Here is a 230,686-nt window from a genome sequence, read left to right on the forward strand (position 1 = left end):
ACCAGAAAATGGGCGGCGGTGTCGCCTTTGAGGAATTGCCCGGCAACGGTGTTTATGCCCGACTACGCGATATGGGTGGCCATGGCGGAAGCAAGGCGATTGACGATATTCGCTGGTTCATGCCCAATCTGGTGCACCATGGCGAAGAGTTTATGGATGGCGGCGTGCATGGCATTTTCTTCTGGTTCGTGCCGCAAAATGCCGGATCGTTTAACGCCTGGCTGATCGGATCGATCAACGAGGAGAAAGTCGGCAAGGCCAAGGCCAAATTTATGGCGACAACGCTCAAGCGCGCGCTGCAATCCGATGCCTTGCCCGGCATGGCCTGCTTCATTGGCGGCGATGCACCGATGCAGATGGCACAGGGCCGCATTGCCCGCTGGGATAAGGACTATCTAGCCAGAACCGATAGGGCCGTCATCAAAGTCCGGCAGATGATGAAAGATGCGCATAAGGCCGAGCAGGAATTACGCAAACAGGCGGGCTTGGACCCGCTGGCACATCGCGTATCGAAGAACACTGAGGTCAAGGCAGCAACAGGCTGATTTTCATTTGCGATTACGCGAAACCTACGGAGCGCTTTTGAATTTGAGGCGCCACATGGTTTCCTTTGCAAAGCGCGCGCAAAAGTTAGGCTTTACCTCGAAAGTGCTGTCGACTATCTCGGCTTATTGATGCCAGATAGGGCTCCAAAGATTGCGCCCGCCACGGCTGACAGTGCAAGTGCTGATCCCAGATATCGAGCCCTAGGCAGGACTTTACCCTTCACACATCCAGCTTGTTGCTGCCCAAGATATACCAAAAGCCTGCAGCCGATCGCAGTAAGTTGAGCTTATCCTGCGGATCGCAAACCTCAGCTTCAATGCTCAAATTTACTCTTGTAAAAAATTGCATAAGACCTGGAAAGCTATTAACAATTTCGCTGCATAGCCTGTCCCGATTCGTTGTTACGATGACTTTCAAAAGCTTATGCATTCCCTGATTGTGGGGCACCCTTGGTGTAAAGAGGGATATTATGCGGCGTGTTTTTACTCTGATTTCTACGATTGCTTTAATGGTTTGGGGATGTTCCAACGAGCAATCGGGAGGAATGCCTGCGCCGGAGGTAACGGTACAAAAACCCGAAACGCGCACCATTGTTGATTGGGATGAATATACCGGTCAGTTTGAGGCGGTAGAGGCGGTTGAGGTCCGGGCGCGTGTCTCTGGTTATCTGGAGCGCATCTATTTTCGTGAAGGCGCGATTGTGCGCAAGGGTGATTTGCTGGTGCAGATTGACGCCCGCCCTTTTGAGGCGGCCCTAGCCGAAGCGCGCGCAGCGTTGGAAGGAGCGATTACCCGGCGTGATCTCGCTGGGGCAGATCTGAAACGCGGTGAAATATTGCTGGCCGAGCAGGCAATCAGCCAGGAAGAATTTGATACCCGGCAACAGGCGCAAAAAGAGGCGCGCACCAGCGTAGCCGCTGCGCGCGCGGCAGTGCGTCAGGCACAACTGAATCTGAGCTTCACCCGGGTTCGTGCACCAGTGACCGGGCGGGTTGGCAGCCGCGAGACGACGGTTGGCAACCTTGTCTCCGGTGGCGGGCCGACCTCGACATTGCTGACCACTATCTTCTCTATGAGCCCGATCTATTTCTCCTTCACCGCCAATGAGGCGGCCTATCTCAAATATGTGCGACAGAATTCCCAAGGCTCACGGCCATCATCACGCGATGTTGCCAATCCGGTGCGGCTGAAGCTGCAGGATGAGGAAGAGTTCATCCATGAAGGCGAGATGACCTTTGTCGATAACCGGGTCGACCCGAATAGCGGCACGGTTGAGGGGCGCGCGGTGTTCGACAATGCTGAAGGGCTGTTCCTGCCAGGCATGTTCGGCCGGATGCAATTGCTGGGCTCAGGTGAATATGAAGCGATATTGGTGCCTGATGCGGCGATCTTGTCGGATCAGTCGAACAAGATTGTGATGACGGTCAACAAGGAGAATGTCGTGGTGCCGCGCCCGGTCGAACTCGGTTCGCTACAAGAAGGCAATATGCGCGTTATCCGCAGCGGTTTAGGCAAGGACGAGCGGGTTATTGTCGGTGGGCTGATGCGCGCGAGACCGGGCAACGAAGTGGTGCCGAAGCCGCCCTCGGAAAAGGAGGCGACAAAGGCAACCGCGCAAAAGCCGAAAGAGAAAAAGGCAGATGCGGATGACGCATCGTGAAGTTTCCCCACTTCTTCATTGAGCGCCCCATTTTCGCTGCGGTGCTGTCGATCCTGATCATCTTGGTCGGGTCAATCACCTATTTCAATCTGCCGGTAGCACAATATCCCGAGATTGCGCCGCCCACCATCACCGTGACCGCCACCTATCCCGGTGCCGGGGCCGAGGTTGTGGCGGACACTGTCGCAACGCCTATTGAGCAGGAACTCAACGGCGTTGAGGACATGCTCTATATGTACAGCCAGTCCACCGATGATGGGCGGCTGACAATTACTGTTACCTTTGCGCTCGGCACCGATCTCGATGCGGCGCAGGTGCTGGTGCAGAACCGGGTCAGTATTGCCGAGCCCCGCCTGCCCGAGCCGGTGCGACGGCTGGGCGTGATTACCCAGAAAAGCTCGCCCGATCTGCTGACTGTCATTCACCTCAATTCACCAGATGAGAGCCGCGATCAGCTCTATATCTCTAACTATGCGCTGCTGCAGATTCGCGACACACTGGCGCGGCTTGATGGCGTCGGTTCGATCACCATTTTCGGTGCGCGTGAATATTCCATGCGCATCTGGCTCGATCCTGACAAGATGGCCGGATTGCAGATTACCGCCAGCGATGTCGTCGCCGCGTTGCGTGCGGAAAATGTACAGGTTGCATCGGGCATATTGGGCCAACCGCCGGTAGATATGGAAGCGGCCAACCAGATTAGCGTGCGGACGCTGGGGCGTTTGCAGGAGCCGGAAGAGTTTGAGAGTATCGTCGTCAAAACCGACGAACGCGGCAATCTCACCCGGGTGCGCGACATAGCGCGGGTGGAATTGGGGGCTCAGGATTATTCCACCAACGCTTATCTTGATGAGAAACCAGCGGTGGCCATCGCCATTTTTCAGCGGCCCGGTTCCAACGCGATTCAAACCGCCAAGGGCATTGAGGAAACCATAGAAGAGCTGAGCCAGGATTTCCCCGATGGTCTGGCCTATAACATTATCTACAACCCGACCGAATTTATCGCGGAATCGGTGAATGAGGTCTACATAACAATCTTTGAGGCGGTGATCCTGGTGACCATCGTCGTCTTCATCTTCCTGCAAAGCTGGCGCGCTGCGATTATCCCGATTGTTGCCATTCCGGTGTCGCTGATCGGTACCTTCGCGATCATGGGCGCGCTCGGCTTCTCATTGAACAATCTCAGCCTGTTCGGGCTGGTGCTGGCTATCGGTATCGTCGTCGATGATGCGATTGTTGTGGTCGAAAATGTCGAGCGCGAATTGCGCAGTGGCAAATCGCCCAAAGAGGCGGCGCATGTCACCATGGACGAAGTCGGTGGCGCGCTGATCGCCATTGCGCTGGTGCTCTCTGCAGTGTTTGTGCCGACTGCCTTTATTACCGGCATATCCGGGCAATTCTATCAGCAATTCGCGTTGACCATCGCGACAGCCACCATCATCTCTGCCTTCAACTCCCTGACGCTGTCACCTGCGCTGGCGGCGATATTGCTCCAGCCGGAGGGCCATGAGGAAGGCAAGGCCAAGAACCGCTTTGCCGCCATACTCGACCGCTTCTTCGACTGGTTTAACCGCAGCTTTGACAAGCTGGCAGAGAATTATGGCAAGATCACCGCCAAGCTGATCCGTATGACCGGCGCTATCCTGATCGTCTATGCGCTGCTTATCGCAACGACAGTGTGGCGGTTTAACGAGACTCCGACCGGTTTCATCCCGGAACAGGACCAGGGCTATCTCATCGTCGCGATCCAGTTACCGCCGGGCAGTTCCCTGTCGCGCACCGATACGGTTTTGCGCCGCGCCACCGATATCATTCTGGAGACACCCGGCTTTCACAACACCGCCGGATTTGCTGGGTTCAGCGGAGCGACCTTTACCAATGCGCCCAATGCAGGCGCCATTTTTGCGGTGATGGATGAATTTGACGAACGCGAAGGCGCGGTCGAACTGTTGGCCCAGCTTAACCAGAAGCTGCAGGCAATTGACGAGGCGTTTATCATTGTTATCGCACCGCCTGCAGTGCGCGGCATCGGCAATGCCGGTGGTGTGCGGATGATGGTACAGGATCGCGCCGGTCGCGGCAGTGGCGAGCTCAATAATGCGACCCAATCGCTGATCGCTGCCGCCAATCAGGATCCGCGCCTGATCAATGTCTTTGCCTCTTATGAAACCGCGACGCCGCAGCTTTATCTCGATATTGACCGGGTGAAGGCGCAGCAGTTGGGCGTGCCGATTTCCGATGTGTTCAGCACGCTTGAGGTGTTTCTGGGTTCCGCCTTTGTCAATGATTTCAATTATCTGGGCCGGACCTATCGCGTCAGCGCCCAGGCCGATGCGCCCTATCGTATGCAGCGCGAGGATATCTCGCGGCTGCGCGCGCGCAATGCCGATACCGGCGAAATGGTGCCAATAGGCAGCGTGGTGAATTATCGCGACATTACCGGCCCTTCGCGCCAGCCGCGCTATAATCTCTTCCCCGCCGCAGAAATCGATGCCTCGGCCGCGCCCGGTGTGAGCTCGGGCGAAGCGATATCGGCCATGGAAGAACTCGCCGAAAGCACGCTGCCCGATGGCTTTTCCTTTGAATGGACGGGACTTGCCTATCAGGAGGTTAGCGCCGGATCGACGGCATCTCTGGTTTTCGTCTTTGCTGTCGTCATCGTCTTTCTGGTGCTCGCGGCGCAATATGAGAGCTGGCTGTTGCCGCTGGCGATCATCCTGATTGTGCCCATGTGTCTGCTTTCGGCGATTGTCGGCGTTGGGCTGCGCGGTATCGATAACAATATTCTGACCCAGATCGGGCTGGTGGTGCTGGTCGGCCTGGCGTCGAAAAACGCAATCCTGATCGTCGAATTCGCCAAGCAGCGTGAGGATGGCGGGCTGAACCGCTTTGCCGCCGCGGTTGAAGCCGCGAAGCTGCGCCTGCGCCCGATCCTGATGACCAGCTTTGCCTTCATCCTCGGTGTGGTGCCGCTGATGACGGCCAGCGGGGCCGGGTTCGAGATGCGACAGGCGCTGGGTACAGCGGTGTTCTTCGGCATGCTCGGCGTCACCATTTTTGGGCTTTTCCTGACGCCTGCTTTCTATGTGCTATGCCGCAGCTTGGCCGCGCGCGGTGGCAAGAGTGACGCCGACCCCAAAGACAAAGCAGAGCCGGACCGGCCGGCTGATAGCCCGGCAGCGGAGCCGGCAGAATGACGGCGCATCCGGCTCTTCTCGCTGCACGGCTGGCGCTTGTGTCCGGCCTTGCCTTGCTTACCAGCGCCTGTCTGGTTGGCCCGGACTATAAAGGCCCGCCGAAAATGGCGGAGCTTAATCGCGAGGTCTTCACCCGTGCCGCGATCGCCACTGCAACCTCGGATCAGCCGGTGGAGCTGTGGTGGAAAAAGCTTGGCGACCCGCAACTCGACGCGCTTATTGCCCGCGCCTTTGACAATAACCGCAACCTTGCCGAAGCCCGCGCCAATCTGCGCGCCTCACGTGCGGTGTTGCAGGGTAGCCAGCAGGAATTCCTTCCCGGGGGTGGCCTGAATGCCTCCTATACTCGCCAGCGCTTTTCCGAAGAGGCGCTGATTTTTGGCGGACAGGGTGATGATTTTTCCATACCTGATCAGGATCTATACGCCATTGGTGCCGATACCCGCTGGGAGATTGACCTGTTTGGCCGCATCCGTCGCGGGGTGCAGGCGGCGCGCACCCGTGCCGAAGCCGCTGAAGCGGTGCGCGACGATCTGTTGGTCAGCGTCGCCGCCGAGGTAGCAACGGCTTATGTCGCGCTGCGCGGGGCGCAGAAGCGGCTGGCCGTTGCCGAACGTAATGCCGCTAATCAGGAGGACAGCTTCAAGCTGACACAGGTACTTCTGCGTGGTGGGCGTGGCACTAAGCTGGACGTTGAGCGCGCCCGTGGGCAACTCGCCAATACGCTTGCGACTATTCCGCCGCTGAAAGCTGAATTTGATGTGCAGGCGCACCGCCTTGGTGTTCTCACTGGTGATGGGCCGACAGCGCTGCGCGAAGAACTCAGCCCGTCCATGCCGATTCCGAGAATGCCAACCTTGATCGGTGTCGGCAGCCCGGCCGACCTCTTCCGCCGCCGCCCCGATATCCGCGCTGCCGAGCGCGAACTGGCCGCAGCGACGGCGGATATCGGCATCCAGACAGCCGACTATTTCCCCACGGTCAGCCTTGTCGGCAGCGGCGGCTTTCAATCAAACACAACCGGCAATCTACTGCAAAGTTCGGCATTGCAATTCACGCTCGGCCCGCAACTCATCTGGAATCTGCTCGACTTCACCCGCATCCGCGCCCGGGTAAAAGAAGCCGGTGCCCGCGCCGAAGCCGCGGCAGCGCGTTATGAACAGACGGTCCTGCTGGCCTTTGAGGAGACCGAAAACGCGCTTACTCTCTATGGCAATGAGCTGCTCCGCCGCGAGCAGTTGGGGGAAGCCCGTGACGCTACCCGCGAGGCAGCGCGATTGGCGCGGCTGCGCTATGACAATGGCATTGATGACTTCCTTGCTGTGCTCGACGCCGAACGTGTTGCTCTAATCAGCGAAGACGCGCGCGTGGTGAGCGAGGTGGAGGCCACACTCCAAGAGATAGCAATCTATCGCGCCTTGGGAGGTGGATGGCAAACACAAGCTGAGGCGGAAGCTAAATCGCAGTAAACAATTGGATGGTTTAGGCAAGTGCGGTCAGTTTAGATCCTTGGATTGTCTACTCCAGTTTTCTGACATGGTCCGACCAGTGTTGTTATATTTGACTCCGATTAGTGCGGATTGGCCGCATCCTTGCTGGCCTCAAAAAGCTGTTGATCCGCCCATCGCACAAAGTCAGATGGGAGATAACTCGCCACCAGCTCCAAGCGTGGATTGTTCATTAGCTTGTGTATCTCTTGGAAATTTATGTAGGTTCCCATGTATAGGGCCGAAGTGTGCTCCATCCCGGGGTAGCGCTGCAGCATCTTGTTGATGACCTGTTCTGAAGTCTCGCTAGATGCCAGCGCTTCCTCATATGCTTCGATATAATTTAGGCTGTGCTCAAAAACGCCTTTCGGGGTCATATGCGCAGTGGATTTACGGGGCACATGGCCGGGTATGGCCACCGCAATATCCATCTTCATCCATTCGCGTATCTGGGCCTTCCATTTGGCGCGGTTTTCCGGGGTGCTTCCACCCATCATTATATGGGCATCATAATAGAGAATATCATTGGGGAGCAGCGCCTTGAGATCGGGAATATAGACCACCGTATGCGGTTCATCATGATGGCCTAGCCCGACATCGCCATAATGGTCATGCCAAAGCTGAATCTCCCGACCTTCCAGCATAATGACTTTGCTATCCAGCGGTTCAAAGGGAACCGATGGGACTGCGGCATTGTCGCCAAATCGCCCGATTGCCCGCTCATCATCGCTTCCCATGCGCAATTTCTGCAATTCGGACACTCTGGGCGCTGCCAGAAACCGGGCTTTGGGAAAACGCCGCTTCAAGACGCTTGCGCCTTGCGAATGGTCGAGATGGGCATGTCCGAGATAAACGATGGACAGGTTCAGTCCGGTCTTTTCGATTTCATCTGCCAAGCGTTCGGCAGCGAGCTTTGTCGCCTGGGTAGCGACCAGAACCATCTCGCGCTCGCCCATGATCATGCTCGAAGAGACGTTGATCTCCTCTAGCTCCGAAACAAAATGACGCAGCGTGAGCGGGCTGTCCGGCACCACTGCCTCGTAAGTGCGATATGGGGTGTTATCCAATTCCTCAGGAATGAAGTCCGATGCATTCTGGCCGCTGCCGCCGCTGACCCAGACCGCAAGTCCGATAAGAAAGGCGACGAACAGAAGCACCGGGATGGAGACTAAGGTCAAGACTCGTTTGATTGTCATTGCGGATCTCCCACGGCGTTGGCCATAAGCTTCCGCGCTGCCATGATGGACTGATTGCGTCGATCAACCGTCCTGAAAGCCTTGAGCACGGGGTAACGAGCATCCACCCTGCCCTCATGGCCGAGCATCCATAATTGCTGATAAAACCAGTATATCCCGGCAAACCCGTCCATTGCCTTCATCATCTTGAACCGACGCAGAAAGCCCAGCCAATTGGGCAGAAGCCCCAGATCATCCTCATAGCGCGGCAGGGTGTCCATTCCGTCCAGAAGCTGTTGCGGCGCATCAGTCATCAGGCACATCGGGCGTGCAAGACCGATCAGGTCGGCCGCGCCCGATTCCAGCGCCTGCTCCATCGCCTGACGCGTACGAAAGCCGCCCGTCACCATCAATGGTATCTGGACTTTAGCCTGCATCGCCTTTGCAAAATCGACAAAATAGGCTTCGCGCGCCGCCGTGGATTGCGCGACATTCTGCTTTTCTTCCGGTTCAATGCCTTCTTTGCCTGCAAGCTTGGGTTGCTCATAGGTGCCGCCGGATATCTCGATCAGATCCACCGATGCCGCCTCAAGCCATTCCACAACAGCAAGGCTGTCTTCAAAATTGAAACCGCCCTTCTGAAAATCGGCACTGTTGAGCTTTACCGATACCGGGAATTCTGGTCCAACCGCCTCACGCACAGCGGCGACAATCTCAAGCAGAAAGCGCGCACGGTTTTCCAGCGTGCCACCATAGTCATCAGTGCGATGGTTGACCCGCGGTGACAGGAATTGTGAGATCAGATAGCCATGCGCGCCATGAATCTCCACTCCCGTAAACCCGGCTTCCTGACATGCGCGTGCCGCTATTGCCCAGCGTGTAACTAAATCAGCAATTTCATCGACCGAGAGCGGTGACGGCGTGCCGAACAATCCTCCCGGCAAATCCAGAGCAACATCTGAGGAAGACTTTGGCGTCGGATTAACGACTTTCTGGGTCTGGCGTCCGCCATGGCTGATCTGGGCCCAGAACTGATTGCCACTGCGCGTTGCTGCCTGCGCCCAGCGCCTCAGACGATTTTTCATATCTCCATCGGGTTCGGCCTCGATGACGACATTGCCGGGGCGCTCAAGATGGTCTTTGTCGACAATGACATTGCCGCTCAGCAAAAGGCCAGCCCCGCCATCGGACCAGATGCCATAAAGGCGTTCAAGCTCTGGCGTGGGCCGACCATCTGGCGTGGCCAACCCTTCTGTCATCGCCGCTTTGGCAAGCCGATTCGGTATGATCACCCCGCAGGGAAGCTTCAATTCTGCATCCAGCATAGCGCCCATTCTATCCTCTGTTTTGCTTGTAACCCCTCGGAACACAGCGCGCATCTGCTCTTTGGAAAGCTAAATGCGAATTTATAGTTGCTTTATAGAACCAATACTTTTATTATGCAACCGTATTGAGCAGGAGACAAAATATGGCTGCGGTAGAATATGTGCATGAGAACGGCGTTGCGAGGATCACCCTCAACTCACCACCACAAAACCGGATCGGTAATGAACTGGTAGCGGGTCTGACAGCCGCAATCATGGATGTTGCCGGACGCAATGACACCCGCGCCCTGCTGCTTTCAGCCACCGGACCAGACTTCAGCTGGGGTGGAGATATTCGCAATTGGCAGAATATCAGCCATAAGGATTTTGGTGCAACGCTGGAACAAGCGCTTCAACTCACCAATACATTCGAGGATTTTCCCTTCCCAACCATCGCTGCGGTTCAGGGCCAATGCAGCGGCGGCGGCTATGAGCTGGCATTGAGGGCCGACATCATCATCGCTGCCGATAATGCTCGCTTTGGTCATTCCGAAGCAACGATCGGTGTTTTCACCTTTTTGGGCGGCGTACAGCGTGTGGCGGACCGGATCGGCCGCGGTCGCGCTCTGGAATGGGCTTACACTGCCGAGATGATCGAAGCCCAGCGGGCGCTTGATCTGGGCCTCGTCAATCAATGCGTCCCATCGGATGAGCTTGCAGATACCGCAGAATCATGGGTCGAAAAGCTGGCAAGCGGAGCCACCTTGGCGCATGCTGCGCACAAGAAACTGCTCCGCGCATGGTCCACATCCGGGGTCGCCGCTGCCGATGCGATGATCCCGCAAATGGCCGAAGACATCCATGCCAGCGCCGACCTGCAGGACCATCTGCCTGCAGCCATAGCCGCAGTTGAAGCCGGAGAACCCCGGCCCAAATTCCCTTTCAAAGGTCAATAAACAAAACTGAGCAGGAGCAAGGAAATGGCAATTGATCTGGCTAGAGCCATGGCGAGCACGGATGTGGCACCCTTTGATGATGCCGCGATCTGCAAGGAACTCGAGCATTGGTTTTTCGAAGTGTATTTCAACCATTGGGTCGAGGTTGGCGCCGGGAAACGCAAGGATGGCCCGGAATTCATCCTGGAATATTGGGGCACGCCGATGTTCGTCACCAATGACCAGCCAGCGCTGGCGCTGTGGCTGCTTGACGGGGAAGATGTCATTCAATTCCTTGCTGTGCAGCATGAGATGCTGAAAGCGGGCGGCTATTCGCATACCCATGTGCCGGACAGAAAGGTTCGAGCCTATAATAATACAGGCGGTGCGATTGAAGTCATCTGGTCGCGTCGTGCGCCTGATGAAAGCGAAATTCAACGCTTTGTTGTACATTTTGAGTGCGCCAAGTTTGACGGAAAATGGAAAGTTGTCGGCGTGCATAGCCGCGCGACCGATGCTGCGCTCGATGGTGACACCATTGACGGCGCATGGTCCGCTCCCGTGAAGCAGGAGGCGTAAATGGCCGGCACAGACGAAGCGCCGATTATCTATCCGCCGATCATTGTCCCTGAGGGCGTAGAGCGCAAAAAAATCACCTTCTGGGCCAGAGGTTTGGCAATTGATGCCGATATTTATCGTCCGCAAGATCTTACTGATAACCAGAAAGTGCCAGCGGTCGCGATGTCGCATGGTATGGGCGGCGACAAGGAAACCCCCGGACGCTATGCAGCGCGCTTTGCCGCGTCAGGAATGATTGCCTTGACGTTCACCCACACCAGTTGGGGGAATTCTCAGGGCCGTCTGATAGCCGCTGAACCGCTGCCCGAGCCTGATGAAAACGGCGAAGCAACGGTCAAGGTGCGGATGATCCGCGATTCCATCGATCCGCTCGAATGGGTTGATACCTATCGCGCCGCTTTGGATTATCTGGAAGGCGAACCCAATGTTGACCCAGAACGCTTGGGCGCATGGGGGACCAGTTTCGGTGGTGGTACCGCATTCTATGTCGCTGGAGAGGATGAGCGGGTCAAAGCACTCGCTATACAGGTTCCGGCAGTGTTTAATGCCCCGCCACCGATGGCCGAGCATGGCAAGGCCCGCGCCATCCAGATTGCGCGTGGCGACTTTGACCCTATCCCGCAATCCGAGGATGCCCTGCCAGGTTTGAAGGGTACGCCGCATTTTGCCCGGCTCGCCCAGTTCAAGGTTGCTGATAAGGCCAACACTATCTCTGTTCCGACACTAATCCTGGACGCGGCCAACGAGGAATTGTTTGACATAGCTGAAAGCGGCGCGGCGGCGCATACCAAGCTGAAAGCACGGGGCATTGAAACCTATTACGAGGTGATCCCTGATATCGACCATTACGGCATCTATTTTGACGGTTATGAGCGTAGCTGCCAGCTAGCGCATGACTGGTTTCAGAAGCATTTGTGAAGGATGGCAAGATGAGTCCAGACCTGCTGAATCCTGAAATCCGCGATGCCATTGCCCGATTGCCAAGGCTGCCTTTCGCCTCGCGCATCTTTCTGCCGCTTGCGCGCATGGCCTATAATGTCGCCTCACGTTCACCTCTGATGGATGGCGTTAGGGTCGAAAAAGTATCTTCCGGCGATGTGGAAATGCTGGCCTATACCAACAAGGCTAAGGCCAGCCGTGCCGCGGTGTTGTGGTTTTACGGCGGTGGCTTTTTGGCCGGAAAGCCCGAGCATCTCAACGCTCTGGCCAGTATGATCGCTCTGCACAGCGGCGCAAGCGTCTTTGTGCCAACATATCGTCTCGCACCAAAACACCCCTTCCCTGCCGCTTTGGAGGACTCACAACGCGCATGGCGATGGTTGCTCGAGGAAGGGCCTGGTATAGGCATCGATACTGAACGGCTTGCCGTCGGCGGCAATAGCGCGGGCGGAGGGCTGGCTGCCTCATTGGTGCAATGGATTTCTGATGAGAGCGATGTCCAGCCGCGTTCGCAGATATTATTCTATCCTATGCTGGACGACCGGGTGGCTGCAGATCAGAGCCTCGACCGGATCAATCACTTCATCTGGAATAACAGGGCCAATCGTGTTGCCTGGAATGCCTATCTCTCACCGCATAAAGTTGGCGCAGCACAATTGCCACCCTATGCTTCTGCGGCAAGACGTGATGACCTTGGCGGATTACCCCCGACATGGATCGGCCAATGCGCGCTTGATCTGTTTTGTCAGGAAGATGGTGACTATGCGCAAAGGCTTATAGCGGCAGGCGTTGATTGTAAGCTCGAGCAAGTCGAGGGCGTGCCTCATGCCTTTGAAGTGATCCAACCCGACGCCAGCATTTCTAAAGCCTTTACCCGATCAGCAGTTGATTTTCTGGCAGAGTCACTCAACTAAGAGCCATGACCAGAAAGTCCCTTGAACATCTGAATTGCAGCTGGGCCCAGGCAGCCGAAGCGATTGGCGATAAGTGGTCTATCATGATCGTGCGCGATGCCTTTTTCGGCGTGAAGACATTTTCCGCCTTTGCTGACAATCTTGGCATATCCAAGAACATCCTCACCCAAAGGTTAGAGCATCTCATCAAGCACGGTGTGCTGGCGAAACGCCCAATAGGACTCGGCACGTCACGTTCGGAATATACCCTGACGGATAAAGGCCAAGCCCTTTTCCCAATCATGATCGGCCTGGCGCAATGGAGCGATGAGTGGGTTTTTGGCAATGATAAAGAGCCTTACAACATAATTGACAAGCAGAAGGGCGCGCCAATCCAAAAGGTCCGTGTCACAGACACCAACGGCTGCGAACTCTCTATGGCCGATGTGACATTAACCCCAGGCAAAGGCGCTAATGCCAATAATCGGCGGCTTGCGGAAGAGATGGCGCGCAATGAGAGGCTGGCGGACGGTTAGGACTAGGCCATTCCCGGACTTCTCGAATAGCAAACGACTGTCCAAGTGTCGTTTCATCAGGGTAAGGGCACTAGGCTTAGAATGCGTAATCGCCGAAACACCATAATTGCTGATAGATCACCAAAGATTACAAAAGGGTTGCTTCACAGATCAATCCCCACGCGCAGATTGAGATGAGGGCTGCGATCCTCGCTTTGGTCGCGGTCGCGGTTTAGGGGGACTGCGCCTTCCAGTTCGAAGTTAATCGGGCCGGCATCGCCGCGTATGCCGATGCCGCTGGAGATAAGTGATCCCCCTCCCCTTGTCCGCCGCAGATTATCGACATAGCCGCCATCGACAAAGGCATAGGGTTGCAGCCAGCTGATCCAGCTATTGGGCTTGCGGAAAGTGTAATTAATCTCGGCAATGGCAGCCAAGCCATTATCGCCTGCCAGTTCGGCAAAATCAAAGCCGCGTACGCTGAACGGACCGCCAATGTTGAACTCCTGCGCGGCAAGCAGTGGACGGTTGGCGATTTGGCCCTCAACGCCCAGCAATGCGCCCCAATTTCCCCCCAGACGGCCGCGCCAATTGGCGTAGTAATTGCCCGCGGTAAACACTGCATCACCATCAAAGCGCGAAGCAAAGCGGCTGCCCATACGTGTGGCGTTGAAAAGATCAAGGCCTTGAATCAGCGATGTCCCGGCGCGCAAGCGGCCGGAAAACAGCTTCACGTTGGAAGATAGCCCGATCGAGAACGTTACCTGATTGTCCTGACGCAGCAGACCGATGACATCATCCTGCTCTACTGAGAGATAAGCGATCCGCGCATCGACCCACAGGCTGGCATCGCGTGACCGGCTGATCGGGCGGCTGGCAAAGACTTCGACAAATTCGGTATCGCCTTCGACATTGACAAAACCGCCACCCGGCTGGTTGGTGCCGATAGAACCGGCAATGCCAACGCGCGTGCCATCTGCGCCAAAACCGATGGAATAGGACGCGCTGGCAAAAGCAAATTCGTCAGGATCCAACGGGTTGCTGCGCACGCTCGCAGAGCCGCGATCGCTGCCATCAAAAAAGCCGCTGAAATCATAGCTTAGACGAGCGCGTGTCGGGCCTATACGCTGTGAGCCATAATTGTCGACCGATGCACGGACGCGATCCTCGCGCTCGCGCACCCTGACCTCGAGGATATTTTTGCCTTTTTCCTTGAGGAAACGGGTTCGGCCCATGCGTATTTCTGGCAGGTCGCCCGCCAGCAATATGCGGCGTTCGATCACATCACTACGCGCGATGGTGCCTTCCAGCGGCGCAAGAAAACGCTGCAGCGCCGGATTGTCAGAGCCTTTGACCCGCACTTCATCGATCCGGCCTTCATTGATTTCAATTGTCAAAATACCATGCTCGACCGCCTGCTCGGGCAGACGCGCGGTTGCGAAGACATAGCCTTGATCACGCGCAATAGTGGAGACCTCCTGAATCACACGGCGCAGATCATCATCCTGCATCACCTCGCCGACATTCGCCTCGACAACGGAAGCAAAAACATCTGCGCCGAGTTCTTCTGTGCCTTCAATGGCGATGGAACCGATCAGCAAGCCTCCGTCGCGGCTTTGCAAGTCGGCAATGTCTGGTCTTGGCTGGTCTGCAGCAGCCAAAGCGAGCTGAACAGGACGCACTATGCTGTCCGGCTTATCCTGTGCTTCGGCTTCAGGCGCAGCGGCTGTGCTTGTATCTGCCTGTAACGCAGCAACCTCCGCCTGTGCAACGACAGGCATGCACAACAGCGCCAGCGCCGAAGCACCGCCACTTGAATATACAAGCCCGGGAAAAGGTCGTCGTGACATCCTGCCCATATGGCGAACAGGGCATTAAGGATACGCTCGGCAACATGGTTATCGTGACGTAAACCATGTATTTCAACAGGCTAGCTTAATCTGCTGTGTAATTGACCGTCGTAACACAGATCACATGCACAATTGTGCATTAAGTATTTTACGATGGGATATGGACCATGTTGAAACGCGCAATCGCCGCTATTTTGCTACTTTTCGGGCTGCTGTTCAGCAGTGCGGCAATGGCCAATAGCGGGCCTTGGACGATCAGCGAATCACATGGCCAGGTCAGTGTGATTAAGAAGGGCGTTACCAAAGTCGCGGTCCAAGGCGGCCAGCTGACTGTAGGGGATGCGATCAAAACCGGCCGCAAAGGTCGCGCCGTTTTGACGCGTGGCGAGCAATACATTGTCGTTTCGCCAGGTAGCCATCTGAAGGTGGCGGAAGAGAAACCCGACAGTCTGGTAACACAGATTATTCAATATTTTGGCAATTCACTGTTCAAGGTCGACAAACGCAAGGATCAGCATTTCGGGGTGAAAACGCCCTATATGGCGGCTGTCGTCAAAGGCACGACGTTCAGCGTCAATGTCTCTGAGGGCGCAGCAACGGTGCAGGTCACCGAAGGTGCGGTCGAGGTGGCCACGCTGGATGGCGGTGCGATAGAGGTGTTGCGGCCCGGCGATATCGGTCTGGTAGAGCGAGACGACCCCTATAGCCTGATGATACGCGGCGACAATGGCCGCCGCCTGGAATCGCCGAACCGTCCACAGGCTCCGCTACAACCAGCTACACCGGTAGCGCAGAACCCGGCTCCGGCAGTTACCGTCGCTTCGGCTTCCAATGTGGTTGCAGGGCCGCCTGTTGTGCGCGAGATGCTCAACGCACCGGTTGATCTGGGTTATGAGACTAACGGGCTGATCACAGGGCGTTTGTCTGAAGCAGCAAATGATGACACCGACGCTGTCGCAGCAGACGATGCCAATGCCGCCTCCCCTGCCCCTGTGCCTGAGGTTGAGGCTGTTTTGAACCAAGGCGGTAGAGACGATAATGCTTCGGACGACACCGATGATGGATCCACCGTTGATGACGACGCAGATGTCGATGCAGAACAGCCAGATACCGATGGCGGTACGGCCGATAGCGAAGGCGATATAGCCGATGAAAGCGTATCGGACGATGATGGACCAGCTGCAGATAATGATGATGTCGGCAGCGACATCGATGACACCGATGACAGCGTAGAAAACGACCAGCCGGCAAATGATGGCGGGGCCGAGGACTTTGACGCGGGAGATGCGGACGATACTCCGGACGCTCCTGTTCCGGGTGATGATGAGCCTGCAGACAGCGATGATGGCGATATGCCCGTCGATCAGCCTGGTGATGGTAACAATGCGCCAGACGAAGGCACCGAAGCCGACGATGGCAATAACGGCCATGGCAATGGCCCTGACGGCGTAGATGAAGGCAACCCAGGAAATGGTAATGGTCCAGGTAATGGCCAAGGCAACGGGAATGGTCAGGGCAACGGGAACGGCAACGGCAACGACGCCGATGACTATACCGACCCGGACTACAACGACCCGGACTATAATGATCCCGATTACGACGATCCAGACTATACCGACCCCGATTACGACGACCCCGACTATGACGAGCCGGGCAATAACGGCAATGGCAATGGCGGTGGGAACGGTCAGGGCAATGGGAACGGCCAAGGCAACGGCAACGGGAATGGCCAAGGCAACGGCAACGGCAACGACGCCGATGACTATACCGACCCGGACTACAACGACCCGGACTATAATGATCCCGATTACGACGATCCAGACTATACCGACCCCGATTACGACGACCCCGACTATGACGAGCCGGGCAATAACGGCAATGGTAATGGCGGTGGCAACGGTCAGGGCAATGGGAACGGCCAAGGCAACGGCAATGGCCAGGGCAATGGCAATGGCAACGACGCCGATGACTATACCGACCCGGACTATAATGACCCCGACTATACCGATCCCGATTACAACGATCCCGACTATGACGAACCGGGTAATAACGGGAACGGGAACGGGAACGGGAACGGGAACGGGAACGGGAACGGGAACGGAAACGGCAATGGCAATGGTCAGGGCAACGGCAACGACAAAGGACTCTTGGATGTCGTTGAGGATATAGTCGACGAGGTCACCGGCAATAATGCCTATGTTGACTTTGAAGAATATGCTGCAGGTCGAGAAAATGGAGATTATAATGATAGCTATGAGCCAGACGCCTCCGCCCCGGACGATCTGGAATGGGGTGTTGAAGACACGCCTCTCGGCCAAGGCAGGGGTAGAGGACGCTTCGCCAACCCCGATTGAGGTAAGAACCGAAAGCCACCAACAGCATATTTAACCGCGCATTAGGACTAACCGCTTATCGGTCAATGATTGGCACAACGAAAAGGCTGATCCGTGCGGTTTAATGCGCAATCGATACTATTGTCAGACGGCTATACGCTGCGCATAATCGCGTCTGCCATTGCCGTTTTGCTATCGATCCTGCTGGTGATGGCCAGTGGCGGCAGCGCATTGGATCGTACCGTAGACAGCGTCCGCAATATGCTTTCGAGCAAAAATGCGTCGGATGATCTGGTCATTGTCGAGATCGATGCCAATTCGCTTCAAAAGATCGGTCGCTGGCCATGGCCACGGGATATTTATGCCGAACTGATCGAGCAATTGTCACAGCAGGGCGCACGGCAGATTGCCTTTGATGTCGATTTTTCGGCAGCCTCCGAGCCCCAGTCTGACCAGCAACTGGCGAGTGCGATAGCCAATAGCGATGCCAACATTGTGCTCGCCACTTTTCGCCAGAAGCAAGGCGCCAATGTGTCTGCGCATATCGAGAATCTGCCATTGCAGATATTGCGCGAAAATGCGCTATTGGCCTCGGTCAATGTTCACCCCAATGAAGCCGGTCAGGTCGAGCATTATGGCTATGGCGAGTTAACTGGCGGCACGGTACGCCCCGCCCTTGGTGCCCTGATCGCCGAAAGCAATGGCGAGATTGGTAAGGATTTCAGAATTGATCAGGCAATAGACATGGCCAGCTTTGACAGCGTCAGTGTGATTGATGTGTTGGAGGGCAAGACCGATAAAGCCCTGATCGAGGACCGAACGGTGCTGGTCGGTGCAACGGCGATTGAATTGGGTGATCATTATGCATCACCCGGATATGGCGTGATACCTGGCGTCTATATCCACGCTCTCGCATCGGAAACCTTGAAAAATGGTAGCGATATGCCGCAAGTCAGCGGTTGGCTGACCTTTCTCGCAACAGCTCTGGTCCTTGCTATACTGCTGTTTCGCAAAAGCCGCAGAACGCGTGTGCGTGACGCAGCGCTTGTGCCAATCACACTGGTCATCGCTCTGATCGTTACGCATTTCGCCGCCTATTTCTCCGCCCTCGCTTATGTTCCGATAGGCAATGCGCTGCTGCTTTGCTTCAGCTATGTTTTCGTCCGCATGGTGCAGACGGCCATCAGCAATATGCAACAGGCACGCCACCATGACGGCCTTACCGGCCTGCCCAATGCCCAGAATCTCGAGATATCGGAGCAACAGCATCATATCGCAGCGCTGCATATCGCCAACTATAGTGACCTGACCGCTGACTGCAGCCAGCAAGAGTTGAAGGCCCTGTTATGCGCTATGGCAGAGCGCCTTAGCCTATTGGCTGATCAAGGCAGGATTTACCGCACCGGCGATGATCAGCTTGCATGGATAGTCCCGGAGGACAATCTGCCCAATCTGTCAGACTATTTTGAGACGGTCTCAGCCTTCTTCCTGCAACCTGTGCAGACAGGCCAGCGCAAACTGCGGGTGAAGGCGGTGTGCGGCTATCATAATGGCGAGGATATTGGCTGGGTCCGGCTTCTGGCGGGGGCCAATGTCGCAGCGACCAAGGCGATGGAACTCGGCTATCGCTGGCTGGCATATAGCAGCGATCTCAACGCAATCGTGCATGAGAAGCTCCAAATATTGAATGATCTGGATCAGGCCATTGCAGAAGGCCAGATATGGGTCGCTTATCAGCCGAAAATGGATGTCCGCACCCGGCATATCGCTTCGGCTGAAGCGCTCGCTCGCTGGCACCATCCTGAACTCGGCACTATCGGTCCGGATCGGTTCATACCGCTGTTGGAGCAAGAGGGACGCATTGCTGATCTTACCCTCCATATTCTGAAATCCGCTTTGGTCGACATCGCGAACTGGTCGCTTCAGGGCCATGATATTAATTGCTCGATAAATGTCTCGGTCGCGCTTTTGGGAGATAACCGCTTCATAAGTGACGCGCTGGAAGCCATTTCCCGCTCGACAGTTGATAACGCATTGCTCACCTTTGAGATTACCGAGACAGCATCCATTCAAGATCTGGAAGCCGCTGCGCGTGTTCTCTCTGATCTCAGGGCTCAGGGCATCAAGATATCGATTGATGATTATGGCACAGGGCAGTCATCCCTCACCTATTTGCGCGATTTCCCTGCGGACGAAATCAAAATCGACCAGACCTTTGTCCGCGCCATCATTGCCAACGAGGCCGACAGAGTGATGGTGGGCTCGACAATAGCCATGGCGCATAAAATGCACTTCAAGGTCGTCGCTGAAGGGGTGGAAGACGAAGATACCCTGACGCTGCTCTCAAGCTATGGTTGTGACGTTGTCCAAGGTTGGCATATAGGCAAGCCAATAGATGCGAATGCATTCGGACAGGCGTTTCTGTCTTGCTCTCAATTCATAAGGGCTTCTGCTTAAGATTACAGCATGAAGCGGGCTTAGGTTAGGCGAAGCGCCGCCAGCCCGAAACCATAGCCTGTATCGATTAATCAGGGTTAGAAAGTGCTGTGACAAGATGCACGTTTATAGCTGGTTCGATTCCCTATCTTCTCATTTCCAGAAACGAAGGCGCTTGACGGGTCCTTGATCCCGGACGATGATTAGGTAAAAATACACAAAATAGGAGAGGCTTGTGCGACAGGCATGGAGTACGCTTGCGCTTGCGAGCATTTTGGCAATCGGCGTTGCGGGCTGCTCGGAGAGCGAGCCGGATGTAAGCGAAACCCAATCAGGGGATGGCACTGACACCATAGAGCTCGCAGAGTTCCCCGATCGGCCCTATTGGGGCGACACGCATCTGCATACTGATAACTCTGTCGATGCTTTTGGCTTTGGTACCAGGCTTGGACCGGAAGCGGCGTTGCGCTTTGCGCGTGGTGAAAAGGTCACGGCTACTACTGGTGCGGAGACACAACTGGCGCGGCCGCTGGATTTTCTGGTTATCGCTGACCATTCCGACGCTCTGGGTGCGACCCGCCGCCTTTATGATGCCCCGCGTTGGTATGTGAACTGGGTTATCGGTGATGAGACGGTGCTGCGCTGGTATGACATGATGCACGAAAGCCCCGAGCAATCGACCAAGGCGGTTGGCGAGCTGATTGACGCTGCAGCAACAGGAAATGTGCCCGAAGCATTTGCGGATCCTGAAGCCGCAAGAGAGGCGACCAAGGACATTTGGAACACCCAGCTAAGCATTCTTGACCGCTACAATGAACCCGGCGTTTTCACAGCCCTTGCAGGCTATGAGTGGACGGCGATGCCCAATGGAAACAATCTGCATCGGGTCGTTATGTTCCGCGATGGCAGCGACAGGACCCGCCAGACTGAGCCTTTTCCCGGCATTGCCACCACTGCGCCGCAACTGTGGGAATATATGCGCGGCTATGAAAAAAAGACCGGTGGCAGAGTGCTGGCTATCCCGCATAATTCCAATGTTTCCAATGGCCTGATGTTCCAGATGACCATGGAAGATGGTTCACCCATGACGCCTGAATATGCCGCTTTGCGCGCTTGGGCTGAGCCGGTGGTTGAAGTGACGCAGATAAAGGGAGACAGCGAAACCCACCCTTATCTGTCCCCCAATGACGAGATGGCGGATTTTGGCGTCAAGGGTTGGGATTTCGGCAATTTGTCACTGACCGAGAAGACGGTGCCGTCCATGTATGCTGGCTCTTATGCCCGCTCTGCGCTGATGCGTGGCCTTACTCTGGAACAGCAATTGGGCGTTAACCCCTATGCCTTTGGCATGATCGGAGCAACCGACAGCCACACCTCGCTTGCAACGGGTGATGAGGACAATTTCTGGGGCAAGCATACCGGCAACGAACAGGCCTATACAGATCGCGCCAATGAGGGGCAGAATCTGGGCACGCGTGAAGGCCGCTTTGGCTGGCACTATCTTGCCGGTGGTTATGCAGCAGCATGGGCGCGCGGCAATACGCGGGCGGAGATTTTTGACGCCTTTGCCCGGCGCGAGGTTTACGCCACAACTGGTCCGCGCATGACTGTGCGCATTTTTGGCGGGTTCGACTTTACCGAGGATGATTGGGACGGCGATTGGGTGCGCGCAGGCTATACACGCGGCGTGCCGATGGGCGGCGAACTGGATGATGAAGGCAATGCCCCCAGCTTTCTTATCAGCGCTTTGAAAGACCCTGACGGTGCCAATCTTGACCGGGTTCAGGTTATCAAGGGCTGGCTCAATGCTGCCGGCGAGATGCAAGAGCAGATTTATGATGTGGTGTGGAGCGACATGGACAGCCGACGCAGAAGCAGCGGAAGCGTTCCCGCTGTTGGCGACACGGTGAACCGCGATGACGCGACCTACAGCAACTCCATTGGCGCGGCGGAACTGCGCACTGTCTGGACCGATCCCGATTACCGCCCGAACCAGCGCGCTTTCTATTATGTGCGTGTTCTGGAAATCCCGACACCGCGCTGGACGCTGTTCGACGCGGTGCGTTTCGGGATCACCCTGTCTAAAGAGGCTATGGCGGATGCTGTCGCACAAGAGCGCGCCTATACCTCGCCTATCTGGCTCAGATCCAAATCATAAGGGTGCTGCGTGAACCTTCGTAACCTGGCGCGCGAGCCGCTGGTCCATTTCGTCATCCTGGGTGCAGTACTCTACATCGCGCTCACCTGGGGCGGTACGCCCCCTGATCCTGCATCACGCGTTATCAAGGTCGGCGCGAGCGAGAAGGAGAAGATCGCCGAGAGCTGGACGCTGACCATGGGGCGCTCGCCCACCGATGCAGAGCTGGACAAGGCGATAGACGCCTATGTGCGTGAAGAAGTGCTCTACCGCGAAGCGCTGCGCCTCGGCCTCGATGAGAGCGACACCATTGTGCGCCGACGTATGGTCTCCAAGATGGATTTGTCTGCCAGTCTTGCTGCGGAAACCGCGGAACCATCTGAAGAGATGTTGCGCGCCTTCTTCAAAGAGAATTCCGAGCTTTATGCTGACTATGGCGCTGCGAATAGCAAGGTGAGCTTCGATCAGAGTTTCTTCTCCAGCGAGGCCAAGGCAAAAGCTGCCTTGAGCAGCGGCGCTGATACTGGTGAGGCGACCAGCCTTGCTGGCACTATAGAAGAGACTGCCATGCGCGATATAGAGGCACGCTTTGGCAAGGGATTTACCATCGGGTTAAATGCGCTGGAGCCGGGCGAGAATTGGCAAGGGCCGCTGCGGTCTGGCTTTGGTTGGCATCTGGTGCGATTGCGCGAACGCGTGGTGCAACCGCCTGAATTTGAAGCTTTGCGCGATGTTCTCGCCAATGATTGGCGCAGCGCTCAGATAAAGGCGCGTAAAGAGCGCGCTTATGAGGTGCTGAGCAGCGCTTATCGCATTGATATTGACCGGTGAGCAGCATGATCCGCCTGCTTATTGGCCTGGTCGCAATATTGGCGGCATTGCCTGTTTCCGCGCACGAGCTGCGCCCCTCGGTTGTGGAACTGCGTGAAATTGAGGCAGGCGAATATACGCTGGAATGGAAAGTCACTCTCGCCATTGGCAGCGCGGCGATCCTTGCGGACCGACTGGAGCCGGTGATACCGGAAAATTGCACGATGCAAGGCGATCCGGTGCAAAACATCCAGTCTGCCGCATTGATGGGTCGTGTAAACCTTGTCTGTGAGGGTGCACCGGCCGGCGAAAATTTCGGACTTAGTGAACTCCTTGGCAAATCGGATGCTATCGCCCGCTTCATTCCGCAAGATGCGCCGACACAGAGCTTTCGCCTCACCGCGGATGCACCATCTGCGACGATATTGGCCGAACCGTCACCGCTGAGCGTGCTGTTCGATTATTTTATCATTGGTGCAGAACATATCGTATTTGGCTGGGACCATTTATTGTTCGTGATAGCGCTGGTTCTGCTGGTGCGAACTCCATGGCCGGTAGTCAAAGCCGCGACCGCTTTCACTATTGCGCACTCAATCACCCTCGTCGCGACAATCCTCGGTTATTCGGGTCTTCCCAGTCGACCGGTTGAGGCGCTGATTGCGCTATCGATTGTGTTTCTAGCGGTTGAAGTGGCGATGGTGCTACGCGATCCTGAGAAGCGCACATTGACGCGCAATTACCCCTGGGCCGTTGCCTTTATATTCGGCCTTGTCCACGGCTTTGGCTTTGCCGGCGCGCTAGCCGATATTGGCTTGCCGCAGACGCAACTCGCCACCGCTCTTTTTGCTTTCAATGTGGGGGTGGAGGCAGGCCAGTTGCTTGTCGTAGCGATCACATTGCTTATTCTGGCAGCATTGCGACGTGCCCCGGAGACAGCGCAAAGCCGCACCCTCAAACTCGCTACTTACGCTATTGGCACCACCGGCAGCTTTTGGTTGATCGAGCGGCTTATCGGCTAGAAGCCGGGCGAAACCACGCTAGGTGATAATGGTAACGGCAACAGCCGGAATCGAGATTAGCACGACGGATGATAACGCAATCGGTGCCAAGAACGATGCTGTTACAATTGTGCTCATGACGGGTTAATGGGAGCTAGCTATAAAAGTTAGCGATTCAACACCCCCCTTAACAGCCGCAATGTTTGGCACCTGTCACTTATCGGCTCTCGACAATTCTGAACCCTGTGCCGATATTCGGCAGTCAAAACGATGGAGAAAAACATGACCAGAAAGATCAGCGGTATAGCAGCGGTTTCGTCACTGTTTTTGGTAACTGCCTCCTTGGCATTGGCCGGTCCTGCCATGGCACAGAGCGCCTCAAACAAAGCAAAGATTGCACACAAGAATTTTGTTGCCGCAGATGCCAGTAAGGATGGCGCTCTCTCTACGTCAGAATTCAAGAAATTCATTGATATGAGTGCCAGTGCAGGTCTTGGTCAGGCACCGACGATCAAACGCATGGGCGCTTATAGCTACGCTTATAGCCGGGTCGACAAAAATGGCGACGGCAAGGTGACGTGGAACGAACTGCGAACCGCTGCTGCGAAATAGAACTCTTCGTGTGACCGGGTACAAATCTGGCACATATCCTACTGTAGAACATAGATAATCATATGGCTTTGCCATGTGATGCGTTTGGTTGAGATCGATAAGATAGATTTTTTCTTCTTTCTCTGGATTAAACCCGCACCGCCATCCGTTTCCTAAATGACCGGTCGAAAAGGACCGGGGATATTCATTTTGAGGAGACGTAAAATGACAGTTTCAAAATTTGCTCTTGCCCTCGCTGCCGGTGTTATCGCGACCACGGCTCAGGCGACGATGCCGATGCTGTATGAGGAAGCGTTGGCGCGTAGTGAAGAAGAGCGCATCATCAATGCACCGATTGCCGGTATCGAGAACAAGCACTGGTTCAATTACCGCATCGACATTGCCGAGGCGCAGAAGGAATTGCGCTCCGATCTTGGCAAGGCGGATGATGTTGATGACCTGCGCGATGCCTGGGAGGAATATGCCGAGGAATTGCAAGAAGAGCGCAAACACTATGTCGAAGAAATGGCCGAACGCGGCTATCGTATGGGCACGGTGACCGTGGTAGAATAATCGCTCTCTACCTGCTCCCCAACGAAAAAAAGGGACCGGTCACCATGCCGGTCCCTTTTTTTGTGCCGATTGCGCTTGGCAGTTTAGCGCCAGCCCTTCTCGCGCGCCTCAGCCTCCGCCTCGGCATCAAGCGCATCGCCCGCCGTCATTTCCTGCGCCGCCGCCAGCAGATCGGACTCACTTCCGGCCTGGCGGAATTCGGTATTTTGCCCATTGCTCAGTTCAAAGCGCTGTTTAATCTCCCAGCCTGTGTCATCGCGACAGGCAATGCCACCTGCATCGCTACCGCGATAGGCGCGGCACAGCTCACCACTTGCATTTTCAAAGCTCAGCAAGATGCGGGTCTCGGCATCAGTTGCTTGGGTTGCGACAAGCTGGTCGTCCAGCGCCGAAGCGAGCTGTGCTTCGGCATAGCCATCGGGCGTGGCGCTTTGCCATGGCTGCCACACCGCCAGCACCAGCGAAGCGGCCAACGCCGGACCGGCAACCGGAAACCAGCGGCGCATTGCAGGCGGCAAACTCCGCTTTTGCCGTTCAGAGGCTAGGCTGATGACCTCGGCCCCATCTTCCTCGTCAGCGCCTTCCTCGTCAGCCGCTCCTTTATCGTTGGTCGCCAACAAATCTGTGAGCCGGTCAGGCACCGGCTGGTCGAGGATCGGGGCAAAGTGCGCGCCGAGCTTTTCCTTCAAAGCGCGATGGGTCTCTACCTTGCGTGCAAGCGCGGGATCATCGGCAATCGCGGTCTCCACCAGCGATTTTTCTTCACCAGTCAGTTCGCCATCGGCATAGGCTGCGAGTTGCTCCTCGGTGATGCTCATGGCGTATCCTCCAACAGCTCCAGCAGCGCGTCGCGCCCGCGCACCAGGCGCGAGTTGAGCGTTCCCACCGGGCAACCGACAATCTCTGCAGCCTCTTTGTAGGAATACCCCTCAACCATCACCAGAAGGACCGCTTCGCGCTGATCCTCGGGCAGTTTTTGCATCGCGCGGTCAACCATGGTGAGTTCCACCGATGCTTCCTGTGCCCCTTCCGAGCCGACCGACAGCCCCGCATCTTCGCTGACAAAGGTCTGTGATCGCCGCGCTCCGGCTCGCTTCTCATCGATACATATGTTGCGCATGATCCGATACATCCAGCTATCCAGCCGCGTCCCCTCCTGCCACTGGTCGCGACGAGTCAGAGCGCGTTCAATTGTTAATTGGCACAAATCATCGCCATCAGCCGCTGAACCGGTCAGCCCGATAGCAAACCGCCGCAAGCGGGGCAGCAAATCGAGCAGTTCCTGTTCAAATGCCTTGGACAGTTTTTTGTACCTTCATATGGATGAAACGATTGGGCTCACTCGTTTCATCCCTGTGTAAGGGTAAAAAGTGGATATAAGCAAATATGCGCAAGATTCTGTCCATAACGATATGTATTATGCTGATGACGAGTCCGTTGGCGGCGCAGCTCAACCTGCCCGCGGGGCAAGTCCGGTTGCCGCCCGTTGGCGATACTATCGGCGATGTCACCGACACGATCGGTGATACATTGGATGATACAGACAGCATCGTAGAGCGAAAGGCGCAGCAGCTATTGCGCGCCCGCGAGCGGAGCTTGTCACGGCTGCTGCGGCGCAATCGCGACCTGATCGAACGCGATGCACGCGGAGAACTGGCGCGGCGTGGCGAGATCATCGCCCAGGATCTGACCGAGGCTGAGCTAGCGCTTTTGCAGCAGGCTCGATTTCGCCTGATCGCACGCGAGACGATTGAGGGGCTGGACTTTAGCATCACGCGGCTTGGCACGCCGCAGGGGCTTGATCTTGCCGAGGCACAACAAGCGGCAGCAGAGATAGCGCCCAATGCCAATATCAGCGCTGACAATCTGCATTTTCAGGCGGGGACAATGGAACCTGTAAAGACAATGGTCCCAACCATGGTCGCCATGCAGAGTGCAACGCCAATCAATATCGAAGTGGGCATCATCGATGGCGCGCCTGGCGCGGCGACCAGAACATTGGGCGAGAAAGGTTTTGCCAGCGGGGCGCCCAAGCCCTCAGATCATGGCAGCGCTATAGCCAGCCTGTTATGGGACGCAGGTATAAGGCGCATCCGTGTTGCCGATGTCTATGGCAGCGATCCGGCAGGCGGCAATGCGCTGGCCATTGCCAAGGCGCTGGGCTGGCTGACGGCCCGAGGCAGCAAGGTGGTGACGATAAGTCTTGTCGGGCCCCGCAACCGGCTGGTCGAGCGGGCTGTGCAATCGGCGCGACTCAAGGGCATTGTTGTGGTGGCCGCTGTCGGCAATGACGGCCCCGCAGCACCGCCTCCTTACCCCGCATCCTATCCAGGTGTGGTCGCTATCACAGGCGTAGACCGCCGCGAGCGCGCGCTGATTGAGGCAGGCAGAGCGCTCAATCTGGATTATGCTGCTCCAGGTGCGGATGTTTATGGCCTGAACGTAAAAGGCAAACGCAAGAGATTGCGCGGCACATCCTTTGCCACGCCATTGGCTGCGGCGCGGATTGCTGCGGCGATGGAACGCGGCGGTAACTGGCGCGCGCAGCTCGATGCAGAAGCGCGTGATCTCGGTACCAAAGGGCCCGACAAAATCTATGGTCGCGGGCTGGTCTGTGCCGAATGCGGCAGAAAAAAATAAAAATTTTCGCAGATGCATGGATTAAACCGAAATCCCCATCCGTTTTCCTTTCAAGCGGTCAGAGAAAGGCCCGCTGATTAGACGAAAGGATAGGACATCATGAAAAAGATTATCGTTACAGCAACCGCCATCGCCCTACTGCCGGTAGCAGCCCATGCACAGCTGCTTGGCAACATAGGCGGCGGAGCCACAGGCTCTCTGCGCGGCACATTGGACAGCACCATTGGTAGCTCTTTCAGCAGTACCATCGATCGCACCACACGCACTGTGCGTGGCACGGTCGATGGTACCGCTTCCACTGACGGCAACCAGTCGGTTGATGCCCGCAATGGCAGTGTTTCCGCCAACCGCAGCGCCAATGGGTCGCTAACCGGCTCTACCGCGAGCCTGACCGACCTCGCCGTCCCTGCTCTTAGCAACGCGGCAGGCGCTTCAGGATATGGCGAGGCCAGTGGCCAAGGCAGTGCCAATGCGCAATTTGTCGGCACCAATGCCGTGATGGACGCGATCAGCCCGGCGGCAAGCAGCGCGGGCAATCTGGCGAGCAATGCTGCAGGCCGTGCGACCTCCACCGCAACCGGACTTGCACGCAGCGCGCCAATGCCCGGGATCCCTGTAGTGCCCGCGCTCGGCGGAGCCGCTCTGGGCGGCAATGGTTCAGCAGAAGGCAATGGCTCGGCTTCGTTGATTTCCTCACCGCTGGCGGTTGCTGGCAGCGCTGCATCAGCTGGTCAGGGTGCCGCGACAGTCACCCCGGGAATGCCGGTGACGACGCCCGACGGCGCGTCTCTTGGTCAGGTGCAGCAGATTGTCGCCAATGGCCGCGGCGAAGTGCAGCAGGTCGTGGTGCAACAGGGCAATGTCACCCGCACCCTGCCCGCTGGTATGTTCAGTGCCAATGGCAACGCTCTGGTGGCTGGTGAGGCAGAAGGACAGGCTCGGGCAAGCGATACCGCCGAACCTGCCCCGGCTCAGAATGGCGCTGCCAACTGATTGCAAAGTACGGACGAGATGTTCGGCATGAGAAGCCCGCTTCCAGATGATGGAGGCGGGCCTTTTGCTTACAAAGCCAGAGTTTGGAAGCCATTTAGAATGTTGCAGAAATCTGTCTTTACATTACAGTCACGCCTTAAACAGATAAGCAACAATAGGTGGTGTTATGAGAGGCTTACGGGGACGCTTCGATAGGGTGTTTGCCATATTCGTGCTGATACTGGGCCTCAGCATAACCTCCCCCGCCCTCGCACAATCCGAGAAAGACAAGAAGGAACAGAGCGCGCTATCATCTTTGCCGCTGCGCCTGATTGGGCCGTCCTATCCTTCCGGCAGAATATCGGACTTCGCATTCTTCTCCGATGGGCCGCATCATTATCTGGTTGCGACTGCTTCTGCCGGGCTTTGGGTTACCAAGAATTCCGGTATCTCTTGGGAGCCGCTTTTTGATCGACAAGGAGTCTATGCCATTGGCGTGGTGGAGATTGCGCCTTCTGATGAGAAGGTCATCTGGGTCGGCACGGGTGAGAATAATGCTCAGCGCTCTGTGGCCTTTGGTGATGGCGTCTATAAGTCCACCGATGGCGGCAAGAGCTGGAGCAATATGGGGCTGAAGAACTCCGGCCATATCAGCCAGATCTGGATTAACCCCGAAGATGCCAATACCGTTTTGGTGGCAGCACAAGGCCCGCTGTGGTCATCGGGCGGCGATCGTGGCCTTTACAAGACAAGTGATGGTGGCGCGAGCTGGGAGCAGATTCTGGCGGTAGATGAACATACCGGCATCAATGAATTTGTTGTCCATCCAGATAATCCCGACATGATCGTCGCCTCTTCCTATCAGCGTCGGCGGCATGTCTGGGTGTTGATCAATGGTGGCCCGGGCTCGGGCATTCACCGCACCAGCGATGGCGGCGAGAATTGGAAGCAAGTGACAACCGGTCTGCCCAAGGATGATATGGGCCGCATTGGTCTCGCCATGGCGCCTTCCAACCCGAATATGGTCTATGCCATTATCGAGGGGCAGCCCAAGGAACAGGGTGTCTATCGCTCAAGCGATTTTGGACAGAACTGGGCAAAGCGGTCCGGCCATATGACCACCAGCCCGCAATATTATAATGAGATCGTGGTCGACCCGGTTGATGAGAATATTCTCTATTCGCTCGATACCTTTACCAAGCGCTCCAAAGATGGTGGCAAGACCTTTACCAATTTGAACGCCGATAGCCGCCATGTCGATGACCATGCCATATGGATAAACAAGGATAATACCGATCATCTGCTGATCGGCGGCGATGGTGGCATCTATGAAAGCTGGGATGGTGGAACGCTGTGGCGGCATATGCAGAATCTGCCGATCGTGCAGTTTTACCGCATCCAGCCGGACAATGCCGCGCCCTTCTATAATGTTTGCGGCGGTACACAGGATAATAATTCACTCTGTGGCCCTTCGCGTACAACCGTGTCGCATGGCATCACCAATTCAGACTGGCATATTGTGCTGGGCGGCGATGGCTATAAGCCGCAAATTGATCCGCGCGATCCCAATATCGTCTATGCGCAATATCAATATGGCGGCCTTGCCCGGCATGACCGGCGGACACAGGAGCGGGTTTTCCTGACGCCGCAGCCGCAATCCGGCGAACCAGACTATAAATGGAACTGGAACACGCCATTGCTGATCAGCCCGCATAATCCCGACCGGATTTACTATGCGGCGGAATATCTCTTTGCCTCTAATGACCGGGGCAATTCATGGCAGAAGATTAGTCCCGACCTGACACGCCAGATCGACCGCAATGCACTGGAGGTGATGGGCCGCGTCTGGAGCGTGGATGCGATTGCCAAAAATGATTCCACCTCGATCTACGGCGCGGCGATTGCGCTCAGCGAAAGCCCGTTGGCGGAAGGTCTGATCTATGTTGGCACCGATGATGGCGTCATCTCGGTGACTGAGGATAATGGTGGCAATTGGCGCCGCCTGGAGCGGGTGAGCGGTGTGCCCGATATGACGCTGGTGGAAGACATCATCGCCTCGCATCATAATCCTGATGTCGCCTATGCCGTGTTCGACAATCACAAGCGCGGCGACAATAGGGCCTATGTCTATCGCACCAATGATCGCGGCCGCTCCTGGCGGTCTATTGCTGGCAATCTGCCCAATAATGGCGCTGTGCACACCATTGCCGAAGACCATGTTGACCCGAACCTGCTCTTTGTCGGCACCGAATTTGGCCTGTTCTACACCCAGAATGGTGGCGCAAGCTGGCAGCAGCTCAAGACCAAATTCCCGACCATTGCAGTGCGCGATCTGGAGATTCAGCGCCGCGAAAATGATCTGGTCGTCGGTACTTTTGGCCGCGGCATCTATGTGCTTGATGATTATTCGCCACTGCGCACCAGCGCTGGTTCGGTTGCCGGATCAGAAGCGACGCTATTCGGTGTTCGCGATCCTTGGCTCTATGTCGAAGGCGATCTATGGGGCGGCGGACGCAATGGCAAGGGCTCCAATGGCGACAATTTCTGGCGTGCAGAGAACCCGCCTTATGGCGCTGTCTTCACCTATGCGCTGCGTGATGGCCTGAAGTCGAGCGCGGCTGCGCGGCGAGAGGCCGAAAGGAAGATTGAGAAAAATGGCGGCGATACGCCCTATCCGTCTTGGGAAACGCTGCGCGCCGAGGATCGCGAGGATGAACCTGCCATAATGTTCACCATCACCGACAGCGCAGGCAAAGTCGTGCGGCGGATGACCGCGCCGCATACAAAAGGTCTGCACCGCATTGCCTGGGACTTGCGCTATGATGCACCTAATCCGACGCGGCTTAAAGCAGCAGAAGCGCCCTATTTTGGCGGCGCGCCCGTCGGCCCAATGGTCTTACCCGGTCGCTATACCGCGACATTGGCCAAGCGTATCAATGGCGTTGTGACCCCGCTTGCAGAGCCGCAGAGCTTTATGGTGAAAGTGCTCGAAAACAGCGAAGAGATTGCACAGGATCGTGCGGCTGTTCTGGCCTTCCAGCAAGAGACCGCCGATCTGTCTCGCGCGGTGTCGGGTGCTGGCGCGGCGTCGCGTGAGCTGCGCAATCGTCTGGCGCACCTCAAGGTTGCTGTCGAAACACTGCAGTCGCCCAATGACAGTCAGAGAACGTCCATCCAGCAGATTGAGGGCATTCTAGACGAGACGGACAGAGCGCTGTTTGGCGATCGCACGATCAGCAGTCGCAATGAGCCTGCACCGCGCTCAATTGCCGCCCGTATTGGCCAAATTCGTGGCTGGGGCTGGTCGCATCAGTCGCCGGTTACCGGTTCGGACCAGCAGGCCCTCGCCATTGCCAAGCAGGAGTTCGGTTCTGCACTCGCTCAGCTGCGCGATGTAGAGACACGCATCCAGGCATTGGAGAATGAGCTCGAAGGTCTGGGCGCGCCCTATACACCGGGTAGTGGCGTGCCGACCTGGCCCTTGCAACGATAGACGAACACTCTGGTTTGAGTGCCATATTTGCAACTCCCGAATCTGGCTCAAACGGGCTAGGATACAGGGAGGGTCGAAAGTGTTTAGAGTGTCATCCCATCAGCGCAGCCATTTGCTGAGCCTTGCTGTTGCGGCGGCGCATATATTCTGGGTTGCGCCTGCATATGCAATATCAGATGCGGAAGACGTGACCGCTGATGATGCTGACGAAATTGTCGTCATGGGCACGCGCTCTGAAAGAGAGCTGGACTCCGAACCGTATTCCATTGAAGTAATAAGCCGCCAGCAGCTGGAACGCGAATTGCCGCGCACCGTGCCCGAAGCCCTGGACACATTGCCGGGGGTTTTGGTGCAGAAAACCGCATCGGGTCATGGCTCGCCCTATATTCGCGGCTTTACCGGCAATCGCACTTTGATGGTCATTGATGGCATACGCTATAACAATGCGACCTATCGCGATGGCGCGAATGAGTATTTTGCCCAGATCGACAATTTCACCCTGTCGCAGATTGAGCTGATCGCGGGGCCGTCTTCGGCACTTTATGGCAGCGAGGCCGTCGGCGGGACCATCAGTCTGGCGACGCAATCCTCGGGCATATTTGACCACAATGATCGCTTCATCGACGGTCAGCAGATTTTGCGGGTATCGACCGGCGATGGCAGTTTTGTATCGCGCTCCGCGCTGAATGTCGGGAAAGGCGGCAGCTGGGGTCTGCGCGGCGGGGTGACGGTGCGCGACTATGGCAATGTCCGCGCAGCCGGGTTCGGAGAGCTTCTGAATACCGGCTATACCGAGCGCGCCTTTGATGCGCGGCTGGATGTCGCGCTGTCACCGCGCTGGACAGCGACACTGGCGCATCAAAGCCTGTGGCAGAATGATGTGCCGCGCACCCATTCGACCATCTTCTCGGTGCCCTTTGCCGGAACGGAAGTCGGCACCGACCTGCGGCGCGACAAAGATCACCAGCGCGGTTTGACCTATCTGAAAATCAATGGCGATACCGATCTTGACTGGATGCGCTCGCTCGATGTCACCTTCTCCTATCAGTCGCGTACCGAGGAAGAGGACCGGATACGCGGCGATGAACTGAGGATCGATGAGTCTTTCACCTCGGACCTGTTCGCGCTCAACGCGGTCGCCTCGGCAGAGTTTGGTAGCGTCGAACTGACCTATGGCTTCGATCTCAGCCATGAGCTGATTGACAGTGCTCGCACCGATACCGCGTCTGATGGAACCGTGACCGTCCGGCTGCAGGGACCGGTCGGCACCGATGCGCGCTATGATCAGGCCGGATTGTTTCTCCGCAGCATTACCAATGTGGCAGACGGGCTGACAGTGGAGGCGGGTCTGCGCGCATCCTTTGTTGATACGTCTATCGGTCAATTTGCCGATCCCGTGACCGGCGGGGCGCGATCCTTTTCGGACAATTGGTCCGATCTTTCCGGTTCGGTAAGAGCGCTGTATCGCGATCAGGGCCACAGCCTGTGGGCTGGCTATAGCCGATCCTTCCGCGCCCCCAATATCGCCGATATCAGCCGCTTTGGCCGCAGCCGCTCAAGCGAGATTGAAGTCGCCAGCCTAGACCTGACGCCAGAGCGCTTTGACACATTCGAGCTAGCCTATAGCTACGACAATGAACAAGTTGCATTCGGCCTCACCGCCTACACCACCGAGCTGCACGACTATATCGCCACCGTACCGACAGGTAATATCCGTGAGGGCCTGATCGAGGTCGCCAAGCGCAATGCAGCCTCCGGGCGGATATCGGGCGTAGAAGCATTTTTCCGCGCCGACCTGGGCAGCGGTTTCGCGTTTAACAGTAACGCCACCTGGCTCCGCGGTCGCCTGACCACACCCACTGTCGATGGCCCATTGCGCGAACCGATAAGCCGCATTCAGCCCATAACCGGCAATTTCACCCTGACCTGGGAGCGCGACGACCATTGGGCGCTGGCCGAACTGACCCTGACCGACCGCGCCGATGAACTGAGCAGCGGCGACCTGCTCGATGTCGAACGCATCCCGCCCGGCGGCACCCCCGGCTATGCCCTACTCAACATCCGCGGCGGCACGGAGATCGCTGATGGAGTTGCGCTGACCTTGGCGCTCAACAACGTGTTCGACGAAGCATACCGCGCCCATGGCTCGGGCAATAATGAACCCGGAAGGCATCTGATTGCAGGGATGAATGTGCAGTTTTGAAGCATAGTCTGGCAGCGTCGAGGTCAATATGAGACTGCCCGCTTAGACCTATTTGCGGTCATTCAGCTCGTCTCTCTCAATGACCGCTAAGGGTGCAAAAGGGGAATTAAAGATCCTCGGCCAATTAGCCTTTTTCTACTTTGGAAAGAAATTTGATAAGGTTTTGGTAAAAATACTACGGCCCTTTTTTTGACTCTAACGGTAGATTGTCTTTGTCAGCAACAAGGCGTTTTCCACTAAAGCGCCAGCGATATATGGCAGTATTATTTGATCCACATGAAGGACAAGGCCGCATCCATTCCTCTCTGTTACGAATTAGAATTCCGGATTCATCGATCGATTGCTTTGCATTTGAGATAAGGTGATCAAGATTGCTAATATTTAGGTATAATAGGCCCCTTACTGTTGAAACTAGTCTATTAGACACACATGCTTCGAAAAGGTAGGCCGGAACAATATTTTGAGCTATGTATCTATTGATGCCGCTATCACACACCTCCGCGTATCCGCAGTTTAGGCAGCGCCATCCTTGTATTGGGCTTCTGTTATCAAATATCCCTCTCATTTCATCCGGTGCATTTTCTCCGTTCACAAATGCCGAAAGAGATGCATCGTGATATCCTATCTGTTCTTTTAGGTCGGATAACGAGTATTCAATTTCTGGGTTCTTAGCGAAAAAGTAGCAAAGTGCCTTTAACCAATTGAAAATTACATCGGCCCACGCTTCTGCCCCCTCTGGAATAGAATGGTTATTCGCCCCACAGATAACTACATCATTGAATGATCCCATTCCTCCGTAAGCAGATAAATGATGAACAGTGCTTCGTTCTGTGATCCACTCCTCAATGTCTTTTTGGATCCATTTTAGCCAATGAATTTCATTAACCTCTTTGAGAAAATACTCCATTGCAATTAGTGAATTTTCATACATGCAGATAAGCTAAATGTAATGAAGCATCATGGCAAGTTTGTGCTTAAAGCAAGCCCGATCTTTATGTCCGCTTCTGGGATTTAACATCCCTTACGACTTGAGAGTTTGAACGTCTGTTTCCACTCCCAGGATTCGCCGTTAGATCACTTCGGATTGTGGCCGGAAAGTAGTCACAGGATGGATATTCACCTAGTGACCGCCCAATAAGAATGATCCAATCGAATGGGTACCCCGTCTCCAAATCACGGCAGCTTACCCCCCGGCACCCATGGCGCACCCGCAGCGAGCAACTCGGCCTCAAAGGCAGGGATGGCGCTTTCCGTCAACGTGTTCAGGCGGTTGCGGATCGCATCAAACTCACCCTTGGCATAGCCAAACTGATCGCGATGCGTTTGTGTCGGGCCATGGGTGGAGGCAAACAGGCCGGTCATGACCACGCCCAGTCGGCTGCGCACGGTTGCCTGCGTCCTCTCGTTAATCGCATTGCGCGCCTTGTTGCCGTTGAGCATGGCTTCCAGTGCAAAGACCTCATTGCGAATGGCCTGCCACTGATTGTCCAGCGCCACCGGGTCGCCGCCCTGAGCGCGCTCGGTGGCGATGGCGAGCAGGCCGACCTTCTTCTCCAGCGAAGACAGCGTGCTGGCGGTAGCGCTCACCGAGCGATCAAATTGCGCGATCTCGGCCCAGAACTCGGCGGCATCGGGCTTGGGCGGCAAGGCGCCGTCGCGCAGCCGGGCGACGGTGAAGGGCTTGGGACCGACCAGTTCGGTCGTCTGCCCGCGCACACGTTTTGACAGCGACACGGTATATTCGCCCGGAGAGACGAGGAAACCTGTCGGCTCGTCACCATCCGGAGCGACCGGCGCGGCCACCGACATATCGGGGTAACGCAAATCCCAATTGACACGGTGGAATCCCTTCTTGGCTGGGCCTTTCAGCCGCCGCACAATATTGCCGTCAGAGTTGCGCACCGTCAGCCATATGGTCGGTGCTGTTTCCTGCAGCTCAGCGGTGATCGTATCAAAGCCGGGGAATGGCGTATCCTTGCCTTCCTTGGCGAGCGGTTTCTCGCGCTTCTGCCGTGCCTCCTGAAGCGAAGGCACATCGTCGGCGAGATAATAGGTGAAGTTTGCGCCAAAAGGCGGATTGGGCGCGCGGAAATAGCTATGGCCCTGCGAACCGCCCTCATTAAAGGCCAGCGGGTGCTGCTCAATATACCAATGCGCCTTGCGGCCGGGGAATAGCATTGCCTCCTGGTTGAGGCTGGCCTCGCTCAATGTGCGCAGCGGGGAGATGTCATCGACGATGAAGAAGCCGCGCCCGAAGCTGGCGCCAACCAGATCATCCTCACGGCGCTGAATGGTGAGATCGCGGAACGAGATGGTCGGCGCATCTCCGGTCAGCTTGACCCATTTGCGGCCACCATCAAGCGTGAAGAACATGCCGAATTCGGTCGCCGAGAATAACAGGCTCGGATTGACATGATCCTGCACCACGCGCCAGATCAGGTGACGATCTGGAATATCACCGGTGATGCTGGACCAGCTTCTGCCGCGGTTGGTGCTCTTCAGCAGATAAGGTTTATAATCGCCATATTTGTGATTATCGAGCGCGATATAGACGGTATTGGCATCGAACAGGTCGGCCCGGATGTCGTTAACGAACGCCGTATCGGGCACGCCGGGCAGGCTGCCGACCTCTACCTTCCGCCAACTCGCGCCGCCATTTTCACTTATCTGAATCAGCCCATCATCGGTGCCGGCATAGAGGATATTCTCGTCAATCGGCGATTCGCCCAGAGAGGTGATGGTGTTGTATTGCGACATGGCGAGCAGGTCCCATCCTGCTTCCCAGCTCCATTGCCGCCCCTGAACCGGCAGCTTCAGCCTGTCCTGATCGCGCGTCAGATCACCCGAAATCGGCGTCCAGCTATCGCCGCGATTATCCGAACGCCAAACCCGCTGTGACGCGAAGTATAGCCGTGTCGGCTGGTGCTGGCTGACAAAGATCGGGCTGTCCCAGTTCCAGCGCTCAATCGGATCGCCGGGCGAAGGCTGAGGCTGGATATGCACCACCTCGCCGGTGATACGGTCGACGCGCGCCAGATTGCCCTGCTGCCATTCGGCATACATGATGTCGGGGTTGCCCGGTTCGGTCGCCGATTGGTGTCCATCGGCGAACAGAGTAATGAACCAGTCATCATTGCGGATGCCATGACGGTTATCGGTGCGCGACGGGCCGCCTTGGGAATTATTGTCCTGTGTGCCGCCATAGACGAAATAGAATGGCTCGGCATCGTCGACCGCAACTTTGTAGAATTGGGTTATCGGCAGATTGTTGATGAACCGCCACGTCTTGGTGTGGTCATAGCTTTCATACAGGCCGCCATCAGAACCGAACAGAATATAGTCCGGGTCATCGGGCCGGAAGGCGATGGCATGGTCATCAACATGCTTGTGCTCATTGTTAAGCGGCGTCCATGTCTTGCCACCATCATTGGAAATTTGGCTGGTGTTAGATACAAGATAGATACGATCAAACACATGGGGGCTGGCATAAAGCTCCTGATAATAATGCGGGCCGGTGCCCTGCCCCACTTCGTCGGACATTTTCTCCCAGCTCGCGCCACGATTGGTTGATCTCCAAACCCCGCCCTTGCGCTGGTCTTCCTCAATCGCAGCATAGACAATGTCGGGGCGCATCGGTGACAGCGTCAGACCGATCTTGCCCATATTGCCCTGGGGCAAACCGGTTTTCAGTTCGGTCCAGCTTTCGCCGCCATCTTCTGACTTCCACAAGCCACTTTCCGGGCCGCCACCAACATAGGTCGCCACGGTGCGCTGATGCTGCCACATCGCGGCATACAGACGATCAGGATCGCGCGGGTCGATAAGCAGGTCGGTCGCGCCAGTATAAGGACCGGAAGAGAGCGTCTTCTCCCAGGTCTTGCCGCCATCGCTGGTCTTGAAAACACCACGCTCGCCACCGGGTGACCAAAGCGGACCCTGCGCCGCTACCCAGACTGTGTTGGAGTCTTCCGGGTGGACGATAATCTTCGAGATATGCTCAGAGGCCTCCAGCCCCAGCTTCTCCCAGGTCTTGCCGCCATCATTGGACCGGTAAATGCCGTCGCCAAAGCCGATATGCCGCCCGCCATTATTCTCACCGGTGCCGACCCAAATGCGGTTCGGGTCTGAGGGATCAAGCCCCAACGCACCGATCGAATAAGAGCCCTGACCATCGAATAGCGAAACCCAGGTCGTGCCGGCATTTTCGGTCTTCCAGACACCGCCTGAACCGACAGCGACATACCATGTCGCCGGATCATCCTGCACAATCGCAATATCGGCAATGCGCCCGGACATGAAGGCGGGGCCGATACCGCGCAGTTTGAACGCATCAAATGTCTTGCTGGAAAGCGGGGGCTGTTCTTCTTGCTCGTCCGACTGCGCGATGGCCGCGCTCCCAAGCCCCAGCGCCAACATCAATGCGATCAACAGCTTGGTAATTTTCATCGAAAGCCCCCTTTGCAATCTGGCCAGACCATAGCGCTGAATTTACATTTGCAAATGCCCCTCGACAAACGGCATAGATTTTTGGACGACAGTCAGCGTTAGGTTCATTGCGATTGTTACAGCTTTTTTGCGCCTGCAATCTAACCGCAACAACACCCGCCCCGCCCTCACCCCGGATAAACTTGAAGTAACACAATATTTGGGGCACTTTCCTTTACGGGAGGGAAGCTATGGCCAGTGATAAACAGACTCCGGTCGCGCGTCATTCGGTTGCCACTGATCTCACCACCGCCGATCTTCGTGCTGCGCTCGCCGCAGGCTGGAATGACTTTAAGGCGCACCCTGAATTTGGTCTGTTCTTCGCCGGCATTTATGTCTTTGCGGGCATCGCGCTTTACTATGTGCTGTTCGTCTGGAGCCAGCTCGCCTGGCTCAGCACCTTGGCCGCAGGCTTTCCGCTGATCGCGCCCTTTGTCGCCGTGGGACTCTATGAAGTCAGTCGCCGCCGGGAAAACGGTATGCCGATGCACTGGGGCGCAATCCTCGGCGCGCTACGCGGACGCGGCGATGAACAGATTTTGGCGGTCGGCGTCATCGTGTTTGTCGCTTTTGGCTTTTGGGTGATCGTTGCGCATGGCGTTTTTGCGATATTCCTCTCCGCCTCTAGCATGGGGTCAGAATCTGTTGAATTTTTGATGACGGATACCGGTATAGCGATGCTGGTCGTTGGCGGTGCTATCGGCGCACTGATGGCGCTGGCCTTTTATGCCATCACCGTCATCAGCCTGCCGATGCTGGTCGACCGCGAGATTGATTTTATCACCGCCATCATCACCAGCCTGGCGGTGGTGCGATCCAACAGCAAAGTCATGCTCGGCTGGGCCTGCCTGATCGCTATTGCACTATTTGTCGCTATGCTGCCTCTGTTTCTCGGGCTGTTTATCGTCCTTCCGGTGCTGGGTCATGCGACATGGCATTTATACAGGCGCGCGGTTGGCGAATATCAGACATAAGCATCGTTCCAACATTTCCCTTGCTATAAGATTTTTTGGAACATAAAGTGAACATATGCCCGCTCTGACTCGCGCTGAAAAACTCGAAATTCTCGCCGACGCGGCGAAATATGATGCCAGCTGTGCGTCCAGCGGCTCGATAAAGCGCAGTTCGCTTGGCACCGGCGGCATCGGGTCAACCACCGGCATGGGTATCTGCCACAGCTATGCGCCCGATGGTCGCTGCATCTCGCTGCTCAAAATTTTGATGACCAATTACTGCATGTTCGACTGCCTCTATTGCATCAACCGGCTGTCGAGCAATGTCCGCCGCGCAGCGTTCACACCGCAGCAGATTGTTGATCTCACTCTCGATTTCTACAAGCGCAACTATATTGAGGGGCTGTTCCTCTCTTCCGGCATCATCCGCAGCCCGGATTACACCATGGAGCGCATTGTCGAGGTGGCACGGCTGTTGCGCGAGGAGCATAAATTTGGCGGCTATATTCACCTCAAGACTATCCCCGAGGCCGATCCTGATCTGCTGACCAATGCGGGCAAATATGCCGATCGGCTGTCGATCAATATCGAATTGCCCAGCGATGAAAGTATTACCCGCCTGGCACCGGAAAAATCCGGCCCGCATATCCGCAAGACCATGGGTACGCTGGGACAACGGATCAGCGACGCCAAAGCCGAGCGCAAAAGCTCGCGCAAGGCGCCTTTGTTTGCGCCCGGTGGTCATTCCACCCAGATGATCATCGGCGCTGATGAATCGGATGACGCCAGGGTGCTCACCACCTCAACAAGATTGTATAAAGGCGTTGGTCTGAAGCGCGTCTATTACTCCGCCTTCAGCCCCATACCCGATCCATCGGCGCAATTGCCCCCTGTCGCGCCACCGCTGGTGCGCGAGCATCGGCTGTATCAGGCGGATTGGCTTTTGCGCTTTTATGGCTTTGGCGTCGATGAAATCATGACCGGGGCGAAGCGCGATGCAGCAGGCAAGCGCCATCTCGATCTCGCTATCGACCCGAAACTTGCATGGGCCCTGCAGAACCGCGAGCATTTCCCGGTCGATCTCAACCGCGCTGATAAGTCCATACTGTTGCGCGTGCCGGGCCTTGGCGTAAATGGTGCGCTGGCGATCATAAAGGCCCGGCGCTTCGGCACATTGCGGCTTGCAGATATCGAGACTTTATGCCGCAATGTGTCGAAGATGCTGCCTTTCATCATTACCCGCGACTGGACACCCGGTCCCCGGCTGGATGACGCCAATCTCTATGCCAAGCTTGCCCCCAAGCCGAAACAGCTCGAACTGTTTGCAACATGACTGGACTGGCGCAGAAACCGCAGGACTATCGTGCCTATCTGTCCAGCGAAACGGACCTAGCAGGATGGCGCAATCAGGCTCGCCGCGCTCTGGCGGAGGATATCCCGCCCGAGCGCATAGACTGGCATGTCGAAGAACGCAGCGCCACACCTGATCTGGCCCCTCATCTGCCGCTGCCACAAAGTAATACAGCACCGGCATTGCATCTAAACAACCAGCATCTCACAGTGCTGATAACCGCCCTACTCCACAGCGATGCAGACCGCTTCGCCCTCGCCTACCGCTTGCTATGGCGTATGCGCAAACAACCGCGCCTGATGGGAAACCCCGCCGACAGAGACGTGAAACGCATCTGGGCCATGGCGAAAAGTGTCCGTCGCGACATTCACAAAATGCACGCCTTTGTCCGCTTCCGCAAAGTCGGATACCGCGAGGATGAGGGCGGCAAATTACGCGAACAATTCGCCGCCTGGTTTGAGCCCGACCACCATATTACCAAGCATGTCGCCGTCTTCTTCCGCGATCGCTTTACGGCCATGGATTGGCTGATCGTTACACCAAGAACCAGCATAGCCTGGGACGGTCAAAATCTCAGAGCAGGCCCCGGAGGTAAAAGAACCGATATCCCCGACAGCGACGCCATAGAAGATGAATGGCGCAGCTATTATCGCAGTATCTTTAATCCGGCCCGGCTCAAGGTGCAGACAATGAAGAGCGAAATGCCGATGAAATACTGCAAGAACTTGCCGGAAGCGGAGGTGATTTCAGTCCTGATTGGTGATAGCAACCTCCGGGGACACCAAACACGAGGGAAAGTGCTTTGTGACGCTATTCACAAGCCACTGGCTACTACCTCGCCTAACTCAATTAAAGGCCAGACCCAATAAAGGGATCCCAAATTGGCGTGATTGTGATTCAGTGTTTTCTCGTTAGGGAGGCATTGGATATGGCGGATTTCTTTTGGTTTTCAGATGAGCAATAGTAGCGGATAGCACCGCTGTTGCCGGTCAATGGCAAGGTGGCGCGACGTGTTGATGATCGCCGTGTGCTATCGGGGATAGTGCACGCGCTGCAAAGCGGCGGGCGATGGGGTGACTGCCCGGAACATATTTATGGCCCCAAGAAGACGCTGTATAACCGTTTTGTACGCTGGGCCGAGCGCGGGATATGGGAAGATATTTTCAGCGCGCTGGCAGGAGGCGAAGACGCACCCGACCGGCTGTTTATCGACAGCAGTTGCATTAAGGTCCACCGCACTGCCGGAGGCGCAAAAGGGGCGCCTTGGCCCATGGTATCGGCCAGACGCGCGGAGGCAGGAACACCAAGCTCCACGCCGTCTGCGATGTAAAGGGCAGACCGCTTGTCCTGCTGCTGACCCCCGGCAATGCCCATGATATGCGTGTTGCCAAGCAATGTATTGCGGCCCTGCCGCCATTGGCTGAACTCGTTGGTGATAAAGGCTATGACAGCGATGATCTGCGCGACTGGCTGGCATCGCGCGGTACGACCGCGGTTATCCCGCCAAAACGCCACCGCAAGGCCCAACTCGACTGCGACCCGGTGATCTACAAACAGCGCAACATCATTGAGCGCATGTTCTGCCGCCTCAAGGACTGGCGCAGAGTGGCAAAACGTTTCGACCGGAACATCAAAAACTTCATGGCAACCATATGCATCGCTGCTACCGTCATATGGTGGCTCAAATGAGTCCGGACCCTAAGCAAAGGCAAAGAGGCCAAGAGAATGAGAAGGTAGCTAAGAGATATCGCGATGCAAGCTATCTGCATATGCCGGAAGAGTAAGTTATGTTCTGTTAATGGCCTCGCACCAACTGTGTTCTGTCGAAAGCCAGTTCATGCTCGCTAATATCGAGCTTTTTGATAATCGCAGGAAGTACTTGATGTATAGCTCGCATGCCAACGAGCAACTCATTCATGTAAATATCCGGATGAAGGCGGTTTTTGTTGACTCCTAAACTCTCGGCTTCTGCATCAAATCCGAGCGAGCCGTGATCTTCATCGATTAGGTCCATGATTTCAGCTCGAATGGGTTTTCCTGAGCTCAGTGCAGCTTCTTGCACCTGTCGCAGCCATCTTTCGTAGTCTTTTCGAACATCTCGTGTAAAGTTACGGAATTTAGGTGCTGCGTCAGTTGAAACCTCGATCTTGGTTGCAGCTAGACTCATTAGGCAAGCTTCAATTTCCAATCCAGTTTCTAATACTTCATCGTCATCTGTCAGCTCCGCTACATATGCGGCATAGAAGGCATATACGTCGTTCAATGACTTAAATATTTTCAAGATTATGCTGGCAAAAAAATTTTCAATACTTGTCTCGAAATCTCCATCATTACAGTCTTCATCCAATATCCTAACCAGCTCTTCAGGGAATTTGCCTGGGATCGATACACCCATCTGCGAGAGTGTATGAAATGTATTCCAGCAAAGTAGCTTCGGTTCTTCCTGGAGTGGCCAAGTATCGTATCCTGTTTCTGCCTGCTCTGCTGCAAAATCAGCTAAAAACAATATCAGTCTTGCCCACTTCTCAGATGATGTCTTGGACCCTGCCAGGAGTACGAAGTCGGGGAATTGGTCAGTGATCCCGGTCAATTCTTCAAATTTCATCTCCATTTCCAACGACATATACTCATCAGCTTTCCACTTCGTAATTTGACTGGGAGAAACCCCTAGACGCATGGCCAATTCTTTTTGACTGCAATTCAATCTTTCTAACGCAACCTTCACCCATGCGGAGGCACTCATGACAATCTCCAGATTTACTAAAAAGAGTATATGTTATAGAAATATAGGAAATTTACCTAATTTCAAGTCAATTTAGTAAACCGCCAGGAAGTCACCCGAGCAATTGGTGAGACTGATTTTGCAGGACAGTTCCCCATGCGCGGCGCAGGATTGCGAGCGCCTGTGCTTTGAAACGGAAAGGTGTGGCGCCCCACCTTCCCTATATCCAAAAAAACGGCACAAATTGCGGATGACAGATACATCATCCATCACCTCCTCGCTTGATCCATTCACTTTTGCCCCGTTGTTCCGTGATGATACGGCGGAGGCCTATTTGCCGCCTTTGCCGCCGCTCGATCAGCCGCCGCCTACACGCAAGCAGCTATGGGCTTCCAGGCAATGGACGCCGAATCCGAAGGAGATAATTGCTGTCCTACCCCCCCAGATTTGCGTTATGCTCTCCTGATGGCGAGTTTCGTCTGTTTCGTCCGTTTCATGATGCAGCAGCACATTGCCAATTCCCCCCTATTGTTGGAAATCCAGGATCCCCACGCTTTATGAGCGTAACTTTCGTAACCTTCGTCAAGCTGGATTGACACTGTCGTAGCGGAATTGCCGTGTGGGTTGGGGCGTGATATTGTTGAGACATGCCCGCCGTTAAAGCCGCTAACCCCCGACAGATTTTCGCCCCCGATCAGTGGCGCGCGCTGACCAGCGTGTCGCGCTGGCGCGGGCTGGCTTTGATTGCGCATGGCTGGGCCGTGGTGGCGCTGGTCGCTGGCGGGACGGCGTGGCTGTGGACCGCCGATTTTGCATGGAGCTGGCCGGTGGCGCTGGCGGTGACGCCATTGGCGCTGGCGCTGCTGGGCGGGCGGCAGTTGGGGCTGGCGATATTGATGCATGAGGCGGCGCATGGCCTGACGCACCCGAAGCGCAAGACCAACAATTTTGCTGGCGACTGGCTGGCGGGCGCGGCGACGGGGGCGGACCTGCAAAGCTATCGCGCCTATCACCTCACCCATCACCGCTTTACCCAGCAGCCCGAGGACCCGGACCTGCCGCTGTCCGCGCCGTTTCCGGTCAGCCCGGAGTCGCTGAGACGCAAGATCATCCGCGATCTGACCGGGCAGACCTTTGTGAAGCAACGCGCGGCGCAATTTGGCTATGCGCTTAAGGGGCTAAAGGCCCTTTTGAAACGGCACCGGCCCGCCCCCCTCAACGCACAAAAACGCGATACCAGCGCCGGGACGGTATTTAACCGCAGTGAACGCACCGAGGCGGCGAAAGGCGATCATGCCAGCAGCAATGGCGTCTCGGCACCGGTCACCGATGACAGCGGTGCCATCGCAACGGCGAAGAGCACCGGGCGGTTTCTACTGGTGCAGGTTGTGCTGGTGTTACTGGCAATGCTGGTGCTGGGGCCTGTCACTGGCGGGATAGCCTATGGGCTATGGCTGGTGGCGCTGGCGACGACATTTCCGCTGTTCCTGCGCATCCGCAATATCGCCGAACATGCCTGCACCACCACCGGCAGCGCAGACCCGTTCAGCCATGCCCGCACCACCTATGCCGGGCCATTGGCACGGGCGACGGTGGCGCCCTATTGGGTGAATTATCATGCCGAGCATCATCTGTTTATGGGCGTGCCCTGCTATCGGCTGGCTGAGGCGCATCAGCATTTGCTTAGCCAGGGGCATGGCGCAAAGATGACAATCGCTCCTGATTACAGGAGCGTCTTGCGGCAGGTGACGGGTGGCGAAGCGGCAGGAGTTGTGGCTTGATTCCCCCCTCCTCCTTTAGGGGAGGGGCAGTGAGACTTAGGGCCGTAAGGCCCTTAGTCGCAGCGGGGTGGGGGTTCTCCACTTGAGCCGCGCCTTTGGAACGCCCCCACCCCAACCCCTCCCCTGAAGGGGAGGGGCTTAGGTGTCTCAATCATTCACAAACCGCCCTGCGGCGCGGTCTTTATGGCTTACTCTGGGATCAAAAATCTGGCCGTTCATCGCGACATACACTCCGGGCGGCAGCGCTTGCACCGCGGCAAAGGCAAAGCCGACATTGAAAGCCGCATCGCTGTTCTTGATCCGCGCCGGTTGCAGCGATCCGGTCAGCACGATGGTCTTGTCGGTCAGGCCCGAAAGCGCCTTGCCGGTCTCAACCATGGTGTCGGTGCCGTGGGTGATAAGGATATGCGGCGCATCCGACGCGGCGACCGCCTCGCAGATGGTGGCGCGGTCGGCATCGGTCAGTTCCAAACTGTCCTTGCGCATCAGCTGGGTAACGCGATGCGGCGCGTGGACATTGTTTTCGGCCAGGATATCGGGCAGCGTCGTCTCGCCGACATGATATTCCGACAGCGCATCGAAATATACCTTGTCGATGGTGCCGCCAGTGGTGAAGACTTCGATCATTCAGGCACACTCATCCAGCACCGGCACAGCGGGCGTACCATCGGGGGCCGGGAAAGGCTGGCGGAAGGTGAAGGCCTCCGCCGTCGGACCATGTTCTTCCAACTGCGCAATCCGCGCCAAGCCTTCCTCGAGCGTCGGGATATGGCCAGCCGGCACCCACCACAGCGCCTGATAGACTTTCATATGCTCCATCCATTCGCGTCGGCGGCGCATAAAGGCGAGGTGATCCGGGTTGCGATAGACAAAGGCGCCCAGCGCCTCGACATCGGTCCAGAGCGACATGTTGATCGCCAGGCGCGGATCGGTCTCGTCGGGGCTGAGGTCCACGGCATCATTGCCCTCGCCCACCAACCGCCAGACAAAGCCCGGCGCGGCCTCTGCCTGCGCATTAACCGGATCGAGCCCGTTCATAAAGTCCGCATTGGCAGGATCGTCTTTGGGTTTGGCAAAGCGGGCAATGTTGATCTGGGCCAGATGATAGCCGTTCATGACAGCGCCTCCCGAATCAGCGTGCGCGTGTTCTCCACACCGTACAGCGCGATAAAGCTGCCCATGCGCGGACCCTGTTCGGAGCCGAGCAGCGTCTCGTACAGCGCCTTGAACCAGTCGCGCAGATTGGCAAAGCCATAGGCCTCATCCTTGCCGATGGTGTAGACGATGGTCTGGATATCCTCAGCCGGAGCATGATCGGGCAGGTCCGCGAGTTCCTTGTCCAGCCTCTCCAGCGCCGCGACCTCGCCGCCTTCGGGCTTACGCCGCTGCAATGTCGGCGCGATAAAGTCCCGGCTGTACGCCAGTGCATTGTCGATCAGGCCATCGAGATCAGGGTAACGCTCGGCGGTCGCATCGGGGGCATATTGGCGGAGGTATCCCCAGATCTGGTCCTTGGCGACATCGCCCATCACGCCAACCAGATTGAGCAACAGGCCGAACGTGACCGGGATGCTCTCCTCCGGCACCACGCCATTATGCACATGGTGCACCGGGTTGCCGAGGCGCTTGTCCTCGGCCTGATCATGCCAATTGGTGCGGAACTGGAAATACTCATCAACCGCGCGCGGGATAACACCGAGATGCAGTTGCTTGGCTGATTTCGGTTCGCGATAGATATAAAAGGCGAGGCTCTCCTCGCTGCCATAGCGCAGCCATTCCTCAATGCTGAGGCCATTGCCCTTGGACTTGGAGATTTTCTCGCCCTTGTCGTCGAGGAACATCTCATAGATCAGTCCTTCCGGCTTGCGCGCGCCGAGCACCTTGGCAATCTTGCCCGACTGCACGCCGCTATCGGTGAGGTCCTTGCCATACATCTCATAATCGACGCCCAGCGCGGTCCAGCGCATCGCCCAGTCGACCTTCCATTGCAGCTTGGCGCCGCCGGAAAGGATGCTGTGCTCGACCGTCTCGCCCTGATCCTCGAAACGCACCAGTCCCGCCCCGGCATCGATCACCTCAACCGGCACCTGCAGCACATGACCGGTCTTGGGGCTGATCGGCAGCACCGGCGAATAGGTCGCCTGCCGCTCTTTGCCGAGCGTCGGCAACATGATGTCCATAATTTGGCTGTAGCGTTGAAGGACCAGTTTCAGCGTCTCGTCAAACGCGCCCGACTGATATTGCTCGGTCGAGGACATGAACTCATAGTCAAAGCCATACTGATCAAGAAACTGGCGCAGCCGGGCATTGTTGTGATGCGCAAAGCTCTCATATTCGCCAAAGGGATCGGGCACCTGAGTCAGCGGCTTGTGCAGATGCTCGGCCAGCATATCCTGATTGGGGACATTGCCCGGCACCTTGCGAAAGCCGTCCATATCATCGGAAAAGGCAATCAGCCGCGTCGATCCGCCGCCTGTCAGCGTCTCATAAGCGCGGCGAACCATGGTGGTGCGCAACACCTCGTTAAACGTGCCAATATGCGGCAGGCCCGACGGGCCATAGCCGGTCTCGAACAGCATCGGCGTACCGCCTGGTTTCGTCGTCGGCTTGCCCTTATCATCACGGAAACGTTTCAGCAGCTTGCGTGCCTCTTCAAACGGCCAGGCCTTTGAGGTCATTGCTGCTTCACGATAATCCATCTTATCTGTTTCCATTTCGTTCTGGTTCGGGTTAGGACTCGGTCCATGGCCCATCCCCTAGCCTTTCCTGCCATTCATGCAAGCCATAGCGGCATCTGGCTGCGCGATAATCAGGGCGAGACCCGGCGGCTTGGGCGCGGCGAGGCGGTGGCGCTGGCGGCGGATACGCCGGTGATCCTGCTCAACGCGCCGCTGATCGGCCAGCGGATAGGCTATGCGGATATCTCCGGGCTGGACCTGCTTGAGCTGTTCGCTTTTGTCCATCCGGCACGGTTTATGGTGCCGACGCCTGCAGGCTTGGCGCGGGCTCTATCTCTTTCCCCTCCCCTTGAGGGGAGGGGATCAAGGGGTGGGGGCGTTCCGCAAGCGCAGCGCCAAGACGATAACCCCCACCCCAACCCCTCCCCTGAAGGGGAGGGGCTAATATCCGACCCCGATGTCCCCGCCTTTCTCCACGCCGCCGCCGAGACGCTCCTTGCCACCTTAGAGTCCCCCGATTGGCCCGAACGCGAGGGTGCCTGGGATGTCGCGCACGCGCTGCACCGCCAACGTTGGGCATGGTCGGGCGAGGTCATCCGTCGTCTGCCCAAACCCGAGCGCGCGGAGAAATGGCTGTTCTCGCGCCTGTCCGAATGGGAAGAGGAAGCGCCCCGCCCCGCCCCTGGCGCCGTCACTCTGGATGAAGAGATGGTGATTGACCAGCTCGACGCACTGACCGGCCAAGGCGCCGAGAAACGCGAGGGACAGGTCGCCTATGCAAAATCAGCAGCGCGCGTATTCAGCCCGCGCGAGCGCCGCGATGCACCCAATATGCTGCTCGCCGAGGCGGGTACTGGCATCGGCAAGACTCTGGGCTATCTCGCCCCCGCCTCACTCTGGGCCGCCGAAGCAGACGGCGCGGTCTGGGTATCGACCTATACCAAGGCGCTGCAGCGGCAATTGCGGCAGGAAACGCAGCGCATCTATCCCGATGCAAAAGTGTTGAAACACAAGGTGGTGGTGCGCAAGGGGCGCGAAAACTATCTCTGCCTGCTCAATCTGGAGGATGCGCTGCAAGGCGGGTTTAGCGGACGTCCGGCGATCTTTGCCCAGCTGGTGGCGCGCTGGGCCGCCTATACCCGCGATGGCGATATGATTGGCGGCGATATGCCCGGCTGGCTGCCGACATTGTTTCGCCGCAAGGGCACAACTGCACTGACCGACCGGCGCGGCGAGTGCATCTATGCCGGCTGCGCGCATTATCGCAAATGCTTTATCGAAAAGGCCAGCCGCGCCAGTAGCCAAGCCGATATCGTCATCGCCAACCATGCGCTGGTGATGGTCAATGCGGTGCGCGGGCGCGAGGAGCAGAGCCATGCCAGCCGCATCATATTTGATGAGGGACATCATCTGTTCGACGCTGCAGACAGCATGTTCTCTGCGGCGCTGACCGGACAGGAGGCGATAGAGATTCGCCGCTGGGTGATTGGCCCTGAAGGCAATTCCCGTGGACGAAGGCGGGGCCTTGCCGCGCGACTGGCGGATGTTGCCAGCTATGATGCAGAAGGCGGCGCAGCAATTGAGGCGGCACGTATGGCGGCTAGCCTGCTCCCGGGTGAAGGCTGGTTGCAACGGCTGATTGAAGGCGTGCCGCAAGGGGAGATTGAGGCACTGTTCGCCGCCATTCGTGCGCTGGTCTATGCCCGCGACGAGAGTGGTTCCCAAGATGCAGGTTATGGCCTTGAAACCGAATGTGCCGAGCTGAGCGGCGAATTGCTCGAAGCTGCCGCCAAGGCCGCCAGCGCGATTGATCGGCTGCTCAAGCCGCTAATCACATTGGGTAAACGGCTGGAAGCACTGCTGGTCGATGGCCCGGACTGGATGGACGGCCCCGCCCGCGCCCGCATTGAAGGCGCATTGGGCAGCTTGGGCTGGCGCACAGACAGTCTGACGGCTTGGCTCTCCATGCTCTCGGCGCTCGGGGGTCCGGCGGATAGTGATTTTATCGATTGGCTCGCTGTCGACCGCTTTGAGGGGCGCGAATATGATATCGGCTTGCACCGTCGTTGGATCGACCCGACCCGGCCGCTGGCCAAAACAGTGCTGGAACCTGCCCATGGCGTAATGGTGACCTCAGCAACGCTCAAAAGTGGCGATGACTGGCCGCAGGCGATTGCGCGCACCGGCGCGGCGCATCTGCCGGGCGAGACGATGCAATTCTCGGCCAAAAGCCCATTTGATTATGGCCGGCAGGCGGAAATCCTGATCGTCACCGATATCAAGCGCGGCGACATATCAGCGCTGGCCAATGGCTATGCCCGGCTGGTCGAGGCATCACAGGGCGGCGCGCTCGGCCTGTTTACCGCGATCCGACGGCTGCGTGCGGTGCATGGCCGTATTGCCGACCGGCTGGCCGAACATGGACTGCCGCTCTACGCCCAGCATGTCGATCCGATTGATACCGGCACCTTGGTCGATATTTTCCGCGATGATCCGCGCGCGACCTTACTCGGCACCGATGCACTGCGCGATGGTGTCGATGTTCCCGGCCATTCGCTGCGGCTGGTGGTGATGGAAGGTGTACCCTGGCCCAAGCCGAGCATTGTGCACAAGGCGCGCAAACTCTCCAATGGCGGCAGCGCCTATGATGACCAGATTATCAAGGCGCGACTGGCTCAGGCCTTTGGTCGGCTGATCCGTAGCAAACAGGACCATGGCCATTTCGTGGTTTTGTCCGCCGCATTCCCTTCGCGTCTGCTGAGCGCTTTTCCAGAGGGCACCACCGTCCGAAGAGTAACGCTTGCAGAGGCGGTGCTGGCGGTTCAAAGTCAGAAATACGAATCGTCCCATCAGCCCCAACAGGACCAGAGAATTTCATGAAAACATTGGCGATTCTTCGACATGCCAAGTCCGACTGGTCCGATGGCCGCAGTCGCGATTTTGACCGACCGCTCAATGCCCGTGGTATCAAGGGCGCGGGGTTGATGGGCGACTATATCAAGAGCAACCATCTGCAATTTGATGCAGTCGTCGCGTCACCGGCAGCGCGGGTGGTGGCAACACTGGAGCAGATTGAAACCCGGCTTGGCATAAAGCTCGGCACCCAATGGGATCGACGCATCTATCTCGCTTCATCGGCAACGCTGCTCGAGCTTCTGCGCGAGCAAAGCGATACAAAATCGGTGGTGATGATCGCCGGGCACAATCCGGGGCTGGAGGACCTTATCCTCGAAATGGTCCCCGATGATGGCACCAGCCCGATGCGTGATCATGTCGAGGAGAAATTCCCGACCGGGGCGCTGGCGATATTGAAGATAGACATTGCCAGCTGGAAGGATTTGGGCAGTGCCCATGCCAAGCTGGAATTGCTGGTCAGGCCGCGGGATATTGACCCCGATCTCGGTCCGGAAGTGCGGCATTAGGCGGACAACCCGCTATGGGATGTGACGAAAATCAAAACCGTTAGGGCCGAGCTTGTCGAAGCCCGCTTCTCAGCATAGCACCATGTCGAGAGACCCCCTTCGACAGGCTCAGGGCTGACGGTCTGTATTGTTAGTTTCGGCGGACCTTTAAACGATTCAACGCGCCGCTTCAAGCGCCTCGACCAGTTCGCTGCGTATCGCGCGCAGTTCAATCAGCATCGATTCTGATACTGAGCTTTGCTCAGAAAATGGCAGCAAGGGCTCCGGTGATTGCGATACTGGCTCGGTAGGCGAAGCCGATATATCTGCTCCCTGCCCTTCCGGTTGCTTCAAAGCCTTTTGCGCCCCCTTGATGGTGTAGCCTTCTTCATTGAGCAGCCGATTGATACGCCGTAGCAACGCCATATCCTCGCTGCGATAATAGCGTCGGCCACCGGCGCGCTTAAGCGGATTGAGTGTGGAAAACTGTTCTTCCCAATAGCGCAATATATGGGGTTTGACTGAAAGCGCCTCGGAAACTTCACCTATCGTCCGCAGGGCATCCTCTGATTTTTCCATGCTTTTCTGCCAATCTTGAGGGACTTACCCTCACTAGACTGGGATTCTGCCAGAGAAGTCAGTCGCCTGCAACTATGCGCTGTTTCATCAGCTGGCTGGCACGGAATGTCAGAACCCGGCGCGGCGTGATCGGTACCTCGACACCGGTCTTGGGATTACGACCGACACGCTCGCCCTTATCGCGCAGCAAGAAGGTACCAAAGCCGGAGATTTTGACATGCTCGCCATCAATCAAGGCATCGCAAATATGGTCGATGATCGACTCCACCATCTGCGCCGAGTCCGCTCGCGAGAGGCCGACCTGCCGGTTGATCGTGTCTGCCAGATCGGCGCGGGTCAAGGTACCTACAGAACGCATAAGCCAACTCCCTATTGTGTAACTGAATGCAACCCCTGATTTTTTGAACCAACATAAAACTGCATTGTTCCAGCCTATGCCACAATCCAGCCTGTAAAAACAGGGGGTTGCGTGAATAATCAGAAACGCAGCGCGACAGCGCCCCAGGTAAAGCCGCCGCCCATGGCTTCCAATATCAGCAGATCGCCCGGTGTGATCCGGCCATCGCGTACGCCAGTGTCCAGCGCCAGCGGCACAGAGGCTGCAGACGTATTGGCATGGCTGTCTACTGTGACGATCAGCTTGTCCTGTTGTAGTCCAAGCTTACGCACGGTCGCGTCCAATATTCGTTGATTGGCCTGGTGCGGCACCACCCAGTCAATATCCGCTGGTGTGAGTCCGGCATCGTCAAGCACCTCGTGCATTACGCTGCTGAGATTGCCCACCGCTTGGCGGAATACCTCGCGCCCTTGCATCCGCAAATGGCCGACGGTTTGCGTGGTCGAAGGTCCGCCATCAACATAGAGCAAATCATGCTGGCTGCCATCAGCATGCAGGCGGCTTGCCAATATGCCGCGATCTCCTGCATCGCTTTCAGCTCGCAAAACCACCGCACCGGCGCCATCGCCGAACAGCACGCACGTGGTACGATCAGTCCAGTCCATAATCCGGCTGAAAGTCTCTGCCCCGATCACCAAGGCAGTGCGCACTTGCCCGGCGCGCAGCATCGCATCAGCCACGGTGATGGCGTAGACAAAGCCGGAGCAAACCGCTGCGACGTCAAAGGCGATACTGCCAGCGGTGCCGAGCATATGCTGTACCTTGGTGGCGGTGGCGGGGAAGGTATTGTCCGGCGTAGCGGTGGCAACGATGATAAGATCGATGTCCGTGGCCGCCATATTGGCAGCATCCAGCGCCTTGCGTGCTGCAGCGGTCGCCAGCGTTGCCGTGGTCTCAGTCTCTCCGGCAATATAGCGCTGCCTTATGCCACTGCGCTCGCGGATCCATTCGTCACTGGTGTCGATATTGTACTGCTGTGCCAGTTCGTCATTACTGACGCAGTTTTCGGGCAGGGCAGACCCCGTACCGATGATCACCGATCTTGGCATATCGGCCAAATTACACCGCCCGCTTCTGCGCCGGCGCGTCTGCTCCGGTGTCAAAATTGCCAAGGTCATCGACAATCCGCTGGGTGACATCGTGCTTCACCAGCCGCGCCGCCACCTCCACCGCATTGGCGACACCCTTGGCATCAGCACTGCCATGGCTTTTCACCACCACACCATTCAGGCCGAGGAACACCGCACCATTATGGTTGTTCGGATCAAGATGATGGCGCAGCAATTCGGTCGCCGGGCGGGAGATCAGAAAACCGAACTTGGAGCGCAATGAGCTGGCGAAGCTGCGCTTCAATAAATCAGTGACGAAACGCGCCGCACCTTCAACGGCTTTCAATGCGATATTGCCGGAGAAACCATCGGTGACGATAACATCAATATCACCACTGGAAATCTTGTCGGCCTCAGTAAAGCCCTCAAAGGCCATAGGCAGACCCGCTGCTTCCTTAAGCTGCTGCGCTGCATCGCGTAGGTCTTCAGTGCCCTTCATATCCTCTGTGCCGATATTGAGCAGTCGCACCTTCGGCGCGTCAAAATCGTAGAGGATGCGCGAATAGGCCGCACCCATCACCGCAAACTGCACCAGATTGCGCGCATCGCATTCGGTATTGGCACCCAGATCGAGCATGATGACATCATGATCGCGCAATGTCGGCAGCAACGCCGCCAGCGCCGGGCGATCAATGCCAGGCATGGTGCGCAGCGCCAGCTTGGCGATCGCCATCAGCGCGCCGGTATTGCCGCCGCTGACTGCAGCAGAGGCCTCACCTGCCTTGACCGCATCAATCGCCATGCCGATCGAAGTGCCACGTGACTGGCGCACAGCCTGACTCGGGCGGACATCGCCGCTTATCTGTTTATCGCTGTGAAGTATCTGTGAGGCGGAGCGCAGGCCAGGGTGATTATCCAGCGCTTTCTCTATCTGTACCTCATCACCGACCAGCAGGAACTCAAAGCTCTCATGACGATGCCGTGCCAGAGCGGCACCAGCAAGCATAACGGCGACCCCATGGTCGCCGCCCATTGCATCAATCGCAATTCGTTGCTTCATGCCCTATCCTGCAATAGCCCGTTATCGGGTCTGTTTTTATATCTACAGACCCGTCTATTGCTTATTTAGTAGCTAGGAGCAATTATTTCCCGACCATTATAATAGCCGCATGCCGGACAAACATGATGCGGACGCTTCAATTCGCCGCAATTCGGGCATTCCTGAAAAGCCTCAGCCTTCAGGGCATCGTGCGAACGGCGCATGCCGCGCTTGGACGGCGTTGTTTTCCTTTTGGGGACAGCCATGGTGTCACCTGCTTCCGTGTTAAATCAACTGTGGGTTCATCAAAGTGCTGCAACCGGGCGTGCATCCCAATCATGCATGATTCGGACAAACAAGAGTTCCGGCGCAAGCGAAGGCGCGGCTATAGCGATTTTTCATAATAGTGCAAGACTGGATTGCTTAAAGCTGACATGATGCTTGTCGCACATCCCGCAGCCGTTCTTCTCTTAAGGAAAGCCTCGACACTATGGATATCCCGATAACCCTGACAATGGCGGCGTCAGCTGGCCTTATCACCTTTTGGCTGGCGGCCTGGACCGATATCGTGCGCATCCGCGAAAAGGTCAATGTCGGCGATGGCGGCAATGACAATCTGCTGCGCCGGATGCGGGCCCAGGCCAATTTTATCGAATATACGCCCTTCGTCCTGTTCCTTATCGCTGCGCTGGAACTGGCGGGCCATGGCAGCACCTTACTCTGGTCACTCGGCGGCATCTATATGGCCGGGCGTGTCGCGCATGGCATCGGCATGAGTGGCGGCAAGGTCGAGATTGGCCGGGTGGTCGGTACGATTGTCACGTTTCTGGTGCTGCTCGCGCTTACGGTTTATGCCGGTGCGGTAGTTATGGGCTTTACGCCGCATTGAGCGGGCCCATATGGCGTAGGAAAGTGTCAATCCCGCTTGACGAAGGTTACAAAGGTTGCGCTCAAACCATGCAGAAATGCGTGCTTGTGTAGGATTGTTGTTGGAAATCTCAAACAGCAGCCAAGGCTATTATATCCGCGCGTCTATTAGTAGGAAAGTCCGTGTGTTTATGCCCGCGCGCTTCCATCAACCCATTGCGACAGATCAATATAATGCTCCTTCCAGTCCCTTGGGTTGACAAGGACCGGCACCTCTTGCCCGTCCAATGCGTCGGATAAGTCAACCCAGACAGGATCGCTGCGGAAGCTCGATATCTTGCCGGTTGCCGGATGCTCGGCCTGGGCGGTGACGCGATATGGCGAGCGGCCATTGATCTTGATTGAGGTGTCGCGTTCGCAACTGATTACCCTGGCCATGATCTTTTTGCCGCGAAGCTTGAGAGCAGCGATGGTCTTTTTGCGCCGCCAGCCGACATACAGAAAGCCGCCGCCAATCGCAGCAAAGACCCCGCCAAGGCCCAGAAAGAGAAGCGGCAGGAAGCCACGCTCCATATCGCTGTCGATCATCGCATCTGCCGGAGAGGCCGGATCATAAAGTACGTCCACGCTGTCGCCAATTTCATAAGAAGATGGATTGGATCCGTGGGAGCTGACAAATTCATGCCTCTGGCCTTGTGCATCCTCAAAATTCACCACAGGCTTGTAAGTTCTTCTCCGGCTTGTCCGCTGGCTTCTTCGCCTCGCGCCTCGAGAGGACCTGATATCGGTTACGGTTCCAGTCGCGCGTTCTGCGGTTCCGGCAAATTGCTGATCATGAATGGCGATACCGCCCCCGGTGCCCATAAACAGCAGCCCAAAAGCGAAGAAGATACCGCCTAGCCACCAGCCGACTTTGCCCATTCTTATGTCCTTTGAATACGACCCATATGGTTGTCGCATTAGCACAAAGGAAATACGCTGCCAGCCTGTCGTTCCCAGCACGGTTTCATACCGCGCATTGTGGATAGACAGACCGGCAGCGTATCGTGAAAGGCTGGCCAGAGGTTATGCCGCCTTTCTCCCCTTCCTGCGGAAGCTGGGTAAGGCGTTTTGCCCTATTTCTGCATCACCGGAGCGAGGTGAGTTTTGCTTGCGGGCCGAGACTTGCGGTGCGAGTCCTGACCCTGTGCTCCGGTGATGGTTTTAGAAGCTGAAGCCGGCGGTCAGCTTGTAGAAATCACCATCATTGCCGCCTTCAATATCCGCACCTGCTGTGAAGCGGGCGAAGAAGCCGTTACTGGTGGAGAATTGGACATAGGGCCCAAGCCATTGATAGACGACGGCGGTGTCGCCACCAGTATTGCGCGTGTTGGATAGCAGTTCATAATGCGCACCGGCAGAGAAATTGTCGCTGATCTTGGCACCGGCATTGATCCAGGTGTGCAAGAAGTCGAGCGCAAAGTCATCGTTACGATTGCGCAGAGCGGCATAATAGCCGCCATAAAATTCGGCTTCAAAGCTGTCATCGCTATAGTTCATGGTCAGGCTGGGCACGATACCGTCAGCAAAGTTACCGCCGGTGCCGGTGGGTATACCATCCTCCTGAAAACCACTGGACAGCAAGGCACCGTTGGTCAGGCCGATTTGCGGTTTGATGACGAGGTTGCCATCCATAGTATGGATCGCGACACCAGCACCAAATTCCGTCCAAAGGTCATTATCCGATGCAACGCCAGCAGGACCGAACGCCGTGCTGGAGAAACCGGAATTGGTCCACAAAATGCCGTAAAAGCTGAAATCGATATTGTCGCCAATCGGGATCAAGCCATTAAATGACGGATAGAAGCCGAAAAAGCTGTCCTGATTCAAAAGCACCGAGAAGCTCTCCGACCGCTGCGACGAACCTTGTGCTGCGGCGGCTGCAGCAACCATTGCCGCACTTCCGTCAGCAGCGACCGTGTTGGCGGTGGCTTTGGCGGGCGTGTCAAAGATATCGGTGCCGGTGCTGCCATCAAGCAAAAGCGCAGTCGAATTGGCCGATGTCAGCGCCGTATCCAGAGTCACGGCTTCGGCATTATCAACCTCGACAATATCAACAGCAATATCCGCTTCATCGGAAGCAACGTTCTTGTTGCTGTTCTTGATGGCATTGACTTTGCTGTCGGCGACAACGCTCAGATAGGCCGACTTGTACGACGTCAATGCAGCGGCGCCGTCACCCGCCTCGGCAAAGGCCGGGGTGGCGGCGATAGTACTTAACGCCGTGGCAGACAGGAAAAGGGGTAGACGAGTCTTCATTTGGAACGCTCCTTAAAAAAGGTTTTTTCACGTTCCACCTGCGTGTAATTTGCATCGCCTCTCGGGGGGCTTTGTCATTTACGAAGGTTTGGTTACAAACCCCGCACTTCTATGTCAATAATTACATCTGAAATGAAATTATATTACATAGCCTGTCCTTGAAGGACGGATTCTCCAGTATTTTCAACGCTGTGGTGCCTTAGGCCTTGATGATATGTCTGTCCTTTGGGACGACATAATGGCCAATTTAGCGCCAATATGACAAACAACTGTGGCGCCAATGCAACATTGGCGCCACAGTTTTCGTTCCAAGATATCCTAGTTCAGGAGAGCTGTTTGCGCATCCGCTTGGCCCGGCTTGATGGACTCGGATGGGTCGACAGCCATTGCGGGCCGCTGCTGCCACCGCTCATGCCCGCCAGTTTTTCCAGCGCCGTAACGCAAGCCTGACGGTCATAGCTATTGTCGGTCATAAACTGCATGGCATAGTCATCAGCCTGACGCTCATGCTTCTGCGAGTGCTGCGCGGAAATCACATTGCCGAACAGCGCGCCGAGTTGCGAGTTGGCAATCTGGCTGACTTTACCGCCCGCAGCACTGGCGACCCCAAAGGCCGCTTCTTTCTGAAGCGCGCCCTGCATCCGCTTTTTGGTGTGGCCGCGCTTAACATGACCGATTTCATGGCCGATCACATAGCGCACCTCATCATCGGTGAACTGGTCCATCAGTCCGGCGAAGACGCGGATGGTGCCATTAGCCATGGCAAAAGCGTTCACATCCTCAACCAGATAGGCTTTGATATCGAGGTCGAGCCCGTCATAGGTTTGAAGGCCCTGCGACAGGTTGGCGATGCGCTTACCATAAGGGTCGTCCATCGAGGCAACCGGATTCTTGCTATCCATGTCCTCGGACATCTGGTCGAAAAAGACCTTCATTTCTTCATCATTATAAGAAGCGGCATCAATGACCTTCTTCGCCGCGTCGAGCTTGCGGCCAAGATTGAACTGGGCATAGAGCGGAGCGGTCGCACTAACACCTCCGGCCAATGCGGCAAGGAACATCATCTTGCGGCGGGTAAGCAATATGGTTTCATCCTGGGGAAGGTTGTCGCTCATTACATAGTCTCCATCATACGGTTGCCGATTAGGGGGAAGCGGCAAAAACAGTGCCTAAACCTTACTGTTTTTACGCTGTTCTGAACACATGGAAGATTGTAAAATTGCCTCTCAGGCTAGCGATTATGCCTCTCTGCCCCACCCGGTTTCCGCCCCACCAAGTGCCAAAAAAGCCGCTTTGCGGACAAAACGACCAGAATATCCTGCGAATGCTGTCGTAATTCAGCGGCAATGGCGCTATCTCTTGCTATGGGGACATTGTCGAAAGGCTTGTACGTGCGGCGAATAACAGGGTGGGTGCGCAGTCACCCCATCATCTCCGGCATAGTGGTCCTCGCTATCGGTTTCATGGGCTATTGGCTTTTTGCCGGGTCATCTCCTGGCTATGAATATGTGACCGAACCAGCATCTCGTGGCGACGTGGTGCGCACGGTGTCCGCCAGCGGAAAGTTACGGGCACTGAATACCATCAATGTCGGTTCGGAGATTTCCGGGCAGGTCACCGCGGTCTATGTTGATTTCAACTCACCCGTAGAAGAAGGTCAGCTACTTGCTGAGATTGATTCTACCCGCCCTAGGGCGCAGGTGACGCAGGCCAGAGCACAGGTGGACCTGGCCCGCGCCAGCCTGGCGCAAGCGCTGGCCGCCATCCGTCAGGCAGAAACCGACGTCCAAGTGCAAACCCGCGAATTTGAACGGCGCAAGGTGCTGGAAGAAAAAGGGTTTGTTTCTGGTGCAGGACTTGATCAAGCACAGAATGCTCTGGTCACTGCCAAGGCGACATTGAGCACTGCCAAGGCACAGGCGCAAAGCGCCCGGGCACAGATAGCGCAAAGTGAAGCGCAACTGGCCTCAGCCGAACTCGATCTGCAACGCACCCGGATCATCGCGCCAGCAGCCGGTGTTGTGATCAACAAGCTGGTTGAACCAGGCACCACCGTTGCCGCCAATTTCCAGACCCCTAATCTGTTTCAGATCGCGGCGGATACCAGCAAGATGCAGGTTGAGGCCTCGGTCGATGAAGCCGATATTGGGCAGGTCAAACAGGGGCAGACCGTTCGCTTTACCGTTGACAGCTATCCCGGCGAAACCTTCCGCGCCAAGGTGCAGCAAATTCGAAAGTCGGCAACCGAAGCGCAAAACGCCGTCAGTTATCTCGTCATCCTCGATGTTGACAACAAAGATGGCAAATTGCTCACGGGGATGACGGCCAATGTCGACATAGAAACCGGGCGCAAGCGCAATGTTTTACGTGTTCCTGTCAGCGCCACCCGCTTTCGTCCGCGCGAGGAGGATCGCCCGCAGACTGATGATGCGCAAGGCGCCAACGCCAAGGACAAAGCCCCCGACAAGGCCGTGATCTGGGTCGCCGGTGACGATCCATTCAGCCCGGAAAGCAAGACCATCAGCATCGGGCTGAGTGGCGAGGATTTTGTTGAAGTCAAAGAAGGGGTTGCACCCAAAGAAGAAGTGTTGGTGCGCGTTCGCACTGTTGGCGGCAGCGAGGCGCAGGCACAATGAGCGCCCCGCTGGTCGAGACGCGGGATCTGGTCAAGACCTATACGCTGGGCAGTGAAACTATCCATGCCGTGCATGGCGTATCGCTCAGCATAGAGCGCGGCGAATATGTTGCGATCATGGGGGCCAGTGGCTCGGGCAAGTCGACCTTTATGAACATGATCGGCTGTCTGGACGTACCGAGCGAGGGCGATGTGCTGATCGACGGCATCGCAACCGCGGATATGGGCAGCGACGCGCTGGCGGCATTGCGCAATCGCAAGATCGGTTTTGTGTTTCAGCAGTTCAATCTGCTGGCGCGCACATCCGCGCTCGACAATGTGGCGGTGCCTCTCATTTATGCCGGGCTGAGCTCCGCCGAGCGGCAAAGCCGCGCCAAGGCCAAGCTCGAAGCGATGGGACTTGGTGAACGGCTTGACCATACACCGGCTAAGCTCTCGGGAGGTCAGCAACAGCGTGTGGCCATCGCCCGGGCACTGGTAACCGAACCGCTGATCCTGCTCGCCGATGAGCCTACCGGCGCGCTCGACAGCGCAACCTCTGAAGACATTATGTCGATCTTTGAACAACTCAATAATGATGGCATCACCATTATAGTCGTCACCCATGAAGGCGATATTGCCGATCATGCCAAACGCCGGATAGAGTTTCGCGACGGCAAAGTGATAGAAGATCGCGCAGTCACCAATCGCCAACTGAAACATGCCTCGACCGAGGCCATGGCCTGATGGGCGGGCGCATATGGCATCTGCTCTCCGACTGGATGGTCAATATTGCCATCGCGATGACGGCGCTCCGCACCAATTTGATGCGCTCGATCCTGACCATGCTGGGTGTGATGATCGGCGTGTTCGCGGTGACACTGGCGGTTGCGGTTGGCGCCGGAGCTCAGGTTTCGGTGATGCAATCAATCAATGCGCTCGGTTCCAATATGGCGATTGTCATCCCGGAACCCGAAACCAGCGGGCCAAGGCGCAGCTTTGACCGCGGTCGCCTGACTATGCGCGATGCCCGCGCCATCCAGAAACAGGTGCCCGGCGTCGAATTTATCGCGCCGCAATTGCGTTCTACTGTGCAAATGACCGTGGCGGGAACCAACACTTCGACCAATGCCATTGGCACAACCATGCGCTATGCCGAAATCACCAATAGCGGGGTGCAATCGGGCCGCTTTCTCGACGAAGCCGATCAGCGCAGCGCTGCACGGGTTGTCGTCCTCGGCACCACTGTAGCGCAGGAGCTTTTCGGCGATTTTGATCCGGTCGGCCAGACGGTCCGGATCAACCGCATCCCGTTTTCCGTGATCGGCTTGCTCGAATCCAAAGGATCAACCTTTGGCAATGACAATGACGACACCGCTGTCATCCCGATAGCAACCATGCGCCAGCGTTTTGTTGGCGACACGCTGTCCGGGCCGGATGATCTCAACCTGCTGTTTGTCGGTTTCTCCGATGCAACTTCATTGGTGCAGAGCAAGGAAGAAATCACCCGGATTCTGCGCGAGCGCTATCGGGTTGAGGAAGATGCGCTCTCTCCCTTCACCGTGCGCACCACTGAGGAGTTTTTGCGCGAGACCGAGACGGTGACCAGCATCTTCCAGATTGTGCTGGTAGCGATTGCGTCCATCTCACTATTGGTCGGTGGTATCGGCATTATGAATATTATGCTGGTCAGCGTCACCGAACGCACGCGCGAAATTGGCTTGCGGATGGCGCTGGGGGCAAGGCGCAGCGATATCCGCAACCAGTTTCTGGTTGAGGCAGCGGTCTTATGCGTCCTCGGAGGGACGGTCGGCCTGATCCTCGCCTGGATCAGCGGTATTGCCCTCGCCGCTTATGCCGACTTTCCTGTGCCCATCGGCATCGGCGTAGCGATCGGTGCGATCCTGTTTTCTGCACTGATCGGTCTGTTGTTCGGCGGCTATCCCGCAATCCGGGCCTCACGACTATCGCCGATTGAGGCATTGCGCAGCGAATAGTCTTCCAATCAGCGTTCTTATCTTTCCTGCTTAGATGATCTACCTTACCCGTTCGCCTCGAGCGAAGTCGAGAGGCCAGCGCCGGTGGAGAGCAGTGTCTCGACTGCGCTCGACACGAACGGAGTATTTCTAAACCGACTTACGCAATGCGTTACACGCTCTAGCGCGCCGCCAGCACGTCATCGGCGACAAAGGCATTGGTCTTGCGTTCATGGCCGAAAGTGCTGGTCTGGCCATGGCCGGGGACGAAGGTGATGTCATCGCCGAGCGGCCAAAGCTTGCCGGTAATCGCGTCGAGCAAATCCTGATGATTGCCGCGCGGGAAATCGGTGCGGCCGATAGAGCCCTGGAACAGCACATCGCCAACAATCGCCAGCTTGGAGGGCGCATGGTGGAACACCACATGGCCCGGCGTGTGACCCGGGCAATGGATAACGTCGAGCACCAGATCGCCCACCGTTACCTGCTCGCCATCATGTAGCCAGCGATCAGGCTCAAACACTTCACCGGCAATGCCATAGTTGCGGCCATCATCCTCCAGCCGCGAAATCCAGAACCGGTCTTCCTCATGCGGCCCTTCAATCGGCACGCCAAGTTCCTTGGCCAGCTTCCCCGCTTCACCGCAATGATCGATATGGCCATGGGTGATCAGGATTTTTTCCAGCTCCGCGCCCGATTGCTCAAGCGCCGCTTTGAGCCGCGGCAGATCGCCACCGGGGTCGACAAAGGCCGCCTTGTTGGTCTTGGTGCACCAGAACAGGGTGCAGTTCTGCTGCAACGGCGTCACCGGAATGATCGCGGCGCGCAGGGGCGGCTGGGGAGCCGGGTTCATCGAAGAGGTGACATTGCTCATTCGCGCCGATGTGGCAGGGGTTAGGAGGGATTGCAAGGCTGCGCAAAGATATCCCCTCCTCTTCAGAGGAGGGGCAGTGAGACTTAGGGCCGTCAGGCCCTTAGTCGCAGCGGGGTGGTGTTGCCACAAGAGAAGAATTCGCTAGCGCGAGCTCGGCTTCGCCTCGCCACCACCCCAACCCCTCCTCTGAAGAGGAGGGGCTAATATATTTCATAGCCGCCGCCCGGCCCAGACAACGCGGCCGACAACGGCAACACTATCCAGGCCAAGGCCCTGCATGGAAGGATAGGCAGGGTTGTCGCTCAACACCGAAACACTGCCATCAGGCTGAAACGCCAGCCGCTTAACCATAAGCGCATCATCGCGGCGCAACACATAAACCCCATCGCGGCGCGGTGTATCGCCGCTTGCCATCTCGACCATGATGTCGTCGCCATCGCACAGCGTCGGCTCCATCGAGTCCCCCTCGACCCGGATCATATTGAGCGCAGCGTTGGCAAAGCCCTGCCGGCGCAGCCAATCCTCATCAAAGGCCAGTTCGCTTTCGACATGCTCGCTATCGGCCATACGCCCCGGCCCTGCAGAGGCCCCTATAGAAAGCTTCGGAATGGGTCGCAGGAATTTTCCTCTTACTCCCATGGCTGAACGTGATGCAGCGGAATTAGTAGGCAGAGAATCATCCGTGTTGCGCAACAGGTCTTCGGATACACCGAAAAACTGTGCCAGCAATTGCCGGTCGCGTTCGGCCAATCGTGACGGCGTACCCCGCCGGATAAATTGCTGGATATAGGCCGGATTGCGACCCAGCATATCGGAGACACCGGCATAGCTGACCCCACGATCAGTAATCAGCCGCGCCAGAGTATCGCGCACTTTCTGGTTATCGGTCATGCACTCACTATAGCATAGGATTTTTCCTAGACAAGTAGGATTTTACTTGTCACTTTTTCCTACGTTGTAACACGAATCACCCGAAAGGATGCCCAATGACGGTTTTGCGTACTGTAGAAAGATTTTTAAGACGCCATGATATGCCCCGCACCAAGTTCGGGCGGCTGGCGGCGCGTGACCCGCGCCTGGTCGACGATATGCGCAATGGCCGCGAACCGCGCAAAGCGATGCGGGAACGAATAGAACATTTCATGAACAGATATGAGGGAGAGCGCACACATGCTGATGCACGTTGAAATCAAGGCCGAGAGCAGCACCACCGGGCATGACCCGGCAACAGCGCTGATCCGCGAGTTAATCGCGATCACCGACGGTGCGGCGCAGTTGCGCTTTCATGAAGGCCATGACTGGGCCAGCGCTACTTTCACCGGCATGCGACATCGGCTGGCGCTGACCTTCTCCGGCAGTGATGGGGTGATTGTCGGGCATGTTCTGGCGGATCGGCTGGAAGAGCATGAGTTTTCTCTGAAGCACCATGTCGTCATCGATATTCACGTCGCGCATCGCGTTGAGCGGCATGAGGGGGAGCCGACGCTGTTGCTCGAAATTGAGGCGCTTACGGTGGAGGACGGGTAGCGGCCTAGGCAATGTCTATCATTTGGCTAAAGCTAGAAAGTTTGAGCGCTAAGGCGCTAAGATTTTTAAGAGGTTAGAGCTTTGCATCACGATAGTTATTAGCCACACGCTTAAGCCCTTCTTTCAAAGTTATGCCGCCGAAATTTATGAGTAAACCCAGCGGTAGTTTCATTAAACGCAGATAGGTCAATGTTTGCTTGGTATGAATTGGTGCCAATTTAGGCACAGACTTGATTTCAAGAAGCAACTGGTTCTCGACTAGCAGATCAAATCGGAATGCATCGGCATAATCCAGACCATCGACAGTAATCCTGACCGGCTTTTGCCGGTCAATTTTTAACCCACGCTTTTCCAGACGGTTAGCCAACACTCCCTCGTAAACCGATTCCAGCAAACCCGGCCCCAAGTCAACGTGCACACCCATGGCCACATCAATGACAATGCTAGCAAGTTCTTCCAACCGTTCAGACAAGAACTGCCCCCTTAAAAATCTTAGCGCCTTTGCGTGAAATTAATAATCTAAGGCAACCGTATAGGCCTGCTCGCCATTTGCGGACCGAACCAGTCGCCGATATCGGGCGCGTCTTTCACCTTATAGGGCAGGCCTTTACTGTTAAGGAAAAGCCGTTCCATCTCGCTGCGGGTAAAGGGCCGCGCGCCCAGTCGGCCGAAAACCGCCATCTGGCCGCCAGTCTCATCCACACCGCGGTCACGATCCAGCCCCTTGGACAACGCCAGGGCCGGTTTATCGGTGCGGGCAAAGGCGATCAGTTCGGGCTTGGGCGCAGGGGAGAAGCCGTAGAATTTCGGCTGGCTTTCCGGTGACGTCAGTTGCAGCACTTTCAGGCCATTGCGGCCATCGGCGACATAGGCGAACAACGTCGCATTGGTGGAGCCGACAATCACATCCTCGGCATCGTTGAGCGAACCGTCAGCAGTGTAGCGCATATATTCCTGCGGTGCTTCGGGATTGGTCACGTCGAGGATCACCAGCCCGTCCTGTTTCGCCGCGACATAGGCATAGGTGCGCGCCAGATAGAGTTTGCGCGCATCGGCCAGTCGCACCGTCGCCTGTGGCACTGCGACTGGCTGGCGCAACTGGGTGATGTCGAACAGCTTCACGCCCTCTGCGTCGGTCACCCAGAGATAGCGGAACTGTGCCGCACTGGCACGCGCATCCTGTAGCGGGATTTGCGCCGTCAGCTTTGGATTGGCCGGGTCGTCGAGATCGAGCACCACGAGACCCGCATCGGTGGTGATATAGGCGATATGCCCGGCGAGAGTGATATGCCGCGCGCCATTGAGCACCCCGCCCTCATTCCACGCCCTGGCGCCATTGGCGAATGTCATCCGCTTGAAGAAATTGTTGCGAAACTCGCCATCGGCCAGTGTATTGATATCGACCAGCACCAGCCCCTCAACGCTGTCGGTAATCACCGCATAGTCGTAAATCGGGTGGAAGGCCTGCTCCTGATTTTCCTCGAGCAATGTCCGCGGCGTGCCATCTTCTTCGATAATCTCGTTGCCATCGGCATCGGTGAGGTTGGTGGCAGCCATGTTGCGGTTGCGATCGGGCGCGATCGGCTGGTTGGTGGCCAGCGCCATGCAGGTCGCGTTCTTTGTCTTCACATGGGTGTCATGCCCCAGCGAGGAGAAGGGCGCGCGGACAATGCGCTCGGAGAAACCCTTATTGCCGATTGAGGCCACATCATAGGCGCGGAAACCGCCCTTGCCCTCGGCGACGAACATATATTCGCCGCGCAGTTGCAGACAGCGCACCGCTCCTGAGGTATCCTGCACCACATTGGCAAATTCTTCGAGCGCTTTGGTCTCGCCCGACAGATCATCATCAAATGTATCGCCGCGTACCCAGTTTTTCAGCTCACGGCCATTATCCTCGACATGCATCCGCCAATAATCGGGATAGGCATAGCGCTGCAGATAGGAGCCGATGACCGCTTGCGGTTCGTCCCATTCGGTAACCCGCACCGCCTCAAACGCACCATCCATGCCAACCCAAGCATGCAGGCCGACAAAGTTGACGAAATTGGTGCCAAGCAACAGTACCTGCGCCATGATCGCGTTATTGTCATTGGCCGCGCTTAAATGGCAGTCGGAGCACATTTTGGTCTCGGTCTTGCGAACTGTATGCGGGAAATGCGGTGCAAAGGCCTGAGACGAATAGCCCGAAGCGGCGATTGGCGGCTGCTGCACATAGATGCGCTCGCGGTTGATATTGGTCGAGGACAGGATCAGCGCCGAGGTCGAGCGGATCGGCGCGATCATGCCCAGCGGCTTGCCATTTTCATCGACCTCGGTGCCCGCCTTGGTGGTCTGGTGTCGACCCAGCTGGAACATCTGGTCGCGCGCAACCTGAGGGTTATAGGTGGCATAGTTGCGCGTCTCGCCATCCTCATATTTGTGCTTTTTCGATTTCCAGTTCGCCTCGATCGGCAGGTGGCAGCCGCCGCAACTGGTGGTCCAGCTCAAGTGACAGGTGAAACAGGCCATATTGCCGTCATCATGCGCGCGTTCCGATGGCATCACCCCGGTGCCAAAGCGATATTCGCCGGTTTCCGAACCCGATTTGGCGACGAGCTTGGCGCGCGCCGACTTGATGTTGAAATCGGGGTGGCTGCGATTAACGCTATCCTTGGTCAGGCTGACGCGCCAGCTCAGTTCTGGATCGATAATCGAGCGCTGGATCAGCGTGCGGCGGCCATTCGCGTCTTCAAACCATTCAAAGCGGCGCTTGCCATCGGGGTTGCGGAGCAGCGCCAGATTTGTCCCCTGCGGACGCGCTGCGAGATTGGAGGTTTTGAGCGTTGGATATTCATCCGCCGTGCCATGGCAATCCTTGCAGCCAATCTCCACCGCATTGGCAACCTCGCCATAGATCAGGCCATTACCATGGCTGTCTTGTGCGAAATGGCAATCGGCGCATTGCATGCCGACCTCGGCATGGATGTCCATCATATGGACCGATTTGCCGGGATTGGTGCCGGGCTTGACGAATTTCTCCTCACCCGCTTTGCGGAATTTTTCAGGGTCATCATCGGCAACAATATTGCCCTCGGCATCGAGCAAATTCCCTGCCCGATCGCGTTTCAATATCGCGCGGAAGTTCCAGCCATGGCCGTGATAATCAGCGAATTGGGTGTCGTTCAATTCGTCATTGAGATCATAGACATTGCGCAGGAAATCGAGGTCTGCCCATAGCCCTTTAGGCGAAGCGCCTTCGGGATTACGGTCCAGAACCGCGCGCACCTCGGCAGCGGTGGGGAATTTCTGTTGCTTGTAAATCCGCTGATAGTCCTCATCCGAGATGCCCTCTGGCCGCGATGTGGTGTTTTCCGGACCCGGCCACATCTTCGGCGCGTCGGATTCATAATCCCACATGGTGTATCCGAGATAGCTGTTCAGAAAGATATTGGGCTGGTGCATATGGCAGTTCATGCACTGCGCCGTCGGGATGGCGCGGGTAAACTGGTGCTTGAGCGGATGACCGCGCTCCTTCTCACCCGGCCCGCCAACGCCGCCATGCGGATCATCGCCGTGATGCCCTTCGTTATGATCGCCACCATGGCCATCGCCACGTGCTTTTGCAGCATCATAACTGCCATAGCTGCCAAAGCGTTTCTGTCCCTCGGTGAGGTTGGCGATGGTCGGGTCAGCCGTCACCGTCTGGCCATCACGGCCATATTGCGCATAGGTTAGACTGTGGCGCGGCTCGCGATCATTGGCATAGACCACATGGCAGGCGGCGCAGCCCGAGGTGCGATAATCGCCCGGCTGGTCGTTGGTACCCATCTGCCAGAGGAAAGGGTCGTTGAGCCGGGTCTTGTGGATATTGAGCACCGGAATGGCGACACGCAGACCCGTGCCGGGGCCGCGATTGGATTGTTTCAGATCGGGCCGTCCGGGCTCCTCCAGCCGCTGGATGATCCCGCCTATATTGGGCAGGCCAATCTCGGGGAATTGGGTGTTGATATTGCGCCCGCCACGCTCAAACACGCGGAAGATATCGCCCGGCGGTATGACATGCCAGGTCGGCAGCGGATACATCACCGGCAAGGCCCCGCGCGCCTTTTGCTCCGCGCTTACCGTGCCGAAAGGTTGGCCATCTTCGGGCATGGCGGACTTGATCATCGCCGGTTTGCCGGTGCGGGTGAAGGACTCGCCGAAGATATAGTTTTTGAACGGGACAATGCCGTTATTATAGGCCGCTCCGCCCCAAAGCATCGCCCCGGTGGACATGAGCGAGCGCTCGGACGCCTCGATAACCTCGATATGACAGGCGCCGCAGGCCTCGCGCACAACACGATAATCGGATGGATTGACGAAGCGCACAAATTCCGGCGCTTCCTTGGCGATCAGGGCATAGGATCGCTTGGGGTTGGCGCTGGAAGGCCAGTGCCACGCCTCGGGGTATTTCGGCAGGACATGCGCATTTTTCAGCGCTTCCATATAACGCGGATCGCTCCAGCCCCATGCATTATCGCCGGTGACGCTGGCATCGCCGCCATGGCAATCGGTGCAGCCGAGCACCACCGCGGGCGAGGCATGCATGGTCTTGTGATCGCTGGCGGTGTGGCAGCTCTGGCAACCCACGCTCTTGGCATCCGCCTCGGCCCAGTCCTGATTGCGCGGTGCAGGCGGTGTAAAGCGATATGTGATCTTTTGCGGTTTCTCTTTCTTGGCGGCAAATCCGGTATCCGGTGCACCGACGGCCAGCGTCAGGCCGAGCGCCAGCACCGCCACCAGACGGGCCAGAAAAGCCGGGGTCACAGCGACCCGATTAGAACGCAAAAATCGCATTGAACAGCACCGAATAATAACGATCATCATTGCCCGCCTGGGTGAACAGGTCGGCAAAACCATCCGAAGGATCAAACACTGCGCCGGACAGGCGGAAAACGATATTCTGCGTCGCCTTGGGCCGCCATATCGCCGCCATCGACAAGTCCCAGCCTATCGCATTGGGGATCGAGCCCTCATTGCGCAGCGCCTGCAGAGTGGCGGTATCATCAAACCATAGATGGTTGGCATTGCCCGACAGGCGTATCTCGGGCGTCAGGTCAAAATCCGCGCCTGCGCCGAGCAATATCGTGCCCGGATTGTTGAAATTGGACTGCCCCTGCTCCTTGGAGGAACGCAGCGAATTCAATATGCCATTGCGGCCATTGATGCTGACCGCGCGGCCACCACCGGCAAAGGGGATGGTCTGACGGATCCAATAGCTGGTGTCGGCTCCGGCAAAGATCGGATTCTCGAAAATTGCGTCAAATCCGGCCTCGGTATTGTTTTCCGGGTCGCTGTCGCCGCTGGCGAACAGCCCCGACAGGCGGAAACGCATGAAATCAACATCATAGCTCAGTTCCGCCGCAGCGAACCAGGCGGCGATATCGGCGGGGCGGCTGGTGAAGATGCTGTTGCGGTCCTCACCAAAGGCACCATAGAGCTGGCCAGTGAGGTTCAATCGCCCGATACGGCCATCGACCGCATAACCCAGATAGACCACATCATAATCACGTCCGCGCAGATCACCGAGCAGCGCCGGACGAACCGGGAAGCCATTATCATCAATCTCGATATCGCCTGCCTCGCGGTTCATATTATAGGTGACCGAGACCTGGCTGGTCAGGCCGACAACCGGGAAATCCTGGCGATAGAGATTGGCGAAGAAGACATAGTCGCTGCGCGGTGTCTGGGTGACATCATTCAGGCCCGAATTGGTGTCTTTTTCAAGCCGCATGAACGCGCCGAGATTATACTGCACCCGGTTATTGTCACGGGTGCCGAACAGGCGGACGCCGAGTTGGTTATCCTGAAACAGAAAGCCGCGAAAATCGGCCTGCATCGGCTGAATGCCAATACGGCCGGAATCAAAATCATAGCGATCCGAAGTGTTACGGAAGTGGTAATCGACAAAGGCTTCCTGCACCCCGATAAAATAGTCGGTGCGGTTGCTTGAGCGGCTGGGCTCGACAAACAACACCCGGCGTTCGGGCACATCGACATGGTTGACCTGTGTGGCCAGTGTCAGCCGATATTCGACATCGGGCGGCTTATAGGCGGTGGAACCTTTGATCAGCGCAAAACCGGTGATGAAGGTCTGCGCCAGCACCAGCGAGTCCGCGCGGCCAAAGACGTCATTACTTCCGGGGCGTTCGGTCGTCTGCACACCGACCGGTATCGGGAAGCTGCGTGGTTCGACCACCGTGTCGGAAATTGCATTGGCGACAAAGAACCACTCGCCCTCGCTTTTCAAACCAAGGAACTTCGGCGTGGCGCAACGCGGCTTGCCCTCCGCCTTGCGCCGTGCCTGCTCTTCATCGGTGGGGATGCAGATCGGACGGTCACCCTTATAGGTGTTCTGATGATAGGGATCGAACCAGCGTTCCTTGACCACGCCAAGCGATTCAATCAGCCGCCAGCGATCTGGCACCGGGAAATCATCGGTGGGGAAAGCCTCAGGCGGCGGTGCCCGCACGGCACCGGGATTGTCCTGTATGATCGGATCGGGCAGTTCCTTCTCGACGCCCGGGCGGCGGCGGCCATCAATCAGTGCATCCTCGGCATCGGGGCCAGCTTCGCCCTGCTGAACCTGCTGCTCCGGTTCCGCCACCGGCGGTTCCGCCTGCATCATGGGTGCAGTCGCAATCAGTGAAAGAAGGCCTGCAGCAAGCGTCATCACAGCCCCTCACAGACATTCTGCTGCGCCGTATCGAGAAACGGCGCAAAAGGGCAGTTGATATAGCGCAGCCTTACCCGCGCATCACCGAGATCAACGACAATCCGGTCGGCGCGGATTTCCGGCGGTGCATTGCCGATAGTACCGAGCCGCACCCCGGCATTATGCAGGCCGAGAAAGCTGACCATATCGTCCTGATCGATACCATCACCGGAGACGCCAATGCCGCCGACAAGCTGATTGCCGCGATAGATCGGCACCGAGCCGGGGAAAATCTGGATGCCATTTTCCAGCCGGTTCTGCCCCGCCACCGCGTCAGGCACAGAGGTACAGCGATTGGCGGTGTCATTGGCCGCAGCGCCGACAACAAAGCTGGCATGTTCCAGGATATTGCCCGCCACCAGCTGCACCTGCAGCCCGGTGGCAAAGGGGTTGAACTGTTCAATCGGGCGCGACAGCGGACCATTGGGGCGACCCACCTCGCCATCGGGGAAATAGGGCCGCGAGAGATTGCCGCCGGAACGGTCGGCAAAGGCAAAGGTGCCGGTCAGGGCATTGGGATCACCAAGAAAATCACGCACCCGCTGGACAAATTCAGGAACCTCACCGGGTGTTGCGAGCAATTGATCAGCCGCGACGGCATTGGAGAAAAATGCCGCGGTGCGCGCCTTTTGCAGCGATACATCAGTGCCGAACATCGGCGCATCGGGCGAGCGGACAATACCCAATATCTCGCCATGGGTATCGACCAGCGAGATGGTGGCCTGCATCCGGCTGTCCAGCGGTCGGCGGATTTGCCCGCGGGCGCGGCTCATAATGATAAACGCCTCTTCGAGAACAGCGCGTACTTCGCCGGCAGTCAACGGCTGCGCGATACTGCCGCCATCGGTGCCACCGCGGATCGGAAAGCGATTATTGCCGCTGCCATCGGTGAGGACAAAGGCGTCGCTGTTGGAAAACTCGGCGGAAGTAGCGGCGCGCACACCCGATGCCTCGGTGCCATAGGCTGTGCCTGCGATAATGCCGCCATTGGTATAGCCGCGCACCGCCACCAATGCACCCGAAGCGCCGTTTATAGCGGCGAAATTGCCCTGTAACGGCGCGAGATCGTCTGCCTCGGCATCGCTGAACCGCAACGATGTGCCATCGACAGTGATACGCTGCGCAAGGATTGCAGAAGGCGGCACAAAGTCTTGCTGCCCGGCCAGCGCTATCGCTTCCTCATCATCATCGTCACGGTCGAGGATATTGAAATCAAGGCCATAATCGCCATCGCCCATAATGCCGATGCCGCCTACCACAACACCATTCTTGTAAAGCGGCAAGCCGCCGGGATCCGCCGCCAGCCCCAAGGGGGAGCGCTTTGGCCCGATAAACTGCCCCGGCCCGCCGCCCGAGAGAAAGCGGGCATTGAGGTCGGAACAGGGCAGCTGACTGAACTGCACCCCGAAAAGCGGGCCACTCTCCAGCCCCACAGTGGTTGGAGCAGGCGGGAAATGCTCCTGCACAATCTGACTCGCGGTGCGGCTGGAAAAGGCATTGCCGCCACTGGAGAGATACGCCCCGGTAATGGCCTTTGCGATAGCAGCGAGTTCTGCGGGAACATCGAGGCCCTGCGCATCGACAGTCGGATTGCTGGGGCCACTGGCAGTCTGGATGCTGGTCTGCGCTGTCGCGGCGGCACCATTCATGCGGAATACACCGAGCACATTGCCGACACGATCCACCACCGCGATCACCGATGGCAGATTGCGTGCCTCGGCCTCACCCACCGCTTGGGCGATGATCTGCTGCACCTCGTTTGCGGTTAAAGCCTCGCGTGCTGGCGGCGTGAACAGGCCCCCGCTTGGCGGCGCAGGCGTTGGACCCGGAGTTGGTCCCTGTATCGGCGGCGGGGGTGGGTTGGTGCCGCCATCATCACCGCCACAGGCGCTGACACTCGCCAGCAGCAGCGCCGTGGACACAGTCAGGCCGACAAACCGCCGCATCGCCATTATTTCAGCGTCCTGATGGTACGCACCGCACCGCCCAATTCACGGCGGAAAGCGGTCGGACGGAAGGCGTTGGGTTCGGCAACTGCTGCATAGGCATCATTGATCTGGATACGCAGCGCATTGGCCGCGCGCGCCGACACCGCGCCGTCATTGACCAGCCCGGACAGTAGCGTATCCACCGCCATCACTGACTGCACCGCACCCTCATAATCGGTAAAGCGCGGCGAAATTGCCTCGCTGGCAATGCTGTCCATAATCGCGAATGTCTGCGCCCGGGTGAAATTGCTGCGCGAAAAGCGATCAGCGAGTTTGCGCGCGAACTGTTTGAGCTTGCGCGCCTCGGTCACCGCCGCTTGCCTGCCCTGCCCCATAGCGGCATGGAAGGCGCGGGTACGCTCCTGATAAGCGCTGTTCAAATCGGGCGCGACGACCCGCACCGCAGCGGCCAGCATGATCATGTTTTCATCATTATAGGGCGGCATGCCGGTTGGGATTGGTCGTCCCGGATTGCTCAGGAAAGTGGGCCGCGCATCCGGGTCATCATAGATACGGCGATGGCAGCTATGGCAGTCATAAAAATAGAATTCGGGGAACAGCCCCTCGGTGCCAAAAGAGGGGCGCGAAAACAGGTCGAGCGAGCGGTCAAGCGCCATGGCCTGCCCCACCGCCCAGAATCGCACTGAAGATGTCCGCCCCTTGCGCTGGATATAATCGGCATCCTCATCATGATGCTGTTGCAGGGTGGAAAACAGATCGAGCTCGAACGAGATACGCGGATGCCCGGCCGCCATGATCCGGTGATCAACAAATTGCCCCTTATTGGTGCTGCCGAAATGGCAATCGAGGCAGACATTGGCGCGTGCCTTGGGATTATTCAGCGGGATCAGGCCGCGCGCGACATTATTGGCATGGCTTGCACCGGTGGCATAATGGCTCGACAGCCAACCCTCGGCAGGACCGTGACAGGCTTCGCAGCCGACACCATCGCTGAGCTGAAAACGCGGACCGGTGCTGGCCGCAGGCGTAGCGTGACAGCCAAGGCACATTTCAGCCGAACGCGGATCGCCAATGCCCAGCTTCTTGCCAATGGCGAGGCTGCGCGGCTCGCCCAGCACACGGAAGGCCCGACTATGCGCGCCACCGGGCGTGGATTCTTCCTGCCAGCGCATCAGTTCGTCTTGACGCACTATTTCGCCATCGGCCTCATTGCGGCCATGACAGGTGGAGCCTGCGCAACTGGCAACACCCATATGGGTGCCGCGTATAGATGCAGATGATGCCTGCGCCTGTACCGGCTCCGGCGCGGCCACGCCAACCACCAAGCTCGAAACCAAGCTGAAAAAGACAGCAACAACCAGCAGCAACAGCCCCGGTCGCAACGTCATGGCGTTGCGGCTGTGCAAAAACCTGCCCAGCGGACTGGTCCGGCGACCGGCGAACCGGTCTTCTGTGCTGCAATCTTGCATCGTCTTTATCAGCCCGCAGCATTGCGGCGGGTCCCTCAAGTCAAACGATGCGACCCCTCATTTCCTGCTTACATCAATTTGCCCGGCTGGTCACCCCACAAGCCGTTATAAGCCAATATTTATCCTCTATTCTCACGGTCTTATGTGCGCCGGATCACCAGATTGCGGATTTCTGTCAAATCCTCCATCGCAAATTTGATCCCCTCACGGCCCAGCCCGGAATCCTTCACCCCGCCATAGGGCATATTGTCGACGCGATAGCTCGGCACGTCATTGACTACGACGCCGCCGACATCGAGCGTGTCCCAGGCGTCGAGCGTCTTGAACAGATCGCGGGTAAAGATGCCTGCCTGTAAGCCAAATTTGCTGTCATTAACCTCGGCCAGCGCCTCGTCAAAATCGCTGAATTTTGACAGGATAGCCAGCGGGCCGAAGGCCTCTTCACGCACCGCATTGGTATCGCGCGGCACATTTTCCAGCAGCGTCGCTTCCAGCATGGCCCCCTCGCGATTGCCACCGACAAGCAATGTCGCGCCGGCTTTGATGGCTTCCTGTATCCAGCCATCCAATCGCGACGCCTCGCTTTCACTGATCATCGGGCCAACGAAAGTTTTGCGGTCTTTCGGATCACCTGCGATCAGGGTCGCGGTCTTGGCGACCAGCATATCGCGGAATTGGTCATAGACATTCTCATGAATGATAATCCGCTGCACCCCGATACAGCTCTGCCCCGACTGGTAGAACGCGCCAAAAATAACCCGCTCCAGCGCATCGTCCAGATCAGCATCCTCATCGATAATCACCGCAGCATTGCCGCCCAGTTCTAGGACAACCGGCTTTTTGCCCGCCTTGGCCTTGAGCGCCCAGCCAACGGCAGGCGAGCCGGTAAAGCTGAGCAGCTTCAGCCGGTCATCCTCGGTAAACAGATCGGCACCATCGCGGCTGGCTGGCAGGATGGAAAACGCCCCTTTGGGCAGGTTGGTTTCTGCCAGCACCTCGCCCATGATAATCGCGCCCAATGGCGTCTTGGAAGCCGGTTTCATCACAAAAGGACAGCCCACCGCAATAGCCGGGGCAATTTTGTGCGCCGCCAGATTGAGCGGGAAGTTGAATGGTGAGATAAAGCTGCAAGGGCCAATCGGTACCCGTTTCCAGATACCCTGATAACCGCGCGCTCTCGGCGAAATATCGAGCGGCTGGACCTCTCCCGTCATCCGCACCGATTCCTCCGCAGCGATGCGGAAGGTATCGATCAGCCGGGTCACCTCGCCCTCGCTGTCCTTGATCGGCTTGCCCGCCTCAACACACAAGGCATAGGCAAGCTCGTCAAACCGCTCCTTGAAGCGCGAGACGCAATGCATCAGCACGTCTTGCCGCTCATAGCTCGCCATCTGCGCCATCGGTTCAGTCGCGGCGACCGCACCGTCGATGCCAGCGTCAATAATATCAGGCGTCGCCAATGCGGTGCGAAACGCCACGTCGCCGGTATATTTGTCGGTAACCACCAGATCGGTATTGGGCTGCACCGCCACATTGTTGAGATAGAGCGGATAGGTGTCTTTCAACTGGGTCATTCTGGCTCCTTCTCCCCTCCCGCAAGCGGGAGGTGAATTTATCACTCAAACCTTGGCACTCAATTCCTTGAGCTCATGGTTCAAAATCCGGTCATTCTCGGAGTAGTCGACAGGACAATCAATCAGATGCACGCCATCAGTCGACAGGCAATGGTCAATGGTTTCCTTCAAATGCTCAGCGCTTTCAATGCGATGACCATGCGCGCCATAGCTTTCGGCATATTTCACAAAATCGGGATTGTCATAGGTCAGGCCCCAATCCTTGAAGCCCATATTCGCCTGTTTCCAGCGGATCATGCCATAGCTGCTGTCATTGAGGATCAGCACGGTGAGATTGAGGCCAAGGCGCACCGCCGTTTCCATCTCCTGGCTGTTCATCATAAAACCGCCATCGCCGCAAATCGCCATCACCTTGCGTTCAGGATAGAGCATCGCCGACATCATCGCCGAAGGCAGCCCTGCGCCCATGCTGGCAAGGGCATTGTCGAGCAGCACCGTATTTGCGCGATGCGCCAGATAGTTACGGGCAAACCAGATTTTATAGACGCCATTGTCGAGCGCGATAATGCCATCTCCGGGCATCGCCTCGCGGATGACCTTGACGAGATGCGGCGGGAAGATCGGGAAACGGGCATCGCTCTCTATCGCTATTGCATGGTCTATCTGCGCTGTACGCGCGCGATACATGGTTTCGAAATTCCAATCGGGCGAGACGACAATGTCTTCCTTCATCTGCCAGATGGCATTGCCGATATCGCCAATCACCTCAATTTGCGGGAAATAGACCGGGTCAACCTCGGCGCTGTTCATTGAGATATGGATAACCTCTGCGCCACCTGCCTCCATAAAGAAAGGCGGTTTTTCAATCACATCATGGCCGATATTGACGATAAGATCGGCTGCCTCAATCGCACGGTGAACATAATCACCCGCTGACAGCGCGGCGCAGCCCATATATTCGCCACGGCTCTCATCCACCACGCCCTTGCCCAGTTGGGTGGTAACAAAGGGGATGCCGGTTTTCTCAACAAATTGCGTCAGCATCCGCCCGGTGGTGGTGCGATTGGCACCGCCGCCAAGCACCAATATCGGTGATTTTGCCGCTTCGAGCTTCTTGACCGCCGCACGAATGGCCTTTGCCTCTGCAACCGGCCGCCGGGTCAGGCTGGGTGTGATGGGCGTGGAGTCGGTTTCTTCGGCAGCCACATCTTCGGGGAATTCTATATGCGTCGCGCCAGGCTTTTCTTCCTCGGCCAGACGGATCGCCTCACGCACCCGGCTGGGGATATTGTCAGCCCCGGCAAGCTGGTGGGTAAATTTGGTGATCGGTCCCATCATGTCGACAACATCAAGAATCTGGAATCGGCCCTGCTTCGAATGTTTGATCGGCTTCTGTCCTGTGACCATCAGGATCGGCATACCGCCAAGCTGCGCATAGGCAGCAGCAGTGACAAGGTTGGTTGCGCCGGGGCCAAGTGTTGCCATGCATACGCCGGTCTTTCCGGTATGGCGGCCATAGGTAGCGGCCATAAAGCCAGCGCCCTGTTCATGGCGGGTGAGGATCAGTTTGATCTTGGTCGAGCGCGACAGGCTGTCCAGCATGTCGAGATTTTCCTCGCCCGGCACGCCGAAAATATATTCAACGCCTTCTTCCTCGAGACACTGAATGAAAAGGTCTGATGCTTTGGTCATGATATAAGGCCTCCCTCCTTGCCAGATATGTGCACATGATACGGGCGACCCATGTGATCGACAGCATGAAAATAGCCTCGCTGCCCCTAACGATCCGGTTACTGCATAGGCAATTATCGCTGCGATGTCACCCGGCTATGCCGCAGATCACCAATGCACCAAAAGCGGCTGAAGCAATCAATATCCCAGCGTCAGGTCAACCTGGTTTTCCAATGGTTTTCCAGTAACATAGGCCGCTGCATTGCGCAGAAACAGCGCCGCGGAACGGGGGAACATTTTTTGCTGTGCTCGGCCGGAAAGGTGCATGGAAAGCTGGACATTGGGGAGCGACCACAAAGCATGGTCTTTAGGCAGCGGTTCGGGGCTGGTTACATCCAAAAAAGCGCCCGCGAGTCGCTTCGCCGTCAGTGCTTCGATCAGCGCATCCTGATCGACACAATCGCCGCGTGCGATATTGACCAGAAACGCCTCCAGCTTCATCGCCGCAATCTGTTCTGCGCCGAACAGAGAAGAGGTTTCGGCGGTTGAAGGCATGGCCAAGACGATCCAGTCATAATCGCCAATCCGCGCCTGCCAGTCGTCCGCGCCCAATATGCCCTGATCAGGCCGTGCGGTGCGGGCCACCCCGGTCACTTCAACGCCAAAGCCAGACAGCCGCTCGCCAATAGCGCGGCCAATCGCGCCATAGCCGATGATCAGTGCTTTGGTCTCATACAGTTCGACCACGCCCGGCGAAGCGGTCAGCCATTCGCGCTTATCGGCTGCGCGCACAACATTGGGGTACCCTTTCGCAAGCGACAGCATCCCCATCACCGCATATTCGGCCACGGCTATGGTGTTGATACCCACGCCATTGGTCACAATCGTGCCGCGTTCGGCCAGTTCTTTCACCGGGAAATGATCGAGCCCGGCATAGATGGTGGAGAGCCATTTGAGGTTTTCGCCCGCCAATACGATATCCTTCATCGCCAGCGGGTCGTTCATATCGACCCAGGCGATTTCGGCATCGGCAATTTCCGCCTTGGCCTCATCGGCGCTCATAAACCAGACCGGTTCTATGCCGTCGGGCAATTGGCCCTCCAACAGCGGTCGGATCATTGCGGAGATAACGGCTTTGGCCATCCTTATATGCTCCGATCAGAACCAGGGCCGTTTATTGCGGACATATCTCTCTTCAAAATCACCATCAGAAGTCACCAGATAAATGATGAATTCGATCAAGGCGATAAATGATATCACGATCGTAGGAATGAATAGCAAAATCATTCCGAAAATGCTGAGCAAGAGCATCGTAAGCCCCGCGCCACTATAGCCGAGATAGAATTTGTGCGCTCCAAGGCCGCCGAGAAAGAAGGCTAGTAACGCCGCTACAATCTTGTTCTTTTCATTGACGACCGGCGGACGCGTTGCCACCGCATCAAGACGGAAAACACTGGTTGCATCCCTGCCCTTGGCTTCAAAATCCACCAACGCCCCAATGGCTGGGGGCGCTTCAGCGCGCCAGTCTGCCCTGTCAAACTGATAGCGTTCACCATCGTCACCGGAAATCTGTCCCTTGCCGGTTTCACGATCAACGCCGAGAATTTTCCCTCGCATGTCCTTGCCTCTTTTGATTCACATATTGGTGGCAAGGGTAGAGAACAGGCTGGCAAAGAGGCAAGCATGATCTGGCCCGGGATCGCGCTTTTAGACAGAAGGCATTAGTCGACCGACAAAACCCAATCCCAGCCCAAGGCGTCTCCGTCCATCGCCTCTACACCCTTGGCCAGCAGATCATCGCGAATGGCATCTGAGCGGGCAAAGTCCTTGTCGGCGCGCGCCGCTTTGCGTTCTTCCAAAGCCGCTTCGATCCCGGCTTCGTCAATAGCCGCATCTGCAGGCGTAATCCGCAAATCGGCGCGTGAAAGGCTGAGCAGGTTGAGACCCAGAACCGTATCCATCCTGGTTATGGTCGCAAGACATTCAGGCGCGTCGATGCGCTTCTGACCGAGCAGATTATCAACAAGCGTCAGCGCCTTGGCGGTGTTGAGATCATCGCTGACCGCTGCATCAAAATCGGCCAATGCCTGCACCAATCGCGGATGGCGCGGCGCATCAGGCACCGGCAGATCGCCGACCTTGGCCTTCAGCTTGTCCATCGCCATGACCATGCGCTTTAGCCGGGTCAAAGCCGCGTGCAGATTGCTCCAGCTGAATTCCAGCTCGCTGCGATAATGCGCCTGCAGGCACATCAGGCGATAAGCCAACGGATGAAAGCCCTTATCGACCAGCAATTGCAGCCGCAAAAACTCGCCTGCAGACTTCGACATTTTGCCGGCCCGGTCGATCAGGAAGTTATTGTGCATCCATATCCGCGCACCACTGCTGTCACAGCAGCCAAAGGCCTGGTTTTGGGCAATCTCATTAGGGTGATGGATTTCACGGTGATCAATGCCGCCGGTATGAATGTCGAAAGGATGCCCAAGCAATTCCTTCGACATGACCGAGCATTCAAGGTGCCATCCCGGCGCGCCGCGGCCCCAGGGGGAATCCCATTCCATCTGCCGCGTTTCATCCGCCGGGGTTTTGCGCCAGATGGCAAAATCCTGCGCGTTGCGCTTGCCCTCAACCGTATCGATCCGGCCCTCGCCTTCATCGGTCTCGGTACGCGCCAGGCTGCCATAGGCGGGCACGGTCGAGACATCGAAATAGAGGCCGCTATCCAGTTCATAGCAATGCTTGTCCTCAATCGCCTTGCCCCAGTCGATCATCGCATCGACATAGTCGGTGGCTTTGGGATGGTGCGCCGGCCTGCGGACATTGAGCCGCGCCAGATCGGCCTCAAAGTCCGCTTGGTAATAGGCAGCAATATCCCAGGCGGATTTGCCCTGTTTGCTCGCCATTTTCTCCATCTTGTCCTCGCCGGAATCGGCGTCATCGGTTAAATGGCCAACGTCGGTAATGTTGATGACATGGCGGAGGGTATAGCCCTTGAAGCTCAATGTCCGGCCCAGCGTATCTGCGAAGATATAGGCGCGCATATTGCCAATATGCTGATAATTATAGACCGTCGGACCACAGCTATACACCCGCGCCTCACCGGGATGGATGGGCTGATAAGGCTCCAGTGAGCGCGTCAGACTGTTGAACAGTTGTAGCTGCGCCTGTTCAGGTGATTTTGTTACATCGGACATGCGCGATGCTCTGTTGCAAGCAACGCGCAAGGTCAAGTGTCAACTGACTGTAGCGGCCATGATTTGGCACGGTTATTCGTCAGTTGGCGGCACCCAAAGGTCATCATTGCCCGATCCTGTAACTGGCTCGTCAATCACTGGCTCAAAGCCAATTTCAGGCGCGTTGCGCAATTCGATGAGATCAAGCTCCAGACCGAAGCCCGAGGTGGCATCACCATTGCCCTGTTCATTCTCATCGACCTCTTCTTCAATCACATCGCGCTGCACAATTTGCGGCTGCACATCATCGTTGCCCGTTGGAGGCGGCGGCGGCGGTGGCGGCGGCGGTGGCGGTGGCGGCGGTGGCGGCGGTGGCGGTGGCGGCGGTGGTGGCGACGGCGGTGGCGGTGGCGGCGGTGGTGGTGGCGGCGGTGGCGGTGGCGGCGGTGGTGGTGGCGGCGGTGGCGGTGGCGGTGGTGGTGGCGGTGGCGGTGGTGGCGTTGTCGCAGTACAGGTCGCGGGATCGGCAATTACGCAGCCATTAATGGTTGAACCCGGATCCAGTGTCGGCGTGCCACCACCAGAGGTAATCGTTGTAGCTGCAATGGCGTCAATGCCGGTAATCTCATTGCCATTGGCGTCGACCAGAAGGCCGTTAATGGCAATCACGCTATCGGGCTGAGTGATATCAATGGTCAGGCTACCCGCGGTAAAGCCGCGGCGATCATCAAAATCGGTGCCTGCAGCACTGTTCTGAATAGCCAGCAGGGAATCAGCATTGAACGACAGATCACCGGTGCGGAAGAACCCGGCGGCGTTATCAACCCCGTCATTATTGGCTAGCCGTGCATCCACTCCTGCGGCATCAAGGCCTGCAATATCGGTGAAAGCTGCATCGGTGACTGCCAGAATTTGCGACGCGGTGATACCGATAGCGCCGGTGAACCCGGCATTGGGCTGGAGCAACTGGATCGTACCCGTCGCGGCATTCAGGCGGAACTGTCCGCCGACGTCAAAGAACAGAGCATTGCCTGCCGTGGCATTGTCCGCGCTGACCAGCCCTTCGACGAGCAACAGGTCGCCGGCTTCAAAGAAGACCGAGCCATCAACGCCGATATTTCCATCCTGCGGTGTGCCAGACCCAAAGGCCACATTGATCGACAGATCACGCACAATCATATCGCCATCGGGCCGCGAATTGGCGGGCGAGACAAAAGCGATGTCACCAGCTGAGAAAACACGGGTAAACTCGTCATTATCGAGCACATAGCCGGTGCCACCCGTGCCGCCGATCAGCATCGCCTGATCACTGGTGTTGGTGAATTCTATAAAGCTGGTGCGATCGGAACGGCCAAGCTGGCCACTGGTGCCAATGGCGATATCGGACGATGTCAGCAATATCTCCAAGCCCGAAGCAAGCGCATCCACATTGATGCTGCCCCCGGCATCAAGGATCAACTGATTCTGCGCTTCAACATCATTGCCGATATTGACATCAGTACCCGCTATGATGCTGATATCACCAGGTCCAGGCGAACCGGTGACGACCGTCTGGAATGGTGTGATGTTGCCCTGATTGGATGTCGATCCTGCACCAGCCGCAAGCGCACCCGCTGTTACCGATCCGGTCTCGCTGATCAGCGTGATGTCGCCGACGGAGGTGCCATCCAACAAGCTAAGATCGCCCACCGCGGTCAAATCAATATCGCCATTGCTGGCGCTGGCGCTGTTGATTACCAGATCGCCCAGAGCGTTGACCAATATGGCCTCACCGTCCAGCGTCGCGGGGCCGCCAACCGCAAGGTCAGTGGTTACCTCAACCCCGCCATTATCCGCCTGCATCAACAGCTCGCCGCCAATATCGGCGGTGTCAAAGATAACACCGGTATCACCGACAAAATTGCCGCCGCCCGCAACCACAACATCGTCAATGGTGATGGTGCCATTCGCCGTCAGATCGGCAGAGCCTGCATCAAGCGACTGTGCAGTAATATCGAGCGCGGAATCTAGTAGGACAGAACCTAGCGCGGATGCCGCTTCAAGGGTAATAATCTCGGCGCTGATGCTGACATTATTGCCAGCATCTAGAGTGCCAAGGTCGACTAGACCGCCCGCATTGAGAGTGATGTTGTCGGCTACGCCTGCATTGTCGGCCGTTGTCAGGTCACCGCCGCTGATATCCCCGCCAGCATCAAGAGAGATCGCCCCGCCGCTGGTGCCAATGCTATCAAAGCCGATGGCGTTACCGGCATCTAAAGAGACAGCCCCGCCTGCCTGCAGCGTTGCCAAGGCGATGTTGCCAGTCGCTTGAAGATCAACCGCGCCACTGCCATTCACGATAGCTTCTGTGAAAGTAATGTCGCCGTTAAGTGCCTCAAGGCTTAGGCCATTGCTGTTGGTTGTTCCCAAGGCAATTGAACCGGCTGAAATTGTCGTTGCGAAGTCATTGTTCAACGCGCCAATAGTGGTAAGGCCGTCCAATGTCAGCGTGGTCGAGCCATTGGTATTAATGCCTGCAGCATCAAGGCTATCGCCCGTGATTGTCAGGAAGTCGCCTGATGTCACATTGCCGAGAGTGATCGCCCCTGTCGCGGTTACGCGAATCGTATCAGCGACACCGCTGGTTGTAGCGGACATGAGATCGCCGCCAGTAATGGCCTGACCGGCATCTAAAGTGATGCCAAACAGGCTGGTACTGATCGCGTCAAAATTGATATCGCCGCCGGCATTAATGGTAACGCCACTGCCGCTTTCGAGTGTCGTCAGCGTAACGTTATCAGTGGCGTCAAAATTTGCGCTGCCGCTGCCAGTATCAATGGCACCGGTCGCCACAATATCACCGTTAAGCGCGTCAATCGTCAGACCATTGCTATTCGCTGACCCAAGAGCAACCGAAGCTGCCGTGATTGTCGTAGCCGAGCTATTGTCCAATGCACCAATATCAACGGTACCGTCCAAAAGCAGCGTAGTTGTGCCATTGGTGGTGATAGTTGCAGCATCAAGGCTTTCGCCGGTGACGCTAAGGAAGTCGCCAGAGGTGATATTGCCAACGGCTATAAATCCTCCGGCAGCCAGATTTATTGTATCGGCGACTCCGCTCGTCGTCGCCGTTGTAATATCTCCGCCGTTGATATCCTGGCCCGCGTCCAAGCTGACGCCAAACAGACTGCTGTTTATATCGGTAAAGCTGATGTCGCTACCAGCATTGATCGTAACGCCGCCACCGCTTTGCAGCCGCGTCAGAGCAACGTTATCGGTGGCGTCAAAAACAGCACTGCCAGTGCCGCTATTGATTACGCCGGTTGCCACGATGTCGCCGTTAAGCGCGTCAAGATCGAGCCCATTGGTGTTAGCCGTTCCCAAAGCAATCGATCCAGCGGTAATCGTCGTTGAGGTGCTATTCGTCACGGTGCCAATGTTCGCAACACTGTCGACCGTAAGCGTTGTCGAACCATTGGTATTGATGCTTGCGGCATCAAGGCTTTCGCCAGTGATAGTCAGGAAGTCGCCTGAAGTGACATCGCCAAGCGTAATCGCGCCTGCCGCTGTTACGTTGATTGTATCCGTGACGCCGCTGGTAGTCGCCGACATGAGGTCGCCACCATTAATCGCCTGACCAGCATCCAGCGTGATGCCAAACAGGGTCGTGCTGATCGCGTCGAAACCGATATTGCCACCAGCATTAATCGTCACGCCTGCGCCGCTGTCCAGCATGGCAAGCGTTACATCACCCGTTGCGTCAAGATCGACCGCGCCATTGACTGCGCTAATGTCAGCCGCTGTCACATCGCCTGCTGTGGCATTCATCGTGACGCCGCCATTGGTCGAAGTTGCATTGCCAACAGCGACATTCTGCGCCGTCAGGCTGAGAGCATCGCCGGATGTCAGATTATTGAGCGCGATATTCGCGGCATCGCTGATGAAGATGCCGCCATCGGCGAACCAGTCACCGGTGCCGGTGACATCATCATTACCAGCTTGGATAGTGATATCGCCGAAAGACGACAGGTTATTGGCAGTGACGAACGATCCACTGGTGATATCGATCTGTTCACCACCCGCCGTATCGACAAACACATCGCTGCCATCAATGGTGACAAAGCCGCCTTGAGCGTCAACAATGCTGACACTGCCGCCGAAAACATCGATGGTATCGGCAAAGATGTCGCCAATGTCGACGAGGCTGCTGCCAGTAATCGTAAAGTCGCCACCGCCGGCGCCACCGATAAACACTGAATCTGCATCAATGGCTGCTGTCGCTGCATCTACCCGAAGCGCATCAAAGGTGCCGAAAGCAAAGGCCGAAAGGTCACCGGCATCGAGCTGGTTGCCGAGAATTTCGCCAGCTTCCAGCGACATGAAATTGCCGGCGAAGAGTTCATTGAAATCTATCAGGCCCGCAGCGATGACACTCATGCTGTCATTGGCGGAAACGAGGCCCAGCAGTGCATCGCCTGCATCAATGCTGACATTCTGGGCGGTAGAGCTGCTGTCCACGCGCACCGTGCCCGGTGCAAAGAGATTGATATCCGTGCCCGGAACAGTGATCGATCCGAAGATCAGATCGCCACCAGCCTCATAATTCACATTGCCTGCGCCCACAGTCAGGGCACCCACCGACATGCTACCGTCTACGCTGTAAAAGTCTTCCAGCGCGCCACCGATATCGGCTGCTGTGGTCAGCTCACCCCCGGCGCTGATGCTGGCTGCCTCAATGTCAGTTCCAACGGTAATGCCAACATCATTGGCACTGGTAATGTCGCCACTGCCCAGCAGGCTGCCGGTTGCGGCAATTATCTGAAGCGAAGGCGCACTGAGATTGGCATCTCCGAGAAGGTTTATATCGCCTTCAACACTCTCGATCAGCAAATCGGTGCTGGCGAGATAGTTATTGGTCTCGCCATCTGCGCCAAGCGTGATATCGCGCCGCGCCGTCATCAGAATAGAGGTCGCGGTCATATTGCCGCCCTCCATGATGATCTCGATCGGGACGCCGTTCTGACCAATGCTGACGATGTTATCGGCGGTCACCGTGCCAAGACAGGCTATGCCTTCCAGACAAGGCGCTATGAGCAGGCCATCGTCGTTAGAGAGGGTAACGCCGTTTGGCGGTGCATCAAGGATGTCGGCACGGATCGATCCGCCGCGGAGTTCGCCACCAAAGCCATCAATGGCATTGGCGCTCATCGTCACAGCAAACTCATTGGCGTCAATAACGCCGCGATTAACGATAGAAGAAATTGGCGTGAGCCGCGCTGGAGTCAGACTGGGAAGTAGGCCGCCTGCATCCAGTACGAGATTATTCTCGGTCAAAAAGGGTGCGGTGGGGTCAGCATTTACGACCGGTCTCAGCGCCGCCCATATTGTGGCACCGTCATTAATAATAATATCATCGCCCGTTACAACTTCGATGCCATTGTCCGACATGACATTGGCACCCGACTGGAATATGGCGTTGCCGCCAGCAGAAACATTAACGAAACCAGTAGAAAACACGGTTCCCGTTATCTCGGCATTGAAGCCTGGATCGAAAAGTGCAGTCAGATCGGCGGGGTCACGACCGGCCAACACCGTAACCCCTGTGTCTATGCGCAGGCCAAGCGTTATCAGCGTTGCCAAAGGCGGTCCGCTAACCAAAGCGTCGCCCAGCATAGCATTCTGAGCTGCTAACAGTTGAATATCGGTTATTGCGCGCAAATCATTGGCAAAGGCATTGCCATCGGCACGAATGATGAGGTTCGGACCAGCGTTTATGATCGAATCCGGCATGGCATCAAAATCGCCCTGCGCCGTCGCGTCAAAATCCCCGACAACATCAATGGAAATCGTCTGCGCGCCATTGTTGATATGGCTGACCAAGATGTTCTGACCGGAATTGAGGGTGGCATTTCCGGTCACCGTCATCTGGCCTGTGCCGTCAAAGTCGTAATTGATATCACCAGCAACATTGACGTTCAGATCACCGGCAATCGCCATCGCGCCGCTAGTGCCGGTGACGAAGAAACCGCTTGTTGCCCCCAATAGACCGGTTCCCGTGACATCCAGTGAAGCAATGTTGATCAGGCCAGCAGGGTCAATCGAGGTGTCGGACAGCTCGAAACGACCGGCTAACCCATTATTGCCACTCAGATTTACCGTGGTTGCGCCCAGGGTGATGATACCGGGACTGCCTTCTTCTGCCGAAATTCTGGCACTACCGGCATTGCCCATACCGTCTATGCCTGAACCGCCCGCAGAGGTGCCCCCAGCTCCGCCAGTAGCCTCTGCCACAAAAGCGACATCGTCTGCGGTGATGGTGCCACCCTGCGCGCGCAACAGGAGCGAGCCACCGCTGGCCTCACCACCATCGCCGCCGGTGCCAGATGCACCACCTGAAGCATATCCGCCAATCCCACCCGTGCCGCCAATGCCATTGGAACGCAGAGTAATATTGCTGGTGCTTATCGTGCCGCCATCCGCGAACAGCGTTTGCGACCCGCCGGTGCCATAACCGCCACTGCCGCCAGCACCCCCGCTTGATCCCATATACCCGGCTGACGCACCAGCCCCGCCGCTACCGCCTGTTCCTGTGGTCAACAGGTCCAAGGTGTCGGCATTATTGGCTATATTGCCGCCACTTCGCGCGACAAGCGCAATATTGCCGCCTATGGCATTGCCGCCACCGCCGCCGGCGCCGCCAGAGTTATAATCTCCTGCATTGTCGACTTCGCCCCCCGCGCCGCCCACGCCAGTGCTGGAAATGGTAAAGCTGGAATTGATGGCTATGTTGCCGCCATTGTCAGCGATAAGCTGGCTGGTGCCGCCGGTCGCATTGCCACCGGTACCGCCATTGCCTGTATCGACGTTAAAGCCGCCATAGCCACCCGTAGCCCCAGCGCCCCCGGTCGCGTTGGATTCCAGTTCGATGAAATCAAGGCCGATGCTGCCATTACCGCCAGTTACCTGCAGCGTTGCGGTGCCGCCTGTAGCATTGCCGCCAGCGCCGCCATCGCCGCTGAAGCTGTCGACAAAGCCGCCATTGCCTCCTGTGGCATTGGCGCGAATGACGGGGTCATCGAGATCAACCAGAACATTGTTGATATTCAGCGCTGCAGCGCCACCAACAGCATCGCCGCCACGGCCACTGTTGAGACCAGCGCCGCCTTCTCCGCCTGTAGCACTGGCATCGACAACATATACCGGATTGGTGAGATCTGTCTGATTGAGATTGATAATCGCGGTGCCGCCCGTCCCGGTTCCGCCATCACCGCCATCATCACGTGAATCACCGGTGGTGAGGCCAATATTGCTACCGCCTTGGCCGCCATTTCCGATGGCCTCAACGGTCAGCGTAGAGAAGTTCAAGGTACCGGAGGTGTTATTGAAGACCGATGTTCCGCCGGTGCCGTTGCCGCCAGCCCCTGCGGGGCCTCCATTTGTGCCCGACCCGTTATCAATACCGGTATCGCCGCCCTCGCCGCCAAAGCCGGCGGTGCTGATAATGACATCTGTAGCGTTGATTGTTGCAGTACCTTCGAGATTAAAGGTCGCACTACCGCCAATACCTTGGCCACCATCGCCGCCACTGACACCCTCTCCGAAACCACCTGCGGAGCCGTTCACAAATCCGAAGAACGAACTGTTACCGGTGGCAGATATCGACAATGTATTATCTATATTCAGGCTACCTGAAATAGCATTGAAGGTTGCACTACCACCGATGCCGACGCCGCCATTACCTCCCGCTTGGTTTGTAGCGAAATCACCCCGTCCACCACTGCCGCCTATACCGGTAACGGATATGTCCAAATCTTGCACTGAAGCATTGGCACCATCGAGATTGAACGTGACCTCACCGCCCGTCCCGGCACCGCCATCGCCAACCATATTCGGCGTTCCAGTGAAAAAGTCGACGGCTCCTCCACCGTCGCCGCCAAAGCCGCTGGCGCTCAGATCGATTCTATTGGCTGTAAAGATACCGCCAAGAAGATCAAAGGTAACATTACCACCGGTTCCTAAACCACCATTACCGATAGCAGGACTTCCCCCGCCCTCAACATCAACAAATAAGGTGCCATCACTGTTGGCAAAAACATCGGCGAGACTCATCACACCTGCAGCGCCATCAACCGAGAAGCTGATATTGCCGCCGATACCCTCTCCAACAACGTCCTCAAAACCTGCTACACCGCCTTGGCCTGCGGCATCTATGAACAAGCTATTGGTAAAGCGTACTTCGCCATTATCGGCTTCGATCAGAACATCGCCGCCACGCGCAATTCCGTTATTGAACCCATCACCAGAACGCGCACTTGTATCAATGGAATTGAAGCCAGTAGATACAATTGATCCTCCGCCGATAGCCCGCAGCGCAATATCACCGCCATTGGCTATAACCCCGTCCTCGTCCAGACTGTTCAAATCCAAACCATCTGTCACTATGTCGCCGCCATCGGCGAGAATCTCAATATTGCTGCCCGACCCAGCAAAGAAAAGCGTATCACCAACAGTGAATACCCCGCCATTGCTGACGCTGATGCCCGTATTCACGCCTCCCTCGACAGGGATCCCGTTATCGAGCGACACAGTATTTGCCAGAGACAGAAAACCACCAACTGTGAAAGGTGCATTCTGGATATCGATCACGATGCTACCTGAAGTGACATTACGTTCTTCAATGTCCGAAGGTCCACCAAATGCTTGCGTACGGATGCTAGCGCCACCAACTATATTATGCGTACCGCCAGTAACATTGAGGGCGATGCTGCCTGCCGAAGCATTTGGCAGAACAATATTATTGCCTGTGATAACATCAGCGGATGCATTGGCAGTCAGTCCAAAGCCAAATCCAGGTCTGGTCACGCTGAGTTGTCCGCCCAATAGGTCAAGCGTGATTGAACCAGCAAAAGCGTCCGCGCCCACTGTCGGTGCAACACCCCCGGTAGGCAAACTGGATAGATTGGCATTTGCCGAGAGTGACAGTTGGTTGACATCAATGTCCGCGTTGTCCCCATTGATCAACAAGTTGACGGTACCACCCGTCGCGATGCCCGCAGAGTCAGAGGTTCTACCAGCATCTGCATCAGCCGATAGCTCAAACACCCCACCAACTTCCAACAGAGCAACATCTGTTACCGAGACTGAGATTTCGCCCGCTGTAGCATCTTCGCCAGCCACTCCTGTGACATCAGCGATCAATCCGGCAGCACCGACATCCACCCGGAAATCGCCACCTACTCGCAAGATGCCACCATCGGCAGTACCCTGTACGTCAATATTGACGATGCCGCCTTGCGTACCGGCACCGGCATCGACGATCAGGTCTCCCGCGACGTCCACAAACTCATTCTCAGCGATCAGAAAATCGACGCGCTCACCCGCCATAAGCGTTACATCAGCGTCGCTGGAAAACCCTGAAGAGCCCTGATCGATAAGGGAGATAGAGTCACTGGCGGTAACGGTAAGGTCATTGGAAAAACTGGCATCGCGAAAAGCGATATTTGTCGCAATATCATTCACCGGTTGATCGGCAATTGTGATAGTCGGATCCTGTGAGGAGAAAGCAGCCGGGACAACAGAGACATTGCGACCCGCACTCAGGATGATCTCGCCATTCTCCTGGACCAGCCCCGTTGCCGCAGTATAGCCAACGCTGCCACCGACAAGCATTGTAATGGCTTCGTTCTTCGGCACCGTCACCATATAGATCGCCTGCGGATCAGGAACGCGTTGCGTCCCAGCAGACCGATCAGCAGGTGTCGGCGTTTCAGCAGGACCAGTGGTTGTGCCAGTATGAACAATGCCGTTATCATCGCCCGTTCCCACCGCAACAGAGATATCGAACAGTCCGCTATTGATGGTCAAATCAGCCTGTTCCGCTGCCACATAAGCAACCGAACCATTGACATCGACAGTACCACCCTGAACCACACGTGGCGCGACCATGGCGACATAGCTGCCCTGATTGAGCGCTTCTATCTGGGCACCATCCTGAATCACCACCGCAGATACGCTGTCCGCCGCACCCCGGAAGCGGATATTGTTGGTCGGTCCGAAAAGACCGCCAGTGGTGTCAATATCATTCGTCGTCAGAAGAAGGCTGCCGACATCGAAAACCGATGATGCTCCGGCTATGATCCCGCCTGGGCTATAGAACCAGATATTACCGCCTGTCGGGCCATTGAATAAGCCCGAGGTCGCATCAGTGCTGGTTCCGAGAAAGCTACTGACCGTACCTTCGAAACTGACTGCGCGGATATCCCCATTGGCATCGACATTGGGCAATATCCGGTTGAGCACGGTATAGCCGGTATCCGGGCCACCAAATTGTAACTGCCTCCCCTGAGGCAGAATATTGATGGCGTCGGTCGTATCCAAAAACAGCGCCGTATCCAGCGGTGTCCAATTAATAATGGTTTCCGCACTGGTGATGGTAACCAGATCGGTCCCGACAATATTGCTGCCGCTATATGTAGCACCGCCCAGCACAACCGCCTCTGTGGCCTGAAATGCCCGCACAGGATCAGCTGCTGGTGCTACCACTATAGGCTCGACAACGCGTTGTGGCGTAATCGCCGAGCTTAGCGGCGGGTTGGCCATAGTGCTGCTGATCGCAATCGTTTGCTCACCACGGGTGAGCGAACTGCGAGCGCCACGAATGACAATATCCTCAACGCCGTTTATCGGCCCATCATGCCCTGATATGCCGAGCATCGGCAGCGTGCCTTCACCGCGAATGCGGATGGTATCGACGCCAGCAACCCCGCTACTGCGCCCCGGAAAACTGACCGTCGGCATATGCGGACGATTTTCCACCCGCATCACAGGCATAGTGGGGCGGTTATAGCCTTGGTCCGGTATCGAAGGCAAAGCAGGTCTTGCAGGAGGAGCAGCGGTAGCAGGGACGGAAGGGGTTACGGGCTGCGGGACGGAGGGAATTGTTGCTGTTCTGGGTTGCGGCTGAAGCATAACCCGCGATGGCAGTGGATAATTCTGCACCATCAGGTCAGTATTGCCATAACCGCCGCCCGGCATGGTCTGGGCCGTGGCCGGGGATGACAGGCTGAGCGCCAGTGCCGCCGCAAAAGCAGAGCAGCTTGTCAGCAATCGGCGTCGTGCGCCATGTGCCTTGCCATAAGCTGAAATACTCTGGTCAGAGCCTGCCAAGTGAATACCCATTATCCTGTCCCTCATTCCTCAACCTCTGTATCGGCTGCGCGCCTCACTCACCGCCAGTTCCACGGCGCCAGTTGCACCGAGAGCGTAAACAGGAAGCGCACATCGCCTGTATTTGTCTGAAATCCCGCCGCATTGAGCGGCACCGCGACCAGCGTATCCAGCGTCACCGTGTTGCGGATATTGGCGCGCAGCCCGGCACCGATCGAATACAGCTCTTGCGGGTCGATACCGTTAAATGCGGCATCTTCATTCCACACCCATGCCGCGTCAAAGAACGCATAAGGCTGGAACGCCGAGGCCTTGGGGCCATCGGGAATCAGCGAGCCATAGGCCAGTTCATTGCGCACACCGACACCGCTATCGCCAATGATCACACCCGGATCAAAGCCGCGACCAACGGTGAAGTTACCGCCGGAAAACTCTTCATAAGCGAGCAGCGGGTCGGGCGCATATTGCACCCGCGGTGCAACGGTCAGCAGCACATCTGGCGTAAACCGATAATCAAAACGCGCATCGCCACGGAAGACAAATTGCGTGCCATCAGCTTCAATCCGGCTGGGGGGTATGACCCCGCCAAAGATACAATTGGCCAGATTGACGCCGCAGCCCTCCGTTGCGCCGAAAATATCCAGGCCCTGCCGCACTTCGAGACCAGCAAGGAAAGACCATTTGGGTTCCGCCGCCGAATAGCCATCACGACCGGTGATGCTCGGCAGCGAAGTCTGGCCATAGTTCAGCCGGGCATAGAGAACACTCAGCGTATCGCGTGACAATGCTCCAGCACCGAAATCGACATCCTGGTCGATATATTCAAAGCCCAGCGTGCCCGACAGATTCTGTGCCTGGCTGCGGATGAACGGATAGCGCATATCCAGATTGGCAACCAGCGTTTCAGAGTCGAGCAGGCCATTGGCACCAACGCTCGGCTCGCTCCAGCTATAGGTAAAATCGCCGCCGATGGTGAAACCTTCGCCACCCAGCGTCATGCGGTGCGCCAGTTGCAGCACATGCTGCTCATCAAAATCAAGCGTGGAAAAGGCGCTGATGATTGTCTGGTCACCAAGTCCGGTAAGGCCGTTCAAACGCATCCGCGCCAACCCGCCGAAACGCCCCACTTCGCGGCTGCCGAGATTTTGTATCGCAATGTCGGCGAAGACCGCATTGCGCACCACCGAAAACTCGCCAATCACCTCGCCAGGACCGGCATTGGCGGGGCGCAATGCGAGCCGAACATCCAGCCCCGGAATATCGCGCATCAGCAGCAGATAGCGCTCGGCTTCCTCAATATTGAAAACCGGCTGATTGCTGAGCTTGTCGATATAGCGCGACAGCAATCTTTCCGATGTGCCGGCATCGCCACGGATCTCCACCCGTGTCATCCGCGCCACCAGCAGATCGAGTGTGACAACGCCTTCCGAGATAGACTGAGGCGGGACCTGAACAGCAGCGAGATAGCCCTGCCGACGCAATATAGTGGCGGCACGGTCCCGGATTTCGCAGATTATAGCGACCGAGTTTTCCTGCCCGACATAGGACGCAAAACTCTCTGACAGCAAAGAGCGATCAATAGCCTCAGGACCCTCGAAGCGCACATCGTTCAGCGTAAAGCGGGCCTCAGCGAATTCGGGCGCAGCCAAGGGACAAGGTGCCCGCTCAAATTCGGTATCGACGCTGATCGCCCGGCTGTCTCTGGGTGGTTCGCGATCATTAATGCCGCGCTGAATCTCTTCGCGCGTCACACCGCCGGGAACACCCTGGGCAAAAGCAGGCGAATACAACATCGTCAATGACAGCAGCGCCGCAGCCCAGAACAGCGTCCAACGGTTTGTCATGTCTCTGCTCATACTCCCCCCTCAATTCATCTCAGCGCGACCAGCCGAACTAACGGAATGCGATGATTGCGCGCCCTCAAAGCGGCTCAGCTTCCCCCGCTGCCCCGGTATTCTCGCTGGTCTGCAAAGTATCGACCAACAGGTCGAGCTGCTGCTGACAGCCGCGTGCGATCAGTTCTGAAGCGGTGTCATCGGCATCTTCCGGCACCGTCTCCATCAATCGCAGGGTGATTTGTGCAGGCTCGGCATCGCCAGCCATGGCCAGCGTGTAGATACCACCATCCGCTATGGGCATCTTATCCATCGGCCAGCGCTTCAACGCACTGCCGCGCCGCCATTCAATCGGCGTTGCCCCTGCACCCGATGCGTCGGAAAGCGTAGCGGATTGCGTCGCCGCAATATCGCTGCGCCACAGCACCGTACCAGCGGGATCGGCAATGCAATAAGTGCCGGGACGGCTGACATCGACGAACCACAGATTGGGACTGCGTGGCGCGGTATTGGCTTCACCAGCGGCTGCGGTGCCGGTGCTGCGCACCGCTCCGGTGCGGGCGCGGGTATTGCTGCGCGTGCGCAGCAATGTGCGCATACTGCTCGTGGTCGATGCGCTGGCCACACGCTGATTAAGCGATATGGTGCGCGGTCCGCGCAAAACGCGTGTTCCGCCCTTGTCGAGAACGGTGATGACATCGCCACTTTTCAGCGTAAGCCGCGCATTGCTGGGCAGCTTCTTGCCAGCCGGATATTGACTGGCGGAAGGCCCGGTGGAACGGACAACGACCGATTGCGCCATCGCTGGTGCGGTCAATATGGTTACACCTCCAACCAGCAGCGCAGCACCAAGCGCTGCCCTGCCCGCCTTATTCATTTTGCTCCTGGCTTTATCCCAGAACATAGCTTTCTCCTTTTCCGGTCGCCTGCAATCGCTGTTTCAGATTGCTCAGGGCATTATCTTCGCTCCATTTCGCGACAATGTCTGTGAGCCGTGACACAGCATCGCCATCGCCTTTGGCATGGGCGGTGACGATATTCGCCAGAACCGCGCGTTCCTGCGGTTCCCATTCGGGTACAGGCTCATAAACTTCTACGGGTGTAGACCGTCCGCGCAGGGTGATCGTGCCCATGGGACGATACCAGTCCAGGCCAGAGCGTTCGGCTGCCTCACGGCTAACCAATACTGTGGTGTCCAGCGCCTTGTTTGCTGCTTCCAGCCGGGCAGCGGTGTTCATGCTGTCGCCAAAAGCGGTATATTGGATCCGCCCCTCACCGCCAAAATTGCCGACAATTGCTTCGCCAAAATGCATACCGACCCGGGTGCGGCCAATGGGTGGTGTGCCGGGCGGCGCTGACTTGCGAAATGCCTCGCCCGCCTCATACATAGCATAGGCGGCGCGCGCCGCCCGTTCGCCGTCATCGGCATAGGAAATCGGCGCGCCCCAGAATGCGACAACGGCATCACCGACAAATTTGTCGAGCGTACCGCCATATTCCAGCACCACTGCGGCCAGCCGGTCGAGATAATCATTGAGCAATTGCGCCACCATTTCCGGCTCAATCGCATGGCTGAGCTTGGTGAAGCCCTCTAAATCGGTAAAGACGCAGAAAATCTCCCGCTTCTCGCCATGCAGCGCCAGCTTTTCCGGGTCTTTCAATATTTCCGAAGCGACCGATTTGGGCAGATATTTGCCCAAAGCGCCCTGGGCAAAAGCGCGCTGTTTCGACCCGATCACACGTGCCGAAGCGCTTACTGAAGCATAGGTCATCAACCAGCCGATTGCCCAGCCAAAAGATGGCAGGCCCAGCGTGTGAACGTTCATCGATTCCAGCCAGAAAGGCAGCGCCACCAGCAGCGCCAGTTGAAAGATCAGCAGCAGCGCAATGACCCAGGCGCGGGCGTTGACCAGTGCGGTCAATGCGCCTGCGATAACCACCAGCAATGCCGCCAGCCAGAGAACCCAACCCGGTATTGTCGCCGGTTTGGCATTGTCGAGAAGTTGCGCCAGCATGTGTGCATGCACTTCCAGCCCGATCATCGTCGTCACGCCCGTGACCGGATCGCCGGTGCGGGTGAACGGCGTATCAAACTGGTCAAAGTCGACAAAGTCACCGCCAATGAGGACATGCCGTCCGGCGATCTGGTCAGCGAGAAACTCCGCCGTCGCCGGATCGGCAAACAGGTCTATCGGGAATTTGGCAAAGACCGGACGATCCACGGCTTCGGGGGCGCGGAAGATGATCGGCCCGCGATAGCTGTCAAAACCACGCGCTTCACCCGCGAGGGCGATAGAGAAGAAGGGTGGTAACTCCGCAGGCTGTTCTGGCCAGCGGCGGACGACATTATCGCTATCGGTCTCCAGCCTGATACTGGTGGGTACGCTGTTCCCGGTTGCTGCCTCGGCGAGATAGGCTTCGAGAAATTCCTGCTGCTCAAAGCGGATCGCCTCGGCATTGGTATCGACCGAAGCATAGGCAATATGCGTCGGCGTGTGCATGGTCTGGAAGGTTTCCTGCAGCAGCGGATCATCGTCCTGCGGCTGGTCGAAAAGGATATCAATGCCGATGGATTTCGGCTGCATGGCATCAATATTCTGGAGTGCCTTGGCCAATATTGTGCGGTCCACCGGCGAACGCTGACCGGTATCGCGTAGGGTTTGGTCGGTATAGACCACCATGACGATACGCTCATCCTGCGGCACCCGCGGAGCGAAATTGGCGGCGCGAATGTCGTACAGCGCACTCTCGGCATCGCGGAGCAGCGGGATATCCCAGGCAAAACGCGCGATCAGCATGGCCAGCGCCAAAAAGATAATGGTCGCCAACAGCCTTATCGGACCGAGCTGTGAAAGCAGCTGACGCGCCGTGCGGTCAACCGTGCTCGCCTGATTGGCAGAAGGGGGGGCAGATTGCGAAGCCACTTAATCCCCCAGAGGTTCTTTCCGGGAAAGCTGGGCGGTTGCGCTATCAGCGCGCAATGTCCGCGCACCATCGCCAATCACCGCAAAACCGGCCCAATAATAGGGATGCGAGGTCAGCGGGTCGTTCATTAATGGCTTTTGCGCCTCGGCCAGCGCCGCCCAGATGGTGCGGTTCTCGCCCTTTTCGAACAGCCCGGTGATCAGCCGCGATGTCGCATCAAAATCATCCGGCGCAGGCCAATGACTGGCCATAACCGAGCGCCCACCCGCGCCAACAAAGGCGCGTACAAGCCCATCCAACGAACCGCCACCGCCCGTCATCAGACCTGCCTCACGCGTTGCCGCGACGGTCGCTCTACCGGCAGTATCGCAAGCGGAGAGGATCACCAGATCAGCATCCAGCCGAAGGTCGAAAATCTCGCGGAAGGTCAGAAGGCCATCGGAATTCTGTTCACCAAACGACGTCAGCAGTGCTGGTCGCGCCGGACATTCAGCGCGCGGGGCGGTTACCAGACCGTGCGTAGCAAAATGCAGAATGCGGAAATCATCGAGATCATCGCGCGATTTGATCGCGCTGTCATTAAAGGCTGCGCCGGTAAGTATTTCCGATTGCGACTGACCAACTAGCGAGCGCACCGAGAGCAATTCCGCAGCAGAAATAGGCTTATTCCATTCGGCCAGAGGCCAAGCGCAATTGCCTGCATTATCAGCGCCTATAGTGCGGACACTGCTGATATTCGCCTTGTTGAAGACGGCGGCATTCTCGCCCATGCCGAGATATTGCTGGCGCGCATTGGAGGCCGGTGCGCCGCGGGCATCGACAAAGGCCCGTGCCGAAACGGCGGTGCTGATCGCGGTGTCACGCGCAAGCCAGTTTACGTCGCTAACATCGAACGGATCACCATCAATTGACTCTGAGCGCTCAGTAAATCGCGCGACCGAGGCGTCATCGGTGACCAACAGATCGATCGGCAGGCGCAGTAGCGCGCCATCGGGCTCAAAGATCAGGTGATCCAACCCTCGCAACTGGCTATCCACCGGGCCAAAGAGATCGCTGTAGAGTGAGCGGGCCGTGGCAACATCATAGGGCGTCGTCAGATATTGCCGCGTTGCCGGATCAAATTGCGAGATCGTATCGCGGAGCGCATCGACACGCTGATCCATTTCATTGGCAGACAAAGACGCGCGCCAGGCGCGGCTTATCTGGCCGTCAGTGAAGAAGATATAGACCTTGTCCGAAGCCACCGAGACACGGGTAAAGCCTTCACCTGGCTGCATCACACTGAACAATTCGTCCAGCCCCAATTGCCGTGTCGCCAGTGCGGTATATTGCGGATAGGCGGAGAGGCTGACCAAGATTTCCTGCTGCGCTGATTCAAGCCGTTCAATCTCCGATGCCAGCCGCTCGCGCCGCTCTGCAACACCCCTTTGCCCGTCGGCTTCGCCGAGTGCGGAAAACTCGATCCGCAAGCGCTCAATTGAGCGGCCAATATTGGTCGACTGGCGGAAAAGCCGCGCCGCCTCATCATCACCGGTGCTGAGTTCGCGTGACAGGATAGCCTGAGTCTCGGCAACACCGGGACGAACCAGTATCTGTGTTGCCTCGAAAAACTCCTGCACATCGGCATCGCTAGGATTGCCGTCGCCGACCAACAGATCAAAATAGGGCGAAAGCTGGTTGGCAAAGCCGCTCAGCGCATTGCGCCGGTTGAGTGAGTTTTCGACGACCTCGCGATAGATCGTCCGCGCCTGATCGGTCTGGTCGCGGCGCATATAGTAAGCCGCCAGTCGCGCCTTGGCGGCGCTTAATGCCCGTGTTTCAGGATATTGCGTCGCCAAAAGCGTTATCGCTTGGCTGTAAAAATTCTCTGCCTCGGCAAAATTACCCTGATTTTCCGCAATCACGCCCAGTTCTGTGAGGATCTGCGTGCGCAATCGGATAATCGAGACAACCCGCCCCTCGCGCACACTGACCGCTTCGGCAAGCGCCAAAATCAGGCCTTCGCGAGCAATATCGGGCTGGCCCGAAAGCCGCTGCGCCGTCGCGACCAGATGCCGTGCCTGGGCATCGATAATGATCGCGCGCTCCTCGGGCGTCAGTTTCAGATCATCGACATAGCCCAAAATATCGCCAAAATCGGTATCACGATTGATCCGCGCGGCAATCGGCCGGGTAATCTCTCCCTTGGAACGCAGCACTTCCGCACTGTCGACAATCGCAGCGATAGGCTGGTTCAGCCTATTGATGGCGGCACCATATTTGCGCTGATTAATCAGATGGATGGCTTCAAAATTGCGACGTAGGCGCGCCTGAACCGGATCATCAGTAGGTATCTGCTGTGCCTCGGTAAAAAGAGCATCGGCCTCGGCAAAATCGCCGAGATTGGATTTCTGTAGGGCGCGGTTGATCAGGAATTCGCCGGGTTCAATCCCCTCTTCCTCGCCCGTGAGCCGCTGCTCCAACGTCTCAAAGAAGGCCGCGGCATCGGCATAGTCGCCCTTGTTGTTACGACGATAGCCCTCGGCCAGCGCCTGATCGGGTTCGAGTGTCAGTGCCTGCACCCGGGCAAAGGCTTCGGTATCGCCCAGCGATGTGGTGACGACGCGAATGTCACCTTCCACCAGCTTGTCGGTCATCACCGATTCCAGCGCCAGATTGAGCGCGTCGCCATAGGCGGTGAAGCCTTCGGCAACATAGTGCACCTTGCCGGTTTCGCGGCTGATAATGGTGTAGGGCAAATTGCCCTCGCGCCACACACATGCCTCGCTGCTGTCGCATGTCACATTATCCGCCCGCCGTGCCGTCAGACGCGAGCGGACATCGCCTGCACTCTCGCGCAGCGCAAAAACATAGCCAATGGGTTTAGCCGAGTCGCGGCAGACAATTGCCCAACTGCGGTCAAAAGGGGAGATATTGGCCGGATCAAGCGAACGGCTCTGTGCCTGACACAACGTATCACCGCCGGTTCCGATGGGGAAACTATCTCTCAGACTGACAGGCCGATCCTGACCATTGGCCGGGCTGGTGGCCATGATAGCACCCAAGGCCAAGGCCTGCACAGCCTTGCAATAAGAACTGTCCTTCAAAGATATGGCTGACCGAATTTTTTTCGGTGCGCAGAATGACTCTGGCGCAACCAGACGGTCGCACAAATGGCGCCAATCATTTAGCATCGCATACCCCTCACGGCGCGCGGAGAATGCGATCAATTGCATCCCCTACACGTCTCATTATGCGACCCAGAAATGCTCCTCCCAGAGCATCGACTTCAGCTTATGAAACAGAATTCACAACTGTTATAGTATGTAACAGACATCGAGGAAAGGCGCGATGCGGTAAGTCACAATTGTCGCAAATTGGGGCAAAAATTTACGCTATGAGAGGATCAAAGCTCTGCAAAACCGCGGAATTGCAATGCCTCATCGATCGGCGCACGCGGTACCGGAAAGCGGTTAACGGGTGCATCCGGGTCACGATAACCAATCGCCATGCCGCAAAAAAAGATGTGATCTTCTGGCAGCTTAAGTGTTTCGCGAATCTCCTTGCCATAAACCGACCAGGCTTCTTGCGGACAGCTATCGAGACCAGCTTCTACCAACAGCAGCATCAATGATTGCAACCACATGCCCATATCGGACCATTGCGGTGGTCCCATATTCTTCGGGGTATGGACAAACAGGCAGACCGGGGCGTCAAAGGCCTGAAAATTACGCGTCATCTGCATCATCCGGCCCATCTTGTTCTCGCGCGGGATTTCCAGACTGTCATACATCGCCTCACCCAGCGCGAAACGACGGGTGCGATAGGGTTCCTGAAGACCTTTTGGATAGATTTCATATTCCGGTGACTGTCCGTCTGGCCCCTGGGGCAATTTTGCGGCCACGACGCTTTTAAGCTCGTCGAGCGGCTCGCCGGTCAGCACCACGGCATGCCATGGCTGAAGATTACCACCCGAAGGGGAGTATTGCGCCGTCTCCATCGCAGTCCGCAAGACCTCCAACTCAACCGGCTTATCGAGGAAATGGCGGATAGACCGGCGGGTGCGCACAGCTTCAGTTACGTTCATGAAAAATCCTTAGTTTCGGGGATCGGGGGCGTAATCAGCTTGTGGTATCGCCAGCCTCTGTAGTTTCTGCCACCGCCGGACATGACCCGGGCTTGGGGGCTACACGCCAGATAATGCCGGTGACATCATCTGTGACCAGCAGTGCGCCGGTCGCATCAATCTCCACCATGGTCGGCCGCCCGCGTGCATCGCCGCCATCGGTGAGGAAACCGGTCAGAATATCCACCGGCAGCGCTTCAGTCGGTTCGCCATCGTCGGCAAAGGCGACATAGACGACATCATAGCCAGCCGCAGGCTTGCGGTTCCACGAGCCATGACGGGCAATAAAAGCGCCCTTGGCAAAATCGCCACAAAAAGCCGATTCATGCGAGAATACGACACCCAGCGGCGCAACATGTGCGCCCAAGGCATAATCAGGCTTGCGGATATAATCCGACAGGTCCCGAAGCAGCGGCTCTTCCACCCGTGTGTCCTGATAACCGCCATAATAATAATGCGGCCAGCCAAATTGGGTGCCCAGGCCAACTTCGGCAAGATAATCCGGCACCAGATCGGGACCAAGCATATCGCGTTCATTCACCACGGTCCAAAGCGCGTCTGTCTCTGGATGAATATCCATGCCTACCGGATTGCGCAGACCCGAGGCATATTCGCGCAACTCATTATCCAGATCGAGCTGGATCTCCAGGATCGCCGCGCGCTGCGTCTCGGTGTCCATGCCGTTTTCGCCAATATTGCTGTTGGAGCCGACAGCAACGAACAGGCTCGTACCATCCGCCGAGGCAATCAAGTTGCGGGTCCAGTGATTATTCGGCTTGGAATCATTGAGATCAGCGATCTTCTCACCCTTTGCGGTGATCTTGGTATCGCCCTCGCTATAGGGAAAAGCCAGCACCGCATCGGTATTGGCGACGTATAACGTATCGCCTATCAATGCCATGCCAAAGGGCGAGTTCAGTCCTTCGAGGAAAACGCTTTTCTGTTCGGCAATGCCATCACCATCCGCATCACGCAGCAGGCTGATACGGTTGGCCGAAGCTGATCCAGCTCCGGCGCGGGCAATCAGATTGCGAAAGACCCAGCCTTCAATACCTGTATTTTCTCTTGGCGGGCTATTGGTCTCGGCGACGAGAATATCGCCATTGGGAAGGCGGTACATCTGCCGCGGATGGTCCAACCCCTCGGCAAAGCGCGAAACAGTAAGATCATCGGCAACGATCGGTGACTCATCATCGCCCCAGCCAGTAATTTCAGCAATTTTGATTGTCGGAAAACTCTCGCTGCGCGGGTCTGAAATCTCGGGATTGGGGCCGCTTAGCTGTTCGATGGTATATTCTGCTGTCTGGCCGCTCAACAAGACATAGGCGGCTATCGCCAAAATCGCGACCACCAGTCCTATGAAAATCAGGCTGTTTCTTACCCATGCACGCATATGCTTCCCCTGACAGGCACAGATGCCTGCTGTTGCTATTATTATGACTCTGTCAGCAAGCTATATCGCCAGCAAGGAAAGCTGTCACGCCCCAGCGATAGTTACGACTTTCCAGCCGATATAGCCGAAATAGCATAGCAGCAGCAGCATGCCCTCGCGGCGGAAGATGCTGTAATGCGTGGCCGCGCAGAGGATCATCAAGATTGCCGACATCATCAGGATGGGCAGATCAGGGGTTATCAGCGCATCCGGGAAACCCTTGGGCGAAAGAATAGCCACGGTACCGCCAATGCCAAGGATGTTATAGATGTTGGAGCCCATGACATTGCCGACGGCAATTTCACCCTGATTGCGCCAGGCGGCCACCAGCGAGGTTACCAATTCGGGCGCAGAGGTGCCCATAGCAATCACAGTGATGCCAATCAGTGTTTCGCTGAGTCCGAATGCACCGGCAATCGCTACCGCCTGTTCCACCAGCAGCGAACCACCGGTCAGGATCATACCCAGCCCGACCAGCAATATGATGATGGCGGAAGCCATGGGGTAATTATAGTAAAGGGCGGCGAGACCTGTGGTTTCCGGTTCGATGGCAATTTCGCGTGCGTCGTCGGTAACATCGTCCAGCGCTTCGGCAGGCCCCTCCCCGACACCGCGTGATCCGGCATGGGCAATACCGGCATCACCCGCTGCCGTCGCGCCACTCGCACGCTTCTCCTGGATCACCGCATAGGTCAGATAGCTGATCAGCAAAGCTACCATGGCGATGCCCCAGCCGCGCCCGATATTGCCGTCCGACGCCAATATCCACAGCATCAAAGTCGCCACCAGCACCAGCCCACCATCGCGCCACAAGGGTGCCCTCGTTACTGCCAATCGTCCTACCGTTGCGGTCGCGCCGAGGATCAACAGGCTATTGGCGAGGTTGGAACCGATCACATTGCCCCAGGCAATGCCGGGAGAGCCGATACGGCTGGCCTCTATACTCGCTGCAAGCTCCGGCGCCGAGGTGCCGAAGCCGATAATCACGATGCTGACAATCAACGGGCTGACCCCAAGGCGATCCGCCAGTCGCACGGCGCCACGCACCAGCAATTCGCCGCCACCTATCAGCAGCGCCAGCCCGACAATCAGCAGAAGAACGGTAATCACCATTGCGCACGGCCCTTAGCAGTCCAAGGGCGGATGGCAATGAGATTTAGGTGATTGTGAGGAGACGTTACGGCCTCGACACAGAAATGACGGTTATCGAAGCAGCTTTGCCATTGGCAGAACCATTTTTGCCATTGTCATAACATCAATCTAGGTACAAATCTGACGTAAAGTATCAAATGAAACCGATTGGGGAGTAGATTATGAAAAAGCTGTTTGGTGCCGCATCTGTGCTGGCTCTGGCTGTTTCTGGTATCACCGCCGCGCAGGCGGCACATGACGAAGATGGTGACAATCACAACCATATGCTGCTGGTAGCGGAAGAAGACGCCGCTGCAAATAACGGCATCACCACCACAGCGCGCGACTATTGGGGCGATTGGGGTGTCGACACCACATTGGTGAAAGACAGCGTGCACCCCGGCGATGACTTCTTCATGCATGTTAACGGTAAATGGGTCGATACGTTTGAAATCCCTGCCGATCGCTCGCGCTATGGCGGCTTTACCCTATTGGCCGAGAAGTCCGAGCAGCGCGTGCGCAAGATCATTGAGGAACTTGCCGCCGAGCAACCCGACCCGGCAACACTCGAAGGCAAGATTGCCGCTTATTACAATAGTTATATGGATGTGGATGCCATCAATGCTGCTGGCCTAGCGCCTGTGCAGCAGCATATGGACGCCATTCTTGCCATCCAGAACCGCGAGGACCTGGCCAAGGCCTTTGCCATGACCGGGTTGTCTGCGCCCATGGGTGGTTGGGTCGATGTCGATAGCAAAAAGACCGACGAATATACCTTTTATGTCAACCAGTCGGGCCTCGGCCTGCCGGATCGTAGCTATTATCTCGACGATACCGAGCGCAATCTGGAACTGCGCACTGCCTATAAGGAATATCTGACCTTCCTGCTGGGGAAAGCCGGATATGAAGACCCGGCGGCAGCGGCGGAATCGGTTTACGGTCTCGAGCGGCAGATTGCCGAACAGCATTGGGACCGTGCATTGGGTCGTAATCGCGACCTCACCTACAACAAGGTCAGCCGCGCAGAATTGATCGCAATGGCTGATGGCTTTCCGGTCGAAACCTTTATGACCGAATTGGGCATTGGTGATCATGATGGTTTCGTCATTCGCCAATTGACGCCGACGGCCGAAGAAGTTGAAGCAAACAGCCTGACTCCAGAACAGCTTTCAAAACTGGGCGCAGGTATTCCGGGCCTTTTCAAGCTGGCCAATGAAGCGCCTCTGGCAACATGGCAAGCCTATCTCAAGGCGCATCTCCTCTCCGATGCGGCTTCGGTTCTGCCCAGCGACATCGATGAAGCCCGCTTTAATTTCTACGGCAAGAAGCTCAGCGGCGCAAAAGAGCAACGTGCCCGCTGGAAACGCGCCGTCAGCGCTGTCGAAGGCGCTCTGGGCGAAGGCGTCGGCAAAGTCTATGCCGCGCGCTATTTCCCTCCGGAGAACAAGGCCGCGATGGACGAGCTGGTCGAAAATCTGCGCAAGGCAATGGCCGCCAATCTGGATGATATCAGCTGGATGAGCGATGAAACCAAAGTCGCGGCGCGGGACAAGCTGGCCAAGTTTACGCCCAAAATCGGCTATACCGAGAAGTTCGAGACCTATGATGATCTCGAAGTGACCCCCGGTGATGCTTTTGCCAACACAATGGCCGCCGGCAAATGGGGATTGGAAGACATGCTGTCCAAGCTCGGTCAGCCGATAGACAAGACCGAGTGGTTTATGCTGCCACAGACAGTGAATGCCTATTATTCGCCCAACCGCAACGAGATTGTTTTCCCGGCGGCTATCCTGCAACCACCCTTCTTCAACCTCTCGGCAGATCCTGCGGTCAACTATGGCGCGATTGGCGGCGTGATCGGCCATGAAATGGGCCATGGCTTTGACGATCAGGGTGCGAAGTCCGATGGTGATGGCACATTGCGCAACTGGTGGACCGAGGAAGACCTAAGCAATTTCAAACAGCTGACCAGCGCACTCGTCGCCCAGTATAACAAGCTGTGCCCGCTCGATGATGGCGAAACCTGCGTCAACGGACAGCTCACCCTGGGCGAGAATATCGGTGATCTGGGCGGCCTTTCCATGGCCTATCGCGCCTATAAGCTGTCGCTCAATGGTGAGGAAGCACCGGTGATTGACGGCCTGACCGGCGATCAGCGCTTCTTCATGGCCTGGGCGCAGGTCTGGCGTAACAAATCGCGCGAGGAATATCTTCGCCGTCAGCTCAAGACTGATCCACACTCGCCAGCGGATTTCCGTGTCAACGGCATCGTACGGAATTTTGATGAATGGTATAAAGCGTTCAATGTGACTGAAGACCATGAACTCTATCTGCCACCCGAAGAGCGCATCCGCATCTGGTAATACTCCCTCCCCTAGCCCCTCCCGCAAGCGGGAGGGGAAACGAAATAACAAAAGGGGCGATCCACTTTGTGGGTCGCCCCTTTTGCTTGCCCGGGGTTCCAAGGAGGGGGAGGAGAAGAGCCCCGGTAAAGCGCCTGAGAGGGGGAGTTCAGGCGCTTGTCTCAAAACAGGAAAAACAGCCTTAGGGCGCCTCCCTTGCCTGCGTTGCATCGGCGGTTTCGGTTGCAATTTGAGGCTCGCCACCAATGGCGCGATAGAGCGCGATGCGCTGGCGTTGCGCATTGGCCTGAGAGATTACCAAGGCTTCCGCTGAGGCGTTGGCATTGCGCTGGGCATCAATCACGGTAAGAAAATCATCCAGACCATTGCGATAGCGAATGTCCGCAAGCTTGGCGGCATCGCGATCAGTCACCGCCTGTTGCTGCAACGAGGCGGTTTCCGCATCTGCTGCATCCACCGCCACAAGCGAAGCCTCAACATCACCGAGAGCAGTAAATAGAATCCGGCGGTAATCTGCAAAAGCCAGCGCGGCTTCGGCCTCACGTTGGTCAATGCGCGCGCCGATGCGGCCAAAATCGAGCAACGGCACGGTCGCGCCGCCAACCACAGAGCCGATAATCGCATCATCGCTGAACAGATCACCCAGCGCCAGCGCGATCAGGCCGAGACTCGCCTGAATGGAAAAGGTCGGATATTGTTCGCGAACCGCAGAGGCAAGATCGGCATCGGCAGCGGCAAGGCGGTACTCCGCCGCCAGGACATCGGGTCGGGCGCGGAGCAAGGTCGAAGGTACGGTGAGCGCAGGTTTGGCAATACCGGTAAGAGCTAATGCCCCGCCCTCGCCCAATTGCGCCTGTACCTGCTGCACCGATTGTCCGGTCAGCGTTGCCAGCCGTGCCAATATCGCGCCTTCCTCTGCCACCAAAGGCGCGCGACGCGATTCAGCACGGCGCAACAGCGATTGCGCCCGCACCGTATCAAATTCGGGCACCAGTCCGGCTTTGGCTCGCTGGGCTGTCAGGGCTTCCTGTCCTTGTAGATCGGCAATCTCGGCATCGATTACAGAACGCCGCGCCGCTACTGCACGATAATCAGTGACGTTGAGCGCAATATCCGCCGTTAGCGCCAGCCGGGTGGCCGCAGCATCGGCATTGCTCGCGTCCAAACGCAGTGTTGCAGCGCGCTGAGCCGCTTTCAATCGTCCAAACAGATCCGCATCCCAACTGGCATCGATCGAGGTGCTGAAAATCGTCTGGTCCTGTTGAATGGCAAAACCGCCCGGGGCATCATCGCCTCCGACACCGCCAAATTGGGCCGGGTTGATCCGCTGCTGGGTGACATTGGCTTGACCCGTGACATTGGGCAACCGCGCCGCACCCGCACCGCGCAGTCCAGCACGGGCAATATTGATCCGCGCCAGAGCGGCGGCCAGATCGGGAGCAGTTTGCAGCGCTGTGTCACGCAGTGCGATAAAGCCGGGATCATTGACCGGTAGCAGTCCTGCGATATCCTCCACCTGCTCCGTGGTGGCTACGGGTGCTGCAAAGCTATCGGGTAGCAATACCGTTTCCGGTGCGGGCGGGCTGTTACCGGTTATACATCCGGCCAGCAGCGATGTACTCGCCAATAGCGGCCATAACAGGTGCCTATGGGATATGCGGCGCATTATCCCGCCTCCGCTTTGTCGGCGGGTTTCTCGCTGGCCTCTGCCTTCTTGCCCGGCACAAAGGCGTCAACCTGCTGACCGATAAACAGACCATGATCGCTTTCCGGCAGCGCATAGATCAGCTGCAGCACCCGCACATCGACGCGCTCGGATGACGAGTTGGTGAGTGAGCGCTTGGGGGTTACCAGCGGTTCGGAGCGGACATAGGCGACTTTCACCTTTTGCTCGCCATTGCCGCGCGGGCTGACCACCGCTGCTTCACCCAGCGACAGGCGCTCAATCTCATTCTCATCAACGTCGATGCGGACATGCAGCGGCGTGGTGTCGCCCATGGTGATCGCGGGTTCCGCATTATTGCCCATCTGGTTAGTCGCGGCGAATTCGCCGGGGCGGATATTGACGTCAAGAATTTCGCCTTCAATCGGCGCGCGGACGATCAGGCGGTCAAGTGTCACCTTCGCCCGCGATAATTGCGCCTGTGCCTCCTGCAATTCGGCGCGCGACAGTTGCAGCCGTGCAGCCGCATCGCGCACCGCCGATTCACGATCAATCACCTCACGCTTGGAGAAGGCGCGGCTGTCGGAAATGTCCTTGTACAGCCCCAATTGCTGACGCGCATTGTTGAGCGTCACCTGCGAGGCGGCAATGCTACTTTTCAGACGCTGCACCCGCGCTTCTGCTTCGCGCCTGGCAGCGGAGGCATCGCGGGCATCGATCGTGAAAAGCGCCTGCCCCTTGCTGACAGTATCGCCGGGGCTGACAAACAGCTCGGACACTACCCCGGCAATTTCCGGCGCGATATCGATAAGCTCGCTCGATGGCTCGACAACACCGGCTCCGGCTACGCTGCCATCCTGCTCTTCAGGGGCCGTTGCCGGGACAAGTTCAGGGTCAGTGGTCGAGTCATCAGGTTGCGAGGCAAACACCATATAGGCGGCGGCAATCACCCCGATAATGGCGATGATCGGCAATATCTGACGAGAGAAGCTGAGTTTTTTCATGGGCGGTCCCCTGAAGGCACAAAGGATGAGAGAATGGAAAAGGATTGCAGTGGCTGGTCAGCATTATAGCCCTCTCCCTTGAGGGAGAGGGTTGGGTGAGGGTGTGCCATGCTGATGGCTGGGACGCTCGGCCTATGGCCTTCGCTCCCCCTCACCTCGACCCTCTCCCCGCCGGGGAGAGGGAGATGATTTGTACCAGAGGCTATAAGAGGAGCATCAATGACCATCGGGCATCTCCTTGCCATCATGGGTGATGCGGCCATCCTCCATCTGCAAGATGCGGTCGGCCAGATCGAAGACGCGATTGTCATGGGTCACGATGATGACAGCCCGCTCTTCGGACAGCGCCACTTCGCGCAGCAGGTCCATCACCCGCCGCCCGGACATGGCGTCGAGTGCAGCCGTCGGCTCGTCACAGACCACCAGCTTGGGTTCATGCACCAAGGCGCGGCTGATCGCGACGCGCTGTTGCTGACCACCTGATAGCTGGCGCGGCAGCTTGTCGGCTTGGTCGCCGATATTCAGCTTTTCCAGCATTTCGCGCCCGCGATCCTCGGCCTCAGCGCGCGGCACCCCGGCAGCGATTAATGGGACGGCGGCATTTTCCGCCGCTGTCAGCGTCGGCAAGAGGTTATATTGCTGGAAAACGAAGCCAATATTATCGAGCCGGAATTGGACCAACTGATTGTCCGATAAATCGTAAATGTCGGTGCCGAAAACACGGACACTTCCCTCAGTCGGATACATGATCCCAGCGATGATTGAGATCATCGTCGTCTTGCCCGAACCGGACTCACCGACAAGATAGGTCAGCTCGCCAGGGCGAATATCGGCGTCAATCTCGTGCAGCACCCGGATAAAGCCGTCACCGACCGGGAATTCCTTGACGATCCCGCGTACCGATATCGCGGCATTTTCGATCACCTGTAACGGGACAGGTTGGGCAGTAGATAGCGCTTGCTGGCTCATCGGAACACCTCCGAAGGCTCGGTATTGATAACCTCACGCAGGGCGATAAAGCCGGTGAGCATGATCATCACAATCGTCACTACCGCTGTCAGCAATGGAATTTGCCAAGGGGTATAAAAGCCTTTGAAGGTATCAATCGCTTCGGTGGTGTAGATAAACAGCACCGCGAGAAAGATGCCGATGCCATAGCCGATCAGACCGACCAGCCCCGCCTGACAGGCCACCATCAGACGAATCTTGTTATTGGTGACGCCTATGGCTTTCAGCGCACCAAACTGCTTGATGTTATCGCGGATAAACAGGCTGAAGGTCAGCCCGACAATCGCCACACCGACAATAAACCCTAACGCTACGGTGATCCCGAAATTGACCGGGATACCGGTATTCTCGATGATGAAGTTAATCCCGTCATCGGCAAATTCCTGCCGTGTGCGCGCCTTGAGGCCGGTGACCTTTTCAATATGCCGCGCGACTTCGACCGGATCGCGCCCCTCTTCAGTGCGCACCAGCACAAAGCTCATACGGTTACGCGTGCCGGGGACGAAATTGAGCGCATTCGAATAGCGAGTGTAGAGCGTCACCTGCGAGGTGAAAGTCGGGGTCGCGTCGACAATGCCGCGGATGATCGCGCGCTGGTCATTCAACTCCAAACGGGTATTCATCGCCGCTTCGCTGGACGGGAAAAGCCGGCGCGAGCCTACATCATCGATAAATACGGCATCGGGCGCCGCGAGTGCATTGCGATTGCCGGTGAGTACGTCGCGAGGCAGGCCGATCAGGGTCGCGTCATCAACGCCGACCACGGTAACACCCTCCAGATCACCCTCACGCGTACGCACATTGGCCGAAGCACGAATAAACGGTACCGCCCAGTCGACCCCATCAACCCCGCGCACCCGCTCCAATGCGGTAGAGGGCATGGGGAAGGTGATATCTGCAGTACGACCCGATGGGTCCATCACCCAGATTTCCACGGTGGAGACGTCCTCCACCGCGCTGGCGCCGCGCATCAACAGATTGACAAAGATGGTCACCTGCTGGCTGATCAACAGCGTCGAGAAGGCGACGCCGAAGAGCAGGCCCAAAAATTTGGTCCTGTCTCCGGTCAGCATTCTGATGGCAATCCAGTTCATGCAGAACCCTTAAATTGTTGATCTGACAAAAGCTTTGGACCCATTTGCGCTTTGCCCCGTTGATCTTCTGGCATTTGCTTCGGCGTCCGACTCATGATAATGAACGATTGCGTTTACTAACTAGCCCTTAGTTACTGAACGTCAATGTTCAATTTCTCAAAAGGTTCCTTTATTGTCTGAAAAACTCTCCTCGCCCATCGATGAACAGACACCGGAAGCGGCCTCAAAAACCCCGCACCCCGGCGGTCGCCCGCGCGACCCGGAAAAGCATCAGGCGATATTGCGGGCAGCACGCAAAGTCTTTTTTACCAAAGGATTGGGTAGCGCCGCGATTGAGGAGATAGCGCAAAGGGCGGGCGTCTCGAAAGTCACCATCTATAATCGCTTTGGCGACAAGCCGACGCTGTTCGAGGCGGTGGTCAAACAGCAATCGGACAGCATGAGCGAAATGCTGATCGGCAAAAGGGTTGAGGGGGCCGATCTCAAAACCCGGCTCAATGGCTTTGGCGAGGCGTTGCTCGCTTTTCTGTTTGACCCTGATCATGTCTCGATGGAACGCATATTGGCGCAGGATCTGGCCGAGCACCCTGGCCTGGCCCACCGCTTCTTTGCTGTTGGCCCCGGCCAATGCCGCGAGCGTCTGGCCAATGTCCTGGCCGAGGCTGCAAAGCGCGGCGAACTTACAATAGATAATCCGATAGAAGGCGCCGAAGATCTGCTCAGCCTTTGGAAAGGCTTTGCCGATCTCGAGTTTCGCCTGCATGCCCGTGCGGCGCTTGAGCAAGGCGAGATTGCCGAGCGCGTCGCGCGTGGCACAGACAAGTTTCTGCAGCTATACCAGACCACTGGCTAGAGCATTCAGCTCTCCGGCACATTCTCGTCAGCTATACCGCGCTTGGCCATCTCGATATCGGCACGTGACTGGCCATCCATATAGACCAGAGTGATCGACATTCTGCGGTTGCGCGGATCGGCAGGGTCTGCCGCATTGAACGGTTCGCGGTCCGCCACCCCTTCAATTCTGTGCATACGCGATACTTCGACGCCACCATCCACCAGGGCTTTACGGGTCGCTTCGGCGCGCGCGGTTGAGAGCATCCAGTTGTTCATCACCTTACCCGAGGCATAGGGCAGGCTGTCCGTATGACCACGCACAATCACCGGATTGGACAGTGTCGTGACAACATCGGCAACTTCTTCCAGCAGCAGTTTTGCGCGGGGCGACAGATTATCCGTCGCAAGGCTGAACATCGCAAAGTCAGCCTCGTCGACAAGATCAATACGCAATCCTTCACGTGTATGGGTAAAGCGGACATTGTTCGACAGTTGGACCAGATCAGGACGTTTGTTGAGCCGCTGCTCCAGTTCCTCACGCAATGCCTCAAAGGCGACCTTCTGCAGTGAGCGCTTAGACCGCCCACCCCTGTCCTCGACACCGGTGGCATCCTTTGGAATGGTCAGGGAACGATCCCCAGTCTGACCAATAGCGTGCGGATAATCGTCACGGGCAACAATCGACTCACCGCCAAATACGCCATTCGAGCCTGCACTGCCTTGCTTCAGTTCTACCAGCGTCGGGGTGAAGTAATCCGCCAAGGCCTTGCGTTGCTTTTCATCAGTCGCGCCGAGCAGCCACATCAACAGGAAGAACGCCATCATCGCGGTCACGAAGTCGGCATAGGCAACTTTCCACGCACCGCCATGATGGCCGTCATGGTCATCCGCGATGATCTTCTTGACGATGATCGGACGCTGATTGTCTTTCTTGGCAGATTTCGCCGCAGCCATGGCTTAGCGCGCCCTCAACCCGTCAAACACTTCGGCAAAGCTAGGCTGGTTCTCATGTTCAAGCCCCGAACGCGCAGCCTCGATCACCAATGGCTGTGGATGGCCATGCAGGCTGGCAATGATGATCTGCTTGACGATGTCATAGATCGCCAGATCGCTTTCAATGCTGTGCTTGCAGCGATTGGCCATCGGGCCGACAATGCCATACGCCAGCAACACGCCGAGAAATGTGCCGACCAATGCAGAGCCGATCATGCCGCCCAAGACCGCTGGCGGCTTGTCGATAGAGCCCATGGTTTTAACCACGCCCAGGACCGCCGCGACAATGCCCAAAGCGGGCAGCGCATCGGCCAGCCATTGCAGATTGTCCGCAGGGCCCATGGCTTCTTTGTGGTGGGTTTTGAGATGCTGATCGATCACTTCTTCAACCGAATGCGGATCAAGATCGCCCGAGGACACAACCACCAGCCGCAGCGAGTCACAGATCAGCGCAACCAGTACCTTGTCCGCCAGCAATTTGGGATATTCGGCAAAGATCGCCGAGCTTTGCGGGTCTTCCACATGCGCTTCCAGCGCGACCGGGCCATCCATGCGCAGAATCTTCATCAGCTTGGAGGTGAGAAAGATGCAGTTGAGGAAATCCTCGCGCTTATATTTGGGACCGACAAAGACGCGCTTAAAGCCACCGCCCAGCGCCTTGACCTGATGCATGGAGTTACCGGTGATGATTGCGGCAACGCCTGCGCCGCCAATGATCATCATCTCCAACGGCAATGCCGCCAGAACCGGGCCAATATCTCCGCCTGAAATGATAAAGCCGCCAAAGACCATGACGATCAATATGACAAGTCCGACAGCTACCAACATGTTTGTACCCCAATGTTAAATGACCAGGGGGAGAGTTCCTGTCGGAAGCCGTCCCTATTGAGGTGTAACGGCGAAAAGGCGTTGTGATTAAGGGTGATAGGATAGGTCTCTCGCCAATTCCGTCGGCCCCGCGCAGGCGGGGCCAGGGCTTTGACTCACGCGAAGACGCAAAGACGCGAAGGGGTTGCCCAAAACACAAAACCTTCTTTGCGCCTTAGCGTCTTTGCGTGAGAATAAAATATAGCCTTGGCCCCGCCTGCGCGGGGCCGACGAGATTGAAAAGCAGGAGATCAATGAAAGCCCATAGGTTTAGGTCAGATAAAGTCGAGCAAGCTGCGCTGTTCGATCCGGGCGTAAACAGCCTGTGCCGCTTCAAGGCTGGTGCTGAGCGACTGCAACCGGGTGATTGCCTCGGCAACATTGGTATCTTCAATCGCGGAACGCCGCTCGGCAAGCGCCAGGTTGCTGTCTTCATACTGCACCCGGGCTGCCTCGAGCGTATTGCTCGTCACACCCTGCTGGGTCAGCATGGTGCTGATGCGCTCAATCGCAGCATCGACCGCTGGCAGACGGTTCTGGCGATCGGCTGTAGTGCCGGTACGCACTGCGTCGATCGTATTGGTCAGCACCTGCTCCAGCGTCTCGCCGGCTGGGCCGATATTCGTGGTCAGTTCATCCAGTGATGGCGTCGCGGTAATATTGCGGTCTTCACCAATGGGAATGGAAAGCGGGTCTGGCGGGAAAAGCTCGCCGCCATAGCCATCATCCAGTACCACAAGATCGCGGATGGTTTCGAGCACGCCTTCCATTTCCAGCGCGATACCCTCACGGTCATTGTCGTTGAGCGTGCCATTGGCGGCCTGAACCAGCAGCTCATTCGCGCGGATCAGGATAGAACTCATCGTGTCGAGCGCAGACTCCGCCTGGCTGGCGCGGGTCTGGGCGCGGCCGATATTGTTGGTCCACGCCTGTTCATTGCTTTGCTGGCGCGAGAGGCTGGAAATCTCGACCCAGCCCTGCGGATCATCAGAGGCGCGATTTAGGCGGCGCTGCGTTGAAATGGCTCGGTTTTCTTCGTCAATTGCCTCTGACAGGTTGAGCTGATTCTGAACAGCAACGGGCGGCCGGTTGCGATTGATGGATTCTACCATGGGTTCACCCTCCGCCTCAGAATATAGCCAGAATCGATTGCATGGTTTCACGCGCCACCTGGATGATACGCGCAGAGGCTTCATAGGCCTGTTGCAGACGGATCAGATCGGCGGTTTCGCGGTCAATATCTACCCGCGCTGTCGCATCGCGCGCGGCGCGGGCTGTTTGATCCAGTGCGGTGGCGGCGCTTTGTTCACTGCGCGCGGTGGAAAGCAGATTGGCATGGGTGGCCACAATGGTGTTCCAGCCCTGCTCAGCCCCGCCCGGGCCACGCTGAGTGGAGAGATTGAGAATATTGCCGTTGGCGACGCCTGCAGGCGATGCCAGTGCCAATGCTGCCGGATCGTTGCTGAGGAGGGTCAGGCTGGCAGCGCCTGCGGTTATGCCGACCAGAGGCGCACCGGCAGCACCGGCATCGGTGCGACCCGCCGCCTGCCAGCTATTGATATTGTCGGCAAATTGCACTGCTAGTGCATCCAGATTATCGAGACTTTCACCAGTCTGCACCATGGCGGTGCTCAGCCCGGCGAGCAAACCATTGCCCGGTGTCTGCGTCGCGGTGCCATTGACCTGTACTGTGAGGCTGCGATCAGCATTTTCTGCCAGAGAGACGGTAGCAACATCGCCACGCACCACCAGATCCTGACCGCCAAAGCTGAGCCGCGCAGCGCCATTGGTATCAAAACTGATATCAACATCCAGTCGCTCGGTAATCGCCGCCAAAGCACCATCGCGCTGATCGAGCAGGGCCGCGCGTTGCTGGCTGTCAGGACGGCTGCCGAGAAGTTCGGTGTTGATCCGGCCCAGAGCCGTGAGGCCCTGGTTCAGCGCTGCTGCTTCTGTATTTGCTGACTCACGCATCTGGCCGAGCGAAAACTCGATATTGGCCGCTGTGCTTTGGAATGCTCCGATCGTCGCATCAATATCATTGAGGAACGTCACACGCAGCGCATTGTCAAACGGAGCAGAGGCCAGCTCTTCGCCGCGGGCGTAGAATTGGGTCATCTGCGCGCCGACATTGCTGCCGCCATTGTCCAGCGCGGTTTCGACCGTTGTCATCCAGGCTGTTGTGGTTTCGGTGCGCACCAGCGTCGCGCCGCTTAGACGGGCGGAGGCTTCGAGAAACGCATCACTGGAGCGTCCATAGCCGGTGACACGCGCGCCGCTTAGCCCGGTTTGCGCTTTGTACAACGGGCTGGTGGTCCCGGTAACGGTCTGGTCGGCGATCTGGGTATTGCGCCGAACATAATCAGGGTTCTCAGCATTGGCGATATTGTTGGAAACGGTCTGCAAGGCGCGGCTGTGCACCGACAGACCGGAACGGCCGATGTTGAGAAGTGAGCTCATTGCTTGTCTCCAGCGTCAGCATCGCCGAATGACAGCCCATCCGCCGATACAGTTTGTGACGGACTCTGGCCAAATTGTTTAAGCAAAAGTTCTGCAATGCCGAAACTTTGCTGCTCAGCCATGCTATCGGCAAGGCGGGCATCGGCCATATCGCGGAATTGCTCGCTGGCATCATTGCCAAGCAAATCCTCACCCAGCGAAGCGCTGCGCATCGAGCCGATCATCTGGCGCAAAAACACAGCCTCAAACGCTTCGGCAGCCTGACGCAGTGCCGCGTCATCGTCTTTGGCTTTGTTGGTTGCATTCACGCCAAGCGGCGCGACACCCTCGGTAGAGGATGTCACGCGCTTGCCGGAAGCGGCGAGAAAAGAACCCATATCCGTCATATGATCACCAGCTCCGCCGTCAGCGCGCCGGCCTGTTTCAGCGCCTCCAATATCGCGACCAGATCGCTGGGGGCTGCGCCAAGCGCATTGATCGATTCGACAATCTCGGAGAGCGACGCACCGCGCGCGATGCTTGCCCCCACAGGTGGGTTATCAATCTCGATGGTGCTGTCTTCTTCGATCGCGGTTTCGGCGCGGCGGCTAAACGGTTCGGGCTGAACCACCAACGGGTCTTCCTCGACACGCACCGTCAAAGTGCCATGGCTGACCGCAGCGGGACTGATCCGCACCGCGCCATTAATCACGACCGTGCCGGTGCGGGCATTGACGATAACGCGCGCAGCCGCTTCGGCTGGCGTTACCGCGATATTCTCAATCGCGCTCATCATCATGACCCGCTGCTGTGGGCTGGCAGGCGCGGCAATGCGGATCGATACGCCATCATCCGCCATTGCCATGCCATCGCCAAATTCAGCATTGATCGCATCGGCAACGCGCATTGCGGTGGTGAGGTCCGCCTGATCGAGATTGAAGGATAGATAGGGAGAATTTTCAAAGCCGGTAACAACCGCGCGCTCGACTGTTGCGCCGCCAGCGATACGGCCAACCGAGGGGATATTGACGGTGGTTGTCGAGCCATCAATGCCTTCAACACCAAGACCACCAACGGCAAGGTTGCCCTGCGCCATGGCGTAGATTTGACCATCAGCACCGATAAGCGGCGCCAGCACCAAAGTGCCACCGCGCAATGAACGTGCCTGGCCTAACGCCGATACCGTGACATCAATACGCTGGCCGGGCTTGGCAAAGGCGGGTAATTCTGCAGTCACCATTACGGCAGCAGCATTACGTGTTGCCGGATTAAGACCCGGCGGCAGCGCCAGACCAAAGCGATTGGCAACGCCACGCACGCCGAGAGTGGCATATTCCAGGTTATCATCACCCGTGCCCGCCAAGCCGACAACGATGCCATAACCGGTCAACTGGTTGACACGCAGGCCCTGAAAGGTGCCGAGATCCTTGACCCGTTCTGCCTGTGCCGGGCTGGCGGCAAGGCCAAACACCAGCACCAGAAGCATGGCGATGCGACGCAGCAGGCCTGCTGAGCCTTTAAGATTCAGCGCTTTGCCAATTTTTTTAAAACGCGTCATTGCGAGCGTAGCGAAGCAATCCAGGGCAACACGCACCTGCTCTGGATTGCCGCGTCGCTTCGCTCCTCGCAATGACGACGCACTAAGGATGATCTTGGCTTTACTCATAATCACCCCCATCAGAACGGACTGATCATGCTGAAGAAACGCTGCAGCCAGCCTTGTCGGCTCGCCTCAGCAATTTCTCCGGCACCACTGTAATTGATCCGGGCATCAGCAACGCGGGTGGAGGGAATAACATTTTCCGGCCCAACATCGACCGCGCGGACGATACCGCTAAACTGCACAAATTCATCGCCACGATTGAGCCGCATCAGCTTCTCGCCGCGCACCAGCATGGTGCCATTGGGATAGACCTGCGCCACCGTGACGCTGATCTGGCCCTGCAGCGAATTGGACTGCTGCGCGCTACCCGAACCGTTGAAATTCAGGTTTCCGCTGGCGCCGACATCACTCGGATCAAACAGGCTGAAAGGCCCGGTCGTTGGCGGGTTAAGCCCAAAACCGCCCGAGCGATCGGTCGCGGCGCTGTTGGACTTGGCCGCCTGTGTCTGCTCGACCAAGACGATCGTCAGCAGGTCACCGACCCGCGCGGCGCGATTACCGCTTATCAGTGAGGCATAGCCATTGCTCGCCTGAAAAATCGCGCCATTGGCCGGGACCGCCATGGGAGTTGGTGGCGTGGCGGCAAAGGCCGGGCTGGGCCGCACCTCACCCACGCCCATACAGGCGTTGAGCAGAAGCAGCGGCGAAGAGAGCAGCGCAATGCGCAATATCGGGGGCATGAAAGCCATGGTTTCTGGTTCCCTACTCAACAGATCACATATTCTGGTTGGCAAATTGCAGCATTTCGTCTGTCGCCGAGATCATCTTGGAATTGACCTCATAGGCACGCTGCGTCTCGATCATATCGACCAGTTCTTCGACGATATTGACGTTCGAGCCTTCCAGCGCCCCCTGACGCAACAGGCCGCGCCCTTCGATGCCGCCCGCACCCACCAGGGGCGGGCCACTGGCTGCCGTCTGCTGCAGCAGATTGTTGCCAAGCGGCTGAAGACCGGCATTGTTGATGAAATTGGCGATCTCGATACGGCCCAGCTGGGTCGGTTCGGCCTGGCCTGCAATGGTGGCCGAGATAATGCCGTCATTGCCGATGGTAATATTGGTAACGCCCTGCGGCACCTGCACCTGCGGGAAGAGCGGGAGGCCTTCAGACGTCACAATCTGGCCCTGCTGGGTCATGTTGAAATTGCCCGCGCGGGTAAAAGCGAGCGTGCCATCAGGCATCTGCACCTGAAAATAGCCCGCACCTTCAATCGCAATGTCGAGCGCATTGCCGGTATTCTGAATCGATCCCTGGGTTTCAATCCGCGCGGTGCCGGAGACTTCCACGCCGGTGCCGAGCGACAGGCCTATGGCATATTGGTTGATCTGGTCCGATTGCGCACCCTTCTGCACCACCTGCTGATAGGCCAGCGTTTGAAATTGCGCCCGGTCGCGTTTGAAGCCGGTGGTGTTCACATTGGCCAGATTGTTGGCGATCACCCGCATGCGGGTGTTCTGTGCGTCGAGCCCGGTGCGGGCGACCTGAAGTGCGGAATTGCTCATGCTATTCTCCTATCGGCTATCTTGGCGGATCAAGTTGGCATCCGCATCACGCTGGCGCCTGATTCATCGAGCTCCTGCGCGGTGGTGAGCAGTTTGACCTGTGCTTCCCAGGCGCGGCTGGTTTCGATCATATCGACCAGTGCTTGAGTCATATTGACGTTAGACCCTTCCAGAGCGCCGGTAATCAGACGGCCATTGGGGTCGTCAGGCAAGATGCCGCCGCCGCGCACATGGAACAATGTGTCCGTATGCTTGACGATCTCACTACCCTGCGGACTGGCGATTTTGAGCTGGCCAGCCTGTTGTGGCTGCATCGGGTCACCACCCGGCGGAACGACCCAGACACCGCCATCATCGGCAATGCGAATTTCATCGGCAGCAGGCAGGATCAGCGGCCCACTGCGGCTCAAAACCGGGAAACCATCGCCGGTGGTGACCAGACCGCTTTCGGTCAGCTGCAAATCACCGCGTCTTGTATAGGCTTCCTCGCCATTGGGTGCTTGCACCGCCAGCATGGCATCGCCCTGTATCGCGATATCCAGCGGCCGACCGGTGCTGTTTACCGAGCCGGGGTTCATATCGGCATCCAGGACATATTCCTTGACCGTCGCGCGGCTATCAAGGGTATCCCCATTGAGGTAAAGCGCCTGCGCGCTGACGATCTCGCTGCGGAAACCGGTGGTGTTCGCATTGGCCATATTATTGGCAATAGCGGTCTGGCGGTTCATGATGCCCTGCATTGAGCGAAGGCTGGTATGCACCATCTTGTCCATCTGGTTTCTCCTTACGTGCGGATCATCAGCGAGCAAAAAGGGCGGCATCACGCCGCCCTCAAGCGCCTTAAATCTGCAGGTTGATGATCGTCTGAGTCAGGGTGTTTGCGGTCTCGATAGCCTGCGCATTGGCCTGGAAATTGCGCTGCGCAGAGATCAACGACACCAGCTCTTCGGTAATGTCGATATTGGCGGTTTCCAAAGAACCCGAACGCACCGAACCCAGAGCGCCCTCACCCGCGCGGTTAAAGGTGGGTTCGCCAGAGTCACCGGTGGATTGCCACTGGGCATCGCCAACAGGACGCAGACCCTCGGTAGCGGCAAAGCCGGCCAGTGCCAGAGCACCCAGCTCTTGCTGGTTACCATTGGTGAAGGTGGCCGTGATGATGCCATCATTACCAATACTGATATTGGCCAGCAGCGCCGCCGGGTCAGCTGGATCGGCCTCAGGCAGCACAAAGTTGATTAGGTCCGCTGAGGTCGTGCCGGTAACATTGCCTGCACCATCGGTAGGCAGCAACTGCACCCTGTTGCCCAAGGTATCGACCACTTCACGATCAGTATTGACCGAGAAAGCGCCGTTGCGTGTAAAAGTTGTCTCTGCATCGGCACTATCGCTGCGCACGGTGAAGAAACCGTCTCCAGCAATGGCAAGGTCGAGCGTACGGTCAGTCGTCTGCAACGTACCCTGGGTGAATTGCTGGCTGACAGTGTTGAGGCGAACACCCTGCCCGGTCAATTTGCTGGTCGTCTGGGTCGGCGACGCGGCGAAAACATCGCCGAAAATCGCGCGACTGCGCTTAAAGCCATTAGAATTACTGTTGGCGATATTGTTGGAAATCACCGAGAGATCAGTTTGGGCCGCTTTCAGGCCGCTTAAGGACGTTACAAAAGACATGTGTTTACTCTCCTCATAAAAACAGGGGGTTAGCCAATGCGCCGTGCAGCACTGGCCGGGACTTCTCCGATAGGGGTAATAAGCGCGGCACCATTGCCGGTACCGGACGAACCAACCGCCGAGACCGGCAGCCAGGTAGAGACTTGTGATGCAAAGCCGCCCGTGACGCGCACCTGCAAAGGCCCTTGATCAAGCGGATTGCCATCTTCATCCAAGCTTTCAATGCGGAAGGGCAGCGGCCCTTCAGGCACGTTGTTGAACGTCGCCGAGTGAACCACCTCACCAGCCTGATTGACCAGCTCGATATTCACCGCTTCGCTCGGCCCGGCCATAATCGCCTCACCGGCATAGACGCCTTCCGGATCCATTGCGGCAATATCCACATTCACCAGTGCGGAACGTCCGATAAACTGAGCCGCATCAGACAGCTGGATATTGTTGAAAGAATTGGCAATTTCCTGCAGCGAGACATTCATCTCGGCAATCCCGGCGACCGATGAGAATTGCGCCATCTGCGCAACCATCTGCGTATTGTCCACCGGGTCAAAAGGGTCTTGAAAGCGCAGTTGCGCCGTCATCAAGGTCAGGAAATCCTCCTGCCCCAGACTATCACCACCGGTGGCATTGGCAGGCTGTGCCTGAGTCAGGCCGGGTGGAAGCGAATTGCCGATAGAGGTCATTTGCCCATCCTCACTGTATCGAGGATCAGTGACTTAGCGGTCTGCAACACCTGGACATTGTTCTGATATTGCCGCGCGGTTTCCATCATATCGATAAGCTCGGCTGCCTCGTCCACGCCTGCTTCCCAGACATAGCCTTCATTATCGGCTATGGGATTGTTCGGGTCGTAGCGACGCGTTGGCTGGGTATCGGACTGGACCACCTGCTCGACATCCACCGTAGCAAGGCCATTTTCTTCCATGGTGGTACGGAACACCGGCTTCAGCGCACGATAGGCTTCGGCCTCGCTGGAATAGGTGGTGCGGGCATTGGCGAGGTTCGATGCGGTGGTGTTCATCCGCGTCAGCTGCGCCGACATCGCGCGACCACTAATATCAAAGACGTTCATCGGCATGGTTATTCTCCCCTCAGCGCGCGCGTGATTGAGTTGACGCGCCCCTCAAGAAAGGAAAGCGTGGTGGAATATTGCACCGCATTCTCTGCAAAAAGCGTCTGCTCGGTTGAAAGTTCTACCGTATTGCCATCCATCGAAGGCTGGAGCGGGATGCGATAGCCCATGGTTTCGGACATGGCTTCCTGGGTGTCATCACCCTCGCGCACCATTTCCATGGCGCGATCAAAATCGAGATCGCGCGCCTTGTAATTCGGCGTCGCAGCATTGGCGATATTCGAGGCGAGTACGCCCAAGCGTTCCGAACGCAGCTGCAGCGCTGCGCCATGAACACCGAAAATCTTGTCTGCAGCCATAGGTCTGCTCCCTTTGCTTAAATCCGCCTTGCTTTGGCCGTTACAGCCTATGGGCGGATTGCGTCGCCAAGTAATAAGCAATGGGTGTGCCAAAGGTGAGAAAGTGAGCAAAAACAATTGCTTGAATTCTTGTCGCTGACACGTCTGAAGTCTGTAAAACCGCGTTCGGCAAGGCTTTGCCGGGCAACGGCAAGATTTTGCCGCGCCCGTTTGGGCATAGGAAGAGTGATGGGAGCAAAAGGTGGCTGGTCAGATAATGATGTTCTTTGATCCGCTATCGCTTTTGCTGGTCATATTGGTGAGCGTCGTCATCGCCTGGGTACAGAATGGCAGCGCCGGAGCATGGCATGGCCTGAGCGTTTTGCCGGTGCTGTTGTCACGCAATGCGGAAGATGTCGCCGAACGCGCCCGGTTGGCGATGGTGCGGGTGGAACAGCGGGTAGAAGAAAATGGTCCCTTCCATGCGGACCGCATTGCGCCGGATATTCCCTATATAGCGTCGCTGGCCGAGATGCTGGCCAATAGCACCAGTTGGAAAGAATTCTCAGAGGCCACACAGCCCTATCGCCAACGTCAGCACCAAAAACGCGAGTCCGCTATCGGTTTTTGGAGCGATATGGCCGAGGTTGCGCCTGCCATCGGGATGATCGGCACTGTGGTTGGCCTGATCATAATGTTTGACGGCATTACCAGCGCTGATGCTATTGGTGAGGCGATGGCGGTGTGCCTGCTCACCAGCCTTTATGGGCTGTTGCTGGCGCATGTTGTTGCCAATCCGATTGCGCGGCGCACAGAGCTTTATGCCAACCAGGAAAAGCAATGGCAGGACGATTTCGCCAGGCGCTTCGGCATATTGGCGCGCAAGCATCTGGACGGCGACGGCGTGGTGCTGAACATATCAGACAGCGCCAAAGTGAATGGTCTGACCGGCCCGAAACCCGCTAAACAGTTAGCAAAATGAGCCGCCGTAATCGCACAATGACGGGATTTCTCGATCTCGCCTTGATCATGGTTGGCGCGACGGCGCTGGTGGCGCAGGTCACGCTGCAAAATGCGACAGAGAGCGACGGCACGGCGGCGAACGAGGCGGTGCAGCATTTCCGCTATGCCCCCGATCAGCTCTTTGCCGCCGGGGAGGCCCGTCTGTCCGCTTCCGGGCAGGCGATTATTGCCAACCTCGTGCCAGAAATGCGCGGCGCCAATATCCGGGTAAAGGTGCCACTGGACGGCAGCGCGCAGCAAAACCGTCTCAACAAATGGGAATTGGCATCAGCGCGCACCGCAGCCATTTTCCATGCGCTTCACCAAAATGGCGTCGCCGAGCAACGGCTCGAAAGTACAGCCATGCGGCCTGCTGATAATGCCCAAGGTGCGATGCAGATCGATATTCAGCGGGTCACCCGCACTACCGAATAAAGACCACCTCACCAAGGAACTGGCACAGTTATTGCTGCTTTATCCGCAACAGAGTTACAGACATCCTATGAGGTCTCACGATGAAAGCGCGGATATTCACCCCTTTGATAATCGCTGCGACAGCGGTGTCGGCGCCAGCCTATGCAGGCAAGTTTCAGGATCATGATATCCTTGATGCCTTGGTCGCAGCGCGACTGGGCAGCGAGATTGGCCAACCGGGCGGCGCGCTTGCCCCGGTGGATCGTCGGTTGAAGCTGGCGCAATGCCCGCAGACGCCGAAAGTCAGCGATGATGGCACGGACGCAGCGATTGTCCGTTGCGATGCCTTGGGCTGGCGTATCCGCGTGCCGATCAATGTCAGTGCGCAGAACAGCCGGGTTCGCGCCACAAGTTCATCAAGCGCCCGCACCATCAGCGCACGCTACAATCCGGCCCAGAATATGATCGCCATTCGCCGCGGCGAGCCGGTGCGCCTCAGCATCCGGAAACGCGGCTTTTCCTTGTCGCGGATGATGATCGCGGATCGCAATGGACGCATCGGCGAGGTCATTCCGGTGCGCGCGGATCGGCGCGAAAGCCCGATCATGGTGCGCGTTACCGATGTTGGAGAAGCAAGCTTGATGGGCCGTTAAGCATTTTCCAATGTTTTTGTTTAATACCATCCACAGAAAGCCGTTACCTAGGATGACAGAGTAATAACGGCATCAAACAGGGTATTGTGTTATGAAACCGGTAGGAACAAATCTGCAGCCCATCACACCGTCCAAGGTGAGCGGCGACAACAAGCCCGTAGGCGCGGCGGCGCCGACACAGACCGTGTCACGCGACGCCAGTGCGGTCAGCCAGCTTGGCTCACGCGACATTGTCGATCAGGGCCCACCGATTGATGAGGCGCGCATTGAGCAGATTCGCAATGCGATCGCCGATGGCAGCTACGCGATCGACACCGACAAATTGGCCGAGAAGATGATCGAACTCGATCTCCTTCCCAAAAGCTAAGAAAACCAATAAACATGACCAACCTGATCGAGCGCTTTGAAGCGGCGCAAAGAGAGCTGATTGCCGCGCTGGATGCACAGGATGCCGAAGCGATTGAGGCCGCATCCATTGTGCTTGGTCCGCTGGTCGAAGAGCTCCAGGGAGGCGCCGCGCTCCACGCAAATGCCGAAGTGAAGGAGCGTTTCGAAAATCTGCGTAATCAGGCCGACGCCGCTATGTTCCGGCTCGACCTGTTGCAGGCACATACCAAGCGGCGGCTGGAGATGCTCAACGATCAGCAACGCCACAACGCACAAACCTACACCCGACCGGCACTGCGCGCGGTTAAGGCTTGATTCTACCACATCACCCCAACGTGCCAGCTCCACCATGGCGGAGCCATGGCTTTATTTCACACAAAGCCACAAAGGCAGGAAGTGACAGGTCAAAAGAGACGCTGACTTAGTGCCTTTGTGGCTTTGTGTGAGTCTAAGATATAGCCTTGGCCCCGCTTACGCGGGGCCGACGTAATGTTGACTATGTTTTCAGACAAACTCTTCAAAAACTTCTCATAAAATCAATACCCTAAACTGGCACGCCGCTTGCTTATTCTTCAGCGAATAACAAGTGGAGCCAATCAGTGCCGTCACAATTCAGCATCGCAGAAAGTCAGGGCCAGGGCCGCGTTACGCGCGCCATTGCCCAATCGGCTGCGCGCACCGGTGTTGATTTCAACTATCTGCTTGGCCAGGCCAAGATTGAAAGCGGTCTGAACCCCGAAGCCCGTGCCCGTACCTCGTCGGCCACCGGTCTTTATCAATTCATCGACCAGAGCTGGCTGGATGTCATCGAAAAACATGGCGAAAAACACGGACTCGACTGGGCTTCACGCGCCATAAACCGGCACAGCAATGGCCGCCTCAGCGTTGGCGACAATGCCCTGAAATCGCAGATTTTTGCGCTGCGCACCAACCCCGAAGTCGCGGCTCTGATGGCCGGTGAGTTTGCTGCCGATAATCGCACCTATCTTGAAGGCCGTCTGGGCCGCGAAATGGCACCTGCCGATCTTTATCTCGCCCATTTCCTTGGTGCCAATGGCGCGCATAAATTCCTGCAACAGCATGCCGCCAATCCCGATACCAAAGCGGCAAACCATTTCCCCAAGGCCGCGCGCGCCAACCGTCCAGTCTTCTACAAAACCAATGGTGAAGCACGCAGTTTTGCCGAGATACGCGACCATTTTGCCGCCAAGTTGAACAGCGGCAATGCGCTGCCGCCAGGCGGCAAAACCATGCCTGCCGCCCCGACGCGTGGCGTCGATGGCCAAAACTATGTCCAGCCCGCCGATTATCTGCGTCTCGCCAGCCAGCGCGCCGCAGCCGGTGTCCAGAACAATACCCCCACATCCAACGAAAATGCGCGGCTTGCCTACATGCTGCTCGCATCAATGGGAGCTGATATTAAATGCCCACCACCGGCTTCTCTTTGAAGAATATGGCCACCGGATTGACCGGGGCGTTGCTGCCTTTCGCCACATTGTTGCTGGTGGTGTTTCTCGTGCTGCCGGTGCCCGCCTTTGTGCTGGATATCGGTTTCATCACCAATATCATGATCTCGCTGGCGGTGCTGATGGTGGCTTTGAACGCGACCAAGCCGCTCGACTTTTCCAGCTTCCCCACCGTGCTGCTGTTCGCAACACTGCTGCGCCTCGGCCTCAATGTCGCCTCGACCCGCGTGGTACTCGTCAGCGGCCATGAGGGCGGCGATGCTGCGGGTAAGGTTATCGAGGCTTTTGGCAGCTTCCTTATCGGCGGCGACTATATTGTCGGCCTGTTCGTCTTTGCCATTTTGATGATCATCAATCTGGTGGTGATTACCAAGGGTGCAGGCCGCGTCTCCGAAGTCTCCGCGCGTTTCACCCTGGACGCCCTGCCCGGCAAACAGATGGCGATTGATGCCGATCTGAATGCCGGCCTGATCCTGCCCGAAGAAGCAAAACAGCGCCGCGCCGATGTCGCCACCGAGGCAGACTTTTACGGCTCAATGGATGGTGCGTCCAAATTCGTCAAAGGCGATGCGGTTGCCGGTGTCCTGATCCTGGCGATCAATATTATCGGCGGCATCATTCTCGGCACCGTAACCCACGGTCTCAGCATTACTGAGGCTGCTTCGGCCTACACCATGCTCGCCATTGGCGATGCACTGGTGGCGCAGGTTCCGGCGCTGCTGCTCTCCATTGCCGCCGCCGCGATTGTTACCCGCGTCTCCTCGCCGATGAACCTGCACGGCCAGATCATGTCGCAGTTTAGTCTGAGCCGTGCATGGATCCCGGTCGCTGCCATTCTCGGCATTCTCGGCGTGCTGCCCGGTATGCCGTCGATGATTATCCTGCCCGCGGCAGCGATAGCCGGGTTCTTCGCCTGGCAATTGTCGCGACCCAAGCCGGAAGAAGACACGCCGGAAGAACCCGAACAGCCCGCCAATTCCAATATCATCCATTGGGAAGATGTCTCCAATCAGGCGATGCTGGGCATTGAGGTTGGCTATGCCCTCACCCCGCTGGTCGATGAGCGCAAAGATGCACCGCTGATCAAGCGCGTCACCGGCATTCGCAAACAGATTTCGCAGGAGCTTGGCTTTGTCATCCCGCTGGTGCGGATCAAGGATGACATGAATCTCGAGCCCAATGGCTATCGCATTACCATTGGTGGCGCGGTGATTGCCGAGGACCAGATCTGGCCTGAGGATATGCTGGCACTCGACAGTGGTGAAGGCGATGGCACGCTGGAAGGGCGTGTCTGCAAAGACCCGACTTTTGGCATGGATGCCGTCTGGATCGCACCGGACAAGCGCGCCGATGCCATCGTCCAAGGCTATACCGTCGTCGATGCCTCGACCGTGATGGCGACGCATCTCAACCACATGGTGCGGCTGAATGCGTCTCAGCTCTTCGGCATGGACGAGACCCGCAAGCTGCTCGACACGCTGAAAGATACAGCGCCCGAGCTGGTCGATGGACTGACACCGCAGCCGCTCTCGCTCTTCGCCATTTCGGCTGTCTGTTGCGAGCTACTCAAGGAAGGCGTGCCGCTGCGCGATTTCCGCCGCATCTGCTCGGCAATGGTCGAGGCCGCCAATGACGGCACCACCGATGTCACCACCATTACCGAACGTGTCCGCGCCCGGATCGGCTCGATCATCATCCAGTCGCTGGTGCCGGTCAGCATGCCTCTGCCGGTGGTCACGCTCGATGGCGAACTGGAAACATTGTTGGCGCAGTCGCTCAAGGTCAGCGCCGATGCCGCCTATCCGATTGAGCCAGGTCTGGCCCAGCGCATTCTGACTGCATTGGAGGATGCCAGCCGTCCGCTGATGCTCGAACAGCGCAACTATGCGCTGGTCACCTCCCCCGCCGCGCGCAAGCCTTTGGCCAATCTGTTGCGGCCGCGCTTCCCCGACACGCCGGTGCTCTCCTTCCGCGAATTGCCCGACGACAAACCGGTCGAGGTTATCGCCACCATTGGCGGCAATCAGCAACCCGCAACTGCGGCCCTTTCCGGACCGGAAACCGCAAAACACGAATTCAAGCAGCTTTAACGGAGCCGAGAAATGTACGAATCTCCATCACAATCCGCGCTTTACAGCCGCAAGCCCAAGGCGATCACGCCGGGCGAACTGGTGGAACAGAATCTGCCGCTGGTGCGCAAAATTGCCTGGCATGTGCGCGGCATGGCGCCGGGGACGGTGGATATTGAGGATCTGGTGCAGATCGGCATGGTTGCTTTGGTCGAAGCGGCCAATCGCTATGAGGATCAGGGGCATAATTTCGCCACCTATGCCGGAACCCGGGTACGCGGTGCGCTGATCGATCATCTGCGGGCATCGAGCAATTTGTGCCGCTCGGCGCTGACCATGCGCAAGGCGATGCGGCAGACGGCTGACAAGCTGGCGCAGGAACTGGGGCGCGAGCCGACGGAAGCCGAAATGGCCGAAGCCATGGGGCTGGAACCCGCCGTGTATCGCGAGCGCGCCGACAAAGCCCAGCAGATGCAGATGGAATCGATGGACGAGGTCTATTCCGAACATTCGATGTGGTTCGCCGATGAGCAGGAAAGCGTGGACGAGACAATCGAGAAAGACCAGCTCAAGGCGCTGCTCTCGGCCAATCTGGCGCAGCTCAAGGAGCGCGAGCAAATGATCCTACAACTGCATTTTATCGAGGAACTCAATCTCGACGAGATTGGCAAGGTGCTGGATATTACAGCGGCGCGGGTATGCCAGATCAAGAAAGCTGCGCTCGACACGCTGCGCAAGCGGCTTACGGCACAGATGGCCTAGCCTACTTGTACACCACATAACCGTTAGCCCTGAGCTTGTCGAAGGGCGTTTCTCCGCTTGAGAGGCGGGCTTCGACAGGCTCAGCCCTAGCGGTATGTGGAAAAGCTTTAGCTAAACAACTCAGTAATTCTCGATCACCACCAATGTGCAGCGATCCGAACGACCTACCTGCTTGGATTTTTGATCATCCTTTGCACCGCCCTGCCCTGTGGCATTGCCCTCCGGGCATCGCCGTTTGGATAGCTGCCGCGCATCGCGCTCAGTCTTGCCCTTTGCCTGCAATGCCGCTTCGCTCGCCTGGCTGGCGCGGATGCCGTGACGGATGCGTACCTTGCTGGTGGCCTTGACCGTTTCGCGGCTGTCTTCAGAGCGGGCCGCATGGGTTATCGGCAAAGGCATCAACAGAAACACCGGGGCCAGAAAGAACCGCCAAAACGCGCTTATCCTGTTGGCATCAGAGGCGGCATTGTCGCAATCATCACAGATTGTGGGGGGCTGTTTCATGCGATGGACTGTCCAAAGCAAAGTGGGCCGGGTCGGAACGCATGTGGGGATAACATTCCAACCCGGCCGCACTTGGTGAGGGATGTCCGTCAGACCAGAGAGAAACGGACCATCCCATCCTTCATGACCGAGCTAAAGCAATAGTTTAGGGGAAACCCGGTCAGGAAAGAGAGGCTTAACGGATCAGGCTCAATACGCCCTGCTGGCTCTGATTGGCCTGAGCAAGCATTGCGGTCGAAGCCTGGCTGAGTATCTGATAGCGGGCGAGGTTCGTCGATTCCGCCGAGAAATCCGCATCCTGAATGCGCGAGCGCGATTCCGTCAGGTTGGTAACCCGGTCAGTAATGTTGCTGACGGTGGTTTCCAGACGGTTCTGCGATGCACCCAGGTTGGCCTGCGCCGTGGTTACGGAGTTCAGCGCGGTATCCAGCGTGCCGAGAGCGGTCGTCGCCGCACCAGCGGTGGAGATGTCCAGTGTGTTTACCGCAGGTGTTGCCGTAGTGTCGGTGAGGTTGAGGCCGTCAGCCGTCGCATCAATGGTGGCAATGCTTACGGTTTCCGATGCGCCAGAACCGGTCTGGATCGCGATGGTACCGGCACCGTTGAGCAGGCCAACGCCGTTGAAGGTCGTGCGCGCTGCGACATCGTTGATCTGGCCAACCAGAGCGGTCACTTCGGCCTGAAGATTGGCGCGGTCACCTGCGGCGAGTGTGCCGTTGGCCGACTGAACAGCCAATTCACGCATACGTTGCATCATGCTGGTGATTTCGTTGAGGCCGCCTTCAGCGGTCTGGGCCAGCGAAATGCCGTCATTGGCGTTACGCGCAGCCATGTTGAGACCCCGGATTTCCGAAGTCATGCGAGTGGCAATAGCCAGGCCCGCTGCATCGTCTGCGGCATTGTTGATGCGCTGTCCGGTGGACAGACGCTCAATCGCCTGCTGCAGACCCATATCTGCGCGTGAGGAGGCATTGGCCGCCCGCATGGCAGAAACATTGGTTCCAATTACAGTCATGGTTCGTTCCTTTCGATTGCGGCAGCCCAGTCTGTCAGAGCAGCCTCGAAAGGGGTAACGGCATCCTGGAAGAGATATTAAATCGGATAGTTTTTTATTGCGATAACAAAGGTTTATTGCGGCGCACAGGCCAGCATATGATAAACGAACGGGCCGGAAAAACCGGCCCGCTCACTTGGGTTTGCGCTGCGCCTGCGAGACCAGAAACCGACGCGACGCCAAACTCTGGCTTGAACTTACTGGATCAGGCTCAATACGCCCTGTTGGCTCTGATTGGCCTGGGCCAGCATCGCGGTCGAGGCCTGGCTGAGGATTTGATAGCGGGCGAGATTGGTCGACTCCGCCGAGAAATCCGCATCCTGAATGCGCGAGCGCGATTCCGTCAGATTGGTGACGCGGTCATTGATATTGCTCACCGTGGTCTCAAGCCGGTTCTGGAATGCACCCAGGCCAGCCTGTGATGTGGTGATGGCATCGAGCGCAGTGCCGAGCGTACCCAGTGCAGTCGAGGCAGCGGCAACGGTTGAGATATCGACCGTATTGACCGCGGGCGTTGCAGCAGTGTCGGTGATGCCGAGGCCATCTGCGGTCACATCGACCAGCGTTACAGCAACCGTCTCGCCGGCATTATTGCCGGTCTGGATGCTGACGGTCGCACCGGTGCTAAGCAGCGGCACACCGTTGAAACTGGTGCGATTGGCAACATCATTGATCTGCGCCACCAGCGCCGTCACTTCCGCCTGCAGATTGGCGCGGTCGCCTGCACTCAGCGTGCCATTGGCCGATTGCACTGCCAGCTCACGCATACGCTGCAACATGCTGGTGATTTCACCCATGCCGCCCTCGGCGGTCTGAGCCAGCGAGATACCGTCATTGGCATTGCGTGCGGCCATATTAAGGCCGCGAATTTCAGAGGTCATCCGGGTAGAGACCGCAAGCCCTGCGGCATCATCCGATGCATTGTTGATGCGCTGCCCTGAGGACAGGCGTTCAATGGCCTTTTGCAGGCCCATATCAGCGCGTGCCGAAGCATTGGTGGCGCGCATAGCGGAAACATTTGTAGCGATAACAGTCATTGTATTTACTCCTTTTGTTGATGAGGCCGCTAACTGGTATAAAGCGGCTTCAAAAGGAGTAACGGCCGGTATCCCGGACAATTAAGCCGGACCGGCAAATTTTTTTCCAAACTCTGCAAAAAGAGCTGGAGAATAGCAGAAATACAAGGATTTTCGGCGCATACTATCGGATGAAAAATCCTGACTATGGGCTTGTTTGCTGCTTAGTGTCGTGCCGGTTCGTGCTCCTGCATTATCATTCTGGCCATTGGTTTCCGGGCGAAGCGGGCCGGGTTGGAATGCAAGTGGGATCACATGCCTTCCCGGCCACGCCCGATAGGGATGGGCCTGATGACCAGATACAGGCCATCCCGCCTCACTGCCGGTAAAAGGAGTCTCGCTTGCGAAACCCGGCGGTGAAACAATAAAAGTCGAGGGGTCAGTGCAGAGCCGATGGCTTATGCCAACACCTGCCCCGCACTTTCACCTCGGTTGGATTAGCGGATCAGGCTCAATACGCCCTGCTGGCTCTGATTGGCCTGAGCGAGCATAGCGGTCGAGGCCTGGCTGAGGATCTGGTAGCGGGCGAGGTTCGTCGATTCCGCCGAGAAATCCGCATCCTGAATGCGCGAGCGCGATTCCGTCAGATTGGTAACCCGGTCAGTAATGTTGCTGACGGTGGTTTCCAGACGGTTTTGCGATGCACCCAGGTTAGCCTGCGCCGTGGTTACGGTATTCAGCGCGGTATCCAGCAGGCCAAGCGCAGTGTTCGCGCCAGCGGCGGTGCTGATATCGACAGGGGCCACACCAAGGGTCGCAGCGCGCATATCGCCCAGCGATACAGCCACGGTTTCACTCGCTGCAGAACCGGTCTGAATAGTGACCGATGCAGCCGAGCCATCCAACAGGCCAACGCCATTAAAGTCTGTGCGTGTGGCGACATCACCGATTTGTCCGATCAGGGCGGTCACTTCCGCCTGAAGGTTGGTGCGGTCACCGCCGGACAGCGTGCCGTTGGCAGACTGAACCGCCAGTTCGCGCATACGCTGCAGCATATTGGTAACTTCGTTCATGCCGCCTTCTGCGGTCTGGGCCAGCGAGATGCCGTCATTGGCATTGCGCATCGCCATGTTGAGGCCACGGATTTCCGAAGTCATGCGAGTGGCAATAGCCAGACCCGCCGCATCATCCGAAGCATTGTTTATGCGCTGTCCAGTGGACAGACGCTCAATCGCCTGCTGCAAACCCATATCGGCGCGAGAAGACGCATTGGCTGCCCGCATTGCAGAGACATTGGTCCCGATTACAGTCATGGTTCATTCCTTTCAGTTGCGGCAGCAAGAGTGAACCTCTGCAGCCTCGCAAGCTGTAACGGTGGCCATGCAAAGCGATTAAGCGAAAGATCATGGGCAAGCAGATGTAACGCAGCGTCAAAAGACCGACGGCTATACTATCTGGGAGCGTCAATTTTTTGTCGTTCCGACTGCGCAATGACGAATGCTGGTAAAGCGTTTTCAACGCGAACGCCCCAACCCTCTGTAAATAATACAGAAAAGAGTTAACCGCATCTGGCACAGCTTTTGCTTAAGTAGACGGCAGACGACAATAAGGCCCTATCCGTGCTGAGGGAAAAGCGTGGCTGAGGTCAAATCGCCTGACGGGGACAGATTATGAAGAAGCCATGCGCCATAAGCGCGAACGCGAGAGAGTTATTACCTTCTTTATATGACAATTTACGTGCAGCCTGGCTTGAACCTATTCACGCCGAGGACTGTGACGCACCCAAACGCGTCCGCCCGGTGCACATCCTAACCAAGGCAGAGATAGCCGAAGCAACGCATCGCGATATTATCATCGAAGAGCGTGTCGGCGAACCCGAACTGATCCGTGCTGCCAATGGCCTGCCGCTGCAACTTCGCTTTGCACACGCGGACAGAGAGTTTGCCCAAGCGCTGATCGCCGAAGCCGTGCGCGATGGCGGCCCTGCTGTCGGCGAGGCGAGCAGCGCAAAATTGATGACTTTTGCCGAGCGCGTTGCGCAGACGGATGCCAGCGTCTTGGTCCAGGGCGAGACAGGAACCGGCAAGGAAGGCGTAGCGCGATTCATCCACGCGCAAAGCCCCCGTGCCGATAAACCGTTCATCGCCGTCAACTGCGCCGCGATGCCGGAAACCATGGTCGAAGCGATATTGTTTGGCCACAAACGCGGTGCCTTTACCGGGGCGAGCACCGAGGCCGAGGGTCTTTTCCGTGCCGCCGATGGCGGTAGCCTGTTTCTCGACGAGATCACTGAACTGCCGCTGCCGCTTCAGGCCAAGCTACTGCGTGCTCTGCAGGAAGGTGAAGTTCTACCGGTAGGTGAGACCCGCCCGGTCATCGTCAATGTGCGCATTATCGCCGCCGCCAATCGCGATTTTGAGGCCGAAGTTGCAGAGGGCCGCTTTCGCGAAGACCTGTATTGGCGGTTGAATGTCGTGCCGATTGCACTGCAAAAACTGTGCGAGCGGCGGCAGGATATCCCCGCCATTACTGCTGCGATGCTGTTGCACTTGCAGAAGGACGATGCCCGCTTCGCATGGCCGACGGTCAATGCGCTTAAAGCTCTGGAAGCGCATGATTTCCCGGGCAATGCGCGTGAACTCAACAATATGCTGCAACGCGCGCTGATCATGCGCGAGGGTGATCGCATTCGCGCCGATGATTTGCAACTCAAAGCACCTTTGCCACAGCCAGCCAGTCCCAAGCCCGAGCCGATACCGGAGGGCGGCAAGCGTATTGTCCATGGCCGCGACCTGCAGAGCCTGTCGCGTGCGGTGGAGTTTGATGCGATCCGCTCGGCACTGGAAAGCAATCAGGGCAATCGCCGTGCTACGGCAAAGATGCTGGGCATTTCCGAACGCACCTTGCGCTATCGCCTCGCCGATATGCGCGAGCTGGAAGCCGCGGCGTGATGAGGAGATAGGACGATGAGCACCATCAACAGCCTGATGAGCGCGCGCAACGCCATCATCCAGAGCAACAAGGCGTTGCAGGGCATTGCCGAAGGCGCTGAAGCCAAGGGCAATAAGGAAAGCGAGAAGGCCGATTTCACCGGCGCGATGCGCGAGGCGGTGGAAAGCGTCAACGCGCTGCAACAGCAAGCCTCTGCCGCGGCAACCGCTTATGAGATGGGCGAAACCACCGATATCGCTTCAGTCATGCTGGCGAAACAAAAAGCCTCGGTCGGCTTCGAGGCAACCATGCAGGTGCGCAACAAGCTGCTCTCCGCTTATCAAGACATTATGAACATGCCGGTGTAACTTTATGGCTGATCCGATCATCACACCCGGCGCTGGAGCCGGAGACAGCAATTCCGCTCTGGCGGTTCAGGGCGCACAGCGTGCGACCCCATTGATCCCCAAACCTGCATTTGGTTCGGGCAATCTGATGGACCGCATCCGCGCCTTGATGGCACAGCCCGCTTTTGCCAAGGCATTGCCGATGATGGGCGTGGTTGCGGTTCTAGGGCTGGCCGCCTTTGCCTGGCTGGCGCTGCGCGAGCCGCCTCAGCGTGATCTGTTCCGCGGCTTGCCGGATAATGACAAGGCCGCTGTTGCTGCGGCGCTGCAATCCTCCAACATCATGTACCAGATTGACAGCGCCAGCGGCGCTTTGACCGTGTCCGAGGAGGATTATCACACCGCCAAAATGACTCTGGCAGCCCAAGGCCTGCCGCGCAGCGCGCCCGATGGCGACAGCGTGGTTTCCAGCCTGCCCATGGGTGCCAGCCGCGCCGTAGAGGGCGAGAAACTGCGCACCGCGCGCGAGATGGATTTGGCGCGCAGTATCGAAGCGATTGATGCGGTGCTGTCGGCGCGGGTTCATCTGGCGGTTGAACCGCCGAGCATCTTTATCCGTGACCGCTCTGCCCCTGCCGCATCGGTGGTGCTCCAACTCGCACCAGGCGGCAATCTTGGCGAAGCACAGGTGCGCGCCATCACGCATTTGGTGGCGAGTTCCGTTGCCGGGCTGAATGTCGAGAATGTCTCGGTGGTTGATCAAAATGGCCGCCTGCTCTCCCAGGATGGTGCCGAAGGCCCAATGACCGAGGCTGAGCGCCAGTTGGAAGTGCGTGAGCGGATTGAGGAGCGCTATCGCCGTTCCCTCGCGGCTTTGCTGACGCCGATGCTGGGCGCAGACAATTTTGTCGCTGAAGTTTCGGCTGAAGTCGACTTTACCGAACGACAGGCCACCAGCGAGAGCTTCCCCGCCGATGAATCGCGGGTGCGCAGCGAACAACTGAGCTGGTCTGCTGAACCGACACCGCCCACGCCACGCGGCATTCCCGGCGCGGTCAATGCCGAACCGCCGGGCGAGACCGAACTCGGCGAAGAGATCGACCCGCCTGCTGAAGAAGCCGAGGACGCGGGCGAGCTGAAAAAACGCGAGGAACAGATTAACCGCAATTTTGAGCTGGGCCGCCAGGTCTCCGTCACCCGCGATGCGGTTGGTCAGGTCGAGCGGATTTCGGTCGCGGTGGCGGTACGCGGTCCTGATGGCAAGCCGCTGCCAGATGAAGAACTGGCGCAGATTGAGGCCTTGGTCAAAGGCGCGGTGGGTTTCGACGAAAAGCGCGGCGATCAGGTTGCAGTAAGCTCGCGGAACTTTATGGATATCGCAACCACCGAAACGCCTTGGTATGAGGCTGGATGGGTTGCCATGCTGGTGCGCAATATCTCGGCGCTGCTGGTTGCTCTGGCGCTTATCTTCGGCATTGGTCGCCCATTGCTGCGCAAAGCCGGCCTGTTCAAAGGAAAGGCCAAGGACGGGGTAACCGAAGAAGCCGCTAAGGCGGATACCAAGGCAGAGGCGGCCGCACCACCAAGCCTTGGTGCCATGCAAACACCCCAACTGGGCAGCAATAATGATCAAGGCGGCACCGTGACACTCGATATGATCACCGCTGCGCAAAGCTATCAGGAGCGCGCGCTGCTGATCCAGAATTTCGTCAAGCAGAACCCGGAACATGCCGCGATGGTAGTGCGTGATCTGCTGCGCAATGATCAGGAGCAGGCCAATGCCTGAAGCCGCAGCCGAAACCGATAACCCAGAAGCCACAGAAGCCCCTGCCATCAGCGATGCGCAGGCTGCAGCGATATTGATGCTGCTCTTCTCTGAAGATGCCGCAGCTGAGGTGATTTCCGAGCTGGAGCCTGACGAAGTGCGCCAGATCAGCAATATCATGTACTCTGTCGCCGATATTGGCGGCGATGATATCAATCATGTTCTTGACCGCTTTATCGATCGTGCCCGCAGCCGAACCACCATCGGTTATCGCGCCGACAGCCATATTGAAGGGGTGCTGAAACGTGCCTTTGGCGATCAGCGTGCGGAAACAATGATCAGCCGTATTGCGCCAGTCAATGCGGTCGACACGCTCAAACCCCTGAAATGGATGGAGGCGGGCGATATTGCTTCGATGATCGAGGAGGAGCATCCACAAGTGGCGGCTTTGGTTCTCTCTTTCGTCCGTTCGGACATTGCCGCCGAAGTATTGCGGATCCTGCCAGCAGAAGGCCAAGACGAGATTGTCTATCGCCTCGCAACACTGGGTCAGGTCAGCCAGGAAGCGATTGATACGATTGAGGATCTTCTCACCAGCTATCAATCACCCTCAGGCGGCAAACCGGCGGCGACCAAGAGCAATGATTCATCAGATATTGCCGCGATTATGAACGGTCTGGAGAAGAAGGACAGCCAGCGCGTCCTCAAGGCCCTGACCAAGCGCGATCGCAATCTGGCCAAAGCGATTGAGGACGAAATGTTCACCTTTGGCGACCTCGCGATACTCGATATCAAGAGCCTTGGCGCGGTGGTGCGTTCGGTGGACAACAGCCTGCTTATTCCGGCGCTCAAAGGTGCTGATGAGAAGATGCGCGAGATGATCCTCAGCTCCATGTCGACCCGCGCGGCGCAGACGATAATGGATGAAATGGAAGAAACTGGCCCGCTCGCCAAGGACGAGGTCCGGGCAGCACAGCGCTCCATCGCGACAGCCGCCAAGAAGCTGGCTGACAGCGGCGAGATCATGATCAATCGCGGAGGCGCTGATTATGTCTGACGCCTCGAAAAAAGGCGACTTTCAGCAGTGGCGCGTTGAGGCCAAGCCCTTTCAGGCTTTATGGAATAGTACGTCGGCGGACGACTTTGATGCTGGCTCGACACAGCAAGCGACCACACAACCTAATAGCAGTAAGGATGCGGATATTGCCGCCGAGCAACAGGCTACGCTCGAGCAGCAAACCAATGAAGCCTATCAACGCGGATTTGATGAGGGCCAGCAAGTCATGGCCGAGGCCAATAGCGAATTGATGGCGATGTCGGAAAAGCTCAATGAGTCGATTATTGGCCTGAAGCCGGTGCTCTCGGACCAGCTATGCGAAGCGATTATCTGCACCGTTTCGACGCTGCTCGAGCGCACTGCCAGCTTTGCCGTGCCTGATGCCGAGCTTTTGCAACAGCGTTGCAACGCGCTGGCGACATTAGCGCATCGTGAGCTGAATGAAGCCAAATTGCATGTCCATCCTGAGGACCGCGCACTTATCGGCGATGCCCCTACCGGCCTACCTTTGGTCGATGATCCCGACCTGATACGCGGTACACTGCGTATCGCGCATGAGGATGGTTACATTGAACAGGGTACACGGCCCGTCCTCGACGAGCTGGCAGCCATGCTCGATGAGCTGGAGCTGACGCGGTGATTGCCGCACAAGCCGAGGCGGTGCGCCAGTTCACCGACCGCATTGCCAGCATCAGCACCGGGCCGCGCGCCATCGGCAAGCTGGTGGCGCATGATGGCGGGATGCTGGAGGTAACCGGCTTCAACTATCCTATCGGCTTTGGCGGCAGCCTGCGCACCGCTGATGGTCGCCGCATTACCGCAGAAATCGCCGGTTTTCGCGGTTCACGCGCGATGATGATCCCGCTGGAAAGTGATGCCGCGCTCAAAAACGGCACGCGGGTTGAACCCAATATGCAATCCAGCCTCGCCGCTGTCGGCGATGCGTTGCTGTCGCGGGTCATCGGACCGATGGGCGAGCCACTCGACCGGCGCGGGCCGATCATCACCAATGAGCGCTGGCCGCTTATGGGCAAGCGCGACAATGTGCTCAATCGCAGCGGGGTTTCCGAACCGATTGATCTCGGCGTGCGCGCGATCAATGCACTGCTCACCGCAGGCTATGGCCAGCGTATCGCGATTGCTGCGGGTTCCGGCGTCGGCAAATCAGTGCTCATCGGGCAGATACTCGACAATGCCGATGCTGACGTCATCGTCGTCGGCTTGATCGGCGAGCGCGGGCGTGAGGTCAGCGACTTTGTCGAAACCCGCATGACCGGACCGGTGCGCAACAAGATTGTTACCGTCGCCGTCCCGGCTGACCACTCGCCGATCTTGCGACTGCGCGCGGCGCACCGCGCCACCGCTATCGCTGAATATTTCCGCAGCAAGGGCAAGCGCGTCCTGCTGGTGATCGACAGCCTGACCCGCATCGCCCATGCGCAGCGCGAAATCGGCCTGGCGCTCGGCGAACCACCGACTATGAAGGGCTATCCCCCCTCCTCTCTCGCTCTGGTGCCCAAGCTTATTGAACGCGCCGGCAATGACAGCATCAGCGGTGGTTCGATCACCGCGCTCTACACGGTTTTGGCCGATGGTGGCGATATGGAAGACCCGGTGGTCGATACCGCACGCGCGATTGTCGACGGGCATATCATCCTGTCGCGCTCGCTCTCCGAACAGGGCGTTTTCCCGGCAATTGATATTGGCCGTTCGCTGAGCCGCGTCGCCAATGACATTATCGGCGAGGAACAGCGCATGGCGCAAACCAATTTCCGCCGTATCTGGTCGGCTTATGAGGAAAATCGTGACCTGCTGTTGATGGGTGCCTATCGCGCTGGCAGCGATGCAGATATTGACGAAGCGGTGGCACGCCGCCCCGATTTGCTCAACTTTATCCGCCAGCGCCCGCATGAAGCAGTGCCACTTAATGACAGCATGGCCGCGCTGATACAGGGCTTTGGGCCCCAGCCTATTGCTGCATCTCTGGTTGAAGAATGAATAAGCGCCGCGCCAGTCGCAAACGCATCTTGCAAGTGCGTGAAAAGCAGATGAAACTCGCTATCGGTAATGCCGCCGAAGCGCAACATCATGAAAATGAACTGAAAACCAATCGCGACCGGCTGCGCAAGCTGTGTGCCCAGACCTATGAAACCCAGCAATGCGATATGGGCCGCAATCTGCATGCCCAGATGGAGTTAGGGCAGCGACTGTTGCGTGCTGAAGACGCGCTGGAAAAGGCGCTTGGCGATGCCCGGCAAAAGCTTGCCGAGGCAGAGCGGCAAAGAACTGCCGCCCGAATTGATCGGGAAGCAGCACAAAAACTGATGGCCCAGGCAAAACGCGAGAGTGAGGACGAGGAAATCCGCAAACAGGCGATGATGCCACGCGCCAAAGGCCCCAAAAACCGCCGTCCATAACCCGTTATTAACCGGGAAAGTAGGCACAAACACGGCATTATATCCACCAGTCTAGAACTGGCACGCTTCATGCTTTGAGATAGGGCATGGAACTAATAGGACTCTTGACCGCCAAGCCCGTTGAAAAGGCTCCCGCCACAATCGGCGCCGATAGCGAAGCTGTCGGCTTCCACATTGATGGCGGATATGCCGCACTGGCCAGTGGCAAGCAGCCTATAGCCGAGAACGCGGATGGCGAAGTTGAACAGCCTCTATCCGACCAAGCAGATTCCGCAGAAGCGGATGCGGATGAGGATGCGACCGCGTTGCTCTCTACACTGGTGCAAGCCGATCCAGAGAATGTCCGGGCTCCAAGCACTCACCTCCCCTTTACCTTTACCCCGCCTGCTCAGCCTGAAACTGTGGCGAACACAGGCACGGCAGAGCCTGGCACAACCAGGGTTGAATTTGCGCAAAACACATCACTGCCGGCACGTATGGATTTTGGTGCGGCGATTGCCCAGCGTAACCTAGCTCAGCAAGACAATACCGGCGCGCAGGTCCAAGATAGTCCCGTTCCGGCAACTGCCGAAATAGACTTTGCGACCGCAGAGATATCTGCCAAGGCCAAGAGCGCAGTAGAGCTTGAACAAACCGTTGCGGCACAGGCAGCGCCACGGACAGCGCCTGCTTTTATCAATCAGCCAGTCACTGCTGGGGCCCAGAAGAATGTACAACCCAGGACGGACTTAGCTGGCGACAGCCCCGATGAAGACAGCGCGCTCATTGAGGGCACCACAGATGTGGAAACACTTATTAGCGACCGACCGGTTCGCGCGGAGCAAACGGTACCTACCAGCTCGCCCAAGCCAGCTCTTGTTCCGCAGAGCGCCGCCAATAGCCCGACTACAAACATTGGACCAAACGCCAGTCAGCAGGAGTCGCTGACCGAAGCCATAGACATGGCCTTCAATGACAGCATGCCGCAGGATGATGGCACAAACCCAGTGCAGCAAGCACCATCCGCCCCGCTCACTTCCGTTGAGGCCAGGGTTGAAACACCTAACCCGCTGCCATTCCAGCCAGTCTCCGCGGCGTCTCCTGCGACGGAAATGCGCGCTGCAACGACATCTTTGCCGCAAGCAAACACGCCTATTGCGTTCGATAATCGGTTCGCAGACCGCATCGCGCAAGAAGTCGCCATGATCAGCAAGACGGATCGCGGCATCTCTCTGCAGGTGACACCTGAGCGGCTTGGCACAATCAATATCGAGATTATGCAGGGGGCCAATGGCGACACGGTGCGGATGACCGCAGAAGATGCCGATGTACGTCAGATTATCGCACAGGCACAATCGCGCATTGAGCAGGAAATGCGACAGGCCGGGCAGAAGCTTAGCAGCTTTGAAGTCGCTGGCGGCGATGTGTCCGATAGTGCGGCCCAGCAGCAATTTGGTGACCAGCGGGAAGCGGGTAGCCTTAATGACAATCGCCCAAGCGAGCTCGGTTATGTCGTTGAAGCAGACGAACAGACCGACCAGCGGCAACCCCCAATCCCCGGTGACACCGCTCAGGTGCGTTACGCGTAATTTTAGCTAAACCTTTGATATTCAGTCTTTTGGAGACAGTTTGTGGCCGACAGTAACAACGCTGAACAACAAGCCGATGAGGCGCCGAAAAAGGGCGGCAAGATGAAGAAGGTCATCATGCTAGTGCTAGGCATCACCCTGGTCGGCGGTGTCAGCGCGGCGGGCGGTTTTTACTTTGCTGGCGGCGCGGCCGAGCAGGGACCGAAAAAGCCCGAACTGCCCAAGCTGGTGCTGAAAGACGGTACCGAGGTGGAGAGCGATAGCACCAAATCAGCGACAATCGATCCCAAAGAACTCCAGGTCACCTATCACCAGATGGAAAACGCCTTCACCACCAATCTTTATGGTGGCGGCTTTGCCCAGGCCGAGATTGCCGTCTCCACCCCTTATGACAAGCGCGTGATTGATGCGATTGAGGAGCATGACATTGCCGTGCGCTCGGCGATTGTGATGAAGCTCGCCGCCGGAGACTCGGCAACGCTGGAAACGCTGGATGGCAAGAAAGCAATGGCGGGTGAGCTCAAAGAGGTGATCAACGAAACGCTGCGCGAAAAGACCGGCTTTGGCGGGGTTGATCAGGTCTATTTCACCAAATTTGTCGTCCAGTAAGCGGCAGGAAAGCAGCAGACCATGGCCGCAGCCAAATCCAGAAAGCCTGTGAAAAAGGCTATAAAGGAAGCGCCCCAGCACGCTCCTGCAGAAGCAGCAAAAGTGCAGCACAGCTTTGCCATGCACGATCGTGATCAGATCGATGTCCAGCCGATGCTCAAGCGCATCGCGCGCCCATTGAGCAGTGGCATTGGTGGCGTCATGGAAGCGCTTGGCACCAGCAAGGTCAGCGTTGAAACCGGTGATATTCGCAGCGTAACCTGCAAAGACTGGTACGCACCAGGCGACGAGGCCATGGCCCATTGCCTGTTCCAGCTTGCCCCGGTCAAGGGCGCGGCGGCGCTGCGGTTGAATGCGGATTTCATCACCGTTCTGGTCGATATGTTCTTCGGCGGCGCGGTGGCTGCACCAAGCCGCACCATCAGCGAGTTTTCCCGCACCGATATGCGGTTGATTCACCGCATCGCCAATCTGATCGGCGATCAGCTCGCCAAAAGCTGGGCAGCGCATGGGCCCTTCCGCTGTACCCTGGCCGGGATCAGCAGCGAGCCCGATGAAGGCCAGATCGCGCCTGCCAGCGCCATGCTGATTATCCAGCCCTTTGATCTGGTCTATCCCGGCAATATCCGTCTCACCCTCGAGATCGCCTATCCGCTCGACATGCTTCAGAGCGCCAAGGAAATCACTACTCCGGCACAGGCGCAGACTGAGGAACCCGATGCCGACCCGATCTGGCAGCGCGATCTCGCTGATGCGCTCAGCCATGTCCATCTGCCGGTGCGCTCGGTTCTGGCACGGCCGGAAATGACTCTGCCGCAATTGGCTGAACTCAAGCCCGGTGACATGATTCCTATCCCGCCCGCACGCAATCTGCCGCTGTTGGTGGGAGACAAGATTTTCGCCCGTGGCAGCATGGGCGAGCAAAATGGAATGGCCGCATTCCGCATAGACAGCATCGAAAAAGGATAAGGCAATGAGCGATATGAACGAAGCCCCGCAACTGGGCGGGCCGGATGTGCAAGCCGCAATGGCCAATGGCACTGCACAGGAAATCGATCCGGGCAATGCCGGGCATTACCGCTTTCTGGCGGATATTCCGGTGCGCCTCTCGGTCGAGGTTGGTCAGGTCACCAAAACTCTGGCCGAGATCATGGCGCTGGAGGAAGGCGCGGTTGTCGAGCTGGGTCGTCCGGCGAATGAACTGCTCGATATCAAAGTCAATGGCGCACTCGTCGCCAAGGGTGAGATCGTTACCGTAGACGGCCGTTTTGCCATTCGCGTCGCCGAAGTGGTGACGCAGAATGTCGGCACCGGCAAGATTGAGCGCCGCGCATCATGACCTATTATATCCTCAAGCTGGTAATCATGCTGCCGATTATGGCGGTGATGATCTATGCCGCTTTGTGGACCTATCGCAAATATCAGCCGGGCCTCAGCAGCCATGTCCAGAAACGCGAATTGAAGCTGGTCGAGACCATGCCGATGGGTACTTCGGGCAAGCTGGCCGTGGTGGAATTTGCCGGGCAGAAAATCCTGCTTTCGGCAACACGCGGCAATATTCAGCATATCGCCAGTGCTGATCTGGACGTGGTCGCGGTCGAAAAGGACGTGACTGAGGCCGAATTGCAGGCGGCGCAGGTGCCTTTCCAGAACTTGATGCAGCGTGCGCTTAGCGGCGCGCGCAAGCAGGACAGCTAAACCCGATGCGGATCATACCCTTCATTCTGGCGCTGCTCGGCGCATTTCTGCTCGCGGCAGAACCGGCTATTGCCCAGACAGCAGAAGCTGCGGCAGAGGCCGGGGCATCCGAAGCACTGGGCAAGGCGCTGGACGATGTTGCCGGTGACGGCAAGCCGCTGACGCTCTCGCTGCAGATCCTCATCCTGATGAGTCTGCTGACGATTTTGCCGTCACTGCTGCTGATGATGACCAGTTTCACCAGGATATTGATTGTGCTGTCGATCCTGCGGCAGGCGCTGGGCCTGCAGCAGACACCGCCCAATCAGGTGTTGATCGGACTGTCGCTGTTTTTGTCTCTGTTCGTAATGGCGCCGACCATATCCGAGATCAATACGCTGGCGGTAGAGCCCTATGGCGAGGACGAGCTGGCGCTGGAAGAAGCGATCGAGATTTCCGGTGAGGTGTTCCACAAATTCATGGTCAAACAGACCCGCGAAACCGACATCAAATTGTTCATGGAACTGGCTGAAGAGGACGGCTTTGAAAGCCCCGAAGCCATTCCGTTCTCGATCCTGCTGCCCGCCTTTGTCACCAGCGAGTTGAAAACCGCATTCCAGATCGGTTTCATGATCTATCTGCCGTTTCTCATCATCGACCTGGTCGTCGCCTCAACACTGATGGCCTTGGGTATGATGATGCTCTCTCCGACAATCATATCGATGCCGTTCAAGCTGTTGCTGTTCGTGCTGGTCGATGGCTGGGCGCTGACCATGGGCTCGCTCGCCGGATCCTTCGTGACTTAGGGGGATAGCAGATGGAACAGTCAGATTTCTTTATCGGCATCGCCCAACAGACATTGTGGATCACCGCATTGGCCGCTGCGCCCTTGCTGATCCCGGCGCTGATGGTCGGCATCGTCCTTGGCATGGTGCAGGCGGCGACCTCGATCAACGAGGCGACGCTCAGCTTTGTGCCGAAGCTGATCATTGTGGCCGTGATGCTGGCCCTTTTTGGCGGCTCGATTATCTATCTGATCGCCGATTTCACCACCGAAACCTATAGCCGGATACCGGACCTGTTGCGATGATTGCCCCTGGCTATACCGGTGTCGAAGAACAGCTCTGGATGTGGCTGATGGCGATGATCCGCCCCGGCGCAGCGATGCTGGTCGCGCCGGTTTTTGGTGCAGGATCAGTGCCGCTGCAGCTGCGCATCATATTGTCGCTGATGATCGGCATTACCGCCAGCAGCGGCGCCGGTGTTACCGTGCCGACCGACACATTGGTAAGCTTTTCCGGCGTTCTGTTTATTGTTGCCGAAGTGCTCGCCGGTCTGGCCATGGGCTTCGCGCTACAGGTCGGTTACTCGGCCGCTTTTGTGGCCGGTGAGACGCTCAGCAACGCCATGGGTCTGGGCTTTGCCTCAATGAATGATCCGCAAACCGGTGTTTCTACGCCGGTTGTTGGTCAGTTCCTCTCTATCGTCGCCACATTGTTACTGCTAGCCATGGACGGGCATCTGATGCTGATCGCCATCATCGTCCACAGCTATGAGACATTGCCGCCGGGCAATGCCTTTATCAGCCTTGCCGCCGTGGAAGGCATTGTCGATTTTGGCGGCTCGCTGTTCGCCATGGGGCTGTTGATCGCCCTGCCCGTCGGTTCAGCATTGATACTGGTGCAGCTGGTGATGGCGATGCTCGCTCGTTCTGCCCCGGCGATGAACCTGTTTGCCGTCGGCCTGCCTGTCGCGGTGCTGTCCGGTCTGGTACTGCTCGCGATCACCGCGCCGATTATGGCGGAAACGCTGATGCAGTCGCTGACCCAGGGCCTGGAGCAATCTGAAATGGCGATAGGAGGGGCTGGCTAATGGCAGAAGGCCCCAATGGTGGCGGTGAAAAGACCGAGGCACCAACCCCGAAAAAACGCAAGGACAGCGCCAAGAAAGGCGATGTGCTTCAGTCCAAGGAGCTGGGCACAGCGCTGATGATTGTCGCTGGCACCCTCGCCTTCTGGCTGTTCGGCAGTGCACTGGTCAGCGCCTCAGGCGATGTCGTGCGCAGCGGACTGCGCTTCAACAATGCCGATATTGCCAGTTTCGATATCGGCACCCGGACGCTCACCTTGCTGACACCATTGCTGCTGCCTTTTGGCGGGCTGTTCGCGCTGCTGATGGTCGCGGCGATTGCCACGCCTGCGGTTCTGGGCTCGGCGGGGTTTCGCTGGTCGGCGGTCAAACCCAAGCCGTCCAAGCTCAATCCGATGTCGGGCCTGAAACGCATGTTCGGCACCAATGGCTTGATCGAACTGGGCAAATCGCTCGCCAAGGTGACTTTGCTCGGTGTTGTTGGCATCGTCATCATTGTCCGCTCGCTGCCGGAAATGGCTGAACTCGGCCATGGCAGCGTCAGCGCTAACCTGATGCTCTATGGCGATATGTTCAACACCACCCTGCTCGCTATGGCAGGCGCGCTGGCGATTATCGCGATGATAGATGTGCCCGCGCAAATCTATCAGCACACCAAGAAGCTGAAAATGACCAAGCAGGAGGTCAAGGACGAGAATAAGGAAACCGAAGGGTCGCCCGAGCTGAAACAGGCAGTGCGCCAGCGCCAGCAAGAGGTGCTTAACGGCTCGATCCGCAAGGGGGTTGAGGAGGCCACGGTATTGCTGGTCAACCCAACGCATTTTGCCGTCGCGCTGCGCTATGATCAGGAGAACGACGCGGCTCCCGTGGTGCTGGCACGCGGACGCGGTGGTATTGCTCAGGCAATGCGTGAGCTCGCCGAAGAAAAAGACGTGCCAATAATGCGCTACCCGGAACTAACGCGTGCAATCTACTTCACCTCGCAAGCCGGCGCGATGGTCGATGAACGGCTCTATCTCGCGGTCGCTACACTGCTCGCCTTTGTCTTCCGGCTTGATGCGCAAATGGCGAGTAAGGCCGACCGTCCGGGCATCATTGTGCCAGACGACATGCACTATGACAGTGACGGCAAAAAGGGGCGTGAAAAAAATGCCTAAATGTTTCCTAAACGCTGCCGTTGATAGTCCAAAGAAAGGGCAAAACTGATGCTGGAAAGTCTTTCAGGTCTCATTGGCGGGCAAACGGGCGTCAACTCCGCGCAGATCGTCAATGATCTGGTGCAGGTGACGCGTGAACCACGTGAGGCGCAGATACGCAATCGCCAGGATCTCAACAATGCCCGGATCTCTGCGCTTGCATCTGCCTCTTCTTCGCTCAATACCTTTGCCGAAGCACTGGACACACTGCTTGATGGTCGCCGCTTTGCCGGTGATCTGATCTCGAGCAATGGTTCGGTTGCCACCGCCGATTTTGTCAATGGACAGCTCCCGCAAGGGCTGCCGGTTACCGTTGAAGTTCAGCAGCTTGCCTCAGAACAACGCACTGTCTCGCGCACCTTTGCCAATGGCGATGCCGCTGTCGGAGAAGGCACGCTTACGCTCGATACCAGCCAGGGCAGCTTCGATATTGTTATCAACGAGGACAATGACAGCCTCGCCGGACTGCGCGACGCGATCAACGATGCCGATGCAGGCGTGACCGCGACAATCCTCACCGATGTCAATGGCGCGCGGCTGGTTCTGGCCGGGTCAGAAGGCGCGGATCAGTCCTTTACCCTCTCGGCTCCGGCAGCACCCGATACGCTCAGCGACTTTGCCTATCCACCAGCATCAGCAAGCGGTATGTCCCTGGTCTCAAGCGCCGCGAACAGCCGTATCATTGTCGATGGCGTAGAGCTCAATCTCAGCAGCAACGAAGTCGACAACGCGATCACTGGCGTCCGCCTCAACCTGCTCGCCGCCGCACCGGGGGAAGCCATCACCATCAGCGGTGACCGCCCGACCTCGAGCGTGCGGGATCTGGTGGTCGAATTTGTCGATGCCTATAATGAACTGCGCGAAGGTCTGAACAATGCAACGCGCCCCGGAACCGATGGCACCGATGGCGGACCGCTGGCTGGTAGTTCCGCCGTTCGTGATATGGTACGGCAATTGGGTAGCATGAGCTCGACTCTGCTCGCCGCTGAGGGACCCTATCGTACCCTTGCCGATATAGGCGTTCGCACCAATAATGATGGTACGTTGAGCATTGACAATGCCCGGCTGGGTGCCGTTCTGGAAACCGATATGGATGCGGTCAGCCGCATGCTCGATCCGGCCAACCCCGATGATTCCAATCCCGGACTTGCCGGGACACTCAACGCCATTCGTGACTCCCTTCAGTCAGAGGATGGCTCGCTCACACTGGCTCAGGAACGCTATAATGCCGTTGCCGAGGACTTGCGCGAAATGCTGATCGATCTGGATGATGACATTGACCGCTACCGCGCCCAGTTGGAGCAGACATTCGCCAATATGGACCGCCAGTTGGCGGTCTTGCGCTCGACCCAGAGCTATCTCGACCAACAGATATCGATCTGGAATGACACCGATAACTAATCGCTAAATATCAACCCCATTGATCCCGCAAAGGACCGACAATGAGCTTCCGCAGCCGCACGCCCGGATATACTGACAGCTATAAAAGCATGCACGCCAATCGCGTGGCCAATGCGAATCCGCATGAACTGGTCAGCATCATGTTTGAGGAATTGTTGCTCAAGCTCGATACCGCCATAGGGCATATCGAGCGTCACGATATGCCTGGCATGATTCAGGCCAAAGGCAGAGCAGCAGCAATCGTCAATGCGCTGGATGAAAGCCTCGATTTTGAGCATGGCGGCGATACCGCCATTGCGCTGGGCGTTGTGTATCGCGAAGCGTCCGAGCGCTTGGCTCGGGCAAAGGGACCAGCAGCAAAGGATATCCTGCAATCAGTGCGGCTTATGATCGCAGAGATTTACAGCGCCTGGTCAGATATCGGCAAGGCAGCGCGCAAGCGGGCATAAACCGAGTCGATAGCGCTGGTTACGCTGCCAGCGCTTCCTTGCGCACCAGATTGTGGCGTTTCATTTTTTCAACAAAGGTCGTGCGCTCCAACTGCACCAATCGCGCAGCAGCAGCCACGACGCCATCGGCTTGGGCCAAGGCCATGCTGAGCAGACGCCGCTCCTCCTGCAGCAGATGCTCTTTCAAAGAAAATGCGGGTGGCAGTGCATCTTCAAGACTATCGCCACGCATAGTCGCCAATTCAGCTTTTCCTGCTGCAGCCGGAAAAGGCTCAATCTTTGCCGAAATCGCTCCCGGATGATGTCCATGGTGCATCAGCTTTGCAATCTGCTCTGCGCCGATAAGATCATCAGGGTATATAATCTTGGCGCGCATCACCACATTGCGCAATTCGCGCACGTTTCCAGGCCAGTCATGGTCTTGAAGATAGAGCATGGCTTCACGGGTAAAGCGCGTAAAAGACTGAGAGCCATCCTTGTTACACAGGAAATGCCGGATCAACGGCTCAATATCATCGCGACGCTGATTGAGAGCGGGCACACGCAAGGGCAAGACGCACAGGCGATAGAACAGGTCTTCGCGGAACTCGCCTTTGCCGATCCGCGTTTCGAGACACTGGTGCGTTGCTGCAATCATGCGGACATCGACAGCAATATCTTCCGCGCCGCCTACCCTGCGCACCTTGCCGTCTTCCAAAATGCGCAGCAGACGTACCTGCATCGCCGAGGTCATTTCGCCGATTTCATCAAGGAATAATGTGCCACCGTCTGCGCGTTCAAAATGGCCCCGGCGCTGATTATCGGCACCTGTGAAGCTGCCTTTCTCATGGCCGAAAAACTCTGCTTCAACCAGATCCTTGGGTATAGCGCCGCTATTCACTGCGACAAATGCCTGATCCGCACGAGGAGAGACAGCATGCAGCGTGTTGGCGATGATCTCCTTGCCGCAACCTGAGGGGCCGGTAATCAATACAGAGGCATTGGTCGCGGCGGCAAATTTCAGAAAGCATCGTACTTCGTGAATGGCTGCACTGTTACCGATGATCGCCTGGTCAATCGCGATTTCGGTCTCTGGCATATTGCGTCCCCCATCATTATGACTGCATGGCTCTGGCATCGGGCCTAGGCAGCTTTTCTTTGCAGGCCGTTTAGCGGCTTAGGTAACATTGTGTAACGTAAGTTTCGTAAATGCAGGGTTAACCTCGCGGCAATTTCAGAACATGTTCACCGGCCCTGAAGCACAGCTAGGGTCAGGACCCATTAATCGCATGGATCGATGTGGCGTGCTGCGGGATTAGCTGTAAGGAGAGGCGTGCAGCAGGCAGTTATTCTGCCTGCAATCGCCTCGACGTAGCAGATCGCACGCAGCACGCCACCGCGCATCGGCTTGGTCAAAAAAGGCCAGATCGTCGTCGCTCAATCGTCCCATAGAACCACTATGCTCCTCATTCGCTCCTATATCTGGCCTTTTCTGACCAAGTCTCGACCATGTGCTTAATGAGTCCTGACCCTAGGGAAAAGTGTCATATTTGGTTTACACTTGTGCAGCCGTTCTATAGGCTACGAATCACCATCATTATTTGCATTGGTGGTCACAGCAGGAACTGACCGGAAGGGAGGCCGTGTTTGTTCCTTCGTTCGGTGAAACTGCGCTTTCACGATTGCTGCGGCTTTACTGTGTTGAAATCTGATGGTGACAAACCTCCGGCGCGGCGCGCTGGCGGAGACTCCAAGCGGAGCGCCTGTGGGGGGCGTAGATAACCGTTTCTAGCTTCCGAGGGCGCCTGGCCAGAGCGATGGCAGGAGAGGCGCGGTGACTATAGCCCAGATCGATAAGCAGTCCGTCAAAGGGCCGGATCATAATGATCTCGCGATGCTGCTCTACAGCAGTTCCGCCACCCAGGAATTCGATACAAACAAGCTGGACCAATTGATCAGCAGAGCACAACGCCGCAACCATAGCATGGGCGTTACCGGTGCCGTTTTTTATGAGCATGGCCGCTTTCTGCAATGGCTTGAAGGCCCGGCCGATGCAGTCGATACCCTTTATCATGATATCGGTCAGGACTCGCGCCACACCGATATAGAGATGGTCTGCTATGGCCGCACCGACCACAGGCTTTTCTCGCAATGGGATATGCATCTGTTTGACAAGCGCGGCCAGATTGAGAAGGCGCTGGACGGCTTCTCTCCCAACCCGCTCTACTATGATGATAAACAGGCGATTCGAGCAGCCGCGCAAAATCTGTATCGCGGCAATGATGCGCCTTTTGCCGCCATGCTGGCCAGCAAAAACCATGTCTTGTCTGACGAGATTGCTTTGTGCCACACGCTTATGCGCGACTATAATCGCATGTGGCAGGCGGATATCTGCTCTGAATTTGATATCACGCTTGGCCTGACACAGTTGCTCGCCGCCTTTCGCAAATGGCGCCAATTTGAAGATGTGCCAGTTCCGGAACCCGGACGCCGCCCTTTGCTGGTGGTGACGCTTCCCGGCGAACCCCATATCGTCGGTGCAACACTTGCTTCAGAAGCACTGATTGATGCAGGTCGTGATGTCACACTGGAATTTCCGACAAGCTATCAGGCCTTGGGAGACACCGTCGCCCGCGCCAATTATGGCGGCGTCACCGTGGTGACCAGCAGCGTCTTTTCGCGCGAGCACTGGACCCATAGAATGCACGACACAATCACCGCGGCGCGCAATGCCCTTGCCTCGGACAGCCGCATCGTCAATTGCGGAAAATTCGGCTGTGCTTCGCCCAATCTTGCCAAAAAGACAGGATTCGACGCGTGCTGCTGTTCGGCAAATGAGCTTCCGGGGTTGTTCGGCGGGGTGTCCCACGGTCACCACTGATCAGGCGATAACCTAATTGGCTTCGCCTATTCAGGCGTTCCACGTCATCGATTGGATCACATCGCTTTAGAATTCTCCTGCAATACCGGCGCGAACTGCAGTGGAATTGCCGCCGGCATAGCTGACGCCAGCGGTGACAGCGAACGGTGTTTCGCTATCGAGGCGATGCATCAGGCCGAGGGAGAAACCTACTTCTCCACGATAGACCGCGAAGTTGCTGGCATAGCTTGTCTTTCCTACCTCACTCGGGAAATGCGGGTTTGCCTGTGCTGCTATCGCTGCAATTCCGCGCTGTGCGTCTCTGTCGACGGTATTGGCGAGATCAAAGGCCGCGACCATCTGCCCTTCCAGCGTAGCAACGCGTCCGTCCAGCTGGCCCAGAGAGGCCAGGCTGAGGCTGCTTGTCCCCAAATTGCCCATGGCATCGGTGGTGACCAGGCTGACAGCGCCTTGTTGCGCCGCGTTGCTGGCATCAGACGTGATGCCCGCCGCGCGATAGGTGGAGACCTCTGAACCTAAGGCAATCAGGTTGGGCCGATCCGCAACAGCACCGGTACCAATGGCAACCGCACCATCGGCTGTCGCCATGGCACCATTGCCTAAAGCAACAGCGCCATTGCCGTTGGCGACATTAAGGTTGCCGATCGCCACCGCACCCGTGCCGTTGGCGCTGTTGGTGGCGCCCAGAGCAACGGCTCCAGTGCCGGTTGCGGTATTGGGATTGCCGATAGCAACAGCACCATCACCGCTGGCCATATTGCTATAGCCGATTGAGACGGCCTGGCCGTCCTGTGCCATGGCCTGATAGCCGATTGCCACGGAACGATCGCCTGCTGCATTGCTCTCGCCTCCCAGTGCGACCGCATCCATGCCGGCGGCGCTGGCTCCGGCGCCGGTGGAGTTGACCGCGAGATACTCCAGTTCTTCGCTATTGGTCTCTGCCAGTGCCAGCGCTGCATCCGCGTCCAGTTGTGCCTGCATGGCTTCACTGCGTGCCGTATCGGCATCGGCCTGCGCTTCGACAGCACGCTCAAAGGCGGCGTCAGCCTGTTGCAATGCTTCAGCAGAGTCCGCGCCAGCCTGGGTTGCCGTCATCATTGCATCCCGTGCTTCATCGCGCGCCTGATCGGCTGTCTGCTGCGCGGTGGCAGCATTGGCAAAGGCATCATCGGCCCGCGCCTGCGCTGCAGCGGCGTCCGCCAGCGCCTGGGTCGCATCGCCTTGCGCATTGGCAGCGGCAGCGGCATTGTTGGCGATAAGGTCGTCTTGAGCCTGATTTTGCGCCAGCGCCGTATTCGCGTCCGCCAGCGCATTATCGGCAGTAGATTGCGCAGAGGCCGCATTGGTGATCGCACTATACGCGGTCGATTGCGCAGCCGCTGCATCGGACAGCGCCTGACTGGCATCATTTTGCGCGCTTGCGGCGGCCGCGCTGTTGCCAGCAATGAGGCCATCCTGCACGAGATTATGTGCCAAGGCGTCGTCAGCACTGGTTTGAGCATTCGCCGCATCGGACAACGCCTGGCTCGCATCGCTTTGTGCCGCATCGGCAGCAGCCTGAGCTGCGCTGGCCGAGCCCTGCACCGCCTTAAGCTGTGCCACATTGGCCGCGTCGCTATCTTGCACCCCGGAGGCCACATTGACAATCTGTCGTTCATTGCCCGGTGACCCAATCGAAAGACTATTGGCACGATCAGCCACAGAACCCGCCCCCAGCGCGACCGAATTGACGACACCCATGCCGACATTCGCGCCATTGCCAAAAGCGATACTGTTTGTACCGCCAGCGCCGACCAGAGCATTTGGTCCTATCGCAATGCTGCCATCTCCGGACGCCAGCGCGCCGGTCTCGGTCGAGTTTACATCAAAATAGGCGAGCTGAACGGCATTTGCATCGGCATCGGTCTGCGCATCTTGGGCCGCGCTCTGCGCATCCGCCGCATCGACCAGCGCCTGATTGGCATCGCTTTGCGCCGCATCTGCCACCAGTCGTGCGTCAGCCGCATTGTCCAAGGCCAGAGTCGCGTCCGACTGGGCTGCATCTGCGCTCATTTGCGCATCCGAGGCATCGGCCAATGCCTGTGTCGCATCCAGCTGCGCGGCGTCGGCAATCATTTGCACGCCATCCAGCTGAGCAAGATTAACGGCATCCGTGCCCTGTGTGCCTGCCGCAACATTAGTGATCTGCCGCTCGCTGCCGACTGCGCCAACCGAGAGGCTGTTTATGCGATTGGCTACCGAGCCATTGCCCAGAGCCACGGAGTTGTCGGCGGAGGCATCGCTAGCGCGCCCAATGGCTACAGCATCTGCACCAACTGCACTGGCGGCAAGGCCGGTGCTGTTAATCGCGATAAAGGCATTGCCGCCGGTCGAGACATTGGCAATCGCAGTATTCAACTGTCCGATAGTGGCCGCGTCATTATCATCCGTGCCGCCTGCGACGTTGACGATCCGGCGTTCATTGCCCGCTGCGCCGACGGAGACCGTATTGTCCTGATCGGCTATGGAACCGGCGCCGATGGCAACAGAGTTTGCGCCGGTTACGCTCGCCGCGCCTGTGCCATTGGCGGCGAAGAAAGCCAGCTCAGCCGCATTGCTATCCGCATCTGCCTGAGCATCGGCCGCATCCGCCAAAGCCTGTGTTGCATCGGACTGCGCTGCATTGGCGCTGGCTTGTGCATCAGAAGCATCGGAGAGCGCCTGTGTCGCGTCGCTTTGGGCGCCGTCCGCAGTGGTTTGCGCTGTTGCCGCATCTGCGAGAGCCTGGGTTGCATCTCCCTGCGCGCTTGCTGCATTAATTAGGGCCTGATCGGCATCGCCTTGGGCAGTGTTCGCGCTGGTTTGCGCGGCGGCCGCATCGCTCAACGCCTGTGTCGCGTCCAGCTGCGCGGCATCGGCGATGGCCTGCACACCGTCAAGCTGGGTCAGATTGACTGCATCGGTGCCCTGTGTACCGGAAGCAACATTGGCAATTTGCCGCTCGCTGCCGACAGCCCCGACCGAGACGGTGTTGGCCCGATCTGCGACAGCGTTGGCGCCAAGAGCAACAGAATTGATGGCATTGGCCTGTGACAGCTCGCCAATCGCCACCGCATCCTCGCCCAATGCCACAGGCTGTGCGCCCGTCGAGTTGGCCACGATATAGTCGCTATCCGCTCCAGCCGAAACGCCCGAGATCGCGCTGTTGAGCTGGGCAAGGTTGACGGCATCTGTATCCTCTGTGCCGGCTGCCAGATTGACAATCTGACGCTCGCTTCCGGCGCTGCCAACGGAAACGGTGTTGGCGCGGTCAGCCACCGAAGCAGCGCCCAGGGCAACCGAATTGACCAAATTGGCTTGCGCATTTGCGCCCAAGGCAATGGCATTTTCAGCCGTAGCGCTGGTCAATCGACCGATGGCCACAGCGCTATCCGCTCCAGCTATGCTTTCCGCACCCAAACTCAGCGCGCTGGCGCCTGAGCTATTAGCTTGAATGCCAAGAGCGACCGAGTCGCGACCACCTGCATTCGACGAGACCCCAATTGCCAAGGCATTGCTAGCGCTTGCATTCGCGGACGTCGCAATCGCTACGGCATTGCTAGCGCTAGCATTAGCACCAGACGAAATTGCCACCGAATTTGAGGCGCTTGCCTGCGATCCAACCGCAATTGCTACGGCATTGGTATCGCTTGCATTCGCCTCAACCCCAATGGCGACCGCGTTTAGCGCGCTTGCCCGCGATAATTCCGCGATGGCCACGGCATTTAGCTCTGACGCTTGCGCCCCATCACCAATGGCAATCGCATTCAGCCCCGTCGCTTGGGTCAATGATCCCAGGGCGATAGCGTCGGACGCGTTTGCCAATGCATCGATGCCAACCGCGATGGCAGAGTTGCCGCTCGCGCTGGAGCCAAAGCCACTAGCGATTGCGGCTTCGCCAGCAGCCGACGACAGCGTTCCAACAGCCAATGACTGAGCACCGATCGCCTGTGCATCCTCGCCCAGCGCGATGGCATCATCGCCGGTTGCGCTGGGCTGCGCCCCGGTGGAATTGACATCGAGATAGTCGTCATCGGCGGTCGCAGCGTTGAGCTGGGCAAGATTTACCGCGTCGGTGTCTTCGGTTCCCGCGGCAACATTGACGATCTGGCGCTCGCTGCCTGCGGCGCCGACAGAGATTGTGTTCTCGCGGTCAGCTATGGCATTTGCACCGAGTGCGACTGATCCCACGGCATTGGCAGCTGTATCTGCGCCAAACGCCAAAGAGTTCTCCGCCGCAGCCAGGGCATTGGAGCCGAAACTGGCCGAATTCTCTGCTTGAGCGATAGACCTTTTGCCGATTGCGATAGCCTCGTCTGCTTCGGCAGATGCACCATCCCCAAGGGCAGTTGCTTCGACTCCCGCCGCGTTAGCGCCAGTGCCGATAGCAGTTGCAGTGGTTCCTGAAGCGATGCTTCCTGGCCCGATAGCAATACCGCCAGGTCCAGTTGCTTCACTTAATTGGCCAATTGCAATCGCCCCGGAAGCGGTGCTTCGCGCATTCGGACCGATAGCAGTGGCGAAATTCGCTTCGGCGATCGCCCCGAAACCAAAAGCTTGCGACTGCGCTCCGCTTGCCTCGGCCTGCGGACCCAGCGCAATCGCATTGAGACCACTGGCTATGGGCTGCCTCGCGGTAGAATTAACGTCGAGATAGTCGTCATCTGTGGTAGCAGCGTTGAGCTGGGCGAGATTGACCGCATCGGTATCTTCGGTGCCGGCGGCGACATTGACGATCTGCCGCTCGCTACCTGCAGAGCCGACTGAGACCGTGTTCGCCCGGTCTGCGATTGAGGCCCTCCCCAGTGCGACCGATAATGAAGCATTTGCCTCCGCATCTCCACCAAGCGCCACAGAGTTATCCGCCACAGCCAGCGCTTGAGAGCCGAGCGCAGTCGAATTACTGCCCTGCGCATTGGCATCATCACCAACAGCCGTTGCATTGTCTGCTTCGGCGATGGCCGAGCTGCCGATAGCAGTTGCCTGGAAGCCCATTGCATCAGCGCTGTTGCCAACAGCAAGAGCTCCAAAGCTGGTAGCAACGGTTCCAGACCCGATGGCCATAGCGCCAGTCCCATCCGATGTGCTGAGACGCCCCAGTGCGATGGAGTTTGAGCCACTGCTTGTTGCATCACGGCCGATGGCGATGGCACTTACTCCAAGCGCCTGCGCGCCATCTGTTCCGCTGTCTTCGCCATCACCGCCAATAGCAATGGCGCCATCCGCGGTGGCGTCGGACGCGCGACCTACGGCCACTGCCTGTCGCCCTGTAGCTTGCGCGATGCCGCCAATGGCAACTGTATCGCCTCCACTTGCTACCGCAAGGGTGCCGAAAGCGACACTTGATGCGCCGGTCGCACTCGCTTCTGTGCCGACACTGGTCGCACCCGTCAAAGTTGCCACGGCCAATTGGCCGACAGCCACAGCTCCGGTGGCGCTGGCAACAGCATCAGCCCCGATGGCGGTCGCCAACCCGCCCGTTGCCTGAGCGCCCAGACCGTCGAGACCAGAGCTGTCGCCGCCGATGGCGACGTTACCTTCATCTGTAGCGATGCTGTTATTGCCGATGGCGATGGCATTGTTGGCATCGGCAAAGGCGTTGGTGCCCAGAGCGCTCGCATTGTCCGCGTTGGCAAAGGCATTGTTGCCCATCGCGCTTGCATTGATCCCAGTGGCGAAAGACCCTGTGCCGAACGCCAGTGAATTGGCACCAGGAGCTTGGGCGCCCGAGCCAAAGGCCTGAGCGGAGAGGCCGCTGGCTTGAGAGCCGGTCCCGACCGCAACGGCGAATACTCCGCTCGCATTGGCACTCCGGCCAAGCGCGATACCTTCTAAGCCAGCGGACGACGAAGCGGATCCAATGCTGATGGAATCGCCGCCTGCCGCTCTTGCATCGAAGCCCATGGCAAGCGATGCCTCGCCCCCGGCATTGGCCCGCCGACCAAAGGCTGCTGATGAAGGCCCACTCGCCAAGGAATCGTTGCCGATAGCGGTTGCGCGACTATCGGCTGCGGTCGCGCGGACGCCTATGGCCGTTGCGTTGATCGCATCGGCAGCAGCGTTATCACCGATCGCAAGGCCGCCATCAGCGCGCGCGACGGCGTCGTGGCCAATCGCCACCGCCGAAACGCCAGAACTGTTGGCCTGGTCTCCCACAGCAATCGAAAGGGTATTGCTGGCAACTGCGCTATCGCCGATTGCCAGCGATTCTTGCCCACTGGCGATTGCGCCCGCGCCCAGGCTGATCGCTTCGGGATTGGAAGCGACAGCATCGCCGCCAATCGCAATCGTCTCGGCACCAGAAGCCTGCGCGCCCAGAGTATTACCATCTGAAAGATCGCCGCCTATTGCGATAGAACCGGAATTGGTCGCACCGCTTTGCTGCCCCAGGGCAACTGCGGCGAAGCCGGTAGCCAAGGAATCCGCGCCCACTGCAACAGTTCCGTCGGTTTGTGCGCTCGCTCTGGTGCCCAAGCTAATGGCGTTTGATCCAACAGTAGTGGCCGACCGTCCCAATGCGATGCCAAACGCTCCCATTGTGTTGGCCTCTTGGCCGATGGCGATGCTTTCCAGGTTTATCGCAGATGCTCCAACACCGAGCGCAATCGCATCCAATCCGCTGGCCGTCGGCAGCGTCCCGGTGGAATTAACGTCGAGATAGGCGGCACTTGCGGTTGCGGCGTTGAGCTGGGCGAGATTGACCGCGTCTGTGTCCTGGGTTCCCGCTGCGACATTGACGATCTGGCGCTCACTTCCGGCAGAGCCCACAGAGACCGTGTTGTCGCGGTCAGCGAAGGAGCCCGCGCCGAGCGCGACCGATGCGAGACCATTTGCGGTAGCATTCGACCCGAAGGCGATGGCTTCATCGGCATTGGCGGCGGTGTCCGTACCAATCGCGATGGCCTCGGCCGCCAGCGCCTGAGCGCCAACATTGCCGTCGTCACCACCATCACCGCCAATAGCAATCGCCCTGTTCTCGGTTGCCTCGGAGCGATCACCAACACTGAGTGAAGCAATGCCGCCCGCATCAGCCTCTCGGCCCAGTGCGATGGCGGCGGTTCCAATGGCATCCGCATCATCACCTATGGCAACGCTTCGGTTCCCAGACGCAACAGAGGCATTACCAATGGCAACTGTGTCAACAGCTTCTGCTCTGGAGGCATCGCCGATGGCGATCGCATTTTCTCGGCTCGCCGTTGATTGCGGGCCAATTGCCAACGCGTTCTCACCCTCAGCCAACGAGTTGCGCCCCATAGCGAGAGCGCCTTCTGCCAGCGCGTCTGCATTGGAACCCAGAGCGGTTGCGCCATTGCTGTCTGCTGTCGCACCATTACCAAGAGCTGTTGCATTGTTTCCCGTTGCGGTGGCAGAAGCCCCTATAGCGGTTGCATTATTTCCGGTTGCATCGGCCCCGACGCCGCAAGCCAAGGAGTCGTTGTCACCGTTCGAATTGGCGCCGCCATCATTGTCGCCCGGGTCTGCGATGCCATTGTCATTGCGATCAAGCAAACAGTCCTCCGCCTGTGCAGGCTCTGGTGTGAGCAGCACAGCGGATGCTGTGGCCAGAGCACAGGCAGAAAGAATCGTAGAGCTGAGAAGACGGACACGCATTTGCAAACCTCCCAAAAACATGCCGACGGCAAGTCATGCTGGAAGCAGGAAACAATTGCAGCGTCGGGCCGAGGCCAGGGTCAGGACCCTGACACCCCACGCCATCTGCGTTCTTTCACGATTGGCCGCTTTGCAATCGACCTCGTAAAATCCTCGACATTTCCAAAACAAATCACAATAATCCGACGCAGATTTGTGTCGGCGCTATGCTCTGCTGCCTTTGCGAGCAGAGTTTTCGGGCTGACTCGCTGATTGGCAAAGTCGCATGCTGTACCGATTTGACGGCTATTCACTGGACAGCGACAGGTTCATCCTGACGGACGAGGCTGGCGAAACCATCCCGCTCGAGCCACGCGCCCTGGAGCTTCTCCTCCTACTTGTCCGACATGCCGGCAAGATGGTCAGCAAAGAAACCATCTTTCAGGAGATATGGGGCAGACTGCACGTCTCGCGCTCGGTGCTGCCATTTCAGGTAAGCGCGATCCGCAAAGCGCTTTGCGACACGCAAAAGCCGTATCGCACTGTCGAGACTGTACATGGCAAAGGCCTGCGGTTTTTGGTTCAAGTGCAGCAGTTTGAAGACCCGGACCGACCAATTCCGCATGCCGCTATTGTTGCGGCTGACATATCGGCTCCTGCGGGCGAACGTGACCAGCTGCAAAGCAGTCTTATCGGGAAACGACCCGGCATAGCTGTCTTGCCCTTCACCCAGCGCAAAGAAGAGGACGCGCCGCCTGGTCTGGGCTCGGCGATTGCTGTGGATGTGATCACCGCTCTGTCGCGCCAGACTTCGCTGCGGGTGACCGCGCGGGGCTCCAGCTTCCTGCTTGATGGGCCCAATGTGTCGCCCTTGGCTGTCAGGTCAGCGCTCGGCACCGACTATAGCCTGAGCGGCCAGATTTCATCGGCTGGAGAGAAGCTGCACATCTATAGCGAACTGGCAGACACCCATGGCCAGCATATCGTCTGGGCCGATACATTCGAGATTGATCTGCGCGGTGTCCATCAAACACGCGATATGATTGCCGGGCAGATTGTTGACCATATCCAGAGCGAGGTATCGCGTGCCGAAGCCAAGCGAGTACGGTTGCACCAGCCTGAAAGCCTGACCGCATGGCAGGCCTTTCATGTCGGCGATGCCCTCCTGTTTCGCCGCGGGCAGGACAATATATTGCGTGCGCGGACATATTTTGAGCGATCGGTTGCCATCGACCCCGACTTCGCCCATGCCTGGGCCGGGCTGGCGCACACCTATGCATTTGAGCTTATTCACAAGCCATTTGGTGACAACCGTCTGGCGAACCGGATGCTGATGCAATGCGCCGAGAAGGCGATGCGCGCTGATCCCCATGATCCAGCCGCGCATATGACCATGGGGCGCGCCGTCGGTATGAGCGACAGCAGGGAGTCGCCCGAACCATGGCTCGATACTGCGGTGAAACTGGCACCCAGCTACGCCTTTGCGCATCAGCAACTGGGATTGTTTCTCTCTACCGGCGACAATCGGGAAAAGGCGACAGAACACTCCAACGCCTCGATCCTGTTAAGCCCGCTCGGCCCGGAACGCTTCAGCAGCTACGCCAATCTCGCGGTTATCCATTTCCGATCTGGCGATGTTCCGACCGCTATAGAATGGGGTCGGAAGGCCGGACTTGTGCCCTATGACGATGCCTATGCTCTGGTAACAGGTTTGTGTGCCAACCATCTGGGCGGCGATCAGGAGGCGGCGGCTGGTATAGCCAATCGCTTCAAACGCGCTTTCCCGAACATGCAACAGCGCGACATTCTTTCAATCTACGATGACGAAGACGACATGCGAACCGCTATCGGCGCGATCTATTCGGCCTATGGTATCGATTGAGGCAGATTGATCGCACACGACCGGTATTTCTCGGCGATTGCGCTAATGGTGCCCAGAAGAGGACTCGAACCTCCACGTCCTTGCGGACACCAGCACCTGAAGCTGGCGCGTCTACCAATTCCGCCATCTGGGCACGGAGGTAGCTAAGTGAAGCGCGCGATTAGCCATGCTGCGCCCTGTTTGTCAATGTCGAAAAGTGTAATCACGCCCAACTGTATGGTATAAAGCCAACATCACCGGTTTTGCGGACTGACGCCATCATCACGATAAACGCTGACAATGAATTTTACAGGCAATTATCTATCTGTCCGGTGGTAAGCACGGCCTATAAATGGCAGATTGCTGGAACTCGGCACGGATTCGGTTTAACCGGTTTTATATCGGCACAGGGTGCAAAGGATGTGCCCCGATGCGCAGGCTATTGCAAAATACCGCAATGCTGAATAACGCGATGTTGAGAGCAGGCATGCTGCAAAAAGAAAAATATGGGCTTATGAGGGTTATCTAAGGGCATGCGGGACAAGCTGATTACCATTTTTGGCGGTGGCGGATTTATCGGCAAATATGTGGCCGAAAATCTGCTGTCACTGGGCGCGCGCCTGCGCATTGCAGAGCGTAACCCCGATAATGCCAAACAAATCAAAACCATGGGCCGTCTGGGACAGACGCAATTTGCCCATGCCGATATCCGCAATATGGATAGCGTGCGCCGAGCGGTGCATGGTGCGGATATGGTGATTAACCTCGTCGGCATATTGGATGGTGATTTTACCGCTTTTCATGTCGATGGTGCGCGCAATGTGGCAACTGCCGCCAATGAGGCTGGGTGTGAAGCCTTTGTGCAGATGTCCGCCATTGGTGCCGATGCGCATTCGGACAGCCGCTATGGCCGCAGCAAGGGTGAAGGCGAAGCGGCAGTCAGCGAGGCTTTCCCCGGCGCCATCATCATGCGCCCGTCCATTGTCTTTGGCGCAGAAGACCAGTTTATCAATCGTTTTGCCGGGCTGATCGCCTCACTGCCGATCGTGCCGATTATTGGCGGAAAGACCCGGTTCCAGCCGGTCTATGTTAATGATGTCGCCCGCGCGGTGGCGACCGTGCTGGTCGCACCGGATAAATATGCCGGGATGACGTTTGAGCTGGGCGGACCAGAAATCCTTACCATGCGTGAATTGAACGAGCGCATTGCCGAAGCCTGTGAGCGCAGCCCTTTATTCGTCAATGTCTCAGATACCGCTGCAGGCCTGCTCGCCAATATGACCGGATGGCTACCCGGTGCGCCGATCACCCGCGATCAATGGTTGATGCTGCAGAGTGACAATGTCGTGTCTGAAAATGCCCGTAGCTTCAAAATGTTGGGCATAGCCACCACCGGCATGCGGCCGATGATGCGCGAATGGCTGGTGCGCTATCGCACCCATGGGCGTTTTGGCGTGAAGCGCCAAGCGCGATAACCGACATGGGGCATCACGCGCTGCTAAGGGCTTAGCGTGCGCTCTTCTTCATCGCCGCCTGCGACTCCGGATACCATTGCTCCATCGACTCGGTCAGTCGTCGCTCGGCTAGTGCGCGCGCACTATCACGGCCAAGGCCCAATGATGCTGCCAATTGATGCCCCATCAGAGCATCGCCGAGCGCCATGATCACCAATGCCAACGTATCCTCGCGTAGATGGGTGTCATCCGCTTCATCCTGCGCCAGATCATCGACCAGCTCATGAATGGTGTTGAGGATCGGGTCGAGCGCATCTTCGTTGCCCGAGACCATCATCCAGGAAGCCAGTGCACCGGCGCCACCGCTGTCAAAAGCATCAAAGGTAAGATCGACAATATCGCGTGCCGTGCCTTTGCCTGCCCGTGTGCGCATCACAGCTTCGCCAATATTCTGGCAAATCGTCTCGGCAAGATATTCGGCAAGCGCCTTTTGCAACCCTGACGCCGAGCCGAAATGGTGCAGCAAATTAGCATGGGTGCGACCAATACGCGCCGCCACCGCTTTCAATGTCACCGCCTGCGGCCCGGTCTCTATCAACAGCTGCCGCGCCGCTATCAAGGCTGCGGCGCGGCTTTCTTCTGGACTGAGACGTTTTCTTCTTATTGACATTTATGTCAGTATCCTTATTATCAGGGCTGTAAGTAAGTGCTGCCCCCTCTCGCCACGCAAGGATAGTTGCAATGAATGCTCCTGTGAAGCCTGACCTGGAAAACGCTACCCCATTGGAAAATCATGCTGGACGCCCCAAAGGTTCGGCCAGCCCCGATGATCTGGAGATTATGCCACGCGATCGCCGCTTTGGCCGCGAGGATACCAAGAAGCGCTGGTGGATGAAGAATGATCCGGTGGGCACCGCGTTCTACAATGCTCTGTCGGTCACCTTCCCCAAGGGCGAGGCGTATTTTATTGAGAGCGTAAAGGCCTTTCGCGATGGCACACCAGAGCGGCTCAACCGCGAAATCCGCGCCTTTGTGAAGCAGGAAATCAACCATACGCGTGAACATGTCGCGTTTAATCGTGCGGTCACGGATGCCGGCTATGATGTCAACCGGTTGGAAGAAAAGGTAGACGAAGCGCTGGCCATGACCAAGGGTCGCCCGGCCATTGCCAACCTCGCCTCTACCATGGCGCTGGAGCATTTCACCGCGATCATCGCGCAGCAACTGATTGCAAATCCCCGCCATCTCGCCGATGCCGACAAGGAATCGGGCGATATGTGGCGCTGGCATGCGCTGGAGGAGATTGAGCATAAGGGCGTCGCCTATGACACCTGGCTGCACGCCACGCGCGACTGGAGCCGCTGGCAGCGTTGGAAGGTAAAGTCGATAGTGATGCTGTTCACCACATGGTACTTCACCGTCAACCGCGCCAGGGGCATGATGGACCTGCTGGCGCAGGATGGCATTACCGGCTGGAAGGCTGGCGCCAAACTGTTTTGGTACGCCTTTGGTCGCCCCGGCATGGCGCGCAAGATCATCCTGCCCTGGATCAGCTATTTCCTGCCCGGCTTCCACCCATGGAACCACGATGACCGCCATCTGATCAAGCTCGCCGAAAGCGATTACCAAGATGCGGTGATGCCGAACGCAGATAATGGCGCAGCGGTGCAACCAGCCGAGTAATCTGCCGCCCCTTGGGGCAAAACCGCTTGTCGGGTTCTTACAACTTTTGCGACCTCCCTTGCGATATGTCTTGAACAGACATTCGCAGGAGGATTGCATGACGCTTGTAAAGACCACCGCCACTTCCATCACCTTGGCTTTACTGCTGGGTGCAGCACCGGCTGCAGCAGAAGGGGTCTCCAATGCTGCGGAAGCGGCTGCCGAATTCGATGCAGCCGTACAATCGGGTATCAGAGCAAGCACCAGCGGTGAAGCGGAGAAGTGCGCAGGCTATTGGTTCGGCCTCAAAGATCTCCATGGCGCACTCTCAGACCTGCCCTTCTATCAACAACTCCCCGCGCGTCTCAGCCAGGAAACGGCATCTCTCGGCCACCAATACTGGGGCGCGGTTGTCGCGCAATATTATGACGGCGATCGCACCAAGCTGGAGGCCGCAGGTGATCGCGTTGGCGGGTATCGTGAGGAAATGATCAAACGCTTTGTTGCCGGGCAAGAGACGGGCAAGATTGTCGGCGTCTTCGATGTCCTAGGCACCTGCACGGTGGATTGAGGCAAGCGCTCCGGCAATAAAGTGAGGGGTGCAATGCCCATTTCCCGCTTTTTAAAGACCGCTATCACCATCTGCGTCACGCTTGGCTTCGCAACGGCGGCGCATGCCGAAAAAGTGCCGCTCGCTCGCGATGGTGTGATGAACAGCGCGGTCTATAATGGCCAGCAGAATATGCCGGTCAAAGTCTATGGCGTAGCGCGCAAATGGGAGCGCAATTGCATCAAGGGCAAGGCCAAGGAATGTGTGCGCTTGGGTGATGCCTTTGCCACCGGGCTGGGCGACCTGAAACAGAGCACCCGCGTTGCTGCTGGCTATTATCTCAAAGGATGCGACAAGGGCTCAAGCGCAGCCTGTGCCACCTATGCCGGTCTGGCTCTCGGCGGCTCGCTGCCGCTACCCAAGCCTGATGCTGCAGTTACGAGCGCCACACGCGGCTGTCAGCTAGGGTCACAAAGTGCCTGTGCATGGCAAGGTGTGCTCTATCATCGCGGTTACGGCGTCGCAAAAGATGCAGGCCGCGCTGAACAGCTATGGCGCACCGCCTGTTCCGCCAATGCGGATGATGGTTGCCGGTTTCTTGCCAACTATCTGAAGGAAAGCGGCAATCGCGCTGGTCAGCCTTCGCAGGAAGCACAAACGCTTTTCTCAACATATTGCACCAGTGATGCACGGCCATGGGCCTGTCTGGGTGCGGCTCAGATGCTGGGGGTTGAGCGTCCACAGGCGGTGCCGTTGCTGCAACGCGGCTGCGAACAGGGCAAGGGAGACAGGCTAGCGGTCTGTGCCGAATATGCCGCCCGGATCATTACCCGCCGCGAGGCCAAATCGGTCGATCTGGCCGAGGGCTTCCTGAATTCCGCCTGCACTGCTGGGCTGGCACAGTCCTGCTATACCATCGGGCGGCATGGTTTCAGTGCCAATGCAAAGCTGGGCGATGTGACGCCAGGCGAGGCAGGGTTTTATCTGCGGCGCGGCTGTGACCTTGACCATGCAGCGGCCTGCCATGATCTGGCTGATGCTTATATCAGCAACCGAATGCGCCAGGTGCGTTATCCGGCTGCGACCATGCTGATGCTGAAATCGTGTCGGCTTGGATATGCTCCGGCTTGCCAATGGACCAAAAAGAATCAGGCTCAAGGTGAACGCACTGCCATAGTCCAGCGCTGGATCGATCCCTCTCTGCCCGCCGCCGCACAATTGGAACAGGCGGTGAAGATCGCTGATAGCAACCCGCAAAAAGCGGCGCGTACTGTCGATCTGCTTCAGGAAGAGCAATATGATGAGGCACAATGGCTGCTCGGCAATTGGTTCCTCACCGGCAAGCGCAGGATTATCGACACACCCAATCAGCGAAATGCTGTCATCCTGATCGAGAATGCCGCCAAGGTTGGCCATGTTGAAGCCGCCAAATGGATGGGTATGGCGCATTGGTATGGCCGAAATGGTGTCGCCTTTGATCGCCAAATGGGACTTGGCTATATGCGGATTGCCGCGCGTTTTGGCGATTTAGAGGCGACGCAGATTGCGCAATCCATGGAGTTGCAACCCGAACGCGACCGGATCGCCGCTCGCAACCGCGCCGTCGCCCAGGCAGAAGCCGAGCGCCAGCAACGCAGCTGGTTCACCAAATGGCTCGAGTCCGCGTCCTATTCCTATCCGACCCGAACGCGCACCGGGCGTTCTGCCAGTGAGCGCGCCGCCGCCGCCAGCTGGCAGCGACACCAGAACTCTATGGACCGGCTGCATTTCAATCAACGCATGAACTATCTGAGCGGTCGCACGAGCGCCTGCAATCGTTCCAATCCCTATTGCTGACATTACCGCAGGAGAGGCCCGCATGATGAGAAGGTTTGCACTGTTATCCGGGGCACTGGCGCTAACGGCCATTCCTGCAAGCACCAGTATGGCCCAGCCGACCCAATTGGATATCACGGTCAACCCAATATCCGACGACCGGGTCTGCGGTGCCAGTTACCAACTGGGTGGCAACAAAAAGCTCGAATTCCTGATCAATGCCGAGAACTTCAACGTCTCAATCATGGTGCAGAACCTGCCTGCAGAGATCGTGGAAAAGGGCCTTGATAAGGAGAACGTACCGATCACCGTCATCGTCAATAACAGCTACCGCACAACAGCGGACACCGGCGTCTACAGGGCAGGCTTTACCTATCGGGCAATGGCCTATTGGGAGGACAATGATCAGGGCATCCAGATGCTCGGCCAGCTGGCGGATGTTAAAACGCTGTCGGTGGAGTTTGACGGCCAGAAATATGGTCCAGCCAATTCCAAACCGTCGGCCGATTTCGGCTATCAGCTCATCGTCAACTGCCTGCGCGACAAGGGTGTCGATATCTGACCCTAAGCCGCCTGTCGAAGCGGCTCCAGGTCCATCACATATTCATTGCACAAGGCCTCTTCACCACGGCCGGCGCTGTAGCGCGGCACGGCGGGGCCGAGCGCAACAAAGCCGAGCTTTTCGATCACCCGTTGTGAGGCCGGATTGTCGACGAAATGGCTGCAATAAAGCTGTCTGTGGCCCAAGGTGCGGGCTATTTCAATCACCGCGCGAGCGGCCTCAGTGGCATAGCCCTGCCCCCAATGTTCGCGCGCAATCCAATAGCCAAGTTCGGCTTCGCCTTCATTCTCGCCCAGACCGCAACAGCCGACAAGCCGTGAGCCATTGTCGGTCGGCAAGGTCAGAAAGAAGCTGGGATAGCGGGGATCCTGGGGCAGTGATGCAAACTCACGAGCTGCTTCGGGCGTATAGGGCCAGGGCGCACGCGCAAGATTGCAGACAATGCCTTCATCATTGATGGCGGCGAACAGCGCCTGCCAGTCTTCAGGCCAGCCGGGCCGCAATAATAATCTTTCCGTACGAGCGAACATCATGTCTCTCCTGATGGCCGCCCGCCCTGTGACCGCAAAAGGTGACAGCAGCGAGTCAGCCATATGACAGGGACAAAAAAAGAGCGGGGTTCTGACCCCGCTCCCTGTCCTGGTTCGCTTGTGTAGCGATTTCGGGGTCTCCCTATTCAGGATGACCCTTTATCGATCATCCGTTATTCAGCGGCTTCTGCCATGGCTTCGACCGACACATATTTGCGGCCAAGGCGTCCGGCGTGGAATTTCACGCGGCCTTCAATCAGCGCAAACAGGGTGTGATCTTTGCCCATGCCAACATTGTCGCCCGGATACACTTTGGTACCGCGCTGACGCACGATGATGTTGCCGCCGATGACATGCTCGCCACCGAACTTCTTCACGCCAAGGCGGCGACCTACGGAGTCGCGACCGTTACGGGATGAACCACCTGCTTTTTTATGTGCCATGTCTCTGTTTCCTTAGGCTTTGACTGACTCAGGCGTCGTCTGTTTTCTTTGGCGCTGCCTTGGCAGCAGGTTTCTTGGCCGGGGCCTTTTTGGCTGGAGCCTTTTTAGCAGCAGGCTTCGCAGCAGCTTTAGCGGCTGGCTTCTTGGCAGCGGTGCTGGCTGCAGTCTTGGCCGCTGGCTTCTTGGCCGGTGCCGCTTTCTTTGCAGGAGCAGCTTTGGTTTCTGCAGGTGCATCAGCCTTTGCCGGAGCGGCTTTCTTCGGTGCAGCCTTCTTGGCAGCACCCACGCCGGTGATCTTCAGCACCGTCTGATACTGACGATGGCCTTGCTTGCGACGATAGTTGTGGCGACGGCGCTTCTTGAAGACAATAACCTTCTCGCCGCGATCCTGCGCGATGATTTCAGCCGATACGGCAACGCCCTTGGCGTCCTTGACGGCACCGCCCTCACCTACCAGCAGAACATCGTCCAGCGTGATGGTGTCACCGGCTTCACCGGCGAGCTTTTCAACCGCAATTTTGTCTCCGGCTGCAACACGATACTGTTTGCCGCCTGTGCGCACGATAGCGAACATGACTTTGTCTCACTTCATCAAAACTGTTGGCTCGGCGCGGTTCGTATCCTGAAAGGGACATTTCTGATCTGCGCCGGAAAGCAGTGCCCGATAAGGGAGAATCAGTTAACTGTCAACCAACAGCAGCGCGAAATATGACTCTTTTTATGCACTTTTCCTGTATCAGCCACCCGGTTCTTGCATGGGAATGGATTGCCGCTGTCTCCATCATAATGTAGTGGCCCGAGCCATGACTTGCAATCCGGCTATTTCTCTGCTCCCCATTCTATTGTGCAGCGCGCTAACGCTTAATGGCTGCGCTGCGCCCAATGCCGATTTTCCTGAGTTGAAACGCCGGGCAATAGAGGACCTTCCAGTGGATGACCAACCGGTCAAACGGGCCAGTGGACTTGCCATCATGGCCATGCCCGATGATTTGCGTGAGCAGGTCGCCGCCTTGCTGCTAGAGGCGAAGCAGGCGGACGAGAGCTTCCAGTCCGATCTTGCCAAGACCCGTCGCGCTGTTGGCATCGGCAGAAGCGCCGGTCGCAATAGTGAAAACTGGTCCGTTGCCCAGACCGAAATCAGCGCCCTTTCACGCTATCACAATCGCAGCATCAACGCTTTAAGCGCGCTCGATACACTGTCTATGGCCGAGACCGAAAAGCAATATACCCGCGACGCCATCTATGATCTGCGCCCCATTGCCGAAGCACAGGCCGAAATAGAACGGCTGGTCGCTGCGCAGCGGGGCATTTTGACAGACTTGAGTACACAATTGCGCTGAACACGCAAGCCATTGCCTCAGTCTAAGGGTCGATAGCCGCGCAACTGTCAAGCCAGCTTGACGAAGGTTACGAAAGTGACGCTCGCGAGAGGCAGAGCAGACGCTTATTCGGGGACAGTTTTAGAGAGAACTCTCTCGGTTGAGCGCTCGGGAACTGAAACTGTCCCCGAATAATCGCCTACGCGTGATGTTGTAATTCAGTAAATGGGAAAGAGCCGACGCGATCATAACAGCGCATGGAGATGTAGGACATAGGCCTTTTCAGAGGACAGTCGGTCTTTTCTGTCTTTTCGGGGACAGTTTTCACTCCATTGCGTTCAACGGAACCGGAACTCAGGTAAACTGTTGTCTAATTGATAATATAAATCTGCCTTGTTTGCTTGCCTGCTAGCCGATGGTTGTCTTCGAGATATGCTGCTGGCTTTGGCCATGGGTTTGCAGACATTCTCATGATCGCGTTCAGGCGTTTAGAGTTGGTGTCTCCATGTCACCGGCGAAGTCATCACATAGTGATGCTTCCACAGTTTTTCCGAGATCACCGGTTTCGTGGCATATCATATGGTCATAGTGTCATTGCCCGCTGGCCGGATCGGCCCAGCTAAACTGTGTGTCTTTCTGCCACAGCAGATGCAGCAGTATGGCCAGTTTGCGTGCGAGCGCCACTCTGGCATGTTTCAGGCCCCTGGTCTGGGCCAGGGCTTTGCCCCAGTGCTGCAGGGCGCAGGGGCGCTTCTGAGCATCGGATCACCGGCCTTGGAGATACGCCCTTTATGATCGCGCTCGCCCGACTGGCTGCGGCGCGGCACCAGTCCGGCATAAGCGGCCACGCTCGCGCTGCGGGTAAAGCGCTCAGGGTCTTCTATGCTGGTGATAAAGGTCAACGCCGTTATCGGCCCGACGCCGGGGACACTCATCAGCCGACCCGCCACCGGGTCAGCAGCGGCCCTGGCATCAAGCAGTCTGGCATTGCGCGATAGCTGCGCCTCAAGCGCTTCGATCATCTCGGCCAGCGGCATAAACACCACACGCAGATCAGGGCGCTGGCCAAACAGTGTTTGCAACCGTTCGCGCCGCTTGCCCGGGGTTGTCACCCGGCCCAGCCTCAGGCCAAACAGCTTGAGCATCCCGCGCAGTTGGTTGGCAAGAGCATTGCGGCTGCTCACCAGCTGGCCCCTGATCTTCAGCGCCGCCCGGTCGATATGGCTGCCTTCTTGCTTGATATGCACCTGTTTGAACCATCCGGTGCGCGCCAGATGCGCCAGCGCTTCAGCATCATGCACATCCGATTTATTGACCCGCGCCGACAACGCTCCCTTGGCATGACGTGCACAGATACACAGCACCGGCACATCACGCTCTTTCAGCCCATGATATAAAAACACCGCCAAGGGGCCGGTCTCCAATACCACACGCGCGACACCGCCAGCATGGCGCTCCAGCCACTTGGCCAGAACATCCGGATCACTCGCCACCACATCACGGCGGACAATCTCGCCATCATCTCGCACCACACAGATATGTGTCGCCTTGTCAGATACGTCCAAACCTGCATACATCGTCATCGGTCATCCTCCTTGCTTGAAGCATGCAAAATGCATGACTTCGTTCCTACAAGGAGGATGACTACAGCAATTACGCCATGTCACCGAAAAGACCGAAAAGACCGAACTAGCCACCCACTAACCCTTAACCTTCGGCCCTCGCTTGCGCGGGCGCAGTCTTTTGCCGGATCGTTCTTCCATCTGCTCCAGCCAGTCCGCATCACCGACCGGGCGCCCTATGGTTTCCGCACGTTGCAACCGCTGCACCGCTTCCGCGTCCGGCGCTTCGCCCATAAACTCGGCAAACCGGCCATAGCGCTGCAATATCGGCGCGACGGTGACCAGCCCGTCATCCTCTTCCGCCAGATGTGCTCTTACACTCGGCCAGGGCCAGTCTTCCGCGCGCTTGACCATCTTGGCCTTGACCGGATTCAGCGCGACATAGCGCACCGCCGCAGCAAGATGCGCCTCATCCATCGCCACCGATCCATAGCGCCCCTGCCCACCAGTTAAACATGCCAGAGACCGTTCGGACAGGTCTATAGGGAACAGGCTACATCTTTATCGACACTATCTTGAGCTGATGCTAATAATCGCTTCCATTATATGATTCTCAAGAAGAATGAATGAGTTGTGTCAGGTTTGCAGGACAAAGAACGCTGGTATGCAGTTCAGGTAAAGTCCCAAAAAGAGAAGTCAGCCCTCACAAACCTCGATCGACAAGGTTTCGTAACCTTTTGCCCTTGGCAATTGCGGACGATATCCCAGTCAAGGCCAGTCAAGATCGTCAGGAAACCTTTCTTTTCCGGTTATCTTTTTGTCAGATTCAACTTGTATCGCGACAACTGGCCAAAAATCAACAATACCTTCGGCGTTCGTAGACTAGTTACAGTTCATGCCGGCCAAATGCCTAAACCAATGCCGGACGAAGTCATTGAGAGACTAATTGCGAGCTGTGATGCGGATATGTGCATTCAATCGTTAGGCGATATTGCACTCGGCAGCACGATCAGAGTCGTAAACGGTCCATTCAGCGACATGTTAGGTCAATTGCAATCTGTAGACAGCAATGAGCGCTTTACAATTCTGTTAAGCATGATGTCCTCAGAGCTCAAGGTACGACTTCACAGAAGTGATGTGATAGAGGCTTGACATGCATCCACGGTACCTTATCTGAACGCCACACTGACTGTCATGAGGTAGCAAGATTCTCATGCGGTGCGGTAGCTATTCGCGTCAAAATTGACTATTCAGCTATAGATGTGATCGCTGTCCGCTCGTCTGAGGGAATTAAAACATAAACGGCTTTCCCTTCAACATAGTACCTCATCCTTCTCGCGCTGCCATAGTCGGCAGCTTTTCCGAATATCGCAGCAGAGCTGGCGTAACATCATTGAGGAGAATTGAGCATGGTCCGAAAACGCAAAGGTATTATTCTTGCGGGAGGATCAGGAACACGGCTGTATCCGCTCACGCGGGGAGTCTCAAAGCAGCTAATGCCTATCTTTGACAAACCGATGATCTATTATCCGCTCAGTACGCTAATGCTGGCTGGAATCATTGACATATTGGTTATTACTACCCCCGAAGACGCTGCGCAATTTCAACGTGTTCTGGGAGATGGTTCCGATTTTGGAGTGAACCTGAGCTACGCTCAGCAACCTAAGCCCGAAGGTCTCGCTCAAGCCTATCGCATCGGTGCAGACTTTGTGGGCAACAGCTCCAGCGCGCTGATCTTGGGAGACAATATCTTCTACGGCCATGGCCTTCCGGAATTGCTAGCTAATGCCAATCAACGCGAAACCGGAGCGAGCGTGTTTGCTTATCGTGTGACTGATCCTGAAGCTTTCGGTGTGGTCGAATTCGATCATCAGGGCACCGCAATTTCGATCGAAGAAAAGCCGGCGGCTCCCAAGTCCAACTATGCTGTCACCGGCCTGTACTTCTACGACGAGACGGTTGTGGACCGCGCGCGAGACCTCAAGCCTTCGCCGCGCGGTGAGCTGGAAATCACCGACCTCAACCGCCTCTACCTTAATGAAAGCGCTATGGCGGTAGAGATTATGGGCCGCGGTTTTGCTTGGCTCGACACGGGCACACACGCCTCGCTGCTGGATGCAGCAAGCTATGTACGCATCACCGAGGAACGCCAGGGTCTAAAGATTGCTTGTCCCGAAGAGATTGCCTGGCGCCAAGGCTTCATCAGTGACGCCGACCTGGTGCGTATTGCTGAGCCTCTGCGCAAATCAGGTTATGGCGAATATTTGCTCCAACTCCTTAATTAGCCAGGGTTATAAGCGGCGACCGATGAATATTATCGACACTCTTATTCCTGGACCCAAGATCATTGAGCCACGCTTGTTCGGCGATGAGCGGGGCTTCTTCATGGAAACCTGGAACGCAGCTAGCTTTGCCGAGGCCGGCTTTGATATGACCTGGGTGCAGGACAATCACAGCCACTCGCAAAAAGGCGTGCTGCGCGGACTGCATTTTCAGAACCCTGGGCCACAGGGCAAGCTGGTGCGTGTAGCACGCGGTTCTGTTTTTGACGTTGCGGTTGATCTGCGGCGCTCGTCGGAGAATTTTGGCAAATGGGTCGGTGTTGAACTGAGTGAGACGAACAAGCGGATGTTCTGGGTACCCGAAGGCTTTGCGCATGGCTTCCTCACACTTGAGGACGACACCGATTTCCTTTACAAGTGCACTGCTCCTTTCGCGCCGCAATCCGAGCACACATTGGCTTGGGATGATCCAGCGGTGGGCATCGAATGGCCGGTGGCTGATCTTGATCCGATTATCTCCGAGAAAGACGCTTTTGGTCTTTCGCTAACCGACGTCAAGGCGTTCGACTGAGAAGATTTGCATGAAGGTTGTGATCACAGGTGCGAACGGCCAGCTAGGGGGCGCACTTCAGCGCACCGCTCCGGCCGATTTAGAAATCAATGCAATCGATATCGAGGATGTCGACCTTACCGATGATGCCATGCTTAGAGCGTATCTCGCGGTCGAGGCGCCGGATCTGCTTATCAACGCTGCCGCTTACACCGCCGTTGACAAGGCTGAACAGGATGAGATTACTGCGCAAGCCATTAATGCTGATGCCGTAGCTGTGATGGCCGAGCATGAATGCAAACTCGTCCATGTCTCAACCGATTTTGTCTTCGATGGCCAATCGTCACGCGCTTACAAGCCGGAGGACGCGCGTGCCCCGATCTCGGTCTATGGCCGCACCAAGGCTGCGGGAGAGGACCATTTGCGAGACACCGATCTACTGGTGCGCACTGCTTGGGTGTACGAAGCGGGTGGCGCCAACTTCGTGCGGACGATGATCCGCTTGATGTCGGACCGCGATGAGCTTGGCATAGTGTCGGACCAGATCGGTTCACCCACTTGGGCAACGGGCTTGGCGAGCGCTCTCTGGGGACTGATTGAAAAAGGAGCGAATGGCGCTTACCATCATAGCGATGCTGGCGTCGCAAGCTGGTATGATTTTGCTGTCGCAATCGCCGAAGAGGCGCACGCCCTGGGTCTGCTCGACCGAATGCCCGCGATCGAACCAATCACCACCGCGGACTATCCAACGCAGGCTGTGCGCCCCTCTTTCTCGTTGCTCGACTGCCGAGAGACGCGCGAGATCCTGGGGAAACCGGCCGTCCATTGGCGGGATAACCTGCGTTTAATGCTGAAAAAGGAAGCATCACTTGTCTAAGCTACTCGTCACCGGCGGCGCCGGGTTCATCGGTGGAAACTTCGTCCATTATTGGAATAAGAAACATCCGGATGATGAATTGGTCGTTTTGGATTCGCTGACTTATGCAGGTAATCGGTCCACACTGGCAGGCGCCGAGCAGACTGAGCTTATCGAAGGCGACATCCGCGATCAGGGTCTGGTTGAGCATCTGTTAAGGGAGCATGCGATCACTACCATAGTGCACTTCGCCGCGGAAAGCCATGTAGATCGCTCAATCACTGGGCCTGACGCGTTCATCGACACCAACATTTTGGGCACGAACAGCCTGCTTAAGGCCGCTCGTGCCGTATGGCTTGCTGGCGATGGCGTTGAGCACCGTTTTCATCACATCTCGACCGATGAAGTATTCGGTTCGCTGGGTGCGGATGATCCTGCATTTAGCGAAACTACACCCTACGCGCCCAATTCACCCTATTCAGCCTCAAAAGCCGCTTCCGATCATCTTGTGCGCGCTTACCATCATACCTATGGACTAGAGGTGACGACGTCAAATTGCTCGAACAATTACGGGCCTTATCAGTACCCTGAAAAACTGATCCCGTTGTTTTGTCTTAACGCGCTATCCGGCAAGCCGCTGCCAATCTATGGCGACGGCATGAATGTGCGCGACTGGCTGCACGTCGAGGACCATTGCCGCGGCATTGATGCTTGTTTGAATCGAGGTCAGCCAGGTGAAACCTATAATATCGGTGGTGGTGCGGAAATGTCTAACATGGCTGTAATCGACAAGATTTGCGCTGAGATCGACCGAACCTTCGATGAAATCGATGGGCTAGCTGAGCGCTACCCCGATGCGCCAGCGGCTAGGGGGGAAAAGTCAGAAATGCTCAAGACGTTCGTGGCCGACCGCGCTGGACATGATCGTCGCTATGCTATTGATGAAAGTAAGGTACGTGCCGAATTAGGATACTCTCCTCAATGGACCTTTAGTGCTGGGATTAACCAAACGATTCGATGGTATCTGAAAAATGAAAGCTGGTGGAACAAACTTCTGAAAGTTTGAATGGACTAGTTTCGAGATATTGCAAATACCCTTAAGTTCCAAAATTGAAACACCGGCAACATCTTCATCAAGCTAGGATGGCCGGAAAACCTCGGCCAGCAACTTAATTGTAACCGCTAGACTTTGTTATGAGCAGGGCGTGGGATAGTCCCACAGCGTGCTCTCTCGAGAGCATATGCACTTGTCTGTCGAGGCACCTCCAAATATAACTATCAATAACTTTACGAAACGCGCAAAGGCGGATTTCATGCGAGATTCAACACGAGTTTGTGTATAGCAAAGCGCGATGCTGGAGACAGTGCTCCTGACAAACGGCCATTATTAAACCTATTCAGTCAAAATTAATGAATAAACAACCCTAAATCAGCCCGAAAAGCATATCAAATCAGAATTCTTATAAGAAAACATGCCAGTATAGGGTAGTGAGAAATAGTATTTTTAGTCTTATTGCGAATAGATTATATATCTATATATTTGGAAAATAATTTCAATTCCTATTAAAATACTAACTAAAAACAAATGTCTAAGTTATACGTTATAAAACTTCAATATGAATTTTCTCAGTATGAATGAAGTTGCTTCAAACAGCTCGGTTTACATAAATATTGCGAATCGATTGGTAGGCCTCTTGGGCAATCTCGGCGTGGTCGCCGTTGTGATATTTATGCTCGATGTGCAAATGCAAGGTTTCTACTACACTTTTTATAGCCTTGTATTCTTGAAGTTTTTTGCCGAACTGGGACTCAGTTTCGCTGTCGTTCAAATTATCAGCCATCTGGCATCAACTCCCGAGAGATCCGAAGACCTGAAATCACATACATGGTTTTTCACAAAATGGTTCGCGATTGCATCGCTTTTGCTTGGCCTGGTTCTGATGCCCGCGATTTTGATATTCGAGGAGCAATACACTGAAATTGAAAATTATGATCAGCGTATAGTGTTGCCATGGCTAGTTCTTTCAATTTCAACCTGCGCCAGCGTATTTTTGAACGGCATGGTATCGGTTATCGAAGGGCATAAAAAAATCCTGAGTGTGAGCAAAATTCGTTTGGCTCAATCGGCCGCAAATATCGTTGTGGTCATCACATGTTTAATAGCAGGCTTGGAGTTGTGGTCGCTGGCGCTGGGTGCTGTGGCCGGAATTACCTCTGCTGCGTGGGGGATTTCCAAATTTTACTCGCTATTTAAAGTAGACGCCATGTCCAAGCAACGAAGCGTTGACTGGAAGGGAGAAATTTGGCCTTTTCAATGGCGGCTGGGTGCCTCCTGGGTGAGCGGCTTTTTTATTTTTTATAGCTTGACGCCGATCGTGCTAAGATTTGTTGGTCCGGAAGCTGCGGGTCAGTTGGGAATGAGTTTGCAGTTATTTCAAGCCATTAATAGCATAGGGATTCTCTTTGTCTCAACTCATTCTGCAGTTTTTGGGGGACTGATTGCCCAAAAAAGAACTCAGGAAATGGAAAAGAAGTTTATTACCTGTTCAATAAAATCTACGATTTTTTTAACACTATTGTTAATTATATTTTGGCTATCAAAAATGGTGTCAGATTATTATTTCTACGACACTATTTCGATACGGATACTTGAAAATAGCATGTTGTTAATTGTCATGATCGCGTGCCTCTGTAACCATGTGTTTTTTATGATGAACTATTTTTTTAGATGTTTCAAAGCGGAAGCCCTTTGGCTCTTGTCCATAATAAACTCCATTTCCACTATTGGGCTGGCATTGATTTTTGTGCCAATCGGCGGCGTGTTCGCTGCTACTGCAATTTATGCCGGTAATGCATTCCTGTTTTGGATTATCATTGGCGTTCCATATTGCTTGCATTGGAGGCACTCTTTAGTGAAACAACAAGAGATTTTGCAGCGTTCTGCGTAGGGAGTATATGTTGCTCAAAAAGTTCAAAATTCTGAGATGGTCAATGCGCAAGCTGAAGGTACCGATGTTCAGTAAGGGCCTAGTTCTTGACGTCGGATCTGGCGCCAATCCTCATCCATTTGCCGATGTTTTGCTCGAAAAATATTTAGACAATACGCATCGATTTAAGGCGGCCAAGATTGATCGCCCCACCGTGCTGGGCGATGCTTCAAAAATGCCTTTCAAAGACAATGCGTTCCAACATTCGTTGGCATATCATGTATTGGAGCATCTGCATGAACCTGGCCAATTCCTCGACGAGTTGCAGCGGATTTCGGTTGGAGGTTATATTGAAACGCCCAATGCGCTTTATGAGAGAATTCACCCGTTTGACGTACACCTATTGGAGGTCTTTAACCTCAATGACACGCTATATATACATAAAAAGTCGGGTCCAGTGGGCGATGATTTTATCGGGGAAATGGACTTGCTCTCGCAGGATTCAGATTGGTCCAAATTTTTCTATTCTAATCCAAAAATGTTTCATACCCAGTATTATTGGAACAAGGAAATCTCCTATAGAATCTTGAACGATAGTGCAGACACCTCTTGGTTTGATGATCCGTCGACAGCCACTTCTCATCACATGCCCGCGGGATCATCAGGAAACTCACCGCGAGCTGGCTTGATTTCTCTTTTGAAGAAACTGAACCGCAAGCGGTTTGATCTAGATTCCATACTCGCCTGCCCCGAATGTAAAAGTGACGTGAAACGTGAGAATGATATCTACACTTGTACAGGTTGCGGGCTTAAATACTCAGCTGTCCCCATCCCTGATTTTAACAATCCAGTTTGAAGTCTACATCAATGAAGCGTAACTTTTCCAACGAGTCCATAGTGAACTTTTTTTTACGAGGGAAAAGAGCGCTAGCAGGCCGTATGCGCGGTAAACTGCTATTCTTTCTTGGTGCATTCGCCAATGGCTCAGGCAGTAAAATTGTTTTTGGCCGAGGCCTTAGAATGATAAATTCAAAAGCCTTGAAGCTGGGAGAGCGTGTCAATTTTGGTGTTATGGCAAGACTTGAGTGTTATGGCCAAAATGATGCCCCAGAAACTTTGATTTCGATAGGAAGCGGTACCAGTTTTGGGGATTATTGTCACATCGGCTCAACCACCGGCGTTAAGATTGGCAGGAATGTATTGGGTGGGAGCAATATTCTAATTGTGGATCACAACCATGGCAGCCCATCCTCCGATTTGAAAAACAAGATATCATTGGAGCCTCGTAATCGGCCGCTTAGTTCAAAAGGACCAATCACGATTAATGACAATGTTTGGATTGGAGACAATTGCGTGATTTTGTCAGGCGTAGAGATTGGTGAAGGCGCTATCATTGCGGCAAACTCGGTTGTCACGTCGGATGTCGCACCGTTTGAGCTTTTTATCAAACGCTAGATATTTAGAAGACAAACTGCCAATGACCAAACAGCATAAAATTCTGGCCTACTTTTTACCCCAGTTTCACGAATGCCCTTTCAACAACAAGTGGTGGGGTAAAGGGTTTACGGAGTGGAATAATGTGCAGGCTGCCCAACCTCTTAAGGACGGACATTACCAACCACGTGTGCCGGCTGATGGCTACTATGATCTGACTGACGACGGAATCCTGCAGCAACAGTTTTCCCATGCCCGTGATCATGGCGTGGACGGTTTTGCAATATATCATTATTGGTATGATGGAGAGCGTCCGCTTGGGAAGCCCCTTGATAAAATCTTGGCAGACCCGTCTATAGACGTAAATTTTTCGCTGTGCTGGGCAAATCACTCATGGACTCGCTCTTGGAAGAATAGGCGCGGTTCTGCAGATGTCCTTATTGAACAGACCTATGCTTCGCAGAAACGGCAGCGTGAAAAACACTATGCCTATCTCTTGAAGGCTTTTTCTGACCGACGATATATTGACATTAATGGCCGCCCCTTATTCCAGATATACATTCCTGAAGATGTTGAAGATCTAGAACAATATATTGACGGCCTTCGCGATTTTGTGAGGACAAGAAGCGGATTGGAACTCCACATAGCCGCTACGGTCCGCTCTCGTCAGGCTTCTTATGATTATCTCCGACATTTTGACTCGTTAACCCTAGCGCAACCGACACTTGCTCTGTTTGCAGACGACAATCTTTTTGCTCCCAGAGTTGCGGTGCCCCCGATGCAAAAGTTTTTCAGGGAAAAAGCACTGCAGCTTCCGATGCCCTTGAAGAAACTGGTGTACAACATTCAAGATTTAACACCGGACAAACCAAGCTATTTCTACTATGACACCGTATGGAGCGCACTTCTCCGGCAAACAGAGCGTGCATTAGAAACGGCTCCAATCCAAGTTAATTTTTCGGGATTTACGGAGTTTGATAACACACCAAGATATGTGCAAAGGGCCAAGGTGATTGAGGGATTTTCGCCAGAAAAATTTGGGCATTTTATGACTAGATTGATTGAATTGGCGCGCACCCAAAGCAGCAGCGTTCTATTTATCAATGCATGGAATGAATGGGGCGAAGGCATGCATCTTGAAGGTGATCAAAAATATCCGGATGGTCGACTAGTTGCCCTGAAAAACGCGCTGTCTTCGGTCGATGGTTAAGCGCACAATTACTATTAGGCGTATCGCCAAGCCATTTACGGTATTTGCGTCGGTATTCGTGATTTTTATATTGCTTCCGACTGCATATATCGCTTTTTCAGATTACTACAGTAACCGCTGGTACAGCTTACGCTTTGACGAATATCGCCTTTCCGCGATGCGTTCTTTGGCAATGACTTCGTTGTTTTTTGTCTGTTTTTCTGGAGGTTATTTAATTTCAAGCCTTAATTCTTCCTCTTCTAGAAAGCAAAAATCAAAACCTTTGCCGTCACATAGACAGGAAGCATATCACGGCAGACGGTCGGGCATTAAAGTAATAAATCCACTTAACCCTAGTAGCTATTATATATTAAAAAAGCATAACTTCTTCTACTGGATGGCATTGATATCAATAATACTTGTTTGGTTAAATTTTGCACTTGGAGGTTATGAAAAACTCTCTCAATTTGGCCAAGATATTTCAAAAATGGAATATAGGTTGATAGGATTCAATGACAGAAACCGCATTTTGACAGCAATATTACAATTGGCGCGGCGCTTAACACTACCCTTTTGCGCAATATATTTTATACTTATCGCCGCATACTCAAAAAATTACTCAAAAGTCTTTATCATATCTGTTGTATTTTCATTACTTGTTGGGATTGTTATTACACTTGACCGCGGCCCCTTCATGCTTTTTCTGGTGATGTTTGCATATATTTTCTATTGCACTTCAAAAAACACATTCAGAATTGGCATCTATGGACTTGTCCTTGTTGGCATAATGATCACGCTGGGAGGCGCTTTGACCTTTATCCAGCACAATATTCAAGATTTTTCTTTTGACGAAGTTCTTGATACTGGGAATGAGTTCATTGTTAATCGTGTAATAATGGCGCCCAACTTTGTACCCATAGAGCTTTCATATGGATTATTTGATTTTTCTTCTGACAAGCTTTGGCTAAAACATGCTCGGATAACGGCTCTGTTCACTGGAGAATATGTGGGGACTCTACAGGACAATTCAGTGTATGTCAGTCCGGTTGGCGCAGTAGCTGATATTTGGCGAAATACAGGCCTTACCGGCATTATATTGATTGGTATATTTATCGGTTTTTATTTCAAGGCTATTGAAAAACTAATCAATTACTCAGACCCTATTATATCAGTTGCAGCATCCTTCACTGTAATCACGCTTGTTTTTTATTTTGTATATGGAACCTTCTTCTCCCAGGGGGTTTTTCTACAGATGGTTTTTCTATATTTTATACTCAAATATGTTCAATCTGATGGGAAAATTCATTGCCACTTAAAATAGTTTATCTGCATCAGTATTTCAATACCCCCGAAATGCAGGGTGGTACCCGCTCTTACGAGTTCGCAAAGCGCCTTGTTGCTAAAGGACATAAGGTAGATCTTATTACATCTGATCGCTCTCCAGAAAGCAAAGGTAAAAGTGGATGGCGCACTACGGACGAGGACGGTATTACCGTGCATTGGTATGCAGTCCCCTACTCAAATGAAATGGGCTTTTTCGAGCGTGTAAAGGCATTTTTTGCATTCGCTTACGCATCCACTCGTTACGCGATTTCGATAGACGCAGATATTGTATTCGCAACAAGTACGCCGCTGACCATAGCAATTCCGGGGATTTTGAAGAAGTGGACGGCAAAAGTACCGCTGGTGTTTGAGGTTCGGGATTTATGGCCTGAGTTACCGATAGCCGTCGGCGCGCTAAAGAACCCGATCCTAAAATTTGCTGCTCGCCTTTTGGAGTCTCTTGCGTACAAGAATTCCGAAGCAGTCGTCGCTTTGTCGCCCGGGATGCGGGACGGCGTGCTTAAGACAGGATATGATCCCCAGCGAGTCTGTGTGATCCCAAATGCGTGTGACAATGAATCGTTTATAGCCGAACCCGATAAGATTATGGCATTCCGCAATGCGCGCGATTGGTTAGGAAATAATCCGTTGTTGCTATATGCTGGAACGCTTGGTCTGATAAATGGCGTAGGTTATTTAGTTGATGTAGCACGTCATCTGCAAAACATCGCTCCAAATGTTAGACTGTTGATTGTCGGCGAGGGACAGGAACGCAGAAAAATTCATGAGCAGGCTATTGCGGCGGGTGTTCTAAACAACAATCTGTTTATCGAAAATTATCTACCCAAAAATGAAATGGCTACATTGTTTGGTGCTGCCGACATAAGTGCCAGTCTTTTTATCGATTTGCCGGAGATGAGGGCTAATTCAGCGAACAAGTTTTTCGATACACTCGCGGCCGGTCGCCCCATATTGATCAATTACGGTGGATGGCAGGCCAAAATCGTTAGCGAAACTCGTGCTGGCCTTGTGACTTGGGGAATGCCTATTGAAGACGTGGCAAACCATATTGCTGAGCATATAGCAGATGAAGATTGGCTTAAATCGGCTTCCAAATCGAGCAAACGCTTGTCTCAGGAACTATTTGATCGGGATAAATTGGCCGACGAATTCGCCATTCTGCTAGAAATGGCCGCCCAAAAAAAAGGCGATCAAGTTTCAAAAATCAGTCAAAATCAATATGACTGATTTCTAGAATGATCGCGGCCGTTCAACGAATTTGCAAATTGCAGACAATGGCTTCTGATAGAGCAACAGGAATGAACCCATATGAATGTGCAAATGAACGATAGTGCTTTAAACTCTTGGCCTTGCTTTTCAGAAGAAGAGGCGCAAGCGGCCTATCGAATTATAACATCTAATCGGGTAAATTACTGGACCGGAACCGTCGGACGTAATTTTGAGAAAGAGTTTGCCGTTTGGTCAGGCGCAGCGCACGCAATAGCACTGGCCAACGGAACAGTTGCCCTTGATTTGGCACTAAAGGGCCTCGGCATTGGACATGGCGACGAGGTAATCGTCACCCCGCGAACGTTCATAGCCTCCGTATCATCGGTTGTGTCAGTTGGCGCAATCCCGATTTTTGCTGACGTTGATCACAACAGTGGTAACATAACCTCGAAAACAATTGCTGAAAAAATAACAGAAAAAACACGCGCAATAATTCCAGTTCATCTGGGTGGATGGCCATGTGACATGAACGGTATCATGGCGCTTGCGAACAAGAATGGCATTTCCGTTATCGAGGATTGCGCTCAAGCGCACGGCGCCATGGTGGGTGATCAGATGGTGGGGGCGATAGGACATATCGGGGCTTGGTCCTTTTGTCAGGACAAGATAATGACCACTGGTGGCGAAGGCGGGATGGTGACAACGAATGACGAGGGGCTTTGGGATCGAATGTGGTCTTACAAAGATCACGGGAAAAACTGGGATGCTGTTTACAACAGGGAGCATCCACCCGGTTTTCGTTGGCTACATGAAAGCTTTGGAACAAACTGGAGAATGCTGGAAGTTCAGGCAGCAATCGGCCTTATACAACTCTCACGGATGAAGGAATGGACAAAACTACGTCGACGAAATGCGAACGCCTTGAAAGAGGTGTTGGATCTATTTCCCGAGGCCGTTCGAGTGCCAGTCCCAGACGATAATCATAGACATGCCTATTATCGGCAATATGGATATGTCATCCCCAGCGGTTTGAAAAATGGTTGGACCAGAGACCGGATTATCGAGGATATTGTTTCGCAGGGCCTACCCGCATTTCAAGGAAGCTGCAGTGAAGTCTATAGGGAGAAGGCCTTTGAACTAACGGATTTGCGACCTGAAAAAAGGCTACCAATAGCCAAGGAGTTAGGGGAAACCAGCCTAATGTTCCTGACCCATCCGACAATGACCGAGCGACAGCTGCAGGGCTATTGCAAAGCCGTTCGTCAGACGTTCGAGAAGGCGGCTCGATGATCTACTATTTCACGCTGATCAAGAATTTATTTTTCTAGGGGGCGAGCAGGATTGCCCACTACGATCGTCCCAGGCTCTACATCCTTTGTGACAACTGCACCCATACCGACTATTGCGCCCGTCCCCACTCGTAAGGGCTTATCCGGCGTTCCTTGTCTCAGGATGGCACCGGCACCAATATATGCATGGTGATCGATATGCACATTGCCATTGCACCGGACGGCAGGTGCAAAGGTCACGAAATCGCCAACTACGCAATCATGCTCAACGTAGCTTCCGATATTGCAGTGGAAATGTTGACCAATTTTGATGTTGCTTGTCAGGGTCGTAAAAGGCGAAAAAATACCTCCGACTCCTACTTTAATACTTTTCATCCGAACATGCTGATCAGATACAATAGTAAGAAAGTTCAATTTGTCGGCAGCACACTTATCTGCAAGTTTCTGCCTAACTCTGCTATTAGCTATTGCTATAGAAACATATTTCGTTTCGACATCGAATTGAACAAATTCTTCATAGGAATAAACTGGCAGCCCATTTACATCCTTTTCGTGATTAGCATCGTCAATAAACACGATTTTGACATCACTCTCATCTCTTAACTTCCATTCTAAGAGCGGAGCAACACCTCGCCCACATCCAGATGCACCGTAAATGCCGTATATGGATTCATATTTCACGATGTATTCCCAGTGAATTTGGGCATGGTAGCTTCGCCTTCGGCGCTGACGCCATCTCTGGATATGACTTTTTTCGCAGTCATGAAAACGATTTTCAAATCCAGTGCGAAAGATTGGTTGTCAATATACCATATGTCTGCTGCAAATTTCTCCTCCCAGCTTATGGCATTGCGTCCGTTAACTTGTGCCCATCCAGTAATACCGGGGCGAATATCGTGGCGGCGAAACTGATGTTCACTATATAAGGGTAGATATTCCATCAATAACGGTCGCGGGCCTATTATTGCCATATCGCCTTTGACCACGTTCCATAAACTCGGTAGCTCATCCAGACTAGTGCTTCGTAAAAGCTTCCCATATCTCGTTAATCTCTTGGCATCTGGAAGGGCACGTCCACTATCATCAACAGTATCCTTCATAGTTCGGAATTTGAAAAGGTTGAACGGCCGTCCATTCAGACCCGGACGCTTTTGCTGGAAGATGAGTGGCCTTCCAAGGTATATCCAGTTGAATAAGGCAATCAACAAAAGAACAGGAGACAAAATTAGAAGAATGGACAATGCTATGATTAGATCGATGGCACGCTTCATGTAAGGCCCTAAATATTCTATAATAATTGAGATTCCTCCATAACCTACCTTATCCCTGCTTTCAATTCCAGATACTCGGTTCGCAATATCGCACCAGCAATTGCTGTAACCCTAGACAGCTGGGCAAATCAGTTGACGTCTTGCTTTCTAATTGATTCAAGGTTGCTCCTTTGGAGGCAGGTTTGAGCCAAGTGTCAGGATTGATTAATTGATCCAGAAGGCGCATCGCACCAGCGAAGACCGTTCTTGATGAAATAGATGATCCCAGAGAGCAACCACCGGTCATCTACTCTGGGCACGCCATGCGACAACGAAAAACACGGTTCGATCCCGGGGCATCTGCGTTTCACTCAACATCCGCAAATGGCTCAGGCCATATTCACGATAGTAAATCATCTGGGACAGCCCCTAAATTTGTCTACGCCACTTCGGCTCCAAAGCCCTTACAAAGCACAATATCATACAAACACAACTTTGTGCCGCCAAGGATTGCATATGACGCAAGCTGTTCATATAATTAAAGCCTCGCCATAATCGCAGACCTTAATCCTCTGAAATGAAACCGTTTATGTCACATTTAGAAGAGCTAAGTGTCAACGCGAATGCTCGTACGTGGTGTATTTTGGGTCTATTTGCGCTTCTTGTTGCATTTTTGGGTGGTGCCTCACGATCTGACGCTATGCAGATTGCATTACTGAGGCCTCTTTCAGCCTTGTTTATGCTGACATACTTGGTCCAAGAAAACCGACAGGAAAATCGCAAGGCGCTGCCAATCGGCGTTTTTTTGGGGCTAGCAGCCATTCTCATGGCCATTCAGCTGGTGCCGTTGCCACCGTCTGTCTGGCACGCACTTCCTTTGGGGGAAAGCATTGACCAGATCGATATTGTTCTTGGGTTGGAAGGCGTTTGGCGGCCTATTACTATGGCTCCAAGCCGTACACTAAATTCTTTATTATCGATTTGTGTTCCAATAGTTGCATATGCCCTAGTATATTTTAATAACCTTAAACGCGATGACGCCTTATTTCTTATAGCAGGCTTAGTAACGGTTGACAGCCTATTGGGCCTAGGCCAAGTCCTTTCGGGACGAAACAGCCCATTATACCTATATGAAATCACCAATCGCGGCGCGCCTGTCGGTATATTCGCCAACGAGAATCACTCCACTGTTTTTTCTGTCCTTGGTCTACTTGTCTTTACGCGACTGGGTTTGTCGCGTTTTTCAGGCAAAAACCGTGCGTTTTTCATAGCCTGGTTCGTTATCGGTTTTGGACTCACGCTTTTAGCGGTGCTGATAAGTGGGTCACGTGCCGGTCTGGCGCTTGCCGGGTTTTCTCTGCTTGTATCCTTGATTATGTTCTTTTTGGCTAGAATTGAAAAGACGCCCCTCAATGCGTCCTCCAATCGCCTGCTGCTATGGCTGTCGCGCGCCGATATAGTATTGCTTGCCCTTATTGTCTCGGTCGCCGTAATGATTCTTCTGTTTTTCCAGCTAGAACGAACGCCAGCATTCGCAGACTTGAGCAATCACGATCCTTTCGCTAATATTCGCTGGCAGATTGGCCCCATTTTGCAAAATATGGTCAGTGATTTCTGGTTAACAGGGTCTGGCATAGGCAGCTTTGAAAAGGTTTATCATTTTTACGAGCCATCTAACTTGCTTTTGCCAAGATATGTTAATCAGGCGCATAATGACTGGGCACAGCTATTCATTGAAGGTGGTCTTCCAGCTGCAGCGTTGATACTGGCCATTCTCTACTGGGTTATCGCGAGAATAATCACTCTGTTCCGCGAGTCATCGAATGCGATGATGAAACTGGTTTTCTGGACCGCGATTCTGATCGTGATTTGCTCGGCTTCAATTGTGGATTACCCTCTTCGCACCCCTAGCTTCCAAGTGGTTACCATTTGGCTTCTCTACGCACTCGCGGTTGAACCACGTCCAGCTCGGAATGGTAAAGCACGAGCGAGAATGCGTATGCCAAAATCGCCATAAGTTAAGCTGGACACCCGGGCAGCATATCAAGACCGGCCGGGTTTCAGTCGACACACTGTTGGCCCTTACCTCGTCCTTACAATTCGAACATCGATAAAATCTGGTCGCAGCATTTAAGAAAACGGTTGACCAGTTCGTGGCATGCGCTAGTCGCTGCGTTGAATAAGAGAGCGCATGATGATTCTGTTTAAAAAATTTTTCATTGTTTTCATTGTATTAATAACGCTGTCAGCTTGCGCAGCGGACCGTTCGACAGGTCTTGCTCCCGAAATACAGGTAACCGAACTTACGGAACTCCCTCCGCCACGGGGTGAAAGCTTCTACACAATCGGCGCTGAAGAGAAGCTTGAGATCAGTGTAGTGGGGGACGAACTCCTCAGCGGCACTTATTTGACGGACGAGTTCGGCGGCCTCAATTATCCGTTTTTAGGTAAGCTGGAGCTTGAAGGGCTTACACCAAATCAAGCTTCACAGATTATCTCTGACGGTTTGCGAGGGAGATATCTGCTTGAGCCTCAAGTTCGCATTATTCCTGAAGAGTTTCCTCAGCCCACCTTCTCAATTGGTGGGCAGGTTAGACGACCCGGGAACTACCCAGCATTTGGCCGCCAAACGCTGTTGAGGGCAGTAAATTCGGCCCAAGGCGTGGAGGAATATGCAAAACTTGAAGACGTCTTGATATTAAGGACTGTCAACGGACAAAACTATATAGGTCTCTACAACCTCGCAGCAATCCAACGTGGCAATTATTCGGATCCTGATGTGTATCCGAACGACATTGTCATCGTAGGAGATTCGCCTGAAAGGCGTAACTTAGACCGTATATTGCAGGCGGTGCCGCAATTGATTACCAGCTTCGTAATATTTATCACCAGAAACTAAATGCTCTCCACCTCATGAACCAAAATCATTCTATTAGTTCAGATGCTACCCGACTAAGTCAAAGCGTTGAGTACGATGAAGAAGATGGCTTCGCTCTTGATTTGGAGCGCTATTGGATCGAAGCTCGCGCTCTAAAGTTCTGGCTTGCTGGAATCATTGCCCTCAGCATTGTTTTTGGGGTAGTCGTTACACTGCTGTCAACACCGCTATTCCTGGGTAGCGCACGCATAGAAATCTCGCAAGTCACAGCCAATGTTACCGACATTGATCCTATTGAGAACGATTCACGTACATCGGAGCTTCAATATCTCAATACGCAATATGAATTACTTGAGTCGCGTTTCATGGCAGCGCGGGTAACTGAAGCGGGGAACCTCATCCGTGACGAAAATTTCATCGCCGCTTTTAGCTTAGATGAAGCAGAAGACTTGCGGAAGCGAGATATTGAAGAATTACTCCTTGATAACATTTCGATTGAATCGATAACACAGTCTAGCCTCGTTGATGTGCAATTCTCCAGTCCTTCGCCAAGTGTATCAGCAGATATCGCCAACCTATGGGTCGCAGAATTCATAGCGGCCAATTTTGAGAAACGCTTCGGGACCAATATCGAAGCACGCGAATTTTTGAGTCGGCAAATCGAGGAATTGAGAGAGCGATTGGCCATTTCTGAAAGGGAATTAGTACAGTACGCAAATTCGAATGAAATTCTTGTTTTGGAAACCGCTGCGCCTAGCAACGGCTCGGACGCAGCCACTCAAACGTTGATTGCAACCGATCTCGCCGCTTTGAATGGAGCGCTTACGCAAGCAATCTCTGATCGCATAGCTGCCGAGGCCGCACTAGATTCCGGTGAGTTTGCCAGTAATGATCCACGCAATCAACTAAGCGCACAACTCGCAACCGCAGAGGCAGAACTCTCTACACTCCAAGCAAACTTTGGCCCAGATTATCCAATCTTGCGGGAAAAAGAGGCCGAAGTCGCATCCTTAAGAGACTCTATTGAAAGCGAGTCGAGAGCTGCACTACGATCAGCAGCAGTGCGAGAAAGAGAGCTACGTGATCAACTGGAACAAGCTAAATCGCGTTTTCTTGATCAACAGGACCTTAGCATTCAATATGGCATATTGAAGCGTGAGGTGGACACGAACCGCGAGCTCTATGATGGTTTGCTTCAGCGCTATAAGGAACTTGAGGCATCTGGCGCGGGCCAGAATAATATCAAACTTATTGATACGGCTGAGCTTCCTCAGGGTCCATATGCTCCTTCCTTTTTTCAGAACATCTTGATCGCTTTAGTTGTCGGAATCGTTGGTGCGGGAGCGTTAGTCTATCTACGTGTCGCCCTCAGCCAGACGCTTAAGGATCCGCAAGACGTTACACGACGCCTTGGCCTTCCTCTCCTGGGTACCATTCCCAAATCTTCCCAAGAGCTTGTAGAAGATCAATTGTTTGAACGATCCTCGGAGCTTAGCGAGGCATATAAATCGGCAAGGACAAATCTCACCTTCCTGACCCCTGATGGCGCTCCGAAGGTACTCATGTTGACGTCATCAGTACCCGCAGAAGGTAAGAGTATTTCCAGTATCGCTCTGGCAATGAGTTTCGCTCAGCTTGGTAGAAAGACCCTTCTGATCGATGCTGACCTCCGCAATTCACGGATGCAAAACTTGATTAGCAACGAGAGCTGGGAAAAAGGTGGGCTCGCCAACCTCTTAACCAACAATGATGCAACTTTAGCCGATATCGCGGTTCCGCTGGAGGAGCTTGGTTTCGACTTTATCGGTCACGGTCGTACACCGCCTAACCCGGTTGAACTATTGGCGAGCCTTAGATTCCGTAACATCGTTGAAGACGCCAGGCAGAACTACGACCAGATCATCATAGACAGCGCCCCGATGCTATCGCTTGCCGATGCTATCGAGATATCAAGAGTGGTGGATGGCATCGTATATGTTATTGAATCTGATCGCATGAAACTGAGGGCAATAGAAAATGCCCTCAACCGTCTCAGGCGAACGGACGCCCAAGTCTTCGGAGCCATCGTTACCAAGCTTGATGCCAATTCAAACGCATATGGCTATGGATATGGCTATGGATATGGGTATGGATATGGAGCCAAGACAAGCGACGATAAGAACGAGGTAATTGAAGCTTAAAAAACAAGCTAATGCGCATCAAAAATCCTCTCAAGCTCGCCTTTGTGTCGCTCTTTGCCATCAGTCTGGCCATCATTCTCGGTGCGCAAGCTCTCAGCAGTGTTAGTGCCAAAAAGAATCCAGAACTTGCACTTTCTGCTTTCCCCCTAAACGGGCATGCGCTGGAGGAACTTGCTTTTGACCGGTTCACTCAAGCAGCCACGGACCCGAACAATCTTACAACAGCAGCACAGGATGCTGCGCACTTGGCTCACGAAGCCATTCGCATTGAGCCTTTGGCCCCTAAAGCGCATGCCATCCTTGCGCTCGCGGAAACTGATCCTGAAAAACGCCGCCAACTGATTGATACGGCATCAAAGCTTAATCGCCGCAATCTGGCTCTGCAAAGTCTGATGCTGGAACAGCGATTGCAGGATAACAATTATGACGGTGTGATAGAAACGCTCGACCAGATATTGCGAGTTCACCCGCGACGCCGTAATGATTTTTTCCCTGTTTTGACGCAAGCTTTGTCTCAAGAGCAAACCGTCACATCATTTACCGACCTTTTGAAGAATGATCTGCCTTGGCGCGAAGCATTTTTGCGGTATGCTGTTGGGAAAAACGAAGCGCTTTCGAGTCTGGCGGCAATTAGAGGCAAGATTGATCTAGACGACGAACTGTTCGATCAGCGCCTAATCTCGAACCTTGTTAAAAATGGCAGCTTCGCCGACGCTCGCCGTCTCTATCTCGACATAACCAAACAAAACAGCCACAATGCAAAGGATGGTGCTCAATTGGATTGGAGAAGCACCTACGCTCCGTTCGACTGGGCATTTGCAGATGAGAGAGGATTCCGCGCTCAACCCAGCGTTGATGGAAAAGAACTCGAGATTCGAATCCAGGCTGGTCAAGGGGGCGTGATTGCTTCACGCATTATTGAAGCTCCCACAGGTCCTTTTTCGATCCAGATAAACCACAAACTGGAACCGAAGGGCCAGAGCGAGGACGTCAAACTACAACTCACTTGTGCTGGTATGACCACCCCGTTTTTTGAAGAACCTCTGGGCTCAAGCAAGAACATTCTGGCGGTGACTTCACGCCCTGAAGACTGTGCGTTTATAGCAATGGCTGTTAATGGCAGAGCATGGTCCGGGCGACCGGCAATTAGGGGAAGCCTTGAAAAGATTAGCATCCGCCCGATTGAGCAATGATATCGAGCATTTTTGAAATCTAGTGCAAATCATCCTTCCCAGATGGCATTAGGAACTTTTCTACTAACCACGATTTCCCCTATCAAAGTGACGTCTCCATCTTTAGGAGCAGTTTCTGATGAAGGCGCTCAAAATTCTCCTCACCTTTGGCACACGCCCTGAAGCTATCAAGCTCTTCCCATTGGCGCACGCCTTTGGCCATGCCGAGCTTCTCACGCCGATTATCTGCGTCAGCGCACAGCATCGGGAAATTCTCGACCAAGTGCTTAATATCGGGAATATCATCCCCGATCATGATCTCGATATTATGCAGCCCGACCAGTCTCTGGATGCATTAACGGCGAGACTATTGACCAAAATCGGTTCTGTTATGGACACCGAGAAACCAGACCGAGTTATCGTCCAGGGCGACACGGCGACCGCCATGGTTGGCGCGCTCGCTGCATATTATCGCAAGATACCTGTCGGCCACGTCGAAGCTGGCTTGCGCAGTTATGATATCTATCAGCCATGGCCCGAAGAGGTGAACCGCAAGATCATCGGTACCATCGCCGATATGCATTTTGCACCGACGGGAACGGCCGCCGAAGCGCTCAGGAAAGAGGCGGTCAACCCGGCGCATATCCATGTTACTGGCAACACCGTCATTGACGCGCTGCATTGGGTCACAAGACGCATTGAAGCAGAGCCGGAACTGGCGGCGGGCTTGAAACCACTGAAAGAGCGCTTTGCCGACAAACGGATTATCGGCGTTACCAGCCATCGCAGAGAGAATTTCGGTGGCGGTCTGGAGAATATTGCCGACGCCATTGCCGAGTTAGCGAAGCGCGATGATATTGCGTTTATCTTTCCCGTTCACCCAAACCCCAATGTCCGCGCGGTAATGGACGCAGCTTTGGCCGGACTCGACAATGTCGCGATGATCGAACCACTCGATTACCCGCATTTTGTCCATTTGCTGTCGCTCGCCGATATCATGCTGACCGATAGTGGCGGGGTGCAGGAAGAGGCCCCTGCCCTCGGCAAGCCGGTCCTGGTAATGCGTGAGACGACCGAGCGGCCTGAAGGGGTTGAGGCGGGCACTGCCAAGCTGGTCGGCACCGACCGAGACACGATTGTTAGCGCGACCACACAGCTGCTTGACGATGATGCGGAATATCAGCGCATGGCACGCGCGCATAATCCGTTCGGTGATGGCAAAAGCAGCGAAAGAATCGCCCAGATCATCGCTGAACACTGATTTTACAGGGGCTTACACCACGAGAACGGCATCTTAACGGTGTCTATACCCTATATTGCTAGCGCATTGGCCATTGGGAATTGCGTCATCGCACTTTCCTCCATAATGGATGTCTATATCAATCCGAAATGGAGCATGGGTCATGCGTTCAGAAACCAAACCAGAAGTGTGCGTCCTCGGGCTGGGCTATATCGGCTTGCCGACAGCGGCGATCATTGCCCGGTCGGGATGCAATGTGCTGGGTGTGGACGTCAATGAGGAAGTGGTGAACACCACTGCCGCCGGGCAAATTCATATCGAAGAAGTGGATCTCGATGGCCTGGTGCAGGGCGTGGTTTCGCGCGGCAAGCTCAAAACCGCGACACAGGCCGCGGCAGCTGATGTCTTCGTCATAGCTGTCCCTACACCTTTTGGTGCCGACAAGGTGCCCGATATCAGTTACGTCCTTGATGCCACACGCGCCATCGCGCCGGTCCTGCAACCCGGCAATATCATCATATTGGAGTCGACATCACCGATAGGGACAACAGAAAAGCTGCGCGATCTGATTGCCGAATTGCGCCCGGATCTGAAAGTGCCCGGTATAACCGATGCCATTCCCGACATCGCTATCGCCTATTGCCCCGAGCGGGTTCTTCCTGGACGGATATTGATCGAGCTGACCAATAATGACCGGTCCATTGGCGGTATTACCCCGAGATGTGCCCGCAAGGCCCTTGGCTTCTACAAACTGTTCGTGCGCGGCGATTGCATCACTACCGATGCGCGCTCGGCTGAGATGACCAAGCTGGTCGAAAATGCCTATCGCGATGTTAATATTGCCTTCGCCAATGAGCTCTCATTGGTCGCCGACTCGCTCGACATGAATGTCTGGGAGGTTATTCGCCTCGCCAATCGTCACCCCCGGGTTAACATTCTCCAGCCTGGCCCAGGGGTCGGTGGCCATTGCATCGCTGTCGATCCGTGGTTCATTGTGCACAGTGCGCCGGAGCAAACGCCGCTCATCCGCAATGCGCGGACAGTGAATGATGGCAAGGTGGACCATGTTATCGCCCGGGCCAGCGCGCTGATCGATGCCAATCCCGATGCGCACGTCGCTTGTTTTGGCCTCGCCTTCAAAGCCAATATCGATGACTTCCGTGAGAGCCCGGCGCTGAAAGTGGCATTGGCACTGGCCGCAAAATATGGATCACGCATCTCCATAGTCGAGCCGTATGTTGATGCTCTACCTGATGCTTTAATCAGCACTGGAGCAACGCTCATCGATATTGACACTGCAATCGATACCTGCGACATTTTCATCTCGCTGGTGGATCATGACCTGTTTAAGGCTATCCCACACGATGAGCGTAAGGATAAAGAGGTTTACGACACACGTGGCATCTGGAATGATTGAACTAGGAAGAAGCTACTGCTCTTACCAGGGCTAGTCATTTGCTCGCTTACGAACGAGATTGTCTCGACGATGGTCAAATTCAGGAACAAGTTCTTGCAATAGGTTGATCGCGTCCTCGGGAATTCTGCAGTTGTCTAGAGAATGCAGCAACTTAGACAGTTTGTTCCAATCCAAATATCCCTCATGCGCCATCATGATACGCTCATGCTTAGTGGTCTTGGGCTGTTCTCCAATCAGAAGCTCTTCATACAGCTTTTCTCCCGGACGCAATCCCACTTCTGTAATTTCAATATCGCCATCGGGATTATCAGGATCGCGCACAGTCAATCCACTTAGCTGGATCATCGTCCGAGCCAGCTTTTCAATGCGTACCGGTTTACCCATATCAAGGACGAATACTTCGCCGCTTTTGGCCATTCCGCCTGCCTGGATAACAAGTGCCGCAGCTTCAGGGATGGTCATAAAATAGCGTGTAATATCTTTGTGTGTAAGTGTAACTGGTCCCCCTGCTTCAATCTGACGTCGAAATAGAGGTACAACAGAACCGCTTGACCCAAGGACATTACCGAAACGGACCATTGAGAAGCGCGTAATTTTAGAAATATCAGCAAAGGATTGTAGTATCTGCTCTGCTGCCCTTTTTGTTGCGCCCATAACATTGGTTGGCCGCACAGCTTTGTCGGTGCTGATGAGGATGAAATCCGTCACCCTCGCATCATACGCAGCGTTTACCAGTTCAAATGTACCAATGATATTGTTGCGGATTGCTTCCAATGGGTTGGCCTCGACAAGCGGAACATGCTTATAGGCAGCAGCATGATATACGGTATCGATATCATGGCTTTTGAATATCTCAGCAAGCCGAAGCTTATCTGCAACGGAACCAAGGACGGGTATAATGGTGATATTCATTCGCTGATTGTCAGCGCAATAATCGCGTAGCTCTTTTTCAATCGAATATAGTGAGAATTCGGAAATATCGAGCAGGATAAGGCTCTTTGCCCCTATCTTTACAATCTGTCGGCACAACTCGCTGCCGATAGAACCGCCAGCACCACTTACCAATACATTTTTACCGACAATAGTCCGCCCTAGCAAAAGCTCATTCGGCGTGACCGGTTCACGTCCAAGCAAATCCTCAATATCCAGTGGTCGAATGTCGCTTATCGATACATTGCCACCAACTATATCTCGTAACTTTGGCAAGGTTTTGACGGTGACCTTGAATTCTCGTAGCCCATCAACAATATTACGTCGCTTTTTGCGTGAGATACGTGGCAATGCGAGCAATACATCCGTAACCGCATAGCGTTCAATGACCTCACGGATATAACCGCTCCAATATACGCGGTCTCCGTCAAGCTTTTGGCCATCAAGCCGTTTGTCATCATCGATATAGCCGATGACCTTGATATCATGCTCGGAACGTAGGGAATTGACAAGCTGCTGTCCGGCATCACCGGCGCCGTAGACAAGAATATGCTTGATATTTCCGTCAAACTGGCGACGCCCAAACAAATCAACCAGCACATAGCGCGCCATAATGCGTGAAGAGGCAACCAGCATAAAGAATATTATCGGCTGCAATGCTCCCATAGTTCTGGGAACACCACTGACGCCAATGAAGATAAATGCAATCGACATCCCTATACCGTATATAAGGAAAGATCGTATCAGCGTGGCGATCATTCCTGAGCCAGCATAACGGAAAATTGCCTGATAAACGCCGGTAACTGTAAAAACTGTAATGGTTAATGGTATTCCGACCAACAGAATACTCGCTATTGCCTGATTCCAATACACCCAGATGCCGATTCGAAGGGAATAAGCTATCCAGGTCGCCAATATCAGCAACACCATATCCATAGCGAACACAATAGCCTGTTTCTGCCAGCGGTGCAGATCCATGGCACGCTCAAGTAGCTGTATAATACTGGCGTTCACTGGCATTTTCCGTTACCCGTAAGCGTCTGATAGTAAGACATATTTTTATCTTTATATAGTGATTGCATACGCCTAATCAAAATTCAGCCCTTCGCAAGCTATATCATCAGGGATAATACCCATATTTATCACGCTTAGCGCAGAGTAATATGATTTACACCACAGCAAACACGACATTCGTAGCATCACGCACGACACATATTTGCATGTAGCAAAACTTAAATATTCTCTGTTCGGTCAATCAGATAGCAATAAATGTCGATTAAGGCTAATCCTGCTCTAATCCCAAAGGCTGGAAACAGAGAGATGCGTAGCATATGGCCATTCTGGTAACTGGAATTGCGGGATTTATCGGTCATGCGCTGGCCAAGGCTCTTTTGCTGCGTGGCGAGCAAATTATCGGCATCGACAATCTCAACACCTATTATGATCCCGCGCTGAAACAAGCTCGGCTGGTCGATATTGCAATCACGAACCGGGACTTCGTCTTTCACAAAGTCAATTTTGCGGATGCTGAAGCTCTTGACGCCGCGCTGGCAGTTTCACGTTTTGACCGCATTGTTCATCTCGGGGCGCAGGCCGGGGTTCGCTATAGCATCGAAAACCCTTCCGCCTATGTGCAGTCCAATCTGGTCGGCCATGCCAATATACTGGAGTTGGCGCGGAAACGGGAAGTGGTGCATTTGATTTATGCTTCATCATCTTCGGTTTACGGTATGGCAAAAAAGATGCCGCTATCGGTGGACGATAGAGTTGACCACCCGGTATCGCTCTACGCCGCCACAAAAAAAGCAGACGAGCTGATGAGCGAAACCTATGCGCATCTCTATCGTCTGCCAATGACTGGCCTGCGCTTTTTTACCGTTTATGGTCCATGGGGCCGGCCCGATATGGCCCCGTGGAAATTCACAAAGGCAATACTGAATGGAGAACCAATAACGGTATACAACAAAGGTAATATGAAGCGCGACTTCACCTATATTGACGATATAGTGACAGGCATTATCGCTACACTAGACGCACCACCTACGGACGACAGGACAGCGAAGGCCGGAGGCAGCATATCGCCGCATGCCATTTACAATATCGGTAATAACCAACCGGTCGCATTGATGGATTTTATCCAGACGATCGAGCAGGCCTGTGATCGCAAAGCTGAGATGGTTATGAAGCCGATGCAGCCTGGCGATGTCTATGAGACTTATGCGGATATTGATGCGATTGCCAATGCTGTGGGTTATCAGCCAACAACCAGCCTGAAAGATGGTATCCCCAGTTTTGTCGAATGGTATAAGGATTACCACAAGATCGCGATGTAAGGAGAGCGGCCATGTTGATCGTTGAAGGCTGGATTAAGTACGCCAAGGGCGATGTCAAGAAACTGCGTGATGCCGCAGCTAGGGCGGTTATAGCCACTAATGAGAACGAGGAAGGCTGCCTGCATTACAGCATTGCCACCTGCGTCAACGATCCGGATACCATCCGTATATCCGAGCGCTGGCGCGATGAAGAGGCGCTTCAAGGCCATTTCGGCCAGCCACATATGACTGAATTCATGCTGCAGCTGGCCAAGGCAAACCGCATTGACGCAGATGTCAGGGTTTACAACAGCGAGGAGGTGCGCCGTCTGCTCTAGGCGCGGCCAATAACTAATGTTCACCCAATTGACTGCACATAAGGTGGCAAAGCCATGGGGTCGCGATGATCTCGCACCGCCTTTTGTCAATTCTGGTGATACCGCCTCAGAGCATATTGGCGAGTTGTGGTATCAATCCGACAATACGAACAGCAACGACCCGATACTGATAAAATATCTGTTCACCAGCCAGAAACTGTCGGTGCAGGTTCACCCAGATGACGCTGCGGCACGTGACCAAGGCCATAGAAGTGGCAAGGCGGAATGCTGGTATATTGTTGATGCTGCACCAGATGCGGCGCTCGGCCTGGGGCTGAAAGAAGAGATAAGTGCGGGCGAGCTGCGTGAGGCATCGCTATCCGGCACAATTGAGCATATGATCGACTGGAAGCCAACCAAAGCGGGCGATATCTGGTATGTCGAGCCGGGTACAATCCATGCCATTGGCCCCGGCGTTACTCTGATTGAAGTGCAACAGAATATCGACCTTACCTATAGGCTTTATGATTATGGTCGACCGCGTGAACTACACCTCGACCAGGCGATTGCGGTCGCAACCAGAGCACCTTACGCCATGACCAACCATGGCAGCTATAACAGGAATGAGCCGTTGATCCGGCACTGGCCACATTTCGGGATCGCGCTTTGTGATGATGAGAACCAGGTGCAAGAGCTTGCCAGTACTATGGCCACCGACAGTTATTGGGTTGCCATCCAAGGTGATGCTCAGCTCGACGAACAAACACTCAATCATGGTCAAGTCTATCGCCGACGTGCGCACACGCCGCTGAAGCACGCAGAATTGGACGATGCGACCTGCATGCTTCTGGCGTGGCCACGCACAATTGACGGAGGCGACACTCTATGATCACTCCCGTCATTCTCTCCGGCGGGTCCGGTACTCGGTTGTGGCCGCGTTCCACCGATGCGCGGCCCAAGCAATTTCTGCCGCTGGCGGAAGAACGGACCATGTTTGCCGCGACACTCGATCGCGTGCGTGACAATACGCAATTCGCCCCGCCGCTTATCATCGGCAATGCCGCGCATCACAAGCTGATGGCGGCGGAACTGGATGCTGCCGGACTGGGAGACAATGCGCGGATCATATTGGAGCCTGCGGCGCGCAATACGGCACCTGCGATTGCGCTAGCGGCGCTGGAACTCGCCGATGACAGCCTGATGCTGGTGATGCCGAGCGACCATGTCATGCGCGCGCCGGAGATATTTTGCGCCGTTGTTGCTGAGGCCGAACAGGCAGCACAATCAGGGGCGTTGGTGACCTTTGGCATCACCCCTACCCATCCGGAAACTGGCTATGGCTATATCCATCAGGGCGCTCCTCTTGACGGTAGCACAGGCCATAAGGTTAAGGCCTTTGTCGAAAAACCGAAGCGCGATGTGGCTGAGCAGATGCTCGCCGAAGGTGGGTATCTTTGGAACGCTGGCATCTTTCTGATGCGTGCGGATCGGTATCTTGAAGAGCTGCAATGCCATTCGCCGGAAATGATCGAAGCCTGTACAAAGGCTCATCAGGCTGCGGCCCGCGATGGTAATGCGATCATGCCCAATGCCGAAAGCTTTGGCGCCTCACCATCGGATTCCATCGACTATGCGATCATGGAGAAAGCAGACAATGTCGCCGTGTTCGCACTGGATTGTGGGTGGTCCGATCTTGGCAGTTGGGATGCAGTCTATGATCTTGCTGAGAAGGATGCATCCGGCAATGCCCATAGCGGCCCGGTGACATCGCTGGAAACCAGCAATACCCTTATCCAGAGCGATGGTCTGAAGATTGCGGCGGCAGGTGTTTCCGATCTGATTATCATAGCCGAGGGCGACCAGTTGCTGATCGTCCCACGCGGAGAATCGCAGCGGGTCAAACAGTTATTGGCGGCTACCAAAGATAAGAGCGACTAAGCCCAAGTTGCGTGGCGGATAGAAAAACTCAATATCATTCGGTCAGACCGGTTATATATGAACAGCAATAGTGGCGCGGTGATGCGTCTCGATGCTTTAATGACTGGCCCGTTCTGACTTATGAATCTCACCCATCTTCAACGGCTTGAAGCCGAAGCTATCCACATCATGCGCGAAGTGGTGGCCGAGGCGGAAAAGCCGGTCATGCTCTATTCGGTCGGCAAGGACAGTTCGGTGATGCTGCATGTCGCGCGCAAGGCCTTTTATCCCTCGCCGCCGCCCTTCCCTTTCCTGCATATTGCATCGGGCTGGGATTTTCAGGCGCTGCTCGACCATCGTGATCGCACCGCCAAGGAATATGGCCTGGAACTTCTGGTCGAGCATAATTCCGAAGGTGCGGCATCCGGGATTAACCCCTTCGATACTGGCTCGTCTCTCTATTCGCAGACCATGCTCACCGATCCGCTGAAGAACGCCCTCACCCGCTATGGCTTCGACGCAGCCTTTGGCGGCGGTCGTCGTGATGAAGAAAAGGCGCGCGCCAAAGAACGCATTTTCAGCTTCCGCTCAGCCAGCCACCGCTGGGATCCGAAGAACCAGCGCCCCGAATTGTGGAAGCTCTATAATGCCCGCAAGAACAAGGGCGAGAGCATCCGCGTCTTTCCGCTCTCCAACTGGACCGAGCTGGATATCTGGCAATATATCTTGCTCGAAAATATCGATATTGTGCCGCTCTATTATTCCGCGCCGCGTCCGACGGTGGAGCGTGATGGGCTGACCATTGTGGTCGATGACGACCGCTTCCGTCTGGAAGATGGCGAAGAAGTGCTGGAGCGCTCGGTACGTTTCCGTACCCTGGGTTGCTACCCGCTGACCGGCGCGACCGAAAGCGATGCCGCCGACCTCCCCGCTATCATTCAGGAAATGCTGCTGGCTACCGGTTCGGAACGCCAGGGCCGCGCGATTGACAAGGGGCAAGGCGCTTCGATGGAAGCCAAGAAGCAGGAGGGGTACTTCTGATGGACAGCGAAGCAACCGTCTACCGCCCCGAAGCGCTGATCGCCGATGATATCGACGCCTATCTCGACACCCATCAGCATAAATCCATGCTGCGCTTTATCACCTGTGGCAGCGTCGATGACGGCAAATCCACGCTGATTGGCCGCCTGCTTTATGACAGCAAGATGATCTTTGAAGATCAGCTCGCGGCCTTGGAGGCGGACTCCAAAACCAGCGGCACCCAAGGCGAGAATATCGACTTTGCCTTGCTGGTCGATGGTCTCGCTGCCGAACGCGAACAGGGCATCACCATCGATGTCGCCTATCGCTTTTTCGCGACCGAAAAGCGCAAGTTCATCGTCGCCGATACACCGGGGCATGAGCAATATACCCGCAATATGGTGACCGGCGCATCCACCGCCGACCTCGCCATCATTCTGATTGATGCGCGCAAAGGGGTGCTCACCCAGACCAAGCGGCACAGCTATCTGGCGCATCTGCTGGGCATAAGGAATATCGTACTGGCGGTGAACAAGATGGACCTGATCGATTATGATCAGGAACGCTATGAGGCGATTGTCAGCGCCTATGATCTGTTCGCAAAATCCATCGGTATCAGCAATTTCACCCCGATCCCGATTTCCGGTCTTGCGGGCGACAATATCGCATCGCTGAGTGATCAGACTCCATGGTATGCTGGCAAGGCACTGATCGATCATCTTGAGACGGTCGAGATAGGCGTCAATGCGCGGCGTGACGGGCCGATGCGGATGCCGGTGCAATGGGTTAACCGACCCAATCTCGATTTTCGCGGTTTTGCCGGGCAGATTGCCAGCGGCACAGTCAAATCCGGCGATAAGGTGCGCGTCGTGCCTTCGGGCAAGACGTCTACGGTGGAACGTATCGTCACCTTTGACGGCGATCTGGAGGAAGCGAGCGCGGGCCAGTCAGTCACGCTGACTTTGGCCGATGAGATAGATTGCTCGCGCGGTGATGTGATCGCCGCCGCCGACGCGCCACCATCGGCTGCGGACCAGTTTGAAGCTACGATTGTCTGGATGGATGAACAAGCTCTTCTCCCCGGTCGCGCCTATATGCTGAAACTGGGCACTCAGATGGTATCAGCCACGGTCCAGCCGCCCAAATATCAGATCAATGTCAACACCATGGAGCAGGTCGCGGCCAAGACGCTGGAGCTGAACAGCATTGGTGTTGCGGAGATCACCACCGACCGGCGCATTGCTTTTGAAGGCTATAATGATGCTGACAAGGGCGGACGTGATCTGGGCGGTTTCATCCTGATCGACAAGGTGAGCAACGCCACAGTCGCGGCGGGCATGATCAACTTTGCCCTGCGCCGCAGCCAGAATGTCCATTGGCAGAGCGTCGATATCACCCGCGAGGCCCATGCATCGCAAAAAAACCAACAGCCGAAGCTGCTCTGGTTCACCGGGCTGTCGGGCTCGGGCAAATCCACTATTGCTAATTTGGTTGAGAAAAAGCTCTATGCCGTTGGCAAGCACAGTTTCCTGCTCGATGGCGACAATGTCCGTCATGGCTTGAACAAGGATCTCGGCTTTACCGATGCCGACCGGGTTGAGAATATCCGCCGCATATCCGAGGTCGCCAAGCTGATGACCGATGCGGGGTTGATCGTGCTCACCGCCTTTATCTCGCCCTTCCGCGCCGAACGGCAAATGGCCCGCGATCTGATGGATGATGCCGAATTTGTCGAAATCTTCGTCGATACGCCATTGGAAGTCGCTGAGAAACGCGATGTCAAAGGACTGTATAAAAAGGCACGCGCGGGTGAGTTGAAAAACTTTACCGGCATCGATAGCCCCTATGAAGCCCCGGAGAATCCTGAGATCAGGATCGACACAACCCAGATGACGCCGGAAGACGCGGCGGAGTATATTGTTGACATTGTGCTCGGCCAATGGGCACCGACGATCTGATGATAGATACCAGCTCTGGTGCCCTCCCTGGCCCTGCCGCCACGATTACCGGCGACGCACTGGCGCGAATCGCGCATGAGGCCGGAGCACTGATCATGCCCTATTTCATTCAGGGCTGTGACGTGGTGGAGAAGAAGGATAATTCTCCCGTAACCGAGGCCGATCACAAGGCTGAGGCGTTAATCCTCGAGCAGTTGGCAGCCATCGCTCCCGGCCTACCGGTGCTGGCGGAAGAGGAAGTCGCCGCCGGACGCATTCCCGATCTTGGCAATGTCTATGCCTGTGTCGATCCGCTTGATGGCACCCGTGAATTTATCAATCAGCGCAAGGACTTTACCGTCAATATCGGGATTGTTGCGGACAAAAAGCCGGTGGCAGGGGTCATCTATGCGCCAGCGCGCAACGCTCTTTATGTTGCGCATCCTGAGGCCGCGCCATGGATGGCTGAAATGGCACCCGATGCCGACTGGGCGATACCGGATCAGCGCAAACCGCTTCAGACTCGGAAGGCCAGCGAAAAGCTGGTCGCCATCGCCTCACGCTCGCACCGCACGGCGGAGACTAACGCCTTTCTGGATGAGCATGATGTCGCGGAAATCATCTCTGCCGGATCATCGCTGAAATTCTGCCTTGTCGCCGAGGGTAAGGCCGATCTGTACCCCCGCATGGGCCGCACCATGGAATGGGATACATCTGCCGGACAGGCGATTGTCGAAGCTGCCGGGGGCCGGGTGACGCTGGAGGATGGCACGACGCCGCTGCATTACCAGAAGGCCGAGCGGGATTATGATAACCCGCATTTTATTGTTTATGGATAGCTCAATAATAACCTGAACCGCAAAACACCGTCAGGGCTGAGCTTGTCGAAGCCCGCCTCTCCAAATAGCGCCAAGCCGAGAAACGCCCTTCGACAGGCTCAGGGCTAACGGTCCAATAAAAACTCGAACTGCTTCAGGCTTATCGAGACCCATGCAGCGCTGATCCTTGCGCCCCTAATCCACCTGCCCCATATAGCGCTGCATGAGCGAACATAACCAACATTCCATGCCGCAATGGCACGGCACCACCATCATCGGCGTCCGCAAAAATGGTAAGGCCATTATCGCGGGCGACGGTCAGGTTTCCATGGGCCAGACGATTATGAAGCCCAATGCGCGCAAAGTCCGGGCGCTGGGCGATGGCTCAGTTATTGGCGGATTTGCAGGCGCCACCGCCGATGCGTTCACCCTGTTTGAGCGGCTAGAGGCCAAGCTGGAGCGACACAATGGCCAGCTGATGCGCGCCGCGGTTGAGCTCGCCAAGGACTGGCGCACCGACAAATATCTGCGCAACCTGGAAGCGATGATGATCGTCGCTGACAAGGAAGTAACCCTGATCCTCACCGGCAATGGCGATGTGCTGGAACCCGGCGACGGCATTGCCGCCATCGGTTCTGGCGGTAATTACGCTCTTGCCGCCGCCCGCGCACTGATGGATTATGAGGAAGATGCCGAGGTGCTGGCGCGCAAGGCGATGAAGATTGCCGCCGATGTCTGCGTCTACACCAATGACCAACTGACAGTGGAAGTACTCGACAGCGCGACCTGACAGCATTCACGACCTGCCAAAGTCACGTAAACCTCGTTAGTTCTATCTAATGGCCCTTCTATACGTCCTTCTTGGCGCTCTGCTCATTGGTGCGATCCTGTTGTATCGCCGCCTGTCGTGGCAGCGCAAACGCACCCGGCTTCTAGAGACGCCGCTCACACCAGAACAGCGCGCGGTGGTGGCAGAGCTGGTGCCGATCATCCGACGTTTGCCAGAATCCCTGCGGCACAAGCTTGAGGGAAAAATCAATCTGTTTCTCGACCAAATCACTGTTCGCGGCAATCAGGGCCTTGAGATTACCGAGAGCATGAAGCTCTCAATCGCTGCGCAAGCCTGCCTATTGGTCGTCAATAGCCCGGCCTGGTATCACCCCCTCAGAAATGTACTGGTCTATCCTTCCGCCTTCCGCAAAAACCGCAACACATATGATGGTCATGTTGTGCACGAAAACAGGCATATAGTGCTTGGCGAAAGCTGGGTCCGCGGGCCCGTCGTCCTGGCATGGCCCGATGCGCTTGAAGGTGGCCTTGATGAGCGAGACGGGCACAATGTCGTCATCCACGAATTCGCGCATCAACTGGACAGCTTAACCGGTCACACAAACGGTTTACCCCTATTGCGCAAAGGGCAGGCCTATAGTGGCTGGCAGAAGGCCATGCTGGACGCATATCATGAACATGTGAACCGGGTCGCAGGCGGACGCGGGACGGTGATCGATCCCTATGGTGCCACTAATCATGAAGAGTTTTTTGCCGAGGCAATTGTCGCCTTCTTCGAAAAACCGCATGCGTTGCAACGTGATGCGCCGGCGCTTTATGCCCAGCTTTCGAAGCTGCTGGCGCTCGATCCGGTGCAGTGGTCCTGAATGGCCCTGCTTGCAACGCTCGACAGCAACAGATGATCGCCTATAGTCATCCCGTGCTTGACCAAGTCACCCCAACCCGCAGAGAATTTCTGGCCACCGGCGCCATATTGGGTGGCGCCACGATGCTATCCGCCTGTGCGCCGGGCACAGAGCCTTTGGCAAATGTATCAGCGTCAGGGCCCTGCCTGCCCAAAGTCCGCGCCAGTGCAGACCGGGCAATCCGGCAACTGGTGGGTTTGCGTCCCTATCGGCCATCGGGATTCGTCGTCCGCCGCGAGGCGATAGACGACAAGCGACTTGTCCATAATTATGGCCATGGCGGCGGCGGCATTACGCTCGGCTGGGGCAGTTCCAAGCTGGCGGTTGATCTGGGGCTACCCGGCCATCAGGGGCCAGTGGCGGTTATCGGTGCCGGGATTATGGGGCTGACCACGGCACGACTGTTGCAGGAAGCGGGGCAGCAGGTCACCATCTATACCAGCCAGCTTCCACCCGAAACCACATCCAATATCGCCGGCGGCCAATGGTATCCGAGCTCGGTCTTTTCCGGATCGCAGCTCACGCCGGAATTTGAACAGCAATTCGTTGCGGCCAGCGCGTACAGCTATTATCGCTATCAACTGCTGGTGGGAGAGCATTATGGCGTGCGCTGGATGCCCACTTATGAGCTTTCCAATCGCCCCATCAATATGGGCCAGGTTGATCGGTTGATCGCCAATATGTTGCCCGAGATGCAGACCTTTGAAGAGGCGGACAACCCCTTCGGCACCCTACATCTGCGCCGTTCTTACAACATGTATATTGAGCCTGCCCGCTTCTTGCGCGCTATTCAGCGCGATATCCTGCTCGCGGGTGGAAAGATCACCGTACGGCATTTCCATGATCGCGGCGAAGTTCAGGCGCTGCCGGAAAAGCTGATCTTCAACTGCACCGGGCTCGGCGCGGCGGAGCTATTCGGTGATGAAGAACTGATCCCGGTGCGCGGTCAGTTGGAAATATTGCTGCCCCAGCCGGAGATCAATTACGCCTATACCAATAGGCGCGGCCTCTACATGTTCCCGCGCTCGGATGGGATCGTTCTCGGCGGCACATTTGAGCGCGGTCAGTTTGATCGCACACCGCAACCGGAAGTCTCCAGCCGCATTGTCGATGGCCATGCCGCCATCGCCGATGCCATGCGCTGTGCTTGACTATTGATACACAGACCCCAAATTCGCATTTCGCAACCTACCCCGTTCATGTCGAGCACAGTCGAGACATCTTGCAAGCTGCAAACGGCCTCTCGACTTCGCTCGAGGCGAACGGAAAGAGAGAGTTAAGTGAATAAATAGAATGACCGACCAATTGACCCCGAAGAAAATCGTTGCCGCTCTGGATGAGCATATTGTCGGCCAGCGCGACGCCAAGCGTGCTGTGGCCGTAGCGCTGCGCAATCGCTGGCGGCGTCAGCGTCTGCCCGCTGAATTGCGGGATGAGGTAACGCCGAAGAATATCCTGATGATCGGCCCCACAGGCTGCGGCAAGACCGAGATTTCCCGCCGCCTTGCCAAGCTGGCCCAGGCACCATTTATCAAGATCGAGGCGACCAAATTTACCGAGGTCGGCTATGTCGGCCGCGATGTGGATCAGATTGCTCGTGATCTGGTCGAGGAAGCAGTACGTCTGGAAAAAGACAATCGCCGCGAGGCCGTGCGCGAAGCTGCATCCGAAGCGGCGATGAAGCGCCTGCTCGATGCGCTGGTCGGCGACAATGCCAGCGAGGCGACCCGCGAGAGCTTTCGCCAGCGTATTGTCGATAATCATATGAATGACGCAGAAGTCGAGATTGAGGTCACCGACACCCCCAATGCGCCGATGGAAATCCCCGGCATGAGCGGTCAGGTCGGTATGATCAACCTCTCCGACATGATGGGCAAAGCCTTCGGACAAACGCCGATGAAGCGCCGCAAGATGCGCGTCGCCGATGCCTGGGACAAGCTGGTCGAGGAAGAGTCCGACAAGCGTATGGACGAAGATGACGTCGCCCGCGCCGCCCTCGCCAATGCCGAGACCAATGGCATTGTGTTCCTTGATGAGATCGACAAGATCGCCGTCAGCGATGTGCGCGGCGGATCGGTAAGCCGCGAAGGCGTGCAGCGCGATCTGCTGCCGCTGATCGAAGGCACCACCGTGGCGACAAAATATGGCCCGATGAAAACCGACCATGTTCTGTTTATCGCCTCCGGCGCGTTCCATGTCTCGAAACCCAGCGATATGCTGCCCGAGCTACAGGGCCGTCTGCCGATCCGCGTAGAACTGCGCGCCCTGACCGAGGAGGACTTCGTCACCATCCTCAAAGACACCAAAGCCAATCTGCCGGCACAATATGCCGCACTGATCGGCACCGAGAATGTAACGCTCGACTTCACCGATGATGCTATTGCCGCGCTCGCCAAGATCGCTGCCAATGTGAACGAGACGGTGGAGAATATCGGTGCTCGCCGCTTGCAGACGGTGATGGAGAAGCTGCTCGAGGATGTCAGCTTTAACGCCGAAGAGATGGGCGGCGAGACGGTTACTATAGATGCCGCTTATGTCGACAGCCAACTCACCGATGTTGCGCGCGATACCGATCTCAGCAAATATGTGTTGTGATGATCGATGCGGAAGGAACCCTCACCGGCGGATGCCATTGTGGCGCCATCCGCTACACGCTGACTGGCACGCCGCTTAACCACACTCTGTGCCATTGCACTGATTGTCGCCGCAACAGCGGCGCACCAATGGTCGGTTGGGCAATGTATCAGGAACAGGCTTTCAGCCTGGATATGGGCGAAGTCGCCACCTATGCCTCTTCCGAGCATGCCCGGCGACATTTCTGCATCCAGTGCGGGACAGGCCTGTTCTATACCAATGCCGTGCTGATCCCCGGTTGTGTGGATGTCCAATCGGCGACGCTGGATGAGCCGGATAAGCTGCCGCCGCAAATGCAGATACAGGTCGCCGATCGTATCGACTGGATGGCTTGTGTGCATGAATTGCCAACTGCAGAGCGCTATCCGGACCCTGCAGAGCTAGGCCGTATACTCATAAAATAGGTGGATTGAGGTATAGCGCGGAAAGCCGCTCGGAAGGAGGGAAGCGCAGCGAAATGGGGGACATTGGGCAAGCTTTCCGACGTAGCGAGCGGCTCTCCACGCCATATCCTAACGGACGACCAAATGGCTTTAACCTGCTGCAAAACCACCCTTGGACGTGCCACTGGCACGCCCTGCGGGTGGTTTCACAGCATCTCTGCGCCATTTGGACGCCTCAACCACCTATTTTATGAGTGTACGGCCTAAGCTAATCCGGGTATAAATCCGTTCCGGACCGTTTACATCTGTAACTTCCTCCCCATATGATGCGAATAGCAGTCGAGAAATGCGGTCGCGAAGCATGGCTGTTCATAAGAATTTTGATAATAAGGGTCGCATAATGCACAAACTCGCCATCCCAACCTGCCTGTTGGCTGCAACCGCACTGCTTGGCGCTTGCGGCGAAACAACGGAGCAATCTACCCCTGAGGCCGAACAGGAAGTGGAAGACATCATCGTCGAGGATCAGCCGGGTCCAGCCATTGGAGATCGTGCGCCGGTTGATCTGGAACTGGCGAACGCTGCCGGTGAAACCGCGAGCGTTGCGTCTTTGGCCGATGAAAAGGGTACCGTACTGGTCTTCACTCGCTCGGTTGACTGGTGTCCCTATTGTCAGGCCCAGCTAAAGGGCTTGAAAGAGATCGCAGAAGACGTTGCCAATAGCGGCTATACGCTGGCCGGTGTCTCCTATGATCCCACCAGCTCTCTGGCCAAGTTTGCTGAAGACCAGGAGGTGGACTATATGCTTCTCTCCGATGAAGGCTCCAAGCTGATTGATGCATTCAATATTCGCGACCCGCAATATGCCGACCCGGAAAGCCGCGCTTATGGCGTACCCTATGCCTCGATCTTCGTGCTTGATGCCGAGGGCGTAGTGCTCGCCAAATCGGTGTCGGCTGACTATAAAGTCCGCCCAACCAACGAAGAAATCAAAAAGCTGATCGAAAGCGTAGGCTGAGCCACAGCCTGTCCTCTTGCTTTGGTCGGCGCATAACCCGCTTATAGTCCGACCATGCCCATAGAAACGCTGATCGCTTTCATACTCACTGACCTGGCCTTCTGCCTGGTGCCGGGACCTGCGGTGATGATTACCGTTAGCCATGTGCTTTCAGGTGGCGGGCGCAATGCCATTGGCCCGATACTCGGCATCAATTTTGGCAATTTTGTCTGGTATGGCTTGAGCGCGCTGGGCCTGATGGCGCTGGCGAGCACCGCACCCATCGCCTTTGCGATTATCCAATATGTTGGCGCGGCCTATCTTATCTGGCTGGGCTGGAAACGCCTGAGGGTCGACGCCATGGCACCGGTCCTTGCTCCGGCCATGGGCAATGGAACCATTGGCAGCGGCATCGCCTCCGGATTTGCCAGCGGTATCGCGGTGCATATGGCCAATCCCAAGGCCCTGCTGTTCTACACCACCGTCCTGCCACAGTTTCTGGATGCGGAGCGACCGCTTGCCCCCCAGATGCTGACGCTCATGCTGGCGACAGTCTTCACGGAGACCACTAGCCTCTCCATCTATTCCATTATCGCCGCCCGGGGCGGAGCGATAGCCCGCGATGTCGGGCGCACCCATTTGCTCAATCGCATTGCCGGAGTGATATTGATCGCCGTGGCGATTGCGCTGTTGGTTGTAAATGCCATGCCCGATGGTCAATGATCGGCGGGGCTTTGCCAAAGCGCAAGACTTGCTATATCGTCGGCAGTCGTCGCGACAAAAGCAGACAGGCGCTTTTCAGCCTCTATTCATGCGGCGCTATCAAAGGTGCACTTTATGTTTGCTCATCATGCGGCGAAGGCGTCTGCCCCCCTATTTGACGCCCCTCCCCACCGCACTGCGATCCGCGCTCTGCCGTCGGTTTTGCGTGCCGTTCAGTCGTATGCGATAGAGCTGCGTCAACATGTGGCCAGGCTGCTCGCTGCATTGATCATGCTCGCGATGCTTGCCCAACCGGCTCAGGCCCAGTCGATCCTGCGCGATGCGGAGACTGAAGAGCTGTTGAGAGACATGTCGCGCGACCTCATAATCGCGGCGGGTCTGCGCCCGGGCAATGTCAATGTTGTTGTAATCAACGACCCCTCCATCAACGCGTTCGTTGCTGGAACGCAAGACGTCTATATCCATAGCGGTCTGATACGCGCCGCCGATACCGCCAATGAAGTGCAGGGTGTGATTGCGCACGAGCTCGGCCATATCGCGCTCGGCCATTCGATCACCCGGTCCGAGGCTGGCAGCAAAGCAGGCAATATCAGCATATTGAGCCTTATCCTTGGTGCAGCCGCAATCGCAGCAGGCGCCGGCGAAGCGGGAATGGGCATTATGGGCCTCGGCCAGCAAGCCGCGATGAGCCAGTTCCTCTCTCACACCCGCGCCGAAGAAGCCTCAGCGGACGTGGTTGGCGCGAAATATCTCTCTCAAGCCGGAATGACCGGACGTGGCTCGATCAATTTCTTCAAAAAACTGCAAAACCTCGAATTCCGCCTCGCTATCCCGCAGAATAACAGCTTCGGTCGCAGTCACCCTCTCTCCGGCGAGCGTATCACTACCTTACAGAGTATCTATGAAAAGGACCCTGCTTGGAACAAGCCATTGGATCAGAACATTGAACAGCGATTCAAGCGGGTGAAGGCCAAGCTAGAGGGCTTTATCCTCGAACCACGGGTTACCTTTCGCGATTATCCGGAATATGATGAGAGCATCCCAGCCCGCTATGCCCGTGCTTATGCCTGGCACAAGAGCGCTTATCCCGACAAAGCTATGGCAGAGGCTGAAGCACTGTTGGCCGAAGAGCCGGAAAACCCCTATTTTCTGGAATTGCATGGCCAGATTTTGCTGGAAAGTGGAAAGCCGGATGAAGCCTTGGAATCGCTGCGCAAGGCAACCTATCTTACCAATAGCCATTCGCTGATCGCAGGCCTCTTCGGCCATGCGTTAATCGCGACCGAAGACGATGCCAATATGGAAGAGGCCGAAAAGGTCCTGAAAGCAGCGGTAGCCCGCGATGCGCGTAACCCCTTTGCATGGTATCAGCTCGGCGTGGTTTATGGGCATAAGGGTGATGAACCTCGCGCATCACTAGCCAGTGCAGAACGCTATGTGATACAGGGCAATGCGCCCTTGGCCATGCGCCATGCCGGTATTGCCATGGCAGGCCTTCCTGAATACTCGCCAGATTGGATCCGTGCGCAGGATATCGCCATTTTGGCGCGCGATTACCTTGAACGGCAGGGCAACCGGCGCTAGGCGCTCTGCCACAACAAGGGTTTCTCATGGCAAATAAGGCTTCATCCGCTACGAGCGGAAATGACAGTTCACAAGGAAAGTGGTTGCTTATGTCAACAGGCATCGCCGTAGCTGTAGCTGCAGGTATTGGAATATTCATGTGGCAGGGCGGATCAACCGCAGCCACCGAGACCGACAAGGCCGCACGCGCCGCCGGAATCAACGCTGAGCAGCAAGAGGCGTTTGAAGAGATTGTACGTCAGTATATTCTCGACAACCCAGAGATCATCCCCGAAGCGATTGATCGGCTGCGCGCCAAACAAGCGGCAGAACGGATCGACGGCATTCGTGACCAGATCGAAAAACCGTTTGAGCAAGGCTTTGCCGGCAACCCCAATGGCGATGTTGTTCTGGTGGAATTTTCTGATTTTGCCTGTGGCTATTGCCGCCAAAGTGTCGGCGACGTGGCGCGCCTGCTCAGCGAAGACCCTAATCTGAAAGTGGTCTTCCGCGAACTCCCCATCCTCTCCGATGCCAGCGGCAAGGCAGCGCAGATGGCACTCGCTGCAGCCAATCAGGACCGCTATTACAGCTTCCACAAAGCTATGTTTGACGCTGGCCGCCCTTCAGATCAAACGATCGAAGCCGCCGCCAAATCAGCAGGCATGGACTTGGAAGCGGCGAAAGCATTTATTAGCACCCCCGCCGCGCAGGCGGAACTGGAAAGCAATATCCGCATAGCGCAACAGTTGGAGTTTACTGGAACACCAAGCTGGGTCATCGGCAACCAGATATTTAGCGGCGCGGTGGGCTATGATCAGCTTAAAGCCGCGATTGAGGCTGAACGGGCCAATGGCAAGACTGATAGCTAAGCTATAGGACTGTCGGTGATAACAAGATGGGCCCTCATTGCCCTGATCGGGGCGTTACTGGCGGCGTTTGCGCCCCTTGCATCTTCTGCCCATGCGCAAACCAATGCAGAGGATAGCTCCACACTTGCCCCTTTCTTTGCGCTGCAAGAGCAGGATCAGCGGGTCTTCTCCATCGGCCATCGCCTGCTGAGCGCCAATACCGACTATTGCAGCAGCCGCGTGACCAATTTCGGTTTCCAGCTGCACAGCCTGGATCAATATGGCGATCCTTCAGCGGCGCAATCCGCTTTTGGATTGGTATCGGGATATCCATCAATAAGCGCGCTCGTCCAAAACGGAGCTGCAGAGCGAGCTGGATTGCAAAAAAATGACGTGATCCTGGCTGTTTTTGCCCAAGGTCGCCAGATTGCCTGGCCTAAGTCAGGAATTGGCCCGCATAGAGTTACCCAAGGAAACTACACTATCTGGCCCACATCTGAAACCGAACAGAGTGAGCTGGCGCCTGCCATCATGCTCGCGCGCATGCTGGCTAACCGCCCCCTCAAGCATGAGGAGATTACTTTTGCTGTTCAGCGCAATGGCGAGCAGATCTATCTGCCAGTAAAGCCTGATATCACTTGCGCCACACGGTTTCAGCTTGAGTCCAGCAGAAAGCGCCGCGCCGCAACCGATGGGGAACTGATAACCATCACGACCAAACTCGTCGAAATAACCCGTAATGATGAGGAACTGGCGGCGATATTGGCACATGAATTGGCCCACAATTTCCTGCAGCATCCAGACAAGCTTACTGCTGCGGGTGTTGATCGCGGTCTATTGGGACAGCTGGGCAGCAGTGCCGGGAAAATTAAAGCCACCGAGATTGAGGCAGACCGGCTTTCAGTCTGGCTGATGGCCAATGCCGGTTTTGATCCGGAAGGCGCGATCCGCTTCTGGACATTCTTTGGCAAGAAATATGGCAAGGGAATCTTCTCTGCCCCCACCCATTATCGCTGGAAGAAACGGGTCCGCCTTTTTGAAGAAGAAATCGCCGCCATGGCAACGGCTGAGCGCGATGAGAACGGCCTGCTCCCGCCACCGCTGTTGCTGAGTGGCGGGGCAGAGATTGATTAATCCATATAGATTGAGTTGATCGGCCGCGCCATTACCCGCTGTACCATCGGCTCGAAGAAGCTTAAAGGCGCGCTCTCATAATTGGCGTCGAAGGCTGACTGGTCATATTTCTCGCAAAAATCGGCACAGGCCTGAAAATGCTCATGGCCGCGATAGGCCTCGCGCATATCGCGATCCTGCCCCAGATGGTGGAAGAAATAATAGCCCTGAAAAATGCCGTGCTTCTCGGTGATCCAGTGCAGTTCCTTGCTGACAAAGGGTTTGAGGATCGCGGCGGCAACATCAGGGTGGTTATAGCTGCCCAGCGTATCGCCAATATCATGCAGCAGCGCCATCACGACATAGTCTTCGGGGCGGCCATCGCGATGCGCCCGGGTCGCGGTTTGCAAGCTATGTTCCAAACGGTCGATAGGGAAACCGCCATAATCGCCGTCCAGCAGCCGCAAATGATCCAGAACACGATCAGCAATCTTGGCAGCAAAGGGCATGAAGTGGCTATTGATAGTCGCCCAGTCTTCTTTGGTGCCCTGCTTCATCTCGGGGAATTTAGCGCGCGCCTCGTAATTGTCCGCGTCAGCCGTCTCAGGCGCGTGCATGGCGTCGCCGCCCAGTGCTGCATCATCCATCATTCTCTCCATTGTTTTTCCCTGCTTATCACAGCCAATTCGGATGGAACAGGCCCCGCAAAACATCGTCAGCAAGGCCGCGCCAATCGCAACACGCCTTTTCACACAGATCAAAAACGCCTAACTGATAAACCATGGCCCTAAGCCCGTTTCAACCGACGCCGTTCTTTGCGAACAAGAACCGTGCCTTCTGGAATCTCCAGCTGGCCGGCTGGTTCGGCGCGATGCTGCTGCGTGCGCTGAGCGGCATTGCCAATGGTCAGCCGGTTAGCTTTCTGGCGGTGGTCGTGGTCAATACAATCGCCGGATATTCGATCTCGCTGATTCTGGCGGTGATCTATCGCGCGCTGATGAACCGCAAGCCGATTATCACCTGGGGCCTGTCGATCCTGTCGCTGGCCTTTGCGGTGATCCTCTACACCTTCATCGATGCCTGGGTTTTCTCGCTCTATCTGCAGGACAGCGATACTGCCTTTACCGCGTTGATCATCGGCATGTTCTTTCTCAACCTTATGCTCTTGGGAGCATGGTCTGCGCTCTATTACGCCATTAATTTCTTCCTTCAGGTTGAGGAAAAGGCCGACCAGCTTCAGCGCCTAGAGGGACAGGCCACAAGCGCGCAACTGGCCATGCTGCGCTATCAGCTTAACCCGCATTTCCTGTTCAATACGCTGAACAGCATCTCGACCTTGGTGCTTCTCAAAGAGACCGAGCCAGCCAATGCCATGCTGTCACGCCTGTCATCGTTCCTGCGCTATACTTTGGTCAATGAACCGACAGGTCGCGTTACTGTCGCACAGGAAGTGGAGACGCTGAAACTCTATCTCGAGATCGAGAAAATGCGCTTTGAAGAACGCCTGCGCACGGTTTTTGATATTCAGGAAGAAACCCGTGATGCGCTGATGCCTTCGCTGTTGCTGCAACCTTTGGTCGAAAACTCTATCAAATATGCGGTGACGCCGCTCGAAGAAGGCGCCGACATCACCATCACCACCCGCTTGGCCGGGGAGAATCTGCGCATAACCGTGTCAGATACCGGCCCTGGCGTGCAGAATGAGGCAGATAGCAACGCCACTTTGCCAACTGCGGTATCGTCTACAGGTGTCGGCTTGACGAATATCCGCGACCGACTGGCGCAGGCCTATGGCGATAACCATATGTTCCAGATACGCTCGTCGGCAGATCAGAACGGATTTGCCGTGATAATCGAGCTGCCGATGGAAACACGCGAGCAGCAGCGACGAGAAAAGGAAGAACGCGAGCGCGAAGAACGCGAGCGAGAAAGAATAGAAAATGACGATAAGAACCTTGTTAGTGGATGATGAGAAACTGGCGATTCAGGGCATGCAGGTCCGTCTCGCCGAGTTTGAGGATATCGAGATTGTCGATACCTGCACCAATGGCCGCGAGGCGATCCGCAAGATCAAGACGCTGAAACCCGATCTGGTGTTTCTCGATATCCAGATGCCGGGCTTTGATGGCTTTGCCGTGGTCAAAGGCATTATGGACATTGAGCCGCCTCTGATCGTTTTCTGCACCGCCTATTCCGATCACGCCCTGCGCGCCTTTGAGACCCAAGCGGTCGATTATCTGATGAAACCGGTCGAGACCGACCGTCTGGCGGATACGATAGCGCGGATAAGGGAGCGTCTGGCCGACAAGCGCGTGCGCGATGAAGCGGACAAGCTGCGCGGCCTGCTCAGCGAAGTTGCGCCCGAAGCCGCTGAAGAACTGGAACAGTCGGAAGACACACCGGCACCGAGCCGCTATGAGAAGCTGATCAACGTGAAGGATCGCGGCCAGATATTCCGTGTCGATGTCGATACCATCGAGCGCATTGATGCCGCGGGTGACTATATGTGCATCTACACCGCCGATAACTCGCTGATCCTGCGCGAAACAATGAAGGATCTGGAAAAGCGGCTGGACCCGAAAAACTTCCAGCGCGTGCATCGTTCGACCATCGTCAATCTCGATCAGGTGCGTCAGGTTAAGCCGCACACCAATGGCGAGTGTTTTCTGGTGCTGGAATCGGGCGCAGAGGTAAAAGTATCACGCTCCTATCGCGATGTTGTCACGCGATTTGTGCATTAAGCACGGCATTGACCAGAGGAGGCCATCGGCGATATTTCCGGCATTTTCAACTTCCTGCGCCTGCGCGACAGGATAACCACCTCTGGACAGCCAGGTCCAGAGCAGCTGGCGAGCCTTAAAGATGATGGCGTTACAACCATCATCAATCTGGCCCTGCATGATCATCCAAAGGCTATTGAGGATGAAGCGGGTGTCTGCCGCGAGCTGGGCCTTGAATACATCCATATTCCAGTGGCCTTTGATGCGCCAAAAGCGGAAGACTATGAACGGTTTCGCAACGCCATGGACGGCAGAAAAGGTGAACGCATCCATGTCCACTGCATCGTCAACGCGCGCGTAACCGCCTTTTTCTACAAATATGATCAGGAAACCGGCCTGTTATCCGAGCCAAGAGCACGATCACAGATGGTGAATATCTGGAAGCCCGGCGGCATATGGGCCGAGTTTATCGGCGATGATAGCCGCATCGATGAAGACCATCTCTATGCCGGACGCGATTATCCGCGATCGCAAGATTAAAGCGGACCTGACATTAAGCGTCATCCCGGCGAAGGTCGGGATCCATAGCATCTCTCAGATACGCAAAGGTCTCTGCCAAATTGAGAGGCGGAATAGACCCCGGCCTTCGCCGGGGTGACGCAGGCATCTGGGCTAACGCTTCTCCGCAAAAAAAGTTCGCAATAACTCGGCCGACTCCTCCTCGGCAATCCCGGCATAAACCTCCGGCCGGTGATGCACGGTCGGTTGGCTGAAAAGCCGCGGGCCATGCTCGACCGCGCCGCCCTTCGGGTCGCTGGCACCATAATAAAGGCGGCGGATGCGCGCATGGGCGATAGCCCCTGTGCACATGGCGCAGGGCTCCAGTGTTACCCACAGGTCGCAATCAATAAGCTGTGATGTCCCAAGTGCCTTGGCTGCACGGCGCAAAACGACAATCTCGGCATGGGCCGTTGGATCATAATCGGCGCGTGGGCTATTATGCGCCGTGGCAATAACTTCTCCATCGCGCACAATGACCGCGCCTACGGGGACTTCGCCCAGCCGCATGGCCTCTCGCGCCTGTTCCAGCGCCTGATCCATAAACATTCCGGGTTTTCCGCCTGCCATAGCGGCGCTAAACCGCATGGCCTGTAGATTGTAAAGCGCTTTGTCCATTGACGATCCCGGCGCTGACCGCTATGTGCCGCGCTTCCCAACGAGATTTTGATTCTAGGATGTGAACGATGTCGCGTATCTGCGAACTGACCGGCAAGGGCCGTATGGTGGGCCACAATGTATCCCACGCAAACAACAAGACCAAGCGCGTGTTTCTGCCGAATCTGCAGAATGTTACGCTGATGTCTGACAAGCTGGAGCGCAGCTTCAAATTCCGCGTTTCAACCTCGGGCCTGCGCTCGGTTGAGCATGTTGGCGGTCTGGACAACTGGCTGCTGAAAACCTCTGATGACAAGCTTTCTGCGCGTGCCATCAAGGTGAAAAAAGAGCTGAAAAAGGCTGCTGCCTGAGCGCAACCCGCTCACGCACATAGCTGAAGATATTACAAGCCGCTGGAAACAATGCTGTTTCCAGCGGCTTTTTGCGTGTCACTCTACCGCAGACAGGCCGGGTTTCACGGTTTCCTCTGCATCCAGCCGGTCCATATCAAGCCGGAATTTCATTAACAGGCTGCGCTGCACCGTGTTGAAATTATCGTCTGAGGCAATCCACACCATAAGATCGTCATCGCCAGCCTCATCGTCTCCGCTGGCTTCGCGCGTCACCGCAATCGCTTCCATATTATCGACCGTCAGCGGCGGATCGAGGGCAGCGATCACTCTGCCCTGCAGCAGCACATCCGGGCCAATATCCGCCGGGTCGGCAACGCTGATCCGCGCCGAAACCCCTTCAAGCACGGTGAAACGGCGGTGGAGAATCAGCAATCGGCCATCGGGTAGAACCGTGGCATCGGTGATATTATAGCCAATAGGCGGTTTATAGCCGAAGCTTATGACCTCTGCATCGGGGTCAGTAGGATCGCCAATAAACATCAGCGCCTGGGTCACGCCTGAAGAAACCTGCTCCTCCTCGGAAAACGCCAGAAAGCGCTGATCGCTGAGCAAGGCAATAGCCTCGGGACCACCATTATCCGGCCAGGCACGCATGGCTTTGGGGCGATAGCCGCGCTCGGCGCGAACCATTGCAGCATCATAGCGCACAATGCGATTGCTCCCCTCAAAACCAACCCAGAAACGTCCAATTTCCGCGTCGCGCACAAAGGATTCAGAATCGCGATAGTCTTTGCTCTTATCCTCATCGCGAAAGCCGGGTAACGGGGCGATAAAGTCTTTAGCTGAAGCCCCTTCCTCAGACGCTTCAGAACCCTGTGCGACTGAAAAGCTGAACAGGGTGCCGCCATCGGATAGTGCCAATATCCGGCCATTTGGGTCGACCAGCATTGAGGAGATACCGCCAAATTTGCTGTTCTGACTGCGCAATTCCCAGCCTGCGATATAATCCAGTGCGCCAATCTGTCGCTTCTGCGGATTGGCTGAATCAAGCGCGACCGGGACCAGCGTGATATCCTGCGAATCATTGGCCTCTGCTTCAGGCGAGCGCAAAAATGTGCCAGGTGCCAGCAGGATGACCAGCGAAAGACAGGCAAGAATACGGCGGATGCGGCGCATGACACTCCCATAAAGCCTCAAAAACTGGCGGCAACCATGCAATGCGCTCCAAAAGGATATTTTCACCTTGCCCGCATGCAATTTCGCTTGGCTGAAAAATCAAAAATGCGATAGGCGAAAAAGATCGACCATTTTACCTTTGGTTGATCCTCCCCCGGATAGTCGGACCGCCCGGCGCAGCAGCAGCGGAACGACATTTGTTGGAAAGAGCTAAGCCGATGCATTCTGCCATTCCGCCCATCGCCTCCATATCTGACGCCCGCGCCGAAATGCGCCGCCTGCACCGCCTGCCCGAATATGAAGTGCTCGCGCCCTTGGTTGCCATCGCCAAAACCGATGCACCGGGCGAGGAAGATGCGATTCTCAATCAGGCACATGCCCTGCTCGCCGATCTGCGCAGCGCCCAGTCGAGTGGGTGGGTAAACCAGTTTCTGCAGGAATATCGCATGTCGAGCGCGGAGGGCATCGCGCTTTTGGCACTGGCTGAGGCGTTTTTGCGCGTGCCTGATCCCGAAACCGCAGACCTGTTGATCGCCGACAAGATCGGTACCGCCAATTGGCGCTCGCACAGCGGTAAATCCGCCAGTTCGCTGGTCAACAGCGCAACATGGGGCCTGGTGCTGGGCCGCGCCGTGGTGGGCGAGAGCGCCAATGCCTCGATGCTCAAGCGGCTGATTAACCGCACCGGCGAACCCTTTGTGCGGCAGGCCGTCGGCGCGGCGATGCGGTTGATGGGCGAGGTTTTCGTTATGGGCCGCACCATTGACGAAGCGATGGAGCGGATGAACCGCAAACAGCATAAGGGCTTTACCGCCAGCTTCGATATGTTGGGCGAAGCGGCGCGCACCCATGCAGATGCCGAGCGTTACTTTGAGGCCTATGCCGGCGCGATTGAAGCAGTCGCCAAGACGCCGCAATCGGGCCATGGCATTTCGGTCAAGCTCTCGGCGCTGCACCCACGCTATGAGGCGGCGCAGTCGGATATCTGCCTGCCAGTGCTGATCGACCGCGTGACGCAATTGGCCGAGGCAGCGGCGAAGCATGATATTGCCTTCACCGTCGATGCCGAGGAATCCGAACGGCTGATTATGAGCCTGGATGTGATCGCGGGTGTTCGTCGCGCGCCTTCGCTGAAAGGCTGGGACGGTATGGGCATGGCGGTGCAGGCCTATTCCAAGCGCGGGCTGGCCGTATGCGGCTGGGCCAATGCGCTGGGCGAAGAGGTCGGCGAAAAGATCAAGGTGCGGCTGGTCAAGGGCGCCTATTGGGACAGCGAAATCAAATTTACCCAGGAACATGGGCTCTCCGATTATCCGCTGTTCACCCGCAAACCGGCGACCGATGTCTCCTATCTCGCCTGTGCCCGCGCGCTGCTCGATTATGATCATATCGAGCCGGCCTTTGCCAGCCACAACGCCCGCACCATTGCCACCATATTGGCATGGGCGGGCAATCGCCGCGATTTCGAGTTTCAGCGGCTGCACGGCATGGGTGACGGGTTGTATGAGCGGCTGGTGCATGAGCATGGCCATAGCTGCCGTATATATGCCCCTGTTGGCGGCCATAGTGATCTGCTTGCCTATCTCGTCCGCCGCTTGCTGGAAAATGGCGCGAATAGCAGCTTTGTGCATCAGCTGGCGGACGAAAGCCGCAGTGTCGATGAACTGCTCGCCGATCCGGTGGATTATGTGCTGGAAACCGGTGGCACCCGACATCCATCGATCCCGTTGCCGATAGAGCTATTCGGCCCCGAGCGGCGCAATTCAAGCGGCATTGATCTGGATGACCGGCAGATATTGGCGGCGACGGCGGAGGACATGGCAACCGCGCCAGATGTTACGCTGCCCGCTGCAACCGATGTCGATACGCTGGTGACCAACGCGCAATCGGCTTTCGCAGAATGGGATGCAAAGCCGGTCGAAGAACGCGCCACCTGTTTGGAAAAGCTGGCCGATCTGCTCGAAGACCATCGCTCCGAGCTCATGGCGCTGGCGGTCAACGAGGCGAAGAAAACCATTCCCGATGCGCTTGGTGAAGTGCGCGAGGCGGTCGACTTCTGCCGCTATTATGCCGCCGAAGCGCGGGCCAAATTGCAGCCGATTGAACTGCCCGGCCCGACCGGCGAGCAGAATATGCTGCGCATGGGCGGGCGCGGTGTCTGGGGCTGTATCGCGCCATGGAACTTCCCGCTGGCGATCTTTCTGGGACAGGTCACCGCCGCATTGGTCAGCGGCAATTGTGTGATTGCCAAACCGGCACCACAAACCCCGCGCATTGCCGCTTATGCAGTCAAATTGGCGCATCAGGCGGGTATCCCCGAAGCGGTGCTACAACTGCTGGTCGGTGGTGCAGAAGAAGGCGCGGCTTTGGTCGATCATCATGGCATCGCCGGAATTGCTTTCACCGGTTCGGTCCCCACCGGCAAAGCGATTGCCCGCGCGCTGGTGGCTGATGATGACCGCCCGATTGTGCCGCTGATCGCCGAGACGGGCGGACTCAACGCGATGATTGTCGATTCCACTGCGCTCCCTGAGCAGGTGGTGCGCGATGTGGTGATTTCCGGCTTCCAGTCAGCGGGGCAACGCTGCTCGGCTTTGCGTCTGCTGCTGCTGCAAGAGGATATCGCCGAACGAACCCTGACCATGCTCAAAGGCGCGATGGATGCGTTGGTGGTTGGCGATCCCGGCGATCCGCGCAGCGATGTTGGGCCGGTGATTGACCAGGCGGCCTATGACAAGTTGATGGCTTATCGGGACAGTGTCTCGGACCGGATTATCAAGACCATCGATGTGCCAGAAGACGGCTTTTTTGTGCCGCCGACGCTGATCCAGCTCGATTCCATGGATGATCTCAATACCGAATGGTTCGGCCCGATCATCCATGTCGCGACCTGGAAGGCGGAGAAGCTCACCGAAACCATCCATCGCATCAATGCCAAGGGTTTTGGCCTCACCATGGGGCTGCACAGCCGCGTTGCACGTGCGGCCAATATTGTCGAGGCACGGGCCAAGGTTGGCAACCTTTATGTCAATCGCTCGATGATCGGTGCAATTGTCGGCAGCCAGCCCTTTGGCGGCGAAGGCCTGTCAGGAACCGGCCCCAAGGCTGGCGGCCCGCATTATCTGCCGCGCTTCTGCGCCGAGCGGGTGACTTCAACCGACACCACCAGCGCCGGCGGCAATGCCAGCCTGCTCAGCCTGGAGGACGAAGATTTGTGAGCCGAATTAAGAAGCGCTGCGCTGTTCCTCGGTCATCTGTCGCAATGTTTCCAACGCGGCCTTGAGCGCGGCATCGACCTCTTCCACCTGATTAGCCATCACAGGCTCAGCCAAAGGCCCGGCCAGTTTTTCGGCCATTACCGGTTCGGTAATTTCCTCAGCTGGTTCGTCAATGGCATCTTGGGGTATAGCCTCTTCTGGGCCAGGAGCCATAGCATCGGCGTCTAAGATTTCTTCATCATCAACAACCGCTTGCAGGACGATGTCCTCTGCTGCCGGTGGGGCTTGGGTACTTTCTGGACTGGTTAGCGGAACAACATCCGCGACTTCGCGCTCCTCATTGGTATCCGCCAGTTGATCCAGCCCCCGCTCCAAACGCGCAATAAGCTCATCTATGGTCAGTTCAGAAAGTTCAGTCTTTCCATTGGCTTTCGTGGCCAGATCGGCCTCGCCATCCAGCGTGCCCAAGGCATCATGATCAGCATCTGAGAAGGCTTCGTTCGTGAACTCTTCTTGTTGATCAGCATCACGGCCCAGAAACGCCGCCAAACCTGCTGCTTGAACAGCGAGGTGGTCATTAACTGGCACTTCTGCGGACTCCTCTACCAACGGCTCGAGCGTCTCCTGGCTCTGAACCACAGGCTCTACTGTGTCTGGTACATCTTCTGCTATGCGCTGGGGTTGTTCTGGTTGCTTAACCACCAGCGGTTCGCTGTCATCGCTATTCTCCCCGCGCAGCAGTTCAACGGGCAGAAGGTTCTTGAGCCGATCACTGACTGCAGGCTTGCCTTTTGGCTTATCATTTTCGGTAACGGCAACAGCTTCGCGTTCTTCTTCGGTCAGATCACGACCGGCGAGCAACGGCGCACGCACCGGGGCATCGGGATGACTATCGGCGCGCCGGGTGCGCGGCAATTCTCTCAGATCATGTACATCAGCATCAGCATCATCGACATCCACACTGCCATAGCTGAACGGCAGGAAGCTGCGGATGCGCTCGGCGATACCCAACTTCGGCTTATCGTCGATGTCGTCATAGTACATTTCCGGAGCAAAATCGTCTTCTTCATCCTCTTCAACGAGCATCGAGAACAGCACCGAGCAGACACCCATGGTGAACAGGGCAGTGGCGATGGCTATGGCTATGCGCGCGGTCATGCCCAAAGGTGGTGCCGCCGCGGGGATCATCTCATTCAGACCTGTAGCGAGGATAGCCGCCTCAAACAGGCTGTTATGAATCACCAGCGTGATTAGTCCTGCAACCAGGCCAATTAGCGCCGCCAGTGGCAGTGCGCCAAAGCGATCAATCAGGTCTGTCGTTTTCTTGGCAATAGTGTTCGCCATAATCTCTTGTCCTAACGGCTCATTATCAGCCCAGCGTGCCAATAGACTGTAACGGCATCTTCATGCCGCCTGTTCCAGCCCTTGCTCTTCCGTTTGTCCTAGCAGCTTTCGGTAAACGGGAAGATAACGCTCTATATTGCTGTACCAATTGCGTTTTTCTTCAACAAATGTCCGCGCATGCCATTTTCGCTCCGACCAGGCTGCACGATTATCGAGCAGATCGCCCAAGGCCTGGGCACAGTCTTGCGGATCATCTGCATTGAACAGTGTCCCCGTTTTGCCATGGTCGATCAGCTCTTTATGCCCACCAACATCGGACGCCGCGACCAGCCGGTTTTGCGCCATCGCTTCCAAGGGTTTCAATGGTGTCACCAGATCGGTCAGCCGCATCGCCTTTCGCGGATAGGCGAGAATATCGATCAGGCTATAATAGCGCTCAACCTCCTCATGTGGCACGCGCCCGGCAAAGTGGATATTAGCCGCCACCGGCGATGCCTCGGCCTGCGCTCTGAGCTTCGCCTCCATTGGACCACCCCCGACCAGCAGCAGCTGAGCCTCGGGGTGACGCTCAGCCAGATACGGCATCGCTGCGATCAGATCATCCAGCCCCTCATAGTCATAGAAGCTGCCGATAAAGCCGATAACCGGCCGCTGCTCGCCGCCAGCATCGAGTGCAAGCGCGTCCGCCAGCGCATGGTCACGCGGCGGCGCCTTGCCGAACAGCGCCATATCCACACCATTGGGAACGACAACCAGATCGCTTGGCGCAATCACGCCGCGCGCCAGCAAATCGCGCCTCAGCCCGTCACAGATAACTGCGACCGCATCGGCTCCCGCAATCACATGATTCTCCAATTGCCGGGTCAGCCAATAGCGCGCGCTGGTGCGGCTGCCGGTACCATTGCCAATCGCGGCATCTTCCCAAAAGGCACGGATTTCATAGACCAGAGGTAGCTCGCATTGCCGCGCGGCGCGCAACGCCGCCAGCCCGTTCAGCGCGGGTGAATGGGCGTGCAGGACATCGGGACGCCATGTTTGCACTTTCTCGACAATCCGCTCGGCCAGCATCTGCGTTTCACGCCATTCGCGCAAGGGTGATGGCCCAGAAACATCACCAGCGGTGCGGTAGAAGTCGAGCCCGTCAATCACTTCATGCGCCGGCGGTGCACCGGCCTCTGCCACACTGCGATTGTGCCGCACCCCGGTCAGGCCCGCGACCGCGAGCCCGGCAGCAATCTGCGCCTTCATGATCGCTCTGGTGCGGAAACAATATCCACTATGGAGTGGAAGGCTGTGATCCAATATATGCAGAATGCGCATGGTCATTTCAGCTTAATGCCTGAAATTGCTTAACACGTCATCAACTGAGATGGGTTAGGGAGAGATATTTACAGCCAGTGGCATCTTGTGAACATAGGCGATACTATATCCATTATGGTAGATACATTCTCAATCTTGCTCACCCATGCGCTGATAGCGCTGGCCGGATGGCGGATCATCCACCGCGATGATCTGGACCGTGAGGATCCGCCAGAGCAGGACGCGGAACCTGCGGGATTCAATCTGCGTCGCAACCGCCAGCACCGCGATCAGGGAAGCTGAGCTGTGCGTGATCTCTTCTTCACCGGATTTCTTGGTCTGCTGATCATGTATGGCTTAAAACGGCCGTTTCTGTTCGTGCTGACCTATGCCTATATCGACATTATCGCGCCACAACGGATGAGCTATTATCTGCTGAACTCTGTGCCGATATCGCTGATTGTCTTCGTCCTGGCCTTTCTTGGCTATTGGATTGCCGACGACAAACGTGACAGCCGTTTTTCCGCGCGCCAAGCGATGATGACGCTGCTGCTGCTCTATTGTGCCTATACCACATTCAGCCTGGCGGACTTTCCCGCAGAAGCGAGCGAAAAATGGGATTGGGTCTGGAAAGCTCTGGTTTTTGCCATATTCCTGCCCCTGACGCTCAGGACCAAGTTACGGTTGGAGGCGCTGGCGCTGTTTCTCGTCCTCTCTGTCGGCACGCTGATCATAACTGGCGGCATCAAAACAGCGGCAGGTGGCGGTGGCTATGGCGTCCTCCAACTGCTGGTTGAAGACAATAGCGGCCTTTATGAAGGCTCAATCATCTCCTGTGTGGCTATCACCATCATTCCATTGGTGCTTTGGTTATCCAAGCATGGCACGGTGTTCCCGCCCGATTGGCGGGTCAAGGCATTTGCCTATGCACTGATATTTGCCTGTCTGCTGATTCCCATCGGTACCCAGGCACGAACAGGTCTGGTCTGCATTGCCGCCCTGGCCGTGCTGATGCTGCGTTTCAATCGTTATCGCTTTGTTTATGCCGGCCTCGCCGTCGCTGCGGGGATCATGGCCGTGCCGCTACTGCCGCAAAGCTATACCGATCGCATGGCCACAATTCAGGACCATCGCTCCGATGAATCGGCATCAACCCGTGTTGCGGTGTGGATGTGGACGCTGGATTATGTGAAAGACAGGCCGTTGGGCGGCGGTTTTGAAGCCTATCGCGGCAACAGCCTCAAGGTAGAACGGGTAGAAACCAATCAGACTGGCGCGCGTACCTCAATCGAGGTTGAAGAATATGTCGACTCCAGCCGCGCCTATCACAGCAGCTATTTCGAAATGTTGGGAGAACAGGGCTTTCCCGGCCTGATCCTGTGGCTGGGTATCATGGGCGGTGGCATTGTCCGCATGGAGATGGTGCGGCGGCGCTATGCCAAACAACATAAGCCGGGCGAAGAATGGGTCGCGCCTTTTGCTCTGGCGCTACAAAATGGTCAGATCATCTATATGGTCGGCTCGCTTTTCGTCGGCATCGCTTTTCAGCCCTTTATCTATATGCTGGTGGCGATGCAGATCGGACTCGATACCTATCTGGACCGGCGCCGCAAGGAAGCCGCCTTCCGCCCAATACTGCAACGCTCGCGCAAGCTGGCGCAGCCCGCTGAATAGAGCGGGGCGTTTCTCGCGCGCGACAGGGCTTGTGCTTTGTAAAATGACTGACTAGGTCGCGGCCATGCAATTCCACTTTCTCGCTGCCGCCGACCCCGGTCTGTCTGATGCGCTGGACCCTGATGTGCTGGCGCGTATGTGGGGCAAGATTGAGAGCTGGTTTTATCAGCATTACAGCGAAATCCTCATCGCATTTCTGATCGGCAGCGCCATTTATCTGGCGTTGCGTTTCTTGCGGGTGCGGGCGCGCACCTTTGCCGAAACCCGCGCCGATTGCCATTCTTTCCCTGCAATAGTCGGGCGCACGCTGAGTAAGACCGGGGCTTTCTTTCTGCTGCTCGTTTCCATTCGGCTGGTCACTCGCTTCGCCGCCACCCCCGAAGCGATTGAGCGCGTCATCACCTTTCTGTTCACCATCGCAGCGGTCATCCAGTCAGCGATATGGCTGCGCGAAATCGCTATCGGCCTTTTGGAACGCCGCGCCAGTGACAGCGCCGGGCAAGGATCGGAAACACTGGGCAATGCGCTCGCGCTAATCCGCATTTTGATCACCATTGCGCTGTTCACGGTCGCGGCCATGGTGATTTTGGACAATCTCGGCGTCAACATTACCGGTTTGGTCGCCGGCCTTGGTATAGGCGGCATAGCGGTCGGTCTGGCGGCACAAGGTATTTTCTCTGATCTGTTCGCTGCGCTGTCGATCATCTTCGACAAGCCGTTCAAACGCGGTGAGTTTATTGGCTATGATGACACGATCGCCAAGGTCGAGAAAATTGGCCTTAAAAGCACGCGGCTCCGCTCTTTAACGGGTGAAGAGGTGATCATCTCCAACACCAATTTGCTCGACAAGGAGATTGTCAATTACACCCGGCTTGAGCGCCGCCGCACCCGCTTTGCCATTGGCGTTGTGTATCAGACACCACCAGACCAGGCGCGACAAATCCCCGGCATGTTGCGGATGATCGTCGAGGATCATGGCGCGGAATTTGTCCGTTCCGGCTTTGTCGGCTTTGGCAGCAGCTCGATCGACTTTGAGATCGAGTTCGACATTCACAATCCGGACTATGAATTTGTCTATAACAAGCGCCACGCCATCGGCCTGGAAATCCTCCAGCGTTTCAATGAAAAAGGCCTGGAATTCGCCTATCCGACCCAGACAACCTTCACCGCCGCACCCGATGGCAAGATGGTCATGCCCTATCCCAAAGACGGGTTTACCGTGAAGCCGGAATAGGCCGCTTATCACCGCGTAATATCTGCCATTCTGCCCCTTGCGTCCTTGGCTCTGCTGCGGCACTAGAGTTGCAAACAGAAACGCAAACGGAGGATGCTAGAATGACCGCGATTACCCCACAGCAAATGCTCGAGAAGAAGGGTGAAAGCCTTGGCTCATCGGAATGGATTTTGGTCGATCAGGAGATGATCAACAAATTCGCCGATGCCACCGGCGACCACCAGTTCATCCATGTTGATGAAGAAAAAGCCAAGCTGACACCCTTTGGCGGCACCATCGCCCATGGTTTTTTGAGCCTGTCGCTGTTCCCGGTGATGATGGCCAAGTCCGATTGCCCGCGCGTCGATGGCGTAAAAATGGGCGTCAACTATGGCGGCAACAAAACCCGTTTCCTCGCCCCGGTCCGCGCCGGCAAGCGTGTGCGCGGCCATTTCAAGCTGCTCGACCTCGAAGAAAAACGCCCCGGCCAGTGGCAACAGACACTGGAGTTCACCGTAGAGATTGAAGGCGAGGACAAGCCCGCCCTAATGGCCGAGTGGATCAGCCAGTTTTTTGTTTGAATTTAGACTCACGCAAAGACGCTAAGACGCAAAGGGTCTTAGGTGGAAAGTCCTCTTGAAAATCTCGCCCGCATAGCTGTGGATGCAGGATTTCATATCCATAAAGAGCTCGGACCGGGGCTGTTGGAAACTGTGTATGAAACAGTGCTTGCGGGCGAGCTTGAACGAAGAGGTCTTAGGGTCGACCGGCAAAAGCCGGTCGAAATAAAGTATAAGGGGATTGTGCATGCTGAGGGATTTCGCGCCGACCTCCTTATCGAGAACAGCCTGCTAGTCGAATTGAAATCGGTTGAAAGGCTACAACCTGTCCACGGCAAACAAGTGCTTACCTATCTTCGTTTGCTCGATTTGCCACTTGGCCTCTTGATGAACTTTGGAGCAGCTACATTCAAAGAAGGTATAAAGCGCATCGTCAACAAGCACGACAACTTTGCGTCTTAGCGTCTTTGCGTGATCAAAAAAGCGTAATCATACGAACTGAAGAAAAGGAGAATTCCCCATGCGTGATGCAGTTATTGTTTCCACCGCCCGTACCCCGATCGGCAAGGCCTATCGTGGCGGGTTCAACAACACCGCTGGCCCGACCCTGGGCAGCCATTCGCTGACCGCCGCGATTGAGCGCGCCGGCGTTGAAGGCGGCGAAGTGCAGGATTGTGTCTGGGGCAGCGCGCTGCAACAGGGCACACAGGGCGGCAATCTGGGCCGCAATGTCGCATTGCGCTCGGGCCTGCCAATCTCGGTCAGCGGCATGACCATTGACCGCCAATGTTCATCCGGCATGATGGCCATTGCCACCGCCGCCAAGCAGGTAGTTGTCGACAATATGGATATCGTCGCCGCCGGTGGTCAGGAGTCGATCAGTCTGGTGCAGACCCCGGAAATGCGGGTTTCGCCGGATAAGGAACTGGTGGCGATGCATAACGATATCTACATGTCGATGCTGGAAACCGCCGAGGTGGTCGCCGACCGCTATTCCATCAGCCGCGAAGTCATGGACGAATATTCACTGCAGTCGCAGATGCGCACCGCAGCGGCGCAGGAAGCGGGTCATTTCGACGACGAGATCGTCCCGATCACCACCAAAATGATGTACAAGAACAAAGAAACCGGTGAGGTTTCCGAGCAGGAGGTCACCATCACCAAGGATGAGGGCAACCGCCCGACAACAACGCTGGAAGGTCTGCAGGGCCTGCAGCCAGTGCTCGGCCCGGACAAGACCATCACCGCCGGTAATGCCAGCCAGCTTTCCGATGGCTCCTCCGCCTCTATCGTCATGGAAGCCAAGGTTGCCGAGAAGCGCGGCCTGGCCCCGCTTGGCCGCTATGTCGGCATGGCGGTTGCCGGTACCAAGCCCGATGAAATGGGCATCGGCCCGGTCTATGCCGTCCCGGCTCTGCTCGAGCGCTTCAACCTGAAGATGGACGATATCGGCCTGTGGGAACTCAATGAAGCATTTGCGGTGCAGGTGCTCTATTGCCGCGACAAGCTGGGTATCCCTGATGAGCTGCTCAATGTGAATGGCGGTTCGATTTCCATCGGTCACCCCTATGGCATGACCGGCGCACGCTGTGTCGGCCACGCGCTGATCGAAGGCAAACGCCGCGGTGCCAAGCATGTCGTCGTCACCATGTGCGTAGGCGGCGGCATGGGCGCGGCTGGGCTTTTCGAGGTATTGTAAGAGTAGTACAAAAAAGGCGGGGAGCTCATGCTCCCCACCTCTTTTCATTCACTGCCCTCATCCCAGCTAAACACCGCATCCAAAGGCTGACCAAAGGTCCGCGCGATGCGGAAGGCGGTTTCCAGCGTTGGCGAATATTTGCCCTGCTCAATCGCGGCGATGGTCTGGCGGGTGACGCCAACCTTCGCGCCAAGCTCTGCCTGAGTCATCTGGTCTGCATCGAACCGCAAACGGCGGATGCTGTTGCTAAAGGGTGGTCGCGCCATCGCTCTTAGCCCTGACGATATTGCCAGATTTTGGCACCATAGCGGATCGCCTCGGACACTACGATCACCGCCAATATCGCGTTCAATATCCAAAACAGACCTGCCCCCAGATGCACGCTGAACACCGCGATGATAACGCCGATCAGCAATATAAAATAGGCGATGCTGGTAGCGCGATTGCTTACCATCTGGTCGCGCTCGTCGCGGTTCGCATGCGCATCCTCTCGCGCCAT

At 56.2% G+C, this 230,686-nt stretch carries 194 protein-coding genes, 1 tRNA gene and 1 pseudogene (2 of these 196 running past the window's edge); 115 read left to right on the plus strand and 81 right to left on the minus strand.

All coding sequences use genetic code 11. The features are described from left to right. The 4 genes from RB602_RS12560 to RB602_RS12575 all read left to right on the plus strand — a co-directional run. Positions 1 to 545, plus strand: partial view of a Rieske 2Fe-2S domain-containing protein gene (locus RB602_RS12560; RefSeq protein ID WP_317080930.1) — the end only. 841 nt of this gene lie to the left of the window's left edge; 545 of the gene's 1,386 nt are visible here — the last part of the coding sequence; the start codon falls outside the window, past its left edge; its stop codon occupies positions 543 to 545. Between the two features lie 545 nt (positions 546 to 1,090). Further along, positions 1,091 to 2,206: an efflux RND transporter periplasmic adaptor subunit gene (locus tag RB602_RS12565; RefSeq protein ID WP_317080931.1), complete on the plus strand. Its 1,116-nt coding sequence runs from the start codon at positions 1,091 to 1,093 to the stop codon at positions 2,204 to 2,206. Next, on the plus strand, positions 2,203 to 5,403 hold the full coding sequence (locus tag RB602_RS12570; RefSeq protein WP_317080932.1) for an efflux RND transporter permease subunit: 3,201 nt from the start codon (positions 2,203 to 2,205) through the stop codon (positions 5,401 to 5,403). The genes RB602_RS12565 and RB602_RS12570 overlap by 4 nt, the downstream gene beginning before the upstream one ends. Continuing rightward, positions 5,400 to 6,872: an efflux transporter outer membrane subunit gene (locus tag RB602_RS12575; RefSeq protein ID WP_317080933.1), complete on the plus strand. Its 1,473-nt coding sequence runs from the start codon at positions 5,400 to 5,402 to the stop codon at positions 6,870 to 6,872. The genes RB602_RS12570 and RB602_RS12575 overlap by 4 nt, the downstream gene beginning before the upstream one ends. Before the next feature lie 101 nt (positions 6,873 to 6,973). Here RB602_RS12575 and RB602_RS12580 read toward each other — a convergent pair whose 3' ends face one another. Both RB602_RS12580 and RB602_RS12585 read right to left on the minus strand, forming a co-directional pair. Continuing rightward, positions 6,974 to 8,086, minus strand: a complete 1,113-nt coding sequence (locus RB602_RS12580; protein ID WP_317080934.1) for an MBL fold metallo-hydrolase — start codon at positions 8,084 to 8,086, stop codon at positions 6,974 to 6,976. After that, positions 8,083 to 9,399: an NADH:flavin oxidoreductase/NADH oxidase family protein gene (locus tag RB602_RS12585; RefSeq protein WP_317080935.1), complete on the minus strand. Its 1,317-nt coding sequence runs from the start codon at positions 9,397 to 9,399 to the stop codon at positions 8,083 to 8,085. The genes RB602_RS12580 and RB602_RS12585 overlap by 4 nt, the downstream gene beginning before the upstream one ends. A gap of 134 nt (positions 9,400 to 9,533) precedes the next feature. Here RB602_RS12585 and RB602_RS12590 point away from each other — a divergent pair, with 134 nt between their 5' ends. The 5 genes from RB602_RS12590 to RB602_RS12610 are packed head-to-tail and all read left to right on the plus strand — an operon-like array spanning position 9,534 to position 13,251. Next, a complete protein-coding gene (locus RB602_RS12590) occupies positions 9,534 to 10,325 on the plus strand; it encodes an enoyl-CoA hydratase/isomerase family protein (protein ID WP_317080936.1) in 792 nt (263 codons plus the stop codon). Between the two features lie 24 nt (positions 10,326 to 10,349). After that, the gene (locus RB602_RS12595) at positions 10,350 to 10,883 is read left to right on the plus strand and encodes a DUF6841 family protein (RefSeq protein ID WP_317080937.1); all 534 of its coding nucleotides are present in this window, start codon (positions 10,350 to 10,352) and stop codon (positions 10,881 to 10,883) included. Beyond that, on the plus strand, positions 10,884 to 11,801 hold the full coding sequence (locus RB602_RS12600) for an alpha/beta hydrolase (protein ID WP_317080938.1): 918 nt from the start codon (positions 10,884 to 10,886) through the stop codon (positions 11,799 to 11,801). It abuts the gene before it with no gap. 11 nt (positions 11,802 to 11,812) lie between these two features. Beyond that, positions 11,813 to 12,736: an alpha/beta hydrolase gene (locus RB602_RS12605; RefSeq protein ID WP_317080939.1), complete on the plus strand. Its 924-nt coding sequence runs from the start codon at positions 11,813 to 11,815 to the stop codon at positions 12,734 to 12,736. A gap of 5 nt (positions 12,737 to 12,741) precedes the next feature. Further along, positions 12,742 to 13,251, plus strand: a complete 510-nt coding sequence (locus tag RB602_RS12610; protein WP_317080940.1) for a winged helix-turn-helix transcriptional regulator — start codon at positions 12,742 to 12,744, stop codon at positions 13,249 to 13,251. A 143-nt stretch (positions 13,252 to 13,394) separates the two neighbouring features. Here RB602_RS12610 and RB602_RS12615 read toward each other — a convergent pair whose 3' ends face one another. Continuing rightward, a complete protein-coding gene (locus tag RB602_RS12615) occupies positions 13,395 to 15,011 on the minus strand; it encodes a ShlB/FhaC/HecB family hemolysin secretion/activation protein (protein ID WP_317080941.1) in 1,617 nt (538 codons plus the stop codon). 236 nt (positions 15,012 to 15,247) lie between these two features. Here RB602_RS12615 and RB602_RS12620 point away from each other — a divergent pair, with 236 nt between their 5' ends. The 7 genes from RB602_RS12620 to RB602_RS12650 all read left to right on the plus strand — a co-directional run bounded on the left by RB602_RS12620 (position 15,248) and on the right by RB602_RS12650 (position 24,958). Next, on the plus strand, positions 15,248 to 17,434 hold the full coding sequence (locus RB602_RS12620) for a FecR domain-containing protein (RefSeq protein WP_317080942.1): 2,187 nt from the start codon (positions 15,248 to 15,250) through the stop codon (positions 17,432 to 17,434). Between the two features lie 93 nt (positions 17,435 to 17,527). Beyond that, on the plus strand, positions 17,528 to 19,870 hold the full coding sequence (locus RB602_RS12625; RefSeq protein ID WP_317080943.1) for a putative bifunctional diguanylate cyclase/phosphodiesterase: 2,343 nt from the start codon (positions 17,528 to 17,530) through the stop codon (positions 19,868 to 19,870). A 214-nt stretch (positions 19,871 to 20,084) separates the two neighbouring features. Continuing rightward, positions 20,085 to 22,007, plus strand: a complete 1,923-nt coding sequence (locus RB602_RS12630; protein ID WP_317080944.1) for a DUF3604 domain-containing protein — start codon at positions 20,085 to 20,087, stop codon at positions 22,005 to 22,007. 9 nt (positions 22,008 to 22,016) lie between these two features. Then, a complete protein-coding gene (locus RB602_RS12635; RefSeq protein WP_317080945.1) occupies positions 22,017 to 22,817 on the plus strand; it encodes a peptidyl-prolyl cis-trans isomerase in 801 nt (266 codons plus the stop codon). A 5-nt stretch (positions 22,818 to 22,822) separates the two neighbouring features. Beyond that, positions 22,823 to 23,815, plus strand: a complete 993-nt coding sequence (locus RB602_RS12640) for a HupE/UreJ family protein (RefSeq protein WP_317084530.1) — start codon at positions 22,823 to 22,825, stop codon at positions 23,813 to 23,815. A gap of 261 nt (positions 23,816 to 24,076) precedes the next feature. Then, positions 24,077 to 24,406 carry an EF-hand domain-containing protein gene (locus RB602_RS12645; RefSeq protein WP_317080946.1) on the plus strand — a complete coding sequence of 110 codons (330 nt, stop codon included), beginning with the start codon at positions 24,077 to 24,079 and terminating at the stop codon, positions 24,404 to 24,406. Between the two features lie 204 nt (positions 24,407 to 24,610). Next, entirely contained in the window at positions 24,611 to 24,958 is a 348-nt protein-coding gene (locus RB602_RS12650; RefSeq protein ID WP_317080947.1) for a hypothetical protein, read from the plus strand. An 83-nt stretch (positions 24,959 to 25,041) separates the two neighbouring features. On the opposite strand, the gene RB602_RS12655 is transcribed toward RB602_RS12650, so the two are convergent. Both RB602_RS12655 and RB602_RS12660 read right to left on the minus strand, forming a co-directional pair. Beyond that, positions 25,042 to 25,776, minus strand: a complete 735-nt coding sequence (locus RB602_RS12655; RefSeq protein ID WP_317080948.1) for an anti-sigma factor — start codon at positions 25,774 to 25,776, stop codon at positions 25,042 to 25,044. Continuing rightward, a complete protein-coding gene (locus RB602_RS12660; protein ID WP_317080949.1) occupies positions 25,773 to 26,228 on the minus strand; it encodes an RNA polymerase sigma factor in 456 nt (151 codons plus the stop codon). The genes RB602_RS12655 and RB602_RS12660 overlap by 4 nt, the downstream gene beginning before the upstream one ends. A 149-nt stretch (positions 26,229 to 26,377) precedes the next feature. On the opposite strand from RB602_RS12660, the gene RB602_RS12665 reads away from it, so the two are divergent. From RB602_RS12665 to RB602_RS12680, 4 genes are all read left to right on the plus strand, one after another. Next, a complete protein-coding gene (locus RB602_RS12665; protein WP_317080950.1) occupies positions 26,378 to 27,598 on the plus strand; it encodes a S8 family serine peptidase in 1,221 nt (406 codons plus the stop codon). A 99-nt stretch (positions 27,599 to 27,697) separates the two neighbouring features. Then, a complete protein-coding gene (locus RB602_RS12670) occupies positions 27,698 to 28,591 on the plus strand; it encodes a hypothetical protein (protein ID WP_317080951.1) in 894 nt (297 codons plus the stop codon). A 166-nt stretch (positions 28,592 to 28,757) separates the two neighbouring features. Beyond that, a complete protein-coding gene (locus RB602_RS12675) occupies positions 28,758 to 32,063 on the plus strand; it encodes a VPS10 domain-containing protein (protein WP_317080952.1) in 3,306 nt (1,101 codons plus the stop codon). A gap of 88 nt (positions 32,064 to 32,151) precedes the next feature. Then, the gene (locus tag RB602_RS12680; protein WP_317080953.1) at positions 32,152 to 34,266 is read left to right on the plus strand and encodes a TonB-dependent receptor; all 2,115 of its coding nucleotides are present in this window, start codon (positions 32,152 to 32,154) and stop codon (positions 34,264 to 34,266) included. 175 nt (positions 34,267 to 34,441) lie between these two features. Here the strand turns inward: RB602_RS12680 and RB602_RS12685 are convergent, their stop codons facing one another. Continuing rightward, positions 34,442 to 35,197: a DUF6966 domain-containing protein gene (locus tag RB602_RS12685; protein ID WP_317080954.1), complete on the minus strand. Its 756-nt coding sequence runs from the start codon at positions 35,195 to 35,197 to the stop codon at positions 34,442 to 34,444. 242 nt (positions 35,198 to 35,439) lie between these two features. After that, positions 35,440 to 38,712 carry a VPS10 domain-containing protein gene (locus RB602_RS12690; protein ID WP_317080955.1) on the minus strand — a complete coding sequence of 1,091 codons (3,273 nt, stop codon included), beginning with the start codon at positions 38,710 to 38,712 and terminating at the stop codon, positions 35,440 to 35,442. A gap of 230 nt (positions 38,713 to 38,942) precedes the next feature. Here RB602_RS12690 and RB602_RS12695 point away from each other — a divergent pair, with 230 nt between their 5' ends. From RB602_RS12695 to RB602_RS12710, 4 genes are all read left to right on the plus strand, one after another. Then, entirely contained in the window at positions 38,943 to 39,725 is a 783-nt protein-coding gene (locus tag RB602_RS12695; RefSeq protein ID WP_317080956.1) for a DUF2189 domain-containing protein, read from the plus strand. A 55-nt stretch (positions 39,726 to 39,780) separates the two neighbouring features. Then, positions 39,781 to 41,037, plus strand: a complete 1,257-nt coding sequence (locus RB602_RS12700; protein ID WP_317080957.1) for a putative DNA modification/repair radical SAM protein — start codon at positions 39,781 to 39,783, stop codon at positions 41,035 to 41,037. Continuing rightward, complete coding sequence (locus RB602_RS12705; RefSeq protein WP_317080958.1) at positions 41,034 to 41,924, plus strand: TIGR03915 family putative DNA repair protein; 891 nt, start codon at positions 41,034 to 41,036, stop codon at positions 41,922 to 41,924. Before RB602_RS12700 ends, RB602_RS12705 begins: the two co-directional genes overlap by 4 nt. Positions 41,925 to 42,025: 101 nt before the next feature. Next, a protein-coding gene (locus tag RB602_RS12710; protein WP_317084532.1) for an IS5 family transposase occupies positions 42,026 to 42,744 on the plus strand; the annotation gives its coding sequence in 2 pieces (ribosomal slippage) (positions 42,026 to 42,320 and positions 42,320 to 42,744; 720 coding nt in all). Between the two features lie 106 nt (positions 42,745 to 42,850). Here the strand turns inward: RB602_RS12710 and RB602_RS12715 are convergent. Continuing rightward, positions 42,851 to 43,798, minus strand: a complete 948-nt coding sequence (locus tag RB602_RS12715; protein WP_317080959.1) for a helix-turn-helix domain-containing protein — start codon at positions 43,796 to 43,798, stop codon at positions 42,851 to 42,853. Positions 43,799 to 44,424: 626 nt separating this feature from the next. On the opposite strand from RB602_RS12715, the gene RB602_RS12720 reads away from it, so the two are divergent. After that, positions 44,425 to 45,558, plus strand: a complete 1,134-nt coding sequence (locus RB602_RS12720; RefSeq protein WP_317080960.1) for a fatty acid desaturase family protein — start codon at positions 44,425 to 44,427, stop codon at positions 45,556 to 45,558. Between the two features lie 147 nt (positions 45,559 to 45,705). Here the strand turns inward: RB602_RS12720 and RB602_RS12725 are convergent, their stop codons facing one another. The 3 genes from RB602_RS12725 to RB602_RS12735 are packed head-to-tail and all read right to left on the minus strand — an operon-like array spanning position 45,706 to position 48,272. Beyond that, on the minus strand, positions 45,706 to 46,185 hold the full coding sequence (locus RB602_RS12725) for an asparaginase domain-containing protein (RefSeq protein ID WP_317080961.1): 480 nt from the start codon (positions 46,183 to 46,185) through the stop codon (positions 45,706 to 45,708). Next, on the minus strand, positions 46,186 to 46,674 hold the full coding sequence (locus tag RB602_RS12730; protein ID WP_317080963.1) for a DUF3291 domain-containing protein: 489 nt from the start codon (positions 46,672 to 46,674) through the stop codon (positions 46,186 to 46,188). Continuing rightward, positions 46,671 to 48,272 carry a lysine--tRNA ligase gene (locus RB602_RS12735; protein ID WP_317080965.1) on the minus strand — a complete coding sequence of 534 codons (1,602 nt, stop codon included), beginning with the start codon at positions 48,270 to 48,272 and terminating at the stop codon, positions 46,671 to 46,673. Before RB602_RS12735 ends, RB602_RS12730 begins: the two co-directional genes overlap by 4 nt. Positions 48,273 to 48,302: 30 nt before the next feature. On the opposite strand from RB602_RS12735, the gene RB602_RS12740 reads away from it, so the two are divergent. Then, positions 48,303 to 51,116: an ATP-dependent DNA helicase gene (locus RB602_RS12740; protein WP_317080967.1), complete on the plus strand. Its 2,814-nt coding sequence runs from the start codon at positions 48,303 to 48,305 to the stop codon at positions 51,114 to 51,116. Then, positions 51,113 to 51,658, plus strand: a complete 546-nt coding sequence (locus RB602_RS12745; RefSeq protein WP_317080969.1) for a SixA phosphatase family protein — start codon at positions 51,113 to 51,115, stop codon at positions 51,656 to 51,658. Before RB602_RS12740 ends, RB602_RS12745 begins: the two co-directional genes overlap by 4 nt. Positions 51,659 to 51,814: 156 nt before the next feature. Here the strand turns inward: RB602_RS12745 and RB602_RS12750 are convergent, their stop codons facing one another. The 5 genes from RB602_RS12750 to rpmF all read right to left on the minus strand — a co-directional run bounded on the left by RB602_RS12750 (position 51,815) and on the right by rpmF (position 54,967). Further along, positions 51,815 to 52,216, minus strand: coding sequence for a MerR family transcriptional regulator (locus tag RB602_RS12750; protein ID WP_317080971.1), 402 nt, complete (start codon positions 52,214 to 52,216; stop codon positions 51,815 to 51,817). A 58-nt stretch (positions 52,217 to 52,274) separates the two neighbouring features. After that, positions 52,275 to 52,574, minus strand: coding sequence for an integration host factor subunit alpha (locus tag RB602_RS12755; protein ID WP_317080973.1), 300 nt, complete (start codon positions 52,572 to 52,574; stop codon positions 52,275 to 52,277). 119 nt (positions 52,575 to 52,693) lie between these two features. Next, positions 52,694 to 53,662, minus strand: coding sequence for a beta-ketoacyl-ACP synthase III (locus RB602_RS12760; RefSeq protein ID WP_317084534.1), 969 nt, complete (start codon positions 53,660 to 53,662; stop codon positions 52,694 to 52,696). A 10-nt stretch (positions 53,663 to 53,672) separates the two neighbouring features. Then, the gene (plsX, locus tag RB602_RS12765; protein WP_317080975.1) at positions 53,673 to 54,722 is read right to left on the minus strand and encodes a phosphate acyltransferase PlsX; all 1,050 of its coding nucleotides are present in this window, start codon (positions 54,720 to 54,722) and stop codon (positions 53,673 to 53,675) included. A 65-nt stretch (positions 54,723 to 54,787) separates the two neighbouring features. Next, complete coding sequence (gene rpmF, locus RB602_RS12770) at positions 54,788 to 54,967, minus strand: 50S ribosomal protein L32 (RefSeq protein WP_317080977.1); 180 nt, start codon at positions 54,965 to 54,967, stop codon at positions 54,788 to 54,790. A gap of 224 nt (positions 54,968 to 55,191) precedes the next feature. Here rpmF and RB602_RS12775 point away from each other — a divergent pair, with 224 nt between their 5' ends. Next, a complete protein-coding gene (locus RB602_RS12775) occupies positions 55,192 to 55,590 on the plus strand; it encodes an MAPEG family protein (RefSeq protein ID WP_317080978.1) in 399 nt (132 codons plus the stop codon). Positions 55,591 to 55,757: 167 nt separating this feature from the next. Here the strand turns inward: RB602_RS12775 and RB602_RS12780 are convergent, their stop codons facing one another. From RB602_RS12780 to RB602_RS12790, 3 genes are all read right to left on the minus strand, one after another. Further along, positions 55,758 to 56,489, minus strand: coding sequence for a DUF3592 domain-containing protein (locus RB602_RS12780; protein WP_317080980.1), 732 nt, complete (start codon positions 56,487 to 56,489; stop codon positions 55,758 to 55,760). A gap of 282 nt (positions 56,490 to 56,771) precedes the next feature. Continuing rightward, on the minus strand, positions 56,772 to 57,866 hold the full coding sequence (locus RB602_RS12785; RefSeq protein ID WP_317080981.1) for a DUF6733 family protein: 1,095 nt from the start codon (positions 57,864 to 57,866) through the stop codon (positions 56,772 to 56,774). A 323-nt stretch (positions 57,867 to 58,189) separates the two neighbouring features. Continuing rightward, a complete protein-coding gene (locus RB602_RS12790; RefSeq protein ID WP_317080983.1) occupies positions 58,190 to 58,981 on the minus strand; it encodes a M48 family metallopeptidase in 792 nt (263 codons plus the stop codon). Between the two features lie 297 nt (positions 58,982 to 59,278). Between RB602_RS12790 and RB602_RS12795 the strand changes: the two genes are divergently transcribed. The 3 genes from RB602_RS12795 to RB602_RS12805 are packed head-to-tail and all read left to right on the plus strand — an operon-like array spanning position 59,279 to position 62,477. Further along, positions 59,279 to 60,502, plus strand: a complete 1,224-nt coding sequence (locus RB602_RS12795; RefSeq protein WP_317080985.1) for an efflux RND transporter periplasmic adaptor subunit — start codon at positions 59,279 to 59,281, stop codon at positions 60,500 to 60,502. Beyond that, positions 60,499 to 61,227 (plus strand): ABC transporter ATP-binding protein, encoded by a 729-nt coding sequence (locus RB602_RS12800; RefSeq protein ID WP_317080987.1) that lies wholly within the window; start codon positions 60,499 to 60,501, stop codon positions 61,225 to 61,227. The genes RB602_RS12795 and RB602_RS12800 overlap by 4 nt, the downstream gene beginning before the upstream one ends. Beyond that, the gene (locus RB602_RS12805; RefSeq protein ID WP_317080989.1) at positions 61,227 to 62,477 is read left to right on the plus strand and encodes an ABC transporter permease; all 1,251 of its coding nucleotides are present in this window, start codon (positions 61,227 to 61,229) and stop codon (positions 62,475 to 62,477) included. Before RB602_RS12800 ends, RB602_RS12805 begins: the two co-directional genes overlap by 1 nt. 160 nt (positions 62,478 to 62,637) lie before the next feature. On the opposite strand, the gene RB602_RS12810 is transcribed toward RB602_RS12805, so the two are convergent. Both RB602_RS12810 and RB602_RS12815 read right to left on the minus strand, forming a co-directional pair. Beyond that, positions 62,638 to 63,330 carry an MBL fold metallo-hydrolase gene (locus RB602_RS12810; RefSeq protein WP_317080991.1) on the minus strand — a complete coding sequence of 231 codons (693 nt, stop codon included), beginning with the start codon at positions 63,328 to 63,330 and terminating at the stop codon, positions 62,638 to 62,640. 210 nt (positions 63,331 to 63,540) lie between these two features. After that, on the minus strand, positions 63,541 to 64,221 hold the full coding sequence (locus RB602_RS12815) for a S24 family peptidase (RefSeq protein ID WP_317080993.1): 681 nt from the start codon (positions 64,219 to 64,221) through the stop codon (positions 63,541 to 63,543). A gap of 140 nt (positions 64,222 to 64,361) precedes the next feature. Here RB602_RS12815 and RB602_RS12820 point away from each other — a divergent pair, with 140 nt between their 5' ends. Further along, a complete protein-coding gene (locus RB602_RS12820; protein ID WP_406568363.1) occupies positions 64,362 to 64,517 on the plus strand; it encodes a hypothetical protein in 156 nt (51 codons plus the stop codon). Next, a complete protein-coding gene (locus RB602_RS12825) occupies positions 64,501 to 64,857 on the plus strand; it encodes a hypothetical protein (protein WP_317080998.1) in 357 nt (118 codons plus the stop codon). Before RB602_RS12820 ends, RB602_RS12825 begins: the two co-directional genes overlap by 17 nt. Before the next feature lie 73 nt (positions 64,858 to 64,930). Here the strand turns inward: RB602_RS12825 and RB602_RS12830 are convergent, their stop codons facing one another. The 18 genes from RB602_RS12830 to RB602_RS12915 all read right to left on the minus strand — a co-directional run bounded on the left by RB602_RS12830 (position 64,931) and on the right by RB602_RS12915 (position 103,984). Beyond that, on the minus strand, positions 64,931 to 65,329 hold the full coding sequence (locus RB602_RS12830) for a GxxExxY protein (RefSeq protein ID WP_317081000.1): 399 nt from the start codon (positions 65,327 to 65,329) through the stop codon (positions 64,931 to 64,933). Between the two features lie 47 nt (positions 65,330 to 65,376). Beyond that, complete coding sequence (locus RB602_RS12835) at positions 65,377 to 69,675, minus strand: hypothetical protein (protein WP_406568364.1); 4,299 nt, start codon at positions 69,673 to 69,675, stop codon at positions 65,377 to 65,379. Next, positions 69,656 to 71,551, minus strand: coding sequence for a hypothetical protein (locus RB602_RS12840; RefSeq protein WP_317081002.1), 1,896 nt, complete (start codon positions 71,549 to 71,551; stop codon positions 69,656 to 69,658). The genes RB602_RS12835 and RB602_RS12840 overlap by 20 nt, the downstream gene beginning before the upstream one ends. Continuing rightward, complete coding sequence (locus RB602_RS12845; RefSeq protein WP_406568365.1) at positions 71,551 to 73,545, minus strand: heme-binding protein; 1,995 nt, start codon at positions 73,543 to 73,545, stop codon at positions 71,551 to 71,553. Before RB602_RS12845 ends, RB602_RS12840 begins: the two co-directional genes overlap by 1 nt. Beyond that, positions 73,545 to 74,930: a multiheme c-type cytochrome gene (locus RB602_RS12850; RefSeq protein ID WP_406568366.1), complete on the minus strand. Its 1,386-nt coding sequence runs from the start codon at positions 74,928 to 74,930 to the stop codon at positions 73,545 to 73,547. The genes RB602_RS12845 and RB602_RS12850 overlap by 1 nt, the downstream gene beginning before the upstream one ends. A 221-nt stretch (positions 74,931 to 75,151) precedes the next feature. After that, the gene (locus tag RB602_RS12855; protein WP_317081004.1) at positions 75,152 to 76,585 is read right to left on the minus strand and encodes an aldehyde dehydrogenase family protein; all 1,434 of its coding nucleotides are present in this window, start codon (positions 76,583 to 76,585) and stop codon (positions 75,152 to 75,154) included. Between the two features lie 45 nt (positions 76,586 to 76,630). Beyond that, entirely contained in the window at positions 76,631 to 78,277 is a 1,647-nt protein-coding gene (locus RB602_RS12860; protein WP_317081006.1) for an acetolactate synthase large subunit, read from the minus strand. 177 nt (positions 78,278 to 78,454) lie between these two features. After that, positions 78,455 to 79,399: a D-2-hydroxyacid dehydrogenase gene (locus RB602_RS12865; protein ID WP_317081008.1), complete on the minus strand. Its 945-nt coding sequence runs from the start codon at positions 79,397 to 79,399 to the stop codon at positions 78,455 to 78,457. A gap of 15 nt (positions 79,400 to 79,414) precedes the next feature. Beyond that, positions 79,415 to 79,873, minus strand: coding sequence for a TM2 domain-containing protein (locus RB602_RS12870; RefSeq protein ID WP_317081010.1), 459 nt, complete (start codon positions 79,871 to 79,873; stop codon positions 79,415 to 79,417). A 104-nt stretch (positions 79,874 to 79,977) separates the two neighbouring features. Then, positions 79,978 to 81,450 carry a cysteine--tRNA ligase gene (gene cysS / locus RB602_RS12875; RefSeq protein WP_317081012.1) on the minus strand — a complete coding sequence of 491 codons (1,473 nt, stop codon included), beginning with the start codon at positions 81,448 to 81,450 and terminating at the stop codon, positions 79,978 to 79,980. Positions 81,451 to 81,522: 72 nt separating this feature from the next. After that, positions 81,523 to 92,586: a beta strand repeat-containing protein gene (locus RB602_RS12880; protein ID WP_317081013.1), complete on the minus strand. Its 11,064-nt coding sequence runs from the start codon at positions 92,584 to 92,586 to the stop codon at positions 81,523 to 81,525. Positions 92,587 to 92,633: 47 nt separating this feature from the next. Next, positions 92,634 to 94,418, minus strand: a complete 1,785-nt coding sequence (locus tag RB602_RS12885) for a ShlB/FhaC/HecB family hemolysin secretion/activation protein (RefSeq protein ID WP_317081015.1) — start codon at positions 94,416 to 94,418, stop codon at positions 92,634 to 92,636. 76 nt (positions 94,419 to 94,494) lie between these two features. Continuing rightward, positions 94,495 to 95,313 carry a hypothetical protein gene (locus tag RB602_RS12890; RefSeq protein ID WP_317081017.1) on the minus strand — a complete coding sequence of 273 codons (819 nt, stop codon included), beginning with the start codon at positions 95,311 to 95,313 and terminating at the stop codon, positions 94,495 to 94,497. Then, positions 95,300 to 97,333, minus strand: a complete 2,034-nt coding sequence (locus tag RB602_RS12895) for an adenylate/guanylate cyclase domain-containing protein (RefSeq protein ID WP_317081020.1) — start codon at positions 97,331 to 97,333, stop codon at positions 95,300 to 95,302. The genes RB602_RS12890 and RB602_RS12895 overlap by 14 nt, the downstream gene beginning before the upstream one ends. Then, positions 97,334 to 100,366 (minus strand): CHAT domain-containing protein, encoded by a 3,033-nt coding sequence (locus RB602_RS12900; protein ID WP_317081022.1) that lies wholly within the window; start codon positions 100,364 to 100,366, stop codon positions 97,334 to 97,336. Positions 100,367 to 100,719: 353 nt separating this feature from the next. Beyond that, complete coding sequence (locus RB602_RS12905; protein WP_317081024.1) at positions 100,720 to 101,400, minus strand: nitroreductase; 681 nt, start codon at positions 101,398 to 101,400, stop codon at positions 100,720 to 100,722. Positions 101,401 to 101,434: 34 nt separating this feature from the next. Further along, positions 101,435 to 102,832, minus strand: coding sequence for a PQQ-dependent sugar dehydrogenase (locus RB602_RS12910; RefSeq protein WP_317081026.1), 1,398 nt, complete (start codon positions 102,830 to 102,832; stop codon positions 101,435 to 101,437). A gap of 84 nt (positions 102,833 to 102,916) precedes the next feature. Continuing rightward, on the minus strand, positions 102,917 to 103,984 hold the full coding sequence (locus RB602_RS12915; protein WP_317081028.1) for a calcium/sodium antiporter: 1,068 nt from the start codon (positions 103,982 to 103,984) through the stop codon (positions 102,917 to 102,919). Between the two features lie 200 nt (positions 103,985 to 104,184). Between RB602_RS12915 and RB602_RS12920 the strand changes: the two genes are divergently transcribed. Beyond that, complete coding sequence (locus RB602_RS12920; RefSeq protein ID WP_317081030.1) at positions 104,185 to 106,365, plus strand: M13 family metallopeptidase; 2,181 nt, start codon at positions 104,185 to 104,187, stop codon at positions 106,363 to 106,365. Positions 106,366 to 106,546: 181 nt separating this feature from the next. Here RB602_RS12920 and RB602_RS12925 read toward each other — a convergent pair whose 3' ends face one another. The 4 genes from RB602_RS12925 to RB602_RS12940 form a co-directional block, all read right to left on the minus strand. Beyond that, complete coding sequence (locus RB602_RS12925; RefSeq protein WP_317081032.1) at positions 106,547 to 108,031, minus strand: efflux transporter outer membrane subunit; 1,485 nt, start codon at positions 108,029 to 108,031, stop codon at positions 106,547 to 106,549. Beyond that, positions 108,031 to 109,032 (minus strand): efflux RND transporter periplasmic adaptor subunit, encoded by a 1,002-nt coding sequence (locus RB602_RS12930; protein WP_317081034.1) that lies wholly within the window; start codon positions 109,030 to 109,032, stop codon positions 108,031 to 108,033. The genes RB602_RS12925 and RB602_RS12930 overlap by 1 nt, the downstream gene beginning before the upstream one ends. Positions 109,033 to 109,248: 216 nt before the next feature. Then, positions 109,249 to 110,001, minus strand: a complete 753-nt coding sequence (locus tag RB602_RS12935; RefSeq protein ID WP_317081036.1) for an ABC transporter ATP-binding protein — start codon at positions 109,999 to 110,001, stop codon at positions 109,249 to 109,251. After that, complete coding sequence (locus tag RB602_RS12940) at positions 109,998 to 111,134, minus strand: ABC transporter permease (protein ID WP_317081038.1); 1,137 nt, start codon at positions 111,132 to 111,134, stop codon at positions 109,998 to 110,000. The genes RB602_RS12935 and RB602_RS12940 overlap by 4 nt, the downstream gene beginning before the upstream one ends. 172 nt (positions 111,135 to 111,306) lie before the next feature. Between RB602_RS12940 and RB602_RS12945 the strand changes: the two genes are divergently transcribed. After that, positions 111,307 to 111,987 carry a TetR/AcrR family transcriptional regulator gene (locus RB602_RS12945; RefSeq protein ID WP_317081040.1) on the plus strand — a complete coding sequence of 227 codons (681 nt, stop codon included), beginning with the start codon at positions 111,307 to 111,309 and terminating at the stop codon, positions 111,985 to 111,987. Between the two features lie 5 nt (positions 111,988 to 111,992). Here RB602_RS12945 and RB602_RS12950 read toward each other — a convergent pair whose 3' ends face one another. From RB602_RS12950 to flgB, 13 genes are all read right to left on the minus strand, one after another. Then, positions 111,993 to 112,922, minus strand: a complete 930-nt coding sequence (locus RB602_RS12950; RefSeq protein WP_317081042.1) for a flagellar motor protein MotB — start codon at positions 112,920 to 112,922, stop codon at positions 111,993 to 111,995. A gap of 3 nt (positions 112,923 to 112,925) precedes the next feature. Beyond that, positions 112,926 to 113,789, minus strand: coding sequence for a flagellar motor stator protein MotA (gene motA, locus RB602_RS12955; protein ID WP_317081043.1), 864 nt, complete (start codon positions 113,787 to 113,789; stop codon positions 112,926 to 112,928). A 314-nt stretch (positions 113,790 to 114,103) separates the two neighbouring features. Further along, positions 114,104 to 114,940 (minus strand): flagellin, encoded by an 837-nt coding sequence (locus RB602_RS12960; protein WP_317081044.1) that lies wholly within the window; start codon positions 114,938 to 114,940, stop codon positions 114,104 to 114,106. A gap of 16 nt (positions 114,941 to 114,956) precedes the next feature. After that, positions 114,957 to 116,288 carry a flagellar hook-associated protein FlgK gene (locus RB602_RS12965; RefSeq protein WP_317081046.1) on the minus strand — a complete coding sequence of 444 codons (1,332 nt, stop codon included), beginning with the start codon at positions 116,286 to 116,288 and terminating at the stop codon, positions 114,957 to 114,959. After that, positions 116,285 to 116,665 (minus strand): rod-binding protein, encoded by a 381-nt coding sequence (locus RB602_RS12970; protein ID WP_406568421.1) that lies wholly within the window; start codon positions 116,663 to 116,665, stop codon positions 116,285 to 116,287. Before RB602_RS12970 ends, RB602_RS12965 begins: the two co-directional genes overlap by 4 nt. 5 nt (positions 116,666 to 116,670) lie before the next feature. Next, on the minus strand, positions 116,671 to 117,753 hold the full coding sequence (locus tag RB602_RS12975; protein WP_317084542.1) for a flagellar basal body P-ring protein FlgI: 1,083 nt from the start codon (positions 117,751 to 117,753) through the stop codon (positions 116,671 to 116,673). A 191-nt stretch (positions 117,754 to 117,944) separates the two neighbouring features. Then, positions 117,945 to 118,619, minus strand: coding sequence for a flagellar basal body L-ring protein FlgH (locus RB602_RS12980; RefSeq protein ID WP_406568367.1), 675 nt, complete (start codon positions 118,617 to 118,619; stop codon positions 117,945 to 117,947). A gap of 25 nt (positions 118,620 to 118,644) precedes the next feature. Beyond that, positions 118,645 to 119,433 carry a flagellar basal-body rod protein FlgG gene (gene flgG, locus RB602_RS12985; RefSeq protein ID WP_317081050.1) on the minus strand — a complete coding sequence of 263 codons (789 nt, stop codon included), beginning with the start codon at positions 119,431 to 119,433 and terminating at the stop codon, positions 118,645 to 118,647. A 29-nt stretch (positions 119,434 to 119,462) separates the two neighbouring features. Continuing rightward, positions 119,463 to 120,206 (minus strand): flagellar basal body rod protein FlgF, encoded by a 744-nt coding sequence (locus RB602_RS12990; RefSeq protein ID WP_317081052.1) that lies wholly within the window; start codon positions 120,204 to 120,206, stop codon positions 119,463 to 119,465. Between the two features lie 67 nt (positions 120,207 to 120,273). Then, positions 120,274 to 121,104 (minus strand): flagellar hook-basal body complex protein, encoded by an 831-nt coding sequence (locus RB602_RS12995; protein WP_317081054.1) that lies wholly within the window; start codon positions 121,102 to 121,104, stop codon positions 120,274 to 120,276. Positions 121,105 to 121,133: 29 nt separating this feature from the next. Beyond that, positions 121,134 to 121,784, minus strand: a complete 651-nt coding sequence (locus RB602_RS13000) for a flagellar hook assembly protein FlgD (protein ID WP_317081055.1) — start codon at positions 121,782 to 121,784, stop codon at positions 121,134 to 121,136. Next, a complete protein-coding gene (gene flgC / locus RB602_RS13005; RefSeq protein ID WP_317084545.1) occupies positions 121,781 to 122,173 on the minus strand; it encodes a flagellar basal body rod protein FlgC in 393 nt (130 codons plus the stop codon). Before flgC ends, RB602_RS13000 begins: the two co-directional genes overlap by 4 nt. An 8-nt stretch (positions 122,174 to 122,181) precedes the next feature. Continuing rightward, on the minus strand, positions 122,182 to 122,532 hold the full coding sequence (gene flgB / locus RB602_RS13010) for a flagellar basal body rod protein FlgB (RefSeq protein ID WP_317081056.1): 351 nt from the start codon (positions 122,530 to 122,532) through the stop codon (positions 122,182 to 122,184). Between the two features lie 241 nt (positions 122,533 to 122,773). On the opposite strand from flgB, the gene RB602_RS13015 reads away from it, so the two are divergent. The 8 genes from RB602_RS13015 (at position 122,774) to RB602_RS13050 (ending at position 129,264) form a co-directional block, all read left to right on the plus strand. Next, positions 122,774 to 123,493 carry a MotA/TolQ/ExbB proton channel family protein gene (locus RB602_RS13015; protein ID WP_317081057.1) on the plus strand — a complete coding sequence of 240 codons (720 nt, stop codon included), beginning with the start codon at positions 122,774 to 122,776 and terminating at the stop codon, positions 123,491 to 123,493. Continuing rightward, entirely contained in the window at positions 123,490 to 123,948 is a 459-nt protein-coding gene (locus tag RB602_RS13020) for an OmpA family protein (RefSeq protein WP_317081058.1), read from the plus strand. The genes RB602_RS13015 and RB602_RS13020 overlap by 4 nt, the downstream gene beginning before the upstream one ends. Positions 123,949 to 124,028: 80 nt before the next feature. Then, complete coding sequence (locus tag RB602_RS13025) at positions 124,029 to 124,580, plus strand: flagella basal body P-ring formation protein FlgA (RefSeq protein WP_317081059.1); 552 nt, start codon at positions 124,029 to 124,031, stop codon at positions 124,578 to 124,580. A gap of 91 nt (positions 124,581 to 124,671) precedes the next feature. After that, entirely contained in the window at positions 124,672 to 124,947 is a 276-nt protein-coding gene (gene flgM / locus RB602_RS13030) for a flagellar biosynthesis anti-sigma factor FlgM (RefSeq protein ID WP_317081061.1), read from the plus strand. A gap of 14 nt (positions 124,948 to 124,961) precedes the next feature. After that, the gene (locus tag RB602_RS13035) at positions 124,962 to 125,282 is read left to right on the plus strand and encodes a hypothetical protein (RefSeq protein WP_317081063.1); all 321 of its coding nucleotides are present in this window, start codon (positions 124,962 to 124,964) and stop codon (positions 125,280 to 125,282) included. 284 nt (positions 125,283 to 125,566) lie between these two features. Beyond that, complete coding sequence (locus RB602_RS13040) at positions 125,567 to 126,415, plus strand: lytic transglycosylase domain-containing protein (RefSeq protein WP_317081065.1); 849 nt, start codon at positions 125,567 to 125,569, stop codon at positions 126,413 to 126,415. Further along, the gene (flhA, locus tag RB602_RS13045) at positions 126,391 to 128,523 is read left to right on the plus strand and encodes a flagellar biosynthesis protein FlhA (protein WP_317081067.1); all 2,133 of its coding nucleotides are present in this window, start codon (positions 126,391 to 126,393) and stop codon (positions 128,521 to 128,523) included. The genes RB602_RS13040 and flhA overlap by 25 nt, the downstream gene beginning before the upstream one ends. Before the next feature lie 12 nt (positions 128,524 to 128,535). Then, positions 128,536 to 129,264, plus strand: coding sequence for a sigma-70 family RNA polymerase sigma factor (locus RB602_RS13050; RefSeq protein ID WP_317081069.1), 729 nt, complete (start codon positions 128,536 to 128,538; stop codon positions 129,262 to 129,264). Positions 129,265 to 129,384: 120 nt separating this feature from the next. Here the strand turns inward: RB602_RS13050 and RB602_RS13055 are convergent, their stop codons facing one another. The 4 genes from RB602_RS13055 to RB602_RS13070 form a co-directional block, all read right to left on the minus strand. Then, positions 129,385 to 129,768: a hypothetical protein gene (locus RB602_RS13055; RefSeq protein WP_317081071.1), complete on the minus strand. Its 384-nt coding sequence runs from the start codon at positions 129,766 to 129,768 to the stop codon at positions 129,385 to 129,387. 175 nt (positions 129,769 to 129,943) lie between these two features. Then, on the minus strand, positions 129,944 to 130,783 hold the full coding sequence (locus tag RB602_RS13060) for a flagellin N-terminal helical domain-containing protein (RefSeq protein ID WP_317081073.1): 840 nt from the start codon (positions 130,781 to 130,783) through the stop codon (positions 129,944 to 129,946). Positions 130,784 to 131,019: 236 nt separating this feature from the next. Further along, a complete protein-coding gene (locus RB602_RS13065) occupies positions 131,020 to 131,859 on the minus strand; it encodes a flagellin N-terminal helical domain-containing protein (protein ID WP_317081075.1) in 840 nt (279 codons plus the stop codon). 476 nt (positions 131,860 to 132,335) lie between these two features. Next, complete coding sequence (locus RB602_RS13070; protein ID WP_317081077.1) at positions 132,336 to 133,151, minus strand: flagellin N-terminal helical domain-containing protein; 816 nt, start codon at positions 133,149 to 133,151, stop codon at positions 132,336 to 132,338. 357 nt (positions 133,152 to 133,508) lie between these two features. Here RB602_RS13070 and RB602_RS13075 point away from each other — a divergent pair, with 357 nt between their 5' ends. The 18 genes from RB602_RS13075 to RB602_RS13160 all read left to right on the plus strand — a co-directional run bounded on the left by RB602_RS13075 (position 133,509) and on the right by RB602_RS13160 (position 149,124). Then, positions 133,509 to 134,789, plus strand: a complete 1,281-nt coding sequence (locus tag RB602_RS13075) for a sigma-54 interaction domain-containing protein (RefSeq protein WP_406568368.1) — start codon at positions 133,509 to 133,511, stop codon at positions 134,787 to 134,789. Positions 134,790 to 134,804: 15 nt separating this feature from the next. Next, positions 134,805 to 135,137 carry a flagellar hook-basal body complex protein FliE gene (gene fliE, locus RB602_RS13080; RefSeq protein WP_317081081.1) on the plus strand — a complete coding sequence of 111 codons (333 nt, stop codon included), beginning with the start codon at positions 134,805 to 134,807 and terminating at the stop codon, positions 135,135 to 135,137. A 4-nt stretch (positions 135,138 to 135,141) separates the two neighbouring features. Further along, a complete protein-coding gene (gene fliF / locus RB602_RS13085) occupies positions 135,142 to 136,902 on the plus strand; it encodes a flagellar basal-body MS-ring/collar protein FliF (RefSeq protein ID WP_317081084.1) in 1,761 nt (586 codons plus the stop codon). Further along, positions 136,895 to 137,938 carry a flagellar motor switch protein FliG gene (locus RB602_RS13090; protein WP_317081086.1) on the plus strand — a complete coding sequence of 348 codons (1,044 nt, stop codon included), beginning with the start codon at positions 136,895 to 136,897 and terminating at the stop codon, positions 137,936 to 137,938. Before fliF ends, RB602_RS13090 begins: the two co-directional genes overlap by 8 nt. Continuing rightward, positions 137,931 to 138,578 (plus strand): FliH/SctL family protein, encoded by a 648-nt coding sequence (locus RB602_RS13095; RefSeq protein WP_317081087.1) that lies wholly within the window; start codon positions 137,931 to 137,933, stop codon positions 138,576 to 138,578. Before RB602_RS13090 ends, RB602_RS13095 begins: the two co-directional genes overlap by 8 nt. Next, complete coding sequence (locus RB602_RS13100; protein ID WP_406568369.1) at positions 138,575 to 139,936, plus strand: FliI/YscN family ATPase; 1,362 nt, start codon at positions 138,575 to 138,577, stop codon at positions 139,934 to 139,936. Before RB602_RS13095 ends, RB602_RS13100 begins: the two co-directional genes overlap by 4 nt. Next, on the plus strand, positions 139,933 to 140,355 hold the full coding sequence (locus RB602_RS13105) for a hypothetical protein (RefSeq protein ID WP_317081089.1): 423 nt from the start codon (positions 139,933 to 139,935) through the stop codon (positions 140,353 to 140,355). The genes RB602_RS13100 and RB602_RS13105 overlap by 4 nt, the downstream gene beginning before the upstream one ends. Before the next feature lie 86 nt (positions 140,356 to 140,441). Beyond that, on the plus strand, positions 140,442 to 141,923 hold the full coding sequence (locus RB602_RS13110; protein WP_317081091.1) for a flagellar hook-length control protein FliK: 1,482 nt from the start codon (positions 140,442 to 140,444) through the stop codon (positions 141,921 to 141,923). 42 nt (positions 141,924 to 141,965) lie between these two features. Then, on the plus strand, positions 141,966 to 142,532 hold the full coding sequence (locus RB602_RS13115) for a flagellar basal body-associated FliL family protein (protein ID WP_317081093.1): 567 nt from the start codon (positions 141,966 to 141,968) through the stop codon (positions 142,530 to 142,532). Positions 142,533 to 142,652: 120 nt separating this feature from the next. After that, a complete protein-coding gene (locus RB602_RS13120) occupies positions 142,653 to 143,501 on the plus strand; it encodes a flagellar motor switch protein FliM (RefSeq protein WP_317081095.1) in 849 nt (282 codons plus the stop codon). 4 nt (positions 143,502 to 143,505) lie between these two features. After that, a complete protein-coding gene (gene fliN / locus RB602_RS13125) occupies positions 143,506 to 143,871 on the plus strand; it encodes a flagellar motor switch protein FliN (protein ID WP_406568370.1) in 366 nt (121 codons plus the stop codon). Then, positions 143,868 to 144,230 (plus strand): FliO/MopB family protein, encoded by a 363-nt coding sequence (locus RB602_RS13130; RefSeq protein ID WP_317081098.1) that lies wholly within the window; start codon positions 143,868 to 143,870, stop codon positions 144,228 to 144,230. The genes fliN and RB602_RS13130 overlap by 4 nt, the downstream gene beginning before the upstream one ends. 5 nt (positions 144,231 to 144,235) lie before the next feature. Further along, positions 144,236 to 145,015 carry a flagellar type III secretion system pore protein FliP gene (fliP, locus tag RB602_RS13135; protein WP_317081100.1) on the plus strand — a complete coding sequence of 260 codons (780 nt, stop codon included), beginning with the start codon at positions 144,236 to 144,238 and terminating at the stop codon, positions 145,013 to 145,015. An 11-nt stretch (positions 145,016 to 145,026) separates the two neighbouring features. Beyond that, on the plus strand, positions 145,027 to 145,299 hold the full coding sequence (locus RB602_RS13140) for a flagellar biosynthetic protein FliQ (RefSeq protein ID WP_317081101.1): 273 nt from the start codon (positions 145,027 to 145,029) through the stop codon (positions 145,297 to 145,299). Further along, positions 145,296 to 146,081 (plus strand): flagellar biosynthetic protein FliR, encoded by a 786-nt coding sequence (gene fliR / locus RB602_RS13145; protein WP_317081103.1) that lies wholly within the window; start codon positions 145,296 to 145,298, stop codon positions 146,079 to 146,081. Before RB602_RS13140 ends, fliR begins: the two co-directional genes overlap by 4 nt. Then, entirely contained in the window at positions 146,081 to 147,235 is a 1,155-nt protein-coding gene (locus tag RB602_RS13150) for an EscU/YscU/HrcU family type III secretion system export apparatus switch protein (RefSeq protein WP_317081105.1), read from the plus strand. The genes fliR and RB602_RS13150 overlap by 1 nt, the downstream gene beginning before the upstream one ends. Before the next feature lie 48 nt (positions 147,236 to 147,283). Continuing rightward, positions 147,284 to 148,675 carry a flagellar filament capping protein FliD gene (fliD, locus tag RB602_RS13155; RefSeq protein ID WP_317081107.1) on the plus strand — a complete coding sequence of 464 codons (1,392 nt, stop codon included), beginning with the start codon at positions 147,284 to 147,286 and terminating at the stop codon, positions 148,673 to 148,675. A gap of 41 nt (positions 148,676 to 148,716) precedes the next feature. Then, positions 148,717 to 149,124 carry a flagellar export chaperone FliS gene (locus RB602_RS13160; protein WP_317081109.1) on the plus strand — a complete coding sequence of 136 codons (408 nt, stop codon included), beginning with the start codon at positions 148,717 to 148,719 and terminating at the stop codon, positions 149,122 to 149,124. A gap of 19 nt (positions 149,125 to 149,143) precedes the next feature. Here the strand turns inward: RB602_RS13160 and RB602_RS13165 are convergent, their stop codons facing one another. Then, positions 149,144 to 150,202: a sigma-54 interaction domain-containing protein gene (locus tag RB602_RS13165; RefSeq protein ID WP_317081111.1), complete on the minus strand. Its 1,059-nt coding sequence runs from the start codon at positions 150,200 to 150,202 to the stop codon at positions 149,144 to 149,146. A 735-nt stretch (positions 150,203 to 150,937) separates the two neighbouring features. Here RB602_RS13165 and RB602_RS13170 point away from each other — a divergent pair. Beyond that, positions 150,938 to 151,984: a BLUF domain-containing protein gene (locus tag RB602_RS13170; RefSeq protein ID WP_317081113.1), complete on the plus strand. Its 1,047-nt coding sequence runs from the start codon at positions 150,938 to 150,940 to the stop codon at positions 151,982 to 151,984. Between the two features lie 66 nt (positions 151,985 to 152,050). On the opposite strand, the gene RB602_RS13175 is transcribed toward RB602_RS13170, so the two are convergent. After that, entirely contained in the window at positions 152,051 to 159,613 is a 7,563-nt protein-coding gene (locus RB602_RS13175; protein WP_317081114.1) for a hypothetical protein, read from the minus strand. 265 nt (positions 159,614 to 159,878) lie between these two features. Between RB602_RS13175 and RB602_RS13180 the strand changes: the two genes are divergently transcribed. Continuing rightward, positions 159,879 to 161,474 carry a winged helix-turn-helix domain-containing tetratricopeptide repeat protein gene (locus RB602_RS13180; protein WP_317081116.1) on the plus strand — a complete coding sequence of 532 codons (1,596 nt, stop codon included), beginning with the start codon at positions 159,879 to 159,881 and terminating at the stop codon, positions 161,472 to 161,474. Between the two features lie 46 nt (positions 161,475 to 161,520). On the opposite strand, the gene RB602_RS13185 is transcribed toward RB602_RS13180, so the two are convergent. Next, positions 161,521 to 161,607, minus strand: a tRNA-Leu gene (locus RB602_RS13185). Positions 161,608 to 161,986: 379 nt separating this feature from the next. On the opposite strand from RB602_RS13185, the gene RB602_RS13190 reads away from it, so the two are divergent. Further along, positions 161,987 to 162,928, plus strand: coding sequence for a complex I NDUFA9 subunit family protein (locus tag RB602_RS13190; protein ID WP_317081118.1), 942 nt, complete (start codon positions 161,987 to 161,989; stop codon positions 162,926 to 162,928). A 31-nt stretch (positions 162,929 to 162,959) separates the two neighbouring features. Here RB602_RS13190 and RB602_RS13195 read toward each other — a convergent pair whose 3' ends face one another. After that, a complete protein-coding gene (locus tag RB602_RS13195; RefSeq protein ID WP_317081120.1) occupies positions 162,960 to 163,577 on the minus strand; it encodes a TetR/AcrR family transcriptional regulator in 618 nt (205 codons plus the stop codon). 170 nt (positions 163,578 to 163,747) lie between these two features. Here RB602_RS13195 and RB602_RS13200 point away from each other — a divergent pair, with 170 nt between their 5' ends. From RB602_RS13200 to RB602_RS13215, 4 genes are all read left to right on the plus strand, one after another. Beyond that, complete coding sequence (locus tag RB602_RS13200; protein ID WP_317084549.1) at positions 163,748 to 164,590, plus strand: metal-dependent hydrolase; 843 nt, start codon at positions 163,748 to 163,750, stop codon at positions 164,588 to 164,590. Between the two features lie 97 nt (positions 164,591 to 164,687). Beyond that, positions 164,688 to 165,140, plus strand: a complete 453-nt coding sequence (locus RB602_RS13205) for a hypothetical protein (RefSeq protein WP_317081122.1) — start codon at positions 164,688 to 164,690, stop codon at positions 165,138 to 165,140. Positions 165,141 to 165,173: 33 nt separating this feature from the next. Further along, the gene (locus tag RB602_RS13210; protein ID WP_317081123.1) at positions 165,174 to 166,955 is read left to right on the plus strand and encodes a tetratricopeptide repeat protein; all 1,782 of its coding nucleotides are present in this window, start codon (positions 165,174 to 165,176) and stop codon (positions 166,953 to 166,955) included. Positions 166,956 to 166,977: 22 nt separating this feature from the next. Continuing rightward, complete coding sequence (locus RB602_RS13215; protein ID WP_317081125.1) at positions 166,978 to 167,496, plus strand: hypothetical protein; 519 nt, start codon at positions 166,978 to 166,980, stop codon at positions 167,494 to 167,496. 2 nt (positions 167,497 to 167,498) lie between these two features. On the opposite strand, the gene RB602_RS13220 is transcribed toward RB602_RS13215, so the two are convergent. The 3 genes from RB602_RS13220 to rplU form a co-directional block, all read right to left on the minus strand. Then, positions 167,499 to 168,029 (minus strand): GNAT family N-acetyltransferase, encoded by a 531-nt coding sequence (locus tag RB602_RS13220; protein ID WP_317081127.1) that lies wholly within the window; start codon positions 168,027 to 168,029, stop codon positions 167,499 to 167,501. A gap of 170 nt (positions 168,030 to 168,199) precedes the next feature. After that, on the minus strand, positions 168,200 to 168,469 hold the full coding sequence (rpmA, locus tag RB602_RS13225; RefSeq protein WP_317081129.1) for a 50S ribosomal protein L27: 270 nt from the start codon (positions 168,467 to 168,469) through the stop codon (positions 168,200 to 168,202). Positions 168,470 to 168,497: 28 nt separating this feature from the next. Next, a complete protein-coding gene (gene rplU, locus RB602_RS13230) occupies positions 168,498 to 169,043 on the minus strand; it encodes a 50S ribosomal protein L21 (protein WP_317081131.1) in 546 nt (181 codons plus the stop codon). A gap of 229 nt (positions 169,044 to 169,272) precedes the next feature. On the opposite strand from rplU, the gene RB602_RS13235 reads away from it, so the two are divergent. Beyond that, a complete protein-coding gene (locus RB602_RS13235; protein WP_317081133.1) occupies positions 169,273 to 169,809 on the plus strand; it encodes a hypothetical protein in 537 nt (178 codons plus the stop codon). A gap of 674 nt (positions 169,810 to 170,483) precedes the next feature. On the opposite strand, the gene RB602_RS13240 is transcribed toward RB602_RS13235, so the two are convergent. Both RB602_RS13240 and RB602_RS13245 read right to left on the minus strand, forming a co-directional pair. Next, on the minus strand, positions 170,484 to 171,371 hold the full coding sequence (locus RB602_RS13240) for an IS110 family RNA-guided transposase (protein WP_317081135.1): 888 nt from the start codon (positions 171,369 to 171,371) through the stop codon (positions 170,484 to 170,486). A 117-nt stretch (positions 171,372 to 171,488) separates the two neighbouring features. Beyond that, complete coding sequence (locus RB602_RS13245) at positions 171,489 to 171,827, minus strand: hypothetical protein (protein WP_317081137.1); 339 nt, start codon at positions 171,825 to 171,827, stop codon at positions 171,489 to 171,491. A gap of 156 nt (positions 171,828 to 171,983) precedes the next feature. Here RB602_RS13245 and nusG point away from each other — a divergent pair, with 156 nt between their 5' ends. The 12 genes from nusG (at position 171,984) to RB602_RS13305 (ending at position 184,431) form a co-directional block, all read left to right on the plus strand. Beyond that, positions 171,984 to 172,502, plus strand: coding sequence for a transcription termination/antitermination protein NusG (nusG, locus tag RB602_RS13250; RefSeq protein ID WP_317081139.1), 519 nt, complete (start codon positions 171,984 to 171,986; stop codon positions 172,500 to 172,502). Between the two features lie 257 nt (positions 172,503 to 172,759). Continuing rightward, entirely contained in the window at positions 172,760 to 173,635 is an 876-nt protein-coding gene (gene rfbA / locus RB602_RS13255) for a glucose-1-phosphate thymidylyltransferase RfbA (protein WP_317081141.1), read from the plus strand. A 22-nt stretch (positions 173,636 to 173,657) separates the two neighbouring features. Further along, complete coding sequence (gene rfbC / locus RB602_RS13260) at positions 173,658 to 174,203, plus strand: dTDP-4-dehydrorhamnose 3,5-epimerase (RefSeq protein WP_317081143.1); 546 nt, start codon at positions 173,658 to 173,660, stop codon at positions 174,201 to 174,203. 10 nt (positions 174,204 to 174,213) lie between these two features. After that, positions 174,214 to 175,059 carry a dTDP-4-dehydrorhamnose reductase gene (gene rfbD / locus RB602_RS13265; protein WP_317081144.1) on the plus strand — a complete coding sequence of 282 codons (846 nt, stop codon included), beginning with the start codon at positions 174,214 to 174,216 and terminating at the stop codon, positions 175,057 to 175,059. Then, complete coding sequence (rfbB, locus tag RB602_RS13270; protein WP_317081145.1) at positions 175,052 to 176,104, plus strand: dTDP-glucose 4,6-dehydratase; 1,053 nt, start codon at positions 175,052 to 175,054, stop codon at positions 176,102 to 176,104. Before rfbD ends, rfbB begins: the two co-directional genes overlap by 8 nt. A 550-nt stretch (positions 176,105 to 176,654) precedes the next feature. Further along, entirely contained in the window at positions 176,655 to 177,986 is a 1,332-nt protein-coding gene (locus tag RB602_RS13275; protein WP_317081147.1) for a lipopolysaccharide biosynthesis protein, read from the plus strand. Between the two features lie 43 nt (positions 177,987 to 178,029). Continuing rightward, a complete protein-coding gene (locus RB602_RS13280) occupies positions 178,030 to 178,821 on the plus strand; it encodes a methyltransferase domain-containing protein (protein WP_317081148.1) in 792 nt (263 codons plus the stop codon). An 83-nt stretch (positions 178,822 to 178,904) separates the two neighbouring features. Then, positions 178,905 to 179,420: an acyltransferase gene (locus tag RB602_RS13285; protein ID WP_317081150.1), complete on the plus strand. Its 516-nt coding sequence runs from the start codon at positions 178,905 to 178,907 to the stop codon at positions 179,418 to 179,420. A gap of 22 nt (positions 179,421 to 179,442) precedes the next feature. Further along, on the plus strand, positions 179,443 to 180,609 hold the full coding sequence (locus RB602_RS13290) for a glycosyltransferase WbsX family protein (protein ID WP_317081151.1): 1,167 nt from the start codon (positions 179,443 to 179,445) through the stop codon (positions 180,607 to 180,609). Beyond that, positions 180,602 to 181,909: a hypothetical protein gene (locus RB602_RS13295; protein WP_317081153.1), complete on the plus strand. Its 1,308-nt coding sequence runs from the start codon at positions 180,602 to 180,604 to the stop codon at positions 181,907 to 181,909. Before RB602_RS13290 ends, RB602_RS13295 begins: the two co-directional genes overlap by 8 nt. Continuing rightward, on the plus strand, positions 181,894 to 183,159 hold the full coding sequence (locus tag RB602_RS13300) for a glycosyltransferase family 4 protein (RefSeq protein WP_317081155.1): 1,266 nt from the start codon (positions 181,894 to 181,896) through the stop codon (positions 183,157 to 183,159). Before RB602_RS13295 ends, RB602_RS13300 begins: the two co-directional genes overlap by 16 nt. A gap of 81 nt (positions 183,160 to 183,240) precedes the next feature. After that, positions 183,241 to 184,431, plus strand: a complete 1,191-nt coding sequence (locus RB602_RS13305) for a DegT/DnrJ/EryC1/StrS family aminotransferase (RefSeq protein WP_317081157.1) — start codon at positions 183,241 to 183,243, stop codon at positions 184,429 to 184,431. A gap of 26 nt (positions 184,432 to 184,457) precedes the next feature. Here RB602_RS13305 and RB602_RS13310 read toward each other — a convergent pair whose 3' ends face one another. The 3 genes and pseudogenes from RB602_RS13310 to RB602_RS13320 all read right to left on the minus strand — a co-directional run. Beyond that, positions 184,458 to 185,111 carry an acetyltransferase gene (locus RB602_RS13310; protein ID WP_317081159.1) on the minus strand — a complete coding sequence of 218 codons (654 nt, stop codon included), beginning with the start codon at positions 185,109 to 185,111 and terminating at the stop codon, positions 184,458 to 184,460. Continuing rightward, positions 185,108 to 185,701 (minus strand): sugar transferase, encoded by a 594-nt coding sequence (locus tag RB602_RS13315; protein ID WP_317081161.1) that lies wholly within the window; start codon positions 185,699 to 185,701, stop codon positions 185,108 to 185,110. The genes RB602_RS13310 and RB602_RS13315 overlap by 4 nt, the downstream gene beginning before the upstream one ends. A 218-nt stretch (positions 185,702 to 185,919) precedes the next feature. Beyond that, positions 185,920 to 186,073: pseudogene (locus RB602_RS13320) on the minus strand (transposase); the annotation flags it as partial. Between the two features lie 196 nt (positions 186,074 to 186,269). Between RB602_RS13320 and RB602_RS13325 the strand changes: the two are divergent. From RB602_RS13325 to wecC, 6 genes are all read left to right on the plus strand, one after another. Continuing rightward, positions 186,270 to 187,697, plus strand: coding sequence for an O-antigen ligase family protein (locus RB602_RS13325; protein ID WP_317081163.1), 1,428 nt, complete (start codon positions 186,270 to 186,272; stop codon positions 187,695 to 187,697). Positions 187,698 to 187,871: 174 nt separating this feature from the next. Then, positions 187,872 to 188,579, plus strand: a complete 708-nt coding sequence (locus tag RB602_RS13330) for a polysaccharide biosynthesis/export family protein (RefSeq protein ID WP_317081164.1) — start codon at positions 187,872 to 187,874, stop codon at positions 188,577 to 188,579. 14 nt (positions 188,580 to 188,593) lie between these two features. Further along, positions 188,594 to 190,738 carry a GumC family protein gene (locus RB602_RS13335; RefSeq protein WP_317081166.1) on the plus strand — a complete coding sequence of 715 codons (2,145 nt, stop codon included), beginning with the start codon at positions 188,594 to 188,596 and terminating at the stop codon, positions 190,736 to 190,738. Between the two features lie 11 nt (positions 190,739 to 190,749). Further along, positions 190,750 to 191,931 (plus strand): hypothetical protein, encoded by a 1,182-nt coding sequence (locus RB602_RS13340; protein WP_317081167.1) that lies wholly within the window; start codon positions 190,750 to 190,752, stop codon positions 191,929 to 191,931. Positions 191,932 to 192,049: 118 nt separating this feature from the next. After that, positions 192,050 to 193,171, plus strand: a complete 1,122-nt coding sequence (gene wecB / locus RB602_RS13345; protein ID WP_317081169.1) for a non-hydrolyzing UDP-N-acetylglucosamine 2-epimerase — start codon at positions 192,050 to 192,052, stop codon at positions 193,169 to 193,171. 142 nt (positions 193,172 to 193,313) lie between these two features. Beyond that, positions 193,314 to 194,567 carry a UDP-N-acetyl-D-mannosamine dehydrogenase gene (gene wecC / locus RB602_RS13350; RefSeq protein ID WP_317081171.1) on the plus strand — a complete coding sequence of 418 codons (1,254 nt, stop codon included), beginning with the start codon at positions 193,314 to 193,316 and terminating at the stop codon, positions 194,565 to 194,567. A gap of 30 nt (positions 194,568 to 194,597) precedes the next feature. Here wecC and RB602_RS13355 read toward each other — a convergent pair whose 3' ends face one another. Further along, positions 194,598 to 196,511, minus strand: a complete 1,914-nt coding sequence (locus RB602_RS13355) for a polysaccharide biosynthesis protein (RefSeq protein WP_317081173.1) — start codon at positions 196,509 to 196,511, stop codon at positions 194,598 to 194,600. 317 nt (positions 196,512 to 196,828) lie between these two features. On the opposite strand from RB602_RS13355, the gene RB602_RS13360 reads away from it, so the two are divergent. The 17 genes from RB602_RS13360 to RB602_RS13440 all read left to right on the plus strand — a co-directional run bounded on the left by RB602_RS13360 (position 196,829) and on the right by RB602_RS13440 (position 213,797). Beyond that, entirely contained in the window at positions 196,829 to 197,830 is a 1,002-nt protein-coding gene (locus tag RB602_RS13360) for an NAD-dependent epimerase/dehydratase family protein (RefSeq protein WP_317081175.1), read from the plus strand. Between the two features lie 11 nt (positions 197,831 to 197,841). Further along, positions 197,842 to 198,147 carry a putative quinol monooxygenase gene (locus tag RB602_RS13365; RefSeq protein WP_317081177.1) on the plus strand — a complete coding sequence of 102 codons (306 nt, stop codon included), beginning with the start codon at positions 197,842 to 197,844 and terminating at the stop codon, positions 198,145 to 198,147. A 16-nt stretch (positions 198,148 to 198,163) separates the two neighbouring features. Beyond that, a complete protein-coding gene (locus RB602_RS13370; protein ID WP_317081179.1) occupies positions 198,164 to 199,015 on the plus strand; it encodes a class I mannose-6-phosphate isomerase in 852 nt (283 codons plus the stop codon). Next, positions 199,012 to 200,064: a mannose-1-phosphate guanylyltransferase/mannose-6-phosphate isomerase gene (locus RB602_RS13375; protein WP_317081181.1), complete on the plus strand. Its 1,053-nt coding sequence runs from the start codon at positions 199,012 to 199,014 to the stop codon at positions 200,062 to 200,064. The genes RB602_RS13370 and RB602_RS13375 overlap by 4 nt, the downstream gene beginning before the upstream one ends. Before the next feature lie 120 nt (positions 200,065 to 200,184). Then, positions 200,185 to 201,084 (plus strand): sulfate adenylyltransferase subunit CysD, encoded by a 900-nt coding sequence (cysD, locus tag RB602_RS13380; protein WP_317081182.1) that lies wholly within the window; start codon positions 200,185 to 200,187, stop codon positions 201,082 to 201,084. Beyond that, positions 201,084 to 203,021, plus strand: coding sequence for a sulfate adenylyltransferase subunit CysN (cysN, locus tag RB602_RS13385; RefSeq protein WP_317081184.1), 1,938 nt, complete (start codon positions 201,084 to 201,086; stop codon positions 203,019 to 203,021). The genes cysD and cysN overlap by 1 nt, the downstream gene beginning before the upstream one ends. After that, entirely contained in the window at positions 203,003 to 203,839 is an 837-nt protein-coding gene (gene cysQ / locus RB602_RS13390) for a 3'(2'),5'-bisphosphate nucleotidase CysQ (protein WP_317081186.1), read from the plus strand. The genes cysN and cysQ overlap by 19 nt, the downstream gene beginning before the upstream one ends. A 202-nt stretch (positions 203,840 to 204,041) precedes the next feature. Then, a complete protein-coding gene (gene hslV / locus RB602_RS13395; protein WP_317081188.1) occupies positions 204,042 to 204,608 on the plus strand; it encodes an ATP-dependent protease subunit HslV in 567 nt (188 codons plus the stop codon). Positions 204,609 to 204,657: 49 nt separating this feature from the next. Beyond that, on the plus strand, positions 204,658 to 205,473 hold the full coding sequence (locus RB602_RS13400; RefSeq protein WP_317081190.1) for a M90 family metallopeptidase: 816 nt from the start codon (positions 204,658 to 204,660) through the stop codon (positions 205,471 to 205,473). Between the two features lie 32 nt (positions 205,474 to 205,505). Then, positions 205,506 to 206,663, plus strand: a complete 1,158-nt coding sequence (locus RB602_RS13405) for an NAD(P)/FAD-dependent oxidoreductase (protein ID WP_317081192.1) — start codon at positions 205,506 to 205,508, stop codon at positions 206,661 to 206,663. Positions 206,664 to 206,805: 142 nt separating this feature from the next. Continuing rightward, positions 206,806 to 208,107, plus strand: a complete 1,302-nt coding sequence (hslU, locus tag RB602_RS13410; RefSeq protein WP_317081194.1) for an ATP-dependent protease ATPase subunit HslU — start codon at positions 206,806 to 206,808, stop codon at positions 208,105 to 208,107. Continuing rightward, positions 208,107 to 208,550 carry a GFA family protein gene (locus RB602_RS13415; RefSeq protein ID WP_317084551.1) on the plus strand — a complete coding sequence of 148 codons (444 nt, stop codon included), beginning with the start codon at positions 208,107 to 208,109 and terminating at the stop codon, positions 208,548 to 208,550. Before hslU ends, RB602_RS13415 begins: the two co-directional genes overlap by 1 nt. A gap of 379 nt (positions 208,551 to 208,929) precedes the next feature. Next, the gene (locus RB602_RS13420) at positions 208,930 to 209,547 is read left to right on the plus strand and encodes a peroxiredoxin family protein (protein ID WP_317081196.1); all 618 of its coding nucleotides are present in this window, start codon (positions 208,930 to 208,932) and stop codon (positions 209,545 to 209,547) included. 54 nt (positions 209,548 to 209,601) lie between these two features. Continuing rightward, positions 209,602 to 210,249: a LysE family translocator gene (locus RB602_RS13425; RefSeq protein WP_317081198.1), complete on the plus strand. Its 648-nt coding sequence runs from the start codon at positions 209,602 to 209,604 to the stop codon at positions 210,247 to 210,249. Positions 210,250 to 210,519: 270 nt separating this feature from the next. Beyond that, positions 210,520 to 211,833, plus strand: coding sequence for a M48 family metalloprotease (locus RB602_RS13430; RefSeq protein ID WP_317084552.1), 1,314 nt, complete (start codon positions 210,520 to 210,522; stop codon positions 211,831 to 211,833). 89 nt (positions 211,834 to 211,922) lie between these two features. Further along, on the plus strand, positions 211,923 to 212,684 hold the full coding sequence (locus RB602_RS13435; RefSeq protein WP_317081200.1) for a DsbA family protein: 762 nt from the start codon (positions 211,923 to 211,925) through the stop codon (positions 212,682 to 212,684). A gap of 15 nt (positions 212,685 to 212,699) precedes the next feature. Continuing rightward, the gene (locus tag RB602_RS13440) at positions 212,700 to 213,797 is read left to right on the plus strand and encodes a M48 family metalloprotease (RefSeq protein WP_317081201.1); all 1,098 of its coding nucleotides are present in this window, start codon (positions 212,700 to 212,702) and stop codon (positions 213,795 to 213,797) included. Here the strand turns inward: RB602_RS13440 and RB602_RS13445 are convergent. Further along, the gene (locus tag RB602_RS13445; protein WP_317084554.1) at positions 213,794 to 214,393 is read right to left on the minus strand and encodes an HD domain-containing protein; all 600 of its coding nucleotides are present in this window, start codon (positions 214,391 to 214,393) and stop codon (positions 213,794 to 213,796) included. The two genes, RB602_RS13440 and RB602_RS13445, sit on opposite strands and share 4 nt — an antisense overlap. 164 nt (positions 214,394 to 214,557) lie before the next feature. On the opposite strand from RB602_RS13445, the gene RB602_RS13450 reads away from it, so the two are divergent. Next, positions 214,558 to 215,745, plus strand: a complete 1,188-nt coding sequence (locus RB602_RS13450; RefSeq protein ID WP_317081203.1) for a sensor histidine kinase — start codon at positions 214,558 to 214,560, stop codon at positions 215,743 to 215,745. Next, the gene (locus RB602_RS13455; RefSeq protein ID WP_317081205.1) at positions 215,717 to 216,517 is read left to right on the plus strand and encodes a LytR/AlgR family response regulator transcription factor; all 801 of its coding nucleotides are present in this window, start codon (positions 215,717 to 215,719) and stop codon (positions 216,515 to 216,517) included. Before RB602_RS13450 ends, RB602_RS13455 begins: the two co-directional genes overlap by 29 nt. Here the strand turns inward: RB602_RS13455 and RB602_RS15415 are convergent. Beyond that, entirely contained in the window at positions 216,476 to 216,829 is a 354-nt protein-coding gene (locus tag RB602_RS15415; protein ID WP_406568371.1) for a hypothetical protein, read from the minus strand. The genes RB602_RS13455 and RB602_RS15415 overlap by 42 nt on opposite strands. On the opposite strand from RB602_RS15415, the gene RB602_RS13465 reads away from it, so the two are divergent. Next, entirely contained in the window at positions 216,800 to 217,036 is a 237-nt protein-coding gene (locus RB602_RS13465) for a protein-tyrosine phosphatase family protein (protein WP_317081206.1), read from the plus strand. The two genes, RB602_RS15415 and RB602_RS13465, sit on opposite strands and share 30 nt — an antisense overlap. A 132-nt stretch (positions 217,037 to 217,168) precedes the next feature. Here RB602_RS13465 and RB602_RS13470 read toward each other — a convergent pair whose 3' ends face one another. Continuing rightward, positions 217,169 to 217,597: a nucleoside deaminase gene (locus RB602_RS13470; RefSeq protein WP_317084555.1), complete on the minus strand. Its 429-nt coding sequence runs from the start codon at positions 217,595 to 217,597 to the stop codon at positions 217,169 to 217,171. 143 nt (positions 217,598 to 217,740) lie between these two features. On the opposite strand from RB602_RS13470, the gene rpmB reads away from it, so the two are divergent. Beyond that, the gene (rpmB, locus tag RB602_RS13475; RefSeq protein WP_317081207.1) at positions 217,741 to 218,022 is read left to right on the plus strand and encodes a 50S ribosomal protein L28; all 282 of its coding nucleotides are present in this window, start codon (positions 217,741 to 217,743) and stop codon (positions 218,020 to 218,022) included. A gap of 78 nt (positions 218,023 to 218,100) precedes the next feature. On the opposite strand, the gene RB602_RS13480 is transcribed toward rpmB, so the two are convergent. Further along, entirely contained in the window at positions 218,101 to 219,180 is a 1,080-nt protein-coding gene (locus RB602_RS13480) for an esterase-like activity of phytase family protein (RefSeq protein ID WP_317081208.1), read from the minus strand. Between the two features lie 218 nt (positions 219,181 to 219,398). On the opposite strand from RB602_RS13480, the gene RB602_RS13485 reads away from it, so the two are divergent. Then, positions 219,399 to 222,398 carry an L-glutamate gamma-semialdehyde dehydrogenase gene (locus tag RB602_RS13485; protein WP_317081210.1) on the plus strand — a complete coding sequence of 1,000 codons (3,000 nt, stop codon included), beginning with the start codon at positions 219,399 to 219,401 and terminating at the stop codon, positions 222,396 to 222,398. A 6-nt stretch (positions 222,399 to 222,404) separates the two neighbouring features. Here RB602_RS13485 and RB602_RS13490 read toward each other — a convergent pair whose 3' ends face one another. Both RB602_RS13490 and RB602_RS13495 read right to left on the minus strand, forming a co-directional pair. Continuing rightward, positions 222,405 to 223,742 carry a hypothetical protein gene (locus RB602_RS13490; RefSeq protein WP_317081212.1) on the minus strand — a complete coding sequence of 446 codons (1,338 nt, stop codon included), beginning with the start codon at positions 223,740 to 223,742 and terminating at the stop codon, positions 222,405 to 222,407. A 60-nt stretch (positions 223,743 to 223,802) separates the two neighbouring features. Continuing rightward, the gene (locus RB602_RS13495) at positions 223,803 to 225,062 is read right to left on the minus strand and encodes a TIGR04063 family PEP-CTERM/XrtA system glycosyltransferase (protein ID WP_406568373.1); all 1,260 of its coding nucleotides are present in this window, start codon (positions 225,060 to 225,062) and stop codon (positions 223,803 to 223,805) included. A 114-nt stretch (positions 225,063 to 225,176) separates the two neighbouring features. On the opposite strand from RB602_RS13495, the gene RB602_RS13500 reads away from it, so the two are divergent. The 6 genes from RB602_RS13500 to RB602_RS13525 all read left to right on the plus strand — a co-directional run bounded on the left by RB602_RS13500 (position 225,177) and on the right by RB602_RS13525 (position 230,187). Continuing rightward, positions 225,177 to 225,344, plus strand: a complete 168-nt coding sequence (locus RB602_RS13500; RefSeq protein WP_317081216.1) for a hypothetical protein — start codon at positions 225,177 to 225,179, stop codon at positions 225,342 to 225,344. 3 nt (positions 225,345 to 225,347) lie between these two features. Then, on the plus strand, positions 225,348 to 226,715 hold the full coding sequence (locus RB602_RS13505; protein WP_317081219.1) for a putative O-glycosylation ligase, exosortase A system-associated: 1,368 nt from the start codon (positions 225,348 to 225,350) through the stop codon (positions 226,713 to 226,715). 64 nt (positions 226,716 to 226,779) lie between these two features. Further along, the gene (locus RB602_RS13510) at positions 226,780 to 227,949 is read left to right on the plus strand and encodes a mechanosensitive ion channel family protein (RefSeq protein WP_317081221.1); all 1,170 of its coding nucleotides are present in this window, start codon (positions 226,780 to 226,782) and stop codon (positions 227,947 to 227,949) included. A gap of 101 nt (positions 227,950 to 228,050) precedes the next feature. Further along, the gene (locus RB602_RS13515; RefSeq protein WP_317081223.1) at positions 228,051 to 228,509 is read left to right on the plus strand and encodes a MaoC family dehydratase; all 459 of its coding nucleotides are present in this window, start codon (positions 228,051 to 228,053) and stop codon (positions 228,507 to 228,509) included. Positions 228,510 to 228,551: 42 nt separating this feature from the next. After that, positions 228,552 to 228,950: a GxxExxY protein gene (locus RB602_RS13520; RefSeq protein ID WP_317081225.1), complete on the plus strand. Its 399-nt coding sequence runs from the start codon at positions 228,552 to 228,554 to the stop codon at positions 228,948 to 228,950. 58 nt (positions 228,951 to 229,008) lie between these two features. Next, on the plus strand, positions 229,009 to 230,187 hold the full coding sequence (locus RB602_RS13525; protein ID WP_317081227.1) for an acetyl-CoA C-acyltransferase: 1,179 nt from the start codon (positions 229,009 to 229,011) through the stop codon (positions 230,185 to 230,187). A gap of 44 nt (positions 230,188 to 230,231) precedes the next feature. On the opposite strand, the gene RB602_RS13530 is transcribed toward RB602_RS13525, so the two are convergent. Together RB602_RS13530 and RB602_RS13535 are read right to left on the minus strand one after the other, a co-directional pair. Next, complete coding sequence (locus RB602_RS13530; RefSeq protein ID WP_317081229.1) at positions 230,232 to 230,453, minus strand: helix-turn-helix transcriptional regulator; 222 nt, start codon at positions 230,451 to 230,453, stop codon at positions 230,232 to 230,234. 5 nt (positions 230,454 to 230,458) lie between these two features. Continuing rightward, positions 230,459 to 230,686 carry the 3' portion of a hypothetical protein gene (locus RB602_RS13535; protein WP_317081231.1) on the minus strand. It continues 192 nt past the right edge of the window, so only the last 228 of its 420 coding nucleotides appear in the window; its start codon lies beyond the right edge, outside the window — the gene reads right to left on this strand; the stop codon is at positions 230,459 to 230,461.

The organism is Parasphingorhabdus sp. SCSIO 66989, from assembly GCF_032852305.1.
Taxonomy (GTDB): domain Bacteria; phylum Pseudomonadota; class Alphaproteobacteria; order Sphingomonadales; family Sphingomonadaceae; genus Alterisphingorhabdus; species Alterisphingorhabdus coralli.

Excerpts from the sequence above, each read along its gene's own strand:
- rfbC (WP_317081143.1), top strand. The coding sequence starts at position 173,658 with ATGAATATTATCGACACTCTTATTCCTGGACCCAAGATCATTGAGCCA.
- RB602_RS13445 (WP_317084554.1), bottom strand. The coding sequence starts at position 214,393 with ATGCACGCGCCTGAGACGGCTGACGCGGACAATTACGAGGCGCGCGCT.
- RB602_RS12840 (WP_317081002.1), bottom strand. The coding sequence starts at position 71,551 with ATGACGCTTGCTGCAGGCCTTCTTTCACTGATTGCGACTGCACCCATG.
- RB602_RS13495 (WP_406568373.1), bottom strand. The coding sequence starts at position 225,062 with ATGCGCATTCTGCATATATTGGATCACAGCCTTCCACTCCATAGTGGA.
- RB602_RS12960 (WP_317081044.1), bottom strand. The coding sequence starts at position 114,940 with ATGGTAGAATCCATCAATCGCAACCGGCCGCCCGTTGCTGTTCAGAAT.
- RB602_RS13295 (WP_317081153.1), top strand. The coding sequence starts at position 180,602 with ATGGTTAAGCGCACAATTACTATTAGGCGTATCGCCAAGCCATTTACG.
- RB602_RS13405 (WP_317081192.1), top strand. The coding sequence starts at position 205,506 with ATGATCGCCTATAGTCATCCCGTGCTTGACCAAGTCACCCCAACCCGC.
- RB602_RS13220 (WP_317081127.1), bottom strand. The coding sequence starts at position 168,029 with ATGATGTTCGCTCGTACGGAAAGATTATTATTGCGGCCCGGCTGGCCT.
- fliF (WP_317081084.1), top strand. The coding sequence starts at position 135,142 with ATGGCTGATCCGATCATCACACCCGGCGCTGGAGCCGGAGACAGCAAT.
- RB602_RS12865 (WP_317081008.1), bottom strand. The coding sequence starts at position 79,399 with ATGGCCAAAGCCGTTATCTCCGCAATGATCCGACCGCTGTTGGAGGGC.
- RB602_RS13275 (WP_317081147.1), top strand. The coding sequence starts at position 176,655 with ATGAATTTTCTCAGTATGAATGAAGTTGCTTCAAACAGCTCGGTTTAC.
- RB602_RS13290 (WP_317081151.1), top strand. The coding sequence starts at position 179,443 with ATGACCAAACAGCATAAAATTCTGGCCTACTTTTTACCCCAGTTTCAC.
- rpmB (WP_317081207.1), top strand. The coding sequence starts at position 217,741 with ATGTCGCGTATCTGCGAACTGACCGGCAAGGGCCGTATGGTGGGCCAC.
- RB602_RS13500 (WP_317081216.1), top strand. The coding sequence starts at position 225,177 with ATGGTAGATACATTCTCAATCTTGCTCACCCATGCGCTGATAGCGCTG.
- RB602_RS12835 (WP_406568364.1), bottom strand. The coding sequence starts at position 69,675 with ATGCGATTTTTGCGTTCTAATCGGGTCGCTGTGACCCCGGCTTTTCTG.
- RB602_RS12740 (WP_317080967.1), top strand. The coding sequence starts at position 48,303 with ATGGCCCATCCCCTAGCCTTTCCTGCCATTCATGCAAGCCATAGCGGC.
- RB602_RS13315 (WP_317081161.1), bottom strand. The coding sequence starts at position 185,701 with ATGAAGCGTGCCATCGATCTAATCATAGCATTGTCCATTCTTCTAATT.
- RB602_RS12595 (WP_317080937.1), top strand. The coding sequence starts at position 10,350 with ATGGCAATTGATCTGGCTAGAGCCATGGCGAGCACGGATGTGGCACCC.
- flgC (WP_317084545.1), bottom strand. The coding sequence starts at position 122,173 with ATGAACGTCTTTGATATTAGTGGTCGCGCGATGTCGGCGCAGCTGACG.
- RB602_RS12600 (WP_317080938.1), top strand. The coding sequence starts at position 10,884 with ATGGCCGGCACAGACGAAGCGCCGATTATCTATCCGCCGATCATTGTC.
- RB602_RS12820 (WP_406568363.1), top strand. The coding sequence starts at position 64,362 with ATGCCCCGCACCAAGTTCGGGCGGCTGGCGGCGCGTGACCCGCGCCTG.
- RB602_RS13430 (WP_317084552.1), top strand. The coding sequence starts at position 210,520 with ATGCTCGCGATGCTTGCCCAACCGGCTCAGGCCCAGTCGATCCTGCGC.
- RB602_RS13490 (WP_317081212.1), bottom strand. The coding sequence starts at position 223,742 with ATGGCGAACACTATTGCCAAGAAAACGACAGACCTGATTGATCGCTTT.
- motA (WP_317081043.1), bottom strand. The coding sequence starts at position 113,789 with ATGTTGGTAGCTGTCGGACTTGTCATATTGATCGTCATGGTCTTTGGC.
- flgM (WP_317081061.1), top strand. The coding sequence starts at position 124,672 with ATGAAACCGGTAGGAACAAATCTGCAGCCCATCACACCGTCCAAGGTG.
- RB602_RS12900 (WP_317081022.1), bottom strand. The coding sequence starts at position 100,366 with ATGGCCACCAGCCCGGCCAATGGTCAGGATCGGCCTGTCAGTCTGAGA.
- RB602_RS13175 (WP_317081114.1), bottom strand. The coding sequence starts at position 159,613 with ATGCGTGTCCGTCTTCTCAGCTCTACGATTCTTTCTGCCTGTGCTCTG.
- RB602_RS12860 (WP_317081006.1), bottom strand. The coding sequence starts at position 78,277 with ATGACCAAAGCATCAGACCTTTTCATTCAGTGTCTCGAGGAAGAAGGC.
- RB602_RS13165 (WP_317081111.1), bottom strand. The coding sequence starts at position 150,202 with ATGCCAGAGACCGAAATCGCGATTGACCAGGCGATCATCGGTAACAGT.
- RB602_RS13140 (WP_317081101.1), top strand. The coding sequence starts at position 145,027 with ATGGAACAGTCAGATTTCTTTATCGGCATCGCCCAACAGACATTGTGG.
- rpmF (WP_317080977.1), bottom strand. The coding sequence starts at position 54,967 with ATGGCTGTCCCCAAAAGGAAAACAACGCCGTCCAAGCGCGGCATGCGC.
- RB602_RS12890 (WP_317081017.1), bottom strand. The coding sequence starts at position 95,313 with ATGTTCTGGGATAAAGCCAGGAGCAAAATGAATAAGGCGGGCAGGGCA.
- RB602_RS13280 (WP_317081148.1), top strand. The coding sequence starts at position 178,030 with ATGCGCAAGCTGAAGGTACCGATGTTCAGTAAGGGCCTAGTTCTTGAC.
- RB602_RS13240 (WP_317081135.1), bottom strand. The coding sequence starts at position 171,371 with ATGACGATGTATGCAGGTTTGGACGTATCTGACAAGGCGACACATATC.
- RB602_RS13215 (WP_317081125.1), top strand. The coding sequence starts at position 166,978 with ATGATGAGAAGGTTTGCACTGTTATCCGGGGCACTGGCGCTAACGGCC.
- RB602_RS13095 (WP_317081087.1), top strand. The coding sequence starts at position 137,931 with ATGTCTGACGCCTCGAAAAAAGGCGACTTTCAGCAGTGGCGCGTTGAG.
- cysN (WP_317081184.1), top strand. The coding sequence starts at position 201,084 with ATGGACAGCGAAGCAACCGTCTACCGCCCCGAAGCGCTGATCGCCGAT.
- RB602_RS13400 (WP_317081190.1), top strand. The coding sequence starts at position 204,658 with ATGGCCCTTCTATACGTCCTTCTTGGCGCTCTGCTCATTGGTGCGATC.
- RB602_RS12950 (WP_317081042.1), bottom strand. The coding sequence starts at position 112,922 with ATGGCTGCGGCGAAATCTGCCAAGAAAGACAATCAGCGTCCGATCATC.
- plsX (WP_317080975.1), bottom strand. The coding sequence starts at position 54,722 with ATGAAGCAACGAATTGCGATTGATGCAATGGGCGGCGACCATGGGGTC.
- RB602_RS13365 (WP_317081177.1), top strand. The coding sequence starts at position 197,842 with ATGTTGATCGTTGAAGGCTGGATTAAGTACGCCAAGGGCGATGTCAAG.
- RB602_RS13105 (WP_317081089.1), top strand. The coding sequence starts at position 139,933 with ATGAATAAGCGCCGCGCCAGTCGCAAACGCATCTTGCAAGTGCGTGAA.
- RB602_RS13075 (WP_406568368.1), top strand. The coding sequence starts at position 133,509 with ATGAAGAAGCCATGCGCCATAAGCGCGAACGCGAGAGAGTTATTACCT.
- RB602_RS13375 (WP_317081181.1), top strand. The coding sequence starts at position 199,012 with ATGATCACTCCCGTCATTCTCTCCGGCGGGTCCGGTACTCGGTTGTGG.
- RB602_RS13110 (WP_317081091.1), top strand. The coding sequence starts at position 140,442 with ATGGAACTAATAGGACTCTTGACCGCCAAGCCCGTTGAAAAGGCTCCC.
- RB602_RS12745 (WP_317080969.1), top strand. The coding sequence starts at position 51,113 with ATGAAAACATTGGCGATTCTTCGACATGCCAAGTCCGACTGGTCCGAT.
- RB602_RS13180 (WP_317081116.1), top strand. The coding sequence starts at position 159,879 with ATGCTGTACCGATTTGACGGCTATTCACTGGACAGCGACAGGTTCATC.
- RB602_RS13060 (WP_317081073.1), bottom strand. The coding sequence starts at position 130,783 with ATGACTGTAATTGGAACCAATGTTTCTGCCATGCGGGCGGCCAATGCC.
- RB602_RS12990 (WP_317081052.1), bottom strand. The coding sequence starts at position 120,206 with ATGGACAAGATGGTGCATACCAGCCTTCGCTCAATGCAGGGCATCATG.
- RB602_RS13050 (WP_317081069.1), top strand. The coding sequence starts at position 128,536 with ATGTACGAATCTCCATCACAATCCGCGCTTTACAGCCGCAAGCCCAAG.
- hslU (WP_317081194.1), top strand. The coding sequence starts at position 206,806 with ATGACCGACCAATTGACCCCGAAGAAAATCGTTGCCGCTCTGGATGAG.
- RB602_RS13510 (WP_317081221.1), top strand. The coding sequence starts at position 226,780 with ATGCAATTCCACTTTCTCGCTGCCGCCGACCCCGGTCTGTCTGATGCG.
- RB602_RS13200 (WP_317084549.1), top strand. The coding sequence starts at position 163,748 with ATGCCACGCGATCGCCGCTTTGGCCGCGAGGATACCAAGAAGCGCTGG.
- RB602_RS12970 (WP_406568421.1), bottom strand. The coding sequence starts at position 116,665 with ATGGGTTCTTTTCTCGCCGCTTCCGGCAAGCGCGTGACATCCTCTACC.
- rfbD (WP_317081144.1), top strand. The coding sequence starts at position 174,214 with ATGAAGGTTGTGATCACAGGTGCGAACGGCCAGCTAGGGGGCGCACTT.
- RB602_RS13065 (WP_317081075.1), bottom strand. The coding sequence starts at position 131,859 with ATGACTGTTATCGCTACAAATGTTTCCGCTATGCGCGCCACCAATGCT.
- RB602_RS13205 (WP_317081122.1), top strand. The coding sequence starts at position 164,688 with ATGACGCTTGTAAAGACCACCGCCACTTCCATCACCTTGGCTTTACTG.
- cysD (WP_317081182.1), top strand. The coding sequence starts at position 200,185 with ATGAATCTCACCCATCTTCAACGGCTTGAAGCCGAAGCTATCCACATC.
- RB602_RS12930 (WP_317081034.1), bottom strand. The coding sequence starts at position 109,032 with ATGAAAAAACTCAGCTTCTCTCGTCAGATATTGCCGATCATCGCCATT.
- RB602_RS12775 (WP_317080978.1), top strand. The coding sequence starts at position 55,192 with ATGGATATCCCGATAACCCTGACAATGGCGGCGTCAGCTGGCCTTATC.
- RB602_RS12725 (WP_317080961.1), bottom strand. The coding sequence starts at position 46,185 with ATGATCGAAGTCTTCACCACTGGCGGCACCATCGACAAGGTATATTTC.
- RB602_RS13335 (WP_317081166.1), top strand. The coding sequence starts at position 188,594 with ATGAACCAAAATCATTCTATTAGTTCAGATGCTACCCGACTAAGTCAA.
- RB602_RS12695 (WP_317080956.1), top strand. The coding sequence starts at position 38,943 with ATGGCCAGTGATAAACAGACTCCGGTCGCGCGTCATTCGGTTGCCACT.
- RB602_RS12790 (WP_317080983.1), bottom strand. The coding sequence starts at position 58,981 with ATGAGCGACAACCTTCCCCAGGATGAAACCATATTGCTTACCCGCCGC.
- RB602_RS12905 (WP_317081024.1), bottom strand. The coding sequence starts at position 101,400 with ATGAACGTAACTGAAGCTGTGCGCACCCGCCGGTCTATCCGCCATTTC.
- RB602_RS12640 (WP_317084530.1), top strand. The coding sequence starts at position 22,823 with ATGATCCGCCTGCTTATTGGCCTGGTCGCAATATTGGCGGCATTGCCT.
- RB602_RS12620 (WP_317080942.1), top strand. The coding sequence starts at position 15,248 with ATGTTGAAACGCGCAATCGCCGCTATTTTGCTACTTTTCGGGCTGCTG.
- RB602_RS13515 (WP_317081223.1), top strand. The coding sequence starts at position 228,051 with ATGACCGCGATTACCCCACAGCAAATGCTCGAGAAGAAGGGTGAAAGC.
- RB602_RS13425 (WP_317081198.1), top strand. The coding sequence starts at position 209,602 with ATGCCCATAGAAACGCTGATCGCTTTCATACTCACTGACCTGGCCTTC.
- RB602_RS12780 (WP_317080980.1), bottom strand. The coding sequence starts at position 56,489 with ATGGGCAAAGTCGGCTGGTGGCTAGGCGGTATCTTCTTCGCTTTTGGG.
- fliP (WP_317081100.1), top strand. The coding sequence starts at position 144,236 with ATGCGGATCATACCCTTCATTCTGGCGCTGCTCGGCGCATTTCTGCTC.
- RB602_RS13435 (WP_317081200.1), top strand. The coding sequence starts at position 211,923 with ATGTCAACAGGCATCGCCGTAGCTGTAGCTGCAGGTATTGGAATATTC.
- RB602_RS12785 (WP_317080981.1), bottom strand. The coding sequence starts at position 57,866 with ATGAAGACTCGTCTACCCCTTTTCCTGTCTGCCACGGCGTTAAGTACT.
- RB602_RS12815 (WP_317080993.1), bottom strand. The coding sequence starts at position 64,221 with ATGACCGATAACCAGAAAGTGCGCGATACTCTGGCGCGGCTGATTACT.
- RB602_RS12655 (WP_317080948.1), bottom strand. The coding sequence starts at position 25,776 with ATGAGCATCACCGAGGAGCAACTCGCAGCCTATGCCGATGGCGAACTG.
- RB602_RS13285 (WP_317081150.1), top strand. The coding sequence starts at position 178,905 with ATGCGCGGTAAACTGCTATTCTTTCTTGGTGCATTCGCCAATGGCTCA.
- rplU (WP_317081131.1), bottom strand. The coding sequence starts at position 169,043 with ATGTTCGCTATCGTGCGCACAGGCGGCAAACAGTATCGTGTTGCAGCC.
- RB602_RS12935 (WP_317081036.1), bottom strand. The coding sequence starts at position 110,001 with ATGAGCCAGCAAGCGCTATCTACTGCCCAACCTGTCCCGTTACAGGTG.
- RB602_RS12590 (WP_317080936.1), top strand. The coding sequence starts at position 9,534 with ATGGCTGCGGTAGAATATGTGCATGAGAACGGCGTTGCGAGGATCACC.
- RB602_RS12645 (WP_317080946.1), top strand. The coding sequence starts at position 24,077 with ATGACCAGAAAGATCAGCGGTATAGCAGCGGTTTCGTCACTGTTTTTG.
- RB602_RS12700 (WP_317080957.1), top strand. The coding sequence starts at position 39,781 with ATGCCCGCTCTGACTCGCGCTGAAAAACTCGAAATTCTCGCCGACGCG.
- RB602_RS12800 (WP_317080987.1), top strand. The coding sequence starts at position 60,499 with ATGAGCGCCCCGCTGGTCGAGACGCGGGATCTGGTCAAGACCTATACG.
- RB602_RS12670 (WP_317080951.1), top strand. The coding sequence starts at position 27,698 with ATGAAAAAGATTATCGTTACAGCAACCGCCATCGCCCTACTGCCGGTA.
- RB602_RS13525 (WP_317081227.1), top strand. The coding sequence starts at position 229,009 with ATGCGTGATGCAGTTATTGTTTCCACCGCCCGTACCCCGATCGGCAAG.
- RB602_RS13530 (WP_317081229.1), bottom strand. The coding sequence starts at position 230,453 with ATGGCGCGACCACCCTTTAGCAACAGCATCCGCCGTTTGCGGTTCGAT.
- RB602_RS12920 (WP_317081030.1), top strand. The coding sequence starts at position 104,185 with ATGAAAAAGCTGTTTGGTGCCGCATCTGTGCTGGCTCTGGCTGTTTCT.
- flhA (WP_317081067.1), top strand. The coding sequence starts at position 126,391 with ATGCCCACCACCGGCTTCTCTTTGAAGAATATGGCCACCGGATTGACC.
- cysS (WP_317081012.1), bottom strand. The coding sequence starts at position 81,450 with ATGTCCGATGTAACAAAATCACCTGAACAGGCGCAGCTACAACTGTTC.
- RB602_RS13485 (WP_317081210.1), top strand. The coding sequence starts at position 219,399 with ATGCATTCTGCCATTCCGCCCATCGCCTCCATATCTGACGCCCGCGCC.
- RB602_RS13305 (WP_317081157.1), top strand. The coding sequence starts at position 183,241 with ATGAATGTGCAAATGAACGATAGTGCTTTAAACTCTTGGCCTTGCTTT.
- RB602_RS12845 (WP_406568365.1), bottom strand. The coding sequence starts at position 73,545 with ATGGCGATGCGGCGGTTTGTCGGCCTGACTGTGTCCACGGCGCTGCTG.
- RB602_RS12915 (WP_317081028.1), bottom strand. The coding sequence starts at position 103,984 with ATGGTGATTACCGTTCTTCTGCTGATTGTCGGGCTGGCGCTGCTGATA.
- RB602_RS12850 (WP_406568366.1), bottom strand. The coding sequence starts at position 74,930 with ATGACGTTGCGACCGGGGCTGTTGCTGCTGGTTGTTGCTGTCTTTTTC.
- RB602_RS13340 (WP_317081167.1), top strand. The coding sequence starts at position 190,750 with ATGCGCATCAAAAATCCTCTCAAGCTCGCCTTTGTGTCGCTCTTTGCC.
- RB602_RS12605 (WP_317080939.1), top strand. The coding sequence starts at position 11,813 with ATGAGTCCAGACCTGCTGAATCCTGAAATCCGCGATGCCATTGCCCGA.
- RB602_RS13370 (WP_317081179.1), top strand. The coding sequence starts at position 198,164 with ATGTTCACCCAATTGACTGCACATAAGGTGGCAAAGCCATGGGGTCGC.
- RB602_RS13480 (WP_317081208.1), bottom strand. The coding sequence starts at position 219,180 with ATGCGCCGCATCCGCCGTATTCTTGCCTGTCTTTCGCTGGTCATCCTG.
- RB602_RS13210 (WP_317081123.1), top strand. The coding sequence starts at position 165,174 with ATGCCCATTTCCCGCTTTTTAAAGACCGCTATCACCATCTGCGTCACG.
- RB602_RS12720 (WP_317080960.1), top strand. The coding sequence starts at position 44,425 with ATGCCCGCCGTTAAAGCCGCTAACCCCCGACAGATTTTCGCCCCCGAT.
- RB602_RS13160 (WP_317081109.1), top strand. The coding sequence starts at position 148,717 with ATGAGCTTCCGCAGCCGCACGCCCGGATATACTGACAGCTATAAAAGC.
- RB602_RS12910 (WP_317081026.1), bottom strand. The coding sequence starts at position 102,832 with ATGCGTGCATGGGTAAGAAACAGCCTGATTTTCATAGGACTGGTGGTC.
- RB602_RS13070 (WP_317081077.1), bottom strand. The coding sequence starts at position 133,151 with ATGACTGTAATCGGGACCAATGTCTCTGCAATGCGGGCAGCCAATGCG.
- flgB (WP_317081056.1), bottom strand. The coding sequence starts at position 122,532 with ATGGCTGCAGACAAGATTTTCGGTGTTCATGGCGCAGCGCTGCAGCTG.
- RB602_RS12975 (WP_317084542.1), bottom strand. The coding sequence starts at position 117,753 with ATGCTTCTGGTGCTGGTGTTTGGCCTTGCCGCCAGCCCGGCACAGGCA.
- RB602_RS12730 (WP_317080963.1), bottom strand. The coding sequence starts at position 46,674 with ATGAACGGCTATCATCTGGCCCAGATCAACATTGCCCGCTTTGCCAAA.
- RB602_RS12810 (WP_317080991.1), bottom strand. The coding sequence starts at position 63,330 with ATGAGCAATGTCACCTCTTCGATGAACCCGGCTCCCCAGCCGCCCCTG.
- RB602_RS13470 (WP_317084555.1), bottom strand. The coding sequence starts at position 217,597 with ATGGATCAGGCGCTGGAACAGGCGCGAGAGGCCATGCGGCTGGGCGAA.
- RB602_RS13130 (WP_317081098.1), top strand. The coding sequence starts at position 143,868 with ATGACCTATTATATCCTCAAGCTGGTAATCATGCTGCCGATTATGGCG.
- RB602_RS13450 (WP_317081203.1), top strand. The coding sequence starts at position 214,558 with ATGGCCCTAAGCCCGTTTCAACCGACGCCGTTCTTTGCGAACAAGAAC.
- RB602_RS15415 (WP_406568371.1), bottom strand. The coding sequence starts at position 216,829 with ATGGATGCGTTCACCTTTTCTGCCGTCCATGGCGTTGCGAAACCGTTC.
- fliE (WP_317081081.1), top strand. The coding sequence starts at position 134,805 with ATGAGCACCATCAACAGCCTGATGAGCGCGCGCAACGCCATCATCCAG.
- RB602_RS12705 (WP_317080958.1), top strand. The coding sequence starts at position 41,034 with ATGACTGGACTGGCGCAGAAACCGCAGGACTATCGTGCCTATCTGTCC.
- hslV (WP_317081188.1), top strand. The coding sequence starts at position 204,042 with ATGAGCGAACATAACCAACATTCCATGCCGCAATGGCACGGCACCACC.
- RB602_RS12880 (WP_317081013.1), bottom strand. The coding sequence starts at position 92,586 with ATGGGTATTCACTTGGCAGGCTCTGACCAGAGTATTTCAGCTTATGGC.
- RB602_RS13330 (WP_317081164.1), top strand. The coding sequence starts at position 187,872 with ATGATGATTCTGTTTAAAAAATTTTTCATTGTTTTCATTGTATTAATA.
- RB602_RS12575 (WP_317080933.1), top strand. The coding sequence starts at position 5,400 with ATGACGGCGCATCCGGCTCTTCTCGCTGCACGGCTGGCGCTTGTGTCC.
- RB602_RS12760 (WP_317084534.1), bottom strand. The coding sequence starts at position 53,662 with ATGCCAAGATCGGTGATCATCGGTACGGGGTCTGCCCTGCCCGAAAAC.
- RB602_RS13150 (WP_317081105.1), top strand. The coding sequence starts at position 146,081 with ATGGCAGAAGGCCCCAATGGTGGCGGTGAAAAGACCGAGGCACCAACC.
- RB602_RS12925 (WP_317081032.1), bottom strand. The coding sequence starts at position 108,031 with ATGCGCCGCATATCCCATAGGCACCTGTTATGGCCGCTATTGGCGAGT.
- RB602_RS13245 (WP_317081137.1), bottom strand. The coding sequence starts at position 171,827 with ATGGATGAGGCGCATCTTGCTGCGGCGGTGCGCTATGTCGCGCTGAAT.
- RB602_RS13035 (WP_317081063.1), top strand. The coding sequence starts at position 124,962 with ATGACCAACCTGATCGAGCGCTTTGAAGCGGCGCAAAGAGAGCTGATT.
- RB602_RS12940 (WP_317081038.1), bottom strand. The coding sequence starts at position 111,134 with ATGAACTGGATTGCCATCAGAATGCTGACCGGAGACAGGACCAAATTT.
- RB602_RS12825 (WP_317080998.1), top strand. The coding sequence starts at position 64,501 with ATGCTGATGCACGTTGAAATCAAGGCCGAGAGCAGCACCACCGGGCAT.
- RB602_RS13455 (WP_317081205.1), top strand. The coding sequence starts at position 215,717 with ATGACGATAAGAACCTTGTTAGTGGATGATGAGAAACTGGCGATTCAG.
- RB602_RS12715 (WP_317080959.1), bottom strand. The coding sequence starts at position 43,798 with ATGAGTGCCTCCGCATGGGTGAAGGTTGCGTTAGAAAGATTGAATTGC.
- RB602_RS12965 (WP_317081046.1), bottom strand. The coding sequence starts at position 116,288 with ATGAGCTCACTTCTCAACATCGGCCGTTCCGGTCTGTCGGTGCACAGC.
- RB602_RS12610 (WP_317080940.1), top strand. The coding sequence starts at position 12,742 with ATGACCAGAAAGTCCCTTGAACATCTGAATTGCAGCTGGGCCCAGGCA.
- fliN (WP_406568370.1), top strand. The coding sequence starts at position 143,506 with ATGAGCGATATGAACGAAGCCCCGCAACTGGGCGGGCCGGATGTGCAA.
- RB602_RS12565 (WP_317080931.1), top strand. The coding sequence starts at position 1,091 with ATGCCTGCGCCGGAGGTAACGGTACAAAAACCCGAAACGCGCACCATT.
- RB602_RS13325 (WP_317081163.1), top strand. The coding sequence starts at position 186,270 with ATGTCACATTTAGAAGAGCTAAGTGTCAACGCGAATGCTCGTACGTGG.
- wecB (WP_317081169.1), top strand. The coding sequence starts at position 192,050 with ATGAAGGCGCTCAAAATTCTCCTCACCTTTGGCACACGCCCTGAAGCT.
- RB602_RS12855 (WP_317081004.1), bottom strand. The coding sequence starts at position 76,585 with ATGACCCAGTTGAAAGACACCTATCCGCTCTATCTCAACAATGTGGCG.
- cysQ (WP_317081186.1), top strand. The coding sequence starts at position 203,003 with ATGGGCACCGACGATCTGATGATAGATACCAGCTCTGGTGCCCTCCCT.
- RB602_RS12690 (WP_317080955.1), bottom strand. The coding sequence starts at position 38,712 with ATGAAAATTACCAAGCTGTTGATCGCATTGATGTTGGCGCTGGGGCTT.
- RB602_RS13090 (WP_317081086.1), top strand. The coding sequence starts at position 136,895 with ATGCCTGAAGCCGCAGCCGAAACCGATAACCCAGAAGCCACAGAAGCC.
- flgG (WP_317081050.1), bottom strand. The coding sequence starts at position 119,433 with ATGAGCAATTCCGCACTTCAGGTCGCCCGCACCGGGCTCGACGCACAG.
- RB602_RS12750 (WP_317080971.1), bottom strand. The coding sequence starts at position 52,216 with ATGGAAAAATCAGAGGATGCCCTGCGGACGATAGGTGAAGTTTCCGAG.
- RB602_RS12755 (WP_317080973.1), bottom strand. The coding sequence starts at position 52,574 with ATGCGTTCTGTAGGTACCTTGACCCGCGCCGATCTGGCAGACACGATC.
- RB602_RS13020 (WP_317081058.1), top strand. The coding sequence starts at position 123,490 with ATGAGCCGCCGTAATCGCACAATGACGGGATTTCTCGATCTCGCCTTG.
- RB602_RS12870 (WP_317081010.1), bottom strand. The coding sequence starts at position 79,873 with ATGCGAGGGAAAATTCTCGGCGTTGATCGTGAAACCGGCAAGGGACAG.
- RB602_RS13190 (WP_317081118.1), top strand. The coding sequence starts at position 161,987 with ATGCGGGACAAGCTGATTACCATTTTTGGCGGTGGCGGATTTATCGGC.
- RB602_RS13465 (WP_317081206.1), top strand. The coding sequence starts at position 216,800 with ATGGACGGCAGAAAAGGTGAACGCATCCATGTCCACTGCATCGTCAAC.
- RB602_RS13235 (WP_317081133.1), top strand. The coding sequence starts at position 169,273 with ATGACTTGCAATCCGGCTATTTCTCTGCTCCCCATTCTATTGTGCAGC.
- RB602_RS13025 (WP_317081059.1), top strand. The coding sequence starts at position 124,029 with ATGAAAGCGCGGATATTCACCCCTTTGATAATCGCTGCGACAGCGGTG.
- rpmA (WP_317081129.1), bottom strand. The coding sequence starts at position 168,469 with ATGGCACATAAAAAAGCAGGTGGTTCATCCCGTAACGGTCGCGACTCC.
- RB602_RS12675 (WP_317080952.1), top strand. The coding sequence starts at position 28,758 with ATGAGAGGCTTACGGGGACGCTTCGATAGGGTGTTTGCCATATTCGTG.
- wecC (WP_317081171.1), top strand. The coding sequence starts at position 193,314 with ATGCGTTCAGAAACCAAACCAGAAGTGTGCGTCCTCGGGCTGGGCTAT.
- RB602_RS13120 (WP_317081095.1), top strand. The coding sequence starts at position 142,653 with ATGCACGATCGTGATCAGATCGATGTCCAGCCGATGCTCAAGCGCATC.
- fliD (WP_317081107.1), top strand. The coding sequence starts at position 147,284 with ATGCTGGAAAGTCTTTCAGGTCTCATTGGCGGGCAAACGGGCGTCAAC.
- RB602_RS12585 (WP_317080935.1), bottom strand. The coding sequence starts at position 9,399 with ATGGGCGCTATGCTGGATGCAGAATTGAAGCTTCCCTGCGGGGTGATC.
- RB602_RS12980 (WP_406568367.1), bottom strand. The coding sequence starts at position 118,619 with ATGGCTTTCATGCCCCCGATATTGCGCATTGCGCTGCTCTCTTCGCCG.
- RB602_RS12735 (WP_317080965.1), bottom strand. The coding sequence starts at position 48,272 with ATGGAAACAGATAAGATGGATTATCGTGAAGCAGCAATGACCTCAAAG.
- RB602_RS12665 (WP_317080950.1), top strand. The coding sequence starts at position 26,378 with ATGCTGATGACGAGTCCGTTGGCGGCGCAGCTCAACCTGCCCGCGGGG.
- RB602_RS13055 (WP_317081071.1), bottom strand. The coding sequence starts at position 129,768 with ATGAAACAGCCCCCCACAATCTGTGATGATTGCGACAATGCCGCCTCT.
- RB602_RS13000 (WP_317081055.1), bottom strand. The coding sequence starts at position 121,784 with ATGACCTCTATCGGCAATTCGCTTCCACCCGGCCTGACTCAGGCACAG.
- RB602_RS12885 (WP_317081015.1), bottom strand. The coding sequence starts at position 94,418 with ATGACAAACCGTTGGACGCTGTTCTGGGCTGCGGCGCTGCTGTCATTG.
- RB602_RS12650 (WP_317080947.1), top strand. The coding sequence starts at position 24,611 with ATGACAGTTTCAAAATTTGCTCTTGCCCTCGCTGCCGGTGTTATCGCG.
- RB602_RS12685 (WP_317080954.1), bottom strand. The coding sequence starts at position 35,197 with ATGTATGAAAATTCACTAATTGCAATGGAGTATTTTCTCAAAGAGGTT.
- fliR (WP_317081103.1), top strand. The coding sequence starts at position 145,296 with ATGATTGCCCCTGGCTATACCGGTGTCGAAGAACAGCTCTGGATGTGG.
- RB602_RS13420 (WP_317081196.1), top strand. The coding sequence starts at position 208,930 with ATGCACAAACTCGCCATCCCAACCTGCCTGTTGGCTGCAACCGCACTG.
- RB602_RS12995 (WP_317081054.1), bottom strand. The coding sequence starts at position 121,104 with ATGTCTTTTGTAACGTCCTTAAGCGGCCTGAAAGCGGCCCAAACTGAT.
- RB602_RS12615 (WP_317080941.1), bottom strand. The coding sequence starts at position 15,011 with ATGCCTGTCGTTGCACAGGCGGAGGTTGCTGCGTTACAGGCAGATACA.
- RB602_RS13360 (WP_317081175.1), top strand. The coding sequence starts at position 196,829 with ATGGCCATTCTGGTAACTGGAATTGCGGGATTTATCGGTCATGCGCTG.
- RB602_RS12580 (WP_317080934.1), bottom strand. The coding sequence starts at position 8,086 with ATGACAATCAAACGAGTCTTGACCTTAGTCTCCATCCCGGTGCTTCTG.
- RB602_RS13415 (WP_317084551.1), top strand. The coding sequence starts at position 208,107 with ATGATCGATGCGGAAGGAACCCTCACCGGCGGATGCCATTGTGGCGCC.
- RB602_RS12805 (WP_317080989.1), top strand. The coding sequence starts at position 61,227 with ATGGGCGGGCGCATATGGCATCTGCTCTCCGACTGGATGGTCAATATT.
- RB602_RS13195 (WP_317081120.1), bottom strand. The coding sequence starts at position 163,577 with ATGTCAATAAGAAGAAAACGTCTCAGTCCAGAAGAAAGCCGCGCCGCA.
- rfbA (WP_317081141.1), top strand. The coding sequence starts at position 172,760 with ATGGTCCGAAAACGCAAAGGTATTATTCTTGCGGGAGGATCAGGAACA.